Consider the following 221,943-nt stretch of genomic DNA (forward strand, 5'->3'; position numbering starts at 1 on the left):
CTCGACATACTGGAACTGCGGGCCAAGGCCCCGGACGCTGACATAGAGGCCGGCGCCGCGCTGGCGGTCGATGGTCACGCCGGTAACCAGCTGCAGGGCTTCGGCGGCGTTGCGGGTCGGGAATTTGCCGATGTCTTCGGCGTTGATGGCGTCGAGGCCATAGGCCGCCGAGCGTTTGAGGGCAGCTGCCGCCTGCAGGCTCTTGCCATAGGAGGTGACGACGATCGCGTCGACCGCGGCCACGTCGGCGGCGGGCTCTGCGACCTCGGCCGCGTGGGCCTGAGACAGCCATGCGCCCTGGGCGGCGAAGGCGAGAACGGCGACGGCGCCCGCGCAGCGCGCCGGCTTGAACTTGGAACGGATCATCTATCCCCCGATGGAGTCTGGGCCCGCAGGGAGGCGGGTCGGGGAGGAAGAACGGAAGTCGAGGCAGGCTTCCTCAGTCCATCGCTGGTGAAATATTTGCGACAACCTGTTGAAAGTCTTTGGTATTTGTCCGTATCAGGATGGCTTTGCGGCGCGCGAGATGATCAGGCCGCCCTCCGGGCTCAAGCGGGTCTTGACCGGCAACGTGGCCTCCAGCGCCGCCTGGACATCCTGGATCCGAGTGATCCGCACCGAGCCGGACAGCCGCAACGCGCCGAGAGACGGATCCGTGAGCATCACGTGTCGTCCGCTCGTCCGCGAAAGACGTTCGGCGGCTTCAGCCAGGCTGGTGTCGGCGAACACCAGGCGGCCTTGCGTCCAGGCGGCGTCGGAAGCGACGTCGCCGGCTTCAGCCCGGCCGCTCGCGGCGGCCGCACCGACGTAGCGTTGGCCGGGGCGAAGAAGGATGTCGGGAGCATTGGGTTGCGACACCTTGAGCGATCCCTGCACGAGAGAAACCGTCAACTTCTGTCCGCTGGCGACATTGAAGCGCGTGCCCAGGACCGTCAGGGTCCGGCCCGAGGTTGTCACGGTGAACGGGCGATGGCTGTCATGGCTGACGTCGAAGAAGGCGTCCCCCTCGGCCAGCGAAAGTTCGCGAGCCTGGCGCGACAGTCGTGCGGTCAGGCGTCCGCCTGGGCTCAGGGTGACATGGCTGCCGTCCGCCAATGTCACTCGCGAGGCGGCATGAGGCGGGGCGACGAAGGTCTGGCTCACGGGGTGGTCGATCGCCACCACGCCGGCGACAATAGCCGCTGCGGCCAGACCAAGGCCGCCAACCCAAGAGCGTCGGTTGATCCGGGTATCGCGTTGAACGGAACCGCGATCCAGTCCTGCGGCCTGACGCGCCGACCGGCGGAGGCGCTGAACCGTGGGATCGTTCGCCGCCAGACCGGTCGTCAGCCAGATCTCGCGGGTGAGGGCGATCTCCTCGCGGGCGGCGGGCGAACCGGCAGCCCAGGCGTCGAGGCTGGCCTGTTCGACGGGCGTGAGCGCTCTAGACAGGCTCGCGGCGAGCAACTGGCGCGGATCGACCGCCGGGTCATCGAAGGGCTTGGTCCTAAAGGTCATTCTGTTATCCGATCGCCTGGCGCAGACGCGCCATGGCCGTCACAATGTGTTTCTCGACCGTGCTGATCGACAGGCCCAGACGGACAGCGGCCTCGGCCTGGCTCAGGTTTTCGAACCTGCACAGGACGAACACCGCCTTGACGTTGGGGTGCAGGGTGTCGAGCGCCTCCACCAGACTACGCAGCCGTTGACGCCCGCTCAGCGTGGCCTCGGCCGAGGGCTCGTCCACGGGAAGAGCGGGGTCGACTTCGACATGACTATCGCGTCGCCGCGATCGTTCGTGGCGTTCATGGTCAATTAGGGCGTTGCTGGCGATCGTGAACACGAGGCCGTCCGGATTCCCCCAATGCAGGCGGGAGAATCGGCGCGACAGGCGCATGAAAACCTCCTGGGTAAGATCCTCGGCGTCTTCGACGCTGGCCGCCCGCCGCTGGAAGAAGCTGAGCAAGGGACGTCGATAGCGCGAGACAAGGGCGTCGAAGCGCGGCGCGTCTGGTGTCGCCGAGTCCTGCCCGGCCGACGGACTGTCGTCAGGCGCGGGCGACGGGAAGGTCAGAACGCCCATCTCAGCCTCGCGGATAGATATCGGCCCCAGTGATGGATTTCCATGGGCTGGTCCTGGGTCTCGCCATAGACGTACTTGCGGGCGTCGGTGAGGTTGACGCCCTCCAGCGTAAGGGTCCGTCGTCGATCGATCCGCCAGGAAGCCGCGCCGTCCAGCGAACCGAACGGGGCCGTGTGAGAGGGCGCGGTGATCGAATTGCCGATCGTGGTGAGATAGGCCCCCCGCCAGGAATAGCCCAGTCGCAGCGATGTCCGACCCCTCTCGTAGAAGCCGAGGAGGCTGTAATTGGTCCGCGACAGACCCGTCAGCGCATTGCGAATGACCCGGTCGCCCGCGAAGTAGTTGGCCTGGCTGCGCACCAGGGTCAGGGAGGCTTGCACGCCCAGGCCATCAAGCGGCGCCGGTAGGGCCTTTAACACCTGGCTGTAGGCCAGCTCGACGCCCTGGATACGGGCGTCGCCGCCATTGACGTTGGTCGACAGCAGGACCTCGCCCCGTCCGGGCACCTGGATGAAGGTGTTCTGGGCGGTGATGTAGTTATCCAGGCGGCGATCGAACACCGCGCCGGTCAGGGCGCCGCCCGAAGTGGGATACCATTCCAGCGAGGCGTCCAGCTGGGTGGCCAGAAAGGGATCCAGATCCGGATTGCCGCCATTGGCCGTCGGCGTATCGCGCGCCAGGGTGATGCGGGGCGCGTTGTCGACGACATTGGGCCGATTGACCACGCGCGAGGCGGCCAGACGCAACAGCAGGTCGGACGTGAGTTCGATACGGAGGTTGGCGCTGGGCAACCAGTCATCATAGGTCTTGCGCCATCGGGCCGGGATGGGCTCCGCGCCGGCCGACAGCACACCATCCGAGACCTGATGGGTTGAGGCATGACGCACGCCGACATCACCCGTGACAGGCAGGCCAAACCACTGGCTGGCGAAATCGGCGCGGGCATAGCCCGAGGTGATCTTCTCCTCGACCACAAAGGAGTTGCGCAGATCGGAGACCGAAGGCGCCTGGCGCGCCAGGTCAGCGGTGAAGAGTCGGTCGTAAAAGACGCGGGCGTTCGGCGCGATCCAGCGTCGAGGAAGATCGCCCGGGCTGCCGGCTAGGACGTCGTCGAACGGGGTTGGCCCATAGTAGCCGGGGCCAAGGCTGGCGAGCGGAACGCCGACGAGCGTGTCCACAATCCAGTCACGACGGCGATAGTCGCGGGTCCGGTTATGCTGTTCGACCCCGAAACTGATCTTGCCCAGGCCCACCGCGCGCGAGGCGTCCAGTCGCAGGACCTCGTCGGTGTCTCGGGAGTCTTTCCAGGTGTAGTCGAAGGCTTGGCCGACGAAGGGGGCTGGATCGGTGTAGTCGATCGGGGTCGTCAGGGTTGGGGCGGCGTGCAGGCCCCCGCTGAAGTCATAGGTCAGCGGAGCGAAGAAGGCGGCTCGCGCGCGCACCGTGCCCCGGCCGTCGGGATGATAGCTGCGGGCCTTTGAGTAGGCATGGTCCGCATCCAGGGTCCAACGGGTCAGTTCCCAGCGCTGGTGGATCCCGAAGGCGATCAGGTCGTGCCGGTTCAGGCTGGTCTCACGCGAGGCCATCCATCGGACATTGTCGATGGTCCCGGCCTGCGCCGTGTGGCCCGCGATCGTCTGGCTGCCCGGTACGAAGCGCGGGGGCGAGAACGTCCGATCATCGGGATAGATGTCGAGCCCATACTCATCGTACCGGGCGTCCAGCCGGGTCATCAGCAGGTCCACATCAGTCCGCAACGCCGGGGTCGGCCGCCATTGCAGGGCGAAGTCGCCCGAGGTCAGGCGGCGGTCCTCCAGCTCGATCGTCGGGCGGGTGCGCGAGGGCGTATAATAGCCCTGCCCCAGCACGTCGGCGAACCGGTCCAGTCCCCAGCCGGTCTGATACAGCCGGTCGTTGCGGATGCGTCGCTGCTCCGTCAGGCCGGCGGCCAGCAGCCCCAACCGGCCGCTGGCGTCTGTCCAGCTCAGAATGCCGGACACTGACGGATCGATCTTTCCCGATTGCCCGTTTGAGGCGCGGACCGAGAGGACATCCCGTCGTCCCAGTTCCAGCGGCTTGAAGGTGCGAACGTCGATATTGCCGCCGAGGGCGCCTTCGTCCATGTCGGCGGTCGTGGTCTTGGCGATCTCGATACGGTCGATGACGTCGGCCGGTAGAACCTCGAAGCGGAACTGGCGCCCTCGGAAGCCGCCGTTCTCGACCAGATCGTTCATCGCCACCGACCGGCCGTTCAGCAGCACGTTCTGAAACTGCGGACCCAGGCCCCTGACGCTCACATAGAGGCCCACGCCACGATGGCGCTCCAGGCTGACACCGGGCGCCAGTTGCAGGGCCTCGGCGGCGTTGGCGGCCGGCAGCCGCGCGATGTCCTCGGCGCTAACGGCGTCCAGGCCGTAAGAGGCCTGACGCTTGAGCGTCAGGGCGCGAGCCAGGCTGGCCGCATAGCCGGCTGTGACAACGATAGGTTCCACTTCAGTTCGGGCTTCGACTGGGAGAAGGGGCGCCGGCGAGCGACGAAATTCCCCCTCCGCCTCAAGCGCATACACCCCCGGCCGCAGCTTGACGATTTTCAGTCCCTGACTTCCGACGATCGCGGTCAAGGCCTCGTCGTGGCTCGCGCCCCTGCGGATCGCGCCGGCGCGGAGACCTTCGACGAGGCGTGGCTGAAACAGGATCTGGATATCGCGTTCCACCGCCAGTTGTGTGAGAGCGGGGCCCAGCTCCCGGCGACCCTGGGCATGCGCCGGGGCGCAGATCGACGCTGTCGTCATGATCGCCAGCAGCGCGGCGTGACAATCGAACTTGCGTTGCATGCTGGGCTGGCAGGTCTCTGGTCCCGACGACGCGACCGAACTTCACCGTCACTAGTCAGCTTGAATGACGAATTGACGACAAGGTCAGCCTGGCTCCTCGGGCGTCGGCTCCGTCCGTCAGCAAACTGACACGCGATGACGCTAGTGCAGCGGCTCATCGATCCGACCCATGTCGGGCGACGGGACGCCATACATGGCCTGGCTGCGTGACATCGATCGTTGGTTCGCGACCCGCGTGTTGCCCTATGCCGGCAACTATCGCGCCTATGCCCGCAAGCTGATCGGCGACGACGCCGAGGCGGAGGACCTCGTTCAGGAAGCCTACGCCAAGGTGTTGAGCGTGCCAGACTGGCGTCGGCTGGATGCGCCCGAGCGGTTCGTGCTGACCATCATCCGCAATCTGGCCTTTGAACGATTCCGCCGCGCCAAGGTGGTCGGCATCCGTCAGATCGGAGTGCTGGAGATGGATTTGCTGGCCGATCCCGCGCCGGACGCATACGCGGTGACCAGCGCCCGGCAGGAGTTGGACATCGTGCTCGCGGCGTTGGATCGCCTGCCCGAACAGTGCCGCAAGGTGCTCACCTTGCGAAAAATGTACGGGCTTTCGCCGGGGCAGATAGCGGTTAGGTTGAACTTGTCCATCTCTACCGTCGAGAAACACTTGGCCAAGGGGCTTCTGCTCTTGACCAAGGCCCTGGCCTCGGGTGATGGCCGCAGTATCGAGAAACGACCGAGTTCATGGCCAAGACGGGCGATCAAGACAGAGACGCACTGATCGCCCAGGCCTCGCAATGGCTGGCGCGTCTGGACGCCGGCCGCACCACCGAACGGGAACTGGACGCCTGGCGCGACGCCGATCCGCGCCGCGCGGCCGCCTTCGCGGAGGTGGCCAGCGCGTGGAGCCGGCTGGACGCGCTGCGGACCGAAGAGGCGCGACCGGCGCCGGGGATCAATCGCCGCACCTGGCTGGCGGGCGGCGGCGCGGCCCTGGCCGCGAGCCTCGCGGCCGGCGCCTATCTGGGCCGGGATGTCCTGCTGCGGGATCGCGTGGCCACAGGCGTTGGCGAACGCCGCACCCTGGCCTTGCCAGACGGCAGTTCGGTCGAACTCAACACCGACACCGAGGTTTTCTGGCGCTTCGACCGGCAGAAACGCCGGCTCTGGCTGGCGCGGGGCGAGGCGGCCCTGACCATCGCCCGCGACACGCTGCGCCCCTTCGAGCTGGTCACGGCGCAGGGCCTGGCGCGTCTGGCGGCTGGACAGTTCAATGCCCGCCTGCGTCCGGCGGGGTTGGACCTTGTCGTTCTGGCTGGACGGGCGGTGATCAAAACGGCGTCGGGCACGGCCGAGGCGGGTGTCGCCGGCCCCGACGACGTCCGTCAGGTGCTGGAGGTCAACGCCCGCGCGATCGAAGTCATCGACGCTCCGGAGGCGCAGGTCCAGAGCGTGCAGGCGTGGCGACGGGGCGAGATCGTGTTCGAGGGCCAAGCGCTGTCGGCGGCGGTCGAGGAGTACAACCGCTATCTGACCCGCAAGCTGGTCATCGGCGATGAGCGCGCGGCCAATCTGAGGTTGGGCGGCCGGTTCCTGACCGGCGATCCCGACAGTTTTCTCCAGGCTCTGCGCACGACGTTCGGTCTACGGATCGTCGAGGACGGACCGTCGCGAATTCTTCTTAAATCTCGATAGGGGTTTTTCTCGCGCCCCCCGTCTTGCCGTTCGAGACGCCGATCACGGCGATCAACGAAGCAGGGGCAAATCCGATGACAAAGACCTGGGCGCCGCGCATGGGCGCGTGCTTGTTGCTGGCCACCACGGCCATGGTTTCGGCTGCGCCGGTTGTCGCCCAGGCCCAGGCGGCCGCGCGCGTCGAGTTCGACATTCCCGCCGGCGACACGGCGGCGGCGCTGAACGCCTTCTCGCGCCAGGCCGGCGTACAACTGATGTTTCCCTATGACGTCGCGGCCCGACACCGCACCGAGGGCCTGAAGGGCGCGTTCGGTCGCGAGGAAGGCCTTCGCAAGCTGATCGAGGGCGCCGATCTGGAGATCGCGTCGGCCAATGCGCAGGTCATCACCCTGCGCGCCCGGGCGGCAGGCCCTTTGGCCAGCGCGGCCGCCGCTGACGTGGTGGAGGAGGTGATTGTCACCTCGCGCGCCGGTTCCGACGCCCGCACGCGTCTGGCCACCAGCTATGCCGTCACCACCATGAGCGAAGAGACGCTGCGCATGCGCGCGCCAATGGGCGTGGCCGATGCGCTGAAGTCGGTGCCCGGCTTCTGGGTCGAGGCCTCGGGCGGCGAGGCCAGCGCCAATATCCGCGCGCGCGGCATTCCCCAGGAAGGCTTCTCGGCCATCGCCCTGCAGGAAGACGGCGCGCCGGTGCAGCACGACGGCGGCCTGGGCTATCTGAACGCCGACCAGTCGTTCCGCCTGGACGAGACCATCGAGCGTATCGAAGTGGTGCGGGGCGGCCCCTCGTCGATCTTCGCCTCCTACGCCCCCGGCGGCACGGTCAACTTCATCACCCGCAAGGGCGGCGACACGCCGGAAGGCATCGCCAAGCTCCAGCTCAGCGACTACGGCCTCAAGCGCGTCGACCTGTGGTACGGCGGCCCGATCGGCGCGTGGCGCGTCGGCGCCGGCGGGTTCTGGCGCGAGGATGACGGCATCCGCGATCCGGGCTTCACGGCCAACAAGGGCTATCAGTGGCGGGTGTCGGCCGGTCGCGATTTCGAGCGCGGCAGCATCGAATTCAACGTCAAGCACCTGGACGACAATGTCATCCTGTTCGCCGGCGTGCCGCTGAAGTTCAACGCCTCGGGCGAACCTGGCGACACGCCCGGCTTCGACGCCCTGAAGGGCACCCTGGCCGGTCCGGAGACCAGCCAACTGACCCTGCGCGGACCGACAGGGCCGTTCAACTGGGACCTGACGCGCGGCACCGAGGTCAAGCTGACCCAGGCCACCGCGATCCTGAACTATGAGCTGTTCGACGGCTGGAACTTCCAGAATACGCTGCGCTATCGGACCTCGGAATCCAAGCGTATCGGTTTGTTCCCCAACACCCCGGTGACCGGCGCGGCCCGCATCGCCCAGTACCGCGCCGCCCTGCTGGCGGCCACGCCGGGCGCCACCGACGTGCAACTGCGCTACGCCACCTCGCCCACCGAGATCTTCCAGACCACGGGTGCTGGCCAGAACGGCAACGGCCTCGTCCTTGACGGTTCGCTGCGTTACGTCTCGGTGCCGCTGGATGAACTGATCAATGACGCCCGCCTGCTGCACAAGTTCGAGATCGGCGGCCAGACCCACGACGTCGCCCTGGGCGTCTACACCGCCCATGTCGAGGAAGCCTTCAACCGCTATTCGGCCAACGTCCTGCTCGACGTGCGCAGCAACGCCCGACGGCTGGATCTGGTGACCGTCAACGGGGCGGGGCAGGTGCTGTCCAGCCTGACCGAGAACGGCGTCTCGCGCTATGGCGCCGAGTTCGCCAATGGCGATGGCAAGTCCAACACCACGGCGCTTTACCTGACCGATGAATGGAGCCTCACGCCGTCCCTGCGCGTCGACGCCGGCGTGCGCTGGGAGCGGATCGCGTTCGAAGGCCGCAGCGAGCGCAGCAAGACCATCAATCTGGGTCTCTCGCCGACCCCGGCCGACGACAACGTGCTGGCCGGCTCTGGCGCCTATGATCGCCTGGACCGCAAGTTCGACCACGCAGGTTGGACCCTGGGCGCCGACTATCGGATCAACCCGCGGATGGGCGTCTTCGCGCGCTACACCTCGGCCTTCCGCCTGCCGTCGCTGGGCGACTACATCACCAACGCCCTCAACACCGCCCCGACCGTCCAGACCATGGACCTGATGGAGGCCGGCTATAAGTGGTCGACGCCCAAGGCCGACCTCTACGCCACGGTGTTCCAGACCACCTACGACAATCTGGGCTTCGGCAGCTTGGTGTTCAATCCGGCCACCGGCGCCTATGTCCAGCAGACCAGCATCACCGACACCAAGACTCTGGGCCTGGAGCTGGAAGGGACGGTGCGTCCCACCCGCTGGTTCGACCTGGGCTTCAGCGCCACGGTCCAGAACCCGGAATTTGGCGACTACGAGTTCGAGGAGGCCTGCTCGGTCTCGGCGACCGACGCCACCTGCCAGATCAAGCCGCCAGCCGCCACCGCCAGCCGTACGCGTGACTTCACCGGCAACCGCCTGATCCGCGTGCCCAAGACCTCGGTCCGCCTCACTCCCGGCGTCAACCTGCTGGACGGCCGCCTGCGGGTGGAAAGCAGCATCGAGCGCTACGGCGACCGCTACTCCGACGCCGCCAACACCCTGAAGCTGCCGGCTTACACCCTGGTCAATGCGACGGTGCGGTTCAACGTCACCGACCAGCTGGCCATCTATGCCTACGGCAACAACCTCACCGACGAGATCGGCCTGACCGAGGGCAATCCCCGCGCCGGCCAGATCATCAGCTCGGAGGCCGGCGCCGTTTACGGCATCGGTCGGCCGGAATTCGGCCGTTCGTTCCGCGCGGCTGTCATGTACCGCTTCTAGTTTTCTCCCCTATCCCCTCGACTTTGGGCGGCCGGTTTTCCGGCCGCCCTTCTTTTCGTTGGAGACACGCATGATCCGCTGGATTCTGACCCTGGTCATTCTGTGCCTGACCACCCCGGTCGTGGCGCGCGAGAAGGCCCCGGATCTGGTGCTCACCGGCCAGATCGTCGGCGCGGATCACCAGACCTACAAGCCGGTGACCTTCGAGGTTCCGGCGGGCGTCACCCGCGTGACGGTGGCGTTCGACTATTCGGGACGCGACCAGAAGACCGTCGTCGACCTGGGCCTTATGGATCCAGAGCGTTTCCGGGGCTGGAGCGGCGGCAACAAGCGCAGCTTCTCCGTTGCGACCGAGGACGCGACGCCCAGCTATCTGCCGGGACCTTTGCCGGCCGGGCGCTGGACCCTCCTGCTGGGCATCCCCAACACCCGCGCCGCCACGGTCGCGGCGTTTGTGGCCAAGGTTTTCTTCGAGCGCGGCGGCGGCGGCGCTCAAGCCGCTCCGCTGCGCGCGGGCCCAGGCTGGTATCGCGGCGACCTGCATGCGCACACCGGCCACAGCGATGGTTCCTGCCAGACCCAGAGCGGCGCTCGGGCGCCGTGCCCCGTCTATCGCACCGCCGAGGCGGCCGCGGCCCGGGGGCTGGATTTCATCGCCATCACCGATCACAACACCACCAGCCATTTCGAGGCCATGGCGGAGCTTCAGCCGGCTTTCGACAAGCTGCTGCTGATCCCGGGGCGCGAAGTCACCACCTTCCAGGGCCATGCGAATGTCTTTGGCCCGACCGCCTTCATTGACTTTCGCCTGGGCGATCGGGCCGTGCCGGATGTCCTGACGCTGCAGGGCCTGGTCGAGGCCGCCGGCGGGCTCTTCTCGATCAACCACCCCAGCGCGCCGTCGGGCGAGGCCTGCATGGGCTGCGGCTGGACAGCGACCAACACCGATTACGACAAGGTCCAGACCATCGAAGTCGCCAACGGCGGCTCGGAGCGGGCCCAGGGCGGCGCCGAAGGGCCGCTGTCCGGTGTGGCCTTCTGGGAGGCGCAATTGAACGCCGGCCATCGGATCACGGCCATCGGCGGCAGCGACAACCACGACGCGGGCCTCTCCCCGGATGTGGCGTCATCGATCGGTCGGCCGACCACGGTGGTCCACGCGGCAGAGCTGTCCACGGTCGGACTGTTGGCCGCCCTGCGCGCGGGCCGCGTGTTCATCGACCTGGACGGAACCCGTGATCGGATGCTGGACGTGTCAGCCAGCACCGCAAGGCAGACCGCCGTCATGGGCGGCGCGCTCGCGGTCAGGCCTGGCGATAGGGTTACCTTCTCGGTCGCCGTGTCTGGCGCGGGGCCTGCCAGCCTGGAGGTTGTTCAGGATGGCGCAAAGCGGACGCCCGCGTTCACGGGCGATCGCGCATTCGAGATCAAGATGGGTGATCGTCCAAGCTGGGTTCGCGTCAATGTCCGTGACCCTGGCGGGCGTCTGCTGTTGATCGGCAATCCGATCTATCTGACACCGGCGCGCTAGATCGCGAATGTGGTCGTACGGGTGGCGTCCAGGCGGCGCCAGCTATGCGTGGTCACCATGCCTTGGTCCGCCCTTTGGGGTCATGGCCTCTTGGCGTGAGGGCCCGCGAGTGGGTCATCCTATACCGCGTCGATGGGTATCTTCAGATAGCGCACGCCATTGCTCTCCGGCTCTGGAAGGTGACCGCCGCGCATGTTCACCTGAACCGAAGGCAGGATCAGCCGGGGCATATCCAGGGTCCGGTCGCGCGCCTCGCGCAGGGCCACGAACTCGGCCTCGCTGACGCCCTCGCGGACATGGATATTGTCTCGGCGTTGCGCGCTGATCGTGGCTTCCCAGGCAAAGCTGTCGCGGCCCGGGGCCTTGTAGTCGTGGCACAGGAAGACGCGAGCCTCGTCGGGGAGGGTCAGCAGGCGCTGGATTGAGGCGAACAGGGTCGCCGCATCACCGCCTGGAAAATCGCAGCGCGCGGTGCCGTAGTCGGGCATGAACAGGGTGTCGCCGACGAAGACCGCGTCGCCGATCACATAGGCCATGCAGGCGGGCGTGTGGCCGGGCACATGGAGGGCGACGGCTCGCAGTCCACCGATGGAGAAAGCCTCACCGTCGGCAAACAGATGGTCGAACTGTCGGCCATCCCGGGCAAAGCCTGGTCCCGCGTTGAACAGCTTTCCGAACGTGTCCTGAACGCGAACGATCTTCTCACCGATCGCCAGGCGGCCCCCCAGCGCGGCCTGCAGATAGGGCGCGGCGGACAGGTGGTCAGCGTGGGCGTGAGTCTCCAGCTGCCAGACCACTTCCAGTCCCTGGTCCCTGACATAGGCAACCACGGCGTCGGCCGATCGCTCGCTGGTCCGGCCCGAGGCGGCGTCATAGTCCAGGACGCTGTCAATGATGGCGCAGGCCGATGAGCTGGGATCACGCACCACGTAGCTGACCGTGAAGGTCGCCTCGTTGAAGAACGCTTTCACCTGTGGCCGGGAGGCGGGGGCAGCCAGCGCCTGCTCGATGATCGACGTCGCCACCGTCACGGCGGCGTCAGGGGATGAGATCGGCTCGCGCATCACAAACTCTCGGACTGCATATCGACAAACTAGATATATGCGAATATATGAATATACAAGTCCCATCGGGTAGCTCGCATGTCCGTGTTCATGATCGTTTCGGCCTTGATGAGCGGCGCGCTCGTCGGCGCGCTGCTGGGCCTGTTCGGCGGCGGTGGGTCGGTGCTCGCCACGCCCCTCCTGCTCTATGTGGTCGGCGTCCATGACCCGCACGTCGCCATTGGCACCTCTGCAGCGGCGGTCGCGGTCAATGCGGGGCTCAATCTGGTGGGCCATGGCCGGGGAGGGCGAGTGAAATGGCCCTGCGCGACCGTGTTCGCCGGCGCCGGACTGATCGGCTCGTTCCTGGGGTCGACCCTGGCCAAAGCGGTCGATGGACAGGGCCTGCTGCTGTGGTTCGCCTTCGCGATGGCGGCGATCGCGCTGTCGATGATGCGTCGCCCCAGATCGCAGGGCGACCCCCTCGTTCATATCTCACCCGCCCTGATGCTGAAGCTGGCCCCTTTGGGCGTGCTGACGGGTCTGGCCGCCGGGTTCTTCGGGATCGGCGGAGGGTTCCTGATCGTACCGGGACTGATGGCGGCCACGGGCATGACCCTGGTCAACGCTACCGCCTCGTCTCTGCTGTCGGTGTCGCTGTTTGGTGCGGCGACCTCGCTGAACTATGCCGCCTCAGGCCTGATCAACTGGCCTGTCGCGGGGCTTTTCATTCTGGGCGGTCTGGCGGGCGGCGCCCTGGGCGTGCGTGGCGCGGGCCTTCTTGCCGGACGCGCGCTGCTGGCGCGCAGGATGTTCGCTACTCTGGTTCTGCTGGTCGCCGCCTATGTGGCCTTCAGGGCCGCCCTGCACTGAGGCGGTGATCGACGATCAGTGCTTTCCGGCGCCGCGATAGACGTCGCACAAGGTCTCAAGCACGCGGACCGCGGCGGGATCGGCCAAACGGTAGAAGATGGTCTGGGCCTCCCGCCGGGTCGCGACCAGCCCCTCGGCGCGCATCTTGGCCAGATGCTGCGAGGCCGCCGACTGGGCCAGTCCGACATGGACCGCCAGGTCGCCCACCGAGGCTTCGCCAGCGATCAGACGGCAGAGGATCAGCAGGCGCTGCTCGCTGGCCAGGAGCTTGAGAAGGCGCGCCGCCGCATGGGCGCTCGCGGCCAAATCCTGAGCGTCGTCGATAGGGGAAAGCGTTGCGAGATCGGTCATCTGCTTAATGTAGAAGATATGCATGGAGGTTCAAGGCGAGCTTCCCTTAGCCCTTCCGGGGAGCGGCGGCGTCATCGCGCAGCACGATGTAGATGGCGGGAATGACCAGCACGGTCAGCACAGTCGATGAGGCCAAGCCAAACAGCAGCGAAATCGCCAAGCCCTGGAAGATCGGGTCGAACAGGATCACCGCCGCGCCGATCATCGCCGCCAGGGCGGTCAGGACGATCGGCTTGAAGCGGATCGCGCCGGCTTCCAGAAGCACCTCGCGCAGCGGCCTGCCACCGGTCTGACTGTGTCGGATGAAGTCCACCAGCAGGATCGAGTTGCGCACGATGATCCCGGCCAGGGCGATGAAGCCGATCATCGAGGTGGCGGTGAACGGGGCCTTGAACAAGACATGGCCGATGACGATCCCGACCAGGGTCAGGGGGATGGGTGTCAGAATCACCAGCGGCAGGCGGAAGCTTTTGAACTGGGCCACGACCAGCACATAGATGCCCAGGATCGCCACCCCGAAGGCCGCGCCCATGTCGCGGAAGGTCACCCAGGTGATCTCCCATTCGCCGTCCCAAAGCACGGTCGGCCTGCTTTCGTCGGTTGGCTGTCCGTTCATGCGGATGTCGGGCTTGGGCAGATCGCCCCAGTCGGCGGCCTTGATAGCCTTGTCGACCGCCATCATCCCGTAGATCGGCGCTTCATAGGCGCCGGCCAGCTCGGCCATCACCATGTCGACGTCGCGGCCGTCACGGCGGAAGATGTGGGTCGATCCAGGTTCCTGGGTGGCGGTGACCACCTCGCCCAGTTCCACCAGTCTTCCGGCCTGGCTCTGGGCCACGGGCAGAGCCGCCAGGCCTTGACCCCAGCTGCGCGCCGACTGTGGCAGGCGCACCGAAATCTCCAGCGGGTCTCGGCCGTCGCCGCGATGGGCGTAGCCGACGACCTGGCCGCCGAAGGCCGCGCCGATCGAATCCAGCACCTGCCGGTCATCGACCTTCAGGGCTTCCAGCCGGTCGCGATCGGGAACCAGGCGAAGGCCGGGGCGGGCCTGGCCGTAGCTGTCGTCGATGTCGACGATATAAGGCACGGACTTGAACGTGGCCTTGACCCGCTCGGCCACGGCGCGCCGGGTCTGGGCGTCGGGGCCGTAGATCTCGGCCAGCAGGGTAGCCATAACAGGGGGGCCGGGCGGGGCCTCGACCACCTTGATCGACGCGCCGGCGGGCAGGGCGACCTTGGCCAGCCGTTCGCGCAGGTCCAGGGCCACGACGTGACTCGAGCGCTTCCGCTCGCCCTTTTCGGCCAGGGCCACCGAAAGATCGCCCTGGTCCGGGCGATTGCGCAGATAGTAGTGGCGCACCAGGCCGTTGAAATTGAACGGCGAGGCGGTCCCCACGTAGGCGTCGATTGCCGTCACCTCGGGCAGGGTGCGAGTGATGACCGCCGCGTCGGACAGCGCCCGGGCGGTGGCCTCCAGCGAGGTTCCCTCCGGCATGTCCAGCACCACCTGCAGCTCGGACTTGTTGTCGAACGGCAGCAATTTGACCGTCACGGTCTTGGTGGCGAACATGGCGCAGGCCAGCAGGGTGGCCAGGCCGACACCGATCAGGAAGGTCCAGGCGCTTCTGCGGGTGGCGATCACCCGGCTGGCGACGCGGCGATAGAGCGCGCCCAGCTTGCCCTCGCTGTCATGACCATGCCCGCCGGCCGTCAAGGTCTTGCGGGCGAACCGCACCATCAGCCAGGGCGCGATGACCACGGCGACGAAGAATGAAAACACCATGGCCGCCGAGGCGTTGACCGGGATCGGGGCCATGTAGGGCCCCATCAGGCCCGAGACGAACAGCATAGGCAGCAGGGCCGAGACCACGGTCAGGGTGGCGACCACCGTGGGGTTGCCAACCTCGGCGACCGCATCGACCGCCGCGTCGATCCGGTTGCTGCCATCGTTCATGGCCCAATGGCGGGCGATGTTCTCGATCATGACGATGGCGTCGTCGACCAGGATGCCGATCGAGAAGATCAGAGCGAACAGGCTGACCCGATTGATGGTGTAGCCCATCAGGTTGGACGCGAAGAGGGTCAGCAGGATGGTGGTCGGGATCACCACGGCGGTCACCGCCGCCTCGCGCCAGCCGATGGCCAGGCCGATCAGCGCCACGATCGACAGGGTGGCCAGGCCCAGGTGGAACAGAAGTTCGTTGGCCTTCTCGTTGGCCGTCGCGCCGTAGTCGCGGGTCACCGCCACATCCAGGCTGTCAGGCAGCAGAGAGCCTTTCAGGCCTTCGACGCGGGCCAGAACGGCCTGCGAGACCACAACGGCGTTGGCGCCCTTGCGCTTGGCGATGGCCAGGCTGACGGCGGGGGCCTGGCTCCAGGCGCCGTCGACGCGGGCATAGCGCCAGACGCGGGCCTGGTCCTCGCGCGGGCCCTGGATCACGTCGGCGACGTCGCGAACATAGACCGCCTGGCCGCTGGCCGAAGGCAGGGCGAGCAGGCCGATGTCGACGGCGCTCGTCAGGCTGCGGCCAGCCGTGACGTCGATGGCCTGGCCGCCGCCGCGGATCTGGCCGGCGGGGAAGGCGCGGGTGGCCTGACGCACGGTGTCCATCAGCGCGGCGAGCGACACGCCATGCTGGGCCAGGCGCGCCGGATCGGGCGCGATGCGGATTTCCTCAGGCCGTCCGCCGACGATGAAGGTGAGGCCGACATCGTCGACCTTGGCGACCTCGGTCCGCAGCTTGCCGGCCAGCTCGTAAAGCGCCTGATCGGTCCATTGGCCGGCGGCGCCGGGCTTGGGCGACAGGGTCAGCACCAGGCTCGGCACATCGTTTATGCCGCGCGTCTGGATCAGCGGCTCGGCGATGCCGGCCGGGATGCGATCATAGTTGGCGCGGATCTTCTCGTGGATGCGCACCGCCGCCGCGTCGGGATCGACCCCGACCTTGAACCGGGCGGTGACCATGACCTGGTTGTCGTCGGCGAAGGTATAGACGTGCTCGACCTCGGCGACGCTCTTGACGATGGTCTCCAGGGGCTTGCCGACCAGCTCGATGGCGTCGGGCGCGCGCAGGCCCGGCGCAGAGACCATGATGTCGACCATCGGCACGCTGATCTGCGGCTCCTCCTCCCGGGGGATCGAGATCAGCGCCAAGAGGCCTACGGCGATCGCCGCCAGCAGGATCAGCGGCGTAAGCGGCGACCTGATCGACGCCTGGGTCAGGCGCCCCGAAAGGCCCAAGTTCATCGGGCGGCCTCCGCTGGGGTCAGGATGTCGCCGAGGCGCAAGCCCGACAAGACCTCCACCGTGTCGGTCGCCGCGCCGGCGCGGACCTGGATCGGGGACTCAGAGATCACGCCATCGGTGCCGACCAGGCGTGCGTAGTCGACGCCAAATCGCGTGGCGACATAGCGCCTCGGAATGACGATCGCCTGGCGCTCGCCGATCCTGACGGCGGCGCGCACGCGCTGGCCGATCAGGTCACCAGGCAGGTTGGGGGCGGTGACGTCGGCGGTGACTTGGCCGCCGGTGATCGACGGATAGATCTGGGTGACGGTCCCGCGCGCTGCGACGCCACGCAGGTCCTCGGCGGCAAGATCGACCGTGTCGCCCACCTTGAGGGCGCGCGCCTGGCCTTCTGGCAATTCGATGCGCACCACCAAGGGGCCGGCGGTGATCCGGGCGACCGACTGTCCGGGCATCACCACCGAGCCCACCGGCACGTCGGCGACCAGGATCCTGCCGGTGGCCGGGGCCAGGATCGCGCCCTGGGCGCCCAGCTCGGCGCTGGCTCCACGCTGGGCGCGGGCCGCCGTCAGATTGGCATTGGCGGCCTTGGCCTGGGCCTCGACCTGATCCAGGCGAGCCTGGGCGTAGACGCCATGCGAGAACAGATCGCGGGTGCGAGAGAGATCGGCCTGGGCGCGCGCCGCCTCGGCGGCGGCGGCGGCCACCTGGGCGTCGAACGCTCCGGTCTGTAGGGCAAGCCGGTCATCCTTGACCCGACCGATCACCTGGCCTCGGCGGACCATATCGCCTTCCTTGACGCTCAGGGCCACGAGGGTCCCGGAGATCCGCGCCCGCGCCTCGGCCATGTCGCGTGTGGTCAGGGTGGCTGGAACCGGCTTCAGGTCGGCCACGACCTGGGCGCGGATCGTCAGGCGGTCCGAGGTCGGAGCTATCTTGACTACCGGCGCCGTGGCCTTCTTGGACTCGCCGCAGGCGGTGAGCAGCAAGGCCGCCCCCAAGGCGCTGATCAGATATGGCCGCGCCGTCATGGCGTCCCCTCCCAGTGCTTCTTTTTGGCTTGTCGACTAGCGGACGGTTGGCAGGCCGGCGGCCTTCCAAGCCATGATCCCGCCGGTCAGGTGCGTATCGAGTGCGTGGCCCGCCTTCTGGCAGTGGCCCACGGCGGTGGCCGAGCGCTTGCCCGAGCCGCAGCTGAACACAACGGCCTTGTCGCCCGCGCTAGGCAGGGCCTTGGGGTCGAAGCTCGAAAGCGGAACATTGACCGCGCCCGGAATGCGTTCGGCGGCGAACTCGGCCGGCTCGCGCACATCGACCAACAGAATCTCCTGGGCGTCGAGGGCGGCCTTCACCTGGTGAGCGGTGAGGTCCTTGGTCTTGGGCGATCCGAACATCAATGGGTCTCCTTGAAGGGGGCTGGAGAGGCGGCGACCGCGGGGGCCGCGCAGAACAGACGCGAGAGGGTCTCGACCAAGGCGCGGGCCTGACCGCCGCGAAGGCCGTAATAGATAGTCTGGCCGTCACGCCGGGCGGCGACCACGCCGTCGCGGCGCAAAAGGCCCAGATGTTGCGAGGCCAGGGTCTCGCGAACACCCAGAAGCTGGGCGAGCGCTCCCACCGACTGCTCGCCGTCTATCAGCGTGCAGACGATCATCAGCCGATGCGGGTTGGCCAGCGCCTTGAGCAGGGCGCAGGCGTCTTCGGCAGAGGCCTTGAGGGCGTGAGGCTCAAAGTTCATAGTTGCGTATATGCGACTTTTAGAATATTAGGTCAAGCATCAACAGGGTGACGCTATCCCGAGGGGATGGGGCTGGACGTGATCCTGATCAAGGTCAGCCGTACGAAGTGGGCCCAGCCTTGGCTCCGAACAGCGGCGTTGGAGGAAAGAGATCATGGCCAAGTCGCGCATCGTTGTTCTGGGCGCTGGACTGGGCGGCGCGATCGCCGCCTTCGAGATCAAGCAGGCCGTCGGCGATAAAGCCCAGGTCGAGGTTGTTTCCCAGGGCGACACCTTCCACTTCGTTCCATCCAACCCCTGGGTCGCCGTCCATTGGCGCAAGCGCGAGGCCATCGAGGTCACGCTGCCGCCGGTGTTCAAGAAGAAGGGCATCGCCTTTCGGGGCGTTGGCGCGGCCAAGGTCATGCCCGAGCGCAACCAGCTTGAGCTGACTGATGGCGCGCTCCTGGACTACGACTATCTGGTCATCGCCACTGGGCCTGAGTTGGCCTTCGACGAGATCCCCGGCCTTGGGCCGCATGGCGGCTTCACCCAGTCGATCTGTCACGTCGATCACGCAGAGTCCGCGGCCGCCGCCTTCGACCGTTTCGTCGAAAATCCCGGTCCGATTGTCGTCGGCGCCGTGCAGGGCGCCTCGTGTTTTGGCCCGGCCTACGAGTTCGCGATGATCCTCGACACCGAGCTCAAGCGTCGCAAGATCCGCGACAAGGTGCCGATGACCTTCGTCACCTCCGAGCCCTATGTCGGCCATCTGGGCCTGGACGGGGTGGGCGACACCAAGGGCCTGCTGGAAAGCGAGATGCGCCAGCGGCACATCAAATGGATCACCAGCGCCAAGGTCGCCTCGGTCGAAGCCGGAATGATGCACGTCGAAGAGATCGCCGACGACGGCGCTGTCGCGGCCACCCACGACCTGCCGTTCTCCTATTCGATGATGCTGCCGGCCTTTCGGGGCGTGGCCGCCGTGCGCGGTGTCGAGGGACTGACCAATCCGCGCGGCTTCATCCTTGTCGACAAGCATCAGCGCAATCCGACCTATCAGAACGTCATGGCGCTGGGCGTCTGCGTGGCCATCGCCCCAACCGGCAAGACGCCGGTCCCCGTCGGCGTGCCCAAGACCGGCTTCATGATCGAGAGCATGGTCACGGCCATCGCGCACAACCTCAAGGAAATCGTGGACGGCAAACCCGCCACCCACGAGGCGACCTGGAACGCCATCTGTCTGGCCGATTTTGGCGACGGCGGCGTGGCCTTCGTCGCCCAGCCCCAGATCCCGCCGCGCAACGTCAACTGGTCGGCCAGCGGCAAGTGGGTCCATCTCGCCAAGGTCGGGTTCGAGAAATACTTCCTGGCCAAGGTGAGGCGCGGCGAGAGCGAACCCTTCTACGAGAAGCTCGCCCTGGACGTGATGGGCATCCACAAGATCAAGCCCTGAGGGCGAAAGGCCGCGTGATGCGTCAGCTTGTTTGCCCCGCCTGCGGCGCGACCAACCGCGCTCCGGAGGACAAGAACGCTCTTGCGGCCAAGTGCGGCCGCTGCGGCGAACGGCTGTTTTCCGGGATTCCGACCGAGGTGAGCGGCGCGCAACTCGCCGCGCACGCCGGCAAGACCCGGGGCGTGGCTGTTCTCCTCGACGTCTGGGCGCCGTGGTGCGGGCCTTGCCGGTCCATGGCTCCCCAGTTCGCCGCCGCAGCCGCGCGGCTCGAACCGGACGTGCGGCTCCTGAAACTCAATTCCGAAGCCGAACCCCAGGCCGCCGCGTCGCTCGGCGTCTCGGGCATTCCGGCCCTGCTGCTCTATCGGGACGGCGCCGTCATCGCGCGGTCCGCCGGGCTCATGAGCGCGGCCCAGATCGTCGCCTGGACGCACCAGGCCCTGGCCCAGGCGAACGCCCCGGCCGCAAGAGGAGGTTGATCATGACTGTCGATCGAATGGTTTTGGCCTTTGCCGGCTTTGTCGTCCTGCTGGGCGTTGGCCTGGCCCACTTCGTTCATCCCTGGTGGATCGGCCTGTCGATCTTCGCGGGCCTCAACATGATCCAGGCCGCGTTCACCGGCTTCTGTCCCGCCGCGATGATCTTCAAGAAACTCGGCGTCAAGCCGGGAGTCGCGTTCCGGTGAGCACGATGCGCGCCGTCCTCGCCCTGACCCTTCTGGCCGGCGTCGCGGCTCCCCTGGGCGCCTCGGCCATGACCCTGCCCGAGGCGATCGCCCTGGCGCGGCGCGCCAATCCGGGCCTTGCCCAGGTTCGGGCCCAGTCGGACGCGGCTTCGGCGCGTCTGGCCCAGGCTCGGGCCGGCCGCCTGCCCAGCCTCATCCTGTCGGGCGAGAGCGGCGGCGGAACGACCGATCTTGGCGGCTTCTTCGGCTTTGGTCAGAGCGACGTCTCGCCCCGCGCGGCGTCGCTGCAGCTGCGCCAGCCGTTGTTCTCCGGCGGTGGTGTCGGCGCCGCCATCGCCCAGGCCGGGGAGGGCAAGGCGGCGGCCCTCGCGCAGGTGGCCGGCGCGACGGCCATGCTGAGCGCGGAGGTCGCCGCCGCCTATGTCGGCGTTCTGGACGCCCAGGACATGCTGGCCCTGAGCGAGGCCCAGGTCCGGGAGATGGGCGCCATCACGGATCAGGCCGAGTTGCGGTTCAGGGGCGGCGAAATCCCCAGGACGGATCTGGACCAGGCCCGGGTCCGTCAGGCCGAGGCCCGGGCGGGTCTGGCGCGCGCCGAAGGTCAGCTGGCCAGCAGCCGGGCCCATTTCGTTTCGGTCGTTGGCGCGGAGCCCGATGGGCTTGAGCGTGTTGTCGTCCCCCCCGTCAAGCCGGCGTCGCTCGAAGAGGCCATCACCCAGGCGAGCCGGTCCAGCCCGGCGCTGGTCGCCGCCCAGGCGGCCGAACGCGCGGCGCGGGCGGGCGTTCGCTACGCCCAGGCCGACCGCCTGCCGAACCTGGCCCTGACCGCGACCGCCAGCACGACGCGCGACCAGTTCTTTCCTGGCTATCGCGCCGAGGGCGTGACGGTGGGCGTGCAGGGCCGCTGGACCCTGTTTTCGGGCGGCGCGGTCGGCGGGCGTGTCGACGAGGCCGGCGCCGAGCTTCGCGACGCCCAGGCGCGCCTCGACGAAACCCGGGCCCGGATGCGCGAAGCGGTCATCGGCGCCTGGGGCGACGTCGCCACCGCGAGCGCAGTGGTGCTCGCCGCGACCGACCAGACCCAGGCCGCCACCGGCGCCCTGGACAGTGTCCGCAACGAGGTGCGGGTTGGCCAAAAGCCCGTTCTGGATCTCCTGGACGCCGAACGCGAGGCCCTGGCCGCGCAAAGCGCGCTGATCGCGGCGCGCGGCGCGGTGACCGTCTCGACCTACCGTCTGATCGCGCTGCTGCAGGGCCAGTGAGCCGGTCTGTCCCGCCGACGCCTAACCCTCCTACCCCGAGCGGTGCGGGGGAGGCATGGCGCTTGTCGTCGAGCGGACCGCGGCCGCGAGGCGCCCGACGAGGGCCGCGCCCAAACGCTTGAGCTGTCCGAGTGCGTCGTGCCGAGGTTCCACAACGAGCGAGTACTGAACGATCCTGACGGAGCGTCCGCAAAGGGTCGGAGGTCGCCATTGGCTCCGGCGAGCGACTGTCTGGAACCTGGATCAGCACATGAGCCGCTCCGCGGCGCGTCAATGAACCTCGCTGAAACGTTGATGAGGCGAGGGGCGCCTAGTGCGCGCGTCGATGCGCCTTTCCATGCGACACTGTGCAGCAGATGAGCGGCCATATCGCCGCCGCCGGACTGGAAATGAGCGACCACACCTAGGCAAGGTCTGCCAGGTTCAAGCGCGTGCCTCGCAGGCGCCAGAATAGGCCGCTTGGCTTCCGTGTGATCGTCGCCGGCCTTGAGAATTTATACAGCCCACGCGAAGCCGCTCCATTTAGGCAGGCGGGTTTCATATTGCCGCGATCGGTCGACCATTGATAACAAGACATATCCGATTTGGATTAGTGGTTTCCATAAATATACATAAGTCAAAATTTCCACATATCCATTATTCTGCGACCCTATAGAGGGTATCGCTGTGATGATTTCTCTTATGCGTCGATTTGACGCATCAAATTACTCAAAGTGAGCAGGTCGTCTAGTCGTTATAATATCCATGTTAATCATCAATCCCAACAATAACTCTGGTCGGCGCCATATTGGCCAGTCTGGAGCAGTTGATCAGCATGCTGGATTTTCGCAACCTGTCGATCATGGCGCGCCTGCGATTGGTGGTGCTTTTTGCTGGGATCGGTCTGGCCGTGTCCATCGGCGTGGGCCTGGCCAACCTCTCGGCGGCCATGCACCGGGATGTCTCGCTCAAGACCCGCAGCCAGGTGGAGACAGCCGTCTCCGTCGCCCAGCACTATGTCGATGAGGCCAAGGCCGGTCGAATGAGTGAGGCCGACGCCAAGAGCGCCGCGATCGGCGCCCTGAAGGCGATGCGCTACGGCGGGCGAGAGTATTTCTGGATCACCGATCTGGACACTCGGATGGTGATGCATCCCAACAAACCCGCGTTGGACGGCGCCGATGTGTCCAAGGAGCTCGATCCCACGGGCAAGGCCCTGTTTTCCGAGATGACCAAGGTGGCCACGACGCAAGGCGCCGGCTTCGTCCACTACATGTGGCCAAAGCCCCAGCACGACAAACCCCAGCCCAAGATCTCCTATGTCGCGCTGATGCCCGCCTGGGGATGGGTGATCGGCACGGGGGTCTATGTCGATGACATCGACTCCGCCGTTGGCGTCGCCGCCCTGAAGCTCGCCGGCATCGGCCTGGCGCTGCTGCTCGTCGTCGGCCTTGGCGCGGCCTCGCTGGGCGGGACCATCACCCGCCCCATCCTGACCCTGACCCAACGCATGAGCGGACTGGCCGAGGGCGACAAGGACAGTCAGGTTCCCTTCATCGATCTGACTAATGAAACCGGCGAGATGGCTCGGGCCCTGGCGGTGTTTCGGGACGCAGCGGTTGATCGCGAGCGACTGGAGGTCGAAGCCGAAGCCATGCGCGTCGATGCGTCCGCCGACCGTCAGCGTCGCGAAGCCGCCGACCACGCGGCGGCCGAAGTGCAGCAGCAGGTCGTCACCGCCGTCACGGCCGTGGCGAAGCGATTAGCCGGTGGCGACCTGACCGTCCGGCTGAGCGATGACTTCCCGAGCGGCTATGCCGAGCTGCGAGAGAATCTGAACGCCGCGCTCATGCAGTTGTCGGCCGCCATGAAGGCCGTGCGCGACAACACCAACGGCATCCAGCATGGCGCCGACGACATCGCCTCGGCGTCCGACAACCTGTCGCGCCGCACCGAGCAGCAGGCCGCCACGCTCGAAGAGACCACGGCGGCGCTGGGTGAGTTGACCAACACCGTGCAGCGCTCGGCCTCGGACGCCAATCAGGCTCGCGCCGCCGTCGCCGTGGCTCAGGAGCAGGCGCAGTACAGCGGAACCGTCGCCGACCAGGCCGTGGCCGCCATGGGGCAGATCGAAGGGTCGTCGCAACAGATCCAGCAGATCATTGGCGTGATCGACGAGATCGCGTTCCAGACGAACCTGCTGGCCCTGAACGCGGGGGTCGAGGCCGCGCGGGCGGGCGAATCCGGCAAGGGCTTCGCGGTTGTCGCCCAGGAAGTGCGCGCGCTCGCCCAGCGCTCGGCCGAGGCGGCCAAGGAGATCAAGGCGCTGATCGGCGCTTCCTCCCGGCAGATCGGCGATGGCGTCACCCTGGTTCGGGAGATGGGCGGCGCGCTGCAAGACATTGTCGGCAAGGTCAATGAAATCGACGTGCTGATGCGCGGCGTCGCCAGGCTCGCCGCCGATCAGGCCGAGGGGCTGGGTCAGATCAATATCGCCATGCTGCAGATCGATCAGAACACCCAGCAGAACGCGGCCATGGTCGAGGAGGCGACCGCCGCCGTGCACTCGTTGAAGAGCGAGACCAACGAATTGGCCAGCATGGTCGGCCGCTTCGAGCTCGACGAGGCGCGCCGCCCTGGCGACAGCCCCTCCGATCGCCAGCGATTGCGCGCCTAGACCCCGCGCCCGGCGCGGCCTTTCCGCCTCACCCTCTCTCCCCGCGAGCCGCCGGATATCGGACGATCCCTGGCGCCCGCCGAACCTGGACAAGATCCATGCGGTCCATCTTGCTCATCGCCGCCTTTGGCGGACTTTCCACCGCCGCGCAGGCGGCGGAACCGCCCGTCAAGGGGCTCACCTGGGGCCATGTCACGCTCTATGGAACTCTCGACGCGGGCCTGACCCATCAGTCACACGGAACGCCGCTGGATGCGGACTACCCGCAGGGGCTCGAGCATCTGATCTCCAAGAATAGCGATCAGCCGGTCACCACCCTGTCGCCCAACGGCCTTAGCCAATCCAAACTTGGCCTGAAGGCGATCGCGCCGGTCGGTCACGGCCTGTCGGTGCTCTTTCAGATCGAGACCGGGTTTTCGCCGCTGTCAGGTCGGCTGGCGGACGGGCCCAAAGCCCTCGTCAAGAACAACGGCCTGCCGCTGGACCGGCAAACCTCGAACGGCGATTCCAGCCGCGCCGGCCAGATTCTGCAGGGCGTCGCCTTCGTGGGTGTGACGTCAAGGCAAGGCGTCTCGCTCACCCTGGGGCGGCAGAACGCCCTGATGCTGGACAATATCATCGCCTATGATCCGCAAGGGGCGTCCTACGCCTTCTCGCCGATCGGCTATTCGGGCGTGGCCGGCGGCATGGGCGCCACGGAGGACGCCCGCGTCGATCGCGCCCTGAAGGTCCGATATGCGCCGGGGCCCTATCGTATGACCCTCCTTTCCAAGCTGTCGGGATCGGAAGGCGGGGCCCGTCGCATCCTGGCGATGGACCTCGGCGGCGACTATCGTGGGGTGTCGGTGGACGCCATCTACGGCCAGGTCCGTGGGGCGATCTCGGCGGCGCCGCTGAGCGCCGCGCATCTGGCCGCCGGAGCACCCCCCACGTCCCTGGCCGCAACGATCTCCGACACCGTCTCCTATGGCGTCCAAACCCGTTACGCCGCAGGCCCCCTAAAGCTCTATGCGGGGTGGGAGCGTATCGCGTTCAGCAATCCCAGGACGCCGCTGCTGGCGGGTCGCGAAACGATCGGCGGCTATCAGATCGCCGTCGTCAACAACGCGGCCTATCCGCATCGCAAGGTGTTGGATATCGCTTGGTCCGGCGCCCGGCGCGCGATCAATCCCCGTCTGGACGCGGCCGCGGGCCTCTATCTCCTCACCCAGAACAGCTACAGGGGCGACGGCTGCGACGACGCCAGGTCGTCCGCCTGCGGCGGTCGGCTGATCGCCGCGTCGCTGTCGCTGACCTACAAGGCCAGCCCTCGCACCAGCCTCTATGGCGGCGCCATGTATTCCAGGGTCGAGGGCGGTATGGCCGCCGGCTTCCTGCACAGGTCCTCGGTCAATCCGACGGTCGGCGCCCGCTTCAATTTCTGAGCCGCGTCGGCATCCGACGGCGCCTTGCTGGAGGCGCGCCAAAGGCAGCGTATGCGCAACGCCGCATCCGCTGTCGGCAGCCTGTGCAGCCAGGTCGCGTTGACCGCTTTGGGGATTCCGTTGGAGCAAGAGTTCTGATTAAAGGCCGCTCTGGTGCGGTTGTGTAGGCAAGATTGTGCAAGCTGATCGCTCGTCGTCAAAGACGAGGTCGGCGCGCGACGTGGGCGCCTGCTAGAACGATTGGCGTCGATCAGGCGGCGATCAATATGACGAGCTGGACGAAACCTTCAGGGCTTCGCTGCACACCACGGCGCCCGGGCCACTAGCCAGATCGGCGCCGTGCCATCGAGATGGCCCAATCCTGGGCGCGGATCCAAGAGCTTGAAGAGCCCTCCTCAAAGACGCAGCCGCAGGCTCGACCCTCAAAGAAGTCAGAAGATCGCCGACGTCACGTGGCATTTGCTGGCGCGGCACGGCTATGATGGGCTGACGTTCGAGGCCATAGCCCGAGAAGTGGGCTGTAACCGCGCCACGATCTATCGTCGTCACGCCTCCAAGGCCGCCCTCGTTCGCGCGGTGATGCTCGAGACCGTCTGGTCGATCGCGCCGACGTTCGACGAGACCGTTTCGCCCAGGCAGGCCCTCTTTGAACTCGTCATGATCGGGTTTCAGTATATGGGCGGCGAACGCGGCGCGGCCATGCTGAACGTGGCGGCCGTCGCGATGACGTCGCCGGAGCTGGCGGAGGTGCTCGACTCTCACCTTTCCGGCGTGGCTCCCTTTTATGTCGAACAGTTTCGTCGCATCGCGCCCGACGCACCTCAGGAGACGATCGATTTCGCGCTTCACACCCTGATCGGCAGCTTCCTCTATCACCTGACGTTCCGACGCGGCCTGCTGTCCAGGTCCCAGGTCGAGAGTCTTGTCGATCAGGCGATGGCGTTGGTCGCGGCTTGACCGACCAACGCCATCGCCTCGTCACACCTCGATGATCGGCTCGACGCCGCCGCCGGCCCCGCGGCGGATGCGATAGCGCTTTAGCACCAGGGGCTGGTAGTCACGGCTCAGCACTGTGGTGACGCCCATCAGATCCACCCGGGCTTCCTCGGCGCTCAGGGTCACCAGCGTAAAGCCCTTGGTCAGGTGGTTGCAGAAGAGCACCTCGTCGCAGGCGTCGGCGAACGCCGGCCCCAGCTCCACATTGCCCAGCATGTTGCCCAGGCTGCTGCTGGTGATCGCCGTAGTGCCGATCTCGGCCGCGACCAGGCGATGGGCGCCGTCGCGCAACTCATTCACCCAGAACGCATGGCTGTCGCCGGACAGCACGATCGGGCTGGCGCCGGCTTCGGCGAGGATCGAGTCCATGCGCTTGCGGGCGGCGGGATAGCCGTTCCAGCCGTCGAACTCGAACGGGATGTCGGGCGGCAGGGTCGCCAGTTGCGCCACCCAGGGGCGCAGTTGCGGCGCCATCGATCGCAGCGCTTCCGCCCATCGCTCCGGGCCCATGGAGCCCACGATGTCGACGCCCGTGGTGCGCGCCATCACGACCTGGTTGCCGATGATCTGCCAGGGCTTGCCGGCCTTGACCGAGCCTCGGATCTGGTCGCGCAGCCACTGCTCCTGCGCTTCGCCCAGAATCGTCCGGCTGGGATCGGCCAGCGCCCGGCGGATCGAGTCGGGATCGACCCGGACGGCATAGGGCGCGGGAACGGCCTCCCCGCGCGCGACCGCCCCGAGCACCGAGCGGGCCAGGGTCGGGTCGGTGACGATCTTCGGCGCGGCGGGATCGCTGACATCGACCACCTGCCAGGTGACGTCATGCGGATTGCGGAGCTCCACCTGACGGCTGCGGCCGACAAGACGGTTCTCGACCATCACGAGCGTGGCCAGGTCGCCCAGTTCGAACGTGCGATTGATCGCCTCGGGCGGACGGCCGGGCGCCGGCTCGCGGATCGGGATCCACTCGTAATAGGCCTTCACGGACGCGGCCGCGCGAACCTTCCAGTCGCCCTCGTTGGGCTGGTGGTCCTGAGCGCCGCCGGTCCAGTCGTCATTGGCCGCCTCGTGGTCGTCCCAGACGCAGATCCAGGGCGCGCGCGCGTGGGCCGCCTGCAGGTCGGCGTCGAGACGATAGCAGGCGTGGCGCTCGCGATAGTCGGCCAGCGAAATCGCTTCATTGAGAGGCGTGGGAGCGCGTCCGATCTTGGAACCGATCGACATGCCCAACTGGTCGGGCGCGCCGCCATATTCGTAGATGTAGTCGCCCAGATGCAGAACGACGTCGACCCGATCCAGGCGGGCGATCTCGCGGTAGGCGTTGAAGAAGCCGCCGGAATAGAGCGCGCAGGAGGCCACGGCCAGGACCATGTCCTTCACGCCGCGCTCGGGCAGGGTCTGGGTTCGGCCGACCGGCGAGACGCTGCCGTTGCAGCGGAAGCGATAGTGATAGACCGAACCGGGCTTGAGTCCCGTGACGTCCACCTTGGCGGTGAAGTCGCGAGCGGCGTCGGCGGTCAGATCGCCGCGCTTGACCACGTGTCGAAACCCGGGGTCGCTGGCGATTTCCCAGTCCACGCGCATCGGGCCGGAGGCGGGGTCGACGGGCGTCACGCGTGTCCAGAGGATCACCCGATCCTGAAGCGGATCGCCGGACGCGACACCATGCAGGAAGGGTGTGCCGGCCTTCTCGGCGGCCTTGGCCATGTCGGCGGCCGTCAAATAGGCTACAGCCCCGACGAGACCTATCGCCTCGCGTCGATCGAATGTCTTGCTCACGCCTTCCCTCCTTCTCTGCTCGTTCCCGCCAGCCCGAGGCCGCGCGCGTTTCAGCGCCCGGCCTCGGGCGATGGCCTTACATCTTGAAGCTCAGCTCCAGCCGGACCGTGCGGCGCGACCCGGTCACGAAGGTCGGCATGCCAAACACGTCGCCCGTATTGCCCGCATCGACGATGAACTTGGTGTCCAGCAGGTTTTCACCCACCACGGCGAGCGACCAAGCGTCCGACGACGGCGTCAGGCTAAGCTTGGCGCTGAGCAGGCCAAAGCCCTTTTGATACTCGTCGACCTTGACGTCCGAGAAGGCTGCGGGCGTACGGACCTGGAGATCGGCGCGATCGTTGTCGTCGGAGAAGAAGATCTTCGACTGCCGGCTGTAGACCGGCGCGAAGCTCAGCGTGCCCACCGGCAGATCCGCGGTGGCGTTGAAGCCGACGGCGAACTTCTGGTCGGGGCTGTTGCGGAAGCGATTGCCTTCATAGGCGCCCGAACCGAAGCGCGCGTGGTTGTAGCCATAGCTGCCGAAGACGGTCAGGTTCTTGAACGCGCGCCAGGTCGCCTGGGTCTCGAAACCATCCGCGCTGGCGTCGCCCGCGTTGACCGAGACCAGAACGCCGTCGAGCCGTTGCTTGGTTTGGAAGTTCGAATAGTCGTAGTGATAGACCGAGGCGTCGCCGATCAGCGCGCCGCCCAGCAGACGGAACTTCACGCCGCTCTCGGCCGAGCGCAGCTTTTCCTCGGGAATGAGGTCGGCCGCGCCGCTCGCCGCCAGCTCGACCAGGCCCGGCCGCTTGCCGATGCCGTAGACCGCATAGAGGTTGACCGCGGGATTGATCACGTAGCGAACGCCCACCCGGCCCGTGGCCAGGGTCATCTCGCGGTGACCGCTGAGCTGGCCCCCGTTCGGCGTGGAGGCGATCAACAGCCCCTTGCCGGTCAACCGCGAGACGCCCAGCGGGGTGTTCGCCAGCAGGGTGACGTCCTTGGAGTCGCGGGTGACCCGCCCACCGGCGAACACCTCGAAGCCGCCGTCCAGGTGAACCGTGCCGTCGGCGAACAGATCGAAGGTCTCGACCTTGGCCGTCTGGACCTTGTGATCCAGATGGAACGCCTTGTACGCGGCGGCCTTGGAGCCGAGCAGCGTGTTGATCTGGGTGTTGGTCAGGCCGTTCGGAGCGAAGCGCAGCAAGGAGCCCGACAGCAGAAGGGCCATGGCCCGCTCGTCGGATCCAAGGTCGATCGACAGGTCGTTGTCGGCCTTGAAATAGCCGCCGCCGACAAAGCCCTCGAAGCGGCCCATATCGCGGATGTTGAGCCGGACTTCCTGCGAGTACTGCTCGCCGCCATTGCATTGGTCATAGGCGATCAGATTGGTCGGCGTGCCGTCGATATCGCCGGCCTGGCAAGCGCTGTACCAGCGATAGCCGGTGATCGTGTTGAGCTCCAGCTTGTCGCTGATGCGGCGGCTGAGCGCGCCGCTGAGGCCGACGACCTCCCGCTTGCTGTAGGCGTCGGGCAGTTGGCCGAACGTGCTGAGGTGCGTCGGCGTCCAGAACCGCAGGTCGCCGACCACCGCGCCGGTGGTCTGGTCGAGCGGCTTGAAGACGCTGGATTTGAACGCCCCGCCGCTGTCGGTGTCGTCACGATCATAGGTGCCCGAAAAGCGGAACGAGAAATCCGCGCTCGGCTCATACTGGGCTGTCAGGCGCAGGGCCTGGCTGTCGACATTGTTGTAGCTGCCCGAGCCGTCGGAATCCTTGAGAAAGCCGTCCTGCTTGTGGATCAGCGCGCCGACCCGGACGCCAAAGGCGTCCGTCACCGGCAGGTTGGCCACCACCTGGGCCTGACGATAGCCGTAGTCGCCGACGCCGCCCTTGACCTCGAGGCCGCGCGTCCGCGTCGGCATCTTCTGGAAGACGGAAATGCCGCCGTTCAAGGCCGAACGGCCATGCAGCGTCGACTGCGGTCCCTTTTCGACCTCGACGCGGTCGACGTCGAACATTTCGGCGTAGCCTGAACCGATCTGGGTGATCGGCACGCCGTCCTGAAACAGCGCCACGCGCGGCTCGGCCGCGGGCGAGGTGTCGTCGGACGTGATGCCCCGCAGGGAGATGCCCGGCAGCAGCCGGTCCTGCAGTTGAATGGTCAGGCCTGGTGTCACCTGGGCGACACGGGTCAGTTCAGTGGCGGCGATCTGCTTGAGAAACAGCTGGTCATAGGCGCTGATGGACATCGGCACATCGGAGATGCGCTGGGTGCGCTTCTGGGCCGTGACCACGATCTCGTCCAGCGCTGTGTCGTTGGCGGTCGATGCGCTTGGCGCCTGTGCATGGGCCGAAGCGGCAATGCCCCACAACGCCGTCGCGGCGAGCAGACTGATCTTTCTCAACGGTACCTCCACGCATAAACGGTACGGTGACGTATCGTTTATGCGTGACACTTTTGTGCAAGCCGATCTCTTGTCGGCGACCAGCGCCAGGCGCCGCGAGACCAGCGCTTCGCCGGAGCAAGGAGTCTGCTCTGACCTCTAACATCGCTGCCACGGCCTCCCCTTAAGTCACGGCCGGATCACCGCCCGTCGCGTTCCTGGGGCGGTTCGAGAGTCCGGCCATGGCGCGCCATGCCGATCAGGAACTCGAGGCCTCCCAGGGGCCCCATGCCGAAAGGACCCGATCGGCCTCGTCGCGATTGTCGGTGACGACCAGGCGGTAGCTGGCTCCGCCGGGGGCGACGCGAACGATGACATGGCCGCCGCGCGCGGCCAGACGGTCCGTCAGCCACGTGTGGGCCAGCGCGTTGGCGGGGGAGAGACCGGTGGCGAACACGTCGCGGGCGCCCGCGTAGAGGCGCTGGCTCATCATCCTCTCCAACGTATCAGTGCTGGGGTGGGCGACATGCCACCCGGGGATGACCCAGGCGCGGGGCCTCAGGGCCCGCACCACATCCGCGCCGGTGGCGTCGAACATGCCGTGGTGGGCGGCGACGGCGACATCGACACGGCCAGCGGCCTGGGCGGCGGGGGTCTCGACATCGCGCCAGGGTAGGGTCCCGTCGAAGCTGTTGCTGGTAAGGTCGCCCGCGGCGAAATAGCCGAAGGCGCCGTAGCGCAGGCGGATGGCGGCCGAGCAGGCGTTCTCGTCGGGGATATCGGCGACCGGCAGTGAATCGATCGCCGGGAAGAGGCGTCGGGTTTCGGTTCCATGCCCGGTCCACACCTCACCGTTGGCGGCCAGATTGCGAATCTCCGCGCCGGGCAGAACGAGTTGGTCGGCGGCTCCGACCCGGAAACGTTCGACCTTGCCGCCGGCGTGGACCCGATCGCGGACGAAAGCCTGGTAGGCCGTGGCGAAAGGCGCGTCGAACGGCCGGGGATAGGAATAGTCAGGGTAACCCCGGTCGACCAACTTGCCGATCGGCAGGGCGGCGGCGACGTCGGCCAGGCCGTCGACATGGTCTGGATGTAGGTGGGTGACCAGGAAGGCGTCCAGCCTCTGGCCGCCGGTGGCCGCGAGTTGGCGACGGGCGTAGCGGCCGATCCACTCTCCGGCGCGCCGTTCCGCGCTGGGGCGAATGTCCAGGCTGGCCGGCGGCGGCGTGCTCGAGGCGCCGGCGTCGATCATCAGGCTGGAGCCGTCTGGCCCGATGATCAGCGTCGAGTCGCCCCGGCCGGTGGCGATGTGGTGGATATCAAGGCCGCCGCGCCGCCAGGGGCGCAGCGGCTGACCGACGACGTCGTCGTCCGACAGTGGGGCGGCCGCGCCCAAACCCGTGACGCCGAGAGCGGCGGCGCCGAGCAGCAGGCCGCGCCGGGTCACGACCGCCGCCATCAGAACTTCGCCGACAGCATGACGCCCACGGTGCGTGGCTCGCCCAGATATTCGGCCAGCACGCCCTGCGTGGACGGGGTCAACAGGAAGTCGACGTCGCCCAGGTTCTTGGCCCAGGCCGTCAGCATCCAGCGCCCGTCGCGGCTTTCGTAGCCCAGCGACAGGTTGGTCAGGGCGTAGCTGTCGATATGCAGGTTCGGGTCCTTGGTGGCGCCGGTGTAGTAGCCGTCCGTATAGGCCCAGCTGATCGCGCCGGTGAGATAACCCGCGCCGTTCAGCGGAATGCGGACGTCGGCGGCCATCGCGCCCTTGTTGCGCGGCGACGAGCCCAGCGGGTTGCCGGTGTTCACCGCGCCGCCCGGGATGACGAAGCGGTCGTAGACGGTGTCGAGCAGCCCGTAGTTTGCGCTCAGGTTCAGCCAGGGCAGGGGACGCCAGGCGACCTCGACCTCCGCGCCCTCGACGGTCGCCTGGCCGGCGTTGGTGATGGTCAGCACCCGGGTGACGTTATTGAAGAACAGCTCCTGCTTGTCCTTGTAGTCCATGTGGAAGACCGAGGCGTTGACGCGCAGGGTGTCGGCCAGCCACTGGGATTTCACGCCCAGCTCGTAGTTGGTCACGGTCTCGGGATCGAACGGCTGGGCCAGGGCGGTGATCACGGCCGCGTCGGTGTTGAAGCCGCCGGCGGTGTAGCCGCGCGTGACGCTGCCATAGACCTTGAAGTCCTCGCGCGGTGTCCAGCTCAGCACGGCGCGGGGCGTGACCTCGCTCCAGTCCGCCTTCAGGTCGCGGGCCGTGAAGCTGCCGGTCGCCGGACGCACGAAGTCGGTGCGGACCAGCGAGGCGGTCTTTTCGTCATGGGTGTAGCGCGCGCCCAGGGTCAGATCGAAAGTGGTCGATAGGTGGACCGTGCCGTCGATGAAGGCGGCATGGCTCTTGGTCTTGACCGCCTGGTCGGTCAGGACATCGGAGGCCGCCACGCCCGTGACGGCGGCCAGGCCGCGGGTGCGCAACTGGCGCTTGGCGTCCTCGTCGGCGAAATAGACGCCAGCCACCAGATCGCCGCGCGACCACTTCGGGCTGGCCCAGCGAACCTCCTGCGAGAACAGGCCCACGTCGTCGACGTCGCGGTTCACCGACTGGGTGGTGGTCCCGGCAAGAAAGCGAAAGCTGGCCCCGGTGCCCGAATAGTCCTCGCCGGACTGCGACCAACGATAGCCGGTGATGGCGGTGACCTGGCCGACCGGCGCGTTCCAATAGAGCCGCCCCGAGGCGCCCCACTGGTTGCGCGCGAAGCCCTGATTGTAGCCGAGTTCCGAGGTGCGGCGATCGCCGTCCGAGCCGGCGGCCCTGGACGACAGGGTGCGGCCGCCATTGTGGTCTTCGGCATAGTCGGCGCCCAGCAGCACCTCGACGGCGTCCGTGGCCTGGATCCGGGCCTGGGCGCGCAGGCTTCGGCTGTCGAGGTCGTCCTGCTCGCGGCCGGTCAGGCGGTCCTTGCCGTAGCCGTCGTGTTGCTTCAGCGAGCCCGCCAGGCGCAGGGCGATGGTCTCGCCGACCGGCGCGTCCATACGGCCATCGACCTGGCGGAGACCGTAGTCGCCTCCGCCGACGCGCAGCGAGCCTGCCGTACCGCCAAAGGACGGCTTGCCGGTGTCCAGCACGATGGCGCCGCCGGTGACGTTGCGGCCGAACAGCGTGCCTTGCGGGCCTTTCAGCACCTGCACCGAGTTCAGGCCATAGAGCTCGAAGGTCGCGGCGCTGTTGCGGGGGATGAACAGGTCGTCGATGACGACGGCCACCGGCTTGTTGGCGCCGATCTGGGTGAAGGTGTTGGTCGCGCCGCGCACGGCGATCGTCGGACTGCTCTGGCTGAACGACGAGACCAGCAGACCCGGCGTCAGGCGCGAGATGTCGCGCAGGCTCTCCAGGCGATAGGTCTCGACCGCGCGACCGGAAAAGGCGGTCAGCGAGATCGGCACCCCCTGGGCGGCTTCCTCGCGCTTCTGGGCCGTGACGATGATGGTGTCCAGCGCCGTGGGCTCGGCCTCGACAGCGGCGGCGGTCGGTGTCGCCACGCGGCGCAGGACAATGACGCCGTTGCTGTCGGAGGCGATCTCCAGACCCGCGCCCGCGATCAGCTTCCGGAGCGCCGCGCGAGCATCCATCGGACCCTTCAGAGCCTGGGTGCGGACGCCTTCCAGGCCGTCGGCCGGGGCCACGACCTGCAGGCCGGCCTGGCGGGCGAAGGCCGAGATGGCCGAGGCCGCGCCTTGGGCAGGCACGTCGAAGGTGCGCTGCTGGGCCGCCGCCGGGAGGGCGCAGGCCAGGAGGGCCAGGGCGGCCGCGCCGCCGGCCAGGGTTTGCTTTCGCATCATGATGGTGTCGCCCCGAAATCCGCCGGATCCGCGCCGGCCTCATCGGGGTGGAGCCTCGATGTCGAAACTCCCGCCATGCCGTCCTCGAAAAAAGTTCAGCCGCGGGTCAAGCGTACGCCGTCGGCCTGTGGCGTGGCGTTGAGGCCCAGGCTTAAAGCCGCGGCCTTGGCGAAGCCGTCGGGATCGCTCGCGGAGAACAGGCCGGTCATCTTCAGCCTCGCCACCGCCGGGTCGTCGATGACGATGCGGCGGTCAGAATACCGGGCGAACTCGTCGGCGGCCTGGCCCAGGGTCAGGCCGTCAAGGTCGATCTGGCCCTGCCGCCAGGCCATGGCCCGGTCGACGGCGGCCGATCCGACAGTCGTGGGCGTCAGGGCGCCCGCGCTCGCCACCTGAACGGCGTGCTCGGCGGCGAGGCGCACGGGTTTGCCCTCGGCGCCGCGCCAGACCTCGACCACGCCTTCGCGAACGATCACGTCGACCTGACCGTTGGCGTGGGTTCGGACCGTGAAACTGGTGCCCACCGCCCGCACACGGACATGACCGGCCACCACGACGAACGGACGGGCGGGGTCCTTGGCGACATCGAACAGGGCCTCGCCGCGCAGCAGGTCGACCCGCCGCATCTTGCCGTCGAAGGCCGCGCGGATCGTGGTGTCGGTATTGAGGGTTACGGCCGAGCCGTCGGCCAACGGCGCGCGGCGGATGTCGCCCTTGGCGGTGGTCACCCGGCCCTGGAGGCTGAGCGCGCCATAGCCGACGGCCCCGACCACCGAGGCGGCGGCCAACAGGCCCCCGGTCGCCAGCAGGCGGCGGCGGTCAGCGGCTTTCGCGGCGGGATGGGCGGCGGGCGCGAAGTCGGCGCCCAGGCCCTGGGCGCGGTCCAGGTGAGCGTTGACGGCCAGGGCCTTGGCATAGGCCCCCGCTCGGCGCGGATCCTGCGCGGCCCACGCCTCCAGGGCGGCCTGGTCTGCCTCAGACAGCGGCCCCCGGTCAACGCGCGCGGCCCAGGCGGCCGCGGCGGCGTCAATGTCGGCGCTGCTGTCTCGGGTCGTGCTCAACGTCTCTCGGGTCCTGGGGCTTACGGTCCCTAGATGCCTGTAAGCGTTCGTTTCCGCCACGCCCCAATGCATTCATCAGCACACCGATGCCTTTTCCGACGTGCTTCTCGACCGTGTTCTCGGAAACGCCCATGCGTCGGGCGACCTCGCGCTGCGACAGACCATGCACCTTGCGCAGGGTGAAGGCCTCGCGGCACTTGGTCGGCAGACCAGCGATCAGGGCGGCGATGCGGGTCAATTCCTGACGATCGGCGGCCACGGTCTCGGGCGAGGGAGCATCGCTGGGCGGCTCCATGCCCTCTGCCTCGGCCAGGGCTTCGAAAGCGATGATGCGGCTGCGACGCAGCGACCGCAGCACCACCGACTTGGCCACCTCGAACATGTAGGTGCGGCCGTTGAGGATGTGGTCCACCCGCTCCAGGGCCGCGAGGATGGCATAGGTCTCCTGAACGATGTCATCGACCTCGAGTCCGGCCAGCGGGCGGCGGGACAGCCACGCGCGCAGAGCCGGCTCGTGCGGCAGCGCGTTGCGCGCCAGCCAGATCGCCCGCTCGTGAGTGGCCAAGGTCATGGACGAAGACTGCTACCAGCCATTTGTGACAGCTAGCCAAATGCGAAGCGCCAGAGCGTTTAGGTGAGGCATGGCCGTTGCGCGTGCTGATCGACTGGGCCGTCCGTCTTTCGTGAGTGAGCCAAGGTCAGCCAATGGCGCACGGTCGCCTTCAGTTGCCCGGCTTGAAATTCGCCACCCCATCCGCAAGGGCCCGCTCAAAGACCGCCTATGATCGGTTCACTAGGCCTCAGCCCTTCCACCCCGGACACCTCATGAAAAAAGCCCCGCCGGTGCGTCCGGCGGGGCTTCAGTCTGGTCTTCAGGGGAGGAACGCCCCGAGAGGGGGGACGGGGCGCTTACGCTTACTAAGCCTGTATCAACCTCAGAATTCTTCCCAGTCTTCGCTCTGGGCCGCCGGCTTGGCCGAACCGGCGAAGGCGGCGAGCTTGGCCTGGGCGGCGCGGACCGGATTGGCGCCCGGACGGCTGGCCGACGAGGCCGGCTGCAGGGTGGGGCGCGTGGCCGGGGCGGCCGGACGGCGGGCGGGGGCGCGGGCCGTCGAAGCGCTGGAGCCGCCGACCTGGAAGCGCGAGATCATCTGCATCAGATTGCCGGCCTCACCCTTCAGCGAGTGGCTGGCGGCGGTCGACTGCTCGACCATGGCGGCGTTCTGCTGAACGGTCTGGTCCATCTGGTTGACGGCGGCGTTGACCTCGTTGAGGCCGGTCGCCTGTTCGGCGCCGCCGGCGGCGATTTCGCTGACCAGGGCGTCGATCTCGCTGACCTTGGCGACGATGGCCTGCAGGGCGTCGCCCGTCTGGCCCACCATGGCCACGCCCTGACCCACTTGCTGGGTCGAGGTCGAGATCAGGGTCTTGATTTCCTTGGCGGCGTCGGCCGAGCGTTGGGCCAGGGCGCGAACTTCCTGGGCGACGACCGCGAAGCCGCGACCGGCTTCACCGGCCCGCGCCGCTTCTACGCCGGCGTTCAGGGCCAGCAGGTTGGTCTGGAAGGCGATCTCGTCGATGACGCCGATGATCTGGCTGATCGACTGCGAGGACTTCTCGATCTGGTTCATGGCGTCGACGGCGCCGCGCACCACGACGCTGGAGCGTTCAGCGTCGGCGCGGGTGGAGCCGACGACCCGCGAGGCTTCGACGGCGCCGGCCGACGAGCGCTTCACCGTGGCGGTGATCTCGTCAAGGGCGGCGGCGGTTTCTTCCAGGCTGGCGGCCTGCTGCTCGCTGCGGCGCGACAGGTCGTCGGAGGCCGAGGCGATCTCGTCGGCGCCGGCGCCGATGCTGCTGGCGGCGTGCACGATGGTGCGCATCGCCTCTTCCATCTGGGCGATGGAGTCGTTGAAGTCGGACTGCAGGCGCTTGTAGGCGTCGGGGAAGTCCTGATCGACGCGGTAGGTCAGGTCGCCCTCGGCCAGCTTGTTCAGGCCGGTGGCGAGGTTTTCCATAACGAAGGCCTGCTCGCGGGCGGCGGCGTCGGCGGTTTCCTGGTTGCGGCGGCGTTCGGCTTCGGTCTCGGCGGTGGCGCGCAGCTGGGCGGCTTCGGCGGTGCGCAGGGCCAGGGCGTTGTCCTTGAACACCTGGACCGAGCGGGCCATGGCGCCAACCTCGTCCTTGCGCTGGGCGCCGACCACGTCGACGTCGACCGAACCCTGGGCCAGGGTCTCCATGGTCTTGGACAGGTTGTCGAGCGGGGTGGAGATCTTCGAACGACCGATCCACAGGGCGAAGACCATGGCCGCGCCGGCCGAGATCACGCCGAACAGCACGCTGAAGATCGTGCCGGCGGTGGCGTCCTTGGCGGCCTTGGTCACCATGACCTCGGTCTGGCCGGAGTGGACATCGACGAACTTGTTGACGTCCTTGGTGAGGCTGGCGATGTCTGGGTCGATCACGGCCATGACCATGATGGCCGCCTCATTGGCGTCCTGCAGGCCCAGATCCGCGCCCTGACGAGCGCTGGAATAGATCTTGTCCATGCGATCGCTGAAGCCGGCGACGGCCTTGGCCGAGCTGGGGTCGGTCTTCTTCACCTCCGCCAGGTATTTCTTGCCTTCCTTGTAGCTCTGATCCATCTCCGCGCTGGCCGCTTGGGCTTCGGGGGAGGTGCCAGCGTTCGAGACGGTGCGATAGGCCGCATAGCCAATCGCCGTGACCCGTCGATTGAAGCGCGCGGCGGCCAGTTCGGCGGGGGCGCGCTGTTCGACGAGCACTTGGGTCGCGGCTTCTGACTTCTTCGCCTGCCAGGCGCCCATACCGACGATGGCGAGGGCCACCACGGTCAGGATCACGGCCGGCAGGGCCACCTTGGTCGAAATCTTCAGATCGTCGAATTTCATCGCTAGCCCCATGTCCGTAGCGCCCGCCTGATGCGCGGACGAGCGTCGGTCTTGGCTACAGAAGGCGCGCATGCAGTAAAAACGCGGTTAATTCCCAGTTTTTGCTGGGTTTATCGCGACAGCTTGTCACAGTTTGCTACCCACTATGGGGATGGGCCCTGGAGTAGGCGGCCATCAGGCCCGCCGCGTCGACCTGAGTATAGCGCTGTGTGGTCGACAGCGAGGCGTGGCCCAGCAGGTCCTGGATCGCGCGCAGATCGGCGCCGGCCCCCAGAAGATGGGTGGCGAAGGCGTGGCGCAGGGCGTGGGGCGTCACCCGGTCCGACAGTCCAAGTCGCCCGCGCAGCGTCTGGACCAGGGCCTGGACGTGGCGGGGCGACAGGGCGCCGCCGCGCTTGGCGCGAAACAGCGGCTCGTCCGGCGCCAGCACGAAGGGCAGGGCGGCGACATAGGCGTCCACGGCCTGGCGCACGGCGTCCAGAACCGGGACGATGCGGGTCTTGCCGCCCTTGCCGGTGATGCGCAGGGTTTCCTGGAGGGGCGCGTCGCGACGCAACAGCGACAGTCCTTCGGAAATCCGCAGGCCGCAGCCCCACAACAGGGTCAGCACCGCCTCGTCGCGGGCGACCTCCCAGTCCTCGCGATCGGGATCGGCGCCCGCCTCGGCCAGCAGGCCGCGCGCCTGGTCCTCGGTGACCGGGCGCGGCAGACCCACCTGCAGCCGGGGGCCGCGCACCAGGTCGATATTGGCGTTGGGGGTGGCGTGGCGCTGGTCGAGATAGCGATGGAAGGCGCGGATCGACGACAGGCTCTGCGACAGCGAACGCGGGGCCAGGGCGTCATCGCCCTGCCGGCGAAAGGCCAGATAGGCCCGCAGCTCGGCGGCGGTGATCGCGCCCAGATCGCTCAGCCACACCGTCTCGCCGCGGTGGCGTTCCAGGAAGTTCAGATAGGCGATGACGTTGTCGCCATAGGCCCGCACGGTGCGCGGCGAGGCCCGGCGCTCGTGGGTCAGATAGTCGAGCCAGGCCGTCAGGGCTTGCCGGCCGCTGTGGGCCGGCGGGCTCACAGGACCGGCCAGCGCTCGGCGGTGCGCTCGACCACGCGGGCCAGGAAGGCCACCAGGTCGGACCCCATGTCGGGGGTGAAGGCTTCGGGATCGGACGAGCCGAAGGCCAGGATGCCCTGGCGCGAGGGCTCCCACAGGGCCAGGCGCACGATGGCCATGCTGCGGATGTGGTCCAGCTTGTCGCCGAACAGGCCCAGGGCCGGCGCGTAGAAGCCCATCCGGGCCACGGCGTGTTCGCCCATCAGCATGTCGACCTGACCCTCGATCAGGGCGTGCCAGCCGGCGGGAACGCGCGGACCGCCTTCCAGGGCGATGACGCCGGTGGTCAGGGAGAAGCGCAGGGCGGCCATCTCGTCGACGCGGCGCGCCAGGTCGGAATGATTGCGGGCGTCCAGCAGGTCGATGACCGCGGCGTGGGTCTGGGCCTGGGCCGAGAAATTGGCGCGGGCGGTGTCCTCGATCTCGCGACGCACCACGGCTTCGCGGCGATGGGCGGCGGCGGCGCGGGCCAGGGCGGCGGGCCCGAAGTCGATGACATTGCCGCCGTCGATGCGCAGGCCCAGTTCGCCCAGCAGGCTGGTGTCCTCGCGCAGGAACTGGGGTTCGTCGCGCAGGAACGCACGGACGGCCTCGGGGTCGACCGGCATCAGGGCTTGCGTCGCATCGCTCATTGTCGGCCTTCTCCGCCCCCACCGGGCAAATCCACTCAGAGGCGAACATCAAACCCCAGATCGGTTAACGCCGGCTTGCGGCGGGCGACGATGCGCCATCTCGACCTGGGATCGCTTTCACGGCAGAAGCTGATTCCCATGCCGCGCATCGCTTCCGTTCTCCTGCCCATGCCGCTGCCGGAGGCGTTCGACTATGCCGAGCCGGACGGCCTGGGGCTGGAGCTTGGCGACCATGTGACCGTGCCTCTGGGCCCCCGCGTGATTCGCGGCGTGGTCACCGCCCTGCGCGACGGGACCGGCGGCAATCGGCCGCTGAAGCCGGTTTTGGAAAAGCTGGACGACCCCAGCCTGCCGCCGGGAATCCTGACCTTCATCGATTGGGCGGCGCGCTATTCGGTCGATGTCCCGGGCTGGCCGCTGGCCATGGCCCTGCGCGGTCTGCGCCATCCTCCGCCCAAGCCCGACAAGGTGCTGGTCCTGACCGGAACCCAGCCCGGCCGGATGACGCCGGCCCGTCTGAAGGTGCTGGCGGCGGCCCAGGCGGGGCCGATGTCGGGCGCGGCCCTGGCCAATATCGCGGGCGTCTCGGCCGGCGTCGTCAAGGGCCTGGTGGACGAGGGCGCGCTGGCGGTCGAGTTCGTCGAGGCCGACAAGAGTTTCCCCGCCCCTGACCTGGCCCTGCCGCCCCAGACGCTCAATCCCAGCCAGCAGGCCTGCGCCGATGTGCTGGGCGAGATGCTGGGCCAGGGCGGCTTCCAGGCGGCGTTGCTGGACGGCGTTACCGGCTCGGGCAAGACCGAGGTCTATCTGGAGGCCGTCGCCGCCGCCCTGGCCGAGGACCCGGGCAGCCAGGTGCTGATCCTGCTGCCCGAGATCGCCCTGACCCAGGCGGTGATGGCGCGGTTCGAGGCGCGGTTCGGCGCTGTGCCGGCCGAGTGGCATTCCGGCGTCGCCCCGCCCAAGCGCCGCCGCGTCTGGGAAGGCGTGGCCAGCGGCGAGGCGCGGATCGTGGTCGGCGCCCGCTCGGCCCTGTTCCTGCCGTTCCGCAGCCTGCGCCTGATCGTGGTCGACGAAGAGCACGACAGCTCGTTCAAGCAGGAGGAGGGCTTCATCTATCAGGCCCGGGATCTCGCCGTGGCCCGCGCCAAGATCGAGGGGGCGCTGGTGGTGCTGGCCTCGGCGACGCCGTCGCTGGAGAGCCTGTTCAACGCCCAGAGCGGGCGCTATCGCTGGCTGCGGCTGAGCGCCCGGCACGGGGCGGCGCAACTGCCCGACATCAGCCTGATCGACATGCGCGAGACCCCGCCCGAGCCCGGGCGCTGGCTGTCGCCGCCGCTGATCAAGGCCATGGCCGTGACCCTGGAGCGGGGAGAGCAGTCGATGCTGTTCCTCAACCGTCGGGGCTATGCGCCGCTGGTGCTATGCAAGGCGTGCGGCGAGAAGATGAAGTCGCCCGACACCGACAGCTGGCTGGTCGAGCACCGCTATACCGGCCGGCTGGTCTGCCACCTGACGGGCTTCTCGATGAAGAAGCCCGAGGCCTGTCCGCATTGCGGGGCCAAGGACAGCCTGGTCTCGATCGGTCCGGGCGTGGAGCGGGTGGAGGAGGAGGCGCGCTACCTGTTCCCGACCGCCCGGGTGGCGGTGTTCTCTTCGGATACGGTGATGGACGCGGCCGGGGCGCGGGCGCTGGTCGAGACCATGGCTGCGGGCGAGATCGACATCCTGGTGGCCACCCAGGCCGCCGCCAAGGGTCACAACTTTCCCAACCTGACCCTGGTGGGCGTGGTCGACGCCGACCTGTCCCTGCGCGGCGGCGACCTGAGGGCCGGCGAGCGGACGTTCCAGTTGCTGGCCCAGGCGGCCGGCCGGGCCGGACGGCACGAAAAGCCGGGGCGGGCCATGCTGCAGACCTACACGCCCGACCACGCCGTGTTGCAGGCCTTGAAGGCCCAGGACCGCGACGCCTTCGTCGAGGCCGAGATGCGGATGCGCGAGGAGGCGGGCCTGCCGCCGTTCGGACGCCTGGCGGCGGTGATCGCCTCCGGACCCGACGCCGCGGCCCTGGAGGCCTATGTCGAGGCGTTGGCGGCGGTGATCCCCAACGCCGAGGGCGTCGAGGTGTTCGGCCCGGCCGACGCCCCGCTGGGGCTGGTGCGCGGACGACGTCGCAAGCGGTTCCTGGTGCGCGCCGACCGCACGGTGGACCTGCAGGGTTTCATGTCGGCCTGGCGGGCGCGGGCCAAGGTCCCCAACTCGGTCCGGGTGGTGATCGACATTGATCCGTACAGCTTTCTCTGACGCCGCCGCGGGGCCTTTCATGCGTCCTCGTGCCACATAGGCCCAGGCCCGCCGGACCGCCGAAAAAGGCGCATATCGAGCGGTGACGTAACGGCAGGGACGAAGAACCCTCCCTGCGGCGATCACCGCCGGCCGGAGGAAGCGCGATGAAATCGCTTATGGCGTCGGTGGCGTTCATGTTGTGCGTGGGTGTGGCGGGCGGCGTCGTCGCCCAGACGGCGCCCGAAAAGCCCGCTCCCATCGCCGGCGCGGGGGGCTCGATCCAGTCGCCGCTGTTCAAGGCCTGGATGGCCGACTATCAGGCCGAGACCGGCCAGATCATGACCTATCAGGGTCAGAACTCGGCCTACGGCGTCAGCCAGATCGAGGCCAAGGCCGTCGATTTCGGCGTGACCGCCATGCCGCTGTCGGACGCCGACCTGGCCGCCAAGGGTCTCAGCCAGTTCCCATTCCTGATCAGCGGCACCGTGCTGGTGACCAATGTTCCCGGCCTGGAGAGCGGCAAGCTGCGCCTGGACGGGCCGCTGCTGGCGGCTATCTTCATGGGCGAGATCACCAAGTGGAACGACCCGAAGATCAAGGCCGTCAATCCGGGCGTCGACCTGCCGGACTGGCCGATCACGGTCGCCCACCGCACCGATCCCGCCAGCATGACCCTGCTGCTGTCCAGCTATCTGTCATCGGTCAGCGCCAGCTGGAAAGCCGGCCCGGGGGCCGGTGAGACCGTCAACTGGCCCACCGGCCTGGGCGGCAAGGGCAATGGCGGGATCAGCGAGATCATGTCCGGCACCATGGGCACGATCAGCTATGTCGAATACGCCTACGCCCTGGACCACAAGCTGGACCTGGTGTCGCTGAAGAACCACGACGGCGCCTTCATCGCCCCGTCCCCCGCGGCCTTCGCCGCTGTCGCGGCCGGCGCCAACTGGTCGGCGTCAAAGGGCTTTGGCGTGCCCACCCTGGACCGGCCGGGCGCGGCCAGCTGGCCCTTGGTGCTGGTCAGCTACGGACTGCTGCGCGACGACGCGCCGGCCGATCGTCGCAAGCAGGTGATCGACTTCTTCGACTGGGGCTACGCCAAGGGCGACGCCAAGGTCTCGGCGCTCGGCTACGCGCCGGTCACCGAGCCGGTGAAAACCCTGGTCCGCCGGAGCTGGAAGGCGGCGCACTAGTTGGTCGGCTCGTCCTTGGCCAGCACCGGCGCGGCCGTCGGCATGCGCGAGCGCAGCGGCATCACCGGGATGAACAGGATCGCGATCAGGCCCGCCAGCACGACCAGGGCGGCGGCCTGAGTCACGCCTTGCACCGCATGCAGGAGGGCGTCGCGCAGGACGGGATCCACGGCGTGACGCCCGCCCGCGAGGCCGGCCCTGACCGTCATGCCCTGAAGGGCGCCCAGATCCATCGCGCCGCCCAGGCTGGCGAGGCGATGGGTCAGCAGGGCTCCAGCCAGGGCCGCGCCGACGGTCGAGCCGATCTGGCGGAAGAACTGGTTGGAGCTGGTGGCCACGCCGATGTCGCGCGGATCGACGGCGTTCTGGGTGGCGATGTTGAACAGGCTCTGCCCCGGGCCCAGGCCCAGCCCGACCACCAGCAGCATCAGGCAAAGCACGGGCAGGCCGACCTTGCCGAGGAAGACGGCCAGCAGGCTGACCCCGAGCAGCAGCAGGCCCGCGCCCACCAGCATGAAGGGCCGGTACTGGCCGGTCTTGCTGACCAGTTGGCCTGAGATGGTGCTGCCGATGATCAGGCCGCCCATCAGGGGCAGCATGATCAGGCCGCTGGTGGTGGCCGCCACGCCCATCCCCAGTTGCAGATAGAGCGGCAGGAACATCACCACGCCCATGAAGGCCATGGAGATCAGGAAGCCGGCCAGGTTGGCGCTGGAGAAGGTCCGGTTCCTGAACAGGTGCGGCGGCAGGATCGGATTGCTGACCCGGTTCTCGACCAGGATGAACAGGCTCAGGGCCACGGCCGCGAGGCCGAACAGGCCCAGGCTCTGGGGCGAGCTCCAGGCGAAGCTGTGGCCGCCCAGGCTCAGCGCCAGCAGCAGCGGCACGAAGGCGGCGATCAGCAGGGCCGCGCCCAGCACGTCCACCTCGCCCGACCGCTGGTGGGGCAGGGCGGGCATCTTCACGATCACCATGAACAGCGACAGCAGGCTGAGCGGCAGGTTGACATAGAACACCCAGCGCCAGCCGGCGATCGTGTGGCCGCCCAACTGCACCGTGCCGTGGTCGGTGAAATAGCCGCCGATCAGCGGACCCAGCACGGACGCCAGGCCAAAGACCGAACCGAAGATGCCGGCGAACTTGCCCCGCTCGCGCGGGGGATACAGGTCGGCGATGATGGCGAAGGCGGTGGTGAACAAGGCCCCGCCGCCGATGCCCTGCAGGGCGCGGAAGACGATCAGTTGCACCATGCCGCTGACGCCCAGGATCGGGCCGAACTCGCCCGACAGACCCGACAGCCACGAGCCAACCAGGAAGATCGAGATGCCGATCACCAGGATCGGCTTGCGGCCATAGATGTCGCCCAGCTTGCCCCAGATCGGCACCATCACCGTCGAGGTCAGCAGGTAGGCGGTGGTGACCCACGAATACAGCGTCAGGCCATGCAACTCGCTGATGATGCGAGGCATGGCCGTCGAGACGATGGTCTGGTCCAGCGCGCTGAGCAGGAACACGATCATCAGCGCGCCGAGCGTCAGGCGGCGCTCGGCGTCGCTGAAGGGCTTGTCGTCCATCCGTTAAGATCCCCGACGGGGACCTTTAGTGGCCGCCGTCGCCCTTCTTTTTGGCCGCGGCCTTGCGCGACATCATGTTGAGGCCCTCGACCACGCCCGAGAAGGCCATGGCCGTGTAGATGTAGCCCTTGGGCACGTGCATGCCGAAGGCTTCGGCGATCAGTACCGTGCCGATCATCAGCAGGAAACCCAGGGCCAACATGACGACCGTCGGGTTGTCGTTGATGAAGTTGGCCAGCGGGTCGGCGGCCAGCAGCATCACCGTGACGGCGATGAGCACGGCGGCGACCATGATCGGCAGGTGATCGGTCATGCCGACGGCGGTCAGGATCGAGTCGATCGAGAACACCAGGTCCAGCAGGATGATCTGGAAGATCGCCGCGCCGACGTTGGAGATCGCCGCCCCGGTCTTGTCGAGGACGTCGTGGCTTTCCTGGCCGGGATCGACCGTGTGGTGGATCTCCTTGGTGGCCTTCCAGATCAGGAACAGGCCGCCGGCCAGCAGGATCAGGTCGCGCCACGAGAAGGCGGTCTCGAACGAGGGCTCGCCGTGCGAACCCAGGGGGCCGACGATGCCCAGGTCGAACACCGGATGCACCAGGCCGACGATAAAGGCGATGGTCGACAGCAGCACCAGTCGCATGATCAGGGCCAACGAGATGCCGATGCGGCGCACCCGTTGCCGATGCTCGGCCGGCAGCTTGTTGGAGAGGATCGAGATGAAGACCAGGTTGTCGATGCCGAGCACGACTTCCATGACCACCAGGGTCACGAGGGCGAGCCAGGCGGCGGGGTCCACGGCGAGGTTAAGGAGTTCGTTCATCGTCCGGTTCTAAGGTTCTGCTTGGAAAACGCGTCTCGACCCACTCCCCCAAGCGGGCCTCGTCCATGCAAGGAACGCGACGGAAGCCCCCGGGCTTCGCCAAACTGGACCTGAAGTATGCCCGACGCCGCCAATATCAAGCCCCTGACGGCCCTTAGATTCTTCGCCGCCTTCTGGGTGGTGATGTACCACTATTGGCCCAACCTGGCGGTGGGGTTCACGCCGACGGTCGCCGCCAAGGGCTATCTGGGTGTCGAGGCCTTCTTCACCCTGTCGGGCTTCATCCTGTGCCACGTCTATCTGCAGGGGTTCGGCCAGGGGACGTTCCGCTATGGCGACTTCCTGTGGAACCGGCTGGCGCGGGTGTATCCGCTGCATCTGGCCACCCTGCTGGGGATCGGGCTGATGGCCGCCGCCGCGGGCGTCGCGGGGATCACCGTGGGCCACAACATCGTCTCGTGGGAAGCGCTGCCGGCCAATCTGCTGCTGGTCCACGCCTGGGGCTTCGCGCCGGTGTCGGGGTGGAACCATGCCTCCTGGTCGATCTCGGCCGAGTGGTTCGCCTATCTGAGCTTCCCCGCCTTCGCCTTCGTCGCCTGGAAGCTGCGGGACAGGCCTGTGCTGGCCGTGGGTCTGGCCCTGGGGCTGATCGCCATTCTCTATCCGGCCTTCGAGCGTCTGGCGGGCTTTCCGCTGACGGCGGCCACCATCAAGTGGGGCGCGCTGCGCATCGTCCCGTGCTTCGCCTATGGCTGCGCCTTGCACGCCCTGTGGCGCGCGGGGGTGATTCCCGGCCGGCTCGCCGGGCCCGGCGCCGCGATAATGGGCGCCTTGGTGCTGGTGGTGGTCCAGTTCGGCGCCCCCGATCCGGTTATCGTCGCGGCGCTGGGCGGCTTCATCCTGATGCTGGCCAGCCTGGCCGCGTCAGGTTCCAGCTTCGCCAGCCAAAGTCTCTTCGTCTATCTGGGCGAGATCAGCTATTCGACCTACATGATCTGCATCCCGTGGAAGATCATATCGGTCAATGCAGCGACGAAAACTCTGCATATCGAGGGCGAGCAATTGCCCCTGATCATCTGGCTGTGCATCGTCGGCGCATTGATTCCGCTGTCGGCCGCATCTTACCATCTGATCGAAAAGCCGGCCCGGGAACACATGAAATCTTGGGCCAGCGGATGGCGGCAGCGACGACAGGTCGCGGTCGGCGCCTGAGAAACACTCTTTTCACACGTCGCTGGCAGGGTTATCCCTTGGTTAGTGACACGGGGGAGTACCCACAGCATGACGAAACGGACGAGGACCCTGTGGGGTTCCATCGCAGCCGCCGCCATGATCAGCCTGATGCCGGTTTCCGGCGCGATGGCTGACGGGTACTGGCAGTGCGTGCCGTTCGCGCGTCTGATGTCGGGTATCCAGATCTTCGGCGACGCCCGCACCTGGTGGTCCCAGGCTGTCGGCAAGTACGATGTGGGCTTCACGCCCAAGTCCGGCGCTGTCCTCTGCTTCAAGCCTACCGGCCGCATGACCCTGGGCCATGTCGCGTTCGTCAGCCAGGTGCTGACCGATCGCGTCATCCAGGTGACCCACGCCAACTGGTCGATCATCGAAGGCGATCGCGGCCAGATCGAAAAGGACGTCACCGTCGTCGACGTCTCGCCAGCCGGTGACTGGAGCCAGGTCAAGGTCTGGTACGACCCGATCCGCGACCTCGGCACCACGGTCTATCCGACCAACGGCTTCATCTATCAGAACGCCCAGGCGACCAAGATCGCCGCCGCCACCAGCAAGCTGGCGCTGGCCCAGGACGCCGCCGTCTCGCTGGCCAAGTCCGCCGCCAACCAGGTGGCCGCCTCGGTCCGCGCCTCGCCGCTGGACATCATCACCCAGGCCGCCGACTCGACCGACCGGATCGCCGCGCTGATCGCCGCCGCTTCGGGCGGCCAGTCCGAAGACGACAAGCCGGCCGCTCCCCGCTAGGCCCGCCCCCTCTCGGCTAGGGCCCGCTGATCCGCGTCGAGATTGACGGGAGCCATGCGCTGGGTCATTCCCGGCATGTGACGAGGCTCGCCGATCCATGCTGAGAATTCTGCGCCATGGCGCTCCGGGCTTCGAAACCGGCGACGGCGGACGTGACTGGCGGCTGCCCGACGACGCCGTCTGGATCGAGCTGGTCGACCCCTCGCGCGCGGAGGAGGTGGCCGTCGAGCAGTCGATCGGCCTGCTGCTGCCCACCCGCGAGGAGATGGCCGAGATCGAGGCCTCCTCGCGTCTGTACCAGGAGGACGGCGGCACCTTCATGACCGCCACGGTGCTGGTCAACGCCGACGGCGACCTGCCCACCGCCGCGCCGGTCACCTTCGTTCTGGCGGGACAGCGCCTGATCACCATCCGTTATGTCGAGCCGCGCGCCTTTTCGGTGTTCGCCGCCCAGGCCGAGCGCCAGCCCAGCCTGTGCCCCAACGGTCCGCAGACCTTCCTGGGCCTGCTGGACGCCATCATCGACCGCACCGCCGACATCATCGAGCGCACCGCCGGCGAGGTCGAGACCCAGTCGCGGGCCATCTTCAGCCGCCCGCGCGGCGGGGCGTTCGAGCAGATCCTCAACCGTCTGGGCCGGGCCCAAAACATCAACGCCAAGGCCCGCGACAGCCTGGTCAGCCTGGCCCGCCTGCTGAGCTTCGCTTCGTTGGCCGAGCAGTTCGAGGGCGACCGCGACCTGCGCGACCACCTCAAGTCCTTGCAGCGTGACGTGCTGTCGATCACCGACCATTCCAGCTACGTCTCGGGTAACATCACCTTCCTGCTGGACGCGGCGCTGGGCCTGATCAACATCGAGCAGAACGCGATCTTCAAGATCTTCTCGGTGTTTTCGGCCGTGTTCCTACCGCCCACCCTGATCGCCGGCGTTTACGGCATGAACTTCGAGCACATGCCCGAACTGCGCTGGATGGAGGGCTATCCGATGGCGATCGGCCTGATGCTGGTGGCCGCTGTGGGGCCTCTGATGTGGTTCAAGCGCAAGGGCTGGCTGTAGCGCTCAACCCTCTGGGCCCTGCTACATTATCGTGCAGGTTGAACCTTTCCTTAAAGTTGGCGTGAGACGGTCGCTGGCCTGAAGAGACGCCACGCCGCATGTCCGCCGACACTCGAGCCAGCCTGATCCGCACGCTGCACGCCTCCGTCGTCAAGGAGGCGCTGGAGGCGCATGGTCGGTTCCTGAAGGGTCTGCCGGGCGGTCGCCGCGCCAATCTCACCTACGCCAATCTCAACAACTACAATTTCGAGGGCGTCGACCTCACCGAGGCCGACCTTACGGGCGCCTTGCTGGGCGGCGCGATGATGGCGCGGACCAAGCTGGCGAACGCCACGCTGTATGGGGCCGACCTGCGCGATTCCGACCTGCGCGAGGCCAATCTGTCACGCGCCGACATGCGCGGCGCCTGCCTGCGCGGGGCCAACCTGTCCGGCGCGGATCTGTCGGGCTGCGACCTGCGCGAGGGCGTCACCGCCGTGCAGGACGACACCAAGGGCCTGCGGATTCTCAAGCACTCCAAGCGGCCTGGTGAGCTGGACTACGCCCTGCTCAAGGGCGCCAAGCTGGCCGGCGCGCAGATGGCCGGCGCCTTCGCCCAGGCGGCCGATTTCAGCGACGCCGACATGACCGGCGTGACCCTGCAGGGCGCCAAGCTGGTCAATGCGTGCATGGACGGAGCCGACCTGTCCGGCGCCAACCTGCACAACGCCGACATGGCCAAGGTCTCGCTGCGGCGGGCCGTTCTGGTCGGAACCGACCTGTCAGGCGCCAATCTGGAAGAGGTCGATCTCACCGAGGTGCTGCGCGCGCCGCCGCCGCTGATTTATGTCGACGACCTGCCGCTGCACGACGTGCTCGACGCCCACGAACTGTTTTGCAGAAGCGATGGTCGCGATGGCGCGATCGCCAAGCTGGAATCGGTCGATTTCCGGCCGCTGAAGCGCCTCAAGAGCCGCCGGCTCAGCGGCCTGTCGGCCCCGGGCGCGGTGTTCTTCGGCATGGACCTGGAAGGGGTCCAGCTGCAGGGCGCCAATCTCTCAGGCGCGGACCTGCGCGGCGTCAACCTCAGGACCGCCGACCTGCGCGGCGCGCGCCTGGTCGGCGCACAGATGGCGCGGGCCGACCTGTCGGGCGCCAAGCTGGGTCCGCTGAAGATCGCCGAGGATCGCTTCATCCGCACCGACCTGACCCGCGCGGTGCTGCGCGGCGCCATACTGGCCGGGGCCAGCGCGCCGCGCGCCCGCTTCATCGAGGCGGACCTGACGCGGGTCCGCCTCGACGGTTGCGACCTGACGGGCGCGGAGCTGCCGGCGAAGGCTACATTCGCTTCTTGAGCGGCAGCAGGTCGGGGAATTCCGCCGGCCGCTTTTCCATCTTGGCCTTGAACGCCTCGGCCATGTGTGGGCCCGAGAACATCCCGGTTTGCCAGGTGGCGATATAGTCCAGGCCGTCGGCGATGGTGTGGTCGCGGGCGTAGTTGATCATCACCTTGCTGCCGGCCACGGCCAGAGGCGACTTCTCGGCGATCTCGCGGGCGGTGGCCAGGGCGTGGGCGACGACCTCGTCGTGGGTGTCGAAGGTCTCGTTGACCAGACCGATGGCCAGGGCCTTGGCGGCGGGCAGGCGACGGCCCGTATAGGCCAGCTCGCGCACCCAGCCCTCGGGGATCAGTTTGCACAGGCGCGGGAAGGTGCCGACATCGGCGGTCATGCCGATATTGATCTCCTGGATGCAGAAGAAGGCCTCGGTCGTGGCGTAGCGGATGTCGCAGGCGCTGATGAAGTCCACCGCCCCGCCGATGCAGCCGCCCTGGATGGCGACGATCACCGGCATCCGCGCCTTGTCCAGGCAGGTGAAGGTGTTCTGCAGGTGGTGGACGTGATGACGGAAGCTCTCGCCGGCCACATGGCGGTCGCCGGTTCGCTCCTCGGTGACGCCTTCGCCGTCGGTGAACACCGAAAGTTCCATGCCGGCCGAGAAGTGCTTGCCGGTCGAGGAGATGACGATGCAGCGCGCCAGGGCGTTGTCGTCGATATTTTTTACAATCGCGGGAAGCTCGTTCCAGAAAGCCCGTGTCATAGTGTTCATGGCTTCGGGACGCTTCAGCTGGATGTGCGCGACGCCAGCCTCGATCTCGACCTTGAAACAGCTATAGTCCACCTGTTCGTGGATGCTCATGCCGTCCTCCCTTATCGTTGATCAGGGATTATCCCCCGGACGGGACGCGGCGCCAACACTGACTCTAGGGAAGACCCCGACATGAAGACGACCCATAACGCTGTTCACGCTCCCGCCGCCCTCGCCATCGCCGCGATGATCGCCGCCGGCGCCGCGGCCCCCGCGCCCGCCATGGCCCAGTCCAAGGGCCTGGGCAGCCTGTTCTCCTGCGAGGGCTCGGGCAAGAAGCAGGAGGGCGGGGCCCTGATCGGCGCGGCCGCCGGCGCCTTCCTGGGCAGCAAGGTCGCCAAGAACGAAAAGACCCTCGGCGCCCTGGTCGGCGCGGCCGCCGGCGCGGCGGCGGGCTCGTACATCGGCTGCCGCATGCAGTCGACCGACACGGCCCTGGCCCAGCAGGCCACGAAGAAGGCCCTGGAAACCGGCGTCGCCCAGACCTGGAGCAATCCGCGCACCGGCGCGTCTGGCCGAATCGACGTGGTCTCGTCCAGCTACGGCCCGCCCGTCGACAGCCGCAGCCTGCGCTTCGCCTCGGGCGTGCAGGCCCTGCCCAGCTATGACGCCCTCGGCGGCCAGTATGCCGCCGTCGGCGCGGCCAACCTGCGCTCGGCGCCGTCGACCAGCGGCAAGCTGGTGGGCAAGCTGTCCGCCGGCCAGACCTTTGAAGCCCTGGGCTCGGCCCCGAACGGCGGCTGGGTCCTGGTGGGCCAGAACGGCTATGGCGTCGGCTATGTCGCCCCGTCGCTGGTGCGTCCGGTCCAGGCCGTCGCCGCCTCCTGCCGGGTGATCAGCGCCACGATCTCGACCTCGGGCCAGCGCCCGGCGGCCGAACGCTACAGCGCCTGCCGCGACAGCCGCGGAGAATGGCAACTGACCCAGGCCTGATCCTGATGCGCAGCCTTCGCCCCCGGATCCGGTCCTGGAGGCGAAGGCGGTGTTGGACGCGGTCGTCTGGGGAGCCTATCCTGGGAGCAGGGCCGCTGTAGGAGCTTAGCCAATGGACGCGGCCGTTTTTCGCGAACCCCGAAGACGCCTGATCGCCATCAACAGCCGCGCCGGCGCCGGCGAGATGGCGGCGCTGGAGTTTGGGCCACAGGACCGCGCCATCGACGTGGTCTTCGTTCATGCTAATGGTTTCAACGCCCAGACCTACAACACCCTGCTGGCCCCGCTGGCGGCGGGACTGCGGATCCTGGCCATCGACCAGCGCGGTCACGGCGCCAGTCTTCTCGCCGCCAGGGCCGAGGGGCGTCGTTCCTGGCTGGACCTGCGCGATGATCTGATCGCCCTGCTGGAGGTTCTGGACGGGCCGCCCGTGGTTCTGGCCGGGCACTCGATGGGCGGCACGGTCAGCCTGCTCACAGCCGCCGCCGTGCCCGGCAAGGTCCGGGGCCTCGTCCTGCTCGACCCGGTGATCATGCCCCGCCTGGTGGCGTTGTACGCCCATGCGCCGTGGACCTCGGGCGCCCTGTGGAAGAAGATGCCGATCGCCCAGGCCGCCTCGCGCCGGCGCTCGATCTTCGATGACCGCGAGGCCGTGATCGCCGCCTATACCGGACGCGGAGCCTTCAAGACTTGGCCCGAGGCCGTGTTGGCCGACTATGTCGATGGCGGCTTTTTCGACCGCGACGACGGCAAGGTGGAACTGGCCTGCTCGCCGGCCTGGGAGGCCTCCAACTACTCGGCCCAGGGCCACGATCCCTGGCGCGCCATCCGTCGCGTGACCTGTCCCGTGCGCATCCTCAAGGCCGAGCGCGGCTCGACCTGCCGCGTCGCCGAGGGCTTCGCCCGGCGGGGCAAGGACGTCCTGATCGAGACGGTGGCGGGAACCAGCCACTTCCTGCCGATGGAGCGCCCGGACCTGGTGCGCGACGCGATCTTCGCGATGGCGACGCGATAGAAACCCGCTCTTCCCGGCGAAAGCCGGGACCCAGATTCATCCAGAGAGTTGGAGATGACTCGCCTGCGGGCTCAGCTAGGTTTTGGACCTATCAGGGTTCGATCTGGGCCCCGGCTTTCGCCGGGGAGAACGGAACTAAAGGGCGAGCCCCGCCACCGAAAACGCCCCCAGCGCATCCTGCGCCGCCGGGCTGACCGGCACCGCCTTGCGGGCGTCGAGGTCGAAGGTGATGGCCACGGCTTCCGACGTGGCCCAAGGCGCGCCGGTCGCCGGATCGATCATCCAGTGGGCCATGCGCATGGTGCGCGGGTCCGAGCCGATCAGGCCCGAGCGCAGCTCGACCCGGTCGCCGGCCCGGGGCCAGCGCAGATAGGCCAGCCGGTACTCCAGCACCGCCCCGCCAAATCGCGTCGGCCGGTGGTCGGCATGCTCGACGATCACGTCCCGGAACGGACCGATGAAGCTGCCGATGCCGTCCGAGACCCGGCCGATGAACTGCTCGGCGCGCATCCGACCAAACACGTCGCACTCGGTGGGCGACAGGGCGCCCAGGCCGATCCGCTTCAGCCCCAGCGCATCGGCGCGCGCCAGGCTGGCGGTCGGGACGAAGGCGTCCAGCGCGATGCTGCGGCTCCGGGCCTTCTCCGGAACCTCGACCTTCAGGACCTCGGCCCGCTCGCGGGTGATCCGGGGCCAGGGAAACACCTCGCCCTCGCGCGGGGTGGCGTGGACGACCGTGGTCTGGAAGGTCGCGGCCAGTTCGCCAGTCGCCGAGTGCACCAGCAGCTGCAGCAGGCGCGCCTCGGTGTCGGTGATCTCGATCACCCCGCCCAGCATGTGCAGGGTCGCGCCGGCATGGGCCTCGCGCAGGAAGCGGACGTGATGTTCCTTCACCAGCAAGGTGGCGTTGGCGTAGGGCGTGAAGGCGTGGGGCAGGCCCAGTTCCGCCGCCAGACCCGCCAGGCCCTCCATGGCGCGCACGATGTAGTGGCGCACATTCATGTGCCCCATCTCGTCGCAGTCCCAGGTATTGACGCCTCCGCGCCAGATCTCGACGCCGGGAAGGGTCTCAGCGGTCGTCATGGCGGGCGTCTCGGCGGGTTGAACGGTTGTTTGAGTCTTAGCGGGGTTCGTGCGGGCGAGGCAATCACGCGATCATCTTCCCCCTACGGGGGAGGAGCGCGCAGCGCGGTGGGGGCCAGTCGCCATGATGGCCGACCACTTGCCCCCACCGGACCGCTGCGCGGTCGTCCGCCCCCGTAGGGGGCAGATGAGGCTTTAGCCCCGGCAGTCCGCGCACAGCCCGTGCGCTTCGATGGTCACGCCGGTCAGGCGATAGCCGGCCGCTTCGCCGGCGGCGATGATCTCGGCGCTGGCCTTGGGCTCGATCTCGCGGGTCACGCCGCAGCAGTCGCAGATCAGGAAGGCGGCGGCGTGGCCGTCGGCCTCCTTGCGGCAGGCGACATAGGCGTTGAGGCTCTCGATGCGATGGGCGAAGCCCTGCTTCTCGAGGAAGTCCAGCGCCCGATAGACGGTCGGCGGCTTGGCCGGGGGGCCCTCGCCGCCGAAGGTGGCGATCAGGTCATAGGCCTTCACCGGCTGGCCGGCCTGCAGCAGTTGCTCCAGCACCCGGCGGCGCGGCGCGGTCAGGCGCTGGTCGGCGGCGACGCAACGCGCCTCCGCGGCCTCCAGTTCAGCCGCGAGGGCCGTTCCGGCGACGCCGGTGTGGTCGTGATCGTGCTCGCAAGCGGCGTGATGGGCCATGGCCAAGAGGTAAAGGCGCTAGGCCTCTCCCGCAAGCGGCTCAGAGCAGAGGCTGGGTCACGAGGGCGGCTTCGGCGTCACAGCGGGTCTTGTCCGGCGCGGGACCGGCCTTGCGGGCGGCGGCGATCTCCTTGCGGATGCCGGCTAGGTCGGACTGGAACAGCGGGGTGCCGCTGACGGTCGCCATCAGGGCCGAGGCGTTCAGCTGGCCGGCCGAGACCGAGCTGGCGTTGTGAACGCCGCAGACCAGTCGGCTTTCGCCAAAGGCCCGGGCGCGGGCCAGGATCGCCGTGGCGTGCTCGGGATCGGCCTGGGCCAGCGCCAGGCCGATCGCATAGCCCCAGGTCGCGTGGCCCGAGGGGTAGTCCGGACTCTTGGCCAGGCCATCGCTCTTGTCGACGCAGATCGGGCCCTCATCGACCAGATAGGGGCGGGGGCGCTTGTAGAAGTCCTTGGGGCCGTTCACCGCCGCGCCGATATCGAACCGCAGGCGCAGCAGCAGCCCGGCCATGCGCGGCGTGGTGGTGAGGGACGGCGTGAAGCCCAGGGCGCAGTCGAAGTCGGCCAGGATCGCCTTCTCGTCGACGTCCTTCTGGGCCAGGGCCCAGCGCGGCGTGTCCTTCAGGGCGCGGGTCGCCAGGAAGATCCTGCGATCGGCCTCGGCCTGGGGCGAGCCCGGCGGGGGCGCGGGCGGCAGGACCTTGAGCGCGTCATAGGTTCCCGGCGCCAGATAGCCGGCGGGCGCGGTGGAGACCGGCTGGCCGGGGGCGGCGAGGCCAGGACCCGCCAGGGCCAGGGCGCTGACGAGGATCATAAGGCTGGCGCGCATGAAAAAGGTCCCCCGAACGGTTGTTCGAGGGACCCTGCATTTTCATCGTGACGCTATCAAGCCTACTTGCCGAACAGCTTGTTCCAGCGCGGACGCTCGCGGCCCTTCCAGGCTTCGCGGTGATAGGCGTCCGAGGCGATCAGCGGCACCACGGTGGTGGCTTCGGCGAAGACCATCTGCTCGTGGGTAGTGTTGACCTTGCCCCACGAGGCGGCCTCTTTCAGGGTCGACGACGAGCAGGCGCCGTCGCGCACGTCGGCCACGGTGATCTGGATCGCGTACTTGTGCATGTCGGCCTCGACGCCGAGGATCTCGGCGCAGACCACGGTGTCCTGGGCGAAGTTCTTGGGAACGCCGCCGCCCACCATGAACAGGCCCGTCGTGCCGGCCGCGATCTTGATGTCGGTCAGTTCGCGGAAGTCGGCGACCGCGTCGATCATCAGATAGGGCTGCTTGGCGGCGATCTTTTCCTTCTGGTGCTTGACCAGGCCAAAGCCGGCCGAGCTGTCGACGAAGGCCGGGCAGAAGATCGGCACGCCCTGCTCATAGGCCGTCTGGATCAGCGAGCCGGGCTTCTTGGCGTTGCCCTCGGACAGCCACTTGCCCATTTCCCAGATGAACTCGCGGCTGGAATAGGCGCGCGGCTCCAGGCGGTTGCAGATCTCCAGGATCGTGTGGTCGCAGTTCTGGAGCTCTTCCTCGTCGATATAGGTGTCGTAGATGCGGTCGATATAGTTGTCGCGCAGCACGTTGTCGTCGACCGGGCCGGCGGCCTGATAGTGCTTGAAGCCCAGGGCCTCGAAGAAATCCATGTCGACGATCGAGGCGCCAGTGGCGACCACGGCGTCGATCATGCCGTTCTGCACCATGTCGCGATAGACGTGCATGCAGCCGCCGGCCGAAGTGGAGCCGGCCAGGATCAGCCACGGCGAGCAGGACTTGTCTTCCAGGGCCATGTTGAAGATGTCGGCGGCGCGGGCGGTGTCGCGGCTGCTGAACGACATCTTGCGCATGGCGTCGATGATCGGGCGGGCGTCGAAGGACGTGATGTCGATGTGCTCGACCACGTTCTGGAGGAGCTCGGCCTTGGAGTTCGGAACGGGAGCGTTCATCGCTTCGGTTTCCCTGACTTTGGACGCCCGTCGTTGAAGCAAGCTCTTCGCCGGGACGGAGCAACCGGCGGGAGCGGAAATACGGTTCGTGTCCCAACGCTTGAACGTGGGATGCGGCGCGCGGTTTAACTCAGATTTTCGCCATCGCTTAGTGACGATTTTGCGCCGTGCTCGCGCCGTGCGTCCTTCGAGGCCTGCCGCGCAGGCGCCTCAGGATGAGGAAGTCATTGCAAAGAAATCCTCATCCCGAGGTGCTCGCCCTTTGGCGAGCCTCGAAGGACGCACCGCGATTGATTTAACGACGACGGCGCTTCTTGCCCGCCGCGCCCTTGGGGCGCGAGAAGCGGACGACCTTGCGCTCTTCCGATTCCGGCTTGTGGGTCGGGATCGAGCGCTTGGCCAGGCCGTACATCGAGGCCATCGGCGCGTCCTGGACCTCGACGGTCTCGTTCTCGCCAAAGCCGTTGAAGCGGGTCGACATGGCCACGCCATAGGCGCCCAGCATGCCGATCTCGATGTAATCGCCTTCGTCCACGCTTTCCGGCAGGTAGAACGGGCCGGGCATGTGATCGACGCTGTCGCAGGTGGGGCCGTAGAAGCGGAAGGGCTTGAGGCCTTCCTCGACGACCTCGCCGTTCTTGCGCAGCAGCTTGACCGGGAAGGGCCACTTCATGTGCGCAGCGTCGAACAGCGAGCCATACGACCCGTCGTTCAGATACAGCGCGTCGCCCTTCTTCAGCTCGACCTTGACCAGCAGCGACGAGGCTTCGGCCACCAGGGCCCGGCCGGGTTCGCACCACAGCTGGGTCGACTCGTGAACCATCATGTCGTTGAAGCCGCGATCGATGGCGGCCAGATATTCGGACAGTTCCGGGGGCGCCATGCCGGGATAGATCGACGGGAAGCCGCCGCCCACGTCCACGACATCGGCCAGCACGCCGGCCCGCACCAGGGCGCGCGAGGCCTGGGCCATCGCCGCCTGATAGGCGGTGGGGCGCATGCACTGGCTGCCCACGTGGAAGGACACGCCCATCAGGTCCTGGGTGGCGCGACGGGCGGCCAGCAGCAGGGCCGGAGCCGCGTGCGGCTCGACGCCGAACTTGCCCGACAGACTGTAGGCCGCGCCCTCGGCCTGCACGCCCATGCGGACGATCAGGTTGAGGTCCTTGGCGGCGCCAGTCGCGTCCTGGATCTTGGCCAGCTCTTCGTGGGTGTCGAACGAGAACGTCCGCACGCCGTGATCGAAATAGGCGGACGAGATCGCCACGCGGCTTTTGACCGGGTGCATGAAGGCCATGCGCGAGCCGGGCGCGTGCTGCCCGACGAGTTCGATCTCGTTGAGCGACGCGACGTCGAACGACCGGACGCCGGCGTCCACGAGCTCGCGGATCACCCACGGCGAAGGGTTGGCCTTCACCGCGTAAAAGACGTCGCCTTTAAATTCAGCCTGGAACCAGCGCGCCGCTACGGAAACCGCGTCTGGCCGCACGAGTGCGACAGGACGTTCCGGTGACCGCTCACGGACCAGGTCCAGGGGTTCATGGTACGTGTGCAATTCACGTAGACCCCTGCAGAAGTTAAACCCAGCCGGCGTTAGCAGCGCTTATGAGGACTTCGGGTCCGCCGGAGCCGTGCGAAATAGGGGCATCGACCCCTGATGTAAAGTTCCTTTTTGAACGCGGTCCCGAGGCGATTTGATCCACCGGCCGTCACAAATCCATTGCGAAGCGCCGCCAAAGCGGTGAACGCATTCCCCTTGGCCCGAAACCTCGTTAAGGATTCGCCCCGACCATGACGTCGGACCCTGTTCTCTCGATCCGCGCCGCCTCCAAGACCTTCGGGTCTCGCCGTGCGCTGGACGCCGTTTCGCTCGACGTCGGTCGGGGCGAGATGATCGCGCTCATCGGCCCTTCGGGCTCGGGCAAATCCACGCTTCTGCGCTCGATCGACGGTCTCCAGACCATCGACGCGCCCGCTGACGACAAGAGCGGAGAAGGCGTGATCACCGCCTTCAGCGGTCCGGTACAGGCCCGGGGCCGGGTCAGCGACCAGGTTCGCAAGGCCCGCGTGCGCATCGGCTTCATCGCCCAGCAGTTCAATCTGGTGGGCCGCCTGTCGCTGTTCAGCAACGTGGCCCTCGGCTCGCTGGGGCGCATCCCGTTCTGGCGAGGCGTGTTCGGCGCGTGGCCGGCGGAGACGCGGGCCGCGACCATGGCGGCCCTGCACCGCGTGGGGGTCTCCGACTACGCCGCCCAGCGCGCCAACACCCTGTCGGGCGGCCAGCAGCAGCGCGGCGCGATCGCCCGGGCCCTGGTCCAGAAGGCCAAGATCATCCTGGCCGACGAGCCCGTGGCCTCGCTGGACCCGGTCTCGGCGCGCAAGGTCATGGAGATCCTGCGCGATCTCAACAAATCCGACGGCCTGACCGTGGTCGTCACCCTGCACCAGGTGGACTACGCCCTGCGCTATTGCGACCGGGTGGTGGCCCTGAAGGCCGGCAAGAAGGTCTATGACGGACCGGCCAGCGGCCTGAAGCGCGAAAAACTCATCGACATCTACGGCCCGGAATTCGAGGACGTATTCTGGGAAGGAGCTCCGCAATGATCCGCCGCAGCATCATCACCTTGGCCGTCGCCGCCCTGGCCCTGTCCGCGTGCGGGCAGAAGCCGGCCGCGCCCAAGACCAAGGACACGATCGTGTTCTCGATCCTGTCGACCGAGTCGGCCCAGAACATGGAGAGCTACTGGAAGCCCATCCTGGCCGACATGGAAAAGCAGACCGGCTACAAGGTGAAGCCGTTCTTCTCGTCCAACTATTCGTCGCTGATCGTGGCCATGGGCGCCGACCAGACCGATGTTGGCTGGTTCTCGAACCAGTCGGGCCTGGAAGCCGTGCGCCGCTCGGGCGGCGAGGTCTTCGCCCGCACCTTCGATCCGTCGGGCACCGACGGCTACAAGTCGGTGATCATCGTGCCGGCCGACAGCAAGCTGACCCTCGAGGGCCTGCTGAAGTGCGACAAGACGCTGAACTTCGGGATCGGCGACAAGAAGTCGACCTCGGGCACCCTGGCGCCGATGACCTATGTCTTCATCCCGGCCGGCAAGAAGCCTGAAAACTGCTTCAAGACCGTGCTCAGCGCCAGCCATGACGCCAACCTGTTCGCGGTGGCCAACCACAAGCTGGACGCGGCGACCAACAACACCACGGCCCTGCGGCTGAACGACGATCGCGGCGCGGCCCAGTCGGGCAAGGTCAAGGTGATCTGGGAATCGCCGACCCTGCCGGAAGATCCCATCGTCTGGCGCAAGGCGCTGGATCCGGTGATCAAGGAGAAGGTCCGCCAGTTCTTCCTGACCTACGGCCAGGGCGACACGCCGGTCGCGGCCCAGCAACGCGCCAACCTGGCCAAGCTGTCGATGGGCGGCTTCAAGCCGGCCGACAACAGTCATCTGCTGGTGGTCCGCGAGATGGAGGCCCTTGAGCATCTGGGCCTGGCCCAGGAAACGGGCGACGCCGCCAAGATCGCCGCCGCCCAGAAGGATCTCGACGGGATCAAGGCCGAGCGCCTGGCCGCCGAGGGCAAGGCCGGCCTGGCCGCGCCGGTCAACTGAGCCTGTCGATGAGCAGCGACACCATCCCGCAGCCGCCCAAGAGGTCGGCCTCGGCCCTGGCCTTCGACATCCTGCTGTGGGGCGGGGTGATCGCCCTGCTGGTCGTCAGCTTCAAGCCGGCCGAGATCGACAAGTTCCCGCAGCTGTTCACCGAAGCGGGGCGGATGCGCGAGTTCGCCAACGGCTTCTTCGCGCCGTTCGGCGACGCCGCGCTGTTCATGTCGATGGATTGGCCGATCTATATCGGCAAGATGTGGCAGACCATCCAGATGGCGCTGTGGGGTACGGCCCTGGCCATCATCGTCGCCATTCCCCTGGGCCTGCTGGGCGCCAAGAACATCACGCCGGCCTGGATCCAGCAGCCCGTCCGCCGGCTGCTGGACCTGATCCGCTCCCTGCCCGATCTGGTGGTGGCCCTGATCTTCATCACCGCCGTGGGCCTGGGCCCGTTCGCCGGGGTCATGGCCCTGATGTTCAACACCGGCGGCGTGCTGGCCAAGCTGTTCGCCGAGGCCGTCGAGTCGATCGACAAGGGCCCGGTTGAGGGCGTGCGCGCCACTGGCGCCGTGCCGCTGCAGGAAATCGTCTGGGGCGTGATCCCGCAGGTGGCGCCGCTGTGGACCAGCTATGCGCTGTACCGCTTCGAATCCAGCAGCCGGTCGGCAACAGTTCTGGGCCTGATCGGCGCGGGCGGCATCGGTCAGGTGCTGCTGGAATCGGTGAACGGCTTTGAGTACGGCCAGACCGGCTGCATCGTGCTGGTCATCGTCGTGGCCGTCTCGCTGATCGACCTGCTGTCGCAGATCATCCGTACCCGGCTGCTGTAAGGCGCGCCGCGCAGGGCGCTGCAGCACCCTGCCGCCGGGGCTGCGGATCGGTCATGCGACGGAGCCGCCCCAGCGCTCATCTGGATCCGCATTCGCCGCGACCTGCGGCATATGACGTCGGTAGACGGACGATCATGTATCTCCGGCGCCACAGGTTAACCCCTTGAAAACCCATGTCATCGAGCCGTCATAAATCGGTGGCTGAACCGTCATCCCCGCTCGTTAAGCCGCTCTCATCCTGATCCCGGACAAAACGGGCAGGGGGCAGCCTTAAGGGGATTTCGACATGCGGAACAAGACCGCGCTCGTGAGCGGCTCGGCGCTCGGCCTGATGCTCGCGTTCGGGCTTGGCGCTGCGGCGCACGCTCAAGACAACACCGTGTCCTGGAAGGGCGCGCCGCAATGGACCAACGACGACACCTACTTCAAGGTTCGCGGCCGCATCCTGCTGGACGCCGTGTTCCAGGACGTGACGCGCGACGGCCCTGGCGGCGACTTCAAGACCCGCAACACGCGCGGTCGCCAGGCGTTCCTCGGCGTCGAAGGCAAGCTGAACAACTACATCGCCTACAAGGCTGAAGGCGGCGCCGTGAACGGCGGCGCTTGGGCCTGGGACGACGTGGTCATCGAATACAAGCCGACCGAAGACACCAGCCTGCTGTTCGGCAACATCAAGGTCGCCGGCCTCGAAAACCTGACCTCGACCCGCTTCACCACCTTCATGGACCGCGGTCCCTACGGTGACTTCGGCGTCGACAGCTATCAGCTGGGCGTCGTGGCCAAGAAGTTCGGCCCCGACTACAGCTTCACCCTGGGCGTCCAGGGCGGCAGCATCAACAACGCCGACGTCGTCAACGCCTCGGCCGACTCCAAGGAACGCCTGGTCATCACCGGCCGCGCTCACTGGGCGCCGATCGCGACGGACCAGAACAAGCTGCACATCGCCGCTTCGTATCGCTACCGCAACCGCGGCGATGAAGGCGCGTTCGCCTATACCGGCCGCACCAACACCGCCTACAGCAACGCCACGTTCTACACGACCGGCGCCATCGGCAACCGCGACAACACCATCGCCGTCGAAGGCGCCTGGGTGCACGGCCCGCTGTCGATCCAGGGCGAATATTCGAGCATCGACGTGACCCGCCAGAACTCGGCGACCGTCGGCGCCGATCCGACCATCAAGGTCGGCTACGCCTTCGTCAGCTTCTGGCCGACGGGCGAGACCCGCAACTACGATCAGGTCGCCGGCGAGTTCAAGCGTCCGAAGATCCTGAACCCGATCACGGCCGGTGGCTGGGGCGGTCTGGAACTGGCCGTTCGTTATGACTTCGCCGACCTGGGCGACGCCTACGACACCCTGAAGGTGAAGCCCGCCACGTCGCAAGCCGGCGAATACACCGGCTGGACCCTGGGCGCGAACTACTACCCGACCCCGTATGTCCGCTTCCAGGCCAACTACACCGACGGCAAGAGCGACAACATCGGTCTGAACCAAGACTTCGACATCAAGCAATTCCAGCTGCGCGCGCAACTGGACTTCTAAGCCCTTAGGGCCGGCCCACGGGGCCGGCCCGACTCTTTCACGCTGTAGAGACTTCCAGGAGTTCTCCATGAAGAAGCTGCTTTCCTGCGCGGCCGCCGTCGTCGCCCTCTCGGGCATGGCCGCCGCCCCCGCCTACGCCGCCCGTGACTATGTCTGGGCCGCTGGCTCCTCGACCGTGTTCCCCTTCTCGACCCGCGTGGCCGAGAACTACGCCAAGAAGACCGGCAAGAAGTCGCCGAAGGTTGAATCGCTGGGCACCGGCGGCGGCATCAAGCTGTTCTGCTCGGGCGCCGGCGAAGGCTTCCCCGACATCGCCAACGCCTCGCGTCCGATGAAGAAGTCCGAGTTCGACGCCTGCGCCGCCAAGGGCGTCAAGGACATCGTCCAGATCAAGATCGGCTTCGACGGCATCGTCATCGCCACCGACAAGGACGGCGCCGACTACAACTTCAAGACCGAGCAGCTGTTCCTCGGCCTGGCCGCCAACGTCTACAAGGGCGGCCAATGGGTGAAGAACACGACCAACACCTGGGACGACGTCGGCGGCGGCCTGCCGGGCAACCGCATCCAGGTCTATGGCCCGCCGCCCTCGTCGGGCACGCGCGACGCCTTCGTGGAACTGGCCATCGAGGCCGGCGCCCGCAAGTTCCCGTCGATCGACGCCATCCGCTCGGACAACGAAAAGCTGTTCAAGTCCAAGGTCGACCCGCTGCGTAACGACGGCTGGATCGACGCCGGCGAAAACGACAACGCCATCGTGGGCACCCTGACCAAGACCCCCGGCTCGCTGGGCGTCTTCGGCTGGTCCTACCTCGAAGAGAACATGGACAAGATCAAGGGCTCGTCGGTCAACGGCGTGAAGCCCTCGGCCCAGACGATCTCGGACGGCTCCTACCCGCTGTCGCGTTCGCTCTACATCTACGTCAAGAAGGCCAACCTGGGCGTGACCCCGGGCCTGCAGGACTTCGTCAACGAGTTCGTGTCGGACGCCGCCACGGGTCGTGGTGGTTACCTGCAAGGCCGCGGTCTGATCCCGCTGCCCCCCGGCGCCCACGAAGGCCAGAAGGCTGTCGCCAAAGCCGGCACGCCGATGGCCCGCCCGGCCTCGTAAGACTTAATTTCCTCCCCTTGCTGACTTCAGCGCCGCGGTCCTATGGGCCGCGGCGTTTTCTTTTGTATAGTGTGCCCCACGGTTCGCCCTCGCCGCGCAAGGAAGAGGGGCCGCGGTCGTCGTCCGGCGCCGCGTCATTGACCCCCCAACCGTTTGCGACGCAAACGGCCGGGTCCTAAGGGAGAGCGCGCTCTGTTCGCGAAACCGACTACACTTTCGCGGACCGCGCTCCGGCCATGATACTTCTCGCGCTCGCCGTCGTGTTCCTCCTCGTTCTTCTGAACGGGGTCTTCTCCATGTCCGAACTCGCGGTGGTTTCCGCCCGCCGGGCCAGGCTCCAGACCTTCGCCGATCGCGGCGACAAGGGCGCCAAGCTGGCCCTGGCCATGGCCGAGCATCCGACACGGTTCCTGTCGGCCGTGCAGGTCGGCATCACCCTGATCGGCATCCTGGCCGGCGCCTATGGCCAGGCCACCATCGCCGGGGCCCTGGACAAGTGGCTCGAGCCCAAGCCGATCGTCGGGCCGCATTCCGAGGCCATCGCCACGATCGTGGTCGTCATCGGCCTGACCTATGTCTCGGTCATCCTGGGCGAACTGGTGCCCAAGCGCCTGGCCCTGCAGTTCCCCGACGCCATCGCCCGCCGCATGGCGCCGTTCCTGGCCATCGTCGCCATGGTGCTGCGCCCGTTCGTGACCATCCTGACCGTCTCGACCGCCGCCATCCTCAAGCTGATGGGCGTGCGCGACGAGCGGACCAACGACATGACCGCCGAGGAAGTCGAGACCGTCCTAGCCGAGGGGGCCGACGCCGGCCTGATCGAGCCGGAAGAGCGCTCGATGATCCAGGAGGTGCTGCGTCTGGGCGACCGTCCGGTCCGCGTGGCCATGACCCCGCGCCGCGACCTCTTCTGGATCTCTCTGGCCGACACGCCTGAGGAGATCCTGATGGAGATCCGCGGCTGTCCCTATTCGCGCATCGTGGTCGCGACGGACGATGATCTGGATGGCGAGATCGGCGTGGTCCTGAAGAAGGACCTGCTGGACGCCTGCCTGGGCGGCGGACCGATCGACGTGGCCGCTCACGTGCAGCAGCCGATCGCCATCCCCGAGACCATGTCGCTGCTGCGGGCGATGGCGGTGTTCAAGCAGACGCCGCTGCACATGGCCCTGGTGGTCGACGAGTTCGGCTCGGTGCAGGGCGTGATCACCCCGCTGGACCTGCTGGAAATGATCGCCGGCGACTTCCCGGAAGACCATGACGAGACCGACACCCGCATGCTGCGTCGGGAAGACGGCTCGTGGCTGGTCGACGCCCGCCTCGACATCCAGGAACTGAACGACGGTCTGGGCGAGGCCTTCGAGGCCGAGGGCGGCTATCACACCGTCGCCGGCCTGATCCTTGATCGCCTGGGCCGCATCCCGCGCGAAGGCGAGATCATCGAACTGGGCGGCTTCGACGTCGAGATCGTCGACATGGACGCCTCGCGCATCGACAAGGTGATCTTCAAGCCCCGCAAGCGGCGGGGCGAGGCCGAGGAGTAGGGCGCTCCCGTCCTCCCCCTGAAGGGGGAGGAGATCGCGAAGCGATCGGAGGGGGTAGTCTTGCTGACGCGGAGGGGTTTTCCCCCACCGGCCTGACGGCCGCCTCCCCCTTCTGGGGGAGGATCGTCGACTATTCTTCCACCCACGCCTTGATCAGCTGATGCGCGATGGCCAGGGCCGGCGGCGCGAACACCCCTTCCAGTTCGCCCCGGATCAGCGCGCCGGCCTCTTCCTTGGTGAACCAGCGCACCTCTTCCAGTTCGGTCTGGTCGGGGCGGGCCTCGTTGCTGTCGACCTCGGCGATCAGGCCCATCATCAGCGATGACGGCCAGGGCCAGGGCTGGCTGGAGTGGTAGCGGACCGAGGTGGCCGTCAGTCCCGCCTCTTCCATCAGTTCGCGGGCGCAGGCCTCCTCGATGGTCTCGCCCGGTTCGAGGAAGCCGGCCAGGGCCGAGAACATGCCGGCCGGCCAGATCGCCTGGCGACCCAGCAGGCACTTGTCCTCGTACACCGCCAGCATGATCGCCACCGGATCTGTGCGTGGGAAATGCTCGGCCTTGCAGGCGGGGCAGATACGCTTCCAGCCGGCGTCGCCCACCTGGGATGGCTGGCCGCAGGCGCTGCACCAGCGATGCCGCCGGCGCCATTCGAACATCGAGCGGGCGGTGGCCAGGATGCCGGCGTCGGCCGGCGGCATCGAGGCGGCGATCCCGCGCAGTTCCTCGAACCGGCCCAGGCCCTTCAGCGGCCCCTCGGCCGGATCGGCGCTGCCGTCCAGATCGACGGCGAAGACGGCAATGTCTTTCCACAATCCCAGGAACAGCAGCTTCTCGGTTCCGCCGGCCAGCTCCTGGGCCATGTCGGCGCGCAGATAGGCGATCTGGGCGCCGCTGGGCTTGCCGTCCTCGTCCAGCACGTCCTCGACCAGCGGCTTGCCGTTCCAGATCGCCACGGCCAGCGAGGCGGCGTCGGCGAGCTTTTCGGCCAGCCAGGACTCGTCGCCCCGTCGCTCGCTTGAGCGGTCCAGGGGGTTTCCGGCGAAGGTGTTGGTGATGATCGAGAGAGCCATGCGATTTCTGTAGCCCAGCCATGAAGAGTCGTCACGACGTCGCGCGGACTTGCATATGCGGTCGTGAGTCGCGATATAGGCCTCGGAGATCGGTGACGGGCGGAGCCCTCGCCAATCTGGTCAGGGCCGAGAGGCAGCAGCCACAACGAGCCAAGCTTCGGGTCGTCCGCCGGTCTCCACCTTTCCCGACCTTTCCCGCAAATCTGTCAGCATCTGGCCGTCATCGACGAGCGAGCCTTTTGCTGGGCGCTCCGGCGCACTACAGTTGACGCATGGCCGACCACGACGACCTCACATCCGATTCCGATCCGCCGTGGGACGAACCCGCCGAGCGCGATGACAAGACGGCCGACATCTTCGGCGCGCCGCCCGCAGAACCGACGCCCGTGGCGACCGCGCCGGTCGCGACGCCGGCGCCCGCGCCGGTCGCCGAGGCTCCGTCCGATTCCGACGCCGCCTACACCGTGCTGGCGCGCAAGTATCGGCCGCGCACCTTCGAGGACCTGATCGGCCAGGAGGCCATGGTCCGCACCCTGGCCAACGCCTTCGCCAGCGGCCGCATCGCCCACGCCTTCATGCTGACCGGCGTGCGCGGGGTGGGCAAGACCACGACCGCCCGCCTGCTGGCCCGCGCGCTGAACTACGAGACCGACACCGTTCATTCGCCCTCGGTCGACCTCACCGTCGACGGCCGCCACTGCCGCTCGATCATCGAGGGCCGGCACATGGACGTGCTGGAACTGGACGCCGCCAGCCGCACCAAGGTCGACGAGATGCGCGAGCTGCTGGACGGGGTGCGCTACGCCCCGGTCGAGGCACGCTATAAAGTCTACATCATCGACGAAGTGCACATGCTGTCGACGGCGGCGTTCAACGCCCTGCTCAAGACGCTGGAAGAGCCGCCGCCGCACGCCAAGTTCATCTTCGCCACCACCGAGATCCGCAAGGTGCCGGTGACCATCCTGTCGCGCACGCAGCGCTTCGACCTGCGCCGGGTCGAGCCCGACGTGCTGGTCAAGCACTTCGACAAGATCGCCGCCAAGGAAGGCGCGCGGGTCGACGCCGACGGCCTGGCGCTGATCGCCCGCGCCGCCGAGGGCTCGGTGCGCGACGGCCTGTCGCTGCTGGACCAGGCCATCGTCCAGACCGAGCGCGGGGCCACCGTTTCGGCCGCGGTGATCCGCGACATGTTGGGCCTGGCCGATCGCGGCCAGACCATCGCCCTGTTCGAGGCCGTGATGAGCGGCAAGCCCGCCGACGCCCTGGAAGGCTTCCGCGCGCTGTGGGGTTTCGGGGCCGATCCGGCGGTGGTGATGCTGGATCTGCTGGATCATTGCCACGGCTCGGCCGTGGCCAAGGCCCTGGGGCCCGACGCCCTGACCCTGCCCAAGGAACAGGCCGCGCGCCTGGCCGCCATCGGGGCTCATACCTCCGCTGGCACGCTCTCGCGGCTGTGGCAGATGCTGCTCAAGGCCCATGACGAGGTGCGCCGTGCGCCCGACGCCATGGCCGCCGCCGAAATGGCCCTGATCCGCCTGTGTTACGCGGCCGATCTGCCCGGTCCGGAAGAAGCCCTGAAGGCGCTGCGCGACGGAACACCCGTCGGTGGAGCTCCCGGCGGCGGCGGTTCGCTGAGCGGCGGTGGCGGTTCCGGCGGCGGCGTCAGCGCCCAGGCCGTGTCGATTGCCTCGCCCGCAGCCCAGGCCCTGCCGGTGCTGGCCTCGTTCGACGACGTGCTGAAGCTGATCGCCGAGAAGCGCGACATCGGCCTGCGCCTCGACGTCGAGCAGTTCGTGCGCCCGATCAGCTTCCGTCCGGGCGCGATCACCTACGAGGCCGCCCCCGGCGCGCCCGGCAACCTGGCCGGACGCCTGGTGCGGGCGCTGAAGGAGTGGACGGGCCAGCCGTGGTTGGTCGCCGCCGAGGGCGGCGGCGGGGCCGAAACCCTGATGGAGCGCGAGAAGCGCGAGAAGAACGAGGCGATGGTCCAGATCCGGGCCGACCCGTTCGTGGCTTCGCTGCTCACCGCCTTCCCGGGCGCGGAAATCGAAGTCCGCAAGATCCCCGGCCCGATCGCCGCGCCGATCGAGCCGGACGAGGTCGAGGACTAGGCCGTTTAAACCGTCATCCCGGCCAAGCGCGAAGCGCGCCGAGCCGGGACCGCCGGAAACGCCGGCGCCTGCCGTGGTCCCGGCTTTCGCCGGGATGACAAGTTCAGTTGGAGAATGACATGAAAGACCTCGGCGGCCTGATGAAGCAGGCCCAGGCCATGCAGCAGAAACTGGCGGACGCCCAGGCCAGGCTGGCTGAGTTGACGATCGACGGAACTTCCGGCGGCGGCATGGTCACCGTCACCCTGATGGGCTCGGGCGAGCTGGTCCGGGTCCTGATGGATGAAAGCCTGGTCCAGCCGGGCGAGGGCGAGGTGATCGCCGATCTGATCATCGCCGCCCACGCCGACGCCAAGAAGAAGCTGGACGCCCGCCAAGCCCAGTTGATGCAGGAAGCCGCCGGCCCGATGGCGGGCATGATGGGCGGCCTGCCCGGCATGAAGTTCTAGGACCTTCCCCTTCCGTGGGGAGGGGATTTTTAAGGAAGAGAATGGCCGCCTCCGCCGGACCCGAGATCGAGCGCCTGATCGCCCTGCTGTCCAAGCTGCCGGGGCTGGGTCCGCGTTCGGGGCGGCGGGCGGCGCTGGCGCTGCTCAAGAAGCGCGACACCCTGCTGGCACCGCTGACGGCGGCCATGGTCGACGCCCAGGCCAAGGTGCGCACCTGCTCTATCTGCGGGTCGCTGGACACCACGGAGCCCTGCGCCGTCTGCGCCGACGAGACGCGCGACGGCCGGCTGATCTGCGTGGTGGAGGAGGTCGGCTCGCTGTGGGCCATGGAGCGCGGCGGCCAGTTCAAGGGCCGCTATCACGTGCTGGGCGGCCTGCTGTCGGCGCTGGACGGGATCGGTCCCGAAGCGCTGCGAATCGGCGAACTGCTGAGTCGGGTTCAGGGGGGAGAGGTGGCCGAGGTCATCCTGGCCCTGCCGGCGACGGTCGATGGGCAGACCACGGCGCATTATCTGGCCGACCGGCTGGCCAACTCGAACGCGGGCGTGTCGGTAACGATGCTGGCGCGCGGCGTTCCGGTCGGCGGCGACCTGGACTGGCTGGACGACGGCACGATCGCCCAAGCCCTCCGGGCCCGGCGACCGGCCTGAAGTCTAGAGAATCGCCTGGATCACCAGGGCCAGACCCACCCAGAAGGCGAGGCTGAAACTGATCGCGGCGATACGGCCCCACGCCAGGCGCGGGATATTGAGGCGGGGCGTAGCGCCGACGGACGGCGCGTGGTCGAAGCTGACGTAGGCCATGTGTCTCCTCCATGCCTCTCTGACGGAGGCTGTACGCAATTGCGTCGAAGGCCATGCAACGCCCGAGACGCTTAACCAACCTTTACCAATCTTGAGAGGCAGGTGTAACGCGTCAAAGCGTCCCACGCTAGAGTGCCTGTGGAATTTTATTCCACTTATAAACGCCGAATGGGGTGCCGAAGGGTAAGTTGGACCAGATTTGCTTCGTTTTTGTGCATTTTTGCCTCAAATGTGGCGAAGGGTCTCACCCCTGTTCGGCGGGGCCGTCGACGGTGGAAGGCCAGCGCTCCGCCTGGCTCGCGCCCGAACCGCTATCGGTGTGACGAACAACCTCACCGACATCGACTGATTCGGTCTGCGCCGCGGTCAGGGCCCCGACCTGGAACTCGACATGCTGGGGATAGAAGGCCACCCGACCGCCGATCTCGCCCACGGCGGGATAGGGGTCCTCGTAGGACCAGACCGCGTCGTCGATGACCTTGGCGTCGCGATAGATGGTGAAATAGGCGGCGTCACCCTTGTAGGGGCAATGGGTCACCTTGTGGGTGCGGCGCAGGAACATCATCCGCACGTCATCGCGCGGAAAATAGCGCACCGGCGGATAGCCGGCCTCGCGCAGGAGGATGACATCGACGCTGTCGGCGATCTCGTGACCCTCGAACAGAACCCGCACCCGGGCCTGTTCGCGCTCCAGGGTGATCGGGTGGCTTTCGTCCGGCGTCTTCATCGGCTTTCTCCCGCGAGTCGAAATGTGTAGCCACTGAAACGCGCGCCGGACAGACATGGGTCCATCCTGGCAAGCCATTGCTTGTTAAACGCATTGTCGCGTGATCTTCTCCCCGTGAACTGGGGGAGGAGAGGGCGAAACGACCGTCGCGGCCGTCCCGACCCCTCATCACGTCAAGGTTAGTGAATGAATATCGTCATCGCCCTGGGGATTCTGGTCACGCTCGTGACCGGGGTTCCCGTGCTTATCCAGCTTCTCCGAACCCATCCCAAGGGACTGATCATCCTGTTCTTCGCCGAGATGTGGGAGCGTTTCTCCTACTACGGCATGAGAGCCATCCTGATCTTCTATCTGACGCAGCACTTCCTGTTCGATCCCAAGGTCGCGTCCAACCACTACGGCTCCTACACCTCGCTGGTCTATCTGCTGCCGCTGATCGGCGGCTTCCTGGCCGACAAGTATCTGGGCACCCGCAAGGCCGTGGCGTTCGGCGCCGTGCTGCTGGTCGCCGGCCACCTGACCATGGCCATCGAGGGCAAGCCCGCCGTCCAGACCCTGACCTACCAGGGCGCGACCTATGAGTTCGTCTCCGAGGGACGCGGCCAGGACCGTGTGGCCAAGCTGGTGGTCGCCGGCAAGCCCTACGAGGTCGCCGCCACCAAGACCGGCGACTTCGAGGTCAAGGGCCTGCCCGCCGACGCGCCGCTGCCCGCCGTGCTGGCCAAGACCGCCTACAAGCTGGACGTGAAGGGTCGCGACCCGCTGTATCTGAACATCTTCTGGCTGGCCCTTTCGCTGATCATCGTCGGCGTCGGCTTCCTCAAGCCCAACATCTCGACCATCGTCGGGCAGCTGTATCCGCAGGGCGATCCGCGTCGCGACGCCGGTTTCAACCTCTACTATTACGGCATCAATCTGGGCTCGTTCTGGGCCTCGATCCTGTGCGGCCTGCTGGGTGTCACGGTCGGCTGGTGGGCGGGCTTCGGCCTGGCCGGCGTCGGCATGGCGGCGGGCTTCGTGGTCTTCGTGCTGGGCAAGCCCCTGCTGGAAGGCAAAGCCGAGCCGCCCGAGCCCAAGGCCCTGAAGGCCAAGGTTCTGGGCCCGATCAACCGCGAGACGGCGATCTACGGCTTTTCGCTGGCCGGCATCATCGGCGTGTTCTTCCTGGTGCAGAGCAACCCCGTGGTCGGCGCGGCCCTGATCGCCGGCATCCTGGCGTCGCTGGGCTATATCGGCTGGTTCATGTTCACCAAGTGCGACAGGGCCGAGCGTGAGCGCCTGGCCCTGGCGGTGTTCCTGATCTTCGGCGCGGTGGTGTTCTGGACCCTGTTCGAGCAGGCCGGCTCGTCGCTCAGCCTGTTCGCCGCCACCAACGTGCAGTTGGACCTGGTTCGCGAGCCGATCCGCCTGTTCGGCGCGGCCGTCACCCTGGGCACGCCCGAGCAACTGGCCCGGGCCGGGATCGACGCGGGCTCGACCTTCTGGGTCAACACCAGCTTCAACGCCCCGCAGACCCAGGCCCTGAACGCCGGCTGGATCCTGATCTTCGCCCCTATCTTCGCGGCGCTGTGGACCTTCCTGGGCCGTCGCGGCCAGGACCTGAACCCGGTCGTCAAGTTCGGTCTGGGCCTGGCCCAGGTCGGGGCGGGCTTCCTGATCCTGCAATGGGGCGCGCACTTCGCCGACGGCGCCTTCCGCATGCCGCTGATCTTCCTGGTGATGATGTACATGCTGCACACCACCGGCGAGATGTGCCTGTCGCCGGTGGGTCTGTCGCAGATGACCAAGCTGTCGCCGACGGCGGTGGTGTCGTTCATGATGGCCGTCTGGTTCATGGCCGTGGCCATCGCCCAGCTGGTCGGCGGCAAGATCGCCGGCCTGACCGCCACGGAAACCGTCGGCGGCCAGGTTCTTGACCCCGGCGCGGCCCTGGCGGCGTCGTTGAAGGTCTTCAACGTCATCGGCCTGGTCTCGATCGGGATCGGGGTGCTGTTCCTGGTGCTGTCGCCCTGGCTGAAGAAGTGGTCGCACGGCTCGGACGACACCGACGCCGTTCCGGTCGATACGGCCACGACCATCCACTAGGTCATCGCCCAAAAACGAAAGGCCCCGGAGCGATCCGGGGCCTTTTTTGTATCTGCGGGGTCGGACGGAGGATCAGACCGCCGTGCCGCCCACCGTCAGGCCGGTGATCTTCAGGCTGGGCTGGCCCACGCCCACCGGGACGCCTTGGCCGGACTTGCCGCAGACGCCGATGCCGGGGTCGAAGTCGAAGTCGTGGCCGATCATCGTCACCTTGGTCAGGGCGCTGGGGCCGTCGCCGATCAGGGTGGCGCCCTTGACCGGGGCGGTGATCTTGCCGTCTTCGACCAGATAGGCCTCGGTGCACTGGAAGACGAACTTGCCGTTGGTGATGTCCACCTGGCCGCCGCCGAAATTGGCGCAGTAGAGGCCGCGCTTCATCGAGGCGATCATCTCGGCCGGATCGTCCTTGCCGGCCAGCATGCCAGTATTGGTCATGCGCGGCAGGGGCATGTGGGCGTAGGACTGGCGGCGGCCGTTGCCGGTGGCGCGCATGCCCATCAGGCGGGCGCTCATGCGGTCATGCATGTAGCCCACCAGGATGCCGTCCTCGATCAGGATGGTGCGCTCGGTGGGGGTGCCTTCGTCGTCGATGGTCAGCGAGCCCCGGCGGCCCGGCAGCGAGCCGTCGTCAAACACCGTGACGCCCTTGGCCGCCACCCGCTCGCCGATGCGGCCGGAGAAGGCGCTGATGCCCTTGCGGTTGAAGTCGCCTTCCAGGCCGTGGCCGACGGCCTCGTGCAGCAGCACGCCGTTCCAGCCCGAGCCCAGCACCACGTCCATCTCGCCGGCGGGGCAGGGGACGGCGTCGAGGTTGACCAGCGCCTGACGAAGGGCCTCGTCGACCTGGTCCCGCCACTTGTCGGGGCTGATCCAGGCGGCGAAGCCGGCGCGGCCGCCGGCCCCTGACGAGCCGCTTTCGCGCTTGCCGTCCTTCTCGACCGTGACCTGCACATTGACGCGGACCAGCGGACGGACGTCGCGCACCAGCTTGCCGTCGGCGCGCTGGATCTCGATCACCCGACGCTCGCCGGCCATCGAGGCCATCACCTGAACGACGCGCGGATCGCGGTCCCGGGCGAAGGCGTCGATCTCCTGCAGCAGGGACACCTTGTCGGAGAAGGCGGGCGAGGCGAGCGGATCGTCCTCGCCGTACAGCCGCTCATTGGTCGAACGGGGGCCCTCGGCGCTGACGCCGGCATAGCCGCGCTTGGCCAGGCTGGCCGAGGCGGCGGCGCGGCCGATGGCGGCCTCCGAAACCTCGGCGGCGTGGGCGTAACCGGCGGTCTCGCCGGCCACGACGCGAAGGCCGAAACCCTCGCCCGAATCATAAGAGGCGCTCTTGAGGCGGCCGTCGTCGAAGACGAAGGACTCGCTCTCGGAGCGCTCGATGAAGAGCTCGCCGTCATCGGCGCCGGCCAGGGCCTCGCCCAGGATCTTGCGGGCGCGGTCGGGATCGACGCCGGCGGCGTCCAGAAGGGAGGGGGCGGCCAAAAGAGAGGCGGGGATCGGAGCGTTCATGCGCCTACAGGTAAGCGCTCGAAGCCGTTCCGTCACCCCGCCCCTTTGTCTCAGTCGTTGTGGCGCACCGAGCCGGAGCCGCTGATGTTGCTGGTTTCGCTCGTCGGCTGGGACCGCAGACTGACGTCGCCGCTGCCCGAGATGGCGATCTTGACCTTGTTGCTGGCGTCGACCTCGGCGTTGCCGCTGCCGGCCAGCGCGATGTCGGCGTCCATGGCCCGCAGGTCGTCCAGTTCGGCGTCGCCCGAGCCCGAGCCGGTCAGGAACAGGCCGGTGGTCCGGCCCGCGGCGTTGATGTCGCCGCTGCCGTTGATCGCCAGGGTCAGGGTCGGCTGGTCGTAGTTCTGGATCTCGAGGTCGCCCGAACCGTTCAGCTGGAACTGGCTGACCTTGGGCGCGGTGACCACGATCTTCATGCGCTCGGCGTTGCTCTGGATGCGCAGGCCGTAGCGGTCGATGGTCAGGGCCTCGCCGTGCAGGTTGTGATCGTCTTCGACCTCACCGGCCAGGCTCAGGCGACCGTTCTCGACGCGCAACCGGTCGACATAGGCCTTGGGCCCGTTGACCTCGATCCCGGCGATGGGACCCTGCACGTAGGTGACGTCGACCGGCAGGTCGATCGCCAGCGTCTCGCCCGTCCAGGCCAGCTTGCGCGAGACCTGGGGCACGGGCTTGGCGCCGCTGATGTCGACATGGGTGCGGCGGATGGTCACGTCGTCGTCGTCGAAGGGGACGGTCCAGCCCTCCTTCATGATGACGGGACCGGCCAGGGCGACCACGCCGGCGGCGCAGCCGAGCATCAGCACGAAGCTGGCGCCGGCGATGACAAGCAGATTGCGGATCATGATGGCCCCCTCAGGCTTGCTGATCGATGGCCGGCTTGAGCAGCCGGAAGTGAAGCCGGCCGTACCAGACGACCGCGTTGAAGATCCCGATCGTGGCCAGGGTCAGCAGGGCGCCCAGGAAGGTGGCCCCCGCCATCAGGCCCACGCCGGCCAGGAACGCCGTCAGCGCGCCGCCCGGAGGACCGGTCAACGGGCCCATGGCGAAGACGAAGCCGCCGGAGACGAACAGGGCCACCACGGCGACCAGGATTCCGAACAGGGTTCCCAGAACGCCCATCAGCAGGGGCAGCAGGAACATGATGTCGATGGCCCCCAGGCCGATCAGGGCCACGATGGCGGCGCCGGCGTTGGAGGGGCTCTTGGTCTCCTCCCAGCGCTTGAGGCCGGCGTCTGCGCGCAGCTCACGGGCCAGGCGGTCGGGGTCGCCCAGGGCGGCGGCGGCCTCGGCCTCGGTGCGGCCCGCGGCGATGGCGTCGGCGAAGTGGGCCTCGTGATCGGCGACGATGTCGGCGATCGTGGTGGGCGCCAGACCTGAAAGGCCGCGACGCAACCGCGTCATGAACTCATTACGGGTCATGCGGCGGCTCCCAGGATGTCTTCGACGGCGGTGGTGAAGGCGGCCCATTCGGCCTTCTGCTGCGTGAAGCTGGCGCGGCCAGCCGACGTCAGGCGGTAGTACTTGCGCGGCGGTCCGCTCTGGGATTCGACCAGATAGGTCTCCACCAGACCGTCCGACTGCATGCGGCGCATCAGCGGATAGATCGTTCCCTCCCCCATATCGATGTCCTTCGCGAGCTTGCTTGCGATTTCATAGGCATAGCTGTCGGCGCGTGAGAGCAGGGCCAGCACGCACAGCGCCAGCACGCCCTTCTTCAATTGAATTTCAATGGCTTCCGGCACTGGGTCCTCGCCTCGGTTGATGCACTCTTCTACCGACAGGTACTGAGTGGTGCAAGGTACCTGTCCATGAATGATACGTAATGATCCGGAGGCCGGATTCCGGCTTTTTGAAAGCTACTCGCAACTGAGCTGGCGAAAGGCTTCCACGCCGCGCTTTCCGCGTGGTGTCTGGTGCTTGGCAACGGAAGATGATGCGCGTATGCAGCCAGCAGACCAGCCAAAGGGGCGGGCTTGGCGTCGACTCGTATTGGGTCGATGGTTGGGTGTCGCGTCGTTGACTGTATTATGCATGTCGGCGTGATCTGGCGTTTGATAGACGTCAAAAAAGCCGCCGAAACGGGCCGTGAGGGATATGAAGGCGCAAAATCAGGGGATTCGGCGGATGCTGACGGGCGCTAGCGCCCTCGCCGCCACGGTGATGTTCGCAGGGCAGGCTCTCGCTCAGGATCTGCTGGGCCAGCCGACGCCGGGGGCGATCGACCTCCAGCCGGCCGCCTCGGTGCTCAAGACCGACGCGATCTGGTTCCACAACGTGATCCTGATGCCGATCATCACGGTCATCGTCTTGTTCGTGGCCGCCCTGCTGGGCTGGATCATCATTCGCTATAACGCGAAGTCGAACCCGATCCCCGCCAAGTTCAGCCACAACACCACCATCGAGATCATCTGGACGGTCGTTCCGGTGATCATCCTGATGGTGATCGCGATCTTCTCGTTCCGGCTGCTGTTCGCCTACAACGACATGCCCAAGCCGTACATGACGGTGAAGGCCACCGGCTACCAGTGGTACTGGGGCTACGAATATCCCGATCAGAAGATCAGCGAAATCACCTCGCTGCCGCTGAGCAAGGAAGCCGCCGACGCCAAGAAGGTCCCGTACCTGCTGGCCGCCGACAAGGCGATGGTGGTTCCGGTCAATCAGGTCGTCCGCGTGCAGGTCACCGGCGCCGACGTGATCCACGCCTTCGCCCTTCCGGCCTTCGGCCTGAAGACCGACGCCATCCCCGGCCGCCTGAACGAAACCTGGTTCAAGGCCGAGAAGACCGGCACCTACTACGGCCAGTGCTCGGAGCTTTGCGGCGTCGATCACTCCAACATGCCGATCGAGATCAAGGTCGTTTCGCAAGCCGAGTTCGACGCCTGGGTTAAGGCCCAGACCGCGCCGCCGGCCGCAGCGGCCCCGGTCGCGACTCCCGTCTCGGCTCCGGCCGCCGTTCCCGCTTCCGTCCCGGCCGCGGCTCCCGCCGCGCCGGCGGTTTAAGATACGATTGCAGGATTAGTCCGATGGCTCACGCCGCAGACATTGATCATCACGACGACGCCCACGGCGCCGACGACAAGCCGCCCTTCTTCGCCCGCTGGTTCTTCTCGACGAACCACAAGGACATCGGCACCCTCTACATCCTGTTCGCCATCATGGCGGGCCTGGTGGGCGGCGCCCTTTCGGGCCTGATCCGCTGGGAGCTGATGGAGCCGGGCATCCAGGTGTTCAAGGACACCGGTCTGCTGGGGCAACTGGGCCTGTTCAAGGGCAAGCACGGCTACAACGCCGTCGTCACCGCCCACGCCCTGATCATGATCTTCTTCATGGTCATGCCCGCCATGATCGGCGGCTTCGGCAACTGGTTCGTTCCGATCATGATCGGCGCGCCGGACATGGCCTTCCCGCGGATGAACAACATCTCGTTCTGGCTGCTGGTCGCCGCCTGGGTCCTGCTCTGCACCTCGATGTTCGTCGACGGCGGCCCGGGCCAAGGCTTCGGCGGGGGCTGGACGATCTATCCGCCGCTCTCGACCATCGGCCACAAGGGTCCGGCCATGGACCTGGCGATCCTGTCGCTCCACCTGGCTGGCGCTTCGTCGATCCTGGGCGCGATCAACTTCATCACCACGATCTTCAACATGCGCGCGCCGGGCATGACCCTGCACCGCATGCCGCTGTTCGCATGGTCGGTGCTGATCACCGCCTTCCTGCTGCTGCTGTCGCTGCCGGTCCTGGCCGGCGCCATCACCATGCTGCTGACCGACCGTAACTTCGGCACCCACTTCTTCGACCCGGCCGCCGGCGGCGACCCCGTCATGTTCCAGCACCTGTTCTGGTTCTTCGGTCACCCGGAAGTGTACATCCTGATCCTGCCAGGCTTCGGCATCATCAGCCACATCGTCTCGACCTTCTCCAAGAAGCCGATCTTCGGCTACCTGGCGATGGCCTACGCCATGGTCGCCATCGGCTTCGTCGGCTTCGTCGTGTGGGCGCACCACATGTACACCGTCGGCATGAGCATCAACCTGCGCGCCTATTTCGTGGCCGCGACGATGATCATCGCCGTTCCGACCGGCGTGAAGATCTTCTCGTGGATCGCCACGATGTGGGGCGGTTCGATCAGCTTCAAGACGCCCATGCTGTGGGCGATCGGCTTCATCTTCCTGTTCACGGTCGGCGGCGTCACCGGCGTCGTCCTGTCCAACGCCGGCATCGACTACAGCCTGCACGACACCTATTACGTCGTCGCCCACTTCCACTACGTGCTGTCGCTGGGCGCCGTGTTCGCCATCTTCGCCGGCTTCTTCTACTGGTTCGAGAAGATGTGGGGCGTGAAGTACAACGAGTTCCTGGGCTGCGTGCAGTTCTGGATCATGTTTGTCGGCGTCAACCTGGTGTTCTTCCCGCAGCACTTCCTGGGCCTGCAAGGCATGCCGCGTCGCTATGTCGACTATCCGGAAGCCTTCGCGAAGTGGAACTACGTCTCTTCGGTGGGCTACATGATCACCGCCGTCGGCGTGGTCGTGTTCCTGGTCCTGCTGCTGGAAGCGGCCATCCGCCGTCGTCCGGCCGTGGCCAATCCGTGGGGCGAAGGCGCCACCACCCTGGAATGGACCCTGTCCTCGCCGCCGCCGTTCCACCAGTTCAGCGAGCCGCCTGTCATCGCGGAAGACGGTCACCACTGATCGCCGAACCGAACGAGACTTGAGACGCGGGGGCGCGGTCTGGATCACCTCAAGGGGTCCGGGCCGCGCCCTTCGCCCTTCCAGACCGCCTTAACCCCAGTTTCTTCGCACTGAAGTATCGATGTCCAAGATCGCCGCCATGACCCCGGAAACCGCCCAGGCCGAAGCGACCGCTCCCGAACACGGCGGCGTCGCGCGCTGGCAGGATTTCTTCCAGCTGCTCAAGCCCCGGGTGATGTCGCTGGTGGTGTTCACGGGCCTGACCGGCCTGATGGCCGCCCGGGCGCCGATCAACCCGTTCCTGGCCTTCGTGGCGGTGCTGTGCATCGCCATCGGGGCCGGCGCCTCGGGCGCGCTGAACATGTGGTTCGACGCCGACATCGACGGCCTGATGCGCCGCACGCGGGGCCGGCCGGTGCCCTCGGGCAAGGTGCGCGGCGATGACGCCGCCGCCCTGGGCGTGGTGTTGAGCCTGCTGTCGGTGATGATGCTGGGCGTCGCCGTCAACTGGCTGGCCGCCGGCCTGCTGGCCTTCACCATCGTCTTCTACGCCGTGGTCTACACCATGTGGCTCAAGCGCTGGACCAGCCAGAACATCGTCATCGGCGGTCTGGCCGGGGCGCTGCCGCCGGCCATCGGCTGGGCGGCCGCCACGGGCTCGGCCCCGCTGAACGCCTGGCTGATGGTGGCCATCATCTTCCTGTGGACCCCGCCGCACTTCTGGGCCCTGTCGCTGTATATCAGCACCGACTACGCCAAGGCCGGCGTGCCGATGCTGCCGGTGGTCAAGGGCGCCAAGGCCACTCGCCTGCAGATCCTGATCTACAGCCTGGTGCTGATCCCCGTGTGCCTGTCGCCGGTGCTGACCGGTCTGGGCGGCCCGATCTATCTGGCCGTCGCGGGCCTCGGCGGGGCGGTGTTCCTGACCCTGGCCGTCCGTGTCTTCCTCAGCAAGGCCGGCGACGCCGCCGACCCGCGCGTGGCCGATCGCGATCTCTACGAGGTCGACGAAGACCAGAAGGCCGCCGGGGCCAAGGCGGCGCGCAACCTGTTCGCCTTCTCGATCCTCTATCTGTTCGCCCTGTTCGCGGCCCTGCTGGGCGAAGCGGTCAGTGGCGTCAAAGCGTTGGAGCTGCTGTCGTGAACAAACTCATCGAGAACGACGCGGCCGCCCGCGCCCGCAAGGGGCGAAACATCGCCCTGGGTCTGGGCCTGGTGGCCTTCGTCATCCTGATCTTCGTCGTCACGGTTGTGAGGATTGGTGGCAATGTCGCGCATCGCGCCTTCTGATCCCGTCAAAGCGCTGGCGTCCAAGCGCAACGCGCGCGTCGCGCTGATCTGCGCGGCCGCCTTCTTCGGCATGGTCGGCGCGGCCTATGCCTCGGTGCCCCTGTACCGCCTGTTCTGCCAGATGACCGGCTTCGACGGCACGGTGCGCAAGGCCGAGCTGAAGCCGACCAAGGTGCTGGACCGCAAGGTGACGATTCGCTTCGACGCCAATGTCCGCACCCTGCCGTGGGCGTTCTCGGCCGAGCAGACCAGCCAGCAGGTGCGCATCGGCGCGACGGGACTGGCCTTCTTCAAGGTCACCAACAAGGGCGACAAGGCGATGACCGGCCGGGCGCTCTACAATGTGGTGCCCGAACAGGCCGGTCCGTACTTCCAGAAGCTGGAGTGTTTCTGCTTCTCCAACCAGACGATCCAGCCGGGTCAGACGGTGGAATTCCCGGTCGTCTACTTCGTCGATCCTCAATATGTGGACGACGCCGAGACAAAGGGTAAGGACGAGATCACCCTGTCTTACACCTTCTTCCCCGCCGTTGAGGGCGTGGAAGGCGAAAAACAGGCGGTCTCGACCACGCCTCGTATCGTTCAACCCCTTGGCGGCAAGCCGCAGAGGGCGCTATAGCGTTCAACAAGGAGCATGTTGGCGGGGGGACTCAGCCGGCATGCCTAGAGGGAATAAGGGTTAGCACCACCATGGCCCACGGCGCCGTCAAACACGACTATCACATTCTGCCGCCCAGCCCGTGGCCCTTCGTGGGTTCGGCCGCCGCCACCATCATGGCCCTTGGCCTGATTGGCTGGCTCAAGGGCGGCGTGCTCGGCATCGAAAAGGGCAACTGGGCGATCTTCGCCGCCGGTTTCGCGGGCATCCTCTACACGATGTTCGGCTGGTGGTCGGACGTCGCCAAGGAAGCCAAGGCTGGCGACCACACCCCGGTCGTCTCGATCGGCCTGCGCTACGGCATGATCCTGTTCATCGCTTCGGAAGTGATGTTCTTCGTCGCCTGGTTCTGGATCTTCTTCGAGATGGCGCTGTTCCATCATCACCGCACCCTGTCGGCGATCGAGGAAGTCCGCACCGCCTGGGCCACCTGGCCGCCCACCGGCGTCGAGACCGTCTCGCCCTGGCATCTGCCGCTGGTCAACACCCTGACCCTGCTGCTGTCGGGCACCACGGTCACCTGGGCTCACCACGCGCTGCAGGTCGGCGACCGCAAGGGCGCCAAGTGGGGCCTGATCCTGACCATCCTGCTGGGCGCGCTGTTCACCTGCATCCAGGTCTATGAATACAGCCACATCAACCACGAGAACCTGTTCTACTCGGAAGCGGCCGTGAACTCGGGCCTGTATGGCTCGACCTTCTTCCTGGCCACCGGCTTCCACGGGTTCCACGTGTTCGTGGGCACGCTGTTCCTGATCGTCTGCCTGATCCGCCTGATGAACGGCGCCTTCACGCCCAAGCAGCACTTCGGCTTCGAAGCGGCCGCCTGGTACTGGCACTTCGTCGACGTGGTCTGGCTGTTCCTGTTCGCCTTCATCTACGTGATCTTCGGCGCTTCGGCCCACTAGATCAGATCTTCCGAGGGGGCCCGGAACGCCGAAAGCGTTCCGGGCCTTTTTCATTTTGGCCTCCCCTCACGCGGGAGGGTGTAAGGACGGCCCCATGGCTCACGTGAACCCCTACATGGCCGGCGCCAGCGGCCACTGCCCCAAGTGCGGCGAGGGCGTCCTGTTCGAGGGCTTCCTGAAGATCGCCCCCACCTGCGAGGCCTGCGGCTTCGAGTTGGGCCGCCACGAGACCGGCGACGGGGCCTCGACCTTCATCATCCTGATCGCCGGCTTCATCGGGGCCTTCGGCGCGCTGTTCTCGATGTTCGCCTGGGGCTGGCCGATCTGGCTGCTGCTGCTGGTCTGGCTGCCGGTGACCCTGGGCCTGAGTCTTGGCCTGATGCGTCCGGCCAAGGGCCTGATGGTCGCCGCCCAGGTCGCCAACAAGGCCTCTGAGGCCGGTCGCCACGATGTCTGAGATCGCTCCGGCCAGGAAGGCCGGCTTCCCCTTCGGCCTGACCATCGCCGTCGCCATCGCCTTCGCCATCCTGTGCGTCCTGGGCGGCTGGCAGGTGAAGCGCCTGGCCTGGAAGCAGGACCTGCTGGCGCGGATCGAGACGCTGAAGACCGCGCCGCCCGTTCCTCTGGCTGCCGTGGTGACCGCCTCGGCGACCGTCGAGAGCGCGGCCTGGAGGCGGGTCAGCGTCGACTGCCAGCCGGTGGGCCTGCCGCCGCTGTCCCTGGCCTATGGCATTCGTGACGGCGACGTCGTCTGGCGGGCCCAGGCCCTGTGCGGGCTCAAGGACGGCCCCTACAACCTGATCCTGGTCGATCGCGGCGTCGTGCCGGACCTGACGGGCAAGGTCGAGACGACCGCCCGCGCCTTCGCCGAGCCGGGCCGGGTGACGGGCGTCCTGATCCCGCTCAAGCAGCTGGGCGGCGACCGCGCTAGGGCCGTGGCGGGCATCGCGGGCCGCAGCCCGGCTCCTCTGGCGCTGATGGCCGAAAGCGAGACGCCCGCGCCGGATGGCATCACGCCCGCGCCGCTTCCGGCAGAAATTTCCAATCGGCACCTCGAATACGCCCTGACGTGGTTCGGTCTTGCCGTGACCCTGCTCTTTATCTATGCCGCCATGCTCTGGCGGAGACTGAGACCCTGATGCGCTACGTTTCGACCCGCGGCGAGGCCGCCCCGATCGGATTCCTCGACGCCGTCCTGGCCGGCCTGGCCCCCGACGGCGGCCTGTATGTGCCCGCCGAGTGGCCGACCTTCACCAAGGCCGAGATCGCCGCCTTCGCCGGCCAGCCCTACGCCCAGGTGGCGGCCGCCGTGGTCGGCAAGTTCGTCGGCGACGATATCCCGCCCGCCGATCTGCTGCAGATGTGCGAGGAGGCCTACGCCACCTTCGCCCACACCGCCGTCACCCCGCTGAAGCAACTGGGTCCCAACCGCTTCCTGCTGGAGCTGTTCCACGGCCCGACCCTGGCGTTCAAGGACGTCGCCATGCAGCTGCTGGGGCGCCTGTACGACTATGTGCTGGAGCGCCAGTCGCGGAAGATGACCATCATCTGCGCCACCTCCGGCGACACCGGCGGCGCGGCGGTCGAGGCCTTCCGCGGCCGCAAGAACGCCCGCATCGTGGCCCTCTTCCCCGAGGGCCGGATCAGCGAGGTCCAGCGCCGGTTCATGACCACGGCGACCGACGCCAATGTCGCCTGCCTGTCGATCCTGGGCTCGTTCGACGACTGCCAGGCCATCGTCAAGGCGGCCTTCCAGGACGACCAGTTCCGTCACGCCGTCGACCTGTCGGGTGTCAACTCGATCAACTGGGCGCGGATCGCGGCCCAGAGCGTCTATTACTTCACCGCCGCCGTGGCCCTGGGCGCGCCCGAGCGCTCGGTGGCCTTCGTGGTGCCGACGGGTAACTTCGGCGACGCCTATGCCGCTTTCGTGGCGACCAAGATGGGCCTGCCGATCGCCCGCATCGTCTGCGCCACCAATTCCAACGACATCCTGGCCCGCACCTTCGAGGACAGCCGCTACGCCAAGGGCGCGGTGACCGCCACCCAGAGCCCGGCCATGGACATCCAGGTCGCCTCCAATTTCGAGCGCCTGTATTTCGAGGCCGTGCGCCGTGACGGCGTCGAGACCGGCCGGGCGTTCCGGGGCTTCAACGACAGCGGCGTGATCGACATCCCGCCCAGCGCCTTCACCCTGATGCGCGAGCTGTTCCGGGGCATGGCGGTCAATGAGGCCGACACCGCCAAGACCATGCTCTCGACCCTCAACGAGACCGGCGAGGTCGTCGATCCGCACACCGCCGTCGGCCTGGCAGCGGCGGCCCGCGTCCATCTGGACGACCCGACCGTCCCGGTCGTGGTGCTCTCCACCGCCCACCCGGCCAAGTTCCCCGAAGCGGTCGCCGCCGCCTGCGGCCTGACCCCGGCCACGCCGCGCGCCACGCCGGACCTGTCGAAAAAGCCCGAACGCTTCGAGATCCTGCCCGCCAGCGGCGAGACGGTGAAGGCCTTCGTGCGCTCCTTCCTGGACCGTTCGTGAGCGCCAGCCTCCACACCCTGAAGAACGGCGTCCGGGTTGTCTGCGACCCGATGCCGGGCCTGGAAACCCTGGCCCTGAGCGTGGTCGCCGGTCGCGGCGCGGCGCATGAGGATCTTCCCCGCTCGGGCTGGTCGCACCTGCTGGAACACATGGTGTTCAAGGGCGCTGGAACGCGCAGCTCGCGCGACATCGTCGAGGTGATCGAGAGCCAGGGCGGCCAGATCAACGCCGCCACCGGCTATGAGCGCACCAGCTTCCAGATCCGCGCCCTGAAGGGCGGGCTAGATCTGGGCATGGAGGTCATCGCCGACCTGCTGCTGCGCCCCACCCTCGACGAGGCCGACCTGGCCCGCGAAAAGCAGGTGGTGCTGCAGGAGATCGCCGAGGCCGCCGATGCGCCCGACGACTATGTCTTCGACCTGATTCAGAAGGCCGCCTGGGGCCAGCACCCGGTAGCCAGGCCGATCCTGGGCTCGGTCGAGTCGGTCAACGCCGCCACCAACGCCGCCCTGTCGGACTGGCGCGGGGCGCTCTATTCGCCCGACCGGCTGGTGATCAGCGCCACTGGCGCGGTCAGCGAGGCCGAACTGCTGGCCGCCGCCGAGCGGGCCTTCGGGGCTGTTCCGGTCCGGGCCGGCGCGCCCGAGCCCACCGCCGCGCCGTTCGTCGGCGGGCACGAGGGCGAGGTGCGCAAGCTGGAACAGTCGCATCTGGTGTTCATGCTGCCGGCCTGCGGCGCGCGCGAGCAGGATTATTTCGCCCTGCGCATCTTCGCCGAGTGCCTGGGCGGGGGCATGTCGTCGCGCCTGTTCCAGGAAGCCCGGGAGAAGCGCGGACTCGCCTACAATATCGACGCCTATTCCGACACCTATGCCGATTACGGCGCGCTGGGCATCTATGCCGGCTGCGCGGCGGGGAATGCGGTCGAGACGGCCAAGGTCTGCGCCGAACAGCTGGTCGCCCTGGCCCGCCACATCGAACCAGCCGAGCTGGCCCGCGCCAAGGCCCAGCTGAAGGCCCACATGTTCATGGCCCGCGAGGCGGCGCTGTCGCGCGCCGAGCAGGCGGCTGGGCAGGTCCTGCTGTTTGATCGCCTGTATCCGCCGGCTGAACTGGCCGCCGAGGTCGAGGCGGTCACGCCCGCCGATGTCGTGCGCCTGGGCGAGCGCCTGCTGGGCGGCGGGCGTTGCGCGACGGCGATCCTGGGCGCCAAATCGGCCCTCAAGGCAGGGCCCGCGTTCGAGAAGGCCTTGTTCGCGGCCGCCTGACAGTCAAACGTCGCGGCCTTCCACCGCGCTCCGAGGATTCGCTTGCCGACTTTTCTGCAGATGTTTCGCGCTAGGCCGGGCCTGAAGCTCCAGGGAAACGGCGTCTATCTGCGCCCGCCGCGCGGCGGAGACCACCGGGCCTGGGCCGAGGTGCGCCGCGCCTCCCGAAGCTTCCTCGAGCCCTGGGAACCGACCTGGCCCGAGGATGACCTGGGCCCCCGCGCGTTCCGCGCCCGCCTGGGCGCCTACACCCGCGAACTGGAGACCGGCGACGCCTGGCCGTTCTTCGTGTTTCGCGAGGCCGACGACGCCCTGATCGGCGCGGTGCGGCTGTTCCATGTGCGTCGCGGCGTCGCCCAGACCGCGACCATCGGCTACTGGGTCGGCCAGTCGCACGCGCGCCAGGGGCACATGACCGACGCCGTTTCCACAGTCATCCGCTTCGCCTTCGACGGTCTTGGGCTCCATCGCCTGGAGGCAGCCTGTATGCCAGAAAACGGCCCTTCGGCCGCTCTTTTGCTGAAATGCGGCTTTTTGGAGGAAGGTTACGCCCCCGCTTATTTGAAAATTAACGGCGAGTGGCGAGATCATCGTTTGTTCGGACTTGTCTCGCGACCTTAGCGCGGGGGCCGGACGCAAGACGCCAGGGTGGCGTGGGATTGAGTATGTCGTTTCGGGCTACGGACCGTCGGATCTGGGACACGACAGCAACGCTGGAAGCGCTGGCGGCTGCCGACGTGGCTCTGTGGATCTGGGAGCCTGAAGCCGATCGTCTGAGGATCAACGGCTCGGCCCGGACGCTGGGCCTGGGTCCGCTGGCCCCCGAATGCTCGTCCGCCGCCTTCCGCGCCCTGGCCCTGCCGCAGGATCGCGCCCAGGCTGAGGAAGTCCTGAAATTCCGCGAGCCCGGCTCGGAAGTCGTCGCCCGCATGCGCATGCGCGGCGGCGAGACCTGCATCTGGCGTGGCGTGTGGCTGGAGGAGGGCGTGCGCGCCGCCGGCGTGGTCGCCCCCGAGGTCAAGTTCGCCGCGTCGGAACGCTGTGAGCTGACCGGCCTGCTGGATCGCAAGAGCTTCATCACCCGCGCGCGTGAGCGCCTGCGCCGCGAAGGCGTGCATGAACTGGTGGTCGCCGACGTCGATCGCCTGCGCCGCCTGAACGAGGCGCTGGGCCACGAACGCGCCGACCTGGTGCTGGCCGCCCTGGGCTCTCGCCTGGCCGCCGCCTTCCCCGAGGGCTCGATCATGGGCCGCATCGGCGAGGACGAGTTCGCGGTGCTGTGCGAGCCCAAGGGCTTCGAGCCGGCCGAGATCCTGCGCACGGCGCTGGAACAGCCGCTGCGCGTGGCGGGCTTCGATATCCATCCGACCCTGTCGATCGGGGCCGTGAACGCCGAGGGCGGCGAGGACGCCCCCGAGGCCACCGAACTGCTGCGTCGCGCCGAACTGGCCGTCGAGGCCGCGTCCTCGGGCGGTCGCGGCGGCGCCGCCGCCTATGGCCGCTCGATGGAGACGGACGGCCTGTCGCGCCTGGCGCTGGAGGCCGACCTGCGCGGCGCCATCGCCCGTGGCGAGATCACCCCCTATTTCCAGCCCGTGGTGCGCCTGTCGACCGGCGCGCTGTCGGGCTTCGAGGCCCTGGCCCGCTGGCTGCACCCGCGTCGCGGCATGCTGCCGCCCGACGAATTCCTCCCGCTGATCGAGGAAATGGGCCTGATGAGCGAGCTGGGCGAGCACATGATGCGCACCGCCGGCGCGCAGCTGGCCGCCTGGCGCCGCAGCCATCCGGCCGTCGGCGCCCTGACCGTCAGTGTCAACCTGTCGACCGGCGAGATCGATCGTCCGGGTCTTGTCGATGACGTGGCCGAGGTGCTGCGGATCAACAACCTGCCGCGGGGCGCCCTCAAGCTGGAGGTCACCGAAAGCGACATCATGCGCGACCCCGAACGGGCCGCCGTGATCCTGCGCACCCTGCGCGACGCGGGCGCGGGCCTGGCGCTGGACGATTTCGGCACCGGCTTCTCGTCGCTGCAGTATCTGACGCGCCTGCCGTTCGATACGCTGAAGATCGACCGCTATTTCGTCCGCACCATGGGCGGCAACTCCGGTTCGGCCAAGATCGTCAGCTCGGTGGTCAAGCTGGGCCAGGACCTGGACCTGGAAGTCGTCGCCGAAGGCGTCGAGAACGCCGAGATGGCCCACGCCCTGCAGGCCCTGGGCTGCGACTACGGCCAGGGCTTCGGCTACGCGCCGGCCCTGTCGCCGCAGGAGGCCGAGGTTTATCTCAACGAGGCCTATGTGGATGGCGCCGCGCCGGTGAAGGCGCGGGGGTAGGGCCTAAATCCTCCCCCCAGCGGGGGAGGTGGCCCGAAGGGCCGGAGGGGGAAGTCCCTTCTGTTCATGGCATCCCCTCACCGTCGGCTGCGCCGACCCCTCTCCCACAGGGAGAGGATCTTCAAGCCCGCCCCGCCTGCGTCGACAGGTGATCCGCCGAGATCCCCAGCTTGGCCAAAGCCCGCGTCCACTTGTGTTCGTGGTCGTCGTCGAACAGGAGCTCTTCGTCGGCGTCGCAGATGAGCCAGATGTTGTCGCGGACTTCCTGCTCCAGCTGGCCGGGGCCCCAGCCGGCATAGCCCAAGGCCAGGATCGCCCGGCGGGGGTGGCGGATCTGGCTGCCCATGGCGTCCAGCACGTCGCGGGTGGCGGTCAGGGCCAGGCCGTCGCACAGCGGCAGGGTCGAGTCGGGCGAGATGAAGTCGTCGGTGTGCAGCACGAAGCCGCGTTCCAGCTCGACCGGTCCGCCCAGCAGCACCAGATTGTTCTGGGTCTTGATCTCGGATCGCACGCCCAGCTTGTCGAGAAGTTCGAACACCGTCAGGCCCTCGACCGGGCGATTGACGGCTATGCCCATCGCCTGCTCGGCGTCGTGGGCGCACATGTACAGGACGGCGCGTTCGAAGCGTTCGTCCTCGATCCCCGGCATGGCCACCAGAAGGCGGCCGGCCAGGAAGTCCGCCTCGTCATGCGTGTCGCGGTTCATGATCAGAGGATCGGGGTGGAAGACGACGGTTTCAAGTCGAACCTGTCACTTGGCGCGTTGTCTTCCGACCTATATTCGATTTTCGCACCTCAAAGGACAGGACCAAGCCCATGACGATCAAGGTTGGCGACAAGCTTCCCGCGGCGACTTTCATGACCAGCACGGCCGAAGGGCCCGCGCCGGTCACCACCGAAGACCTTTTCAAGGGCAAGACCGTCGCCCTGTTCGCCGTTCCCGGCGCTTTCACCCCGACCTGCTCGGCCAAGCACCTGCCGGGCTTCAAGGACCACGCCGCCGACCTGAAGGCCAAGGGCGTGGATGTGATCGCCTGCGTTTCGGTCAACGACCTGTTCGTGATGAAGGCCTGGGGCAAGGATCAGGGCATCACCGACGAAGTGATGCTGCTGGCCGACGGCAATGGCGACTTCACCCGCGCCGTGGGCCTGGACTTCGACGGCTCCAAGTTCGGCATGGGCTCGCGCTCGCAGCGCTATTCGCTGATCGCCAAGGACGGCGTGGTCACCACGCTGAACGTGGAAGAGGGCGGCGAATTCAAGGTCTCGTCGGCCGACTACATGCTGGGTCAGCTGTAGGGTTGTAGATCCTCTCCCTGATGGGAGAGGTGTCGGCGTAGCCGACGGAGAGGGAAGGGCGCTGAATTTCAGCGTCACTTCCCTCTCCGGCGCTTCGCGCCGCCTCCCCCTTCAGGGGGAGGATTGGTGACTAGGCCCCCAGCGTCTCCGGGGTCATCGCCGCCAGGTCGGCCGCGCCGGCCATGACGCCGGCGACCTGGCCGGGGACCTGGGCCAGCACATTTTCCGCATACAGCCGCGCCAGGCTCACCTTGGCGCCCAGCCAGTCGGCGTCGCCTTCGCCCGCCGCGATGGCCGCCACCGCCGCCAGGGCGCCCTTGGCCAGCATCCAGCCGCCGACCACGTCGCCCAGCAGTTTCAGATAGGCCGTGGCGCCGCCGAGGGCGTCGGGCATGGCGCGGGCGCGGCGTTCGATCAGCCAGGCGGTGGCGCCGCTGGCGGCGTCCAGCGCGGTTTCCAGGCGGCGGGCCAGCGAACCCAGGGTCGGGTCGGCGAGGGCGTCCAGGGCGGTCAGCGTGTCGCGCATGTCGTCCATCAGGTCGCCGATGGCCTGGCCTTCGCCAAGGCCCAGCTTGCGGCCGACCAGGTCGATGGCCTGGATGCCGTTGGTGCCCTCGTAGATCGGCAGGATACGGGCGTCGCGATAGTGCTGGGCCGCGCCGGTCTCCTCGATGAAGCCCATGCCGCCGTGGATCTGCAGGCCTTCCGAAGCCACGGCCACGCCCATGTCGGTGGACCAGCCCTTGGCGATCGGGGTCAGCAGCTCCTCGCGCAGCTTGGCGGTCGCGCGCTCTTCCTCGGTCGCGCCATGGCTGGCCAGATCGGCCGCGACGGCGGTGGACAGGCAGATGCCGCGCGCGGCCTCGATCCGGGCCTTCATCAGCATCAGGGTGCGGCGAACATCGGGATGGTCGAACAGTCGGGCCGAGCTTTCGCCGGTCCAGGCCGAACGGCCCTGGCGACGCTCCAGCGAGAAGGCCAGGGCCTGCTGATAGGCGCGCTCGGCGATGGCGACGCCTTGGGTTCCCACCTGCAGGCGGGCGGCGTTCATCATCGTGAACATGTGGGCCAGGCCCGAGCCCAGCTGGCCGACCAGTTCGGCCTTGGCCCCCTCGAACAGCATCACGCAGGTGGGCGAGCCGTGGATGCCCAGCTTGTGCTCCAGCCCGCCGGCGCGCAGCGCATTGGCCGCGCCAAGGGCCCCGTCTTCGCCGACCATCACTTTGGGGGCCAGGAACAGCGAGATCCCCTTCACGCCGGGCGGGGCGTCGGGCGTGCGGGCCAGCACCAGGTGGACGATGTTGTCGGCGACGTCGTGGTCGCCCCAGGTGATGTAGATCTTCTGGCCCGACAGGGTGTAGCCGCCGTGGCCGTCGGGCGTGGCCAGGGTGGTGATCGCCGCCAGGTCCGAACCGGCCTGGGGCTCGGTCAGGTTCATGGTGCCGGTCCACTCGCCCGAGACCAGCCGGGGCAGGAACAGCGCCTTCTGGCGCGTCGTGCCGTGGTGGGCGATGGCCTCGATGGCGCCCAGGGTCAGCATGGGGCAGAGGCCAAAGGCCATGTTGGCGGCCTGGACCATTTCCAGGGTCGCCACTTCCAGCGTCTTGGGAAGGCCCGCGCCGCCGTGCTCGGCCGAGGCCGCCAGACCCGTCCAGCCGCCTTCGGCGAACTGCCTGTAGGCGTCGGCGAAGCCGGGGGCCGTACGCACCACGCCGTTTTCCAGCTTGGCCCCGACCAGATCGCCCTGACGGTTCAGCGGAGCCAGGACGTCGGCGGCGAACACGCCCGCGGCTTCCAGCACGGCCGAGACGGTGTCGGCGTCAGCGTCGGGGAAGGCCTCCGCCAGGCGGTCGAAACCCGCCGCGTGGCGCAGCGAAAAGGCGATGTCGCGGACGGGGGCGCGGAAGGTCATGGACGGCGGCTCTCCAGGTTATCGGCGTTCTGTTTAGGCGCGCCGCGCGGCGACGCCAAGGTGATCCGGAGGATCACGGGTTCGTGATCGCCTGGCCCTTTTTCCGCGTGGCGGAGTTCCTAAGTGGGTGAAACCGTAACTGATGCTATCACAGTTTTTTCAGGAGACCCTCCCCATGGCCCGCCCCTTCGCCTACGCCGCGCTCGCCGCCGCGCTCCTTTCGGCGTCCGCCGCCTCGGCCGCGCCGGGCGTCACGTCGACCAAGCCCGCCGATCTGCCGGCCGGCCACTATGTGCTGGACAAGACCCACGCGGCGGTGAACGCCAAGATCAAGCACATGGGCTTCTCCAACTACACCCTGCGCTTCACCAAGGTGGACGCCGAGTTCACCTATGATCCCAAGGCGCCGGAAGCGGCCAAGATCAACGTGACCGTCGATCCCGCCTCGATCGACACCGCCACGGGCGCCGACGCCTTCGGTCTGAAGTTCAACAAGGAACTGGCCGGCGACGGCTGGCTGGAAGCCGCCAAGTTCCCGACCATCACCTTCGTCTCGACCAAGGTCGATGTCGGCGACGGCCACACCGGCAAGGTGACGGGCGATCTGACCATCCACGGCGTGACCAAGCCGGCCGTGCTGGACGTCACGTTCAACGGCGTCGGCAGCGGCTTCGTCCCGCTCAGCGTCAAGACCGGCTTCTCGGCCTCGACCACGATCAAGCGCTCGGAGTTCGGCGTCAGCAAGTACGTGCCGCTGGTCGGCGACGACGTGACGCTGAACATCGAGGTCGAGTTCGACAAGAAATAGTCGATTCGGGTTCCGCTTCCGCTTCAGGCTGGAAACAGTTTGAAGTGGAAGCGTGAGCTTGGGAGTCTAGACTGCAGGTCTGACGACATCGGTATCCGGAGATTTCCATGGCCGCGACGCGCACGCGCTACACCACGGTGGCGATCATCATCCACTGGCTGATCGCCGCGGCCATCATCTTCCAGATCATCCTGGGCTGGCGGGCCGGGGATGGCCCCAAGGGCGCCGCGACCTTCGCCCTGTTCCAGCTGCACAAGTCGATCGGCATCACCATCCTGCTGCTCAGCGTGGCGCGCCTGGGCTGGCGGCTGTTCAATCCGCCGCCGCCCGCGCCGGTGGGGCAGCCCAAGTGGGAACAGACCGCCTCGCACATCGTGCACATCGGCTTCTACGTGATCATGATCGGCCTGCCGCTGACGGGCTGGATCCTGGTCTCGGCCAGCCGCACCAACATTCCGACCCTGCTCTACGGCTCGATCCCGTGGCCCCACCTGCCGCTGATCCCCGAGATGGCGCCGGCGGCCAAGCATGTCTGGCACGAGATCGGCGAGATCGGTCACGGCGTGCTGGTCAAGCTGACCTATCTGCTGCTGCTGCTGCACCTGGGCGCGGTGGCCAAGCACCAGGTGCTGGATAAGGACGGCGTGTTCGCCAACATGGCCCCGGGCGCCAAGCCGGGCCTGAAGGAGCCGCGCGCCTGGCTGGCCGCCGCCGGTCTGGCCGCCGTGGTCGCCGCCGGCTATCTCTACACCCCGGCCGTCAAGCCCGCCGCCAAGCCGGCCGTGGCCGAGGAAGCGGCCCCGCCGGAAGCCCCCGCGCCTGTCGTTACCCCCGTCGCCGCGACAACGGACGCCGCGCCGCCCGCCGCGGCCGCGCCGGAACCCGCCCTCAAGGATCCCGTCACCTGGGCCGTCGCCAAGGGCTCCAAGCTGGGCTTCACCGCCACCTGGTCGGGCGAGCCGCTGCAGGGCGAGTTCACCCGCTGGAGCGCCGACATCCTGTTCTCGCCCGACGCCCTGGACCGCTCGAAACTGACCGTGACGATCGACATGGCCTCGGCCAAGACGGGCGACGACCAGCGCGATTCCAGCCTGCCGGGCGATGACTTCTTCGCCACCGCCGCCCATCCCAAGGCGGTGTTCAGCGCCAGCAAGTTCCGCAAGACCGGCGAGGGCAAGTTCATCGCGGACGGAACCCTGGATCTGCGCGGGGTCAGGAAGCCGCTCAGCCTGCCGTTCAGCCTCAAGATCGACGGCGACACGGCCACGGCGCGCGGTGTAACCACCCTGGACCGGACGACGTTCGGGGTTGGACAGGGTGAATGGGCGGACACCGATCAGATCGCGGCCAAGGTGAAGGTCAGCTTCAGCCTGACGGCCAAGCGGAAATAGAGGGGGCCGCGCGCGCGCTCGCCGCCGGCGGGCTGGTGCTGCTGCCGACCGAGACGGTCTATGGCCTGGGCGCCGACGCGGCCAATCCGGCGGCCGTGGCGGCGATCTTCGAGGCCAAGGGCCGTCCGCGCTTCAATCCGCTGATCGCCCACGTCGCCGATCTGGAAACCGCCGCCCGCATCGCCGTGCTCGATGAGCGGGCCATGGCCCTGGCCAGGGCCTTCTGGCCCGGCCCGCTGACCCTGGTCGCGCCGATCCGCGACGCCGGCGCCGTCTGCGACCTGGCCCGGGCCGGTCTCGACACCGTGGCGATCCGCGTGCCCGGCCATCCCCTGTCGCGGGCCGTGCTGGCGGCGTTCGGCGGGCCGGTGGTGGCGCCGTCGGCCAACCGCTCGGGCCGGCCCAGCCCCACTACCTATGCCGACGCCTTCGCCGAGACCGGCGCCGCTTGCGCAGCCACGCTGGACGGCGGCCCTTGCGAGGTCGGCCTGGAATCCACCGTCGTCGCCGTGCTCGACGGCCCGCCGCGCCTGCTACGCCCCGGCGCCGTGACCCGCGCCCAGCTCGAGGCCGTGGTCGGCCCGCTGGCCGAGGCAGAGAACGATGCCAAGCGCTCGCCGGGCCGGATGGCCCTGCACTACGCGCCCGACGCCCCGGTGCGGATCAACGCCGCCGCGCCCGAGGCCGGGGAGGCGTTCCTGGCCTTTGGTCCGTGGCCGGAGGGGGAGGGCGTGTTCAACCTCAGCCCGTCAGGCTCGCTGGCCCAGGCCGCCGCCAATCTCTTTTCGTATCTGCGCGCCGCCGATCGGACGAAGCCGGTCGGCATCGCCGTGGCGGCCATTCCGGGCGAAGGCCTGGGCGAGGCGATCAATGACCGGCTTAGACGCGCGGCCGGGTTCGTGGGATAGAGGCCGATGAAATTCAAGATCATGTACCTCGAGGACAAGTCCAAGGGCCTGAACGGTCCCGCGCGCATCGGGCGGGTGGGGTCGTCCAAGACCGGCGAGACCCTCTACTATGCCGGCCGCTCGTTCGAGGCCCTGCGCAACTCGGGCCTGAAGGCCAATTTCCGCGACCTCGAAACCGGTCAGCCCTTCTGGATCGCCAAGGCCCGCAAGGACGGCGGCGACCGGCTCTACAAGGGCGCGGGCGATCCAGCCGTGATCGACGACGACGTTCGCGAGGAATACTGGGCCAAGATCCGGGGCGTGCCCGATCCGGCGCTAGGCTAGGGCCGAGCGGACGTCGGTCAGCGGAAAGTCGTCGCCCTTGTAGAGCAGCGGGGCGTCCAGGGTCTTGGCGAGGGCGTAGGCGAAGCAGTCGCCAAGGTTCAGACGGGCCGGATGCCGACCTTTGCCATACAGCAGGTAGGCGTCGAGCGCGGCGGTATCGATAGCGTGCTCGCGCGCGATCTCAATCCGATAGACCCCCAACCAGGCGTCCAGCACATCTCGGGAGGGGAAATGGTCGCGCCCGACGAGCACTGTGCCGAGCTCGACATAGTTGATCGGGGAGATCAATAGATCACCGCCCGCTTCCAGCGCGTCGATGAACCTGTCGCACTCGGGTTCCTCTAGAGCGATGGCGACCAGGGCGGAGGTATCGACGATGATCGTTCTCACGAGTCGATATCGGTGACGCCGGGGATTTCCCAAAGCGCGTCGAAGTCCGCCTTGGTGATGGGCGGCAGCAGCCCGGCGCGCGCGGCGGGGGTCAGGTATTTCCGGGTGAGAGCCTTCATCTCCTCGGCGCTGCGCGGCGTGTGCTTGCGTCTCTCCTGGCGCTTGGCCGCCAGCCGTTCCCGCACGGCGATCTCGACCGCCGTGGTCAGGCTTTCGCCGGTCAGCTCGGCCAGCTCGCGCACAGCGCGCTCGGCCTCGGGGTTCTTGATCAGGATGCCCATCGCGATCTCCGTATAGACCGCAGTATATACTGACAGGGGCGTCTCACAAAGCGTATCCTCCGCCCCCATGACCAAGCCCGTTCCCGCCGACACCCTCTCCCGCCTCAAGGCCGTGCTCGGCGAGGGCGGATGGAGCCAGGATCCCGCCAGCCTTGAGCCCAAGCTGGTCGAGTGGCGCGGGCGCTGGCGGGGCGAGACGCCGCTGCTGGTGCTGCCGCGCACGACCCAGGAGGTCGCCGCCGTGGTCGGCATCTGCGCCGCCGATGGCGTGGCGATCACCCCGCAGGGCGGCAATACCGGTCTGGTGGCCGGCCAGATCCCGCAGGGCGAGATCCTGCTGTCGACCGAGAAGCTGCGGGCCGTGCGCGACGTCGACGGCCTGGACGACGCCATGGTGCTGGAGGCCGGCGTCACCCTGTCGGAAGCCCATGCCCAGGCGGCCAGCGTCGGTCGGCGCTTCACGGTGGGCGTTGCCTCGGAAGGCTCCTGCACCATCGGTGGCCTGGTCTCGACCAATGCCGGCGGCACCGCCGTTCTGCGCTACGGCATGATGCGCGAGCAGGTGCTGGGCCTCGAGGCCGTGCTACCCAACGGCGAGATCTGGAAGGGCCTGAAACGCCTGCGCAAGGATAATACCGGCTACGACCTCAAGCAGCTGCTGATCGGGGCCGAGGGCACGCTGGGCGTGGTCACCGCCGCCAGCCTCAAGCTGCACCCGCTGCTGGCCTCGCGGGCGGTGGCCATCGTCGGCCTGGGCTCGCCCGAAGACGCCATCCAGCTGCTGGCCCGCGCCAAGGACGAGACCGGCGGCGGCGTCGAGGCGTTCGAGCTGATGGGGCGGCTGGGCTTTGAGCTGACGGTCCGCAACGTGCCGGGCCTGCGCGATCCGCTGCCCTCCATCCACCCATGGTACGTGCTGATCGAGATCGCCAGCGGCGAGCCCGGCGCGGCCGAGGCGGCGCTGGAACGCCTGCTGTCGGGGGCGCTGGAGCGCGGCCTGATCAGCGACGCCGCCGTCGCCCAGACGCAAACCCAGATGAAGGCCTTCTGGCACATCCGTGAGGGGCACTCGGCCGGTCAGAAGCCCGAGGGCGCCGCCTGGAAGCACGATGTCAGCGTGCCGGTCTCGCAGATCCCGGTCTTCATCGCGCGGGCTAATGCGGCCATCGCCACGGCCTTTCCGGGAACCCGGATCGTCGCCTTCGGCCATGTCGGCGACGGCAATGTCCACTATGATGTGCTCAAGGCGCCGGGCGGTGACGACGACGCCCATGACGCCCTGCGCAATGAAGGGGCCAGGATCGTCCACGACATCACCGCCGACATGAACGGCTCGATCAGCGCCGAGCATGGCCTGGGCGCGATGAAGACGGCCGAGGCCTTGACCTACAAGGATCCGGTCGAGGTCGCGGCCCTGCGGGCGATCCGCTCGGCCCTCGACCCCCGGCGGATCATGAACCCGCGCGTGCTCTTCTGACCTTCAGCACCAGGGCGATCACCAGCAGCGCGCCCACCGGCACGCAGGCCTTGTAGAAGCCCGCTGACGCGCCCGGGCCCAGCAGGTTGACCGCCAGCGGGATGAAGCCCCACCGGCCGGTGGCGCTGTCCATCCAGAAGGCGCCGACGCCGACGAAGCTGAGCGCCGCCCAGATGGGGCGGAACTTCAGCGTCCGGGTGCGCACCACCAGGAACAGGGCGGCGATCATCGGGATGGGCCAGGCGAGGGCGGCCAGCAGGCCCAGGGTTTGCGCGGTCATGTGTCTGCCAGAAAGCGGGCGCGCAACCTCGTCGAGGCGCGCGCCGCTGTCCAGCCCTCGCGGCGCTTCAGATCTCCAGCCCCGCCGCGCCCGCCATCAGCGCCTTCAACGCCGCCAGATGCCCCTTCAGCGCCTTGCGGCCGGCGCCGGTCAGGGCCAGCCAGGTGCGCACCCGGCCTTCGGACGGCGTCTTGCGGATCTTCAGATAGCCGGCCTCTTCCAGTGTCTTGATGTGCTTGCTCAGCACCGACTCGCTGACATCCAGGGCCTCGCGGACGGTGGCGAAGTCCATGGTGTCGACGCCGGCCAGCATGCAGCACATCTGCAGGCGGTTGGGGGCGTGGATCACGGGATCAAGCGTGGCGCTCACAGGCCGGCGTCCTCGCGCAGGTCGCGGCGGAAGGCGGCTTCCCAGACAAAGCCCTGCACCGTGGTGATGACGGCAATAACCACGCCGCCGACCAGGAAGGCGCCGTGGATGCCCACACGCCTTTCCAGCCAGGCGGCGATGCCGAAGGTGGCGACCATGGCAACCGCCAGGGCAGCCGCGACCCAGCGCGTTCGGCCGGCCCGCAGGCCGCTGACCCACATGCCGGTCTTGCGGCGATAGGCGTACACCAGGCCGGCCAGCCCCAGCAGGAAGACCGCGAAATAGACAAGCTGCGCGGGGATCGGCGCGGCCTGGATAGCGACATAGCCACCGGCCAGCAGGCCCAAGGCCGGATGGTACCAGATCGGCGCCACGGCGCGCTTGGCCAACTCGGCGTTGGCTGCCCGCACTTCGGCCAGCATGCGGCTGGTGTCGGGGTCGGTCATTCGAGGCTCTCCACTTTCCATGTTGGAAAGCTATCCGCGACTTTCCGTATTGGCAAGTGAATAGTTTCCAACCTGGAAAGTGAGGCTTCGTCCCTGCGAACGAACGGTGATGGACGCGCCAGGTCCTCCCCCTAGCGGGGGAGGTGTCGGCAAAGCCGACGGAGGGGGAAGTTCTGCTGAGTCCTTGCGGTCTTCCCCCACCGGCCTCCGGCCGCCTCCCCCGCTAGGGGGAGGATCGCGAAGCGACCCGTAGGGGGCAAGTGACTGCCAATCGCCAACCTGCCGCTAGCGATCCCCCTCAGGACCCTCTATCTCCCCGCCCATGCTGATGGTCATCTCCCCCGCCAAGTCGCTGGACTTCACCGCGCCCGACAAGGTGCTGCCGCTGACGACGCCCGAACTGAAGGGCAGGATCGCCGAGCTGGCCAAGGTGACGCACAAGCTGACGGCCGCCGACCTGCGCCGGCTGATGCACATCTCCGAAAAGCTGGCCGACCTGAACCGCGAGCGCTTCCAGGCCTTCGATCCGCAGGTCGAGGAAGGCCTGCAGGCCGTGATCGCCTTCAACGGCGACGTCTATGCGGGCCTGGCGGCGCGCGAACTGGATCGCCCGGCCCTGGAGTGGGCCCAGGACCACCTGCGGATCCTGTCGGGCCTGTACGGCGTGCTGCGGCCGCTGGACGCCCTCCAGCCCTACCGCCTGGAGATGGGCACGCGGCTGAAGACCAAGCGCGGGAACAATCTGTACGACTTCTGGGGCGAGACGATCGCCAACACCCTCAACGCCGCCGCCGAGGGCCATGCCGACAAGACCCTGGTGAACCTGGCCAGCCAGGAATATTTCGGCGCCGTCGACGCCAAGGCCCTGAAGCTGCCGGTGGTCACCTGCCACTTCAAGGAAGAGAAGGCGGGCCTGCTGAAGGTGCTGGGCTTCTTCGCCAAGAAGGCCCGGGGTCGCATGGCGCGCTACATCATCGACAACCGTGTCGAGCAGTCCAACGACCTGAAGGCCTTCAATCTGGACGGCTATCGCTTCCGCGCCGAGCTTTCCACCGACACCGACTGGGTTTTCGCTCGTCGCCAGCCCTGAATTCATCTAGTGATGAATTTATAAAAGCTCGCCCTTCGCAGGAGCGAGCGGTATGCTGCGCTGCAGCAATAAGGGAGCGCTTGGATGGCTGTGGATTTCGGGTTGCAGGGGCAGGTCGCCATCGTCACCGGCTCGACCAGCGGCATCGGCCACGCCTTGGCCGACGCGCTCGCGGCCCAGGGCGTCAACATCGTGCTCAATGGCCTGGGCGAGATGACCGCCATCGAACGCACCCGCTCTGAACTGGCCGAAAAGCATGGCGTCGAGGTGCTGTACAACGGCGCCGACATGACCAAGCCCGACCAGATCGCCGACATGGTCAGGGCCGCCAAGGCCGAATTCGGGGAGCTGGACATCCTGATCAACAACGCCGGCGTCCAGCACGTGGCCCCGATCGAGGACTTCCCCACCGAGAAGTGGGACCAGATCATCGCCATCAACCTGACCTCGGCCTTCCACGCCACCAAGGCCGCCGTGCCGATCATGAAGGCGCAGGGCCGCGGGCGGATCATCAACATCGCCTCGGCCCACGGCCTGGTCGCCTCGCCGTTCAAGGCCGCCTATGTGGCCGCCAAGCACGGCATACTGGGCCTGACCAAGACGGTGGGGCTTGAGGTCGCCACCTTCGGCATCACCTGCAACGCCATCTGCCCGGGCTTCGTGAAGACCCCGCTGGTCGAGGCCCAGATCGCCGATCAGGCCAAGGCGCGCGGCATCAGCGAGGAAGCCGTCATGCGCGACGTCATCCTGGCCAGTCAGCCGACCAAGCAGTTCGTCACCTTTGACCAGTTGGCCGGCATGCTGCTGTATCTGGTCTCCGACGCCGGAGCCTCTGCCAATGGTTCGGCGTTCCAGATCGACGGCGGCTGGACCGCGCAGTAGCGAAGGGATCGGGTCATGCCCATCGGCCCGTTCAAGAAGAAGCCCGCCGGTCCGAAGGGACTGAGCCTGGCCCTGCAGGGCGGCGGCGCGCACGGCGCCTTCGAATGGGGCATCCTCGACCGCCTGCTCGAGGAAGACGATATCGAGATCAAGGCGGTGACCGCCGCCTCGGCCGGGGCGATGAACGCCGTCTGCCTGGCCCATGGTCTGATCGAGGACGGCCGCGACGGAGCCCGCAAGACGCTCGAGGCCTTCTGGCGCGGCACGAACCGGGCCGGCGGCCAGAACGTGTTCGGCGACTCCAGCATCTGGACCAAGGCCTTCGCCGGGCCCGAGTGGCTGAAGAACACCCCCGGCTGGCGCATGGCCGAGACCTTCGCCATGAGCCTGAGCCCCTACGAGTTCAATCCGTTCAACCTCAATCCGCTGCACGACGTGCTGGAGGCGGCGGTGAACTTCGAGGCGATCCGTCAGCGCTCGCCGATCAAGCTCTACATCGCCGCCACGGCGGTGCGGCAGAGCAAGGCCAAGATCTTCCGCGAAACCGAGTTGACCGCCAAGCACATCATGGCCTCGGCCTGCCTGCCGCAGGTGTTCCAGGCGGTGGAGATCGACGGCGAGCCCTACTGGGACGGCGGCTTTCTGGCCAATCCGCCCCTGTGGCCGCTGTTTTATGACGACACCCCCGACGACATCCTGGTGGTCAGCCTCAATCCCTTCGTCCGCGAAGAGACGCCCAAGTCGCCGGGCGAGATCATGGACCGGCTGAACGAGATCACCTTCAATTCGTCCCTGGCCTCGGAACTGCGGGCCATCGGCTTCGTGCAGAAGTTGCTGGACGAGGGGCTGCTGAAGGACACCGCCAAGGGCCGCTATCGCAAGATGCTGGTCCACGCCATCACCGCCGACGGACCCTTGGCCGACTTGTCGCTGTCGACCAAGTTCAACACCGAGTGGAGCTTCCTGCTCGACCTGAAGGAACGCGGACGCACCGCCGCCGAGGCCTGGTTGACCGATTGCGGCAACTGCATCGGCGTGAAATCGAGCATTGACCTCAAGGTCGGCTTTCCCTGATCGGGGGCTTGGGCGTATCTGGGCCATGACCTTGCCTTCCCAACATCCCGTGCCGACCGTCGGCGTCGTCTGCCTGCGCGGCGACGAGGTGCTGCTGATCAAGCGCGGCACGCCGCCCAGGCTGGGCCAGTGGAGCCTGCCGGGCGGCCGCATGGAGTGGGGTGAGACCACCACAACCACGGCCCTGCGCGAGCTGAAGGAAGAGACCGGCGTCGACGCCGAGCTTCTGGGCCTGATCGACGTGATCGATGGCGTCTTTCCGGCCCGGCCTTCGCTCGACGGCAAGGCCGGCGAGATCACCCGGCACTATGTGCTGATCGACTACGCGGCCCGCTGGATCGCCGGTGAGCCCGTGGCCGGCGACGACGCCGCCGACGCGCGGTTCGTGTCGCGGGACGAGGCCATGGCCCTGGTTGAATGGGATGAAACCCGGCGCATGATCGCCGAAACCTATGCAAGGTTCGCGGCATGACCATCCTGGACGCGCCCGCCCCTCGTCAGGGCATCAGCATCAACGCCCTGATCCTGATCGGCGCCGTCGTCGCCCTGGGCTGGGCGCTGACCATCCCGACAGCCCTCACCGGGTTCCTGACCTTCGTCTTCGTGGCCTTGGCCTGGGTGCTGAGCGTCGGGGTCCACGAGTTCGGCCACGCCTTCATCGCCCACAAGGCCGGCGACACGACCATCGTCGAGAAGGGCTACCTGACCCTCGACCCCCTGAAATATTCCGACCTGTCGACCACCCTGATCTTTCCGCTGATCGCCCTGGCCATGGGCGGGATCGGTTTTCCGGGCGGGGCGGTCTATCTGCGCGAGGACCTGATGCGGACGCGGGGCTGGCGGTCGCTGGCCTCGCTGGCGGGACCGCTGGGGACGCTGGTGGTGCTGATCGCCATCGCCCTGGTCCTGCCGCTGTTCGGCGACCGCGCCCCGGCCCTGACCAACGCCCTGTCGCTGCTGGCCTTCCTGCAGGCCAGCGCCCTGGTCCTGAACCTGCTGCCGGTTCCGGGACTGGACGGCTATGGCGTGATCCGCCCCTTCCTGCCTGACGGCGTGCGGGCCAGTCTGGCGAAGATCGAGCGGATCGGCTTCCTGATCCTGTTTGGCCTGATCTTCTTCGTGCCCGGCGTCAGTGGCGTGATCTTCGGCGTCGCCGGGGCCGTGGCGGGGCTGATGGGCGTTTCGTTCGACGCCATGGGCGCGGGCTGGGACGCCTTCCACTTCTGGGGCGCCGCCGGCTGACCTAGCGGGCACTTGACCTGCGGCCGCTTCGCGCTTCTCATTCAAACAAGCGTTCAAGATCAGGGAGAAACGTCATGGCCTATGCGCCGTTCAATCTGGCCGGCAAGGTGGCCCTGGTCACCGGCGGCAATCGCGGCATCGGCCTGGGCATGGCCGAGGCGATGGCCCAGGCCGGCGCCGACGTCGTGATCTGGGGCTCCAACGCCGAGCGCAACCAGGCCGCCGAGGGCGTCCTGCTCAAGCACGGCGTGCGGGTGAAGGCCCAGACCGTCGATGTCTCCGACGAGACCCAGGTCGCCGAAGCCATGGTCGAAGCGGTCGAGGCCATGGGCCGGGTCGACTCGGTGTTCGCCAATGCGGGCGTCGGCTTTGGCTCGCCGTCCTTCGTCGACATGAAGACCGAGACCTACCGCAAGGTGCTGTCGGTCAATCTGGACGGCGTGTTCTTCACCCTGCGCGAAGCCTGCCGCCACATGGTCGATCGCGCCAAGGCGGGCGATCCGGGCGGCTCGCTGGTCGGGATCGCCTCGCTCGCGGCCATCGAGGGCGCGGCGCGCAACGAGGCCTATGCCGCCACCAAGGGCGCGGTGATCTCGATGATCAAGTCGGTGGCCGTCGAGCATGCCCGCTACGGCGTGCGCGCCAACGCCATCCTGCCCGGCTGGATCGCCACCGACATGACCGCCGGCGCCCAGGGCAATGCCGCCTTCGCCGAAAAGGTCATCCCCCGGGTTCCGGCCCGTCGCTGGGGCGAGCCCGCCGACTTCGGCGGCATGGCCGTCTATCTGGCGTCGGATGCGTCCAGCTATCACTCGGGCGACACCCTGATCATCGACGGCGGCTACTCGATCTTCTGACGTCGGACATGGCCGGATTGATTTCTGGACTCTGGAGTCGAAGAAAACCCTTTGAAAATAAGGGTCTTGCGGAACTCCTGATCTGGTGAGAAGCTTTCCTCGAAGGCAGCCTGGACGTCAGATCCGGGCGCTTTTCGAGGAAACGAACACGATGACCCCGCAAGACGTCGTCAGCTTGGCTCCGCCGCGCGGCATGTTGGCCATGATCGCCATGATCCTGACCGCCATGGCCGCCTGCTTCTGGACGTCCGAAGCCGCGCACGAAACGGTTCGTCACGACTGACCTCGCGGCAGGCTTGCTAGCCTGCCGAGCGCACGCCCATCCTCCTGGAAAATAACGGGAGGACGGGTTCCATGGCGCTGCACACGCCCCTTTGCGATCTTCTGCACATCGAGCATCCGATCCTGCTGGCCGGCATGGGCGGGGTGTCCTACGCCCCGCTGGCCGCGGCCGTCTCCAACGCCGGCGGCTACGGCGTGCTGGGCATGGCCGGGACGACCCCCGACTTCATCCGCGACCAGATGCGGCAGGTCAAAAGCCTGACCGACAAGCCGTTCGGCGTCGACCTGCTGGCCGCCACGCCCGACGCCCTGACCGACAGTGTCGAGGTCATCATCGCCGAGGGGGCTTCGTCCTTCATCGCTGGACTGGGCGTGCCGATGCCGATCATCGCCCGTCTGAAAGCGGCCGGACTGAAGGTCATGGTCGTCTGCGGGGCGGTCAAGCACGCCGTGAAAGCCGAGCAGGCGGGCTGCGACGCGGTCATCTGCCAGGGCGGCGAGGGCGGCGGGCACACGGGTCTGGTCGGCACCCTGCCGCTGGTGGCCCAGGCGGTGGAAGCGGTGAAGATCCCCGTGGTCGCCGCCGGCGGTCTGCACGACGGTCGCGGTCTGGCCGCGGCCCTGGCCCTGGGCGCCCAGGGCGTCTGGATGGGCACGCGGTTCATCGCCAGCACCGAAGCCCATGCCGGCGATCTCTACCGCCAGGCGGTGGTCGAGGCCGCCGACGAGGACACCGTCCGCACCCGCTGCTATTCCGGCAAGCCGATGCGGGTGCGCAAGAACCCCTATGTCGACGACTGGGAATCCCGTCCGGGTGATATCCAGGGCTTCCCGCAGCAGGCCATGGTCTCGATCCGGGCCGGCGCCATGGGCGGCATCGGCGGCCAGATCGAAGGGCTGGACAACGACAAGTCCTGCTTCGCCATGGGCCAGAGCGCCGGCGGCATCCACGAGGTGCTGCCCGCCGGCGAGATCGTCGAGCGGCTGATCAGAGAGGCCCAGGCGTCCATCACCCGGATCGCCGCCCTCAATCGCTGAGGTCGACGGCGGGCAACAGGCGCTGGAAGTGACGCTCCACGGCGTCGTGACACTCGCAGGCCCGCTTTTCGAGCGCCGGCCTGTCGAGGATCTCGATCCGCCCCCGCCCCGCCGAGATGACGCCCAGGTCCTGCAGGCCGCGCGCCACGGCCGTCACCGTGGTGCGCTGGACGCCCATCATCTGGGCCAGCGTCTCCTGGGTCAGACGCAGGGGTTCGTCGCCCGAACGATCGTGGGCCGACAGCAGCCAGCGGCAATAGCGCTGCTCGACGCCGTGCAGGGCGTTGCAGGCGGTCGACTGCATCATCTGGGCCAACAGGACGTCGGCGTATCGCGAGAACAGGTCGGCTATGGCCGGCGACTGGGCCTTGGCGTCTTCCAGGCGGGCGGTGGGAATGCCGAAGGCGAAGCCGGGAACACGCACGACGGCCCGGCCATAGGCGGGCTTGAACCCCGCGCTGACGATGCCGCCGATCGCGCCCTCGCGGCCGACATTGGCGACCTCGACCTCATGGCCGTCCTGCGAGACGACCAGCAGCGAGATCATGGTGGCGTGGCAGGGCAGATGCGTCGTGTTGACGTCCTCGCCGCAGTCGAACAGCACCATGTCGCGCGGCAGCTCGACCTTCCGCAGATGGGGCGCCAGGCGCGCCAGATCCTGCGATCGCAGCGCGCCAAGCAGCCGGTTGGCCACGAGATCGGCGCGGTTGGCGCCGGGCTCTCTCAGAGGCGGGCTTTCGCCGGTGTCCGCCATGGTCGGTCCTCCGCGAACGTGAAGCTTGCGCCCGAGATAGCGCGCGAAGCCCGGCTTAGTTTCCCATCGACGCGGCGAAGCTTCCGGGGCAGGCTTCGTTCCAGGGTTGGAGGGCGGACGTGCGCGATCTTGGACTCCTGAAGGCGCGGCTCAGCGAATACGGCGCGCTGTGGCTGGCTTCGTTTCTCTTCGTCCTGGCCTGGACGGCGATCGCCAGCCTGGCGCTCGGCCAGGATCTGATCGACGTGGCCGACAAGGTTCTGCCGATCAGCTTCATCGTCCTGGGCCTGGCCGTGATCGTCGGTCTCGGGGTCAGTGTCGCCGCCCGCGCCAGCCTGGGCGCCAAGAGCCTGGTGACCGTCCTGGCCCTGTTGCTGATCCTGCCGCTGCTGTGGTCGCCGGTGCTGGCGGTGCTGATCGTGGCGGCCATCGCCCGGGTGGCGATCGAATATTCCCAGGCCTACGCCCAGTTCCGGATCATCGTCAGCCAGCTGATCTATCCCGTGGTGGCCCTGCTGGTGGAAGGCCCGCTGGTCGCGGTGGTCTGGAACGCCTTCCAGGTCGTGGCCTCGATCGTCGGCTTCATCGCCTCGGCCCTGCAGGTCTGGCGGGTGGTCAAGCCGATGATGGCGCGCGCGGCCTCCGAGGCCTTGAGCGACGACGACTGAGCGTTCAGCTCAGTCGGGTCGGGCCGGGCAGAACGAAGTCCTCGTCCTGCACATGCAGCAGGACGGGTAAGCCTATGCCCGTGGATTGCTCGGCCAGACGCGAGGCCGCTTCGCTGGCCTGTCGTCGCGAGTGATAATGGCCAAACCGCAGGCTATCGCCCACGATGGACCAGTGGTCTCCGACGCGCACGACGCCGTAATGCACTTCAGTCATGGTCGACCTCCTTGCAGTATCCGCACGGTTGCGCCGATCCGTGGCGATCGCAAGGCCTAAGACGCCATCAGATGGCCATGGACCCGAAAGAGGGATTCGCGCGATGGGCGCGCCGTCGTGACATTCGCGACCGCGCCGGGAATAATACGGCCATGCTTCGCTTGCCTCTCCTCGCGTCCGGCGCCGCCCTGATGGTCGCCCTCGTGGCTGCGCCCGCCCTGGCCCAGGAGCGTGCGCCAGAGGAACGGCAGCGTCTGCTGGATCTGGCCTTCACCCTCGGCGAAAGCCACGCCCTGCGGCAGGTCTGCGAGGGCGCGAACGACCAGTTCTGGCGCTCGCGCATGGTTCGTCTCACCGAGGTGGAACAGGCCGACCAGGCCTTCGACGCCCAGCTGCGCGAGCGGTTCAACACCGGCTTCGCCGCCCGTCAGGGCGAGTTTCCGGTCTGCGACGCCTCCAGCCGCAAGGCCGAGCAACAATCTGCCCGCAAGGGCCAGGCCCTGGCCCTCAGGCTTTCCCAGTCGATGCGGGCGGTTCACCACGTCGCGGCCGATCCGGAGGCCCTGTCGCCGAATTAATGGCGGAGGTCGTCGCGCCGCGCTAACCTGCGCCCGTCGGTTGCAGGGAGTATGGTCTTGGGTACGTCAATCGTTCTGCTGGTCCTCTTGATCCTGGCCTTCGTGCTGGTCGTCAGCGTGATCAAGATCGTGCCCCAGGGGCGCGAATTCACGGTCGAGCGCTTTGGCCGCTACACCCGCACCCTCAAGCCCGGCATCAGCATCCTGACGCCCTTCGTCGAGACGATCGGCCGGCGCGTGAACATGATGGAGCAGGTGCTCGACGTCCCGCAGCAGGAGGTCATCACCAAGGACAACGTCTCGGTGAAGGTCGACGCCATCGTCTTCATCCAGGTGATGGACGCCTCCCAGGCCGCCTATCGGGTGGATAACCTGATGTACGCCATCACCCAGCTGGCGCAGACGAACCTGCGCACGGTGGTCGGCTCGATGGAGCTGGATGAGGTGCTTTCCCAGCGCGACCAGATCAACACCCGGCTGCTGTCGACCATTGATCACGCCACCGGTCCGTGGGGCGTCAAGATCGCCCGCATCGAAATCAAGGACCTGACTCCGCCGGCCGACATCACCAACGCCATGGCCCGCCAGATGAAGGCCGAGCGCGAGCGCCGCGCCGTCATCACCGAGGCCGAGGGCGAGAAGCAGGCCGCCATCGCCCGCGCCGAGGGCCAGAAGCAGTCGGCCATCCTGCAGGCCGAGGGCCGCAAGGAAGCCGCCTTCCGCGACTCCGAGGCCCGCGAACGGGAAGCCGAGGCCGAGGCCAAGGCCACCGCCTTCGTGTCCGAAGCCATCTCAAAGGGCGACGTCAACGCCATCAACTACTTCATCGCCCAGAAGTACGTCGAAGCGTTCGGCGATCTGGCCCGCTCGCCCAACGCCAAGACCGTGATCGTGCCCGCCGACTTCGCCGGCCTGACCGGAACGGTCGCGGGCGTGGCCGAGCTGATCAAGACGCTGGGAAGCTCCAACACGGTCGCGCCGACCCCGCCGGTTCCGCGCACCAACACGCCGACCGGCGGCGCGAAGCGGGTCTGATCCGATGGACGCTCTGGCGGATTTTCACGCGCTGCACCCCTTCTGGATCTGGCTGGCGGTGGCGGCGATCTTTCTGGCCATCGAGGTCGGCACGGGCACCGGCTGGCTGCTGTGGCCGGCGGCCTCGGCCGGCGTGGTCGGCGTTCTGACCCTGGGCCTGCCGCTCAACCTGCCCGTCGAGATCGCGCTGTTCGCGATCCTGACCATCGCCAGCACCTATCTTGCCCGGCGCTTCCTGCGTCCGGCGCTGGAGGGCCAGGCTCCGGACCTGAACGACCCGCTGCTGAGGCTGATCGGCCGGGACGGCGAGGTGCTGTCGACCTTCGAGAACAGCGCCGGCCGCGTCTTTGTCGACGGCAAGGACTGGCAGGCCAAACTGGAGGGCGCGCCCCCCTTGCCGGGCCAGCGCATCCAGGTCGTGGGCGTCGACGGCGCGACCCTGACGGTGCGGGCCCACTAGCGATTTACGGCCCGCGTCCCCATCTGGCGGACACCGCCGCTTGCATCGCGCGGGATCTAGAGGGGACCCCGTGGCGGGCATCATTTCTGTAAAGGGTCTGACCAAGACCTATGCTTCAGGCCATCAGGCCCTGAAGTCGGTGGATCTCGAGATCCGCCAGGGCGAGATCTTCGCTCTGCTGGGCCCGAACGGGGCCGGCAAGACCACGCTGATCAGCATCATCTGCGGCATCGTCAATCCCAGTACGGGTGTGATCCTGGCCGACGGTCATGACGTGGTCCGCGACTATCGCGCCGCCCGCACCAAGATCGGGCTGGTGCCGCAGGAGCTGCACACCGACGCTTTCGAAACCGTCTGGGCCACGGTGCGCTTTTCGCGCGGCCTGTTCGGCAAGGCCCCCAATGATGTTCTGATCGAGAAGATCCTTCGCGACCTGTCTCTCTGGGACAAGAAGGACAGCAAGATCCTGGCCCTGTCGGGCGGCATGAAGCGCCGGGTGATGATCGCCAAGGCGCTGAGCCACGAGCCGACCATCCTGTTCCTGGACGAGCCCACCGCCGGCGTCGATGTCGAGCTGCGTCGCGACATGTGGGAAATGGTCCGGGCCCTGCGCGACAGCGGCGTCACCATCATCCTGACCACCCACTATATCGAGGAGGCCGAGGAGATGGCCGACCGGATCGGGGTGATCAGCAAGGGCGAGATCATCCTGGTCGAGGACAAGGACGTGCTTATGCGCAAGCTGGGCAAGAAGCAGCTGACGCTGCAACTGCGCACGCCCCTGACCGCCGTGCCGACCCCGCTGTCGGCCTATCCGCTGGCGCTGGCCGCCGACGGCCACGAGCTGATCTACACCTTTGACGCCCAGGCCGAGGAGACCGGCATCGCCGAGCTTCTGCGCCGTCTCGGTGAGGCCGGCGTCGACTTCAAGGACCTGCACACCAGCCAGAGCTCGCTGGAAGATATCTTTGTCAGCCTCGTGAGGGACGCGAAATGAACCTTCACGGCATCAAGGCCATCTATCGCTTCGAGCTGGCGCGGTGGTTCCGCACCTTGGCCCAGAGCATCCTGGCCCCGGTCATCTCGACCTCGCTCTATTTCGTTGTGTTCGGCTCGGCGATCGGGTCGCGCATGCAGGCCATCGACGGCGTCAGCTATGGCGCCTTCATCATCCCGGGCCTGGTGATGCTGTCGCTACTTAGCGAGAGCATCTCAAACGCCGCCTTCGGCATCTACATGCCCAAATGGGCCGGCACGATCTATGAGCTGCTGTCGGCGCCCGTGTCGTGGATCGAGACCGTGATCGGCTATGTCGGGGCGGCGGCGACCAAGTCGGTGCTGCTGGGCCTGCTGATCCTGGCCACCGCCCGCATCTTCGTGCCGTTCGAGATCGCCCATCCGTTCGTGATGGCGCTGTTCCTGGTGCTGACGGCGGTGACCTTCAGCCTGTTCGGCTTCGTGATCGGGGTCTGGGCCGACAACTTCCAGAAACTGCAGATCGTGCCGGCGCTGATCATCACGCCCCTGACCTTCCTGGGCGGCAGCTTCTACTCGATCAGCATGCTGCCGCCGATCTGGCAGAAGATCACCCTGTTCAACCCGGTGGTCTATCTGATCAGCGGCTTCCGCTGGAGCTTCTACGGCGTCTCCGACGTCGGGGTCGGCGTCAGCCTGGCCATGACCTGCGTGTTCCTGGCCCTCTGCCTGACGGCGGTGTGGTGGATCTTCAGGACCGGCTACCGCCTGAAGAGCTGATATCAAATCCTCCCCCTAGCGGGGGAGGTGATCGCGAAGCGATCGGAGGGGGAAGTAACTGCTGAGCCATTGCGGTCTTCCCCCTCCGGCCTGACGGCCGCCTCCCCCTTCAGGGGGAGGACCTGTCGCTCTCTATCCTCGGCGTTCAGCGACTCGAACGCAGCAAAATCAACGACTTCCAACTTTCTCGCGCTTGCGTATCCCCCGCTCCCAAAACGGGTGGATACTTCTCCTTGTCCCCGTCGCAGGGGGAGGGCGCTTGGTACCGGCCCAAAGCGGCGACGGGTGATGAAGCTGAGCGGGGCCGCGCGGTCTCGCGTCGGGGACGAGGGTGGTCTGTTCGTTGGATAGATCCGGGACCACCGGAAGCCTGGGCGCGGAACGGCGCGGATCACAGGGCGGGGATCAGAGTCCGCCTATCGCACATCGTCGGCGTCGAGACGGATTAGCCGATCGACAAGATGCGCGCCCGTCCGGGGGCTAGTTGGGAATCAGAGCTGAAACCGACGCTCGTGTGCCCCAATCCTCACGGTCAAGAACAGCTTGGCGAAGCGGACAGGTCGAGCCGAAACGCACAAAACACATCACGGTCATCCGGGTTCGCCCCGGCCGCTTCGCGCCTCCCCACTAAACTCAGCGATCCGTCGCGTGAGGGCGAGAGCCCGTGTCCGCGACCTGCCCCTTCAGGGGGCGGACGACCTTCAGCGCCGCGTTTCCAGCAGACCCCGGTTGGCCAGTTCGTCGGCCCGCTCGTTCAGCGGATGGCCCGCATGACCCTTGACCCAGCGCCAGTCGACCTCGTGCCGGTTGCGGGCGGCGTCGAGGCGTTTCCAGAGGTCGTCGTTCTTGACCGGGCTCTTGTCGGCGGTCCGCCAGCCCCGGGCCTTCCAGCCATGGATCCACTGGGTGACGCCCTTCATCACATACTGGCTGTCGGTGTGCAGCTCGACCTTGCAGGGCTTGGTCAGGGTCTCCAGCGCCATGATGGCGCCCATCAGCTCCATGCGGTTGTTGGTCGTCGGAGTCTCGCCGCCGCAGATCTCTTTCTTCTTTTCGCCGTACATCAGCAGCGCGCCCCAGCCGCCGGGGCCGGGGTTCCCCTTACAGGCGCCGTCCGTATAGACGATGACCTTGGGCGTCATGAGCCGGTCCCGAACAGCGTCAGGCCCTCGCGGTGAACCGCCAGCTTGCGCTCGTACTCCATCGGATCCTTCGGCTTGACCAGGGCGCCTTCGGGCGTCGCGCCCCAGTCGGCCAGGCGGGTCAGGAAGAAGCGCATCGCCGCGCCGCGCGCCAGGATCGGCAGGGCCTGCTTTTCTGCGGGGCTCAGCGGCCGACGGCGCTGATAGCCGGTCAGCAGGGCGGCGGCGGCGGTGGCGTTGAAGCTGCCGTCGGCCTCGAAGCACCAGGCGTTCAGGGTCACGGCGATGTCGTAGGCGTAGCTGTCGTCGCAGGCGAAATAGAAGTCGATGGCGGCGGCGAACTTGCCGTCCGGCTTGAAGAAGACATTGTCGGGGAAATAGTCGGCATGGATCACGCCCGACGGCAGGTCGCGCGGCCAGGCCAGGGCCAGTTGGGCCAGATCGTTGTCGATGGTGGCCGACAGGCCGGGCTTGAGACCCTCGGCGGCCTTGCGGTGCTTGGCGAACAGCGGCGCCCAGTAGGGCTGGCCCAGGTCGTTGACGCGGCGGCCGCCATAGCCTTCGCCGGCCAGATGCAGATGGGCCAGGCCTTCGCCGGCCTCGCGGCAATGGGCGACCGTGGGTTTGCGCACCGACAGGCCCGACAGGAACTCGACCAGGGCGGCGGGCTTGCCGCGAATGGTCTTCAGCGTCCGGCCGGCGCGATCGGCGATCGGCGTGGCGCTGGGAAAGCCCTTGTCGGCCAGCCAGCGCATCAGGTTCAGGAAATAGGGCAGGTCTTCCGGCGCGGCGCGCTTTTCGTAGACCGTCAGGATGAACCGCCCGGCCTGCGTCTCCAGCAGGAAGTTGGAGTTCTCCACCCCCTCGGCGATGCCCTTGAACGCCAGGGCTTGCCCCAGGTCGAAGTCGGCCAGGAAGGCGGCGAGTTCTTCGTCGGTGATATCGGTATAGACGGCCATGATCCGGGGATGCGTGAGCCGGCGCTGGCGGTCAAGAGGGCGTCAGGTGGTCAGCAGTCTCGGCAGCTTGAACGTGACCGTTTCGCGGGCCTCGATCAGGTCCTCGATGGTGACGTCGAAGCGGGCGGCGATGGCGTCGATGACGCCCTGCACCAGATCCTCGGGCGCAGAGGCGCCGGCCGTCAGGCCCACGCGGGACACGCCTTCGAACCACGACCAGTCCAGGCCGCTGGCGTCATCGATCAGCCGGGCGTCCTTGGCCCCGGCCTTCAGGCCCACCTCGGCCAGGCGCACCGAGTTGGAAGAATTGCGCGAGCCGACCACCAGGATCAGCTCCGTGGAGCCGGCCAGATGCTTGACCGCGTCTTGCCGGTTGGTCGTCGCGTAGCAGATGTCTTCCTTGTGCGGCGCCGCGATGCCGGGGAAGCGGGCCTTCAGCAGGTCGACCATGTCGGCGGTGTCGTCGACCGACAGGGTGGTCTGGGTCAGGAAGGCCACATTGGCGGCGTCCTTGGGGACCCAGGCGCGGGCGTCATCGATGTTCTCGATCAGGGTTACGCTGCCGTCCGGCAGCTGGCCCATGGTGCCGACAACCTCGGGGTGGCCGGCGTGGCCGATCAGCACGATCTCGCGGCCCGAATTGAAGTGCTTCTGCGCCTCGACGTGAACCTTGGAGACCAGCGGGCAGGTGGCGTCGAGATAGATCATCTCGCGCGCCTTGGCCTCGGCCGGCACCGACTTGGGCACACCGTGGGCCGAGAACACGATGGGGCGATCGTCGGGGGCCTCGGACAGCTCCTCGATGAACACCGCGCCCAGGGCCTTGAGGCGGTCGACCACGTGGCGGTTGTGGACGATCTCGTGCCGCACATAGACCGGCGCGCCGAATTTCTCGATGGCGCGTTCGACGATCTGGATGGCGCGATCAACGCCCGCGCAGAAGCCGCGAGGGCTGGCGAGCACGACGGTGAGCGGCGGACGGACCGGAGTATGGGCGTTCATGCCGCGAACCTAAGCGTTCGACGGCGCATGTGCTAGCGTGACCACTGCATTGCGACGTCACGCATATGCCTTTATCAGGCTGCATGACGCCGACTGGGGCATGCGCCCCTTCAGGCTCTTCAATTCTGACCGGACGTTTCATGCGCCGTAACACCACGCTCGCGCTCAGCGCTTTTCTGGCCCTTTCGGTCGCCGCGACGGCCACCGTCGGTCACGCGCAGTCGCGTGGCCGGGGCGGTCAGGAACAAGGACAGGGCGGCGACGACGAACAGGCCGGCAAGAAGAAGAAGCGCGACGAAGAGTGGAACCAGCCCAAGGCTCCGCTGCCGCAGCTGCGCAACGCCGGTCCGTGCCCGTATGTGAAGGTGCTGTACGACGCCAGCCGCTTCATCGAGTTCAAGGACGGCAAGGAAAGCCCCTCGGCGACCGGTTTCACCGGCGAGGTTCAGGGCATCTCCTCGGGCTGCGCCTACAAGAGCGACGACCCGATCAATCTTCGCGTCGAGATTCTGTTCCAGCTGGGTCGCGGCCCGCAGGCCGCAGGTTCGGAGCACACCTATCGATACTGGGTGGCGGTGACCGAGCGAAACCAGGCCGTCATCGCCAAGGAATATTTCGACCTGCCGATCACCTTCCCGGCCGGTCAGGATCGCGTCTTCGCCACGGAGACGCTGAACACCATCACCATCCCGCGCGCTGACGCCAAGGTCAGCGGCGGCAATTTCGAAGTCTTGGTCGGCTTCGACGTGACGCCGGAAATGGCCGCCTTCAACCGCGAGGGCAAGCGCTTCCGGGTCAATGCCGGCCAGACGGCCCAAGCAGGGACTGCCACCAAGCAATGAGCGATTTGAAGCGGTCCTTGAGCGAGGCGGCCGCGGCCGCTTTCCAGGCCGCCGGACTTTCTCCCGAGTTCGGGCGTGTCACGGCGTCCGACCGGCCCGACCTTGCCGATTTCCAGTGCAACGGCGCCCTCGCGGCCGCCAAGAGCGCCAAGCGCAATCCGCGCGAGATCGCGGTTCAGGTCGTCGATCACCTGAAGGGTGATCCGCGCCTGGCCTCGGTGGAAATCGCCGGCGTCGGGTTCATCAACATGCGCGTCAGCGCCGAGGCCCTTTCGGCTCGCGCCAAGGAAATCGCCGCCGATCCGCGCGCCGGCGCCGAGCTGCTCGAAGACTCGCGCCGCGTGCTGATCGACTATGCCGGTCCCAACGTCGCCAAGCCGATGCACGTGGGCCACTTGCGCGCGTCGATCATCGGCGAGTCGATCAAGCGCATCTATCGCTTCCGGGGCGACGACGTGGTGGGCGACGCCCACTTCGGCGACTGGGGTTTCCAGATGGGCCTGCTGATCGTGGCGGTGATGGACGAGCATCCGTTCATCCAGGCCCTGATGGAAAAGCTGCCGGAAGCGCCGCGCGGCTTCACCAAGGCCGACGAGGACAAGGTGCTGGCGGAGTTTGTTCCGCTGATCAGCCTGGCCGATCTGGACCGTCTCTACCCCCTGGCCTCGACCCGCCAGAAGGAAGATCTGGAATACAAGGAGCGGGCCCGCAAGGCGACCGCCGAGCTGCAGAACGGCCGCTTCGGCTATCGCCTGCTGTGGCGCCACTTCGTCAATGTCAGCCGTGTGGCGCTTGAGCGCGAGTTTCACGCCCTTGGTGTCGACTTCGACCTGTGGAAGGGCGAAAGCGACGTTCAGGAGCTGATCGCGCCGATGGTGCGCCAGCTGGAAGACAAGGGCCTTCTGGTCGAGGACCAGGGCGCGCGCATCGTTCGCGTGTCCCAGGAAGGCGACAAGCGCGACGTGCCGCCGCTGCTGGTGGTCTCGTCGGAAGGTTCGGCCATGTATGGCACGACCGACCTGGCCACGATCCTGGATCGCCGCAGCTCGTTCGATCCGCACCTGATCCTCTACTGCGTCGACCAGCGTCAGGCCGACCACTTCGAGACGGTGTTCCGGGCCGCCTATCTGGCCGGCTACGCCGAACCGGGCACGCTGGAGCATATCGGCTTTGGCACCATGAACGGCAGCGACGGCAAGCCGTTCAAGACCCGCGCCGGCGGGGTGCTGAAGCTGCACGACCTGATCGAGATGGCCCGCGAAAAGGCCCGTGAGCGGCTGCGCGAAGCCGGTCTCGGCGCCGAGCTGTCGGAAGAGGCCTTCGAGGACACCGCCCACAAGGTGGGGATCGCGGCCCTGAAGTTCGCCGACCTGCAGAACTTCCGCGGCACCTCCTATGTCTTCGACCTCGACCGCTTCACCAGCTTCGAGGGCAAGACCGGCCCGTACCTGCTGTACCAGTCGGTGCGCATCAAGAGCGTGCTGCGCAAGGCGGCCGAGGCCGGCGTTCAGCCTGGCCGCATCGTCATCGGCGAGCCGGCCGAGCGGGATCTGGCCATGCTGCTGGACGCCTTCGAGGGCGCGCTGTCGGAGGCCTATGACAAGAAGGCCCCCAACTTCGTGGCGGAGCATGCCTACAAGCTGGCCCAGACCTTCTCGAAGTTCTACGCGGCCTGCCCGATCATGAGCGCCGAGGATGAGGCCACCCGCGCCTCGCGCCTGAACCTGGCCCAGACCACCCTGCGCCAGCTGGAGCAGGCCCTGGAGCTGTTGGGCATCGAAGCGCCGGAACGGATGTAGCTGGAGGGCGCCTCAGGCGCCTTCCAGGTCCTTCAGCACCGTCAGCAGATCCTCGACGCCGCCGCGCTCAAGATACTGCTGCGCCACCAGAACCAGCCTGAGCTGCTTGGCCAGCAGGGCCAGTTGCCGATGCTGGTTCTCGGTAACACGCTGCGCCGTCTCCGCTTCGACCGCGTCGGCCTCGGCCAGCAGCTTTCGGACCTCGGCCAGGGTCTTCTCGTTCTGGACGCCGGCCTTTTTCAGATATTCCCTGATGCTGCGCAGGCCCTCAGCGGCGATGGCGTGGGCTTCCTCACGCACGGTGGTCTGGGCCACGGGATCGGCGATGGCGTCGAGAACGCGACCGAGGGCGCTGTTCAGCTTGCCCATCAGTCCGACCCGAGCGTCGCTTTCCAGCGGCAGCAGATGGCGGGCATCGATAAGGGACGGCAGGTTGCGACCATCCGACGCCAGGGTCTTGCGCCGGGCCTCCACGAAGACCTTGATGATGAAACGCGACGCGGCGATGGCGTGTTCGGATTGCAGAACCGTCGCGGCCATCACCACGCCGTGTTCGGTGAAGGCGTATGGAAGCTTGCGACGGCCGCCATGTCCCGGTCTTGAAGTCGCATTTCGCGACATCAAGATTTCCAGCTCTTCCTTGGTCAGCCGGAAGGCGAAGTCATCGAACTTGCCGAGGTTGCGGCGGACCTGTTCGTTGAGCCGCCGGACTTCGACGCCGAACAGACGCGCCAGATCGGAGTCCAGGACCACGGAGACGCCGCGCACCTCGAAGACCTCAAGGGGAAGCTCGACTGGGGTCGGATGGTGGTCGTCGGTCATCGGCGCCTTTTGAAGTCGCAATCCGCGACTTCAAGTTTGGACCGTTCTCCCATTGTTCGCAATCGGCAGTTGAGGCGCGTTCTGCCCCGTTGACTCCACCGGCCGCCTCCCGCATTGAGCCGCTGACCCACGCGGGAGACATCGGGATTCGCGTCCCGAGGCCGAAGGCGCAACCGCCCCGGAAACGCTCAGGCAAAAGGACCGCGCGGGTTTAGGAACGCTGGAAAGAGGCAGTCTGAAAGGATTGCCCGCCGAAGGAGCAAGGCCCCCCTCTTTTCACTTGAGGGCTTGGGCCGGAATCTCTCAGGTCAAAGGGACAGCGGGGGCGCGATCGTCTGGCGAAAGCCGGGCTTGCAGCGCTGTCCCCGTTTGGAGCCCTCCGCGTGTCCGACCAAGATCTCAAGAAGACGCCCCTGTTCGACGCGCATGTCGCCGCCGGCGCCCGAATGGTGCCGTTCGCGGGCTATTCCATGCCGGTGCAGTACAGGGACGGCGTGCTCAAGGAGCATCTCTGGACCCGCGAGCACGCCGGCCTGTTCGACGTCTCGCACATGGGGCAGGCTCGCCTGCGCGGCGCCAATCCCGCCAAGAGCTTCGAGAAGCTGGTCTCGGCCGACTATCAGGGCCTAAAGCCGGGCAAGCAGCGCTATGCGGTGCTTCTGAACGCCGAGGGCGGCGTGATCGACGACCTGATGACGGCCCGCCCGGACGACGACGGTCTGTTCATCGTGGTTAACGGCGCCTGCAAGGACAACGACTACGCGATCATCGCCAAGGCCCTCGAGGGCGAGGCGACCGTCGAGCGCCTGGAAGATCGCGCGCTGCTGGCGCTGCAGGGGCCCGAGGCCGCCGCCGTGCTGGCCGCCCACGTTCCGGAAGCCGCGGGCATGGTGTTCATGGACACCGCGGCCCTGACTGCCTTCGGCGTCGACGCCATCATCTCGCGGTCGGGTTACACCGGCGAGGACGGCTACGAGATCTCCGTGCCCGCGGCTGACGCGACCCGCATCTGGAACATCCTGCTGGAAGATGAGCGTGTGAAGGCCATCGGCCTGGGCGCCCGCGACAGCCTGCGCCTGGAAGCCGGCCTGCCGCTGTACGGCCACGACATGGACGAGACCGTCTCGCCGATCGAGGCCGGCATGAACTTTGCCATCGGCAAGAGCCGCCGCGAGGCCGGCGACTATCTGGGCGTTGATCGTATTTCAAAGGAACTGGCCGGCGAGCTGAAGCGCGTGCGGGTCAATCTGCGCGTGCTGGAAGGGGCTCCGGCCCGCGAGGGCGCCGAGATCGCCGACGAGACCGGCGCCGTGGTTGGCGTTGTCACCAGCGGCGGCTTTGGTCCCAGCGTCGGCGGCGCCATCGCCATCGGCTTCGTCCCGCCCGCCCTGGCGGTGGTCGGGGGCAAGCTCAAAGTCATCGTTCGCGGCAAGCCGCAGGCGGCGGAGGTCGTGGCCTCGCCGTTCGTTCCCAACCGTTACGTCCGCAAACTCTAATTCCAAGGGCCCAGAGCAATGCGCTTTACCAAAGACCATGAATGGGTCGCCGTCGAAGGCGACATCGCCACCGTCGGCATCACCGCCTACGCCGCCGAGCAACTGGGCGACGTGGTGTTCGTCGAGGTTCCCGACGTCGGCAAGACCGTGAAACAGGGCGATGGCCTGGCCGTGGTCGAGAGCGTCAAGGCCGCTTCGGACGTCTACGCTCCGGTGTCGGGCGAAGTGGTCGAAGCCAACGCCGCCCTGGGCGACGCGCCAGAAACCGTCAACGCCGTGCCGGAAACCGGCGGCTGGTTCGCCAAGCTGAAGCTGTCGAACCCTTCGGAAGTCGAGGCCCTGATGGATCGCGACGCCTACGAAGCGTTCCTGGGCACGCTTTAAAACCCCGCTCATCCCCGCGAAAGCGGGGACCCATGCGGCCCCCTCAGCTTAGGTCCCCGCTTTCGCGGGGATGAGCGGAAAAAGACATCATGCGCTACCTCCCCCTCACGCCCGACGATCGCGCCGAGATGCTCGGCGTCATCGGCGTGGACTCGATCGACGCCCTGTTCGTCGATGTGCCCGCCTCCGCCCAGCGTTCCGGAACCGTCGACCTGCCCCTGCACGCGGGCGAGCTGGAGGTCGAACGCGAGATGGCGGCGCTGGCCAAGCGCAATCGTTCGGCGGGGGAGGGGCCCTTTTTCTGTGGGGCCGGCGCCTATCGCCACCATGTGCCGGCCACGGTCGACCACATCATCCAGCGGTCGGAGTTCCTGACCAGCTACACGCCTTACCAGCCGGAAATCGCCCAGGGCACCTTGCAGGTGCTGTTCGAGTTCCAGACCCAGGTCGCGGCCCTGACCGGCATGGAAGTGGCCAACGCCTCGCTCTATGACGGCTCGACCGCCGCCGCCGAGGCGGTGATGATGGCCACCCGCGTGACCCGCCGGAATAAGGCGGTGATGTCGGGCGGCGTGCATCCGCACTATGTCGAGACCATCGACACCCTGGCCCACGCGGCCGGCGTCGCCACCCAGCGTCTGGCCGTCGCCATCGACGCCGAGGACGCGGTGATCGCCGCCATCGACGCCGACACCGCCTGCGTCGTCGTCCAGACCCCCAACGTGTTCGGCACGGCCACCGACGTCAGCAAGATCGCCGCCGCCGCCCAGGCCGCCGGCGCGCTGCTGATCGTGGTCACCACCGAGGTCGTGTCGCTGGGCCTGCTGAAGTCGCCCGGCGAGATGGGCGCTGACATCGTCGTGGCCGAGGGCCAGTCGATCGGCAACGGCCTGAACTTCGGCGGTCCCTATGTCGGCCTGTTCGCCTGCAAGGAAAAATACATGCGCCAGGCGCCAGGGCGCCTGTGCGGCGAGACCGTGGACGCCGACGGCCGTCGCGGCTTCGTCCTGACCCTGTCTACCCGCGAGCAGCATATCCGCCGCGACAAGGCGACCTCGAACATCTGCACCAACAGTGGCCTCTGCGCCCTGGCCTTCAGCATCCACATGAGCCTGCTGGGCGAGGTGGGGCTGCGGCAACTGGCGGCGATCAACCACGAGAAGGCCCGCGCACTGCGCGACGCCCTGGCCGCCATCCCCGGCGTCGAGATCCTGACCTCGCGGTTCTTCAACGAGTTCGCCATCCGCGTGCCCGGCAAGGCCGCCGAGGTGGTCGAGACCCTGGCCGGTCACGGGATCATCGCCGGGGTGCCCTTCTCGCGCCTCGACGCCAAGGCCGGTCTTGACGACGTGCTGCTGGTGGCCGCCACCGAGACCACCCTCGATATCGATATCACCTTCTTCTCCAAGGTCCTGGCCAAGGTCATCGCCCAATGAGCATGAACAGCGTTGGACGGCCGACCCGTCCCGAAGCCGCCGCCGCCAACGAAGCGGCCGGCGCTCACGACACCCTGACCGGGGCGCGCGGCCTGTTGCAGGACGAGGCCCTGATCTTCGAACTGGGCGGTTGGCAAAAGACCGGCGTCGATCTGCCGGAGGCCGGCGCGCCCGCCGATGACCTGAGCGGCCTGCTTCGCGCCGCGCCGATTGGCCTGCCGGGTCTCTCCGAGCCCGAGGCCGTGCGCCACTATGTGCGCCTGTCCCAGAAGAACCACGCCATCGACCTGGCGCTGTATCCGCTGGGCTCGTGCACGATGAAGCACAACCCGCGCCTGAACGAGAAGATGGCGCGCCTGCCGGGCTTCTCCGACATCCACCCCCTGCAGCCGCAGTCGACCGTGCAGGGCGCGCTGGCGCTGATGGACCGCCTGGCCCACTGGCTGAAGACCCTGACCGGCATGCCGGCTGTCGCCCTGACGCCCAAGGCGGGCGCCCATGGCGAGATGTGTGGGATGCTGGCCATCCGCGCCGCCCATGAGGCCAACGGCCAGGGCCACCGCAAGACGGTGCTGGCCCCGACCAGCGCCCACGGCACCAACCCGGCCACGGCGGCCTTCGTCGGCTACACCGTGGTCGAGATCGCCCAGACCGCCGATGGTCGTGTCGATCTGGCTGATCTGGAGTCCAAGCTCGGCGACCACGTGGCCGCCATCATGGTCACCAACCCCAATACCTGTGGCCTGTTCGAGCGCGACGTCGTCGAGATCGCTCGCCTAACCCACGCCGCGGGGGCCTATTTCTATTGCGACGGCGCCAACTTCAACGCCATCGTCGGCCGCGTGCGTCCGGGCGACCTGGGCGTCGACGCCATGCACATCAACCTGCACAAGACTTTCTCGACGCCTCACGGCGGCGGTGGGCCGGGCGCGGGTCCGGTGGTGCTCAGCGAGGCCCTCGCGCCCTTCGCGCCCACCCCCTGGCTCGTCCACGGCGATGATGGCTTCGCCCTGATCGAACACGCCGGCGAGGCGGGCGCTGAAACCGCCTTTGGCCGGATGAGCGCCTTTCATGGCCAGATGGGCATGTACACCCGCGCCTATGCCTACATGCTCAGCCACGGGGCCGACGGCCTGCGTCAGGTGGCCGAGGACGCCGTCCTCAACGCCAATTATCTGAAGGCGCGCCTGTCGGACGTGATGAGCCCGGCCTTCCCGGACGGCCCGTGCATGCACGAAGCCCTGTTCGATGACAGCTGGCTGGAAGGCACCGGCGTGACCACGCTCGACTTCGCCAAGGCGATGATCGACGAGGGCTTCCACCCGATGACCATGTATTTCCCGCTGGTCGTCCATGGCGCGATGCTGATCGAGCCGACCGAGACGGAATCGAAACAGGAACTGGACCGCTTCGTGGTCGCGCTGCGGGCTCTGGCCGGCGCCGCCAAGGCCGGCGATGTCGATCGCTTCAAGGGCGCCCCGTTCCATGCCCCCATGCGCCGCCTCGACGAGACCCTCGCTGCCCGCAAGCCCCGGTTGAGGTGGAGACCTGTGGCTGAAGCGCCACTGGCGGCCGAATAGAGCAACAGTATTTCGCGACGCGTCGAAAGGGCGCCTTTACGGCGCCCTTATCCCTACACATATCAGGCTCGCGCGCCGGGCTGACTGGATTTTCCAGGGAGCAAGCGGGGCGTGAAACCCGTTAGCCCCCGTAATGAACGTTTCAGTCGCCCTCGCCATGCCTCGTGCACGCTTTTCACCGGCCGACGACCTCGCTCGCGAGATCGTGGCGCGCATCCTGCGCGTCGTGCTGGTGACGCTTGGCCTTGTGCTGATCGCGGGCGGAGCGCTGATCGCGCCTTTGCCGGGCCCCCTGGGTCTGCCGCTGACGGTCGTCGGTCTGATGCTGGTGCTGCGCAACTCGTTCAAGGCGCGCAAGCAGTTCGTGCGCTTTCAGCACGCCCACCCCAAGATCGTGTTTCCCATTCGCCGGTTGCTGCGCCGCGAGCCCGAAGTGGTTCTGGTCGCCTGGCAGCAGGCCCTGCGCATCGAGCGCCTGATCGTGCCGCGTCGCTGGCGCGTGGCGGTCCGCTGGCGCAAGTCGCTCAAGCGCCGCCAGCGGTGACGGCCGGCTCCACCGCGATCGATATCAAGCACAAGGTTCGTCGCCGCGCGCGACTGGCCATGCTGCTGCGCGAGTCCGCGGCTCGCGCGTTCCGCTGGATCGCAATCGGCTTCGGATCCCTTGTGATCATCGCCGGAGCCGTCCTGACGCCCCTGCCGGGTCACCTGGGCCTGCCCTTGCTGGTCATCGGCCTGATGATCGTGCTGCGCTACTCGATCCAGGCCCGCAAGACCTTCATCCGCTGGCAAAAGCGGCATCCCAAGCTGGTGTTCCCGATCCGCCGCCTGATGCGCCGGGAGCCCGAGGTGCTGCTGGTGGTCTGGCAGCAACTGCTACGGACCGAGAAGATGATCCTGCGCAAGGCCCGGTGGCGGGTGCTCAAGCAGAGCCGCAAGCATGCCAAGCGCTACTGGCGCCGGAAATGGCCGAAGGCGGCGGCCGCTTAGGCTGGCCCGTTCGACATGGCTTGTCATCCCGCAGCCTCGCGGCGGTGTCCATGACCCTGGTGCGGCCGGGGTGGCAGGATCGGGGCCAAGAAAAAGGGCGCGAACCGGATCGGTTCGCGCCCTTATCTTTTTAGCCCGATAACCCGAAGCTACTGGAGCTTCGCGCCCATCTGGCCGATGGCCTGGTCGACCAGCGGATCGCTCTTCAGACCCACGAGACGCGCGCTGAGCACGGCTTCGGCGGCCTGGGCGGCGAGGTCGACGGCCGCGGCCTTGACGTCCGCAGTAGCCTGGGCCTCGGCCTGGGCGATCTTGCGCTCAGCCATTTCGGCGCGGCGCTTGATCTGCTCCTCGAGCTTTTCCTTGGCTTCCTCGGCCAGACGCTTGGCGTCGGCCTTGGCGGCTTCGATCATGCCCGCGGCCTGACGTTCGGCGTCCTCGCGCTGGGCCTTGACGTCCGCGAGCAGGGCCTGGGCCTCTTCACGCAGTTGCTGGGCTTCGTCGAGTTCGGCCTTGATCTTGGCGGCGTGCGCGTCGAGCGCGGCGAACAGGGCGCCGGGGATGACCTTGAGCACGACCAGCAGGCCGATGAACAGGACCAGAGCCACCAGGACCCAGAGCTCGGGGTTGGAGAGGCTGAAAAGGGACTCATGTTCCATCGTCATCTCTCCTTAGGCCAGAGCCGCTTTGAGTTCGGCGGCCGTGGCCGCCTTGCCCGTCAGCTTCTCGACGATGGCGCCGGCCGTATCCGAGGCCACGGCGGCGACATGGCTCATGGCCTTGTCGCGCGCGGCCTGGATGTCGGCCTCGGCGGCCGCCAGCTTTTCAGCCAGCACCGCTTCTTCCTTCGCCTGACGTTCGGCGGCCGAGGCCGAAGCCTTGGCCTTCGCGTCCGCCGCGGTCCGTTGGGCCGAAGCGCGAGCTTCGGCGACCTCGGTCGCGGCCGCGCGGGCCTGGACCTCGGCTTCGTCCTTCAGACGACGGGCGTCGGCGATGTCGCCGGCGATCTTGGCGCCGCGAGTCTCGATGGCGCCGCTGACCCGGGGCAGCAGCCCCTTGGACAGCACCGCGTAGAGGACGGCGAAGATGAGCAGCAGCCAGACGATCTGGCCGCCCCAGTGCTCGAACTGCAGCTGCGGAAGTCCGCCGCCGCCGTGAGCCTCGGGCGCGCCAGTCGTTTCGACTGTGCCGTGGGGTTCCGTCGCCATGGGCGAAGTCGCCTCCTAGCTAAGGTTTAGGAGAAGAGGATCAGGAACGCGATGACCAGGGCGAAGATGCCCAGGGCTTCGGTCAGAGCCATGCCGAGGAACAGCATCGGGCGTTCTTGAGCGGCGGCGGTCGGGTTACGCAGAGCGCCTTGGAAGTAGTTGCCGAACATCACGCCCAGGCCAACGCCCGCGCCGATCATGCCGAGCATGGCCAGGCCAGCGCCGATGTACTTTGCTGCAGCAGCGTCCATGATTGAAACTCCTTGAAAGAGGTATGTGTTGGAAGATGAAGGGGTGATCAGTGGCTGTCGAGGTGCACGACGTCATTCAGATAGACGCAGGTGAGCACCGCGAACACGAAGGCCTGCAGGAAGGCCACCATGAACTCTAGGGCCGTCAGGGCGACGACGGAGGAGAGGGCCAGCGCCGCGCCGGCCCAGCCGAGCACGCCCATGCCGCCCAGGGCGACGACGAAGCCGGCGAAGATCTTCAGAACCACGTGACCGCCCAGCATGTTGCCGAACAGACGAAGGGCCAGGGTAATCGGGCGGATCAGGAACGACAGGATCTCGATCGGCACCAGAAGGAAATACAGCGGCCACGGCACGCCCGACGGGGCGAACAGCTTGAAGAACTTCAAGCCGTTCTTGGCGAAGCCGACGGCGACGACGGTCAGGATGACCATCAGGCCCAGGGTCAGGGTGACGGCGATCTGCGAGGTGGCGGTGAAGCCGGCGAAGGTGCCCGAGAAGCCGAACAGCATGCCCTGCAGGTTCATGAACAGTACGAACGCGAACAGGGTGAACACGAAGGGCAGGTACTTCTTGCCATCGTGGCCGATGATCGAGTCGGTCAGGCCGTTGACCAGGCCATACAGCATCTCGCCGACGGTCTGCAGACGGCCAGGCACCACGGCGGCCTTGGCCGAGGCGAAAGCGTAGAACACGATGACCAGCGTGGCGGCCAGCAACATGGCGCCCACGGAATTGGTGATCGACAGGTCGATCGCTTGGCCGAACACAGTCACGGTCGGCAGTTCCACGATCTTCTGGATCTGGAACTGGTGCATCGGATCGGCCATTGGCCCTAGTCTCTCTTTTGCTTGGGGGCGGTAGACCCGCCTCCCGTGTCTTCGCCGGCCTGCTCCTTGGGAGCTTCGGCCGACGCCTGCGCGCTCAGTTTCGCCGCCTTGCGGACGACGGAGAATATCGCCAGCCCCATGCCGATCAGCAGACCGCCGACCATGCCCCAGGGCTGAGTTCCGACGAACCGATCGAGCAACCAGCCAAAGCCGAGCCCCACCAGAACGCCGCCGATCAAATCCGCCAGAAGCCGATAGCCGTCCTGAGACGATCTTTCATGCTCCGCGCGCACCGGCTGTTCCGCCGCCTTCTTGGCCTCGAACGCGTCGAGCCGAGCGTCGAGGCTTTGTAGAGCCTTGTCGTTCGGTTCGTCGGCCTTGGGCATGGGAGCGGTCAGGTCCGAAAACGCCCGCTGCCGCTCCCCGAAAGAGGCGGATTTCCGGCCGGCTTGATCGCGGCGGAACCTATAGGGCTCGCTGCGGTGCGTCAAGGTTGCCGAAAGGCCTTACAAGCGTCTGTATAATAAGACGTTTTGCACTGCGGCGCCTTCCGGCGGGCAAAACCTTGCGGTCTCGCCTCGCGCTGCACCGTTCAAGCGCGGAAACCAGGCCCTGGCCTTACCTGGAGGCAACCAAAACCCCTTCGCCGAGGGGCGGCGAGACAAATAGAGCACTTCTCCGCGTATCTGTTACGCGCGCGTGGGATGCCGCATTGCCTTTTTTGGAATTTTGGGGTCTTAGAGCCGCGTCTTTCCCTTAGCCAGAAGATTCATGTCGCATCTGAAGAACACCGGTTTCTCCGATCGTATCTCCGCCGCCGCCGAGGCCAAGAAGGCCATGCTGGCGAAAATGAAGCCCAAGCCCACCGTTACGGATCCCAATTTCGACAAGCGCGAAGAGCTTCGCGCCGCCGAACTGGAAGCCGTGCGCGCGGCGCGCGCCGCCGCCCGGGAAGCCGTCCGCCTTGAGCAACTGGCCAAACAGGAAGCCATCCTGGCGGCCAAGCGCGCCGAGCGTAAGGAACGCAAGACTGACGCCGCCGCCGAGCAGCGGATGCGCAAGGAAGAGAAGGCCGCCCAGCGCGAGCAGCTTCGCTCCCTTGGCCGCACCAGCAAGAGCGCCCGCGCTCACGAATGGGGCAACCTGATCGGCTGATCAGGCGGGAAGGAGCCTGCGGCTCTTTCCACCTCCTCTCGAGCCCTGACTCGACCGCATGGTCCTGGCTCATCGAGCCTGCCATGCGGGAGGGCCGGCCTTGCACTTTCCCCCTACCGAACTGTTGGCGACCCTGTTCGCCGTCGCGGCGATCGCCGGGGCCTTCGACGCCATTGCCGGCGGCGGCGGGCTCTTGACTGTGCCGGCCCTGCTGCTGGCGGGTCTGAACCCCGTCGCCGCCCTGGGCACCAACAAGCTGCAGGGCGCCATCAGCGCCATTTCCTCCACCAGCGCTTTCGCCCGACGCGGCCTGATCGACTGGAAGACCGCGCTGCCGGTCGCCGGCTCGGCCGCGATCGCCGGCCTCTGTGGCGCGCTCTGCGCCAGCCTGCTGTCGCCCAAGGTGCTGGCGGCCCTGGTGCCGGTGCTGCTGATCCTGATCGCGCTCTATTTCGGCCTGTCGCGCGCTCTGAAGACCGAGGACGCTCTGCCGCGCGCGCCGATGTGGGCGGTCGTGGCCTTCGTGATTCCGATCGTCGGCTTCTATGACGGCATCTTCGGTCCAGGCGCGGGCGCCTTCTACATGGTCGCCATCGTCACCCTGCTGGGCTACGGCGCGCTGAAGGCCACCGCCCACACCAAGCTCGCCAACGCCGCCAGCAACCTGGGCAGCCTGAGCCTGTTCATGCTGAAGGGGGCGGTTGTCTGGCCGATCGGCCTATCCATGGCGGCCGGCGCCTTCATCGGCGCCCAGGTCGGCTCGCGGCTGGCGATGCGATTCGGCCCCAAGCTGATCCGGCCCCTGCTGGTGACGATCTCATGCGCCATGGCCGTGAAGCTGCTGGCCGATCCGGCCAATTCGCTACGCCATGCCGTCGTGGGGCTGTTCGGCGGCTGACGCCTACTGCGCCGCGACAAGCTGCTCGGCGGTCGAAAGATCCACGCTGACCAGCTGGCTCACGCCTCGCTCGCCCATGGTCACCCCAAACAGGCGGTCCATCCGGCTCATGGTCACCGGATTATGGGTGATGGCGATGAAGCGGGTCTGGGTGCGGCGGCGCATCTCGTCGAGCATGTTGCAGTAGCGGTCGACATTGGCGTCATCCAGCGGCGCGTCGACTTCGTCGAGCACGCAGATCGGGGCGGGATTGGCCAGGAACACGCCGAAGATCAGGGCGCTGGCCGTCAGGGCCTGCTCGCCGCCGCTCATCAGGCTCATGCTGGCCATGCGCTTGCCGGGCGGGCAGGCATAGATCTCCAGCCCGGCTTCCAGCGGATCGTCGCTCTCGATCAGGCGCAGCTCGGCCTGGCCGCCCCCGAACAGGGCCTGGAACAGGGTCTGGAAGTGGCCATTGATCACCTCGAAGGCGGCCAGCAGGCGCTCGCGGCCTTCGGCGTTCAGCTCCTCGATACCGGCCCGCAGCTTGCCGACCGCGCCCGACAGGTCGGCCCGCTCTGTCCGCATGGTCTCCAGGCGCGCGGCGTATTCCTGAGCCTCTTCCTCGGCCCGCAGGTTCACCGGTCCTATGGCGTCGCGTTCGCGTTCCAGGGCGAACAGGTGAGCCTCGACCCCGGCGGCGTCCTTTGGAATGGCCACGGCCTCGCCCGCGACATGGCGGCCCAGTTCCTCGGGCTCCATCCGGACCGATTCGCGGATGTTGCCGGCGATCTCGGCGAAACGGCCGCGTGCTCCATCCAGGTGGGCCACCAGGGCGGCGCGCCGTTCCCGGGCCTCGCCGGCGGCCTGGTCGGCGGTGCGAGCGGCGCGGTCGGCGGTCAGGCGCGCGGTCTCGGCCTCTTCCAGGGCGTCGCTGGCCTTGGCGCGGCGGGCCTCGGCGGCGCCGAACTCCTCCAGCAGGACCAGCAGCTTCTCCTTCAGGACGGCCGGCGCCTCGCGGGCGGCCTTCAGGGCGGCGGCGGCCTTGATCCGGTCGGCGTCCAGAACGGCGGTGCGCTTGCCGGCAGCCTCGGCCCGACGCGCCCAGTCACCGTGATCGCGCTCCAGGCCTTCCAGTCGGCGCTGGCGACCCGCCCGCTCGCGGGTTTCGATGTCGAGCGCGGCGCGCGCGGCGTCGGCGGCCTCGCGCGCGGCGGCCGAAGCCTGGCGCGCCTCTGCCAGTTGCGGCGCCAGGTCGGCCGCGCCGGCGGCGCCGTCATGTTCGGCCCGCACGGCGGTGAGGGCCGTCTCGGCTTCGGCGTGCTCGGCCTGGAAGCGGGCGATGGTTTCGTCCAGCGACTGGGCGCGGGCGGCGCGCAGGGCGGCCTGGCGCTCGAACTGGGCGACGGCGTCGCGGGCTCCGGCCATCAGGCGCTCGGCGTCGGGCGGGCCTCGACGCTTGTCGCGCAGGGTCTCTTCGGCGACGCGCAGGGCGTCCGACGCGGTCTTCAGGGCGGCGGCGGTGGCCTCGGCGCGCGGCGCCTGGACGTCGATCTCGGCCTCGACCTCGGCCAGGCGGGTCCGCTGCTCCAGCCGCACGGCGGCGGGCTTCGGGGCGTCGGCGCGGGCGACAAAGCCGTCCCAGCGCCACAGGTCGCCTTCCCTGGAGACCAGGCGCATGCCGGGCGTCAGGGTCTTTTGCAGCCGATCGCCGTCGGCGCGCTCGACCACGGCGGTGAAGGCCAGACGGGCGGCCAGTTCCGCCGGCGCCTTGACCAAGGGCGCCAGGGCCTGGGCGCCTTCGGGCCAGACCTGCGCCGTGGCTTCCGCTCCGCCCCAATAGGACGGCGCGCGAGCATCCAGGGCCGCGTCGAGATCATCGCCCAGGGCGGCGGCGAGGGCGGCGCCATAGCCCTTATCCGGTGAAACGGCGTCGAGGGCCGGGGCATGGCCGCTCTTGCTGCGCGGCGCGGTCAGCTGGGCCAGGCCCCGGGCTTCGGTGCGCAGGCGGCCCAGTTGGTCCTCCAGGCTGCGCGCCAGTTGCCGAGCCATGGCTTCCTGTTCGGCGGCCTTGGCGCGGTCAGCCTCGGCGGCTTCCAGGGCGGCGCGGGCGGCGGTCAGGGCGGCTTCGGCATTGGTGAAGCGCTGGCGAGCGTCGGCGGCGGCGGGATCGATCTCGGGGCCGACAGCGGCGCGTTCGGCCTTGGCCTGATCCAGCGCGCGGACGGTGCGGGCCAGACGACCCTCGGCGTCGGCCAGACGCGCGGCGGCGGCGCGGGCCCGGGCGTCCTCGGCGGCGGCGCGGGCGGCCAACTGTTCGACCACGGCCTCGGCGTCGGCGCGCGCCTCTTCGGCGGCCTTGGCGGCGGCGGCCAGTTCGGGTCCCCGCTCGGGCGCCGCCGCCACCTGGGCGCGGACCTCGCTCAGTTCGGCGTCGAGGCGGGCCAGGGCCTGGGCGGCGTCCTGCTGGACCTGGGCCTCGCGGGTCCGGTCATCGTCGATGCGGGCGAGGTCGGCCGACAGGCGCTCGAACTCTGCGGCGGCCGCCTCGGCCTCGCGCTCGGCGCGGTCCTTCTGGATGGCCAGTTGGCCCAGCACCGCCTGGGCGATGGTCGCCTCCTCGCGCAGGGGCGGCATGGCGGCCTCGGCGCGGGTGATCTCGACCTGGGCGGCGGCGGCCGCGCGGGCGGTGTCCTCGACGTCACGAGCGGCCCGGGTCGCCTCGGCCTGGGTGCGCTCCAGCGTGTCGCGGGCCTCGCTCCAGCGGGCGAACAGCACCGCGCCCTGCACGGCCCGGATCTCGGACGACAGGCGCTTGTATTTCTCGGCCTGGCGGGCTTCGCGACGCAGGCGGTTCAGCGCGGTCTCCAGTTCCCGCGCCACGTCCTCCAGCCGCGAGAGATTGGCCTCGGCCGCCCGCAGCCTCAGCTCGGCCTCGTGGCGACGGGTATGCAGCCCCGAGACGCCGGCGGCCTCCTCCAGGATGCGGCGGCGGTTCTGCGGCTTGGCGCCGATCAGCTCGCTGATCTGGCCCTGACGCACCAGGGCTGGCGAATTGGCCCCGGTCGAGGCGTCGGCGAACAGCAGCTGCACGTCGCGGGCCCGCACCTCGCGGCCGTTGATGCGATAGGTCGAGCCCTCGCCGCGGTCGATGCGGCGCACCACCTCCAGTACGGGATCGTCATTGAACTGGGCCGGCGCGGTGCGGTCGGCGTTGTCGATGGTCAGGGTGACGTCGGCGTGGTTGCGGGCGGGGCGGGCGCCGCTGCCGGCGAAGATCACGTCGTCCATGCCGCCGGCCCGCATGGCCTTGGCCGAATTGGCGCCCATCACCCAGCGCAGGGCTTCCAGCAGGTTGGACTTACCGCAGCCATTGGGGCCGACAATGCCCGTCAGGCCGGGCTCGATCCGAAACTCGGTCGGCTCGACGAAGGACTTGAAGCCCGAAAGGCGCAGGCGCTGGAACTGCACTTTGGCGGTCCCTCCCGCCTCAGCCCTTGAACGCCGAGGCGAGGGCGCTCGAGAGCATTTCCGGGCTGGTCTGCTCCGGCATCTTCCTGCCGGCGACAAAGAAGGTCGGCGTCACGTCGATCTGGTCGCGGACGGCCGCCTTGCTCACCCGGGCGTTCAGGGCGTCCAGCGCCTTCTGGTCGGACAGGGCGGCGGCCACCTGGGCCTCGGTGCGGCCAAACGACTTGCCGATGGCCATCAGGCCTTCATACAGCTGGCCGCTGTCATAGATGGCGGTCTGCTGAGCGAAGACCGCGTCCAGCACGGCGAAATAGCGGCCCGGCACGCTGCGGGCCAGCAGGAAGCCGGCCGCCGCGAACTCCGGCGGCTGGGTCAGGAACTCGCGGAACACCAGCCGCGCCTTGCCGGGATCGATGAAGCTCTTCTTCAGGCCCGGCAGAACCGTGGTCCACCAGTGCGCGCAATGCGGACAGCTGGCCGACGCATAGACCACCAGCTGCACCGGGGCCTTGGGCGAGCCCAGGACCATGTCGCCCTCGGCCGGCGGCAGGGCGCCGGCGCGCGCCAGGGCCGGGCTCGCCGAGAGGGCGATGCCGGTGGCGATCAGCGCGCGACGGTCGAGGGACAACGGCGGCGAGCCCTACTTGGAGGCTTCGGCGATGGCTGCGTCCAGCTGGGCCAGGCTGACCTCGCCGCCCTCGGGGCCGCCCACCTTCTTGCCGTTGACGACGAAGGTCGGGGTGCCCTGGATCGACTGTTCCTTGCTGTATTTCTCGACCCGGCTGTTGATCGCCTTCAAGGCCTTCTCGTCGCTGACGCAGGCGTTGAACTTGGCTTCGTCCATGCCGGCCGACTGGGCGATGCGGACCAGCACTTCGCGGAACTGGCCGGTGGTGAACATCTCTTCCTGCGAGCGGTAGACCGAGTCGACCACCTGGAAATATTTGTCCTTGCCGGCGCAGCGGGCCATCAGGAACGAGGCGGCGGCCACTTCGGCGGGCGCGGTGAGGATCTCGCGATAGACGTAGTTGACCTTGCCGGTGTCGACATACTTGGCCTTGAAGGCCGGATAGACGTCGGCGTTCCAGCGCGCGCAGTGCGAGCAGGTGGCCGACGCGTATTCGATCACCGTGACCTTGGCGTTGGCATTGCCCAGGGTCATGTCGTCGGCGGTGACCGAGTCCTTCTTGGAGCAGCCGGCGAGCGCGACGCCCAGCGAGGCGGTGAGGGCGACGGCGGTCAGGAGCCGGCGGGTCAGCGGACGCATGGTCGATCTTCCTTGAGACAAGAACGGCAAAGTTAAGCGCGATTCTTAAGCCGCGCGAAAAGGGCGGGGATAAGGCCTTGGCATGAGCGCAATCGCCGCGCGGTTGTCAATCCGCCCCCATCACGGCGGCATCTCATGAGGACTCGTTGCGCAGCACGCCGCGCCCCAGTTTCATCAGCGCGTCCTTGAGCCCGCCGTCGGGCTGATCGGCCAGGCTGTCGGCCAGTTGCCGTTCCAGCGCAGCGTCCAGCGGCGGCTTGCGGCGCGTGCGCTGGACGGGCGGCGGGGCGGTGTTGCTCAGCGGGCCCTGGACGATGCGCAGGCGGGTCACGGTCCCCTTGCCCAGCAGCATGTCGAGGCGGGCGGTGATCTGCGGGGCCTGATGCTGGATCAGCGAGGCCACGGGCCCGTCGACGCGCAGTTCCAGAGCGCCCCCGGCCCCGTTGCGGCCCTTGATGATGCGCACGGGCTCGGTGCGGCGCGCCAGGGTCTCGCCGACGATTTCCTTCCAGCGCGTCTGCAGGGCGGCCGGGCCCTGACCGTATTTTTCCTCCAGCGCCCGCAGCAGCGGCGCCAGGTTCTTGCCCGCCGGGGGCGGGGGGCGGATCTGCGGCCGCGTGCGCCGCTGGCGCAGGATCGCGAGGGCCTCTTCGGCGGTGGGCAGGGGGCGGCGGGCCATGGCCGGAAGTTAGCACGAGGGCTTCGCGGAGGGCGAGGTTTTGAGGTAGGCGAGACACATGATCCACCGCGACCCTCTCCGCTCGGCCCTGCTCGCCTGGTATGATCGCCAGGCCCGCGATCTGGCCTGGCGCGTCGGCCCGGCCGACCGTCGCGACGGCGTGCGCGGCGATCCCTATCGGGTCTGGCTGTCGGAGGTGATGCTGCAGCAGACCACGGTGCCGCACGCCACGCCCTATTTTCTGAGCTTCACGGAGCGGTGGCCTACGGTCTTGGACTTGGCCGCCGTGGACGACGGTGAGCTGATGGGAGCCTGGGCCGGACTTGGCTACTACGCCCGGGCCCGCAACCTGCTGGCCTGCGCCCGGGCCGTGGCAGCCGATCATGGCGGGGTCTTTCCCGATACGGAGGAGGGCCTGCGCGCCCTGCCGGGCGTCGGCGCCTATACCGCCGCCGCCGTCGCGGCCATCGCCTTTGACCGGCAGGCCAATGTGGTCGACGGCAATGTCGAGCGGGTGATGGCCCGGCTGTTCGCCGTGGAGACGCCCGTGCCGGACGCCAAGCCGGAGCTGAAGGCCCTTGCGGCGTCGCTGGTCACGGCCGAGCGACCCGGCGACTGGGCGCAGGCGCTGATGGATCTGGGGGCCACGGTCTGCCGGCCCAAGTCGCCGCTGTGCGACCTGTGCCCGATCTCGGCGTGGTGCGAAGGCCTCAAGACCGGCGCACCGGAGACCTATCCGCGCAAGACGAAAAAGGCCGACCGGCCACGGCGTTACGGCGTCGCTTACCTGCTGACCCGAGGCGATGTCGTGGCCCTGGTCCGTCGCCCGCCCAAGGGCCTGCTGGGCGGGATGTTGGGCCTGCCGACCAGCGACTGGCGGTCGACGCCCTGGTCGGATGACGAGGCGGTCGCCGCCGCCCCGACCGCCGCCGCCTGGCGCGATCGCGGCGCGGTCGAGCACGTCTTCACGCACTTTTCCCTGACCCTGCGGGTGTTCGCGGCCGAGGGCGCCAATGACGGCGACTTCGTCTGGACGGCCCGCGAAGGGCTGGGCGCCCTGCCCAGCGTCTTCCTGAAGGCGGCGCTGGCGGGCGAGCGGCTGCTCTAGTTCATCCCCGCCCGGACCTGGGCCCGCAGCACGTCGATCGGGGCCAGACCCGCGTCGGTCTTGAAGTGCCAGTAGGTCCAGCCGTTGCAGGCCGGGGCCGACTGCACCAGGGCGCCGATCTTGTGGATCGAGCCCGAGAGATCCCCGACCGTGATCGAGCCGTCGGCCCGGACCTTGGCCGCATGGGCGCCCTTGGAGCAGAACAGGGTGTCGCCGGGGCTGAGCAGACCGCTCTCGACGATCGTGCCGAACGGCACGCGCGGCTCCGAACGCTTGGAGCCCATCACGTCCAGGTCTTCCGGGGCGATCGGCACGACCTTGGCGATGCGGGTCTTGGCGTGCTCGATATATTCGGCCTCACGTTCGATGCCCACGAACCGGCGGCCCAGCCGCTTGGCGGCCGCGCCGGTGGTGCCCACGCCGAAGAACGGATCCAGGATCACGTCGCCCGGCTTGGTGGTCGACAGGATCACCCGGTAGAGCAGGGCTTCAGGCTTCTGGGTCGGGTGGGCCTTGTTGCCGTCGGCGCCCTTGATGCGCTCCTCGCCGGTGCACAGCGGGATGGTCCAGTCCGAGCGCATCTGCACCTCGTCATTGGCCATCTTCAGGGCGTCGTAATTGAAGGTGTAGCGCTTGGCCGCCTGGCTCTTGGAGGCCCAGATCAGGGTCTCGTGCGCGTTGGCGAAGCGGGTGCCCTTGAAGTTGGGCATGGGGTTGGACTTGCGCCAGATCACGTCGTTGAGGATCCAGAAGCCCAAGTCCTGCACGGCCACGCCGACGCGGAAGATGTTGTGATAGCTGCCGATCACCCAGATCGCGCCGTCGTCCTTCAGCACCCGGCGGGCGGCCTTCAGCCATTCGCGGGTGAACTTGTCATAGGCCGCGAAGCTTTCGAACTGGTCCCAGTGATCGTCGACCGCGTCGACCTTGGAATTGTCGGGACGCAGCAGGTCGCCGCCCAGCTGCAGATTGTAGGGCGGATCGGCGAAGATCAGGTCGACCGACTTCTCGGGCAAGGCGTTCATCGCCTCAATGCAGTCGCCCTGAATGATGGTTTCTGGCCCGAAGGTCATGTCCGCGTCCTGTAAAACAGCAAACGGAATCATGAGTCTTGATGGTGAAGGCCGGGTTGAGAAGCATGGTTAGCGAAAGGTGAACGGCCCCTTGAGAGTGGTTTACTTCCCTAGCGGCGCCGCGCCGATCGTGCTGCCTTCCACGCCAGATCCGCGCCAGACGGATGGCGTGATCCGGGAGAACGCCATGCAAAGTCCCCTCGAAGCGCTGGATCTCAGCCGCACGAGCCCCTTCTACCAGGACCATCACGCCGCCTGGCGCGACACCCTGCGCCGCTGGGTGGCCCGGGAGATCATGCCCTTCGTCGACGACTGGGACGAGGCGGGCGAATTTCCGCGCGACCTCTATCGCAAGGCCTCGGAGATCGGTCTGCTGGGCCTGGGCTGGCCCGAGGAGTTCGGCGGCTCGCCGTCCGATTCGTTCATGTCGATCATCACCAGCCAGGAAATGGCCCGCCACGGGGCCGGCGGGGTCAATGCCAGCCTGATGAGCCACGGCATCGGCCTGCCGCCGATCCGGGCCCTGGGCAGCGACGACCTGAAGGCCCGGATCATTCCCCCGGTCCTGGCCGGCGAGAAGATCTCGGCCCTGGCCATCACCGAGCCCTCGGCCGGATCCGACGTCGCCAGCCTGACCACCACGGCCCGGCGAGAGGGCGACGTCTATGTGGTCAACGGTGGCAAGACCTACATCACCAGCGGCATGCGGGCCGACTTCTACACGGTGGCGGTGCGCACCGGCGGCGAGGGGGCGGGCGGCATCTCGCTGCTGCTGATCGAGCGCGACCGCGAGGGCTTTACCCGTACGCCCCTGAAGAAGCAGGGCTGGTGGGCCTCCGACACCGCCAGCCTCTATTTCGACGACGTGCGGGTGCCGGTCGAAAACCTGATCGGGGCCGAGAACCAGGGTTTCGCCGGCATCATGCGCAACTTCAACGGCGAGCGGATCGGCATGACCGCCGGGGCCCTGGGCTTCTCGCGCGTCTGCCTGGAGGACGCCATCGTCTGGGCCCGCGAGCGCAAGACCTTCGGCAAGCGTCTGGCCGACCATCAGGTGATCCGCCACAAGCTGGCCGACATGTACAAGCGCATCAGCACCACCCAGGCCTGGCTGGAGACGCTGGCCTGGCGGATCAGCCAGGGCGAGCAGCCGATCGCCGAGATCGCCCTGCTCAAGGTCCAGGCCACCGAGACGCTGGAATACTGCGCCCGCGAGGCCATGCAGGTGATGGGCGGGGCCGGCTATATGCGCGGCAGCCGCATCGAGCGCATCTATCGCGAGGTGCGCGTCAACGCCATCGGCGGCGGCTCGGAGGAGATCATGCGCGACCTGGCCGCGCGGCAGATGGGGATCTAGTCGCCGCCCATCGGGTCGAGGCCCTGGGCGGCCAGCTTGACGGGCGCCCAACCCAGCCGGTGGATCGGCGACGGGCCCAGGCGGCGCAGGCCCTCGACATGGATCTGGGCGTGATAGCCCTTGTGCCCGGCGAAGCCGTAGCCGGGATAGAGGTCGTCCATCTCGACCATGATCCGGTCGCGGGCTTCCTTGGCCAGGATCGAGGCCGCCGCGATCGAGCACGACAGGCTGTCGCCCTTGATCACCGTCCTGATCGGGCAGGGCAGCTTGAAGGCGTAGTTTCCATCCACCAGAGCGAAGGCCGGGGTCACCGCCAGCGCCTCGATGGCCCGGCGCATGGCCAGGCCCGCCGCGTGCAGGATGTTGAGTTCTTCGATCTCTTCGATGCTGGCCAGGCCCACGCCCCAGGCGATGGCCGTTTCCTTGATCTCGATCTCCAGGGCCGCGCGGGCCTTGGCCGACAGCTTCTTGGAGTCGTTGAGGCCCTTGGGCACGCGGGCGGGATCCAGGATCACCGCCCCGGCGCTGACCGGCCCGGCCCAAGGGCCACGGCCGGCCTCGTCCACCCCGCAGACCGGTCCGGGTCCGCAGGCCAGTTCCAGCATCATGTCGGGACCGGGAGGCATGGGGCGATGCATAGGCAGATTTGCCGGGGTTGTGAATGCCGTGGGGGCGCCTAGTCTCGGTGTCGTCCCGTTGATGAGGTCGGCCATGGCTCCGCGCAAACATCTGGCCCTTGCGGCCCTCGGGGCGTTCCTTCTGGCCTCGCCGAGCGTCGCGGCCGAGAAGCCGTGGCGGCTGGTGTGGTCCGACGAGTTCGACGGGACCCGCCTGGACCTGACGAAGTGGTCTCGGGCCGTCGATTGTGGGGGCGGGGGCAACAACGAGCGCCAGTGCTACACCGACGCGCCCGACATCGTGTCGGTCCGGGACGGCATGCTGCGCCTGACCGCCGTCAAGCGCCCGACGACCGCCATCGCCAATCCGTGGGGACCGCCCGACGGGCGTATGAAGACCGGCGACTATGCCTCGGGCAAGATCCTGACCGAGGGCAAGGCCGCGTGGCGCCATGGCCGCGTCGAGGCGCGGGCCCGGGTTCCCGGCGGTCAGGGCGTATGGCCGGCGATCTGGATGATGCCGGAGACCAGCGCCTATGGCGGCTGGCCGCGCTCCGGCGAGATCGACATCCTGGAGACCGTCAATCTGGGCGCGCCGTGCGAGGCCTGCGACGGCGGGCGTGAGAACCGGGTCTTCGGCACGATCCATTTCGGCAAGGGCGGCGGTCCCGATCACCGCCGCTTGGGCGGCCAGACGGCTCCGGCCCCCTCGGCTGACGGTTTCCACGTCTATGCGGTGGAGTGGTCGCCGGGCGAGATCGTCTGGCTCGTCGACGGCGTCCGCTATTTCGCGGCCACGGCGGAGGACTGGAAGCCCGTCGACGGCGCGGCCGGCCCCGCCCCGTTCGACCAGCCCTTCCACCTGATCCTCAACCTCGCCTTCGGCGGCTCCTGGCCCGAGGGCGCGAACGCCAAGGGCGTGGACGACGCGGCCTTGCCCGCGACGATGGAGGTGGACTGGGTGCGGGTCAGTCAGCGCTAGGGGGATTGGCGGTTTCCGGGTCGTCACTTGCCCCCTACGGCTGCTGCGCAGCCGTCTTCCCCCGGAGGGGGAAGATGAGGTCGGCGCGTTTCATCTTCCCCCTACGGGGGAGGACGACCTGCGCAGCAGGTCAGGAGGGGGCAAGTCTGGCGGACACGGCTTCTCGCCCTCACGCGACTGCTCGCTGAGTTTAGTCGGGGAGGCGCGAAGCGGCCGGGACGAACCCGGATGACCGTGATGTGTTTTGTGCGTTTCGGCTCGACCTGTCCGCTTCGCCAAGCTGTTCTTGACCGTGAGGATTGGGGCACACGAGCGTCGATTTCAGCTCTGATTCCCAACTAGCCCCCGGACGGGCGCGCATCTTGTCGATCGGCTAATCCGTCTCGACGCCGACGATGTGCGATAGGCGGACTCTGATCCCCGCCCTGTGATCCGCGCCGTTCCGCGCCCAGGCTTCCGGTGGTCCCGGATCAATCCAACGAACAGACCACCATCGTCCCAGACGCAGGGCGTCGCGGCCCCGCTCAGCTTCATCACCCGTCGCCGCTTTGGGCCGGTACCAAGCGCCCTCCCCCTGCGACGGGGACAGCCATGATTATGCAGCGGGTTTCAGCGCGGAGGATTGGCGCGATCAACTATTTTACAAGCCGCTGATCGGGCTGGGGTTTGGTCTGGAAAGAGCGGGGATTGGGCTCCCTCTATCCCCATACTCCACCGTCATTCCCGCCCTTGTGGCGGGAACCCCTGTTTCGGCTGACACGTGAGACGCCAGCGAAGTGCGCGCGCACTTCGCCCCTCCCGCCCCTGCGGCGGACAGAGGGGTTCCCGCCACAAGGGCGGGAATGACGGTGGATTTAGGTTGGTGCCGCCGCACCCCGAAACCCCGGCGGCGAGTCTGGCTCCGCCATGGGGTTTGGGGAGGGCTGGGTTTGGGCGCTAGCGACTCAAATTGGACTGTCCGAGCTAACCTTGAAGTCGCGCGACGATCTCGTGGTGGCGCGCTGTGTCAATGCCTAGATGCTGCTCTCGGGCCAGCAGGCTTTCATCGTTTGGCTGAGTGCTCAGGACTGGACGCTTCGTCGGATCGCCAAATTGGATGAGCACTGGAACGCCGATTGTGTAGCCGTAAACGGACAGCGTGTTCGCAAGTTTCCCGCCATGGGGAGGTTCGTCTGAACCGTCCACTTCGTACAACTCGACATATCGATAGAAAGTGGATTGCTCCACCTCGGCCCACGCACCCCAGCAGAAAGATCTCTGCTGCTCGACGATAGGAACCGGCAAGATGCAACGGATGAAGTGGCGGTCGTCCAGCCTGCATAAGTCCGAGTCGTATTTCGTACGAGCTGCTTTTTCCGGTTCGGATAGAGCCCATACCTCGTCAGGAAGATTATAGGCCCAGTCTGTCGTGAGGCCCGCATGGGTCTCGCCGCAAATGCTACAGACGAAATGCTCGCTCATAGGCTCGGGCCCTTGATCCGCTCGGCGCTCTTTTGTCCCCGACTCTCGGCGAAATGCCTAGGTCTCACTTCCATCCTCAGCCGACACCTCAGGTCTAGGTTCTAGCGGGTGCGACGAGCGGCTAGATACCCGCGCCGTGAGCGCATCGAAGTAGCGGGCATCGGCCTTCGCGCCTGGAGGAGAGGCGGCGCCGTCCAGCAACAGATCGCGCAAGCGCTGGAGAGCGGCGCTCTTGGCAAAAATTGGCAAGGCTACCGCCCCATCGCCCGGCATTCCTCGTGCCGGTAGCACGTCGTCAGGTGGTCGTTGACCAGCCCCGTCGCCTGCATGAACGCATAGACGATCACCGGCCCGCAGAACTTGAAGCCCCGGGCCTTCAGAGCCTTGGCCATGTCGACGGCCAGGGGTGTCTGGGCCGGGACGCCGGTCTGGGCGGTCCAGCTGTTCTGGATCGGGGCGCCGCCGACCATGCTCCACAGCAGGTCGCCCAGGTCCTCGCCGCGCTCGCGCATGTCCAGATAGATCCGCGCGCCGCTGATCGCCGCGTCGATCTTGGCGTTGGAGCGGATGATGCCGGCGTCGGCCATCAGGCGCGCCCTGTCGGCTTCGCCAAAACGCGCGACGATCTCGGGATCGAAATCGGCGAAGGCGGCGCGGAAGGCGTCGCGCTTGCGCAGGATGGTGATCCACGACAGGCCGGCCTGGAAGCCGTCCAGCACCAGCTTTTCCCACAGGGCGCGGGAGTCGTACTCCGGCACGCCCCATTCGGTGTCGTGATAGGCCTCATAGACGGGATCGCCCGCCATGCCCTTCCAGGTGGTGCAGCGTATGAGCTCGGTCATGCGGTGGAGCTTGGCTGATCTCGCCAGCGATTTCCAGAACTTTTCGTGAACGGATCGCCGCTCAGTCCGGCAACTGGAAAAGCCCCTCGACCGTGGTCGAGAGGGCCCGGGCCAGTTTCAGGGCCAGCACCGTGGAGGGGATGAAGACCCCGTTCTCCACGGTGTTGATGGTCTTGCGGGTGACGCCCACCCGCTCAGCCAGATCGGCCTGGGTCAGGCCGGCCTGGGTGCGGAGGGTCTTGAGCTGACTGAGCAGGGCGGCGTCAGTCACGGTCGGCGCGCCGCTCCAGCATCACGAAGCGCAGGGCTGGAACGGCCACCGCGACCGACAGCAGCACGTGGGCGATCTGGCCGGTCTCCAGCATCACGAACGGCGCGGCCGCGTAGAGGCCCAGGGCGCACAGGGCCAGGGCCCAGAAGCCGGCGGCATAGGCCTGGGCGCGGTGCGCGCGCGTGGCCTCGTCGTCGAGCAGGGCCCGAACCACCTTGCCCTTCCGCCAGCCGCCGCCGGTGGCCAGCAGGAACAGCAGGACCAGCGCCAGGAACAGGTGCGAGCCCAGAGAGACCAGTTCCACCGTGCGCAGGGGCGTGTGCGGTCGCGCATAACTGGCGAAGAACGCACCCTGCCAGATGAAGAACAGCATGGGCGCCAGCCACAGCATCCGGTTGCGGCGCCGCTGGGCGCGTTCGGCGATCTCGCCGGGCGAGGGGGCGGTCATGGCGTTTCTCTCGGTCGTGTAACCTATGGGTTACTGGTAACCTTGAGGTGACATCGAAGTCAAGGGGGGTCAAACTTTCCCGACTTCGGGGCTTCGGCCAAAACTCAAAAACCTTGTCATCCCGGGCGGCGTAGCCGACCCGGGACCCAGGGGCCGGCGCATCGCGGTTGCCCCTGGATCCCGGCTCTCCGCTTCGCTGCGGCCGGGATGACAAGGTTTTTGGTTTAGATCGACGCGGGCCTACCCCGCCAGGAACGCCTCGACCTCGGCCTGGAACTTCACGGGCTGGTCGACCATGATGAAGTGGGCCGTGTCGTCGATGCGGACCAGCTTGACGCCCTTCAGCGGGGCGTAGGCGGCGGCGTACCAGCCGTCGAAGGCGGACGCCGGGACCGGCAGGTTCTTGTTCACGGCGTAGAGCACCGTGGTCGGGGCGCTGATCTTTCCGAGTTCGGGCGTCAGATCGGTGATGAGGAGCTCCTCCATCGACCGGCCGGCCACGTCGCGGTCGCTAGCCAACGACTGATCGACCAGCGTCTTGCGGGCGGATTCCGTCATCACCATCGTGAAGATGACTTGGTTCTGCTGGGCGACGAACTGATCGGTGGGGGCGTTGGTGATCCGATCGCGAATGGCCGCCGCCTGCTTGGCCACGGTCTCGGCCGTCGCGGTCGGGCCGAAATAGGCCACGGCCAGCTTGGGGAACATGTCGACCACCATCAGCCGGCCGACCTGCTCCGGATGGCGCGCGGCCAGTTCCAGGCCGATGGAGCCGCCCATCGAGTGGCCGATCACCGCCGGCGACGTCAGGCCCTGGGCCTTGATATAGCCGGCCAGGCCCTCGGCGACGCCGGCGACCACCTGACCCGTGGCGTTGCCGGCCGTCGGGGCGCCGGCGAAGCCCGCCACCTGCACCACGTGGACGCGATAGCGGCCTTCCAGCGCCTTGGCGGTGGGCTCCCAGATCACGGCCGAGGACGACAGGCCGGGGATCAGGATCACGTCCGGACCCTTGCCGCGCACCTGCACGGTGAAGCGGTCGCCGTCACCCGTCGGGGTGGGGGCGGCGAAGACCGGGCCAGCGGCCAGGACAACGGCGGCCAGCACGCCCGCGCTCAGGATTTCACGACGGTTCATTGGAGATTCCCACATCAACTTTGTTTTTCAAAGTGACTGATGCGGAGCCGCTTGGCAACCTCTAGCTGCGATCCATCCACGCAGGATAGTCAACCGCCACCGGCCGGTCGTCCACCGTCAGGTCGCCGGTCTCGATCCGGTCCAGTCGCAGGGCGGCCATGGCCCGGCCGTCGCGGCCCGACAGCACCTCGCCGGCCCGCAGGGTCCCGGCCAGCACCTCCGACCCGAAGGCCGGTGCGGGGCCATCGAAGGTGATCGGCAGCATGCGGGTCTTGATCATCCCGCGCCGCTTCATGCGGCTGGTGGTCTCCTGGCCGACGAAACAGCCCTTCTTGAAGTCGATGCCGTTCAGCAGGTCGAAATCGGCCTCGATCGGATAGGTCTTGTCGCTGAGCCAGTCGGCGGGGCCGGGGACGCCGAGCGACAAGCGGTGGGCGTCGTAGTCGTCTTCGCTGGCGGTCGGGGCGTCGGCCAGGCCATAGGCCCGGGCGCCCAGGGCGGGCAGGCGCGGATCGCGGTAGAAGCCCTCGCCCGCCTGGATCGCCGCGTCGGCGGGCCAAAGCGCGCTGACGGTCAGGTCGCTGGCCGCCAGATCCACCTTCGCCCGCAGGCGATACATCGTCAGCCGAAGGATGATCGCCTGGCGATGCTCGGCCGCGACGTCCAGCAGGGCGCCGCCCTCGGTCCCGGCGATGAACAGGTCGTACAGCAGCCGGCCCTGCGGGGTGAGGATCGCCCCCAGGCGCAGCTCGCCCGCCGCCAGGGTTTCGACATCCTGGGTGATCAGGCCCTGCAAGAAGGATCGCCAGTCGGGACCGCCGACGGCGATCACGGCGCGGGAGGTCAGGCGGGCGATGGCGGGCGTGGTCATCCCTCACATGTGGCGTGCGACAGCGTGTCGCGCCAGAGGGCAAATATACGGAAACTTCAGCAGTCATCGTGGGATGCGCCGACTCGCCGATGGCTCTATAGATGGACCGATGACACAGCGGGCCTTCCCGATTCTTTTCATCACCGCCACGCGGATCGGCGACGCCGTGCTGTCGTCCGGCCTGATCAAGTTTCTCGCCGACCAGATCCCTGGCGCCCGCTTCACCATCGTCGCCGGGCCCCTGGCCGCGCCGCTGTTCGCCCATGTCCCCGGCCTCGACCGGGTGATCGTCATGGAGAAGGGCAAGGGCAAGGGGCACTGGTTCAAGCTGTGGAACCAGGTGCGCCACAAGAAGTGGAGCCTGATCGTCGATCTGCGCGGCTCGGGCACGGCCCTGTTCCTGCGCCGAGACAAGCGGGCGATCTGGAAGAAGTCGCTGGGCGAGCCGGTCCACAAGGTGATCGACGCCGCCCGCGTGCTGAAGCTGGAAGGCGATCCGCCGTCGCCGCACCTCTACATCACCCCCGAGGTCCAGGCCCTGGCCGACCAGATGCTGGCGACCAAGCCGGGCGAGGTGGCCGGGCCGCTGCTGGCCATGGGACCCGCCTCGAACTGGGTGGGCAAGATCTGGCCGATCGAGCGCTTCGCCCAGACTTCCCAGCAGCTGCTGGGGCCCGACGGTCCGCTGGCCGGCGGCCGCCTGCTGATCCTGGGCGGACCGGAGGACGGCCGCATGGTCGAGGAACTGCGCATGGCTTCGGCGCGCGGCCGCTGCATCGACCTGACGGGCAAGGTCGATCTGCTGACCGCCTATGCCTGCCTGAAACGCGCGGACCTGTTCATCGGCAATGACAGCGGCCTGATGCACATCGCCGCCGCCGCCGGCACGCCGACCATCGGCCTGTTCGGTCCCTCCGACGAGCGCCGCTACGCGCCGTGGGGCCCGTTCACCCGCGCCGTGCGCGGTCCGCGCACGCTGGACCAGTTCCTGGCCGTCGATCCGGACCTGTCGCAGGCCATCCGCCACATGAGCGACCTGCCGGTCGCCACGGTGGTCAAGGCCGCCAAGGCGCTGCTGCTGGACGTCAAGGCGGCGCGCGAGGCGCCGGCCGTGGTCGAGGCCGAACCCGATGCGGCGGTCGAGCCAGAGGTCGCGCCGGAGCCCGAGGTGTTCGAGCCGGAAATCATCCTGCCGGCCCCGCGTCCGGCGGCGGAGGCCGAGGTGGAGCCCGAGCGCGAGCCCCAGCCGGAGCCTTCTGGCGCTGTTCTCGAAGACACCGCCCCCTCAACCGCTCATCCCCGCGAAAGCGGGGACCCAAGCTGAGCTCGAACCGTCGCGCCAAGTGGCCAAGGCCGCATGGGTCCCCGCTTTCGCGGGGATGAGCGGATTACAGAGTTGCGCATGAAGGCGCTCGGACCTAGACCGCCCAAAACCTCAGGAGCCGCCCCATGACCCAGACCTTCGACCTGATCGTGCGCGGCGGCGAAGTGGTCAATCATGCGGGGCGGGGCTTCACCGATATCGGCGTCCGCGACGGCAAGATCGTCGCCATCGGTGACCTGTCGCAAGCCAGCGCCGGCGAAATCTTCGACGCCACAGGCCTGACCGTCCTGCCGGGCGTCATCGACAGCCAGGTCCACTTCCGCGAACCGGGGCTGGAGTGGAAGGAAGACCTGGAAAGCGGCTCGCGCGGCGCGGCCCTGGGCGGCGTGGTCGCCGTGTTCGAGATGCCCAACACCGAGCCGACCACCACCGATCCCGACGCCCTGGCCGACAAGCTGTCGCGCGCCAGGAACCGCATGCACACCGACCACGCCTTCTATGTGGGCGGCACCCACGAGAACGCGACTTTCCTGGGCGAGCTGGAACGTCTGCCGGGCTGCTGCGGCATCAAGGTGTTCATGGGCGCTTCGACCGGCAGCCTGCTGGTGCAGGACGACGAAGGCGTCGAGAACGTGCTGCGGCATGTGAACCGCCGCGCGGCGTTCCACTCCGAGGACGAGTATCGCCTGGCCGACCGCCGCCATCTGGCCCGTCCCGGCGACTGGACCAGCCACCCGGAGGTGCGCGACGCCCAGGCCGCCCTGCAGTCGACCCACCGCCTGGTCCGTATCGCCAAGTCGCTGGGCAAGCGCATCCACGTGCTACACGTGACCACCAAGGAAGAGATCGACTTCCTGGCCCAGAACAAGGACGTCGCCTCGGTCGAGGTCACGCCCCAGCACCTGACCCTGGTGGCGCCGGAAGCCTATGAGCGGCTGAAGGGCTTTGCCCAGATGAACCCGCCGATCCGCTCGGCCGAGCACGTGGCCGGCGTCTGGCGCGGCATCGAGACCGGCATCGCCGACGTGCTGGGCTCCGACCACGCCCCCCACACCCGCGAGGAAAAGGCCCGGCCCTATCCGGCCTCGCCCTCGGGTATGCCCGGCGTCCAGACCCTGGTGCCGATCATGCTGACCCATGTGGTCGATGGCCGGCTGAGCCTGGAGCGTTTCGTCGACCTGACCAGCCACGGCGTCAACCGCGTGTTCGGCCTGGCCGACAAGGGCCGCATCGCCGAGGGCTTCGACGCCGACTTCACCATCGTCGACATGAAGGCTCGCCGGGTCATCACCCACGACTGGATGGCCACCCGCTCGGGCTGGACGCCCTTCGATGGTTTCGAGGCCAAGGCCTGGCCGATGGCGACCATCGTGCGCGGCGTTGTGGTGATGCGCGACGACGAGATTGTGGCCGAGGGACGCGGCGAGCCTGTGCGGTTCCTGGAGACCCTGGCGGGGTGACGACAAGTCCTCCCCCTAGCGAGGGAGGTGTCGCCGTAGGCGACGGAGGGGGAAGTCGGCCAGCGCATTGCGATCTTCCCCCACCGGCCTCCGGCCGCCTCCCCCTTCAGGGGGAGGACTTTTTGCAGCCCCCTCGACATTTCTCCCGACCCCCTGTCGAATCCGCCAGGCCTCGCGCGTCTCTCCCCCGAAGCGCCGCGATGATCGCCGCGCTCGACGGGAATCTTCGCCATGCAATACGCCCTGCTGATCCATGAAGACGAGACGATCTATCGCCAGGACGGTCGCGCCTGGACGGCGATCATCGCGGCCCATCAGGCGTTTGCCGGCGAGCTGGTCGCCGCCGGCGCGATGCGCGGCGGCGCGGGCCTGAAGACCGCCGACACCGCCACCACCCTTCGCCGGTCCGCCGACGGCGCGACCCACCTGCATGACGGTCCCTTCGCCGAGAGCAAGGAACAGCTGGGCGGCTTCTATCTGATCGAGGCGCCGGATCTGGACGCCGCCCTAGCCTGGGCGCGCAAGCTGCCGATGGCCGGCGCGGGCTCGATCGAGGTCCGCCCCGTGATCGACGAGGACTAGACTTGGCGCGGCCCCGGGGCCTTGCCGAGGTGGCGCGTCAGGACGGCGGCCGGATCATCGCCGCCCTGGCCGCCGCCTTTCGCGACCTGGACCTGGCCGAAGAGGCCTTCGCCGAGTCCTGCGCCCGCGCGGTCGTCGCCTGGTCGCAGGCCCTGCCGCGCGACCCGGCCGCCTGGCTTTACGCGACGGCCAGACGCAGCGCGCTCGACACCCTTCGCCGCCGCGACGTGCGCCGACGACTGACGCCCGCGGCGCCCGAGCCCGAGCCGACCGCGGAGGAGGTCATGGCCTCCGACGAAGCCCTGATCCCGGATGAGCGGCTGCGGCTGATCTTTGTCTGCTGCCATCCGGCCGTGGCGCCCGAGGCGCGCGCGGCCCTGACCCTGCGCCTGGTCTGCGGTCTGGGCGTCCAGGAGATCGCCCGCGCCTTCCTGGTCTCCGAACCGGCCATGGCTCAGCGCCTGACACGCGCCAAGAAAAAGATCGCCCAGGCCGGCGTCGCCTTCGAGATTCCGGGTCCCGACGCCTGGCCCGCGCGGCTTTCCGCCGTGCTTTCCACGCTCGAGGTCGCCTACGCCAAGGCCCACGAGGACGCGGCCGGGGCGGGGGCCCACGCCGGCTATGCCCGCGAGATGCTGGATCTCACGGCGGTGCTGGTCGAGCTGGCGCCTGACGAGCCCGAGTGCCTGGGTCTGGCGGCGCTGGTGCGCTACGCCGAGGCGCGACGACCGGCGCGACTGGACGAGACCGGCGCCATGGTTCCGCTGTCGGCGCAGGACCCGGCCCTGTGGCGCGGGCCGCTGATCGCCCAGGCCGAAGCCCTGCTGAACCGGGCCGCGGGCCTTGGGCGGCCGGGACCCCGACAGCTTCAGGCGGCGATCCACGCGGTGTGGTGCGGTCGCCGGAGTCTGGCCGAGCCGCCGCCGTGGCCGGCCGTGCTCAGCCTGTATGACGCCCTGCTGGTCTATCGCGACGACGCGGTGGTGCGCCTCAACCGGGCCGTCGCCTTGGCCGAGGTCGCCGGGCCGGCGGAGGCCCTGGCGCAGATCGATGGGCTGGATCTGGTCGGCCTGAGGGACTTTGGCCCCTGTCACGCCGTGCGCGCCGACCTGCTGGCGCGGCTCGGGCGGGTGGCGGAGGCGCGGGAGGCCTATGACCGCGCCCTGGTCCTGGACCCCGGTCCCGCCGAACGGTTGTGGCTGGAGCGCCGACGCGCCGCGCTCGCAACGGATTGAACAACCGTATGAGGCGCGGGATAAGAGGGGATGGACGGATCATCCCCCGCAACGGCGCCGTTCCGCGACGCCCGATATGCCCCGCGCGCCCTTGACGTCGAACAGCGCGGCGACGCGCTGATCCTGCGCAATCCGATGGCCTATTCCGATGCGGTGCAGACCGTGACCGCGCCCCTGGCCCGCTGGGCCGTCGAGGCGCCGGACAGGGTCTGGCTGGCGGAGCGAGACGGCGAGGGGTGGCGAACGGTCACCTTCGCGGACGCCCGGACGAAGATCGAGGCCCTGGCCGGCGGACTGAAGGCGCTGGGCCTGGGCCCGGGCAAGCCGCTGCTGATCCTGGCCCGCAACACCATCGACCATGCCCTGATCGGCTATGCCGCGATGAGCCTGGGCGCGCCGATCTCGCCGGTGTCGCCGCAATATGGTCTGGCGGGCGCAGAGCTGTCGCGGCTCGCCTTCGCGGTCGAGCGGTTGAAGCCGGCGGCGGTCTATGCCGATGACGCGGCCGCCTTCGCGGGCGCGCTGGAGGCGCCGTTCCTGGCGGGCCTGCCGGTGATCGCCAGCCTCAATCCGGCCGGCCACCACATTCCGTTCGCCGATCTGCTGGACGCCCCGCCCGTCGCGCCGCTCTGCCGGCCGTCCGACCCGGCCAAGCTGCTGCTGACCTCCGGCTCGACCGGCAAGCCCAAGGCGGTGATCTGCACCCAGGCCAACATCGCGCTGAACGCCGCCCAGATCGAGGCCTGCTACGCCGATCCAGAGCCGCCGGTGCTGGTCAATTCCGCGCCGTGGAGCCACAGCCTGGGCGCCAACGCCATCCTGCACATGGTGCTGCACCGGGGCGGGACGCTGTACATCGACGCCGGCCAGCCCACGCCCGCGCGCTTCGCCGAGACCCTGCGCAACCTGCGCGAGGTGGCGACCACCTATCACAACATGGTCCCGGCCGGCTGGGGCCTGCTGGTGGGAGAGCTGGAGCGCGACGCGGCCCTGGCGGCGAAGTTCTTCGAGAAGGTCCGCGTGCTGCAGTACGGCGGGGCCTCGATGGCCCAGTCGATCCTCGACCGCATCCAGGCCGTGGCCGTGCGGACCATCGGCGAGCGGGTCAGCTTCGCGGCCGGCTATGGCGCCACCGAGACCGGGCCCACGGCCTGTAACATCCACTGGCTGAACGCCCGCTCGGGCATGGTCGGCCTGCCGACGCCGGGCACCTCGGTGAAGCTGGTTCCGGCCGGCGACAAGTTCGAGATCCGCGTGAAGGGGCCGCAGGTCTCGCCCGGCTATCTGGACCAGCCCGAAGCCACCGCCGACGCCTTCGACGAGGACGGTTTCTACCGCCTGGGCGACGCGGCGCGGCTGGCCGATCCGGAAGACCCGGCGGCGGGCCTCGTCTTTGACGGGCGGCTGGTCGAGAACTTCAAGCTGGCCAGCGGCACCTTCGTGGCGGCCGGCGCCCTGCGAGTGGCGGCGGTGTCGGCCATAGGCGGGGTGGTGTCCGACGCCCTGGTCTGCGGCGAGGGGCGCGATGGGGTGGGACTGATGCTGTTCGTCGATCCCACGGCCGCCGCACGGCTGGGTGACGCCTCGGCGGTGCGGGCGGCGATCGTCGAGGGGCTGGAGCGGCTGAACGCCACGGCCAAGGGCGGCGGCAGGGTGGCCCGCGCCCTGATCCTGGCCGGCGCGCCCGACGCCGCCTCCGGCGAGCTGACCGACAAGGGCTATATCAACCAGGCCCTGGCGCGGGACCGGCGTCCGGTCGAGATGGAGCGGCTGTTCGCTGAGCAGCCGGATGACGGGGTGATGGTGTTCTGACCTAAAAGCCGCTCATCCCCGCGAAGGCGGGGACCCAAACGGTGTTTCAGGAGACCCTTGGCTCGCTCAGCTTGGGTCCCCGCCTTCGCGGGGATGAGCGGTGAGGGGGATGGGGCCCTGAACCACCCCCACGCAGATCAGCAGCTGCCCGAAATAATACAGCCCCCACACCGCCAGCCCGGCCGCGAAGCTGTCGGGCAGCGGTCCCGACCGCGCAAAGATCAGCAGGTCGGAGACCACGAACATCACCGCCCCGATCCCGACCCGGAACCGGTGAAAGCGGCTGGTCCAGGCGGTGGCCGCCATCAGCGACAGGCCCAGACTGTAGAACGCCACGCCCGGCGCGCCGGCCCGGTCGGACGGCAGCAGGAAGGCGATGGTGACGGTGGCGGGAACCAGCACGATCGCCAGGGCCAGCTGGCTGCGTGACAGCGTTTCGCGCCGGTTGCGCAGATATAGGCCTATGGCGACCAGGTGTCCGGCCAGGAAGGCGAGGGCTCCGATCGTCAGCCCCGCCGCGCCCAGCAGCACATCGCCCAGCGCGCCGAACGCCATCACCGCGACCAGCAGCCAGCCGTCGAGATCGCGCGCCTTCAGGACCGCATAGACCGCCAGCAGCCCGACCCCCAGGCCCTTCCAGGTCAGCTCCGCGGGCTTGGGCAGGTCCAGGCCCCACGCGGCGACATAGCTGACCCCGGCGATGATCGAGGCGATCAGCACCCATCGGGCCAGGGTGTTGGTTTGCGTCATGACTTTCTCCCCCGCCGGCTCGTTCTGTGGCGAGGCTTCGGCGCGGCCAGACTGCTTCAGCTTGCACAGACAACGCAACCACCGTTGGCGCGAGGCGCGAAATGTCGGACACAGGGGGGCACGGTACGGAGAAGACCATGAACGGCGCGGACGCCCTGATCACCACCCTGGCCGACAACGGCGTCACCGCCTGTTTCGCCAATCCCGGCACCAGCGAGATGCAGTTTGTCGCCGCCCTGGACCGCGAGCCGCGCATGCGCTCGATCCTGTGCCTGTTCGAGGGCGTCGCGACCGGCGCGGCCGACGGCTATGGCCGCATGGCGGGCAAGCCCGCCTGCACCTTGCTGCACCTGGGTCCCGGCTACGCCAACGGCGCGGCCAATCTGCACAATGCGCGCCGGGCCTATACGCCGGTGGTCAATGTGATCGGCGACCACGCCACCGATCACCGCCAGTATGACGCGCCGCTCAATTCCGATATCGCCGCCCTGGCCGCGCCCAATTCGATCTGGGTCAAGTCCGCCGAGTCCGCCGATCAGGTCGGCGCCCTGGCCGCCGAGGCCGTGGCCGCCAGCTTCGGCGCGCCGGGCGGCAACGCCTGCCTGATCCTGCCGGCCGACAGCGCCTGGAACGAGACCAACGCCGCCGGACCGGTGATCGAGACGCCGCGTCCCGCCGCGCCCGACGCTTCGGCCGTCGCCGCCGTCGCCGCCGCGATCCGGGCGGCCGAAAAGCCGACGATCCTGCTGGGCTCCAGCGCCTGTGGCGAGGCGGGCGTCGCCGCCGCCGGCCGCCTGGCCGCCGTGGGCGTGCGGGTGCTGACCGACACCTTCACCGCCCGCCAGTCGCGAGGCGAGGGGCGCTTCCGCCCCGACAAGATGATGTATTTCGGCGAGCAGGCCCTGAAGGACCTGGCCGGAACCGACCTGATCGTCCTGGCCGGGACCAGCCAACCGGTGGCCTTCTTCGCCTATCCCGACCGGCCCAGCGTGCTGGTTCCGGAGGGCTGCGCGCTGGAGACGCTTTGCGGGCGCGAGGTCGACGCGCCGGCCGCCCTCAACGCTCTGGCCGACACCCTGGGCGCGCCCGCCGAGGGGATGGTCGACGCCTATGTCGAACCCGCCGCTCCCGGACCCAAGTTCGACGCCTGGGCCATGGGAGCGTCGATCGCCCGGCACATGCCGACGGGCGGGATCATCTCGGACGACGCGGTCACCGCCGGCCTGCCGATCTTCACCCAGACCCGCAACGCCCGCGCCCACGACTGGCTGAGCCTGACCGGCGGGGCCATCGGCCAGGGCATCCCGGTGGCGATCGGCGCGGCCGTGGCCTGTCCCGACCGCAAGGTGCTCAGCCTGAATGGCGACGGCGCGGGCATGTACACCGTGCAGGGCCTGTGGACGATCGCCCGCGAAAAGCTGGACGTCACGGTGGTGATCTTCGCCAACGGCGCCTATCGCATCCTGGGCATCGAGATGGGCCGCACCGGCGGCGGCGAGCCGGGCCCCAAGGCCTCGCGGCTGCTGGACCTGGGCGATCCCCGGATCGACTGGGTGGCGCTGGCCGGCGGCCTGGGCATGCCCGCCGAGCGGGTCGAGACGGCCGAGGCGTTCGACGCGGCCATGGCGCGCGCGATGACGACGCCCGGGCCGCATTTCATCGAAGCGGCGATGAAGTGATCCAAGTCCTCCCCCTAGCGGGGGAGGTGTCGCCGCAGGCGACGGAGGGGGAAGTGACGACTCAGTCATTGCCGACTTCCCCCTCCGGCCTTCGGCCGCGCTCCCCCGCTGGGGGGAGGGTCTTTAAACAAAAAGCCCGCCGGGATCGCTCCCGGCGGGCTTCTGCATTCAGGCTGTCGCCAGCCTTATTTCTTCAGCGTGTTGGTCGGCAGCTTGCAGCCGCCGCCGATGCCCTTGGCCTGGTTACAGGCCAGGATTTCCTTGGACTTCGGGTTGGCCGTGTTGACCGGGTAGCTCATGACCCAGCCGGGCAGGCCGTCGGAGCAGGCGACCTCGACGAAGCCGTCGGTGTCGTTGCGGCCGACCAGACGCACGGCTGAGACTTCGCACGAACCCTTGCCATAGGCCTTCAGATCGGCCGACAGGCGCGGGAACACGGGGTCCGGCTTGGAGAAGCTGCAGCGATAGCCGTTCAGCTCGGAGGTCACGCAGTCATAGATCTTGGCGCCGGTGGCCGAGAACAGGCCGATCGCGCCGTCGGGACGGTTGGCGCACTTCAGCTCGACGATTTCCGTCTTGGGGTCGTTGCTGGGCAGCATGCCGTACTTTTCGACCTTGCAGTCGAAGCCGGCCTTGGTCGCCAGCTTGGTGTAGAGGCCGGCCTGTTCGGTCTGGGCGGCCACCGAGTCGGTCAGGGTGCAGCCGCCGCCGACGAAGCTGGCCTGGGCGCAGTCGATCGTGCGGGCCAGGGCGCCGCCCGCAGCGGTCTGCTGCAGCATGTAGCCCTTGCCGTCGTTACAGGCGACTTCGAAGTAGTTGTCGGTCTTGGTGCTGAGAACGTAGCGCTTGTCCTTGACGGCGCAGTTCTTGCCCGAGGCCGCGGCCAGGGTGTCGACGATGGCCAGCTGGGTGGCCTTGTCGGTCAGCTTGCAGCTGACATTGGCGCCGTCTTCGTAGAGCAGGCAGCTGTTGGCCACGACCTCGCCGGCGACATTGGCCGGGGCGGTGGTCTGGACCACGTAGCCCGCGCCGCCCTTACAGGCGACTTCGAAGTACGAGTTCTTGGCGCCCGAGCCGATGGCGCGGGCGTTCTGGAGGTCGCAGGCGACGCCGGCCTTGGTCAGGAACGGCTTCAGGCCGGCCTTGGGATCGGCGTTGCCGGGCAGGATGCAGGCCAGGGCGCTGGGCTTGCCGTCCGGCGCGGGCTGGTTCGATTCCAGGCAGGTGAAGAGCTGCGGCGCGGCGTCCTTCTTGGCGATGACCGCGAAGCCGATGCTGTCCTGACAGGCCACTTCGTAATAGCTGGTGTTGGACTTCTTGTCGGCGCCGATCAGGCGCGCGTCGGTGACGGTGCAGCCTGAATTCGCGGCCTGCACGATGGCGGGCGCTTCTTTCATGCCGGCTTCGCGCGCTTTGGCGTCGACAGCGGGCTTGTCCTTGCTCTCTTTCGGCGCCGAAATGACGGCGGCCGGCACGAGCGCACCGAGCGCGAGGGCGGCGGCCAAGCCGATCGCGAATGGCCTCATGGGAAACATCTCCTGGGTGGATTCCTCGCGCGGACATAAGCGCGCGCTTGCATCGGGGGTCAAGATGTCCTCCCACGTGAACGAAAACATGGCGACAGCCTGAGCGTAAGGGGAGCGGGCATGAACGACGGCATCGAAGAGGACGCGACCGAGCCGCGTCGGCCAAGACTGGTCTATCCGTTCGAGACCCCGCCCGAGCAGGGAACGGGTGCCGCCGTCGAGGTGGCGCCGGGGGTTCTGTGGCTTCGTCAGCCGCTTGGCGGGTCGCTGCAGTTCATCAATGTCTGGGCCCTGGCCGACGGCGAGGGCTGGGCCATCGTCGATACCGGCCTGCAGACCAAGGAGACCAGCCAGGCCTGGCGGGCGGCGTTCGCCGGCGCCCTGGGCGGCAGGCCGATCACCCGGGTGATCTGCACCCACCTGCATCCCGACCATGTGGGCCTGGCCGGCTGGATCGTGCGCAAGTTCGACTGCCGGCTGTGGATGACCCGCCTGGAATATTTCCAGTGCCGGATGCTGGTGGCCGACACCGGCCGCGAGGCGCCCGAGGACGGCGTGCGGTTCTTCAAGGCCGCCGGCTGGGACGAGGACGCCATCGAGAACTACAAGGCGCGGTTCGGCGGCTTCGGAAAGGCGATCTACGCCCTGCCCGACAGCTATCGCCGCCTGAGCGACGGCGAGGATTTCGACATCGGCGGCCGTACGTGGCGCGTCGTGACGGGACAGGGCCACTCTCCCGACCACGCCTGCCTGTGGTGCCCGGAACTGGACCTGCTGATCAGCGGCGACCAGGTGCTGCCGCGCATCTCGTCCAATGTGTCGGTGTTTCCGACCGAGCCCGAGGCCGATCCGCTCAGCGACTGGCTGACGTCCCTGGCCAAGGTGAAGGCCGTCGTGCCCGACAGCGTGCTGGTGCTACCGGCTCACAACGACCCGTTCCACGGCCTGCACGCCCGCATCGATCACCTGATCAACGGCCATGAGCGCGGCCTGTCGCGGCTTGAGAAGAAGATCGCCGAGCCAAAGCGGGTGGTCGATGTGTTCGGCGCGCTGTTCGCCCGGCCGATCGGGTCGGACCTGCTGGGCATGGCCACAGGCGAGGCGCTGGCGCATCTCAACTGTCTGGTCGGCCGCGGACTGGCGACGCGGCGGACCGACGCCGACGGCGTGGCTTGGTACGGGTCGGAAGGCGCGGCCGAAACAACCGTTTGATATTTCGTGCGCGAAGTATAAGCTTCGCTCATGCCCGTCTCGCCTGATCGCCGTCTCGTCTTCCTGCTCAACGCTGGCCATCGGCGCGTGCAGCGCTGGATCGAAGCCAAGATGGCCGCCAAGGGCGGGCTGACGGCCGCGCAGTCGGGGGTGCTGTTCTTTGTCGGCGGCCAGGAAGGCGCGTTGATCGGCGAGGCGGCCGAGGCGCTGGACTTGGCCCCGTCGGCCATGACCGGCCTGATCGACCGCATGACCCGCGCCGAGCTGGTCGAGCGCCGCCACGACCCCAGCGACGGCCGCGCCATGCGCCTCTACCTGACCGACAAGGGCCACACCGCCCGCGACGCCGCCAAGGCGGGCCTGGACGGCGTCAATGCTCACCTGACCGACGGCTTCACCGACGACGAGATCGCCGTGGTCGCCCGTTGGCTCGCCAGCCTGCAAACCAAGTTCCCCAAAGGAGACGCCGCATGACCGATCATGTGAAGGTTGTGATCGACGCCGGTGTGATGACCATCACCCTGTCGCGTCCGGAAAAGAAGAACGCCCTCAGCAACGCCATGTACGGCGTGCTGGCCGACAGCCTGGAGCAGGCCGAGACCGATCCCGCCGTGCGGGTGGTGGTGTTCCAGGCCGATGGCGACGCTTTCACCGCCGGCAACGACCTGGGCGACTTCACCGCCCAGGCCACGGGCGCCTTCAGCGGCGAGCGGCATGTGGGGCGGTTCCTGAAGGCCCTGGCCAACGCCACCCGGCCGCTGGTCGCCGCCGTGCACGGACAGGCCGTGGGCGTGGGTACGACCATGCTGCTGCATTGCGACCTAGTGTTCACCAGCCCCGACGCCCGCCTGACCACGCCCTTCGTCAACCTGGCCCTGGTGCCGGAAGCCGCCTCCAGCTGGCTGCTGCCGGCCCGCATCGGCCATGCCCGCGCCTATGCCATGTTCGCCCTGGGCGAAGCGGTCGATGGAACCACCGCCGCCGCCTGGGGCCTGTCCAACGCGGTGGTGCCGCTGGATGAACTGCGCGCCCGCGCCCGGTCCGCCGCCGACCAGCTGGCGAAACGACCCCTGGGCGCCCTGACCGTCACCAAGCGCCTGATGCGCGACGCCGAGAAGATCAGCGCCCTGATGGACACCGAGGGCGCGCTGTTCGCCGAGCGCCTGCAGACCGCCGAGGCCCGCGAAGCCTTCATGGCCTTCGCCGAACGGCGGCCGGCGGACTTCAGCAAGGTGGCTTAGACCTTCTTTGCTTGTCATCCCGGAAGCCTCGCAGAGGCTATCCGGGACCCAGGGGCAACCGCAGTGTGTTGGCCCCTGGGTCCCGGCTCTACGCTTCGCTGCGGCCGGGATGGCAAGGTCTTGTTCGCGTTGCGTAAGATGTTGAAAACATAACAAAATCACGGGAGCAAACGACATGGCCGACCGCATCACCTCGGGCTTCAAACCCCACACTCCGGCCCGCGACGTGGTCGCCGGCCATGACCTGACCGGCAAGGTCGCCATCGTCACCGGCGCCGCCACCGGCATCGGCATCGAGACCGCCCGCGCCCTGGCCGAGGCTGGCGCGGAGGTGATCATCGCCGTCCGCAAGCCCGATCTGGCCGAGGCCGCCGTCGCCGAGATCAACAAGACCGCGAAAGGTCCCAAGGCCTCGTGGTCGATGCTGGACCTGTCCAGCTTCAAGTCGATCCGCGCCTTCGCCGAGCGGTGGGGCGACCGTCCGCTGAACATCCTGATCAACAACGCCGCCGTCATGGCCTGCCCGCTGGCCTATACCGAGGACGGGCTGGAGATGCAGATCGGCACCAATCACTTCGGCCACTTCCTGCTGTCGGTGCTGCTGGCCCCCAGCCTGGTCGCCGGCGCGAAACAGTCGGGCAAGACCTCGCGGCTGGTGTCGCTGTCGTCGATCGGCCACCGCCGGGCCGGCGTGAACTTCGAGGATCCGCACTACAAGACCCGCGCCTATGACAAGTGGGACAGCTACGGCCAGGCCAAGACCGCCAACGCGCTGTTCGCCGTCGGCTTCAACACGCGCTTCAAGGACCAGGGCGTCACCGCCAACGCCGTCATGCCGGGCGGCATCATGACCCCGCTGCAGCGCCACCTGCCGATCGAGGAGCAGATCGCCCTGGGCTGGATCGACGAGCACGGCAAGGTGCGCGACGGCTTCAAGACGACGGAAGAGGGCGCCTCGACCAGCGTCTGGGCGGCTGTCGGCGACGAGCTGGACGGCGTGGGCGGGCTCTATCTGGAAGACCTGGCCCAGGCCGAGCCCTGGACCAAGGAAAAGCCGTGGGCCGGCGTCATGCCGCACGCCCTGGACCCGGAAGCCGCCGAGCGCCTCTGGGCGCTGTCGGTGGAAACCACCGGCGCCGGCGCCTGATGCGACGGGAGACGCTTTGGGTCCTGGCCGGAATCGCGGCCGTCGTCGGCGGACTGACCGATCTGGTCGGTCCGCTGCTGTATCCGCATCTGGCCGAGCCCGCGCGGCAGGCGGTCTATGTGCTGATCGACGTGCTGCTGCTGTTTGGCCTGCTGGGCCTGCAGTCGGCGGCGGGGCGGGCGACGGGCGTGCTGGGGCTGGTCGGCTTCGTGGTGGCGGTCAGCGCCGTCCTGCTGGTGCGCTCGTCGGCGACCAACGTGTTGGGCCCGGCGAGCTACGCCCTGGCCTCCAGCCTCTGGGTGATCGGCATGGTCGTGATCTCCGTGGCGATCCTGCGGGCGGGACTGCCCTTCAAGGTCCCCGCCGGCCTCTGGATCGCGGCGCTGGTGATCGGCCTTGCCGGTCTGGCGCTGAAGGATCAGGGTCTGGCCCATCGCCTGGCCGCCGCCTGTTTCGCCCTCGCCTCCGTGGCGCTGGGCGTCCAACTGGTCCGCCAGGGCCGCGCTGTTTCCGGAGATCCCGCATGAGCCTCAAGAACAAGACCCTGTTCATCACCGGCGCCTCGCGCGGCATCGGCCTGGCCATCGCCCTGCGGGCCGCGCGGGACGGCGCCAATATCGTCGTCGCCGCCAAGACGGCGGAGGCCCATCCCAAGCTGCCGGGCACCATCTATTCGGCCGCCGCGCAGATCGAGGCGGCGGGCGGCAAGGCCCTGCCGCTGGTGGTCGATGTGCGCGAGGAGAGCTCTGTTCAGGAGGCCGTCGCCAAGGCCGTGGGGACCTTCGGCGGTATCGACATCTGCGTGAACAACGCCTCGGCCATCTCGCTGACCGGCACGCTGTCGACCGAGATGAAGCGCTATGACCTGATGCATCAGGTCAATACGCGCGGCACGTTCCTGACGTCCAAGGCCTGCATCCCGCACCTGAAGCAGGCGGAAAATCCGCACGTGCTGATGCTGTCGCCGCCGCTGGACATGGCGCCCCGCTGGTTCGGCGGCCACGTGGCCTACACCATGGCCAAGTTCGGCATGTCGATGTGCGTGCTGGGCATGGCCGAGGAGTTCAGGAGCGACGGCATCGCCTTCAACGCCCTTTGGCCCCGCACCGGCATCGCCACCGCCGCCATCCAGTTCGCCCTGGCCGGCGAGGAAGGCCTCAAGCACTGCCGGACGCCCGAGATCATGGCCGACGCGGCCCACGCGATCTTCGGCAAGTCGTCGCGGGAATTTTCAGGGAATTTCGTGATCGACGACACGTTCCTGTACGGCGAGGGCGTGCGCGATTTCACCCCTTACGCCGTCGATCCCACCGCGACCCTGATGCCGGACTTCTTCGTGCCGGAAGACAGCGTTCCGCCGCCGGGCGTGAAGATCGGCTGAGGCGCGTTGCGTCCTTCGAGGCCCGCTGCGCGGGCGCCTCAGGATGAGGAGATCAATAAACGGTCCTCTTCCTGAGGTGCGAGCCAGCGGCGAGCCTCGAAGGACGCACGGCTTCAGCGCGTCTTGCGCGCCGCCGCCACCTCGACCGAGCGGCGCGCCCATCCCACCAGCAGGTCGCCGTCGTCCATCGCCTCGACCGGCGCATTCCAATAGGCCATGGGCTTGTCCATGCCGAAGGGCTGGAATGGCCGTGAGCCGGCCGCCTCGAAATCGGCCTTCAGCGACTCGTCGCCCTTGAGATAGAGAACGTCGTCATCGATCAGGGCGAAGAACAGGCCGTTCGCGTAGAGCCCGACGCCGCCGAACATCTTGCGCGAGGTCAGCACCCCCAGCGGGGCCAGCTGTTCGAGCACGAAGTCCAGATAGTCCGAAGAGACCGCCATGCCCGTTTCCATCCGCCCGGCCGCCGCGACCGACAGCGCCCTCATACTCCAGTTCATCCGCGATCTGGCCGAGTATGAAAAGCTCCTGGATTCGGTGGAGACCTCCGAGGCCGATGTCGCGGCGGCTCTGTTCGGCGAAAACCCCCGGGCCTTCTGCGATATCGCGGAAATCGACGGCCGGCCGGTGGGCTTCGCCCTGTGGTTCTACAACTACTCCACCTTTGTCGGCCGGCACGGAATCTATCTGGAAGACCTGTTCGTGCGCCCTGATTCGCGGGGCGGCGGCGCGGGCAAGGCCTTGCTGGCGCATCTGGCCCGGCGGTGCGTGGACGAGAAGCTGGGCCGGCTGGAATGGTCGGTGCTGGACTGGAACGCCCCGTCGATCGCCTTCTATGACAGCCTGGGCGCCGCGGCGATGGACGAGTGGATCATCCGCCGGATGACGGGCGAGGCGCTGCGCAAGCTGGCGGGGGTTTAGTCCGTGCGTCCTTCGAGGCTCGGCTTCGCCTCGCGCCTCAGGATGAGGCAAGCAGAGCAACAAAGTCCCTCATCCTGAGGCGCCCGCGCAGCGGGCCTCGAAGGACGCAGGACCTGTCAGTCCAGCCGGTCGGCCTTGCGCAGGTCCGGGAACAGCCAGGCCCAAAGGCCCGTCACGCCCAGGGCCCCGATCCCGCCGAACACCGCCGCGCCGACCGGGCCCATGAACCAGGCCGCCACGCCGCTCTCGGCCTCGCCCAGCTCGTTGGAGGCGCTGATGAACACGCCCGAGACGGCGGCGACGCGGCCGCGCATGGCGTCGGGGGTGACGATCTGCACCAGGGTCTGGCGGACATAGACGCTGAGCATGTCGGCCCCGCCAAGCAGGACCAGGGCTCCGACCGACAGCCAGAGCAGCTTGGAGAGGCCAAAGACCACGGTGGCCGCGCCGAACAGGGCCACGCCCAGGAACATGATGCGGCCCGCGTTGCGGCGGATCGGGTTGCTGGCCAGATAGATCGCCACCACGGTCGCGCCGACGGCCGGCGCGGCGCGCAGGACGCCAAAGCCCCCGGGGCCGATGTGCAGCACGTCCTTGGCGAACACCGGCAGCAGGGCCGTGGCCCCGCCCAGGATCACCGCGAACAGGTCCAGCGAGATCGAGCCGAAGACGATCTTGTTGTTCCACACATAGGCCAGGCCCTCCTTGATCAGCTCCAGGCGCGAGCCGGGCTGGGTTTCAGGCTGGGTGTTGGTGCGGATCATCAGGGCCATGGCGGCGGCGACCAGATAGAAGGCGAACGACACCCCGAACGCCATCGACGGCGAGTGGATCAGCAGCAGGCCGCCCAGGGCCGGGCCGGCGATCGAAGCGCTCTGCCAGGACAGCGAGCTCCAGGCGATGGCGCGCGGCAGCAGGGGGCGCGGCACCAGCATCGGTCCCATGGCGCTGCTGGCGGGCGACAGGAAGGCCCGGCTGGCCCCGAACATCACCGACACCGCGAAGATCGGCCACAGGGCGTGGGAGCCGCTCACGGCGAGGGCCAGAAGCACCGAGGCGCTGACCGCGTCGATGGCTAGGGTCGCGGCCACGATCAGCTTGCGGGTGTGGCGATCGGCGGTCTCGCCGGCCGCCAGGGTCAGGGCCAGCAGCGGCAGGAACTGGGCCAGGCCGATCATGCTGACCATGAAGGCCGACTCGCCGACCGACATCGTCTGGCGGGCGATGGCGTAGACCTGCCAGCCCAGGGCCACCGACTGGATCTGCACCCCCAGCGTCGAGACGAAGCGCGCGGTCCAGTACAGAACGAAGTCACGTTCCCGCAACAGGGCGCGGGTAGAGGTGTCGGGAGCGGGTTCGGCGGTCGGGGAGGGGAGGTCGGACATCGCGCCGCACCATACTGACGCTCGCCGGCGCCGCAACGTTATTGACCTGACGGAGGCTTGGCCCTACAGCGCCCGCGAGTTCATGAGAGGTCCGGCCATGCGCCAGCCCAAGTCGCTACGACGAATGACGCGCGAACGCGCCACGATCTGAAGCCCTCCCGCGCCTGGCGTCGGGAGCCCCCGACGACCTTTCGCATCCCGAAGGCTGATGACCTCCATTTCCCCTGTTTCCAATATTTCGGTTTCCACCCCGCCGCTCGTCCTCGAGACGCCCGCGATGGAAGCCGCCGTCACCGCCCTGATCGACCGGGTGTTCGGCCCCGGCCGGTTCGCCAAGGTTTCCGAGCGCCTGCGCGAGGGCAATCGCCTGCTGGCCGACTGCTCGTTCGTGGCGATGCGCGGCGGCCAGCCCGTGGGCTGCGTGCGGATGTGGCCCGTCAGCATTGGCGGCGCGCCCGTGGCCTTCCTGGGTCCGCTGGCCGTCGATCCCGACGAGCGCAGCGCGGGCCTGGGCCAGACCCTGGTCGAGACCGCCTGCGAGGCCGCCCGCGCCGCCGGCTGGAAGGCCGTGCTGCTGGTCGGCGACGCGCCCTATTTCACCCGCGCGGGCTTTTCGGCGGCGCACACGGCGGGTGTCGCCATGCCGGGACCCGTCGATCAGCGCCGGGTCCTGCTCAAGGCCCTGGTCGAGGGCGGCGACGAAGGCCTTTCGGGTAGGGTCGCGGTCGCCTGAGACCCCGGGGCGCTTGAGTGGCGCGGCGGCATGGCCTACCTGAAAGGTCATGACCGCCGATCCTCAGAAAGCCGGGCTGGAAGGCGTCGCCCAAGCCGCCAAGGTGGCCGGCGAGCGCGGCCTGCCGCCGGTGCATCTGTGGCATCCCGCCCATTGCGGCGAGATCGACATCCGCATTCGCAAGGACGGCGTGTGGTTCCACGAGGGCACGCCGATCGGCCGCGAGGCCCTGGTGCGGCTGTTCTCGACCGTGCTGCGGCTGGATCCGGACGGCTATCACCTGGTCACGCCCGTCGAGAAGATGAAGATCACGGTCGAGGACGCGCCGTTCATCGCCGTCCGCGTGGACCGCGAAGGCGGGGCGCTGAAGTTCCTGACCAATGTCGGCGACGTGGTCGAGGCGGGGCCCGACAACATCATCCGTGTCGAGACCGATCCCGTCACCGGCGAGCCGCGCCCCTATCTGCACGTGCGGCGCGGGCTGGAGGCCCTGATCGCCCGGCCGGTGTTCTATGAGTTGGCCGAGATGGCCGAGGTGCGCGACACGGACGAGGGCGGCCAATTCGGAGTCGCCTCGAACGGGGCCTGGTTCCCGATCGCGCCCGCAGGCGCGGTGGCCGCCGGCGCGGTGGTGGAATGACCCCGCAGGAGCGCCGCGACTGGATCACCGGCCGTCTGGACCCCATCGCGCACTATAATCCCAGCCTGGCCGACCCGGTGCGCTCGGACTTCGACCTCAATCCCGGCCTGACCTTCGACAATCCCCACGCCCTGCGCCCCGCCGCCGTGCTGGTGGGGCTGATCGAGCGCGAGGAGGGGCTGACGGTGCTGCTGACCCGTCGCTCTGACACGATGCGCAGCCACACCGGCCAGATCGCCTTCCCCGGCGGGCGCTGCGATCCGGGCGAGACGCCCTGGCAGACCGCCCTGCGCGAGGCGCAGGAGGAGGTGGGTCTGGATCCCAGCTTCGTGACGCTGTCGGGCCTGCTGCACGGCTATCAGACGGTGACCGGCTTTCACGTCACGCCGGTGGTCGGGTTCATCGATCCGGCCGCGCGGTTCGTCGCCAGCCCCGAGGAGGTCGCCGACGTCTTCGAGACGCCGTTCGACTTCCTGATGAACCCCGACAACCACGAGCGCCAGCACCGGGTGACGCCCAGCGGCGAGCGGCGCAACTTCTACGCCATGCCGTGGAACGATCGCTTCATCTGGGGCGCGACGGCGGGCATGCTTCGCGCGCTGTACGAGCGTCTGCACGACGATCCTGTTGATAAAACGCCTGTTTAGGATGTTTCGCCGCTGGCGAACGACCGGCTTCCTGTCCTAACAATGCACCCCTCGCTCGGGGGGGCGCCGCAAGGGTGGGAGTTTGCCGGTTTGAACAGTGAATCGATAGGCATAGCGCCGTGGATGGCGCTGCCGGAGACCCGGGCGGTGATCGCGGCCCTGGAAGAGCGTGGCTTCACCGGCTGCGCCCGATTCGTTGGCGGCTGCGTGCGCAACACCCTGATGGGCAAGCCCATCGACGACATCGACATCGCCACCACCCTGACGCCCGACCAGGTGATCGACGCCCTGGCCCATGCCGGCCTGAGGGCGATCCCGACGGGCGTCGACCACGGCACCGTCACGGCGATCTCGGGCGGCCGGCCCTATGAGATCACCACCCTGCGCCGCGACGTCTCCACCGACGGCCGCCGCGCCACGGTGGCCTTCAGCCAGGACTGGGGCCAGGACGCCGAACGCCGCGATTTCCGCTTCAACGCCCTGTATGTCGATCCCGAGGGCCGTCTGTACGATCCCACCGGCGAGGGCGTGAACGACGCGCGCGAGGGGCGGGTGGTGTTCGTGGGCGATCCCATGACCCGCATCCGCGAGGACTATCTGCGCATCCTGCGCTTCTTCCGGTTCTTCGCCTGGTACGGCAGGGGCGAGCCCGACCAGAAGGCCCTGGCCGCCTGCAAGGCGCTGAAGGGCATGGTCTCGGGCCGCGCCGCCGAGCGCACCCAGAAGGAGCTGATGAAGCTTCTGGCCTCGGAAGATCCCCGACCGGCCCTGCGGCTGATGGCGGCGACGGGCGTGCTGGGCTCGATCCTGCCGTTCGTCAAATCCCTGGCCCGCTTCGACAGCCTGATCGGGATCGAGACCGAGCAGCTGTTCGAGAACGATCCCGAGCTGCGCCTGGCGTCGCTGATCCCCGACGATCCCGCGATCGCCGGGCAGATGGCCGAGCGCCTGCGCCTGGCCAACAACACCCGCGACCGCATCGTCGACGCGGTGGGCAAGAGCCCGCGCATCGTCAGCTGGATGAGCCCGCGCGAGGCCCGCCGCAGCGTCTACGCCCTGGGGATCCGCACCTTTACCGACCGCATCAAGCTGGCCTGGGCTGGCTCGGGCCGTCCGGTGACGGCGCCGCAGTGGCGGGGCCTGTTGGCCCTGGCCGAGACCTGGACGCCGCCGCCCTTCCCCCTGTCGGGCGAAGAGGTGATGAAGGCCGGCGTGCCCAAAGGGCCGCTTGTGGGCGAGGTGATGCGCGAGATCGAGCTCTGGTGGATCGACCAGGACTTCATCGAGGACAAGTTCAGCGCCATCGAGCGGCTCAAGGCGGTGGCCCAGGGCATGGTCTACTGATGCGGATCGGACTGCTGGAGACCGGCGAGCCGCCGGAAGCCCTGCAGCCGGCCTTCGGGCGCTATGGCGGCATGTTCCAGACCCTGCTGGGGCCTGGCCACGCCTATGCCGCCTATGACGTCCAGGCGGGCCGGTTGCCGCCCTCGCCGGGCGAGCAGGACGCCTGGCTGATCACCGGTTCGGCGGCTGGGGTGTATGATCCCCTGCCGTGGATCGAGCCGCTGTCGGCCTTCCTGCGCGCCGCCCGGGGCCAGGTTCCGCTGGTGGGCGTGTGTTTCGGCCATCAGGTCATGGCCCAGGCCTTCGGCGGCCAGGTGGTCAAGTCGGACAAGGGCTGGGGTGTCGGCCTGCACCGCTACGCCGTGGAGCGCCCGCAGGACTGGACCGACGCGCCCGACGTCGCCGTTCCGGCCTCGCATCAGGACCAGGTCGTTGTCCCGCCGTCCGGCGCGACGGTGGTGGGCGGCAGCGCCTTCACGCCCTTTGGCCTGCTCAGCTACGACGGCGGGCGCGCCATCTCGATGCAGTTCCATCCCGAGTTCGACCCGGCCTATGCGGCGGCGCTGATCGAGGCCCGGCGCGGAACCCGCTATACGGACGCGCAGGCCGACGCCGCCATCGCCACGCTGCGCCAGCCCAATGATCGCGCCCGGGTCGGGGGCTGGATCGGCCGGTTCCTGGATCAGGCAACCGCGCGCTAGCCAGGGCGTTCCGGTCTCCAAGGGAGACCCGCCATGCGCGCCGCCACCATCGTTGCTGTCCTGGGCCTGACCCTCGGGGGGGCCGCTGTCATCACCCGTGTCCACGCCGCGCCCGAAGCCACGGGCTCGGCGCCGGCCGTGACGCTGAAGTCGGCGGCGTCCTTCACCTCGATCACCGATCCCGCCGCCCGTTCGGTCGCCCTGTTCACCGAGGCCGGCAAGGTGATCCAGAGCCCGCGCTGCCTCAACTGCCACCCCGTCCAGCGCGACCCGACCCAGGGCGACGCCATGGGCGCGCACAATCCCCCGGTGAGGGGCGGGCAGAGCGGTCACGGCGTGGCCGGCCTTCCGTGCCTGTCGTGCCATGGGGTCGCCAATGTCCCCACCTGGAGCGACAGCATCAAGAGCATTCCCGGCGATCCGAAATGGGCCCTGGCTCCGGTCGAGATGGCCTGGCAGGGCAAGTCGCTGGGCGCGATCTGCGCCCAGATCAAGTCTCCCGCCCGCAACGGCGGCCGCTCGCTCGACGAGATCCACGCCCACATGGCGAGCGATCATCTGGTTGGCTGGGCCTGGAATCCGGGCGAGGGGCGCATGCCGGCGCCGGGGACGCAGGCGGGGTTCGGGGAACTGATCCGGGCCTGGGTGGATACCGGGGCCAAGTGTCCGAAGGCTTGAGGGCCCTGGCTCAGGCTTGGGCGCGGGGCGTCGGCCACAGCAGGACCAGGGCGGCCATCGCCAGATGCGCGCCGGAGGACAGCCACGGCGTCGCGCCGGGTCGGATCGCGTCAAGGGTGACGAAGGTGTCGAGCAGGGCGTTGGTCAGGTTCCAGCCCCAGTGCAGGCCGACGGCCGCCCAAAGGTTACGCCAGCGCCACGCCGCGCAGGCATAGGCCAAGCCAAAGCAGAACAGCCGCATCCACTCAAGCGGGCCCTCGCCCAACCGGAAAAGGTGATTGAGGACGTAGATCGCGCTGGTCGCCAGGATGAAGGCTGGCCCGTTCCATCGCACGCCCGACGCCTTCAGCCAGAAGCCGCGGGTCAGGATGTCCTCGGCGATCGAGGGGACAAAGGTCGAGACCGCCGCGCCCGCGATCGCGCCGATCAGGGCCAGTCCAATTGACGAGCTAGGTGGGGCGCCCAGGGTGTAGACGCCTTCGCCCAGGCCCCAGAACGCGGCCGCCAGTCGCGCCAGGCCCGCCAGCAGCAGGCCCGCGACCACCAGCCGGCCAGAAGCCGCCTTGAGGTCCAGCCCATAGGCGTCGTAGCCGCGATAGCCCAGCCAGCGGCCCACCGGCCAAGCGGCCAAGACCATGGCGATCATCAGCAGCGCCTGGACGGCGGCGCTGTGAAGCAGGAGGGCGCCGACACCCTCGGCCGATTGGTAGAGGCCAAACAGAATCAGGAAGCCGACGATCAGTCGGCCGCGTGACGCCCTTCTCACGGCCACTTCACCGTCGGCGGCATCGAGCTGAGGATCGACTCGACATTGCCGCCGGTCTTCAGGCCAAACATCGTGCCGCGATCGTAGAGCAGGTTGAACTCCACATAGCGCCCGCGCTGAACCAGCTGCTGTTCGCGCTCGTCGGCCGTCCACGCCTCGCCCATGCGGCGACGCACAAGTTCCGGATAAATCTCGAGGAAGGCCTTGCCCACGTCCTGGGTGAAGGCGAAGTCGCGCGACCAATCGCCGCTGTCGTGGTGGTCATAGAAGATCCCGCCGATGCCGCGCGGCTCGTTGCGGTGGGGCAGGAAGAAATACTCGTCGCACCAGGCCTTGTACTTGGCGTGCCAGGTCGGATCGTGGGCGTCGCAGGCGCGCTGATAGGCGGCGTGGAAGTCGACGGCGTCGGGAAAGTCCTGCTGGCGCTGATAGCCCAGCAGCGGGGTCAGGTCGCCGCCGCCGCCGAACCAGCTTTTCGTGGTGGCGATGAAGCGGGTGTTCATGTGCACGGCCGGCACGCGTGGATTGGTCATGTGGGCGATCAGGCTGATGCCGGTGGCGAAGAACCGGGGGTCCTCGTCCGCGCCGGGCATTCCCTTGGCCATTTCCGGCGTGAAGGTCCCGAACACCGTGGAGCAGTGCACCCCGACCTTCTCGAACAGGCGGCCGTGCATCATCGACATCACGCCGCCGCCGCCGGCCGCGCGATCCCACGGCTTGCGCTCGAATCGTCCGGCCTCGCCGGGATAGAGATCGGCCGGGGCTTCATCCTCCAGCCGCTCGAATTCCGCGCAGATCTGGTCGCGCAGGGTTTCGAACCAGGTCCGGGCCCTGGCTTTCTTGTCGTCGAGGTCGAGTGCGTCGGTCATGACAGCGGATTAAGCGCTCGGCGCGCGCGGTGCAAATCCGGGGGGATGCGTAGCCGTCCTGTCGCTACCCCTCGAAGAACCCGCCGGTCTGCCGAAGCGCCTCACCCAGGGCCATGGACACCGTCGTCGCCAGGTTCATCGACCGGGCCTCCGGACGCAGCGGGATCACCAGCCGACCCTGGGCGGCGGCGTGGACCTCGTCGCTCGCCCCGCGGCTTTCGTTGCCGAACAGCAGGGTGTCGCCCGACTGAAACCCGAAATGGTGAAACGGCGTGGCGGCCTTGGTGGTGAACAATAGCAGCCGCCCTTCGGCCCTTTCGGGGGCTTCAAGGAAGGCCTCCCACGACAGATGCCGCTTCATGTGGGCCAGGGGCCCATAATCCAGGGCCGCGCGCTTCAAGCTCTTGTCATCCAAAGGGAAGCTGCAAGGTTCGATGACGTCCAGCCCGACGCCAAAACACGCGGCCAATCGGATCGCGGCGCCGACGTTTTGCGGAATGCCTGGTTGAAAAAGTGCGACACGCATTCTAAGCGAACAAACCACAGGGCTAGCAGGGACATTACTGCGAATCGAAAGGGCTTGCGGACTCGGTCCGCGCGTCCGATAGGACGATCCGACCGTCGCCTTGTGGCGGAGATCCGTTCGCGGGTCGAGAAAGATACGGCGCCGCAAGGCGCTTCTCCTGGCCGGCCGGATTCTCGGCGCGGCGGAATCGAAGGGTGACTTAAGGTGGCCGACACCGCCGTGGGCGCAACGACCGAGCCGGAACATGGGGCAGATCCCAGCCGGCGCGACTTCATTTACATCGCGGCGATCGCCGCCGCCGCCGGCGCAGGCGCGTCGCTGGTGTGGCCGTTCGTCGACCAGATGAACCCGTCAGCCGATACGCTGGCCCTGGCCTCCATCGAGTTCGACCTGACCAAGGTCGTCGAGGGCCAGCAGGTCACGCTGAAGTGGCGCGGCAAGCCCCTGTTCGTGCGTAACCGCACCAAGGCGGAAATCGCCGCGGCGGTGAAGGACGACGGGGCCTCGATGAAGGATCCCCAGAAGGACGCCGACCGGGTCAAGCCCGGAAAGGCCAACTGGCTGGTCCTCATCGGCAGCTGTACGCACCTGGGCTGCGTGCCCACGTTCGGCGGCGGCGATTACGGCGGCTGGTTCTGCCCGTGCCACGGCTCGGTGTATGACACCTCCGGCCGTATCCGTAAGGGCCCCGCGCCTCTGAACCTGGCGGTTCCGGAGTACGCCTTCCTGTCCGACACCAAGGTCAAGATCGGTTAAGCGAGATGAGCGGACATTCGACCTATCAACCGAAAACCGGCTTCGAGCGCTGGCTCGACGCCCGTCTTCCCATCGTGCGCCTCGGCTATGACAGCTTCGTCGACTACCCGACGCCGCGGAACCTGAACTACTGGTGGACCTTCGGCGGCATCCTGTCGCTGTGCCTGGCCTCCCAGTTGATCACCGGCATCATCCTGGTGATGCACTATACCCCGAGCGCCGACCACGCCTTCGCCTCCGTCGAGCACATCATGCGCGACGTGAACTACGGCTGGCTGATCCGCTACATGCACGCCAACGGGGCGTCGATGTTCTTCATCGCCGTCTACATCCACATGTTCCGCGGCCTCTATTACGGGTCGTACAAGGCTCCCCGCGAAGTGCTGTGGATCCTGGGCTGCGTGATCTACCTCTTGATGATGGCCACCGCCTTCATGGGCTATGTCCTGCCCTGGGGTCAGATGTCCTTCCACGGCGCCGTCGTGATCACCAACCTGTTCGGCGCCCTGCCGATCGTGGGTCCGGCGATCACCACCTGGCTGTGGGGCGGCTTCGCCGTCGACAACGCCACGCTGAACCGCTTCTTCTCGCTGCACTACCTGCTGCCCTTCATGATCGCGGGCGTCGTGATCCTGCACGTCTGGGCGCTGCACGTGGTTGGCCAGAACAACCCGACCGGCGTGGACCCGAAGTCGAAAGCCGACACCCTTCCCTTCACGCCGTACGCGACGGTGAAGGACGGCTTCGCGATGAGCGTCTTCCTGATCCTCTTCGCGATCTTCGTCTTCTATCTGCCCAACGCCCTGGGTCACTCGGACAACTACATCCCGGCAAACCCGCTGGTGACGCCCGCCCACATTGTTCCGGAATGGTACTTCCTGCCGTTCTACGCGATCCTGCGCGCCGTTCCCGACAAGCTGATGGGCGTGCTGGCCATGTTCGGCGCCATCGCCTGCCTGTTCGCCCTGCCGTGGCTGGACACCTCCAAGGTGCGCTCGATGCGCTACCGCCCGACCGCGAAGGTCTACTTCCTGTTCTTCGTGGTGGCGTGCTGCGTGCTGGGCGTCTGCGGCGGCAAGCTGCCGAGCGATCCGGTCATTCCGCACCTGACGACGTTCAACGCCGTCGACGCCGACCTCAACAGCTATGTCTGGCTGTCGCGTGTCGCGGCGCTGTACTACTTCGGCTTCTTCCTGGTGATCCTTCCGATCCTGGGTCTGAAGGAAACGCCTCTGCCCGTGCCGGACTCGATCGCGTCCCCGGCGCTGTCGCCTGAAAAGAAGGGCTGATCCCGATGCTGCGCAAACTCACAACCCTGGCAGCGGTCGCGGGTCTGATGGCCGCCGCTGTCTGCGGCCCGGCCCTGGCCAGCGGCAAGAAGGAAGAACCCAAGGACGTCCACTGGTCGTTCGAAGGCCCCTTCGGCAAGTTCGACCAGGCCCAGCTGCAACGCGGCTACAAGGTCTATCGGGAGGTCTGCTCGGCCTGCCACTCGATGAACCTGGTCAGCTTCCGTAACCTCGGCGACAAGGGCGGTCCGTTCTACGACCCGAAGTACAAGAACTCGAACGACAACCCGTGGGTCAAGGCGATCGCCAAGGACTACGAGGTTGACGACATCGATTCCGAAACCGGCGACGCCATCAAGCGTCCGGCGACCAGCGCGGATCACTTCCACGCGCCGTTCCCGAACGAGCCGGCGGCCCGCGGCGCCAACGGCGGCGCTCTGCCGCCGGACATGTCGCTGCTGGCCAAGGCTCGCGAAGGCGGCCCGGCCTATATCTACTCGCTGGTCACCGGCTACGAAGAGCCCCCCAAGGGCCTGAAGGTTGGCGCCAACCAGCACTACAACCCCTACATGGCCGGTGACCTCACCTCGGCCTGGTCGGGCAGCCACGAGCACGTTCCGCCGGGCGGTTTCATCGCCATGGCCCCGCCGCTCAAGGCCGGTCTGGTCAGCTTCGACGACGGCACCAAGTCGACCCTCGACCAGCAGGCCAAGGACGTCGCGGCCTTCCTGATGTGGGCCGCCGAGCCCAAGCTGGAAGAACGCAAGAAGATGGGCTTCGCCGTCATCCTCTACCTCCTGATGTTCTCGGGTCTGCTCTACGCAGCCTACCGTCAGGTGTGGAAGAACGAGTCGCACTGAGCCTTTCCAGGCGACCAGAAAGACTGCGCCTTTCCAGGCGACTGAAAAGATCGAGGCCCGGCGGAAACGCCGGGCCTTTTTCTTTGCCTATCTGGAGGATGTCTTCGGCGAGGGCGTCAGCCATAGCAGGCCGGCCTGAGGATCCAGGCGCAGGCGGTAGTCCGACAGAACCTGAACACCCAGCGCGCCAATCACGCCCTCGGGCAGGTCGCCGGCCTTCACCGCCGGCAGGTCCTGGCGCAGCGCGCCGTTCCAGGACAGGCCCCGCAGGGTTCCCGCCGGCTTCTGGCGCGGCGCGTCGGCCGCGCCCCGGGCCCGGACGCCGCCGTTCGAGGCGGTGTCGAGGGCGAAGGCCCCAAGCAGTCCCCTGTCGCCGCTGGACGCCGCCGCCAGCACCGTCGGCACGCCGGTGACCATGGTCACGGCCAGGGGGCGCCCCCTGGCGGCGAAGGGCGCGCCCAGCGGGTCCAGCTGGAGGCGACAGGGCGAGAAGTCGATGCTGACGACATAACGGTCCAGGATGTCGGCCCCGATCACGCCGGTGATGGGGGTGGAAAACCCAACGGCGCGATAGTCGAGATCGCGCACAACCACCGGCGCGGCCGCGACCCGCTGTCCGGCGAGGCGGATCGGCAAGGTCAGGGCCGTCTCGGCATAGCCGCCCGTCTGGGCCGCCGTCTCATGCAGCAGGGTGCGCGGCGCCGACAGGTCGATCACGAAGTCGCCGGCCATGTCGGCGATGGCGGCGGGCGCGACGATCGCCCCGTTCTCGAACCAGCAGGCGGTCTCGCCCGCGCGCGCCGAAGCGGCGGCGGTCAGCGACATCAGCAGGATCAGGGCGCGACGCATGGCGTGATCCTAGCCAAGCCTTTCGCCCACGGCGACAGGCGTCGTCCGATTTGAAGGCAAGCCGTCAGATCAGATGTCGGTTCGAGCGCTGGTCATGCCCGCCTGAGGCGCCGAGCGCGGTCTCCGGTCTGACCGCGTCAGCGGGCGGTGGGATCGACAGGCGCTGCCGCGGGCGGCGGCGCGGATGGGGGCTCCGGGGGCGGGGCCAGAGGATCCGCAATCGGCGCCTCCGGATCCACGACCACCAGACCCGGATCCTCGCCCTCGACCGGAACCTCCTCAAGCGCGGGCGGCGGCGAGGCGGCGCGACCCAGGGCGGCGGTCATGAACTGACGCCAGATGATCGCCGGCTCGCCGCCGCCCACCACCCCGTGCATGGCGCTGTTGTCGTCATTGCCCACCCAGACGCCGACCACGAGGTCGCCGACATAGCCCACGAAAAGGGCGTCGCGGTAGTTCTGGGTCGTGCCGGTCTTGCCGAAGGCGCCGGGGATGGCCGCCTCCAGTCCGGTGCCGCGATGCACGGCCGAGCGCAGCATGTCGCGCATGTTGACCAGCTCGGCCTTGCCCAGCGGCCGGGGCTGGACCTTCGGCTTCCAGTCTTCCAGCCCGTGGGCCACGATCGGCGCCTTGCCGGCCGCGATGGCGGCATAGGCGGCCGTCAGCCGCGTCAGGCTCATCGGGCCGGTGCCCAGGGCCAGGGTCAGGTCGTCCGGGATCTTTTCGGTCACGCCCAGGTCGCGGGCGGTGCGCACGATCTCGGCCCGGCCCAGCTGGTGGGCCAGGCGGACGGCCGCCACGTTGGACGAAGCGGCGAAGGCGGTGATCAGCGGCACTTCGCGGCCAGCATACTTGCCTTCGTGGTTCCTGGGCTTCCAGCCGGACAGCTCGACCGGCGCGTCGGAGATCGGGCTGGTGATGGTCATGCCCTTCCGCACCGCCGTCAGATAGACGAACAGCTTGAAGGCCGAGCCCGGCTGGCGGGCGGCGTCGGCGCGATTGAACTGGCTGTCGCCATAGTCGCGGCCGCCGACCATGGCCACGACGCGGCCGTCGGACCGCATGGCGACGATCGCGCCCTGAGTGATGTTCAGGCCCTTGCCGTCCTGGTCCAGGGCCCGCCGCAGGGTGGTTTCGGCCAGGGCCTGCAGCTTGGGATCCAGGGTCGTGCGAACGACCGTCTCGCCATAGCGCGCGCCGACGGCGGCGCGGGCCTGGGGGATGGCCCAGTCGGCGAAGTAGGAGCCCGTCGGCATCTTGCGGCGGCCGTCGCTGACGTGGATGTCGCGGGGCGCCGCCTTGGCCTGGGCCGGCGTGATGACGCCGGTGTCGACCATGGCCGCCAGCACGGCGCGCATGCGGTCGGTCGCGCCCTCGAGGTTGCTGCTGGGGGCCAGACGCGACGGCGCCTTGACCATGCCGGCCAGGATCGCCGCTTCGCCCAGGGTCAGCTGCTCGGCCGGCTTGTCGAAATACTGCCGGGCGGCGGCGCGCACGCCAAAGGCGCCGTTGCCGAAATAGACCGACGACAGATAGCGCGACAGGATCTCGTCCTTGGACAGCCGGGTCTCCAGATAGACGGCGATCAGGGCTTCCTGGGCCTTGCGGCGCAGGTTGCGGTCGCTGGACAGGAAGGCGTTCTTGGCCAGCTGCTGGGTGATGGTCGAGCCGCCCTCCGAGACGCCGCCGGCCTTGGCGTTGGCGCCCACGGCGCGGGCGACAGCCCGCAGATCCACGCCCATGTGCGTATAGAAGCGCCGGTCCTCGATGGCGATGAAGGCGGCGGGCACATAGGCCGGCAGGGTCTTCAGGTCGACCGGGGCTTCCTTGTAGGAGCCGCGCCGGGCGATCGGCGAGCCGTCGGCCGCGACCAGCACCAGCGCCGAGTTATCCAAGGGCTCCAGCGCGCGGCTCAGCGGCAGCGACCACAGCAGCGACAGGACCAGCACCAGGATCAGGGAGACCGCCACGCCGGCGCCGATCTGCCACGGCCGCCGCCGCCAGATCGGCGTCGGGCCGACGGGAGAAGCCGCCTCGGCGACAGGCGCCGTCGCTGGCTCGGCGTCGCCTTCGGGCGAGGCGATGTCGTCGGCGGTGTTCGCCTCAGCCTCCAGCTCGGCGTCGGTCTCGGCGGCGGTCGCCTCGACCTCCGGCTCTACGGGTTCAGAAGACTTGGGGGATTCGGAATCCGACATCGACTGGCGCTCGCTCCGGGCGGGGGCCACGGCTTGGGCGGGTGCATAGCACATCGCCCTTGGCCGCCAACCCCCGGCGCCCCATGCCGGGGCGGCGGCAGGCCAAACTCAGGCCTCGCCGCGGTTACCGCCGCCGCGCTGGAACAGCTGCAGGGTTCGCAGCATGGCCAGGCGCGCGCTGTCGGCGTGATAGCCGTTGGGCGCCACGAAGGCGTGGCCGGCGTCATACAGCCAGACGGGCAGATCGGGGTGAGCGGCCTGAAGGGCCTCGACATCGCTCATCGGGATCAGGCTGTCGGTCTTGCCGAAATGCAGGGCGGTCGGCGCCTTGGGCGTCTCGTCCGCATAGCGGATGATGTCGCCGCCATAGAAGCAGGACACGCCAGACAGGCCCTCGCAGCGGGCGGCCGCCAGCCACGCGGTCGTGCCGCCATAGCAGAAGCCCATCGCGAAAACCGGACCGTCCAGCGCGTCGATACAGGCCTGCACACGGGGCAGGGCCGTGACGCCCCAGCCCGTGGCCTCGCCCAGGGCCATCCGCTGATCCAGGATCGCGGGCTCGGTGTTGGCGTCGGGAAAGGCCGCGTCGGCGGCGTCGAACAGGGCCGGCGCCAGCACCTCATAGCCCTGGGCGGCCAGGGTGTCGGACAGCTCGCGGATGTGCGGCGTCACGCCCCAGATGGCGTGCAAAATGACCAGGCCGCCGCGCCGCGCGTCCTGGTGGGGCGCATGCCAGGCGCTGAACGGTGCGGCGTCGCGCGTGGCCAGCGCGATGCGCCGGCCGGCGGGCGGAAGATCCTGGTTCACGGGGCGACTCCAATATCGGAGCGTCGGCGCCCCGTGACGTCCGGAAAGATCAGCCCTTGCCGCCCTTGGTCAGGGTGCAGGGCAGGCGGCTGTCGGGGCTTGCCGAGCAGGCCGCGGCCAGCAGACGGGCCGTGGACTTCGGCTGCGGCGTGTCGATCACATAGCCGCCGCCTTCCTTGCAGGCCACTTCGTAGCGCGAGATCGGGGGCGCGCCGCCGCCGCCCAGGAAGGTGCCGTCCGAGACGGTGCACTTGGCGCCGACCTTCTTGACCAGGGTTTGCAGGCCGTCCAGCGAGCCGACATTGGCCCGCAGGCGGCAGGTGGCCATGGTGCCCTTGCCGACGCCCTTGGGCGCGGCCTTGGCCGAGGTCAGCACGGCGATGCAGTCATGCGCCGTGATGTCGGAGCCGACCTTGGTGACGATCCAGCCGAAGTCATCCTTGCAGGCGACCTCGTAGCTGAGGGCCTTCTTCGAGTCGGTGATCAGGCCCGCGTCCTTGACGTCGCAGGGCACACCGGCCTCGTGCAGCATTTCGCCGGCCGCCTTGACGCGCAGAGGGTTGGCCGACTCGCGGAAGCCGGCCCCGCCCGACTCGGCGTTCAGGAGGCGCTGGCCAAAGTTTGGATCGACCATGCCCGGCGTCTCGCTCAGGGCGGCGCCGGGAGCCTTCTGGGCGAAAGCGGCGCCTGAGCCAATCACGGCGCAGGTCAGGGCCAGCGCGAACATCACGGATTTCATGGAAACCTCCCCAATCGACCGCCGCACACTACAACCCCGAGCCGACCTGTCGAGCGTTTGGCGCGGTATTCGACCTCAGGTATTGGCCAGGAACAGCGCCAGGGTGCGTTCGCGCGCCAGTTCCGCGTCGGCCAGATCGGAATCGGGGCGGCCGTCGTTGTTGAAGCCGTGGCCGCTGTTTTCGTAGATGTAGACGGGAATCTCGGGATGGGCGGCTTCGACGGCGGTCTTCACCTCGTCGGCCGGGATGTGGCCGTCCTTGCGGCCCAGATGGAGGATCACCGGGCACGACAGGTTGAACTTGGCCATGCCGCCCACCTGGCTGCCGTAATAGCTGGAACCCGCCGACAGGCCCGTGCAGCGCGAGGCCGCCAGCCAGGTCATGGTGCCGCCGTAGCAGTAGCCGACCATGAACACCGGGCCGCGCTGACCCAGAAAGTCGATGCAGGCCTGCAGGTCGCCCATGGCGTTGTCCGGCCCGTTGGCCATCGCGTATTTGACGCCCGACTCGAAGCCGGCCGGATCGTGCTCGGCCGTGAAGCCCTTCTCCTGGCGATCGAACATCGACGGCGCGATCACCTCGAAGCCCAGCGCCGCCCAGCGCGCCACGTCTTCGTGCACATAGCGGTCGAGACCGAAGATCTCCTGGATCACGATCACCCCGCCCTTGCGCGGGCCTTCCGGCTGGGCGTGCAGGGCGGTGAACTGGAAGCCGTCATGGCCGGCGGTCAGGGTGATGGTGTCGGACATGGCTGGGGCTCCTCAAGGCGGATCGGCGGTGCGTCCTTCGAGGCCCGCCATGCGGGCGCCTCAGGATGAGGAAATCAGAAAACCTTCCTCATCCTGAGGTGCGAGGCGCAGCCGAGCCTCGAAGGACGCAGTGCGCTAAACGTTGAACCGGAAGTGCATCACGTCGCCGTCCTTGACGACATAGTCCTTGCCTTCGGCCCGCATCTTGCCGGCTTCCTTGGCGCCGTTTTCGCCGCCCAGCTTGATGAAGTCGTCAAAGGCGATGGTCTCGGCGCGGATATAGCCCTTCTCGAAGTCGGTGTGGATCACGCCGGCCGCCTGCGGGCCGGTGTCGCCGACATGGATGGTCCAGGCGCGGGCTTCCTTGGGGCCGACCGTGAAATAGGTCTGCAGGTTCAGAAGCTTGTAGGCCTCGCGGATCAGGCGGTTCAGGCCCGGCTCTTCCAGACCCAGGGTTTCCAGGAACTCGGCGCGTTCCTCGGCGTCCAGCAGGGCGATCTCGCTCTCGATCTGGGCCGAGATCACCACCGACTTGGCGTTGTCCTTGGCGGCGCGTTCGGCGACCAGGTCAGAGAACTTGTTGCCCTTGTCGGCGCTGCCTTCATCGACATTGCAGACATAGAGGGCCGGCAGCGATGTCAGCAGCTGCAGCATGTGCCAGGCTTTTTCGTCGTCGGCGTCGATCTTGGCGGCGCGGGCCGGGCGGCCTTCGCGCAGCAGGGCCAGGGCGATATTGGCCAGGCGCAGGGTGTTGGCGCTTTCCTTGTCGGCGCCGACCTTGGCGCGCTTTTCCAGAGCGGGGACGCGCTTTTCCAGGCTTTCCAGGTCGGCCAGCATCAGCTCCATCTCGATGATCTCGAGATCGCTGATCGGGTCGATGCGGCCTTCCACGTGGACGATGTCGCCGTCCTCGAAGCAGCGGGCCACGAAGGCCACGGCGTCGCAGTCGCGGATATTGGCCAGGAACTGGTTGCCCAGGCCTTCGCCCTTCGACGCGCCGCGCACCAGGCCGGCGATGTCGACGAAGGTGATGCGGGCCGGGATGATTTCCTTGGAGCCGCTGATCTTGGCCAGGGCGTCCAGGCGCGGCTCGGGCACCGCGACTTCGCCGGTGTTGGGCTCGATCGTGCAGAACGGATAGTTGGCGGCCTGGGCCGACGCCGTCTGGGTCAGGGCGTTGAACAGGGTGGACTTGCCGACATTGGGCAGGCCGACGATGGCGACTTTAAGGGCCATGGATCTCTCGTGAATTTCGTTGGGGGCGACCTAGCACGGATGATCGGGAAGGCGAAGCGGCGGGGTCTTGCATGAACTGTAACCGCACCCGATATCGAAGGCGCAAAAGGAGCCGTCAGATGAGCCTTCGACCCGTGGTGAAGATCGTGAAGGGCGTCCCCGCCTCGGACGGCGACGGCGTGCGCCTGACCCGCATGCTGGGCACCCAGGAAGCCCAGATGTTCGACCCGTTCCTGATGCTGGACTGTTTCGACAACGATCAGGCCTCCGACTACATGGGCGGCTTCCCGGACCATCCGCATCGCGGCTTCGAGACCGTGACCTACATGCTGGAAGGCCGGATGCGGCACCGCGACAATACCGGCCGCGAGGGGATAATCGGTCCGGGCGGCATCCAGTGGATGCGGGCCGGCAAGGGCATCGTCCATTCCGAGATGCCCGAGCAGGCCGAAGGTCGGATGCGCGGCTTCCAGCTGTGGGTGAACCTGCCGGCGAAGCTGAAAATGAGCGCCCCCGGCTATTCGGAATTCGAGAGCGACGCCATTCCGGTCGAGGCGCGCGATGGTGGCGTGTCGGTCAAGGTGATCGCCGGCGTCACCGATGCGGGGACGGCCGGCCCGATCGGCGGCGGGGCGGTCGATGCGCTCTATTTCGACGTCGTGCTCCCCGCCGGGACGCGGTTCGAGGAGCCCGTCGGCGGCGACCGCAACGCCATGCTGGCGGTCTATGAGGGTCAGGTCCGCGTGGCGGGCGGCAAGATCGACGCCCTGTCGGGCGTGTTCCTGGGCCAGGGCGACATGGTGCTGGTCGAGGCGATCACCGACGCCCGCGTGCTGCTGCTGGCCGGCCGTCCTATCAACGAGCCGGTGTTCTGGCATGGACCGTTCGTGATGAACTCGCGCGACGAGATCGTGCAGGCGTTCGAGGATTTCCAGTCCGGGAAGTTCTGAGGGCCTCTCGAAAATCACATAAAGATATCTTTATGTCCCTGTTGACGCACGAGGGCGTCCCGTGCTTTCTGCCGCCTGTCGTGGTCCGCGCGCGCCTTGGCGCGCGTGGCTAAGAGGGAAGTCGGTGAGGGCGTGAAACCCCGATCCCGGCGCTGCCCCCGCAACTGTGAGCGGTGAGCCGCTGTCCGTTACGTGTCACTGATCCGCCGAACTTCATCGGTGGCGGATCGGGAAGGCCAGGGCAGGGGCGTTGACCCGTGAGCCAGGAGACCTGCCCCGACAGATAACGTCCTCCGGCGGGGTGCCCGGTCTGGTCGCTAGCAAGGCGCGACCGGGCCATCATGTTCCGTGCGCGACCGCCTGCGCGCGTCCCGATCAGTCTCTCGCCATCATCTGGCAGAGGCTTTGAGACATGACCGTCACCGTCGCCACCCTGGGCTTTCCCCGCATCGGCCCCCGCCGCGAACTCAAGCGCGTGCTGGAAGAGCATTGGGCCGGACGGCTCGACGCCGCCGGCTTGCTGACCGCCGCCGCCGCCCTGCGCGGCCAGACCTGGGCCTGTCAGGCCGCCCTTGGCGTCGATCACGTGCCCAGCAATGACTTCTCGTTGTATGACCATGTGCTGGACACCAGCGTCATGGTCGGGGCCATCCCGCCGATCTACGGCTGGACGGGCGGGCCGGTGGATACCGCCACCTATTTCGCCCTGGCGCGCGGAACGCAGGGCCAGGCCGCCGAGGTCTGCGCCCACGGCCACCTCCATGAACCGGCCGAGGGCCACGCCAGCGGCCTGCCGGCGATGGAAATGACCAAGTGGTTCGACACCAACTATCACTATCTGGCGCCCGAGGTGTCGCGCGGCCAGGCCTTCGCCCTGACCTCGACCAAGCCGATCGACGAGTTCCTGGAGGCCAAGGCGCAGGGGATCCACACCCGGCCGGTGCTGTTGGGTCCGGTGACCTTCCTGAAACTGGCCAAAACCCGCGATCCGGATTTCCAACCCCTGTCGCTGCTGTCGGCCCTGATCCCGGTTTATGCCGAGGTGCTGCAGCGCCTGACCCAGGCCGGAGCCGACTGGGTGCAGATCGACGAGCCCTGCCTGGCCCTGGACCTGACCGAGTTCGAGCACGGCGAACTGCGCCGGGCCTATGGCGCCCTGACCCATGCCGCCCCGCGCCTGCGGGTGATGCTGACCAGCTATTTCGGGACCTTCGGCGACAATCTGTCCACGGCGGTCAACCTGCCGGTCGAGGGCCTGCACCTGGATCTGGCCCGCGCGCCTCAGGATCTGGAGGCGGTGCTGGCCGCCGCCCGCGAGAGTCTTGTCCTGTCGCTGGGCGTGATCGACGGTCGCAATGTGTGGCGGGCCGATCTGGAGGGCTTGCTCGACCGCCTGGAGCCGGTGGTCGCCGCGCGCGGCGGCGACCGCGTGATCCTGGCGCCGTCCTGCTCGCTGCTGCACACGCCGGTGGACCTGTCCGTCGAGACCCGGCTGGATCCGGAAGTCTCGCAATGGCTGGCCTTCGCCGTGCAGAAGATCGAGGAGCTGGCCGTGCTGGCCAAGGCCCTGAACGCCGGCCGCGCCTCGATTCGGCCCCAGCTCGAGGCCGCTTCGGCCGCCGCCGCCGCGCGCCGCACCTCCGCCCGGATCCACGATCCTGCGGTGCAGGCCCGACTGGCCGCCGTGACGCCGCGTGACGCCCGCCGGAGCTCGCCGTTCTGCCGGCGGATCGCCATCCAGCACGCGCGTCTGAACCTGCCGCCCCTGCCGACCACCACCATCGGCTCGTTTCCCCAGACGGCCGCCGTGCGCAGGGCGCGGTCGGACCATGCCAAGGGCGCGGTGAGCGAGAGCGACTATCAGGCGTTCCTGCGCCAGGAGACCGCCGCCGCCGTGGCCTGGCAGGAAGAGATCGGCCTGGACGTGCTGGTGCACGGCGAGTTCGAGCGCAACGACATGGTGCAGTATTTCGGCGAGCAGCTGTCGGGCTTTGTCTTCACCCAGCACGCCTGGGTGCAGTCCTACGGCTCGCGCTGCGTGCGCCCGCCGATCCTGTATGGCGACGTCGCGCGTCCCCACGCCATGACCGTGGACTGGTGGCGCTATGCCCAGGGCCTGACCGAGCGGCCGATGAAGGGCATGCTGACGGGGCCCGTCACCATCCTGCAGTGGTCGTTCGTCCGCGACGACATTGCCCGCAGCCAGACCTGCCGACAGATCGCCCTGGCGATCCGCGACGAGGTCGTTGATCTCGAGGCCGCCGGGGCGCGGATCATCCAGATCGACGAGGCCGCTCTGCGCGAGGGCCTGCCCCTGCGTCGCGCCGACTGGGAGGCCTATCTGGACTGGGCGGTCGAGGCGTTCCGGCTGGCCGCGTCGGGCGTGGCCGACCAGACCCAGATCCACACCCACATGTGCTATTCGGAGTTTAACGACATCATCGCGGCCATCGCGGCCATGGACGCCGACGTGATCTCGATCGAGACGGCGCGCTCGAAGATGGAGCTGCTGGACGCCTTCGCCACCTACGCCTATCCGGCCCAGATCGGACCCGGCGTCTATGACATCCACGCCCCGCGCGTGCCGGGCGAAGCCGAGATGACCCAGCTGCTGGCCGTCGCCGGTCAGCGGCTGTCCTCGGCCCAGCTGTGGGTCAATCCCGACTGCGGCCTGAAGACCCGAGGCTGGAACGAGGTGCGGCCGGCCCTGATCAACATGGTCGCCGCCGCCAAGGCCGCGAGGTCGGCGATGATCGTCGGCCGCTGAGCCGGGGCCGTTATTGCCCCTGGTGGCGGGCCATCCAAGCGCTCGCCACCGCCTCGGCCACCTTGATGCCGTCCACGGCCGCCGACAGGATGCCGCCGGCATAGCCCGCGCCTTCACCGGCCGGGAACAGGCCGGCGGTATTCAGGCTCTGGAAGTCCTTGCCCCGGGTGATCCGGATCGGCGAGGAGGTGCGGGTTTCCACGCCGGTCAGCAGCACGTCCGGATGGTCATAACCGGCGATCTGGCGGCCGAAGACCGGCAGGGCCTCGCGCATCGCCTCGATGGCGAAGGCCGGCAGGCAGGCCGACAGATCGGTCATGGTCACGCCGGGCTTGTAGGAGGGGGCCACCTCGCCCAGATCGGTCGAGGGGCGGCCGGCCAGGAAATCGCCGACCTTCTGGGCCGGAGCGGCATAGGTCGAGCCGCCGGCGACATAGGCCAGGCTTTCCCATTTGCGCTGGAATTCGATCCCGGCCAGCGGATGGCCTGGATAGTCGCGCTCGGGGTCGATGCCGACCACGAAGCCGGAATTGGCGTTCCGTTCGTTGCGCGAATACTGGCTCATCCCGTTGGTCACGACGCGGCCGGGCTCCGACGTCGCCGCCACCACGGTGCCGCCGGGGCACATGCAGAAGCTGTAGACCGTGCGCCCGTTGCTGCAGTGGTGGGAAAGGCTGTAGTCGGCCGCGCCCAGGTCGGGATGGCCGGCGCAGGTCCCGAAACGGGCCTTGTCCATCCACGACTGCGGATGCTCAATCCGCACCCCGATGGAGAACGGCTTGGCCTCGATGTGGACGCCCTGGTCGTAGAGCATGTGGAAGGTGTCGCGGGCGCTGTGGCCGATGGCCAGCACCACGTGCTCGGCCTCCAGAACCTCGCCGGTCGACAGCTTCAGGCCGCGCAGCCTGCGCGAGCCGTCGGAACCGACCTCGACGTCGATCCCGTCGACCCTGTGCTGCCAGCGATATTCGCCACCCAGGGCTTCGATGGTCTCGCGCATAGACTCCACCATCGTCACCAGGCGGAAGGTGCCGATGTGGGGGTGGGCCTCGGTCAGGATCTCTTCAGGGGCGCCGGCCTTGACGAACTCCTCCAGCACCTTGCGGCCCAGGTGGCGGGGATCCTTGATCTGGCTCCAGAGCTTGCCGTCCGAAAAGGTGCCCGCGCCGCCCTCGCCGAACTGGACGTTGGACTCGGGGTTCAGCTCGCTCTTGCGCCACAGGGCCCAGGTGTCCTTGGTGCGCTCGCGCACCACCTTGCCACGGTCCAGGATGATCGGGCGAAAGCCCATCTGGGCCAGGATCAGGCCGGCGAACAGGCCGCAGGGGCCCGCGCCGACGACAATGGGGCGAGGGCCGGAAAAGTCCTTCGGGACCTGGGTGAGCAGGCGGTAGTCGGTGTCGGGCCGGGGGCGCACATGGTGGTCGCCGGCGAATTTCGCGAGGATCCCGGCTTCGTCTCGTACCGTCACGTCGACCGAATAGACCATCAGGATCGCCGCCTTGCGACGCGCGTCGTGGGCCCGGCGGGCGACAGCGAAGTCGAGCAGGTCGCTAGCCGCAATGCCTAGGCGTTCGCACAGAGCCGGGGCCATGGCTTCGGGCGGATGGCCCAAGGGCAGCTTCAGTTCGGAGATGCGCAGCATGATCGGGACTTAGCGTTTTTCTGTCCGGAGGACACTTTCTTCTTCAGCAACAAAAGCTTGTCATCCCGGCCGTAGCGAAGCGGAGCGCCGGGATGACAAGCTTTATATGAGCGGCAAATTTCAGTCGCCCTTGGCCGGCTTGCGCGGATCGGCCTTGGGCGCCGGCGCCAGGCGCATGACCTCGCCCTGATAGCGCTCGTCTTCGCCGACCGCAGCGAAGGGCAGGGCGTCGCAGATGGCGTCCAGCATCGGGTCCAGCCACTGGTGCTCGACCTTGTGGAAGTCGCCCAGCACGTAGTGCATGACCATGTCCTTGTCGCCGGGATGGCCCACGCCGATCCGGCCCCGCCGGAAGGCGTCGCCGATCTGGCTGGTGATCGAGCGGATGCCGTTATTGCCCGCCGCCCCGCCGCCGGCCTTCATCCGGAAGCGGCCGGGAGCCATGTCGATCTCGTCGTGGAACACGATCACGTCGGCCGGCGTCAGCTTGAAGAACTTCATCGCCTCGCCCACGGCGCGGCCGCTCTCGTTGTAGTAGGTCTTGGGCTTGAGCAGCAGCAGCTTGACCGCGCCGCCCGGCGTCGGAACCGAGCCCTCGCAGGCCAGGCCCTGGAAGCGCGCGCGCCACGGCCCGGTGCCCCATTTGCGGGCCAGGGCGTCGACGGCCATGAAGCCGACGTTGTGGCGGTTCTTTTCGTACTTGGGCTCGGGATTGCCGAGACCGGCGAGGATCAGCATCGCTGAGGCTCCGTGCGTCCTTCGAGGCCTTGCCGCGCAAGGCGTCTCAGGATGAGGAATGCTTTAGTCGCGCCTCAACCCTGTTCCTCATCCTGAGGCGCCCGCTCTGGCGGGCCTCGAAGGACGCAGGGCCTTGGCCGAAACGAAAAACGGGCGGGCCCTAAAGCCCGCCCGTCTCGATATCAGATCGGCGAACCGACCAAGGGGCTTAGCCCTCGGTGGTGGTGTCGCCTTCGCCCGATTGCGACGCGGCCGAGGCCTTGACGTTGGCGATGACGAAGTCGCGGTCCATGGCGGTCTTCACGCCTTCCGGAAGCTTCACTTCCGAGATGCGGATGACGTCGCCGATGTCGTGGCCGGCCAGGTCGATGACCAGTTCTTCGGGGATCTTGTCGGCCGGGCAGGCCAGTTCGACGGTGTGACGGATGATTTCCAGCGTGCCGCCCTTCTTCAGGCCGACCGAGGTTTCGTGGTTCTTGAAGTGAACCGGAACTTCGATCTTGATCAGCTGGTGCTCGTCGACGCGGTACAGGTCGAAGTGGACCGGCTCGTCGGTGACGGCGTGGAATTGAACGGCCTTGGCGATGACCGACTGCTTCTCTTCGCCGTACTGCAGCGTGACCAGGTGGCCGAGCAGCTTGCCGGTGTAGAGCGCCTTGCGGAATTCGTTGCTCTTGACCGAGATGTTCACGGGAGCCTTGCCGCCGCCGTACAGGACGCCGGGGACCTTGCCGCTGCGGCGGGTTTCGCGAGCGCCGCCGGTGCCGGCGCGGTCGCGGAGTTCAACGTTCAGAATGATCTCAGACATGGTGTTCTCTCTGGAGAGCCCTTGCTCTCGAAATGCATAGCCGCCGCACAGGACTGGATTGCCCCGCTCGGTCGACGGTTTTTAGGGTCGCGCTACATACACAGAAGGGCCGGACGATGCAACGTCCGGCCCTTCCCTGGCTTTTTGGTCGTTAAAGCCCGACGTCTACTTCTTGACGGCCGGCTTCTTCACGGCGGTCTTGGCGGCGCGCGAGTTGCGGCCGGCGCCGCCGCCCTGGGCGATCGAGGTCTTGGTCGGCAGCACGCGCTCCGGCGGGGCGGGTTCGACCGGCATCGGCGCGCCCGAGGCCTTGATCACGCACTGGCCGGTATCCATCAGGATATGCTGGCCCAGGCAGAAGACGTCCTCGTAGTGCGGCTTGGACACCGCCAGGCATTGGTAAAGGTTCAGCTTGCCCATGTTCAGGCACATGGCCGAGGTCGGGTCGGCCATCACCGCCTCGATGGTCGGCAGGTTGTTGTCGCCCGCCGCGCCAAGGGCGGCCAGGGCGGCCACGGCCATGCCGCGCAGCACCACGGGCTGATAGGGACCGGAGGCCGAGCGCGGGGTCAGGGTCAGGGGTTGGGCGCCGATCGAGGCCTGCTGCAGCGTGTTGACGTCGCCGCTCTCGGCCAGGGCCGGGATGGCCGACATGGTCTTGGCATAGGCCAGGCGGCCGTCGCGATCGGGCACCGAGGCCTTTGACCACGACGAATGCTGCACGTCATAGGCGGCCTGCTTGACGGCCTTGCCGGCGGTGAAGACCTTCAGGCCCTCGGCGCCCAGGGTGTCGATGACCAGGCCGGCGGCGGTGTCGCTGCCCTTGAAGCTGGCGGCGTAGGCCGGATCGGCGACGAGCTGGGCGATGACCTGCTGACGCTGGGCCGGATCGGCGGCGAAGGCGCGGACCGAGCCCACGAAGGTCGGGTCCTGCAGGGCGATGACGGCGGCGTAGGCGATGACGCCCGACAGCAGCTGCTTGGGCTCATAGGCCACGCCGACCTTCAGCGAGGACTGGATCTGGTCGCCGTTCTCGAACTTGGGATTGATGGCGCCGGCCCGGGCCATGTAGCCGCGGAAGGCGCTGGCGCGCTCGACCAGGGTGTTCGACAGCGTGATCGGCGGCGCGACGGCCGGGGCGGCGACCACGGGCGGCGGCGGAGGCGGGGGCGGGGTTTCGCAGCCGGCCACGACGGTGGCCAGCGCGACGGCGGCCGTCAATAGAACGGCGCGCGCACGCGAAAAGGTGTGCATTCGGGCGAACTTCCCCATGAGACTGATTTTCGCGAATAACATCCGCGACGGGCGATATTGTGACACTCAGCCCGTTAACCATTCTTTGACAAGCTTGGCCGCGCGAGAGGCGAACCCGCCCGCCAAAACTCCCCGAAAGGGAAGGTTTCCGCGCTAGTCGAACAGCTTGGAGACGGATTCTTCGTTGGCGATCCGCCGGATGGCTTCGCCGATCAGCGGGGCGCACGAGACGTAGCGGATCTTGGGGCAGGCCTTGACGGTGTCGGACGCCTCGATGGAGTCGGTGACCACCAGCTCGGTCAGCACCGAATTGGCGACCCGCTCGGCGGCCGCGCCCGACAGCACGCCGTGGGTGACATAGGCGCTAACCGAGGTCGCGCCCTGGGCCACCAGGGCGGCGGCGGCGTTGCACAGGGTGCCGGCCGAGTCGGCGATGTCGTCGAACAGGATGCAGCGGCGGCCCGAAACGTCGCCGATGATGTTCATCACTTCCGACTGGCCGGGGCCCGAGCGGCGCTTGTCGACGATGGCCAGGTCGGCGTCGTTCAGGCGCTTGGCCAGGGCCCGGGCCCGGACCACGCCGCCGACGTCGGGCGAGACGACCATCAGGTCGTCGCCGATCGAATAGTTGCGGATGATGTCATCGGCCAGCAGGCGCGAGGGCAGCAGGTTGTCGGTCGGGATGTCGAAGAAGCCCTGGATCTGGCCGGCGTGCAGATCCATCGTCAGCACGCGGTCGGCGCCCGAGCGGGTGATCAGGTTGGCCACCAGCTTGGCCGAGATCGGCGTGCGGCCGCCGGTCTTGCGGTCCTGGCGGGCGTAGCCGAAGTAGGGGAGCACGGCGGTGATCCGCTTGCCCGACGCGCGCTTCAGGGCGTCGATGCAGATCAGCAGCTCCATCAGGTTGTCGTTGGCCGGATAGCTGGTCGACTGGATGACGAAGACGTCCTCGCCCCGCACGTTCTCGTCGATGGTGACGAAGACCTCGAGGTCGGCGAACCGGCGCACCTGGGCGCGGGTCAGCGGCATGTCGAGATACTCCGCGATCGACTGGGACAGCGGGCGGTTCGAGTTGCCGGACAGCAGCTTCATGGGGGCGCTCGGGGGCAGGGGGTGTCGCGTTGCGGGGCTTCTAGCAGTCATCGGCCCCGGAGCAAGACCTTAACGGCCCGTATGACGGATCAGCGACGCTTTGTGGCTTTCGGGCCGATCGATGAGACGCGGGCCGCGACCCCGTTGCCATCAGTCGCTCTCGAATATATGAAACATATACGGATCGTATGTTTTTGGAGCGCGCGGTGGGTATCGTCAATATCGAGGATGAGCTGCACGAGCGGCTGCGACGCGCGAGCAAGGCGTCCTATCGGTCGATCAACGCCCAGGCGGCGTTCTGGATCAAGATCGGCATGCTGTGCGAGCTGAACCCTGGCCTCACCTTCCAGGAGCTCGTGGCGCGTGAGCTTCAGGATGCGGGCGTCGACACCCCTGATCTTGTCGGCGCTCCGACGTGACCATCGAGACCGAAGACGAGCTCGAGAAGCTGCGCATCGTTGGCGCCCTGGTGGCCCGCACCTTGGCCGCGATGGGCCAGGCGCTGGAGCCCGGCATGACCACCAAGGCGCTGGACGACTACGGCCGCGCCCTGCTGGAGAAGGAGGGGGCGCGTTCAGCGCCCGAGCTCAGCTACAATTTCCCCGGCGCCACCTGTATTTCGGTGGGGCCCGACTGCGCGCACGGCATACCGGACGACACGGTGATCAAGGCGGGCGACCTGATCAACATCGACGTCTCGGCCGAGCTGGATGGCTTTTTCGGCGACACGGGCGCCAGCTTCGCGGTGCCGCCGACCAGCAAGCGCGTCGAGCGCCTGTGCCGCGACGGCCGCCGGGCGATGTGGGCCGGCATCCGGGCCGTCAAGCCCGGCGCCCGGCTGAACGAGGTCGGCCGGTCCATCGAGGCTTTCGCCCAGAAGAACGGTTATAGTCTGGTCCGCAACCTGGCCAGCCATGGCGTCGGCCGTTCGCTGCACGACGAGCCGGCGGAAATCCCCACCTGGTATGAGCCGCGCGACCGCCGGACGATCCCGGAGGGCCTGGTCTTCACCATCGAGCCGTTCCTGTCGCTCGGCGCGGACTGGGTCGAGGAACTGGATGATGGCTGGACGCTATGTCCGCCAGGGCGCCAGGCCACGGTGCAGTACGAGCACACCCTGGTCGCGACCAGCCGGGGGCCGCTGATCCTGACGCTGGCCTGAGCGCGGATAGGTCAAGGCCGACCCGTCACGCTTCCAGGCAGATCGCCGACAGCAGGCGGCCATAGTCGCCCTCGCCGTTCAGGACGGCGCGGCGGTTGGAGAAGAACAGGGCCTCCTCGACACGGGTGTCGCGGCCGACCCATTCGCGCTGCTCGATCCCGGCGGTGCGCAGGCGGTCCAGAACGAAGGCCGGCAGGTCGAAGAAGCGCTTGTCGTCGCTGACGCCGGGCCGGAAGAACTGGCCCGAGCCGGGACAGTCGGCCTCGAAGCGGTGCAGGAATTCCAGTCCCACTTCATAGGAGTCGGGACCGATGCAGGGGCCGACGGCGGCGACCATGCGCCCGGGATCGCCGCCCAGCTCGACCATGGCGTCGACGGCGGCCTGCACCACGCCGTCCAGGGCTCCGCGCCAGCCGGCGTGGGCCGCCGCGACGATCCGGGCCTCGGGATCGACGATCAGCACCGGCGCGCAGTCGGCCGCCAGCGCGCCGCAGACGACGCCGGGGGTCTTGGTCACCACCGCGTCGCCCTCGGGCCGCACGTCGCCCCACGAGCCGTCGGCCGTGATGGCGATGGTCGAATGGATCTGGAAGCAGGTGTTGAGGTCTTCGGGAGCGACCCCGAACCAGCGCGCGGCGCGGGCCCGGTTCTCGATCACGTCGGCCGGATCGTCCTTGCTCCCGCGCCCGACATTGAGGCTGTCATAGATCCCGGTCGAGACCCCGCCCTGACGGGTGAAGAAGGCGTGGCGCACGCCGGGAACGGCGGCCAGCAGCGGCGACTGGATGGTGGGCAGGGCGCTATGGGGCATGTCATTATTCATCCTGTCCGGCGACCTCGAAGGCAGGCGGCGTGAAACCGGGCGCATGAAGGCACACGGCCTTGAACAACGCGCCCATCTGCGCCTGACCGGTCAGGCGATCAAGCTGTCTTGCGATCTGCTCGGCGCGATCGAGGCGGGCGGCGGCCAGGGCCTGCGCGCGCGCCTCGATGCCCAGCATCGCCAGGAACGCCGCCTGGCTCAGGATCGGCCCCGCTTGGGCGCCGGCCTCGACGCCGGCGGCCAGCACGGCGGGAAAGTCGGCCCAGACGGTCAGGTCGGCCTGGCCGGGGTTTTCCAGCGGATCGACCTTCCGGTGGCCCTGGATCGCCTGCAGCGTATCGCCCGGCCCTGGCGCGTCGCGGCCGTAGTCGATCAGCAGCGCCGCGCCGCCGTCGCTGGCCAGGCGGTGGCCGATCTCGGCGCCGAGCGCTTCCTGGGCGGGGGAGGATTCGAGGATTCTCCCTTCCCCCTCGATGGGGGAAGGGTTGGGGATGGGGGTGACTGCTGAGGTTGCCGTCTGGCGATCGCGCCCGTCATCCGCCGCCGCGGTCACCCCCAACCCTGCCCTTCCCCCATCCGCCAACGGGAAGGGTTCTCTTGAGATGGCCTTCAGCCCGAACGCCAGGTTCCCCTGCTCATCCAGCCCGACCACCCGCTCGGCCCAGCCCTTGTCGGTCCGGACGAACTGTCGCGCGGGCAGGCAATCGAGCACCTCGTTGGCGATCAGGATCATCGGCGCGCCGGTCGGCACGGCGTCCAGCCGGTCGGCCCATCGCGGCGTCAGCGGCGCGGCGGCCAGGCGCTCGGTCTGCAACGCCCGCAAGGGCTGCGACACCTCGACCAGCCAAAGATCAGCGGCGGCCATGAAGTCCGGCGACAGCCGCGCCGCGCGCAGCAGGTCGCTGATCAGCGTGCCGTCGCCCGGCCCCATCTCGACCAGCCGGAACGGCTTGGGCGATCCCATCCGGGTCCAGGTCTCGACGGCCCACAGCCCGATCAGCTCGCCGAACATCTGGCTCACCAGCGGCGCGGTGATGAAGTCGCCGCCGGCGCCCAGGTCGGGCCGCGTGGCGTAGTAGCCGTCGCGCGGGTCGTGCAGGCAGCGGGTGAAATATTCGGCGACGCCGATCGGCCCGTCCTGGGCGATCTGCGCCTTCAGGCGATCAAGCAGGCTCATGAGACTCGGTAGCGACGGGTTCGCGCAGGGCCTTCCACAGCAGCCAGACCCCGGCCAGGAACATCGGGATCGACAGCATCATCCCCATGGTCAGGCCAAACGGGAAGGCCGGCATGCCGATGTCGGGATTGCGCACGTTCTCCAGCGACGCCCGGAACAGGCCGTAGCCGATCAGGAAGGTCCCCACCAGCGCGCCGCGCCGCTCCAGCCATTTCAGTTTGTGGGCGGCGACCCAGAGGATCAGGAACAGCACGGCGCCTTCCAGCGCCGCTTCATACAGCTGGCTGGGATGGCGCGGATAGGGACCGGCGGGGCAGCGCCCGCCGTTGGCCAGCTGGATCGTCTTGTTGCAGAAGATGATGCCGAACGGATGGTCGGTGACCCGGCCCCACAGCTCGCCATTGATGAAGTTGGCGATCCGGCCAAAGAACAGGCCGATCGGGGCGACGGGGGCGACCAGGTCGCCCAGCCGCAGGATGTCGATCCGGTTGCGGCGGGCGAACAGCAGCACCGCGGCGCACACGCCCAGGAAGCCGCCGTGGAAGGACATGCCGCCTTCCCAGATCTTGAACGCCTCCAGCGGGTGCGCCATCAGGCCGGCCCGCTGGTCGGGATTGATCATCATGTAGAACAGGATGTAGCCGATCCGGCCGCCCAGGATGATGCCCAGCGTGATCCACAGCACCAGGTCGTCGATCTGCAAGGCCGTGGCCGGGGGCTTGCGCTGGCCCCAGATCGGCTCGTCGCGGATCAGCCGCAGCATGTAGCGCCAGCCCAGCAGGATGCCGGCCACATAGGCCAGGGCGTACCAGCGGATGGCCAGCGGGCCCAGCTGCAGGGCCAGGGGGCCGAGGTGCACGACGGGGTCGATATCGGGGAAGATCACGCCGCAAGGCTCCCTTCGGGACAGATCGTCGCAGGCATACAGCGTTCGTCCTTCGCTTTCATCCCCCGCTTCCCATATAAGGAGCGCGGACAAGAACGCCCGCACTCGGAATCGCGATGCACAGCCAGAACCCCTTCCTCGACGAATTCGCCAAGCTGACCCAGGCGGCCATGGGCATCGCCCAGACGGCCGGCGAAGAGGCCAAGACCGCCATGCGGGCCCAGGCCGATCGTCTGGCGGCCGAGTTCGACCTGATCCGCCGCGATGATTTCGAAGCGCTGAAGGCCGAGGTCGCGGCGCTGCGCGAAGAGGTCGCGAGCCTGAAGGCCAAGAAGCCCGCCGCGCCCAAGAAGGCGGCTGGAACAGGCGAATAGACGAATCGTCGCTCGCCCTCGACGTGAAGGGGCTGTTACGCCGCTCACGAAGCAGATTAGACTCATCGCGACATAGGCGATTCATGGCAGGTCTCACGCCCGCCATCGCCTATGGGACGCGCAGGATTCCCATGGACACCCAACCGGAAGACGACGACGTCCTGATGGCTCTCGACCCGCTGGAAGTGGTCGAGCATGTCCTCTCGGCCGAAAACCTGACCTTCGACCGCACCGAGGACGGCGACCTGGCCTTCGCCCTGACCGGCGACTGGAAGGACTATGAGCTGTGGTTCGCCTGGCGACCCGAGGCCGACTGCCTGCAGCTGTGCCTGTCGCTGGACCTGCGCGCGCCCAAGGCCAAGCGGGCCAACGCCTATGAACTGCTGGCGATGATCAACCAGCGTGTCTGGCTGGGCCATTTCGAGGTCTGGACCGAGGACGGCGAGGTCGTGTTCCGCCACGCTCTGGCCCTGCCCTCGGGCGAGCGCCCGACCATGGCCCAGGCCGCCTCGATGATCGACGCGGCCGTCGAAGCCGCCGACCGCTTCTATCCGGCCTTCGACTTCCTGATCCAGGGCGCCAAGACCCCGGACGAAGCCATGGCCGCCTGCATGTTCGAGACGGTCGGGCAGGCATAGCCCTTTAAATCCTTCTCCCCTTGCGGGAGAAGGTGTCGCGAAGCGACGGATGAGGGGTCGCGCCCGCAATTCCGAGAGACCCCTCATCCGACCTGCTTCGCAGGCACCTTCTCCCGCATGGGGAGAAGGGCAGAGATCAGGAACGCCAGATGACCCCCATCCTCCTCCTCGGCGCCGGCCGCATGGGCGGCGCGCTGATCCAGGGCTGGCGCGAAGCGGGGGCTTTCAGCGCCGCCGACCTGATCGTGCGCGATCCCAATGTCGACGCCGCCGCCTTCGCCGGCGCGCTGGTCAATCCGCCCCTCGAAGCCCTGTCGGCCGCCAGGACCGTGCTGCTGGCCGTCAAGCCGCAGATCTGGCGCGAGGCGGTCGCGGATGTCGTCCCGCACCTGGCCCCCGACGCCGTCATCGTCTCGATCGCCGCCGGCGTGCGCGCCGCCGACATCAGCGAGGCCTTCGGCGGCCGCGTCGTCGCCCGGGTGATGCCGACCACGGCCGTCGCCATCGGCCGGGGCACGGCCAGCGTCCACGCCGTCGACCCCGTCGCCCGCGCCGCCGCCCACGCCCTGTTCGACCCCGTGGCCACCGTGGTGGACCTGGACAGCGAAGAGCTGCTGCACGCCGCCACCGCCGTCTCGGGCTCGGCCCCGGCCTATCTCTACGCCTTCGTCGAGGCGCTGGAGGCGGCCGGCGCCGGCGTGGGTCTGGATCCCGCCGCCTCGGCGAAGTTGGCCCGCGCCACCATCATCGGCGCGGCGGCCCTGATGGAGGCCGGCGGCGAAGAGCCCGCCGAGCTTCGCAAGCAGGTCACCTCGCCCGGCGGCACCACGGCGGCGGCGCTGGCCGTGCTGATGGGGCAGGGCGGCTTCGGCGACCTGCTGCCCAGGGCTCTGGACGCGGCGATCGCGCGGTCCAAGGAACTGGGCGGCTAAATCTCGCGCCTTTCAAGTTAAACGAAAAGTCACTCGTCAGTTTTCGGCGTTCCGATAAAATACTCCCGTAATCCGCGCCTTGCGCGGCTGGAGGGAGAATGACTGACAGGCAGTATTTCAGCGCCGCCAAGGCGGTCGCTTACGTTATTCTGTTCGTCTCGGCTGTTATAACATTACTTAGGATCGTGATCGGGCCCCTTTGGGGCTCCGCATCCGACCTTGGGATGATTGCGGCTGTTCTGGCCGGCGCCGGCGGCGTGCTCGCCTTGGCGTGGCTGGCGCGGGTGATGATGCGTGACGTGGCCAAGGGGCTGGGCCCCGACAATGGAGAAAACCAAACCTCATGAGCACCCCTGAAAAACCCTTCGGTCGGGGCGCGTCGCAGATCGCGGTGCGCAACGGCCTGATCGTCACGGTGGGCGTTCTGGTGTTGATGATGGGCGGTTGCCAGGTCATCTCGCACAGCACGACGGTCGAGCCCGGCAATGTCGGGGTCAAGATCAAGACCCTCGGCTCCGGCGCCGGCGTCTCGCCCGACGCCCTGCCGGCGCGATGGTACTTCCGCGGCATCGGCGAGCGCATCGTGCAGTATCCGGTCATCCGGCGCACCTACAGCTACACGCGCGAGAAAGACGAGCGCGGCAACGAGAACGAGGAGATCACCTTCTCCGACAACACCGGCCTGCCGATGACCGCCGACGTGTCGGTGACCATGCAGGTCAATCCGGCCTCGGCGCCCAACCTGTACCAGACCTATCGCCTGACCTTCGACCAGCTGCTGGACGGGCCGATCCGCAACGACGTCCGCTCGGCCGTCGCGGCCGAGGCCGAAAAGGTCGGGGTCGAGACGCTGTACAGCGGCGGCCGCCAGATGGTGATCCAGAAGGCCTTCGCGCGGGTGGCCGGCAAGTGGTCCAAGCATGGCGTGACGGTGTCGCAGATGGATTGGATCGGCTCGATCCGCTATCCGGCCGCCGTCATCGACCAGATGCAGCGCAAGACCCAGCTGGAGCAGGAAGCCCTGGCCGCCAAGGCGCTGGAGGCCAAGGAAACCGCCCTGGCCAACGCCGCCGTCGCCAAGGCCAAGGGCGAGGCCGAGGCCACGCGGATCAAGGGTGAGGCCCTGCGTTCCAATCCTCAGGTCCTGCAGCAGCAGGCCATCGAGAAGTGGGACGGGGTTCTGCCCAAGGTGACCGGCGCCTCGACGCCGTTCATCAAGATCGACTGACGTCAAGTCGCCGGGGACGCGCATCACCTTGCCATCGTCCCCGGCGCCCGCCATCTGAGTAGGCATGACCGCCGCTGAAGATATCCTCGACCGCGCCGCCGCCGCCGCCCTGGCCCTGGCGTCCGACCGCCCCTGGCCGCAGATCACCCTGCGCGACATCGCCCTCAAGGCCGAGGTCTCGTTCGCCGAGCTCTACGCCCTGGCCGACGGCAAGGGCGCGGTGCTGGCCCACCTGTCCACCCGCTTCGACCGCGCCGCCCTGGCCACGACCTCGGCCGAGGACGCCGCGCCCCACGATCGCCTGTTCGACGCCGCCATGGCGCGACTGGAAGCGATGGAGCCGCACCGCGCGGCCCTGATCGCCATCAGTCGTTCAGAGGGCGTTGTGGCCTCGGCCCTGCGCTTCCCCAGGACGGCGCGCGCCATTCTCGAGGCCGGCGGCGTTGATGCGACGCCGCTGCGGCTGGCGGCGATGACGGCGGTGTGGGCCCGCTGCGTTCAGGTCTGGCGCGACGACGAGGGCGCGCTGAACCGGACCATGGCCGAGCTGGACAAGCGGTTGAAGCAGATGGCCGAGCGGCTGGAGAAGATTGGGGCGGGGTTTTAGGTCCTCCCCCTAGCGGGGGAGGTGATCGCGAAGCGATCGGAGGGGGAAGTGCCGCTGAGTCATTGCGCTTTTCCCCCACCGGCCTCCGGCCGCCTCCCCCTTCAGGGGGAGGATCTTACCCAGGCAACCGCATCACCGCCCGCAGCCCGCCCATCGGCGAGCGCTCCAGCACCAGGTCGCCGCCCAGCCCGCGCGCCATGTCGCGGGCGATGGCCAGGCCCAGGCCGACGCCCTTTTCGTTCTGGTTCCGCGACTCATCCAGCCGGTTGAACGGCTTGAAGGCGTCCTCGTAGCGGTCTTCGGGAATACCGGGGCCGTTGTCGTCGATCAGGATCTCGACCCCGCCGGTCAGGCGCGGCGCGGCCGTCACCCAGACCTGGTCGCCATGGGCGGCGGCGTTGTCGATCAGGTTGGCCAGGGCGCGCTTGAAGGCGTTGGGGCGCAGGTCCACCGCCAGGTCGGGCGTGACCCGGGACTCGATGGTCGCGCCGGTGCGCGCCGCCGCCGCCACGACGCCGCCGATCAGGTCCGACAGGTCGACGCGGGTCGCCGCTTCCCCGCCCTCGCCGCGCGCGAAGGCCAGGTACTCGTCGATCATGTGCTCCATTTCGGAGAGATCGCCCTTCATGGCCTCGAGCTGTTCGCTGGGCTCGGAGAGGGCCATTTCCAGCTTCAGCCGGGTCAGGGGCGTGCGCAGGTCGTGGCTGACGCTGGCCAGCAGGGCGGTGCGCTGCTCGATATGGCGCTGGATGCGGGCCTTCATCGCCAGGAAGGCCATGGCCGCCTGGCGCACCTCGCGCGCGCCGTGCGGCTTGAAGTCGACCTCGCCGCCGCGCCCGAAGGCGTCGGCCGCGTCGGCCAGCCGCTCGATGGCGCGCACCTGGTTGCGGATGAACAGGATGGCCACGGCGGTCAGCAGCATGGTCGCCACCACCATCCACAGGATGAAGATGTGGCCCTGGGTGGCGAACGCCCGGTCGCGTAGGGCGTAGATCTGCAGCACCCCGCCGTCCACCTGCACGCGGATGTCGATATAGGCGGTGTAGCGGGTGGTATCGAACCAGAACGGAACGTTCAGCCGGTCGGCCAGGGCATCCTGCAGCGAGCGATCCAGGGCGAACAGCGCGTCGCGCCGACGGGTCGGCAGCTTCTTGCCCTTCTGGAAGGCGATCGACAGCGACAGCGACTGCTCGGCCCGCTCGGCCAGCTTGGCGACGGCGGCGGGGCTGGGATCGTCCTGATAGCTGGCCACCGCCCAGGCGATGTCGCCGGCCAGGCCTTCGGACAGCTTGCTGTTCACCGTCTGCCAGTGGGCGTCGAAAAAGGCCCAGGTCACGGCGATCTGCATCACCGCCACCGGCAGCACGATGATCAGCAGGCTGCGCCCGAACAGCGAGGTCGGCAGCCAGCGCTTGATCTGGCGCGGGATATAGAGCTTGGCGCGCAGGCGCATGGCTAGGTCCTCCCCCCGACGGGGGAGGTGTCCGCGAAGCGGACGGAGGGGGAAGTCGGCGGGCGGAGGGGATGATCACTACCCCCTCCGGTCCTGCGGACCTCCTCCCCCCTCTGGGGGAGGACCTTCATCAATCCGGCGCCAGCCGATACCCGATCCCGCGCACCGTCTGCAGATAGCGGGGGTTCTTCGGGTCCGGCTCGATCTTGCGGCGCAGGCGGGTGACCTGGACGTCGACCGCCCGGCCGGTGGCGTCGGCGGTGTCGCGGGCCAGTTCCAGGCGGTCGACGGGTTCGTGGGCGGCGCGGGCCAGGCGGCGCATCAGGGCGACCTCGGCCTCGGTCAGGCGGATCGGCTGGCCGTCGCGGGTCAGCTCGCCGCGCTCGGGCTCGAAGGCGCAGCGACCCAGGATCAGTTCGCGCGGTCCGCTGGGCTTGGCGGCGGTGCGCCGCAGGATGGCCTCTATGCGCAGCAGCAGCTCCTGCGGCTCGAACGGCTTGCCCAGATAGTCGTCGACGCCGTGGGTCAGGCCCTCGATGCGGTCGGCGGCCTGATCGCGGGCGGTCAGCATCAGGATCGGCGTCTTGCCCACCTCGCCGCCCATGGCCCGCAGGCGCTTGGTGAAGGAAAAGCCGTCTTCGCCCGGCATCATCACGTCCAGCACCATCAGGTCGAAGTCCAGCGAGCCGCACAATCGGTCCGCCCCGGCGGCGTCGGCGGCGGTGCTGACCCGGAAACCGGCCCGGACCAGGAATTCCTTCAGCAGCTTGCGGATGCGGTCGTCGTCATCGACCACCAGCAGGTGTCGGTCGCGGCGTTCCTCGGGTGTCATGCCACCACTCTACGCGTGGGACCCACCCCTTGTCTTGGCCCGGCAAGGGCCGCCAGGATGCGGCGCGTGCCGGCCACGCCATCCAGTCCGCCCGTGCGGTAGGCCCTGGCGAGAATCGCCCGCAGGCGTTCGGCGATCCGCGCCTCGAAGGCAACACCCTCGGCGGTCAGGACAGCGGGCTTCCGTCGCCCGTCCAGGTCGCCGCCCCCGCGCTCGACCAGCCCGGCCTTGGTCAGGTCGGCCAGGGTGCGGCTGGCGGCCTGTTTCGAGAGGCTGGTCAGCTTGGACAGGTCCTGCACCCCGATGCCGGGCCGGCGGCGCAGCAGGAAGGCGGCGCGCCAGTGCGAGCGGCCCAGGCCCAGGGGCTCGGCCTCCAGCGCGGCGTCGACGGCGGCCCACAGCGCCGCCTCGGCCAGCAGGATCAGCTCCAGCCCGCTGTCCAGTTCCTCTTCGCGCAGGATCAGCCGGGGGTCGGCAGCGCCTTGCTGCAGGGGCGCTATCATCGCCTTAAGTCCATTTTATTTGACGTTCGAGGCCTCGGGGGGTCTAAGAACCCCGTCTCAAATAAGGAGGTCTTGGACCGATGTCTCTCGTTCCCTTCGACGATCGCGATGGATGGATCTGGCTGGATGGCCAGTTCGTAGCCTGGCGTGACGCGAAGGTGCACGTACTGACCCACGGCCTGCACTACGCCTCGTCGGTGTTCGAGGGCGAACGGATGTACGGGGGCGAGATCTTCAAGCTCACCGAACATACCGAGCGCCTCTTCAAGTCGGCCGAAATCCTCGATTTCACGATCCCCTACACGGTGGAGCAGATCGATGAGGCCTGCAAGGCGACGGCCGCCAAGAACAACCTGGATGACTGTTATGTGCGCCCGATCGCTTGGCGCGGCAGCGAAATGATCGGTGTTTCGGCGCAACAGACCAAAATCCACGTGGCCATCGCCGTGTGGGACTGGCCCAGCTACTTCGATCCGGCGACCAAGGCCAAGGGCATCCGCCTGACCTGGGCCAAGTACCAGCGTCCCGATCCGAAGACCGCCCCCGTCGCCGCCAAGGCCGCCGGCCTCTACATGATCTGCACCATCTCCAAGCATGCCGCCGAGAAGGAAGGCTATGCCGACGCGATGATGCTGGATTATCGCGGCTATGTGGCCGAGGCGACCGGCGCCAACGTGTTCTTCGTCAAGGACGGCGTGCTGCACACGCCCGAGCCCGACTGCTTCCTGGACGGCATCACCCGTCGCACGGTGATCCAGATCGCCAAGGACAAGGGCCTGACCGTGATCGAGCGCCACATCCAGAAGGAAGAGCTGGCCGACTTCACCGAGTGCTTCATCGTCGGCACCGCCGCCGAGGTCACGCCGGTGGCCGAGATCGGCGAGTTCAAGTTCACGCCCGCCGCGCTGTCGCTGGGCCTGATGGACGACTATGCCCGCCTGGTGCGGCGCGAGGCGCCGGTGGCCGTTCCGGCCTGAGCCGACACGACACCCTGAAACGATCCAGCCGCCCGGAGCGATCCGGGCGGCTTTTTCGTGGGGCCGTCGGTGATCCTTGGGCGGAAGAGATGTCTTGAAGCTGTCGCCGCACCGACAACAAACCTCATTGCAAACGTAACATTCCGGTCGCCGTCCCCGCCTAAGCGCCAGCACGACATATTGCGCAGCCAGAGGGGCCTCGACATGACCATCCGCCACCTGATCGCAGGACTTCTGGCCACCAGCGCCCTGTCGGCCCCGGTCTTCGCCCTGGCCCAGGACGCGCCGGACGCCGTCGACGCGGTGGTGGTCACCGGTCAACGCCAGGCCCAGCGCGCCGCCATCGCCGTCAAGCGCGAGACCTTCGTCGTCGCCGACGTGGTCTCGTCGGACGACATCGGCAAGCTGCCCGACCACAACACCGCCGCCGCCCTGCGCCGCATTCCCGGCATCTCGGTGATGGAAGACCAGGGCGAGCCGCGCTTTCCGGTCATTCGCGGCCTGCGCTCGACCTATAACCGCACCACCGTCGACGGCGCCCTGGTGGCCTCGGTCGACGAGAGCGGCCGCACCGTGCCGATGGACATCGTGCCCTCGGTGATGGCCGGCCGCCTGGAAGTCATCAAGACGGTGACGCCGGAGAACGACGGCAACGCCATCGGCGGCGTCATCAACGTGACCACCCGCAGCGCCTTCGACGCCAGGAAGCCGTTCTTCAACGGCATGGTCTCGTACGGCGACTACGAACGCAGCGGCGGCGTGCGCAACGACAAGCCGTCGTATCGCCTGGCCTTCGCCACCGGCGCGACGTTCGGCGCCAATGACGAGTGGGGCGTCGTCGTCGGCGCCTCGCACGAGCAACTGGACTACGACATTCCGCAGGTGGAATCAGCCGACCCGTCGGTGCGTGAATACACCGCGCTCGGCGCGCCGGTGCTGTCGGGTTCCCCCACGGGTAACGGCATCCAGGTGCCGACCCAGGTCCGCCTGTTCTGGTACAACAACACCAAGCAGCGCAGCGGCGTGAACGGCAAGATCGAGTATCGCCCCAACGACGACTTCCGCTGGGAGGCCTCGGGCCTGTTCGCCCGCATGGAGGACGACGAGGAGCGGATCGAGTACCGCATCGAGCCGATCGGCAACGTCGCCAACCAGACCGCGACCAGCGGCGCCTTCGCCCGCGGCCGCGGCATCATCCAGCTGAACCAGCCGATCACCAAGCGCGAGATCGGCCTGGCCCGCACCAGCTTCGCCTGGACCTTCGCCCCCAAGTGGAAGGCCGACGGCGATCTGGTCTATTCCCAGGCCGGGCTGGACGTGCCCAACGAGTCTGTGGAGTTCCGCACCGTCGACGCCCAGGGCGCCAACTACGCCTTCACCTATGACACCACCAACCCGCTGTTCCCGGTGTTCACGCCGGTCAGCGACGCGGCCCTGCGCAACCCGGTCAACTATGTGCTGCAGCAGCACCGCATCGCCCTGACCAAGACCGACGAGAAGACCGGCCAGGCGCGCTTCAACCTGGGCTTCGACGACGAGGGCGGCGATCGCAACCTGAAGGCCAGGATCGGCGGCGTGCTGCGCTCCAGCGAGCGGAAGTTCACCAGCAGCCAGGTCAATTACCGCGCCGGAACCGGCTTCACCTACACCCTGGACGAGGTCGATTCCGCTGGCCCCAGCGACCTGATCGCCGGGCGCTATCGCTTGAGCCCGCGCATCAACGCCAAGGCGGCGATGGACTTCTTCCGCGCTAACCGCGCCAAATTCACCGAAACGGTGACGGCCCCGACGGGCAATTACGAGGTCACCGAGGACGTCTATGCCGGCTACGCCCAGGCCAGCTACCGCATGGGCGACCTGACCCTGCTGGGCGGCCTGCGCTATGAGAAGACCAAGGTCGACTCCGATGCGATCCGCTCCACGGCAGGCGTCCTGACCCCGACCAGCAATTCGGGCTCCTACGGCAATTGGCTGCCCAGCGCTCACCTGCAGTGGAAGCCGGCCGAGAACTGGATCATCCGCGCCGCCTGGACCAACACCATCGGCCGCCCCGACTATGGCTCGCTGGCCGCCACCGAAAGCCTTCGCTTCGACGGCAGCCAGGCGACCCTGTCGCGCGGCAATCCGGGCCTGAAGGCGCGCGAGAGCGAGGGCTTCGACCTGTCGGTCGAGTTCTACCCGAAGGACGGCATGGTCTCGCTGGCGGTGTTCAGCAAGGACATCAAGAACGAGATCTTCACCCTCAGCTCGACCGAGAACCTCGACGTGGGCCGGGGTGTGGAAGCGGTGCTGGTTTCGACCCCGCGCAACGCCGAGACCGCCAAGATCGCCGGGCTGGAGTTCGCCGTGCAGCAGGCCTTCACCTTCCTGCCCGCGCCGCTCGACGGTTTCGGGTTCAACGGCAACATCACTGTGCTGGACACCGAGTTCACTTTCCTGACCTCGACCGGTCCGCGCAAGACGGGCCTGTTCCAGCAGCCGGACATCACCACCAACGCGTCGATCTACTATCAGCGCGGTCCGTTCGAGGGTCGGGTGTCGCACAACTACATCGGCGGCCAGCTGGAAACGATCAATGACGCCAACGCCAATTCCGACCAGTACTGGAAGGGCCGTCACGTGTTCGACGCCAGCCTTTCGTGGCGCTTCGCCAACCACTTCACGGTCTTCGTCGAAGGCCAGAACCTGACCAATACCGGCCGTCAGGAAGTGACTGGCCCCGGCCGCCGTTACCTGCAGGAATGGGCCAATTACGGCCGCACCTACTGGGTCGGCGCGGCGGTGAATTTCTAGAGCAGGTGCTTCTATCTTGAACCGCTCTCTCTTTACCGCTCATCCCCGCGAAAGCGGGGACCCAAACTGAGCTAACCGAGGGCAAGCTGGACACTCGGCTTGGGTCCCCGCTTTCGCGGGGATGAGCGGGGTGAAGACGTTTAGGCCGCACGGAGAACGACCGATGATCCTGCCCTTCTTCGCGGCCCTGGCGCTGCAAGCCGCCGACCCGCCCGCGCCGACCTTCGCCCGCAAGGCCGAAACGGTCCGCCGTTATGACGGCAAGGCCACTCAGGGCGCGGCGGTGGGGCCCAACGACGTCTATGCGGTGAGCAATTTCCGGCTGGTCCGCTACGACAAGAAGACCGGCGAGCAGCGGGCGGAGTGGACGGGCGACAAGGCCCGTTTCCCGCACATCAACAGCTGCGCCCTGATCGGCAAGGACCTGGTCTGCGCCAGTTCCAACTTTCCGGGCACGCCTCAGGTCAGCACCGTCGAGATGTTTGATCCCATGACCCTGGCCCACAGGCGCAGCGTGTCGCTGGGCCTGGGCACGGGTTCGATCACCTGGGTCGACCGCCATGACGGCGCCTGGTGGGCGATGTTCGCCAACTATGACGGCAAGGGCGGCGAGCCTCCGCGCGACCATCGCCACACCACCCTGGTCAAGTTCGACGACCAGTGGCGCAGACTGGAAGCCTGGGCCCTGCCGGCCACGGTGCTGGAGCGCATCGCGCCGATGAGCGTCTCGGGCGGCGGCTGGGGCCCCGACGGCAAGCTCTATCTGAGCGGCCACGACCTGCCCGAACTGTATGTCATGGGGCTACCCATGGGCGGCGGCGTGCTGGACCACCTCGACACCATCGGCATGGACGCCGAGGGGCAGGCCATCGACTGGGACGAAAGCCAGCCGGGAATGCTGTACGGCATCACCCGTCGGTCCAAGGAAATCCTGGCGATGAAGGTCCCGCTGGCGGCGGCGAAATAGAGCCTGCACGCCCGCGCGAAGGCCGGCGCGGTCTAGGACGGATCGACATTCAGCGGGTCGGCATACTTCTCACCGGTTATCCCCGCGAAAGCGGGGACCCAAGCGGGGCATGCAGATTTTAGAGCGGCGCGGGGTTGTCCCGAGACTCGGCTTGGGTCCCCGCTTTCGCGGGGATGAGCGGTGTTTTGGGCCGCTCTGATCCGAAAATCTGACGTCTTAAATGAATGTCGATCCGCCCTAGGTCGCGACCTTGGCCTCGAGCTCGGCCAGCCGCTGCCGGGTGAGCGCCAGGTCGGGCCCGAAGCGGGCCGGGTCGGCGGCGGCCAGGCGGGCGGCGACGTCGTAGCTTTCGCGATAGAGGTCCAGCGCCCGCATGCGGTGGCCGCGATCCTCGCGCAGGTCGGCCAGGCGCTCCAGCGACACCGACAGGGCCCGCTGGGCCGACGGATCCTGGGCCTCGCGGCCGCCGCTGGACCGCCGCAGGGCCAGGGATTCCTCGAAAGCCGACAGGGCGTCGTCCAGCCGGCCTTCGGCCTCGGCCACGTCGCCAACCCCGGCCAGGGTTCCAGCCAGCAGCTCGAGGACGGCGGGATCGTTCGGCGCGGCCCGGCGGGCGTCGCGGGCGAAGGACACGGCCGTCTCATAGGCCTCGGCGGCGTCGTCCAGTTGACCCTGGCCGCGCGCGAAGTCGCCCAGGTCGCGATAGGCGATGGCCTGTTCGCGGTCGCCCCTGGCCGCAGCCTTCATGGCCATCAGCGTGCGGGCGGCGTCGGCCCAGGATTCGGCGCGGCTGAAGGCGATCATGCGCTCGCGCATCTGGGCGAAGGTCTCTGGCACCGGCGCCGGCGCGGGCGTGGGCTTGGCGGCCGGCGTCATGTCCAGCACGGGTGCGGCGGCCGGTTGAACCTGCGGGGCGGGCGCCAGCGGCGTGACGATCGGCGCCTCGGCCTCGGCCAGCACCGGCGCCAGTTCCAGGCCGCCGATGTCCATGGGCCCCGTCACCGCCGTCTTGCGGCGCTTGGGCTTGGGACGCGGCGTCAGGGCGGCGACGAGCAGTACTCCCCCGAGTATCGCCGCCGCCCCGCCGGCGAATGGTCTATGCGGCTCGAAAGGTCCAAGATCGAGATTCGCGGCCCAGCCCCCCAGAGAGCCCCAGCCGGCGACCACGTATCCCGACGTCGAGAGGATCAGCCCCAGTATGATCCCTACGATGCGAGCCAGCATTGCGCCCCCTCCAAGACGTCCATTCGCCAGGAGCGACAGGTCATCCGAGCTTGACCATGCCGTCGAGGCGTCTCAACCGGTGGGGGAAGTGCGCGCGGCGAGGCGACCCCGATGCGGGCGCCCGCCGCATCCGGCGCCTTTAAATCAGCCATGTCCGGGGGCGGGGATAGGCTTCCCCTCGGGCAAGATAATAGATGCCGACCGCGCAGCGGACCGCGAACCACACCCCGACGGCGCCCATGATGAATACGCCCGCGGCGACCACCGGGATGCCGACCAGCAGCAGCGACAGCGGCAGGCCCAGGATGAACATCGTCAGGCCGATCAGGAACCAGCCGATGCTGAGCCAGAACGAGCGGATGGCGAAAGTGTAGTGGCTCTGGTTGATCGGTCCGGCCGTGCCGCGATTGGCGTAGGCGACCAGCAGGCCGACCACCGTGGTGGCCGCGCAACTGGCGAAGCCCAGCAGGTACAGACCGTAGACGACGGCCGGCAGGACCTTGTCCTCTTCGGGCCGGACCACGGGGGTGATGTCGGGAGCGGAGACGTCGGTCATGGTCAGAGCATCCAGTTCAGGGGTGTGGGATAGGCCTGGCCCTTGAGCAACCAGGACAGGCCGACGATGCAGCGCACGGCGATCCACACGCCGACCGCCGCCAGGATGACGAAGCCGATCCCGACCGCGGTCAGCACGCCGCCGATGATCGCGAATAGCAGCGACAGCCAGAAGGTGCGGATGGCGAATTCGTAGTGGCTTTGCAGCCAGTCCGGCGCGCCCTTGCGGCTGACATAGGCCAGGACGACGGCGATCACCGAGGTCAGCCCGCCCGTGATCAGTCCCGCCAGATGCAGGGCATAGACCACCGCGGGCAGGGTCTTGTCGTCCTGCAGGGCGGGAGGAACGATGGGGTCGGTGTCGGTCACGTCGAAGGCAAACCTTGGAAAACGATGTTGTTCCAAGGGTCGCGCTTATCGGGCAACGATGCAAATGAAGGTCCCGTAACCCGGGGGAAGCGCCCTTAGGGCAGCAGGTCCCGGGGCGGATCGCGGGGATCGAAGGCGTCGCCCCGCGACAGCCAGGGCAGGGCCGCCAGCAGCAGGATCAGCACGAAGCTCATCCGGGCGGCCATGTCGACGCCGACGCCCGCCATGCCGGCGCTCAGCGACGACAACAGCAGGGCCGCGACGCCGATGGCCAGGAAGCCCGCCACCCAGGTCAGGGCCGGGCGGGCCTCGATCCGGGCCAGGGAAAAGCGCGCGGCGGGGGCGGCGTCGGCGGCTTGGCGCGACAGGGCGCGGGCGAAGGCCGAGAAGCCCGCCAGTCGATCCTCGGCCTTGCCGGGCGCGACATAGCTCTGGGCGATGATCACCACCCTGGCCCGACCAAAGCTCAGCTGCAGCACGCGGCGATGACCGCCATGCGGCGCGGCGGCCAGGCGGTATTGCGTCAGGGCGCTCAGCGGGAAGCCGCGCACGCGCACGCCGCGCGTCTCGACCAGCGTTCCGTCCTTCAGCGCCCAGACCGTTTCGGGCTGGAAGGGCGCGAGGCGGGCGCTGTGGCTTTCGCTCATCTCAGGCGCGGACGGCGGTGATTTCCACGCCGGCGGCGGCGGCGTGCGGGGCCAGGGCCAGGGGCTTTTCCACCCGCACCCGGGCGCGGGTGACGCGGGCGTCGGCGAAACAGGCCTGGGCCAGGCGCTCTGCGAAGGTCTCGACCAGGTCGATATGGCCCTCGTCGGCGATGGCGCGGGCCGACTCGCCGATAGTCTCGTAATTGACCGTGTCGCCGATGCGCTCGCAGTGGCTGGCGGCGACGTCGAGCTCGACATCGATCACCAGCGGCTGACGGCGGCCGTGCTCGTGGTCATAGACGCCGATCCAGGCGTCCACCTTGAGGGCGCGCACGAAGACCTTGGTCACGATCACGCGGGCGACGGGAGCCGGGGCGGCGGTGTTTTCGGCGAGGGAGGCGGCGGCCAAGCGGTGCGCCTTTCTTAAGGTGCGACGATGTCGGGCGTGCGCCAGCCCAGATGCTGACCGGCGTCCACGGCGATCATCTGGCCCGTGACCGCCCTTGCGTCAATGAGATAGCGCAGGGCGGCGGTCACGTCGTCGGGGGTGGCGCGGCGCTGCAACAGGGTGCCGGCCGCCTCGGCCTCGAACTCGCCGGGGGCCTGGTGCACGTTGGGCAGGGTGGGGCCCGGACCGATGGCGTTGACGCGGATGCGCGGCGCCAGGGCCTGGGCCAGGGTCTGGGTCGCCCACCACAGGGCCGCCTTGCTGAGGCTGTAGCTGAAGAACTGCGGATTGGGCCGCCAGACCCGCTGGTCGACGATGTTGACGATCAGGCCTTCTGCGTCGTCGGGGAGGGCGGCCGCGAAGGCTTCCGCCAGCACGATCGGCGCGCGCAGGTTGGTCTCGATGTGGGCGTCCCACAGGGCGCGGTCCAGCGATCCCACGCGGTCGTCGCTGAAGCTTGAGGCGCTGTTGATCAGCAGCGTCAGCGGACCCAGCGGCGCGGTCTGGGCGACCAGGCCGGCGACCTGCGCCTCGTCCGAAAGCTCGGCCGACACCGCGATGGCGCGGCGGCCCAGGGCTTGGACGGCGACCACGGTCTCACGCGCCTCGTCGGGCGAGGCGCGGTGGTGGACGGCGACGTCGTAGCCGGCGCGCGCGGCCTCGAGGGCCAGGGCCTGGCCGATCCGACGCCCCGCGCCGGTGACCAGGGCCGCGCCGCGTGCGCTCATGTCAGTCGGCGCGGCCGAATTCGATCAGGTTCAGGCCGATGATGACGGCCAGGAAGACGCCGATGACGAGGATCGCGATCATGACGCGGCTCCGTAAGAGGAAAGGTGTTGCGGCTTTAGCGAGGCGCGGGGCCCGGGGCAAGTAACCAGCGTCACGCCAGTGGGAATTGCGCGGGGGCGTCGGTCCAGGGATTGAACACCGCCGCGCCGCTGTGTTGCACGTCGCGCGTGTTGCGAGTGACCAGGAACAGGTCGTTTTCCAGCGCCGTGGCGGCCAGCAGGGTGTCGATCACCGCCGGCGCCTGGCCGGTCTGCCGCTTCACCGACCCCGAGATCTCGCCCCAGCGGCGCACGACCGGATCGCTGACCGACAGGATGCGGCCGGCGAACCGCCCCGCCAGCGCGTCGCGCGCCGCGACATAGCGCGACCGGTCGGGATGATCGGCCGGCAGGTTGTGGATGCCCTTGTCATATTCGCCCAGCGACAGGACGCTGATGAACAACCGCGTCTCTGGCTGGCCTATCGCCCACGCCTTCACGCTGGGCGCGCCGTTGGGATTGATCAGGGCGGCGATGACATTGGTGTCGATCAGCCAGCCCTTCACAGATCAGGATCTCGGCCGTGGTCGGGCTCACGCGTCAGGTCCAGGTCGTCCAGATGCAGACCCTCCAGGAAGGACACCAGCGACGGGAGGGCCGGGTCGGGCGGGGACAGGCGTTCCAGATCCTCGACGCTCATCACCACCACGGCGTCCTTGCCGCGCACGGTCACGCGCTGGGGGCCCTGGCTGCGCGCCAGGCGAACCACTTCGCTGAAGCGCGCCTTGGCGTCTTCCAGTTTCCAGCTGAGATCGCCCATCGCAGGCTCCATCTGACTAGCTAGTCAGATGGTAGTTCAAATAGGCTACATCGACAAGGACGGCTAACCTGCCGCCATGCTCTGGCGCCGTCGTATCGAACCGTTCACCCGCCCCTTCGTCTATGCCTGGTTTCGCTGGAACCGGGGGCTGACCCTGGGCGTGCGCGGCCTGGTCACCGATGGCGAGGGCCGGGTCCTGCTGATCCAGCACACCTATGTGCCCGGCTGGTACATGCCCGGCGGCGGGGTGGAGCGCGGCGAGACGGCCGAGACGGCGGTGATCCGCGAACTGCAGGAAGAGGCCGGGATCGGCGTGCTGGGCCGGCCGCGCCTGCTGTCGATCCACGACAACAATGTCCGCCACCCGCGCGACCACGTGCTGGTCTATCGCATCGACGCCTGGGAGCCCTGCGCCGCCAGCGCCCAGGGCGAGATCCACGCGGTGGCCTGGTTCGCGCCCGACGCCCTGCCGGAAGATGTCACGCCCGCCACCCGACGGCGGATCGCCGAGGCGCTGGACGGGGCGGAGAGCGATCCGGCCTGGTAAGGGCAGGGGGTTTTGCGGGTTTTGATTTCACGGGCTCTAGCCACATGATCAGCGATCATTAAAATGGTTGTTTGAAGAAGGCCCGCCGCGTTCCAAATTAGAGCGGGCCTCAATTCCCACAGGGCAGGAGCACGGCATGCGCGACTACACCAAGTTCTATATCGACGGCGCCTGGGTCGATCCGGTCGCGCCCAAGACTCTGGACGTGATCAATCCCGCCACCGAAGAGGTCTGCGGCGTGATCTCGATGGGCGGCGTCGCCGACGTCGACAAGGCCGTCATGGCCGCCCGCAAGGCCTTTGAAAGCTACAGCCAGACCAGCCGCGAAGAGCGCATCGACCTGCTGGAGCGCATCGTCTCCGAATACCAGAAGCGCTTCGAGGACATGGCCAAGGCCATCACCGAGGAGATGGGCGCCCCCGCCTGGCTGGCCCAGCGCGCCCAGGCCGCCATGGGCATCGGCCACGTCCAGACCGCCGCCGCCGTGCTGAAGAACTACAAGTTCGAGGAAGATCGCGGCACCACCCGCATCGTCAAGGAGCCGATCGGCGTCTGCGCGTTCATCACGCCGTGGAACTGGCCGGTCAACCAGATCGCCTGCAAGGTCGCGCCCGCGCTCGCCACCGGCTGCACCATGGTGCTGAAGCCCTCGGAGATCGCGCCGTTCAGCGCCTATATCTGGACCGAGATCCTGGCCGCCGCCGGCGTGCCGCACGGCGTCTTCAACCTGGTCAATGGCGACGGCCCCACGGTGGGCGCGGCCCTGTCCAGCCATCCGGAAGTCGACATGGTGTCGTTCACCGGCTCGACCCGCGCCGGCATCGAGGTGGCCCGCAACGCCGCCCCGACCGTCAAGCGCGTGCACCAGGAGCTGGGCGGCAAGAGCCCCAACATCATCCTTGAAGACGCCGACTTCCAGCGCGCCGTCTCGGGCGGCGTCGCCTCGGTGATGATGAACTCGGGCCAGTCGTGCAACGCCCCCACCCGCATGCTGGTGCCGGCCAAGAAGATGGACGAGGTCATCGCCATCGCCCGCGCCACGGCCGAGGCCCACACCGTCGGCGACCCCAACGGCAATTCCAAGATGGGCCCCGTCGTCTCCGACGTGCAGTGGAACAAGATCCAGGGCCTGATCCAGAAGGGCATCGACGAGGGCGCCACCCTGGTCAGCGGCGGCGTCGGCCGTCCGGAGGGCCTCGACAAGGGCTACTACGTCAAGCCCACCGTCTTCGCCAATGTCACCAACGAGATGACCATCGCCAAGGAAGAGATCTTCGGCCCGGTCGTCGCCATCCTGGGTTACGAGACGGTCGATGAAGCGGTGAAGGTCGGCAACGACACCGAGTACGGCCTGGCGGCCTATATCTCGGGCGGCGACCAGGACAACGTCCGCAAGGTGGCCTCGCGCCTGCGCGCCGGCCAGGTGAACCTGAACGGCGCCAGCCCCGACATGATGGCCCCGTTCGGCGGCTACAAGATGAGCGGCAACGGCCGCGAATGGGGCGACCACGCGTTCGGCGAGTTCCTCGAGACCAAGGCGATCCTCGGCTACGCGCCGAAGGTGGCGGCGGAGTAGGAGTTACCTGCTGAGGTTTGAGTTTGGAGGGGCGGGGCTGAAAGGCTCCGCCCTTTTTTAGTTTCTTTGGGAAGTAGGCGCCGCCGCTTTCCAGTCTCACTGAGTCGGGCGTACCGTGTTGGCATGCCTCAAGACAGCCAAGAAGCCGCTAAGGTTTTTTCTGCTGCTCCTCAGCCCCCGGCTGCTGACGAGAGCGATAGGATTCAACAGAAGGCGCTCGCCTTCCTCAAGGAGGCGCATCAACTCGGACAGGGTTACAATCAAGCTCTGGTAGCCCTTGGATTTGCTGCCTTTCTGACGGTTTGGGCGAAGTTGGCGCCATCCCTTCCCCGAGCCACGGTACTTTTGTCTGGGGCGTTACTCGGCTTAGCTCTTGTGGTGTTCGTCGCCTTTCACCTGCTGCAAATGTTGGCTCGCAGCTTGCCAGGTCTAAAGCTTGGCAGGGATTTGCAGGCGGGTGCGGGGGATCCAGCAACCCAACTCGCGGCATTTGCGGCATATGAACAACGCCAATTGTGGAGTTTGGGTCTGATCTTACGTGCATGGCCCTTTGTATTTTTTGTTTCGGCAGGAGCAGGACTTGGCTCGGCTTTACTCATCGTGGGCTATGCGTTCTGGGGTGTTGTTTATTCGGCGCAGCCTTGAGGCGCTAACCCAGACACTAGACATCTGCATTGGACGATGCGCGTCCCACCAAGCCCTGCATCTCTCGTGGCCAGACCGGCGTCGTCTCGCCGTGAGATGAAGGGTTGGCTGCCTTCTCGGCGGGGCGAGAAGGCCGTTTCAAGACCAAACTCAAAACCCACCGTCATTCCCGCCCTTGTGGCGGGAACCCCTCTGTCCGCCGCAGGTGCGGGAGGGGCGAAGTGCTCGCGCACTTCGCTTGCGCTTCACTTGCCAACTGAAACAGGGGTTCCCGCCACAAGGGCGGGAATGACGGGAGGTTGGGGTATGTGGTCGGGAGGGGCGTCCAGACCGGCGATCGTCTCGCCGTGAGATGAAGTGTTGGCTGCCTTCTCGGCGGGGCGAGAAGGGCGTTTCAAGACCAAACTCAAAAACTCACCGTCATTCCCGCCCTTGTGGCGGGAACCCCTCTATCCGCCGCAGGTGCGGGAGGGGCAAAGTGCGCGCGCACTTCGCTGGCGCTTCACGTGTCAGCTGAAACAGGGGTTCCCGCCACAAGGGCGGGAATGACGGGAGGTTGGAGGTGGGGTTCAGATCTGTCTTGGTCCAGGCGTCCATTCGAACACCGGCGAATAGAGATCGTCCCATCGCGGGTTGTCGCGTTCGATCAGGTTGATCTTCCACTGGCGCGGCCAGCGCTTGATCGAGGTCTCGCGCTGAATGGCCTCGGTCATCAGGTCGTGGAGCTCGTACCAGACCAGGCGCTTCAGGCCGTACCGCGCGGTGAATGCCGATCCACGTCCCTCGCGATGCTGCGCGATCCGCGTTTGGAATTGGGCGGTCACGCCCGTGTAGAGCGTTCCGCGATAGTGGTCGGCCATCATGTAGACGGCGATCCAGGCTTCCCGAGGGACCATGACGCGATGAGGGCGTTGTTGCGGTTTGTTCGTCTTTAGATTGAATTCTGGTCAAGCTCAATCTTTTGTCCTTGCCGTTCTCGTGACGTAGCAGGTGCCGGAGGGGCGGATCGCTGGCGATCCGCTTTCGCTTCACGTTTCAGCTCAACGAGGGGTTCCCGCCACAAGGGCGGGAATGACGGGAGGTATGGGGGAGCGGTGTTTGCCTCACCCCAGCCCCGGCGCCGAATACCGCGCGCCCGGCTTCAGCGCCCCCGTCGCCAGCAGGAACACCACCCCCGCCAGCAGCACGGCGCTGGTCGCCACGCTGGCTTCGGGGCCGAAGGCGCCGCCGGTCAGCCACCAGGGGGCGCCCTGGGCGGGGGCCAGGTCGATGACCAGGCTCTTGACGGCCACCCGCTCGCCGCTGACGTCCAGGCCAAAGCCGACGCCCAGCAGGGTGTTCCAGGCGCTGTGCCAGGCGCAGACGCCCCACAGCGAACCTTCCTTGATCGCGTAGAGGCTGATCATCACCGCGAACAGCACCAGATTGACCATCGCGAAGGCCAGTTCCGGCGACGGCTTGATATTGCCCGCGTGCAGCAGGGCGAAGATGATCGCGTTGATGGCGATGGCGGCGATCAGGCCGTGGCGCGAGGCGATCAGCTGCATCAGCCAGCCTCGGAACATGATCTCCTCGGTCGCGCCCTGGATCATGAAGCCGCCGAACAGGCACAGGATGGGGACGAACAGCATGGGGCTGGGCGCGCTCCAGACGCCGATACCCTCGATGCGATAGCCGCCCAGCGCCCAGGCCAGACCGATGGAGGCCACCAGGAAGCCGGCGCCGACCAGCAGGCCGCGCCCGTAGCGGATCAAGGCGTCGCCGTTCAGGCCCAGAGCGGCCGGGCCGCGTCGCTCGAACAGCCAGGCCCAGGCGAAGACGAGCAGGGCCGTGACGCCAAAGCCCAGCAGATTGATCGTCAGGGGCGCCCATTGCGTGCCCAGGTCGGCCGAGTGGAAGCCCATCGGTTTGAGCACGCCAAGGACCGTCGCCACCTGGCCGATGACCAGGAAGGCGACCATCAGCGGGATGGCCGCCGCCGTCCAGGTGCGACGATGCCGCGTCGTGCGCGGCGCATAGAGTTCGATTTTCGTCATGGGATAATACAGGCGGACAGTTCGCCTTACCGATCTGTAATGATGGGTGACTGTTATCTGTATTAGCGGCCTGTTCTGGCGAATTTGTATTTAAATCTTTGTCACGTTTTCGCCGTTTTCCTTGGCGAGCCGCGCCGCCGTGGGCGCGCGCTCAGATCCTCCCCCTAGCGGGGGAGGCGATCGCGAAGCGATCGGAGGGGGAAGTGCTGCTGAGTCATTGCGGTCTTCCCCCACCGGCCTCCGGCCGCCTCCCCCTTCAGGGGGAGGATCTGTCGGGCATGGGGATGGACGGCTCTCAATCCCCGTTCTTTCCAGACTAAAACCCAACCCGATCAACGGCTTGTGAAATAGTTGATCGCGCCAATCCTCCGCGTTCAAACCGCCCGCATAATGATCTCACCTGACAGCACGGGAAGGGCGCACGTACGGCGACCGTTGCGGCTGTCAGGGGTGATCGAGCGGGAAGCTCAATCGATGGCGGGAGGAGCGTCTTGCGCTCCGGGCCGTCAACCTCGTTGTTCTCTGGCGGCGGTCGGCCGTGGAAAACAAAAACGACGTGACCTCGAGGGTCGAACGAGCAGCAGGCTGGTCCGGGAGGATCGGCAGTCCGGGCGGGAACGCTATCCCGTCCGCCCGTCGGAGGCTTCAAGGCGGCGAGGCCCGAACAGGGCTCGAGCGCCGCGCGCTTTCGCCAGAACGGTCACGCGGAGCGGACGGCTTCGTCGAAACGGTATTCATCTAACTCTTCCGGGCGAGCCCGGACGCTCCGCGACCCTTCCCATCACCATCGCAGCGAAAGCGCGAGGTCGCTGACACTTGCCCCCTACGGACCGCTGACGCGGTCGTCTTCCCCCGGAGGGGGAAGATGAAGGGCGGCGATCTCATCTTCCCCCTCCGGGGGAAGACGGTCGCGGAGCGACCCGTAGGGGGCCAGTGGCGCCAATCCTCCCCCAGCGTCATCCTTGCCGTCCGCACCGGTTCCGTTAACGTCACGACCCAACAGAACAACGATAACCTATCCAGGGAGAGAGACCATGACGCCGTCCGATGGCGCGTCGCCGGTGCGCGACGTCAGCGAGGTTCCCTTCAAGCCCCTGCCGATGAAGGGCCCGGACGTCAGTGTCGACTACCGCCCTGACGGCAGCCTGGTGATCACCTCCAACCACGCGCCCGGCGAAGGGCCGCGCTCGATCGCCCACCTGCTGGCCCAGAAGGCCGGCGAGCATCCCGAGCGGCCCTACCTCAAGCAGCGCGAGCCCGGCCACGGGCCCTGGCGGATGACGACCTATGGGCAGGCCCTGCGCGCGGTCGAGGGCATCGCCCAGTGGTTGCTGGACCAGGGCCTGACCGCTGACGACAGCGTGATGATCCTGTCGGGCAACTCGATCGAGCACGCCCTGATGACCCTGGGCGCCTATACCGCCGGCGTGCCCGCCGCCCCGATCAGCCCGGCCTACAGCCTGATTTCGACCGACCACGCCAAGCTGAAGCACAGCTTCGAGAAGGTGGCCCCGCGCGTGATCTTCGCCCAGAGCGGGGCGCTGTTCGCCAAGGCGCTGGAGACGCTGAAGGCGCTCGATCCGACCGTGCTGGTGGTCACCGCCGACGGCACGGGCGAGGGCGCGGTGAGCTTCGACGACATCGCCGCCACGGTTCCCACCCTCGCCGTCGAGGCCTCGCGCGAGACCCTGGGCCCGGCGACGGTGGCCAAGTACCTGTTCACCTCCGGCTCGACCGGCATGCCCAAGGCCGTGCCCCAGACCCACGGCATGATGGCCGGCGTGATCGCCGGGCAGGACGGCCTGCGGCTGGAAGAGCCCGAGACCGGCGACATCCCGCAGAGCCTGGAATGGATGCCCTGGAGCCACATCTCGGCGGGCAATATCGGCTTCAACGCCGTGATCTGGGCCGGCGGGACCTTGCACATCGACGAGGGCAAGCCCCTGCCGGGCATGTTCGAGACCACGATCAAGAACCTCTACGAGGTCTCGCCCATCGTGTTCGGCTCGGCCCCGATCGCCTTTTCGATGCTGGCCGAGGCGATGGAGAACGACCCGGCGCTGCGCGCCTCGTTCTTCAGGAACCTGCGCTATATGGGCTATGGCGGGGCCACGCTGTCGAACGACGTCTATACCCGCATCCAGGCCCTGGCCGTGGCCGAGACCGGCCATCGCATTCCGCTGACCACCATGTACGGCGCGACCGAGACCCAAGGCATCACCGTGACCCACTGGATCACCGAGCGGGTCGGCCTGGTGGGCCTGCCCCTGCCGGGCATCCAGCTGAAACTGGCGCCGAACGGCTCCAAGTTCGAGGTTCGGGTCAAGGGGCCGACCGTTGCGGCGGGCTATCACAAGGATCCCGAGAAGACGTCGGCGGCCTTCGACGAGGAGGGCTTCTATCGTCTGGGCGACGCCGCGCGGTTCGTGGATCCGGAAGACCCGTCCAAGGGCCTGGTGTTCGACGGCCGGGTGACCGAGGACTTCAAGCTGGACAGCGGCACCTGGGTCAGTGTCGGGGTGCTGCGCCCAGACCTGGTGGCCGCCTGCAGCCCCTATATCGCCGACGCGGTGATCTGCGGTCAGGACAAGGGCTTCATCGGCGCGCTGCTGTGGCCCTCGCCCTCCGGCCTGATGGCCCTGGTCGCCGATCCGGGACCGGGCACGCCGATGGAGAAGCTGGTGGCCTTCCTCAAAGAGCGCCTGGCCGCGTTCAACGCGGGCGCCGGCGGCTCGTCGCGTCGGGTGGGGCGGTTCACCGTGATGACCGAACCGCCCTCGATCGACGCCGGCGAGATCACCGACAAGGGCTATGTGAACCAGCGCGCGACGCTGGAGCGCCGCGCCGCGCTGGTGGACGCGCTGTACGCGAAAGAGCCGGGGGAGGGCGTTTTCACGGTTTAAGGGGTATTTGCGGGCGCCGCCTCCGGCTTCCAGTTCAGGCTGGCCCGGGCGACCACGGCGGTCTTGTCCGACATGCCGGTGGCCATCAGCTCGGCCGGCTTGCGGGCCGGGGGCAGGGCGCCGGCGGGCCAGCCGTCGCGGAACTCCATCACGGCCGCCTCGATCTTGCCGGTCGCGGTGGTGGTGAAGCTCAGCGTCACGCCGTTCGGGTCGGGGGCGTGATAGGTCAGGGTCGACCAGGCGCCGGGCTGGGTGGCCAGGGTGATCGTCTTGCCGTTCAGGCGCGGGTCGCTGAGGGGCGAGGTCGCCCGGATCTTCAGGCTCAGCACCTCGGCCCCGGGGCCGGGGATGACCCGAACCAGCAGGCGGTCGCCCGAGCGCTCGACGCTGAGATTGGGGGCGTCGACCTCGACCACGCGGGTCTCCGACATCCAGACCGGCGTGGCGTTGAACGGCTGATAGGCCTGCATCTTCGGATCCAGGCCGCCGTCGGCGATCAGCACCGCGCGGGACCAGGGGTCCAGTCGCGGCAGGGAGGAGGCCCGCCAGGCCTTGCCGGCGCCCGGATCGGCCAGGTGATGGGCCTCGGTCAGGTTGGGGCGATCGGCCGTGGCGTTGGGGATCGCGGCGGTGATCACCAGGCCCAGGCCGGTGGCGAGCAGGAGGAAGACCCCTCGCCAGTTCCAGCGCGACTCGGCGAAGTCGAAGGCCAGCGGGACCAGGGCCGGGGCGGCCAGCAGCACGAACAGGGCCAGGACGGCGGGCTCCATCGTGCCGATCCCGGCGAAGGTCCAGGCGCCCCACGCGGTCAGCTGGGCGGTCGAGAGGATGGCCAGCAGGCCGATGGCGAAGGTCACGGCCAGGGCGACGCGGCGGTCGCGCGTTCCGCCCATGCCGATGGCCAGGGTGGCGCCCAGGCAGGCCACCAGCAGCGGCCAGGTCAGCATCACCGTGGCCCCAGGGGCCAGGATCTGCGCGGCCAGGGCCAGCAGAAACAGCAGCTGGAGCCCGCCGATCCAGACGCCCAGCACGCCGACCTTCTTGCCCAGGGCCAGCCAGACCAGCACGGCCGCCGCGACGCCCAGGCCCAGGCCGATGGGGTCAAAGCCGCCGACCAGGCTGCTGGCGCCGCCCAGGGCCAGCGCCGCCAGGCTGGGCCACAGCCGGGGCATGCCCCGGGCCTGGGCCGTGACGACCGCCAGCGCCGCGCCGACGCCCAGGGCGCCCGCGCCCAGCAGAAGCAGGTTGAAGCGTCCCAGCAGGTCATACAGCGTCTGCTGGTCCTCGATGCGCAGCGCCCGGCCCAGCAGATGCAGCAGCAGGGCGGCGCTCACGGCCAGCAGCAGGCCTCCGGCCAAGCCCCTGGCGATCTCCAGCACGCGGGTCCCGCCGCCGGCCAGGGCGCGGAAGGCGACGAAGCCGATCATCACGGCGGCCAGGCCCAGCAGCACCCAGCCGATCGTCGTCGAATAGCTGATCAGGACCAGGCCCAGCACGTCGGAATAGATCGCGTTGGGCGTATTGGCCGGCAGGCTGGGGCTGTCGGCCAGCGCGCGGACCAGCGGCAGCACCTGGTCGCCCATGTGCTGCAGGCTGCCCTGGTCCAGCCGCTCGGGCGTCGACAGCGGCGTGTGATAGGCCAGCTGGTCGTCGATCAGGGCGAAGTTCAGCCCCGGCAGCCGCCTCGTCACCGCATGGGTGAAATCAGTGTCGTTGGGCATCTTCTCATAGACCGTCGAGGCCAGGGAATTGGCCGACGGGCGGTGGGAGGTGCGGGCCATCAGGGCCAGCAGGTCGCCGTTTTCCGGTCCGGTCTGGAACATGGCCGCGCGGCCGGCGTCGCCCCGGGCCTCCATGTTCAGCACCACGCCCACATGGGCCTGCAGCGGGTCGCGGGCGAAGAAGGCGTCGGCGCCCAGCAGGCCGGCCTCCTCCCCGTCGGTGAACAGGAAGATCACGTCGCGAGCCGGCTGCGGGCCGGCCTTCAGGGCGCGGGCGATCTCCAGCGCCGCCGCCGCGCCCAGCGTGTCGTCGGCCGCGCCGGGCGAGTTATGGACGGAATCGTAGTGGCTCATCACCAGTACGGCCGGCAGGTTCGGATCACGGCCCTTCAGGACCCCGACCACGTTCTGCACCGCCGCCACGCCCAGCGAGCGGCCGTCCCCGGAATAGGGCCTGAAGCCTTCGCCCGGGCGGACCAGGACCTCCAGTCCCAGCGCGCCGATCCGGGTCAGCAGGTGATCGCGAACCCGCACGATGTCGGCCGAGCCGGTGGGATGGGGGCGCTGGGCGATGGCCCGCACGTCGCTCATGGCGCGACCGGCCGAGAAGGCCTGGGCCGGGGCGGATGCGTCCAGGGGGCGCGGCGTCAGCTGGGTCGCGGCGCCCAGGCCAAGGCCGGCCGCCAGGCAGATCCAGAAGGCCAGTATCCTGATCGTCTTCACGGCGGACCCTTTCGCGCGAATCCCTGGAGCCTTTTAGCCTCACATGGAACCCTGTGAGGGCGTCTAAAAAGGCTCCAAATCAAACATTCAGAGCGTGGCAGGCGCCGAAACCGCACACACTTTCGGCTGCCACGCTCTGGCGAAGGGTGCGTCGGGTCGCCCGTGATCGGAAGCCAAAAAGGAAAAAGGGCGACCCGGTTTCCCGGATCGCCCTTTCCCTCATCCGAAAGCCGCCAGACGGTCGAGCCGCCGGGCGGATCCCCTCCCGGTTAGAACTTCGCCCGCAGGGTCAGGCCGTAGGTGCGCGGCGCGCCAAGGAACGCATCATAGGTGATGGTGTCATTGGCCGGCACGTAGGTCGTGTTGGTGGCGCTCAGGCCCGAAGAGCCTTGCAGGAAGCCGTTGAAGCCGACCTGCGTGTACTTTTCGTTCAGCAGGTTCTGGCTCCACAGTTCGGCGGTCCAGCGGTCATCCTGAGTGCCCAGGCCGATCCGCGCGTTGACCACGGTGTAGGCCTTTTGCGTCTTCGGCGGGAACAGGTCCGAACCGGTGATGTAGTCGGACGAGTACTTGGCGCCGATGTTGAAGCGGGCCTTCAGGCTTTCACCGACGGGGTGCTCATAGGTGAGCGAGCCCGAGGCCGAATATTTCGGCGCCAGCGACAGGCGGCTGCCCGGCAGCAGGGCCAGGGCGTTGGTCGGGTCGTTCGGGATCGCCTGCTTGCCGTACTTGGTGTCGGCATAGGTGAAGCCGCTCTGCACCATCAGGCCGTGGATCGGGGTGAACCACAGGAAGTCGGCGTCGACGCCCTGCGAGGTCACTTCCGGGATCGAACGCACAGCGAACGAGGTGCCCAGGAAGGTGTTCAGCTGGAAGTCGGTGAACTTCTGATAGAAGGCCGTGAAGTTCAGCAGAACGGTGCGGTTGAAGAGGGTGTTCTTCAGGCCGACTTCATAGCTGTCGACGAACTCGCCCGGGAACGAGGTGTCGAGCACCGGCAGAACGCCCGTCCCGCCGGTGGGCAGGCCGTTCGAGGATTGAGCGCGGTCGAGGTTATAGCCGCCACCCTTGTAGCCGCGGGCGTACGAGGCGTAGCTGAACACTTCGGGCGTGAAGCGATAGGCGGCCTTGATCGTGCCCGACCATTCCTTGTCCTTGCGCTCCTGGTGGGTGCCGCGGCCGTTGAACAGCGGATTGGCCCAGGGCAGGCACAGGTTGCCGACGATGGTCGGGGTGGCCGCGGCGCCGACGATGCTGGCGATGCGGGCCTGACCGGCGGGCGTCAGCGCGATGCCGCAACCCACGCCGCCGTCGGTGTTGGTCTGATAGCTGTCGACCGTCTTGCTGTCCGAGCTGTAGCGCAGACCGGCGGTCAGGCTGAAGGCGTCGGTGAACTGATAGGTGTTGCTGGTGAACAGGGCGACCGTCTTGGCGCGCTGGGTATAGGTGTCCAGGAGGCCCTGGCCCGGCGTGAAGGTCGTGTTCGGCGCGCGCCCCGTCAGGATCGAGACAAAGTTGGCGATGCCGGCCGGATTGGCCGCCGAACGCGACAGCAGGCGGCCCAGATACTGCTCGTAGTCATTGCCAAAGCGGAAGTTGGCGCCGTTATCCAGCTTTTCGTCCGCCAGGAACGTCCCCACCAGCCAGTCGAGATTCCCGGTCTTGCCGGCCAGGCGCAGTTCCTGGCTGAAGGTGGTGAACTCGCTGAAGTTGGTGCCGTCCTTGTTGCGATAGGCGAGGTCGGCGGTGGTGAAGTCGCTGTCCTGGCCGTTGTCGGTGCGCCAGTTGCGGATGGCCGTAACAGAGGTCAGCTGACCGACCGGAAGATCGATCTTGCCTTCCAGCGACACGCCCTTGTCCTCGATCGACGACGGCGCGCCGCGGTTGGAATAGGCGGTGCGGGCGTAGGGATCGGCCGTGGTGGCCAGGGCGGTCTGGCCGCTGACCAGGTTGAGGATGCCAGCGGTCGGGCCGGTGCGGATCTGCACGGCGCCGCAGCAGTTTTCGTCGCGCTTGGTGTAGTCGCCGATCAGCTTGAAGGTGGCTTCATCGTTGGGCACGAACAGCAGTTGGCCTCGCACGGTGTAGAAGCCCTGGTCCTGGTCCTGCGTGCGGTTGGTCGGTCCCTTGCCGTTGACGACGTCGTTGTAGCCGTCGCGCTCGCGGGCGGCGACATACAGGCGGCCGGCCAGGGTCTCGGTGCCGAACAGCGGACCGGTGACCGAGGCGGACAGGCCGTGGGCGTTGAAGTTGCCGACGGTGGCTTCGGCGTTGGCGGCGAAGCCGAATTCCGGCTCCTTGGTCACGACGTTGATGACGCCGGCCGAGGTGTTCTTGCCAAACAGGGTGCCCTGCGGGCCCTTCAGGACTTCGATGCGTTCCATTTCGCCGAGGTCGCCGAACGAGACGCCGTTGCGGGGACGATAGACGCCGTCGATCACGACGCCGACCGAGCTTTCCAGGCCGGGGTTGTCGCCGACGGTGCCGACGCCGCGAACGCGGGCGGTGGTCGAGGCTTCCGACGTGGTCGAGGTGACGGTCAGGCCGGGGGTCAGGATCGTCAGATCCTTGATGTCCTTCACGCCCGTGTCTTGCAGCAGCTTGGCGCCGACGGCGGTCACCACGACCGGCACGTCCTGCAGGTTCTGCTCGCGCTTCTGGGCGGTGACGACGATGCTGTCGACGGTGAGGGTTTCTGTTTCCTGGGCCTGCGCGACACTCGCGACGGACAGACCAGCGAGCACAACGGCGGACGCCGTGCCGCAAAGCACCTGGGTAAAGCGCATTTCCTACCTCGGTTCGTTATGACGCGAGCGCTTGCAACGCCCACGGTTGTTTTTGTTTGGTCTCACTCGAACGATTGTTCGAACGGACATGCAACGGTTATGGTCGGTCCGTGGCGAGGGCAAGTGAAAACCCTTACAGATAAACGGATCCAAAAGGTCTGTTGCCAAGATGCGACAGCTTTTTGACGGCATCCCCGACCGCGCAAACAGCGTCTCCGCGCCTTGCCAGATGGCGCCGGGAGGCTCATCTGCCACCCATGACCCCGTCGCCCGCCTACCGCCCCGATCCGAAGTTCATGAGCTTGGGGCGCGACTTCGCCGACCCGGTGGATCCGGCCGAGTTCCCGATGACCCGCCTGCGCTTCCGCAATGACCGGGCCGCGGCGACGGTCGGTCTGGACGGCCTTACCGATGAGGCCTGGCTGGCCGCGTTCGGCCGGTTTCAGCCCTTGCCGGACAATCAGCCCCGGCCGCTGGCCATGCGCTATCACGGCCACCAGTTTCGCAGCTACAACCCCGACCTGGGCGACGGGCGCGGCTTCCTGTTCGCGCAGCTGCGCGAGGCGGGAACGCATCGTCTGCTGGACCTGGCCACCAAGGGCTCGGGTCAGACGCCGTGGTCTCGGCAGGGCGACGGCCGCCTGACGCTGAAGGGCGGCATGCGCGAAATTCTGGCCGCCAGCCAGCTGGAAGCCCTGGGCGTGCCGACCTCGCGCGCCTTTTCGCTGGTCGAGACCGGCGAGGCCCTGCAGCGCGGCGACGAGCCCAGTCCGACCCGCTCGGCGGTGCTGACCCGGCTGTCGCACAGCCACATCCGGTTCGGGACGTTCCAGCGCCAGGCCTATTTCGAGCGACCCGACCTGATCACCGTGCTCGTCGACCACGCGGTCGAGACCTATTATCCGCATCTGGCCGATGAGCCCGACCGGCCTGTCGCCCTGATGAACGCGGTGGTGGCCGCCAGCGCCAGACTGCTGGCCGGGTGGATGTCGGCGGGTTTCGTGCATGGCGTGCTCAACACCGACAACATGGTCGTCACCGGCGAGAGCTTTGACTATGGCCCCTGGCGGTTCCTGCCACGCAACGATCCCAATTTCACCGCCGCCTATTTCGACCATAACGGCCTCTACAGTTTTGGCCGTCAGCCCGAGGCGGTGTTCTGGAACCTGCAGCAACTGGCCGCCTGCCTGACCCTGGTCACCGACCAGGCCGGACTGCTGGCCGCCCTGAACGGCTTTTCCGACGCCTATCGCGACGCCCTGCGCGGCGCGATGCTGCGGCGCCTGGCGCTGAAGTCGCGCGGGCCGGCGGCGGATGTCGAGCTGGTCGGCGCCGCCTTCAAGGCCCTGGCTGGCGGCGGTGACCAACTGCGCTGGGAGCCGTTCTTCTTCGACTGGTTCGGCGGCGAGGCCTCGGCGGAACGGGCCCTGGCCGGCCCACGCGCGGGGCTCTACGACAATGAGGCGTTCACGGACTTCCGTCGCCTGCTGGCCGGGTTCGAGGCCGACCGACCCGAGCGTCTGGGTCACCCGGTCTTCGCCCGGTCCGAGCCGGAAGAGCTGCTGATCGACGAGGTCGAGACCCTGTGGGCGCCGATCGCCGCGGACGACGACTGGGCCCCGCTTTACGCCAAGCTGGACCGGATAGAGGAGACGCGGCAGGCCTACGGCCTGGACACCCCCGGCGATAAAAACGTCGCCGTCTGAACTTTTCCGTTCGAGTCCGGAACAATTGTCACGGTTCGGGCTTACTGGTCCTGCCTAGTGCCGAACGGTGAGGCTTTGCGGAGAGACCCCATGCGCTTCTTCCAATCGATCTTTCAGCCCGTGATGCTGGTCGGCGCCGTCGCCATGTCGTTCATCGGCGCGCTGGGCCTGCCGGGTTGCGCGCGGGCCATCGGCGAATGCCTCAACGAGAGCCGCGAGGTCGCCTGATCGCGACCCGGATCTAGTTGATCCAACCTCCGTCAATGATGTGGATCTGACCGGTCGTGAAGGCCGAGTCGTCGCTCGCCAGATATAGAGCCAGTTGCGCCAACTCCTCGGGCTTGCCAAGCCGGCCCATGGGCTGGCGGGCGGTGAAGGCCTTTCGGGCCGCGTCATAGTCGCCCGTGTCGGCCAGGCGCTGGTTCAGCGATGGCGTATCGACGGTTCCCGGACAGATGGCGTTGCAACGCACCCCCTGGGCCACGAAGTCGGCGGCCACCGCCTTGGTCAGGCCGATGACCGCAGCCTTGGTGGTCCCATAGGCGAAACGGCCCGGCACGCCCTTGATCGAGCTGGCGACCGACGACATGTTGACGATCGATCCACCGCCGGCCTCCAGCATGGCCGGCAGGAAGGCGCGAATCATCCGGTACTGGGCGGTGACGTTCAGGTCGGTGGCGAAGGCCCAGTCCCGCTCATCGCAGTCCAGGATCGTGCCGGCGTGAACGACGCCCGCGCAGTTGAACAACACGTCGATGGCGCCCAGTTCGCTGGCGAGCGCCCTGATCGCTTCGGGGTCCAGCACGTCGAGGCGGCGCGTCTCGCAGCCCTTCACCTGGGCCAGCAGGTCCTCGTTGATGTCGGTCGCGATCACCCGCGCGCCTTCGCGGGCGAACAGTTCGGCGCTGGCCTTGCCGATGCCCTGAGCCGCCGCTGTCACCAAGGCGGTCTTGCCGCTGAGTCTGCCCATGAACTTACTCTCTAGCTGGTCCGCCGCAGGGGCAGGCAGGCCGGACCTACGGGATCGAAGGCCTTGTAGGTGAGGATGAATTCCTGGTGGCCGAGCGCCTCGGACACCGTCCGCTGGCCGCCGGCGACGGCCAGAACCAGATCGTGAATCTCGGCGCCCACCTCGTCCAGCGTGGCCCGGCCCTCCATGATCCGGCCGGCGTCGACATCCATGTCGGACGAGAGCTTGCGGAAGGTCTCGGGATTGGCGCAGATCTTGATCACCGGCGAGATGGCCGACCCCACCACCGAGCCGCGCCCTGTCGTGAACAGCGTCAGGTGGGCCCCGCACGCGATCAGCTCGACGATCTCGGCGTTGTCGGAGATATTGGGAAAGCCGAAACGCGGCTCGCCGTCGGGCACCACGTCCAGCAGGTAGAGACCGCCGGTCTGCGGCTGGTCGCCGGGTTTCAGGATACCGACGATCGGGGCCGAACCCGACTTGGAATAGGCCCCCATCGACTTCTCCTCCTGGG

At 67.9% G+C, this 221,943-nt stretch carries 217 protein-coding genes, 1 other RNA gene, 5 pseudogenes and 2 riboswitches (2 of these 225 only partly in view); of the genes and pseudogenes, 118 read left to right on the forward strand and 105 right to left on the reverse strand.

What is annotated here, in order from left to right; genetic code table 11:
* The 4 genes from ACQY9P_RS09570 to ACQY9P_RS09585 form a co-directional block, all read right to left on the reverse strand.
* Positions 1-366 carry the beginning of a TonB-dependent receptor gene (locus ACQY9P_RS09570; RefSeq protein ID WP_421739489.1) on the reverse strand. It extends 2,289 nt beyond the left edge of the window, so the window shows 366 of its 2,655 coding nt (coding positions 1-366); the start codon lies at positions 364-366; the stop codon falls past the left edge of the window.
* A 135-nt stretch (positions 367-501) separates the two neighbouring features.
* Positions 502-1,446 carry a FecR family protein gene (locus tag ACQY9P_RS09575; protein WP_421739488.1) on the reverse strand — a complete coding sequence of 315 codons (945 nt, stop codon included), beginning with the start codon at positions 1,444-1,446 and terminating at the stop codon, positions 502-504.
* 55 nt (positions 1,447-1,501) lie between these two features.
* Positions 1,502-2,062, reverse strand: a complete 561-nt coding sequence (locus ACQY9P_RS09580; protein ID WP_421739487.1) for an RNA polymerase sigma factor — start codon at positions 2,060-2,062, stop codon at positions 1,502-1,504.
* A complete protein-coding gene (locus ACQY9P_RS09585; RefSeq protein WP_428151545.1) occupies positions 2,050-4,896 on the reverse strand; it encodes a TonB-dependent receptor in 2,847 nt (948 codons plus the stop codon). Before ACQY9P_RS09585 ends, ACQY9P_RS09580 begins: the two co-directional genes overlap by 13 nt.
* A gap of 193 nt (positions 4,897-5,089) precedes the next feature.
* Between ACQY9P_RS09585 and ACQY9P_RS09590 the strand changes: the two genes are divergently transcribed.
* The 4 genes from ACQY9P_RS09590 to ACQY9P_RS09605 all read left to right on the forward strand — a co-directional run bounded on the left by ACQY9P_RS09590 (position 5,090) and on the right by ACQY9P_RS09605 (position 10,992).
* Positions 5,090-5,671 (forward strand): RNA polymerase sigma factor, encoded by a 582-nt coding sequence (locus ACQY9P_RS09590; RefSeq protein WP_421739486.1) that lies wholly within the window; start codon positions 5,090-5,092, stop codon positions 5,669-5,671.
* Positions 5,635-6,585: a FecR family protein gene (locus ACQY9P_RS09595; protein WP_421739485.1), complete on the forward strand. Its 951-nt coding sequence runs from the start codon at positions 5,635-5,637 to the stop codon at positions 6,583-6,585. The genes ACQY9P_RS09590 and ACQY9P_RS09595 overlap by 37 nt, the downstream gene beginning before the upstream one ends.
* A 74-nt stretch (positions 6,586-6,659) precedes the next feature.
* A complete protein-coding gene (locus ACQY9P_RS09600) occupies positions 6,660-9,461 on the forward strand; it encodes a TonB-dependent receptor (RefSeq protein ID WP_421739484.1) in 2,802 nt (933 codons plus the stop codon).
* Positions 9,462-9,531: 70 nt separating this feature from the next.
* Positions 9,532-10,992 carry a CehA/McbA family metallohydrolase gene (locus ACQY9P_RS09605; RefSeq protein ID WP_421739483.1) on the forward strand — a complete coding sequence of 487 codons (1,461 nt, stop codon included), beginning with the start codon at positions 9,532-9,534 and terminating at the stop codon, positions 10,990-10,992.
* Between the two features lie 119 nt (positions 10,993-11,111).
* Here ACQY9P_RS09605 and ACQY9P_RS09610 read toward each other — a convergent pair whose 3' ends face one another.
* The gene (locus tag ACQY9P_RS09610; RefSeq protein WP_421739482.1) at positions 11,112-12,056 is read right to left on the reverse strand and encodes an MBL fold metallo-hydrolase; all 945 of its coding nucleotides are present in this window, start codon (positions 12,054-12,056) and stop codon (positions 11,112-11,114) included.
* A gap of 78 nt (positions 12,057-12,134) precedes the next feature.
* Here ACQY9P_RS09610 and ACQY9P_RS09615 point away from each other — a divergent pair, with 78 nt between their 5' ends.
* The gene (locus tag ACQY9P_RS09615; RefSeq protein WP_421739481.1) at positions 12,135-12,908 is read left to right on the forward strand and encodes a sulfite exporter TauE/SafE family protein; all 774 of its coding nucleotides are present in this window, start codon (positions 12,135-12,137) and stop codon (positions 12,906-12,908) included.
* Between the two features lie 15 nt (positions 12,909-12,923).
* Here the strand turns inward: ACQY9P_RS09615 and ACQY9P_RS09620 are convergent, their stop codons facing one another.
* The 5 genes from ACQY9P_RS09620 to ACQY9P_RS09640 are packed head-to-tail and all read right to left on the reverse strand — an operon-like array spanning position 12,924 to position 18,244.
* Entirely contained in the window at positions 12,924-13,259 is a 336-nt protein-coding gene (locus ACQY9P_RS09620) for an ArsR/SmtB family transcription factor (RefSeq protein ID WP_421739480.1), read from the reverse strand.
* A gap of 46 nt (positions 13,260-13,305) precedes the next feature.
* Positions 13,306-16,506 (reverse strand): efflux RND transporter permease subunit, encoded by a 3,201-nt coding sequence (locus tag ACQY9P_RS09625; protein WP_421739479.1) that lies wholly within the window; start codon positions 16,504-16,506, stop codon positions 13,306-13,308.
* Complete coding sequence (locus tag ACQY9P_RS09630) at positions 16,503-17,537, reverse strand: efflux RND transporter periplasmic adaptor subunit (RefSeq protein ID WP_421739478.1); 1,035 nt, start codon at positions 17,535-17,537, stop codon at positions 16,503-16,505. The genes ACQY9P_RS09625 and ACQY9P_RS09630 overlap by 4 nt, the downstream gene beginning before the upstream one ends.
* Before the next feature lie 36 nt (positions 17,538-17,573).
* Complete coding sequence (locus ACQY9P_RS09635; protein ID WP_421739477.1) at positions 17,574-17,900, reverse strand: rhodanese-like domain-containing protein; 327 nt, start codon at positions 17,898-17,900, stop codon at positions 17,574-17,576.
* Positions 17,900-18,244, reverse strand: coding sequence for a metalloregulator ArsR/SmtB family transcription factor (locus ACQY9P_RS09640; RefSeq protein ID WP_421739476.1), 345 nt, complete (start codon positions 18,242-18,244; stop codon positions 17,900-17,902). The genes ACQY9P_RS09635 and ACQY9P_RS09640 overlap by 1 nt, the downstream gene beginning before the upstream one ends.
* 154 nt (positions 18,245-18,398) lie before the next feature.
* Here ACQY9P_RS09640 and ACQY9P_RS09645 point away from each other — a divergent pair, with 154 nt between their 5' ends.
* The 7 genes from ACQY9P_RS09645 (at position 18,399) to ACQY9P_RS09675 (ending at position 26,663) form a co-directional block, all read left to right on the forward strand.
* Positions 18,399-19,679: an NAD(P)/FAD-dependent oxidoreductase gene (locus ACQY9P_RS09645; protein ID WP_421739475.1), complete on the forward strand. Its 1,281-nt coding sequence runs from the start codon at positions 18,399-18,401 to the stop codon at positions 19,677-19,679.
* A gap of 17 nt (positions 19,680-19,696) precedes the next feature.
* A complete protein-coding gene (locus ACQY9P_RS09650) occupies positions 19,697-20,158 on the forward strand; it encodes a thioredoxin domain-containing protein (RefSeq protein ID WP_421739474.1) in 462 nt (153 codons plus the stop codon).
* Positions 20,159-20,160: 2 nt separating this feature from the next.
* Positions 20,161-20,364, forward strand: a complete 204-nt coding sequence (locus ACQY9P_RS09655) for a YgaP family membrane protein (protein ID WP_421739473.1) — start codon at positions 20,161-20,163, stop codon at positions 20,362-20,364.
* 5 nt (positions 20,365-20,369) lie between these two features.
* Positions 20,370-21,626, forward strand: a complete 1,257-nt coding sequence (locus tag ACQY9P_RS09660) for a TolC family outer membrane protein (RefSeq protein ID WP_421740121.1) — start codon at positions 20,370-20,372, stop codon at positions 21,624-21,626.
* Between the two features lie 814 nt (positions 21,627-22,440).
* Positions 22,441-24,282, forward strand: coding sequence for a methyl-accepting chemotaxis protein (locus tag ACQY9P_RS09665; RefSeq protein WP_421739472.1), 1,842 nt, complete (start codon positions 22,441-22,443; stop codon positions 24,280-24,282).
* Positions 24,283-24,380: 98 nt separating this feature from the next.
* A complete protein-coding gene (locus tag ACQY9P_RS09670) occupies positions 24,381-25,706 on the forward strand; it encodes a porin (protein WP_421739471.1) in 1,326 nt (441 codons plus the stop codon).
* Positions 25,707-26,087: 381 nt separating this feature from the next.
* Positions 26,088-26,663 (forward strand): TetR/AcrR family transcriptional regulator, encoded by a 576-nt coding sequence (locus tag ACQY9P_RS09675; RefSeq protein WP_428151552.1) that lies wholly within the window; start codon positions 26,088-26,090, stop codon positions 26,661-26,663.
* A 21-nt stretch (positions 26,664-26,684) separates the two neighbouring features.
* Here the strand turns inward: ACQY9P_RS09675 and ACQY9P_RS09680 are convergent, their stop codons facing one another.
* From ACQY9P_RS09680 to ACQY9P_RS09720, 9 genes are all read right to left on the reverse strand, one after another.
* On the reverse strand, positions 26,685-28,481 hold the full coding sequence (locus ACQY9P_RS09680; RefSeq protein WP_421739470.1) for an alkaline phosphatase D family protein: 1,797 nt from the start codon (positions 28,479-28,481) through the stop codon (positions 26,685-26,687).
* A gap of 76 nt (positions 28,482-28,557) precedes the next feature.
* Positions 28,558-30,870 carry a TonB-dependent receptor gene (locus ACQY9P_RS09685; protein ID WP_421739469.1) on the reverse strand — a complete coding sequence of 771 codons (2,313 nt, stop codon included), beginning with the start codon at positions 30,868-30,870 and terminating at the stop codon, positions 28,558-28,560.
* A 238-nt stretch (positions 30,871-31,108) separates the two neighbouring features.
* Positions 31,109-32,308 (reverse strand): ComEC/Rec2 family competence protein, encoded by a 1,200-nt coding sequence (locus tag ACQY9P_RS09690; RefSeq protein WP_421739468.1) that lies wholly within the window; start codon positions 32,306-32,308, stop codon positions 31,109-31,111.
* Positions 32,308-34,686: a TonB-dependent receptor domain-containing protein gene (locus ACQY9P_RS09695; protein ID WP_421739467.1), complete on the reverse strand. Its 2,379-nt coding sequence runs from the start codon at positions 34,684-34,686 to the stop codon at positions 32,308-32,310. Before ACQY9P_RS09695 ends, ACQY9P_RS09690 begins: the two co-directional genes overlap by 1 nt.
* A 95-nt stretch (positions 34,687-34,781) precedes the next feature.
* Positions 34,782-35,747: a FecR family protein gene (locus ACQY9P_RS09700; RefSeq protein WP_421739466.1), complete on the reverse strand. Its 966-nt coding sequence runs from the start codon at positions 35,745-35,747 to the stop codon at positions 34,782-34,784.
* The gene (locus ACQY9P_RS09705; RefSeq protein WP_421739465.1) at positions 35,713-36,318 is read right to left on the reverse strand and encodes an RNA polymerase sigma factor; all 606 of its coding nucleotides are present in this window, start codon (positions 36,316-36,318) and stop codon (positions 35,713-35,715) included. Before ACQY9P_RS09705 ends, ACQY9P_RS09700 begins: the two co-directional genes overlap by 35 nt.
* Positions 36,319-36,682: 364 nt before the next feature.
* On the reverse strand, positions 36,683-38,656 hold the full coding sequence (locus tag ACQY9P_RS09710; RefSeq protein ID WP_421739464.1) for a methyl-accepting chemotaxis protein: 1,974 nt from the start codon (positions 38,654-38,656) through the stop codon (positions 36,683-36,685).
* Positions 38,657-38,792: 136 nt separating this feature from the next.
* Positions 38,793-39,725 (reverse strand): tyrosine recombinase XerC, encoded by a 933-nt coding sequence (locus ACQY9P_RS09715; protein WP_421739463.1) that lies wholly within the window; start codon positions 39,723-39,725, stop codon positions 38,793-38,795.
* Positions 39,722-40,396, reverse strand: a complete 675-nt coding sequence (locus ACQY9P_RS09720; RefSeq protein WP_421739462.1) for a DUF484 family protein — start codon at positions 40,394-40,396, stop codon at positions 39,722-39,724. Before ACQY9P_RS09720 ends, ACQY9P_RS09715 begins: the two co-directional genes overlap by 4 nt.
* Before the next feature lie 138 nt (positions 40,397-40,534).
* Here ACQY9P_RS09720 and ACQY9P_RS09725 point away from each other — a divergent pair, with 138 nt between their 5' ends.
* Positions 40,535-42,697 carry a primosomal protein N' gene (locus tag ACQY9P_RS09725; RefSeq protein WP_421739461.1) on the forward strand — a complete coding sequence of 721 codons (2,163 nt, stop codon included), beginning with the start codon at positions 40,535-40,537 and terminating at the stop codon, positions 42,695-42,697.
* A gap of 146 nt (positions 42,698-42,843) precedes the next feature.
* Positions 42,844-43,869, forward strand: a complete 1,026-nt coding sequence (gene pstS, locus ACQY9P_RS09730; protein WP_421739460.1) for a phosphate ABC transporter substrate-binding protein PstS — start codon at positions 42,844-42,846, stop codon at positions 43,867-43,869.
* Here pstS and ACQY9P_RS09735 read toward each other — a convergent pair.
* The gene (locus ACQY9P_RS09735) at positions 43,866-45,443 is read right to left on the reverse strand and encodes an MDR family MFS transporter (RefSeq protein WP_421739459.1); all 1,578 of its coding nucleotides are present in this window, start codon (positions 45,441-45,443) and stop codon (positions 43,866-43,868) included. The two genes, pstS and ACQY9P_RS09735, sit on opposite strands and share 4 nt — an antisense overlap.
* Positions 45,444-45,468: 25 nt before the next feature.
* Positions 45,469-46,266 carry a TerC family protein gene (locus ACQY9P_RS09740; RefSeq protein ID WP_421739458.1) on the reverse strand — a complete coding sequence of 266 codons (798 nt, stop codon included), beginning with the start codon at positions 46,264-46,266 and terminating at the stop codon, positions 45,469-45,471.
* Positions 46,267-46,383: 117 nt separating this feature from the next.
* On the opposite strand from ACQY9P_RS09740, the gene ACQY9P_RS09745 reads away from it, so the two are divergent.
* From ACQY9P_RS09745 to ACQY9P_RS09760, 4 genes are all read left to right on the forward strand, one after another.
* Entirely contained in the window at positions 46,384-47,478 is a 1,095-nt protein-coding gene (locus ACQY9P_RS09745) for an acyltransferase family protein (protein ID WP_421739457.1), read from the forward strand.
* 69 nt (positions 47,479-47,547) lie between these two features.
* Entirely contained in the window at positions 47,548-48,243 is a 696-nt protein-coding gene (locus ACQY9P_RS09750; RefSeq protein ID WP_421739456.1) for a CHAP domain-containing protein, read from the forward strand.
* A 97-nt stretch (positions 48,244-48,340) separates the two neighbouring features.
* Positions 48,341-49,300 (forward strand): magnesium transporter CorA family protein, encoded by a 960-nt coding sequence (locus tag ACQY9P_RS09755; RefSeq protein WP_421739455.1) that lies wholly within the window; start codon positions 48,341-48,343, stop codon positions 49,298-49,300.
* A gap of 98 nt (positions 49,301-49,398) precedes the next feature.
* Complete coding sequence (locus tag ACQY9P_RS09760; protein ID WP_421739454.1) at positions 49,399-50,634, forward strand: pentapeptide repeat-containing protein; 1,236 nt, start codon at positions 49,399-49,401, stop codon at positions 50,632-50,634.
* Here the strand turns inward: ACQY9P_RS09760 and ACQY9P_RS09765 are convergent.
* A complete protein-coding gene (locus ACQY9P_RS09765) occupies positions 50,618-51,478 on the reverse strand; it encodes a crotonase/enoyl-CoA hydratase family protein (RefSeq protein ID WP_421739453.1) in 861 nt (286 codons plus the stop codon). The genes ACQY9P_RS09760 and ACQY9P_RS09765 overlap by 17 nt on opposite strands.
* An 81-nt stretch (positions 51,479-51,559) precedes the next feature.
* Here ACQY9P_RS09765 and ACQY9P_RS09770 point away from each other — a divergent pair, with 81 nt between their 5' ends.
* Together ACQY9P_RS09770 and ACQY9P_RS09775 are read left to right on the forward strand one after the other, a co-directional pair.
* Positions 51,560-52,360, forward strand: coding sequence for an SH3 domain-containing protein (locus ACQY9P_RS09770; RefSeq protein WP_421739452.1), 801 nt, complete (start codon positions 51,560-51,562; stop codon positions 52,358-52,360).
* 112 nt (positions 52,361-52,472) lie between these two features.
* Positions 52,473-53,375 (forward strand): alpha/beta fold hydrolase, encoded by a 903-nt coding sequence (locus ACQY9P_RS09775; RefSeq protein WP_421739451.1) that lies wholly within the window; start codon positions 52,473-52,475, stop codon positions 53,373-53,375.
* A 135-nt stretch (positions 53,376-53,510) separates the two neighbouring features.
* Here the strand turns inward: ACQY9P_RS09775 and ACQY9P_RS09780 are convergent, their stop codons facing one another.
* From ACQY9P_RS09780 to ACQY9P_RS09800, 5 genes are all read right to left on the reverse strand, one after another.
* A complete protein-coding gene (locus ACQY9P_RS09780; protein WP_421739450.1) occupies positions 53,511-54,458 on the reverse strand; it encodes a thioesterase family protein in 948 nt (315 codons plus the stop codon).
* A gap of 195 nt (positions 54,459-54,653) precedes the next feature.
* Positions 54,654-55,139, reverse strand: coding sequence for a Fur family transcriptional regulator (locus tag ACQY9P_RS09785; RefSeq protein WP_421739449.1), 486 nt, complete (start codon positions 55,137-55,139; stop codon positions 54,654-54,656).
* A 40-nt stretch (positions 55,140-55,179) separates the two neighbouring features.
* Positions 55,180-55,968 (reverse strand): acid phosphatase, encoded by a 789-nt coding sequence (locus ACQY9P_RS09790; protein WP_421739448.1) that lies wholly within the window; start codon positions 55,966-55,968, stop codon positions 55,180-55,182.
* Positions 55,969-56,030: 62 nt separating this feature from the next.
* Positions 56,031-57,080, reverse strand: a complete 1,050-nt coding sequence (locus ACQY9P_RS09795) for a 1,9-bis(guanidino)-5-aza-nonane synthase (protein WP_421739447.1) — start codon at positions 57,078-57,080, stop codon at positions 56,031-56,033.
* Positions 57,081-57,375: 295 nt separating this feature from the next.
* Complete coding sequence (locus ACQY9P_RS09800) at positions 57,376-58,635, reverse strand: type III PLP-dependent enzyme (protein ID WP_421739446.1); 1,260 nt, start codon at positions 58,633-58,635, stop codon at positions 57,376-57,378.
* A 236-nt stretch (positions 58,636-58,871) separates the two neighbouring features.
* Here ACQY9P_RS09800 and phnC point away from each other — a divergent pair, with 236 nt between their 5' ends.
* From phnC to ACQY9P_RS09830, 6 genes are all read left to right on the forward strand, one after another.
* Positions 58,872-59,684, forward strand: coding sequence for a phosphonate ABC transporter ATP-binding protein (gene phnC, locus ACQY9P_RS09805; RefSeq protein ID WP_421739445.1), 813 nt, complete (start codon positions 58,872-58,874; stop codon positions 59,682-59,684).
* Complete coding sequence (gene phnD / locus ACQY9P_RS09810) at positions 59,681-60,691, forward strand: phosphate/phosphite/phosphonate ABC transporter substrate-binding protein (RefSeq protein ID WP_421739444.1); 1,011 nt, start codon at positions 59,681-59,683, stop codon at positions 60,689-60,691. The genes phnC and phnD overlap by 4 nt, the downstream gene beginning before the upstream one ends.
* An 8-nt stretch (positions 60,692-60,699) precedes the next feature.
* On the forward strand, positions 60,700-61,518 hold the full coding sequence (gene phnE / locus ACQY9P_RS09815; protein WP_421739443.1) for a phosphonate ABC transporter, permease protein PhnE: 819 nt from the start codon (positions 60,700-60,702) through the stop codon (positions 61,516-61,518).
* A gap of 286 nt (positions 61,519-61,804) precedes the next feature.
* On the forward strand, positions 61,805-63,061 hold the full coding sequence (locus ACQY9P_RS09820) for an OprO/OprP family phosphate-selective porin (RefSeq protein WP_421739442.1): 1,257 nt from the start codon (positions 61,805-61,807) through the stop codon (positions 63,059-63,061).
* Between the two features lie 67 nt (positions 63,062-63,128).
* A complete protein-coding gene (locus tag ACQY9P_RS09825; protein ID WP_421739441.1) occupies positions 63,129-64,172 on the forward strand; it encodes a substrate-binding domain-containing protein in 1,044 nt (347 codons plus the stop codon).
* A gap of 236 nt (positions 64,173-64,408) precedes the next feature.
* On the forward strand, positions 64,409-65,716 hold the full coding sequence (locus ACQY9P_RS09830) for a hemolysin family protein (protein WP_421739440.1): 1,308 nt from the start codon (positions 64,409-64,411) through the stop codon (positions 65,714-65,716).
* A gap of 130 nt (positions 65,717-65,846) precedes the next feature.
* Here the strand turns inward: ACQY9P_RS09830 and nudC are convergent, their stop codons facing one another.
* Positions 65,847-66,785: an NAD(+) diphosphatase gene (gene nudC / locus ACQY9P_RS09835; protein WP_421739439.1), complete on the reverse strand. Its 939-nt coding sequence runs from the start codon at positions 66,783-66,785 to the stop codon at positions 65,847-65,849.
* A gap of 87 nt (positions 66,786-66,872) precedes the next feature.
* On the opposite strand from nudC, the gene ffs reads away from it, so the two are divergent.
* The 4 genes from ffs to recR all read left to right on the forward strand — a co-directional run bounded on the left by ffs (position 66,873) and on the right by recR (position 69,995).
* Positions 66,873-66,963: signal recognition particle sRNA small type (ffs, locus tag ACQY9P_RS09840), an RNA gene on the forward strand.
* 94 nt (positions 66,964-67,057) lie between these two features.
* A complete protein-coding gene (locus ACQY9P_RS09845; protein WP_421739438.1) occupies positions 67,058-68,896 on the forward strand; it encodes a DNA polymerase III subunit gamma/tau in 1,839 nt (612 codons plus the stop codon).
* A 119-nt stretch (positions 68,897-69,015) separates the two neighbouring features.
* Positions 69,016-69,345, forward strand: coding sequence for a YbaB/EbfC family nucleoid-associated protein (locus ACQY9P_RS09850; protein ID WP_421739437.1), 330 nt, complete (start codon positions 69,016-69,018; stop codon positions 69,343-69,345).
* 41 nt (positions 69,346-69,386) lie between these two features.
* Positions 69,387-69,995: a recombination mediator RecR gene (gene recR, locus ACQY9P_RS09855; RefSeq protein WP_421739436.1), complete on the forward strand. Its 609-nt coding sequence runs from the start codon at positions 69,387-69,389 to the stop codon at positions 69,993-69,995.
* A gap of 3 nt (positions 69,996-69,998) precedes the next feature.
* On the opposite strand, the gene ACQY9P_RS09860 is transcribed toward recR, so the two are convergent.
* Both ACQY9P_RS09860 and ACQY9P_RS09865 read right to left on the reverse strand, forming a co-directional pair.
* Entirely contained in the window at positions 69,999-70,148 is a 150-nt protein-coding gene (locus ACQY9P_RS09860) for a hypothetical protein (RefSeq protein ID WP_421739435.1), read from the reverse strand.
* A 244-nt stretch (positions 70,149-70,392) separates the two neighbouring features.
* Positions 70,393-70,875, reverse strand: a complete 483-nt coding sequence (locus ACQY9P_RS09865; protein ID WP_421739434.1) for a DUF427 domain-containing protein — start codon at positions 70,873-70,875, stop codon at positions 70,393-70,395.
* A gap of 186 nt (positions 70,876-71,061) precedes the next feature.
* On the opposite strand from ACQY9P_RS09865, the gene ACQY9P_RS09870 reads away from it, so the two are divergent.
* Entirely contained in the window at positions 71,062-72,960 is a 1,899-nt protein-coding gene (locus ACQY9P_RS09870) for a peptide MFS transporter (protein WP_421739433.1), read from the forward strand.
* A gap of 72 nt (positions 72,961-73,032) precedes the next feature.
* Here ACQY9P_RS09870 and tldD read toward each other — a convergent pair whose 3' ends face one another.
* Genes tldD through ACQY9P_RS09890 form a run of 4 tightly spaced genes read right to left on the reverse strand, consistent with a single transcriptional unit; the run spans position 73,033 to position 76,223 of the window.
* The gene (gene tldD, locus ACQY9P_RS09875) at positions 73,033-74,478 is read right to left on the reverse strand and encodes a metalloprotease TldD (protein ID WP_421739432.1); all 1,446 of its coding nucleotides are present in this window, start codon (positions 74,476-74,478) and stop codon (positions 73,033-73,035) included.
* A gap of 50 nt (positions 74,479-74,528) precedes the next feature.
* Positions 74,529-75,323, reverse strand: coding sequence for a GIN domain-containing protein (locus ACQY9P_RS09880; protein WP_421739431.1), 795 nt, complete (start codon positions 75,321-75,323; stop codon positions 74,529-74,531).
* Between the two features lie 10 nt (positions 75,324-75,333).
* On the reverse strand, positions 75,334-75,900 hold the full coding sequence (locus tag ACQY9P_RS09885) for a DUF1700 domain-containing protein (protein WP_421739430.1): 567 nt from the start codon (positions 75,898-75,900) through the stop codon (positions 75,334-75,336).
* Complete coding sequence (locus ACQY9P_RS09890; RefSeq protein WP_062143126.1) at positions 75,897-76,223, reverse strand: PadR family transcriptional regulator; 327 nt, start codon at positions 76,221-76,223, stop codon at positions 75,897-75,899. Before ACQY9P_RS09890 ends, ACQY9P_RS09885 begins: the two co-directional genes overlap by 4 nt.
* A gap of 352 nt (positions 76,224-76,575) precedes the next feature.
* Here ACQY9P_RS09890 and coxB point away from each other — a divergent pair, with 352 nt between their 5' ends.
* From coxB to ACQY9P_RS09950, 12 genes are all read left to right on the forward strand, one after another.
* Positions 76,576-77,484: a cytochrome c oxidase subunit II gene (gene coxB, locus ACQY9P_RS09895; RefSeq protein ID WP_421739429.1), complete on the forward strand. Its 909-nt coding sequence runs from the start codon at positions 76,576-76,578 to the stop codon at positions 77,482-77,484.
* A 23-nt stretch (positions 77,485-77,507) separates the two neighbouring features.
* Positions 77,508-79,172, forward strand: coding sequence for a cytochrome c oxidase subunit I (ctaD, locus tag ACQY9P_RS09900; protein ID WP_421739428.1), 1,665 nt, complete (start codon positions 77,508-77,510; stop codon positions 79,170-79,172).
* A gap of 121 nt (positions 79,173-79,293) precedes the next feature.
* The gene (cyoE, locus tag ACQY9P_RS09905) at positions 79,294-80,316 is read left to right on the forward strand and encodes a heme o synthase (RefSeq protein WP_421739427.1); all 1,023 of its coding nucleotides are present in this window, start codon (positions 79,294-79,296) and stop codon (positions 80,314-80,316) included.
* Positions 80,313-80,462, forward strand: a complete 150-nt coding sequence (locus ACQY9P_RS09910; RefSeq protein WP_421739426.1) for a hypothetical protein — start codon at positions 80,313-80,315, stop codon at positions 80,460-80,462. Before cyoE ends, ACQY9P_RS09910 begins: the two co-directional genes overlap by 4 nt.
* On the forward strand, positions 80,440-81,081 hold the full coding sequence (locus ACQY9P_RS09915; protein WP_421739425.1) for a cytochrome c oxidase assembly protein: 642 nt from the start codon (positions 80,440-80,442) through the stop codon (positions 81,079-81,081). Before ACQY9P_RS09910 ends, ACQY9P_RS09915 begins: the two co-directional genes overlap by 23 nt.
* 71 nt (positions 81,082-81,152) lie before the next feature.
* Positions 81,153-82,028, forward strand: coding sequence for a cytochrome c oxidase subunit 3 (locus ACQY9P_RS09920; protein ID WP_421739424.1), 876 nt, complete (start codon positions 81,153-81,155; stop codon positions 82,026-82,028).
* A 94-nt stretch (positions 82,029-82,122) separates the two neighbouring features.
* A complete protein-coding gene (locus tag ACQY9P_RS09925; RefSeq protein WP_421739423.1) occupies positions 82,123-82,485 on the forward strand; it encodes a DUF983 domain-containing protein in 363 nt (120 codons plus the stop codon).
* On the forward strand, positions 82,478-83,167 hold the full coding sequence (locus ACQY9P_RS09930) for an SURF1 family protein (RefSeq protein ID WP_421739422.1): 690 nt from the start codon (positions 82,478-82,480) through the stop codon (positions 83,165-83,167). Before ACQY9P_RS09925 ends, ACQY9P_RS09930 begins: the two co-directional genes overlap by 8 nt.
* Entirely contained in the window at positions 83,167-84,567 is a 1,401-nt protein-coding gene (thrC, locus tag ACQY9P_RS09935) for a threonine synthase (RefSeq protein WP_421739421.1), read from the forward strand. The genes ACQY9P_RS09930 and thrC overlap by 1 nt, the downstream gene beginning before the upstream one ends.
* Positions 84,564-85,835 carry a M16 family metallopeptidase gene (locus ACQY9P_RS09940; protein WP_421739420.1) on the forward strand — a complete coding sequence of 424 codons (1,272 nt, stop codon included), beginning with the start codon at positions 84,564-84,566 and terminating at the stop codon, positions 85,833-85,835. Before thrC ends, ACQY9P_RS09940 begins: the two co-directional genes overlap by 4 nt.
* 60 nt (positions 85,836-85,895) lie before the next feature.
* Complete coding sequence (locus ACQY9P_RS09945) at positions 85,896-86,456, forward strand: GNAT family N-acetyltransferase (RefSeq protein ID WP_421740119.1); 561 nt, start codon at positions 85,896-85,898, stop codon at positions 86,454-86,456.
* A gap of 44 nt (positions 86,457-86,500) precedes the next feature.
* Positions 86,501-88,168 (forward strand): putative bifunctional diguanylate cyclase/phosphodiesterase, encoded by a 1,668-nt coding sequence (locus ACQY9P_RS09950; RefSeq protein ID WP_421739419.1) that lies wholly within the window; start codon positions 86,501-86,503, stop codon positions 88,166-88,168.
* Positions 88,169-88,289: 121 nt separating this feature from the next.
* Here the strand turns inward: ACQY9P_RS09950 and ACQY9P_RS09955 are convergent, their stop codons facing one another.
* Positions 88,290-88,874, reverse strand: coding sequence for a YqgE/AlgH family protein (locus tag ACQY9P_RS09955; RefSeq protein ID WP_421739418.1), 585 nt, complete (start codon positions 88,872-88,874; stop codon positions 88,290-88,292).
* Between the two features lie 110 nt (positions 88,875-88,984).
* Between ACQY9P_RS09955 and ACQY9P_RS09960 the strand changes: the two genes are divergently transcribed.
* Complete coding sequence (locus ACQY9P_RS09960; RefSeq protein WP_421739417.1) at positions 88,985-89,467, forward strand: peroxiredoxin; 483 nt, start codon at positions 88,985-88,987, stop codon at positions 89,465-89,467.
* Positions 89,468-89,597: 130 nt separating this feature from the next.
* Here ACQY9P_RS09960 and ACQY9P_RS09965 read toward each other — a convergent pair whose 3' ends face one another.
* Positions 89,598-91,379, reverse strand: a complete 1,782-nt coding sequence (locus ACQY9P_RS09965; protein WP_421739416.1) for an acyl-CoA dehydrogenase — start codon at positions 91,377-91,379, stop codon at positions 89,598-89,600.
* A gap of 175 nt (positions 91,380-91,554) precedes the next feature.
* Between ACQY9P_RS09965 and ACQY9P_RS09970 the strand changes: the two genes are divergently transcribed.
* The 4 genes from ACQY9P_RS09970 (at position 91,555) to ACQY9P_RS09985 (ending at position 94,810) form a co-directional block, all read left to right on the forward strand.
* Complete coding sequence (locus ACQY9P_RS09970) at positions 91,555-92,187, forward strand: YceI family protein (protein WP_421739415.1); 633 nt, start codon at positions 91,555-91,557, stop codon at positions 92,185-92,187.
* Positions 92,188-92,294: 107 nt separating this feature from the next.
* Positions 92,295-93,578: a YceI family protein gene (locus ACQY9P_RS09975; RefSeq protein ID WP_421739414.1), complete on the forward strand. Its 1,284-nt coding sequence runs from the start codon at positions 92,295-92,297 to the stop codon at positions 93,576-93,578.
* Positions 93,509-94,486 carry an L-threonylcarbamoyladenylate synthase gene (locus tag ACQY9P_RS09980; protein ID WP_421739413.1) on the forward strand — a complete coding sequence of 326 codons (978 nt, stop codon included), beginning with the start codon at positions 93,509-93,511 and terminating at the stop codon, positions 94,484-94,486. The genes ACQY9P_RS09975 and ACQY9P_RS09980 overlap by 70 nt, the downstream gene beginning before the upstream one ends.
* A 6-nt stretch (positions 94,487-94,492) precedes the next feature.
* Complete coding sequence (locus ACQY9P_RS09985; RefSeq protein ID WP_421739412.1) at positions 94,493-94,810, forward strand: 1-deoxy-D-xylulose-5-phosphate synthase; 318 nt, start codon at positions 94,493-94,495, stop codon at positions 94,808-94,810.
* Here ACQY9P_RS09985 and ACQY9P_RS09990 read toward each other — a convergent pair.
* Together ACQY9P_RS09990 and ACQY9P_RS09995 are read right to left on the reverse strand one after the other, a co-directional pair.
* Complete coding sequence (locus ACQY9P_RS09990) at positions 94,802-95,200, reverse strand: type II toxin-antitoxin system VapC family toxin (RefSeq protein ID WP_421739411.1); 399 nt, start codon at positions 95,198-95,200, stop codon at positions 94,802-94,804. The genes ACQY9P_RS09985 and ACQY9P_RS09990 overlap by 9 nt on opposite strands.
* Entirely contained in the window at positions 95,197-95,481 is a 285-nt protein-coding gene (locus tag ACQY9P_RS09995; protein WP_421739410.1) for a type II toxin-antitoxin system VapB family antitoxin, read from the reverse strand. Before ACQY9P_RS09995 ends, ACQY9P_RS09990 begins: the two co-directional genes overlap by 4 nt.
* Positions 95,482-95,548: 67 nt before the next feature.
* On the opposite strand from ACQY9P_RS09995, the gene ACQY9P_RS10000 reads away from it, so the two are divergent.
* A complete protein-coding gene (locus ACQY9P_RS10000) occupies positions 95,549-96,958 on the forward strand; it encodes an FAD-binding oxidoreductase (protein WP_421739409.1) in 1,410 nt (469 codons plus the stop codon).
* On the opposite strand, the gene ACQY9P_RS10005 is transcribed toward ACQY9P_RS10000, so the two are convergent.
* From ACQY9P_RS10005 to ACQY9P_RS10015, 3 genes are all read right to left on the reverse strand, one after another.
* Positions 96,933-97,238: a hypothetical protein gene (locus tag ACQY9P_RS10005; RefSeq protein ID WP_421739408.1), complete on the reverse strand. Its 306-nt coding sequence runs from the start codon at positions 97,236-97,238 to the stop codon at positions 96,933-96,935. The two genes, ACQY9P_RS10000 and ACQY9P_RS10005, sit on opposite strands and share 26 nt — an antisense overlap.
* Positions 97,239-97,305: 67 nt before the next feature.
* Positions 97,306-97,608, reverse strand: a complete 303-nt coding sequence (locus tag ACQY9P_RS10010) for a transcriptional regulator (RefSeq protein WP_421739407.1) — start codon at positions 97,606-97,608, stop codon at positions 97,306-97,308.
* Positions 97,605-98,054: a hypothetical protein gene (locus ACQY9P_RS10015; RefSeq protein ID WP_421739406.1), complete on the reverse strand. Its 450-nt coding sequence runs from the start codon at positions 98,052-98,054 to the stop codon at positions 97,605-97,607. Before ACQY9P_RS10015 ends, ACQY9P_RS10010 begins: the two co-directional genes overlap by 4 nt.
* 322 nt (positions 98,055-98,376) lie before the next feature.
* Between ACQY9P_RS10015 and yaaA the strand changes: the two genes are divergently transcribed.
* The 8 genes from yaaA (at position 98,377) to ACQY9P_RS10055 (ending at position 104,519) form a co-directional block, all read left to right on the forward strand.
* Positions 98,377-99,144 carry a peroxide stress protein YaaA gene (gene yaaA, locus ACQY9P_RS10020; protein ID WP_421739405.1) on the forward strand — a complete coding sequence of 256 codons (768 nt, stop codon included), beginning with the start codon at positions 98,377-98,379 and terminating at the stop codon, positions 99,142-99,144.
* Positions 99,145-99,228: 84 nt separating this feature from the next.
* On the forward strand, positions 99,229-100,026 hold the full coding sequence (locus ACQY9P_RS10025; protein WP_421739404.1) for a 3-hydroxybutyrate dehydrogenase: 798 nt from the start codon (positions 99,229-99,231) through the stop codon (positions 100,024-100,026).
* Positions 100,027-100,041: 15 nt separating this feature from the next.
* Positions 100,042-101,100, forward strand: coding sequence for a patatin-like phospholipase family protein (locus tag ACQY9P_RS10030; RefSeq protein ID WP_421739403.1), 1,059 nt, complete (start codon positions 100,042-100,044; stop codon positions 101,098-101,100).
* Positions 101,101-101,125: 25 nt separating this feature from the next.
* A complete protein-coding gene (locus tag ACQY9P_RS10035) occupies positions 101,126-101,572 on the forward strand; it encodes an NUDIX hydrolase (RefSeq protein WP_421739402.1) in 447 nt (148 codons plus the stop codon).
* Entirely contained in the window at positions 101,569-102,342 is a 774-nt protein-coding gene (locus ACQY9P_RS10040; protein WP_421739401.1) for a site-2 protease family protein, read from the forward strand. Before ACQY9P_RS10035 ends, ACQY9P_RS10040 begins: the two co-directional genes overlap by 4 nt.
* 74 nt (positions 102,343-102,416) lie before the next feature.
* Positions 102,417-103,199 (forward strand): SDR family NAD(P)-dependent oxidoreductase, encoded by a 783-nt coding sequence (locus ACQY9P_RS10045; RefSeq protein WP_421739400.1) that lies wholly within the window; start codon positions 102,417-102,419, stop codon positions 103,197-103,199.
* Positions 103,200-103,350: 151 nt separating this feature from the next.
* Positions 103,351-103,482, forward strand: a complete 132-nt coding sequence (locus tag ACQY9P_RS10050) for a hypothetical protein (protein WP_421739399.1) — start codon at positions 103,351-103,353, stop codon at positions 103,480-103,482.
* 71 nt (positions 103,483-103,553) lie between these two features.
* Positions 103,554-104,519, forward strand: a complete 966-nt coding sequence (locus ACQY9P_RS10055) for an NAD(P)H-dependent flavin oxidoreductase (protein WP_421739398.1) — start codon at positions 103,554-103,556, stop codon at positions 104,517-104,519.
* Here ACQY9P_RS10055 and ACQY9P_RS10060 read toward each other — a convergent pair.
* The gene (locus tag ACQY9P_RS10060) at positions 104,509-105,273 is read right to left on the reverse strand and encodes a Crp/Fnr family transcriptional regulator (protein WP_421739397.1); all 765 of its coding nucleotides are present in this window, start codon (positions 105,271-105,273) and stop codon (positions 104,509-104,511) included. The two genes, ACQY9P_RS10055 and ACQY9P_RS10060, sit on opposite strands and share 11 nt — an antisense overlap.
* A gap of 119 nt (positions 105,274-105,392) precedes the next feature.
* On the opposite strand from ACQY9P_RS10060, the gene ACQY9P_RS10065 reads away from it, so the two are divergent.
* Positions 105,393-105,941 carry a hypothetical protein gene (locus tag ACQY9P_RS10065; RefSeq protein WP_421739396.1) on the forward strand — a complete coding sequence of 183 codons (549 nt, stop codon included), beginning with the start codon at positions 105,393-105,395 and terminating at the stop codon, positions 105,939-105,941.
* A 4-nt stretch (positions 105,942-105,945) separates the two neighbouring features.
* Here ACQY9P_RS10065 and ACQY9P_RS10070 read toward each other — a convergent pair whose 3' ends face one another.
* Positions 105,946-106,155, reverse strand: coding sequence for a hypothetical protein (locus ACQY9P_RS10070; RefSeq protein ID WP_421739395.1), 210 nt, complete (start codon positions 106,153-106,155; stop codon positions 105,946-105,948).
* 152 nt (positions 106,156-106,307) lie between these two features.
* On the opposite strand from ACQY9P_RS10070, the gene ACQY9P_RS10075 reads away from it, so the two are divergent.
* Genes ACQY9P_RS10075 through ACQY9P_RS10095 form a run of 5 tightly spaced genes read left to right on the forward strand, consistent with a single transcriptional unit; the run spans position 106,308 to position 109,983 of the window.
* Positions 106,308-106,733, forward strand: a complete 426-nt coding sequence (locus ACQY9P_RS10075) for a TIGR02301 family protein (protein WP_421739394.1) — start codon at positions 106,308-106,310, stop codon at positions 106,731-106,733.
* Positions 106,734-106,790: 57 nt separating this feature from the next.
* The gene (locus ACQY9P_RS10080) at positions 106,791-107,768 is read left to right on the forward strand and encodes an SPFH domain-containing protein (RefSeq protein WP_421739393.1); all 978 of its coding nucleotides are present in this window, start codon (positions 106,791-106,793) and stop codon (positions 107,766-107,768) included.
* 4 nt (positions 107,769-107,772) lie between these two features.
* Positions 107,773-108,228, forward strand: coding sequence for an NfeD family protein (locus ACQY9P_RS10085; RefSeq protein ID WP_421739392.1), 456 nt, complete (start codon positions 107,773-107,775; stop codon positions 108,226-108,228).
* A gap of 40 nt (positions 108,229-108,268) precedes the next feature.
* Positions 108,269-109,225, forward strand: a complete 957-nt coding sequence (locus ACQY9P_RS10090; protein ID WP_421739391.1) for an ABC transporter ATP-binding protein — start codon at positions 108,269-108,271, stop codon at positions 109,223-109,225.
* On the forward strand, positions 109,222-109,983 hold the full coding sequence (locus tag ACQY9P_RS10095) for an ABC transporter permease (RefSeq protein WP_421739390.1): 762 nt from the start codon (positions 109,222-109,224) through the stop codon (positions 109,981-109,983). The genes ACQY9P_RS10090 and ACQY9P_RS10095 overlap by 4 nt, the downstream gene beginning before the upstream one ends.
* A gap of 701 nt (positions 109,984-110,684) precedes the next feature.
* On the opposite strand, the gene rnhA is transcribed toward ACQY9P_RS10095, so the two are convergent.
* The 3 genes from rnhA to ispH are packed head-to-tail and all read right to left on the reverse strand — an operon-like array spanning position 110,685 to position 113,086.
* Positions 110,685-111,125, reverse strand: coding sequence for a ribonuclease HI (gene rnhA, locus ACQY9P_RS10100; RefSeq protein ID WP_421739389.1), 441 nt, complete (start codon positions 111,123-111,125; stop codon positions 110,685-110,687).
* Positions 111,122-112,084: a homoserine kinase gene (gene thrB, locus ACQY9P_RS10105; protein ID WP_421739388.1), complete on the reverse strand. Its 963-nt coding sequence runs from the start codon at positions 112,082-112,084 to the stop codon at positions 111,122-111,124. The genes rnhA and thrB overlap by 4 nt, the downstream gene beginning before the upstream one ends.
* A gap of 42 nt (positions 112,085-112,126) precedes the next feature.
* Positions 112,127-113,086, reverse strand: coding sequence for a 4-hydroxy-3-methylbut-2-enyl diphosphate reductase (ispH, locus tag ACQY9P_RS10110; protein ID WP_421739387.1), 960 nt, complete (start codon positions 113,084-113,086; stop codon positions 112,127-112,129).
* Positions 113,087-113,226: 140 nt separating this feature from the next.
* Here ispH and ACQY9P_RS10115 point away from each other — a divergent pair, with 140 nt between their 5' ends.
* Together ACQY9P_RS10115 and argS are read left to right on the forward strand one after the other, a co-directional pair.
* Entirely contained in the window at positions 113,227-113,928 is a 702-nt protein-coding gene (locus ACQY9P_RS10115) for a Tat pathway signal sequence domain protein (protein WP_421739386.1), read from the forward strand.
* Positions 113,925-115,727 carry an arginine--tRNA ligase gene (argS, locus tag ACQY9P_RS10120; protein ID WP_421739385.1) on the forward strand — a complete coding sequence of 601 codons (1,803 nt, stop codon included), beginning with the start codon at positions 113,925-113,927 and terminating at the stop codon, positions 115,725-115,727. Before ACQY9P_RS10115 ends, argS begins: the two co-directional genes overlap by 4 nt.
* 12 nt (positions 115,728-115,739) lie before the next feature.
* Here argS and ACQY9P_RS10125 read toward each other — a convergent pair whose 3' ends face one another.
* Positions 115,740-116,549 (reverse strand): ORF6N domain-containing protein, encoded by an 810-nt coding sequence (locus ACQY9P_RS10125; protein WP_421739384.1) that lies wholly within the window; start codon positions 116,547-116,549, stop codon positions 115,740-115,742.
* 122 nt (positions 116,550-116,671) lie between these two features.
* Positions 116,672-116,763, forward strand: a riboswitch (glycine riboswitch).
* 169 nt (positions 116,764-116,932) lie between these two features.
* Between ACQY9P_RS10125 and gcvT the strand changes: the two genes are divergently transcribed.
* The 6 genes and pseudogenes from gcvT (at position 116,933) to ACQY9P_RS10155 (ending at position 122,435) form a co-directional block, all read left to right on the forward strand.
* Positions 116,933-118,045 carry a glycine cleavage system aminomethyltransferase GcvT gene (gene gcvT / locus ACQY9P_RS10130; protein ID WP_421739383.1) on the forward strand — a complete coding sequence of 371 codons (1,113 nt, stop codon included), beginning with the start codon at positions 116,933-116,935 and terminating at the stop codon, positions 118,043-118,045.
* Between the two features lie 15 nt (positions 118,046-118,060).
* Positions 118,061-118,429, forward strand: a pseudogene (gene gcvH, locus ACQY9P_RS10135) (glycine cleavage system protein GcvH); the annotation flags it as partial.
* A gap of 89 nt (positions 118,430-118,518) precedes the next feature.
* Positions 118,519-119,865, forward strand: a complete 1,347-nt coding sequence (gene gcvPA, locus ACQY9P_RS10140) for an aminomethyl-transferring glycine dehydrogenase subunit GcvPA (RefSeq protein WP_421739382.1) — start codon at positions 118,519-118,521, stop codon at positions 119,863-119,865.
* Positions 119,862-121,445, forward strand: a complete 1,584-nt coding sequence (gcvPB, locus tag ACQY9P_RS10145; protein ID WP_421739381.1) for an aminomethyl-transferring glycine dehydrogenase subunit GcvPB — start codon at positions 119,862-119,864, stop codon at positions 121,443-121,445. The genes gcvPA and gcvPB overlap by 4 nt, the downstream gene beginning before the upstream one ends.
* Before the next feature lie 133 nt (positions 121,446-121,578).
* Positions 121,579-121,989 carry a hypothetical protein gene (locus tag ACQY9P_RS10150; protein ID WP_421739380.1) on the forward strand — a complete coding sequence of 137 codons (411 nt, stop codon included), beginning with the start codon at positions 121,579-121,581 and terminating at the stop codon, positions 121,987-121,989.
* Positions 121,986-122,435, forward strand: a complete 450-nt coding sequence (locus ACQY9P_RS10155; RefSeq protein WP_421739379.1) for a hypothetical protein — start codon at positions 121,986-121,988, stop codon at positions 122,433-122,435. Before ACQY9P_RS10150 ends, ACQY9P_RS10155 begins: the two co-directional genes overlap by 4 nt.
* A gap of 149 nt (positions 122,436-122,584) precedes the next feature.
* On the opposite strand, the gene ACQY9P_RS10160 is transcribed toward ACQY9P_RS10155, so the two are convergent.
* Genes ACQY9P_RS10160 through ACQY9P_RS10180 form a run of 5 tightly spaced genes read right to left on the reverse strand, consistent with a single transcriptional unit; the run spans position 122,585 to position 125,110 of the window.
* Entirely contained in the window at positions 122,585-123,094 is a 510-nt protein-coding gene (locus ACQY9P_RS10160) for a F0F1 ATP synthase subunit B (RefSeq protein WP_421739378.1), read from the reverse strand.
* A 12-nt stretch (positions 123,095-123,106) separates the two neighbouring features.
* Positions 123,107-123,643 carry a hypothetical protein gene (locus ACQY9P_RS10165; RefSeq protein WP_421739377.1) on the reverse strand — a complete coding sequence of 179 codons (537 nt, stop codon included), beginning with the start codon at positions 123,641-123,643 and terminating at the stop codon, positions 123,107-123,109.
* A 26-nt stretch (positions 123,644-123,669) separates the two neighbouring features.
* The gene (locus ACQY9P_RS10170; protein WP_004615714.1) at positions 123,670-123,894 is read right to left on the reverse strand and encodes a F0F1 ATP synthase subunit C; all 225 of its coding nucleotides are present in this window, start codon (positions 123,892-123,894) and stop codon (positions 123,670-123,672) included.
* Positions 123,895-123,941: 47 nt separating this feature from the next.
* On the reverse strand, positions 123,942-124,724 hold the full coding sequence (locus ACQY9P_RS10175) for a F0F1 ATP synthase subunit A (RefSeq protein ID WP_421739376.1): 783 nt from the start codon (positions 124,722-124,724) through the stop codon (positions 123,942-123,944).
* 5 nt (positions 124,725-124,729) lie between these two features.
* Positions 124,730-125,110: an AtpZ/AtpI family protein gene (locus ACQY9P_RS10180; RefSeq protein ID WP_421739375.1), complete on the reverse strand. Its 381-nt coding sequence runs from the start codon at positions 125,108-125,110 to the stop codon at positions 124,730-124,732.
* A gap of 385 nt (positions 125,111-125,495) precedes the next feature.
* On the opposite strand from ACQY9P_RS10180, the gene ACQY9P_RS10185 reads away from it, so the two are divergent.
* Entirely contained in the window at positions 125,496-125,879 is a 384-nt protein-coding gene (locus tag ACQY9P_RS10185; RefSeq protein ID WP_421739374.1) for a DUF6481 family protein, read from the forward strand.
* A gap of 100 nt (positions 125,880-125,979) precedes the next feature.
* On the forward strand, positions 125,980-126,777 hold the full coding sequence (locus tag ACQY9P_RS10190; RefSeq protein WP_421739373.1) for a TSUP family transporter: 798 nt from the start codon (positions 125,980-125,982) through the stop codon (positions 126,775-126,777).
* Positions 126,778-126,780: 3 nt separating this feature from the next.
* Here the strand turns inward: ACQY9P_RS10190 and smc are convergent, their stop codons facing one another.
* From smc to ACQY9P_RS10210, 4 genes are all read right to left on the reverse strand, one after another.
* Positions 126,781-130,227 (reverse strand): chromosome segregation protein SMC, encoded by a 3,447-nt coding sequence (gene smc / locus ACQY9P_RS10195; protein ID WP_421739372.1) that lies wholly within the window; start codon positions 130,225-130,227, stop codon positions 126,781-126,783.
* A gap of 19 nt (positions 130,228-130,246) precedes the next feature.
* Entirely contained in the window at positions 130,247-130,855 is a 609-nt protein-coding gene (locus ACQY9P_RS10200; RefSeq protein ID WP_421739371.1) for a thioredoxin domain-containing protein, read from the reverse strand.
* Positions 130,856-130,867: 12 nt separating this feature from the next.
* The gene (locus ACQY9P_RS10205; protein WP_421739370.1) at positions 130,868-131,494 is read right to left on the reverse strand and encodes a DsbA family protein; all 627 of its coding nucleotides are present in this window, start codon (positions 131,492-131,494) and stop codon (positions 130,868-130,870) included.
* A 133-nt stretch (positions 131,495-131,627) separates the two neighbouring features.
* The gene (locus ACQY9P_RS10210; protein ID WP_421739369.1) at positions 131,628-132,173 is read right to left on the reverse strand and encodes a DUF721 domain-containing protein; all 546 of its coding nucleotides are present in this window, start codon (positions 132,171-132,173) and stop codon (positions 131,628-131,630) included.
* Positions 132,174-132,231: 58 nt separating this feature from the next.
* On the opposite strand from ACQY9P_RS10210, the gene mutY reads away from it, so the two are divergent.
* Positions 132,232-133,281 carry an A/G-specific adenine glycosylase gene (gene mutY / locus ACQY9P_RS10215; RefSeq protein ID WP_421739368.1) on the forward strand — a complete coding sequence of 350 codons (1,050 nt, stop codon included), beginning with the start codon at positions 132,232-132,234 and terminating at the stop codon, positions 133,279-133,281.
* Here the strand turns inward: mutY and ccrM are convergent.
* Positions 133,278-134,354: an adenine-specific DNA-methyltransferase CcrM gene (ccrM, locus tag ACQY9P_RS10220; protein ID WP_421739367.1), complete on the reverse strand. Its 1,077-nt coding sequence runs from the start codon at positions 134,352-134,354 to the stop codon at positions 133,278-133,280. The two genes, mutY and ccrM, sit on opposite strands and share 4 nt — an antisense overlap.
* A 187-nt stretch (positions 134,355-134,541) precedes the next feature.
* On the opposite strand from ccrM, the gene ACQY9P_RS10225 reads away from it, so the two are divergent.
* Positions 134,542-135,711 carry an acyl-CoA dehydrogenase family protein gene (locus tag ACQY9P_RS10225; protein WP_421739366.1) on the forward strand — a complete coding sequence of 390 codons (1,170 nt, stop codon included), beginning with the start codon at positions 134,542-134,544 and terminating at the stop codon, positions 135,709-135,711.
* Here the strand turns inward: ACQY9P_RS10225 and ACQY9P_RS10230 are convergent.
* Complete coding sequence (locus ACQY9P_RS10230; protein ID WP_421739365.1) at positions 135,708-136,337, reverse strand: ribonuclease HII; 630 nt, start codon at positions 136,335-136,337, stop codon at positions 135,708-135,710. The two genes, ACQY9P_RS10225 and ACQY9P_RS10230, sit on opposite strands and share 4 nt — an antisense overlap.
* Before the next feature lie 85 nt (positions 136,338-136,422).
* Between ACQY9P_RS10230 and ACQY9P_RS10235 the strand changes: the two genes are divergently transcribed.
* A complete protein-coding gene (locus ACQY9P_RS10235; protein ID WP_421739364.1) occupies positions 136,423-137,310 on the forward strand; it encodes a glycoside hydrolase family 16 protein in 888 nt (295 codons plus the stop codon).
* Positions 137,311-137,843: 533 nt separating this feature from the next.
* Here the strand turns inward: ACQY9P_RS10235 and ACQY9P_RS10240 are convergent.
* The 8 genes and pseudogenes from ACQY9P_RS10240 to ACQY9P_RS10275 all read right to left on the reverse strand — a co-directional run bounded on the left by ACQY9P_RS10240 (position 137,844) and on the right by ACQY9P_RS10275 (position 142,340).
* Complete coding sequence (locus ACQY9P_RS10240) at positions 137,844-137,945, reverse strand: DUF3117 domain-containing protein (RefSeq protein WP_421739363.1); 102 nt, start codon at positions 137,943-137,945, stop codon at positions 137,844-137,846.
* A 328-nt stretch (positions 137,946-138,273) separates the two neighbouring features.
* Positions 138,274-138,771 (reverse strand): DUF2199 domain-containing protein, encoded by a 498-nt coding sequence (locus ACQY9P_RS10245; RefSeq protein ID WP_421739362.1) that lies wholly within the window; start codon positions 138,769-138,771, stop codon positions 138,274-138,276.
* 251 nt (positions 138,772-139,022) lie between these two features.
* The gene (locus ACQY9P_RS10250) at positions 139,023-139,613 is read right to left on the reverse strand and encodes a DNA-3-methyladenine glycosylase I (protein WP_421739361.1); all 591 of its coding nucleotides are present in this window, start codon (positions 139,611-139,613) and stop codon (positions 139,023-139,025) included.
* A 61-nt stretch (positions 139,614-139,674) separates the two neighbouring features.
* Positions 139,675-139,884, reverse strand: a complete 210-nt coding sequence (locus ACQY9P_RS10255) for a helix-turn-helix transcriptional regulator (RefSeq protein ID WP_421739360.1) — start codon at positions 139,882-139,884, stop codon at positions 139,675-139,677.
* Positions 139,877-140,332, reverse strand: a complete 456-nt coding sequence (locus ACQY9P_RS10260) for a hypothetical protein (RefSeq protein ID WP_421739359.1) — start codon at positions 140,330-140,332, stop codon at positions 139,877-139,879. Before ACQY9P_RS10260 ends, ACQY9P_RS10255 begins: the two co-directional genes overlap by 8 nt.
* A 69-nt stretch (positions 140,333-140,401) precedes the next feature.
* Positions 140,402-140,545: pseudogene (locus tag ACQY9P_RS10265) on the reverse strand (hypothetical protein); the annotation flags it as partial.
* A gap of 27 nt (positions 140,546-140,572) precedes the next feature.
* Positions 140,573-141,469: an alpha/beta fold hydrolase gene (locus ACQY9P_RS10270; RefSeq protein WP_421739358.1), complete on the reverse strand. Its 897-nt coding sequence runs from the start codon at positions 141,467-141,469 to the stop codon at positions 140,573-140,575.
* Positions 141,470-141,530: 61 nt separating this feature from the next.
* Complete coding sequence (locus tag ACQY9P_RS10275; protein ID WP_421739357.1) at positions 141,531-142,340, reverse strand: YgfZ/GcvT domain-containing protein; 810 nt, start codon at positions 142,338-142,340, stop codon at positions 141,531-141,533.
* A gap of 109 nt (positions 142,341-142,449) precedes the next feature.
* On the opposite strand from ACQY9P_RS10275, the gene ACQY9P_RS10280 reads away from it, so the two are divergent.
* The 5 genes from ACQY9P_RS10280 to ACQY9P_RS10300 all read left to right on the forward strand — a co-directional run bounded on the left by ACQY9P_RS10280 (position 142,450) and on the right by ACQY9P_RS10300 (position 148,753).
* Positions 142,450-143,664 carry a glycosyltransferase family 9 protein gene (locus tag ACQY9P_RS10280; protein ID WP_421739356.1) on the forward strand — a complete coding sequence of 405 codons (1,215 nt, stop codon included), beginning with the start codon at positions 142,450-142,452 and terminating at the stop codon, positions 143,662-143,664.
* Between the two features lie 125 nt (positions 143,665-143,789).
* Positions 143,790-145,124: a dihydroorotase gene (locus ACQY9P_RS10285; RefSeq protein WP_421739355.1), complete on the forward strand. Its 1,335-nt coding sequence runs from the start codon at positions 143,790-143,792 to the stop codon at positions 145,122-145,124.
* Between the two features lie 231 nt (positions 145,125-145,355).
* Complete coding sequence (locus ACQY9P_RS10290; RefSeq protein WP_421739354.1) at positions 145,356-145,706, forward strand: YciI family protein; 351 nt, start codon at positions 145,356-145,358, stop codon at positions 145,704-145,706.
* Between the two features lie 2 nt (positions 145,707-145,708).
* On the forward strand, positions 145,709-146,941 hold the full coding sequence (locus tag ACQY9P_RS10295) for an RNA polymerase sigma factor (protein ID WP_421739353.1): 1,233 nt from the start codon (positions 145,709-145,711) through the stop codon (positions 146,939-146,941).
* A gap of 30 nt (positions 146,942-146,971) precedes the next feature.
* Positions 146,972-148,753: a feruloyl-CoA synthase gene (locus ACQY9P_RS10300; RefSeq protein WP_421739352.1), complete on the forward strand. Its 1,782-nt coding sequence runs from the start codon at positions 146,972-146,974 to the stop codon at positions 148,751-148,753.
* A 66-nt stretch (positions 148,754-148,819) separates the two neighbouring features.
* On the opposite strand, the gene ACQY9P_RS10305 is transcribed toward ACQY9P_RS10300, so the two are convergent.
* Entirely contained in the window at positions 148,820-149,503 is a 684-nt protein-coding gene (locus ACQY9P_RS10305; RefSeq protein WP_421739351.1) for a lysoplasmalogenase, read from the reverse strand.
* 137 nt (positions 149,504-149,640) lie between these two features.
* Between ACQY9P_RS10305 and ACQY9P_RS10310 the strand changes: the two genes are divergently transcribed.
* Entirely contained in the window at positions 149,641-151,182 is a 1,542-nt protein-coding gene (locus ACQY9P_RS10310) for an acetolactate synthase large subunit (protein ID WP_421739350.1), read from the forward strand.
* A gap of 185 nt (positions 151,183-151,367) precedes the next feature.
* Here ACQY9P_RS10310 and ACQY9P_RS10315 read toward each other — a convergent pair whose 3' ends face one another.
* Positions 151,368-152,708 (reverse strand): hypothetical protein, encoded by a 1,341-nt coding sequence (locus ACQY9P_RS10315; RefSeq protein ID WP_421739349.1) that lies wholly within the window; start codon positions 152,706-152,708, stop codon positions 151,368-151,370.
* Between the two features lie 120 nt (positions 152,709-152,828).
* On the opposite strand from ACQY9P_RS10315, the gene ACQY9P_RS10320 reads away from it, so the two are divergent.
* The 6 genes from ACQY9P_RS10320 (at position 152,829) to ACQY9P_RS10345 (ending at position 157,689) form a co-directional block, all read left to right on the forward strand.
* Entirely contained in the window at positions 152,829-153,920 is a 1,092-nt protein-coding gene (locus tag ACQY9P_RS10320) for an MBL fold metallo-hydrolase (protein ID WP_421739348.1), read from the forward strand.
* Positions 153,921-153,950: 30 nt separating this feature from the next.
* Positions 153,951-154,394, forward strand: coding sequence for a MarR family winged helix-turn-helix transcriptional regulator (locus tag ACQY9P_RS10325; RefSeq protein WP_421739347.1), 444 nt, complete (start codon positions 153,951-153,953; stop codon positions 154,392-154,394).
* Positions 154,391-155,161, forward strand: coding sequence for an enoyl-CoA hydratase (locus tag ACQY9P_RS10330; RefSeq protein ID WP_421739346.1), 771 nt, complete (start codon positions 154,391-154,393; stop codon positions 155,159-155,161). Before ACQY9P_RS10325 ends, ACQY9P_RS10330 begins: the two co-directional genes overlap by 4 nt.
* A 175-nt stretch (positions 155,162-155,336) precedes the next feature.
* Entirely contained in the window at positions 155,337-156,308 is a 972-nt protein-coding gene (locus tag ACQY9P_RS10335; protein ID WP_421739345.1) for an SDR family NAD(P)-dependent oxidoreductase, read from the forward strand.
* Positions 156,308-156,835, forward strand: a complete 528-nt coding sequence (locus ACQY9P_RS10340; RefSeq protein ID WP_421739344.1) for a hypothetical protein — start codon at positions 156,308-156,310, stop codon at positions 156,833-156,835. The genes ACQY9P_RS10335 and ACQY9P_RS10340 overlap by 1 nt, the downstream gene beginning before the upstream one ends.
* Positions 156,832-157,689, forward strand: a complete 858-nt coding sequence (locus ACQY9P_RS10345; RefSeq protein ID WP_421739343.1) for an SDR family oxidoreductase — start codon at positions 156,832-156,834, stop codon at positions 157,687-157,689. Before ACQY9P_RS10340 ends, ACQY9P_RS10345 begins: the two co-directional genes overlap by 4 nt.
* 113 nt (positions 157,690-157,802) lie before the next feature.
* Here ACQY9P_RS10345 and ACQY9P_RS10350 read toward each other — a convergent pair whose 3' ends face one another.
* Positions 157,803-158,132, reverse strand: coding sequence for a TfoX/Sxy family protein (locus ACQY9P_RS10350; protein WP_421739342.1), 330 nt, complete (start codon positions 158,130-158,132; stop codon positions 157,803-157,805).
* Between ACQY9P_RS10350 and ACQY9P_RS10355 the strand changes: the two genes are divergently transcribed.
* Both ACQY9P_RS10355 and ACQY9P_RS10360 read left to right on the forward strand, forming a co-directional pair.
* Complete coding sequence (locus tag ACQY9P_RS10355) at positions 158,131-158,610, forward strand: GNAT family N-acetyltransferase (RefSeq protein ID WP_421739341.1); 480 nt, start codon at positions 158,131-158,133, stop codon at positions 158,608-158,610. The genes ACQY9P_RS10350 and ACQY9P_RS10355 overlap by 2 nt on opposite strands.
* Positions 158,611-158,615: 5 nt before the next feature.
* Positions 158,616-158,722: pseudogene (locus tag ACQY9P_RS10360) on the forward strand (hypothetical protein); the annotation flags it as partial.
* A 4-nt stretch (positions 158,723-158,726) separates the two neighbouring features.
* On the opposite strand, the gene ACQY9P_RS10365 reads toward ACQY9P_RS10360, so the two are convergent.
* A complete protein-coding gene (locus tag ACQY9P_RS10365) occupies positions 158,727-159,995 on the reverse strand; it encodes an MFS transporter (RefSeq protein WP_421739340.1) in 1,269 nt (422 codons plus the stop codon).
* A 208-nt stretch (positions 159,996-160,203) separates the two neighbouring features.
* Between ACQY9P_RS10365 and ACQY9P_RS10370 the strand changes: the two genes are divergently transcribed.
* The 6 genes from ACQY9P_RS10370 to ACQY9P_RS10395 all read left to right on the forward strand — a co-directional run bounded on the left by ACQY9P_RS10370 (position 160,204) and on the right by ACQY9P_RS10395 (position 164,738).
* A complete protein-coding gene (locus ACQY9P_RS10370) occupies positions 160,204-160,728 on the forward strand; it encodes a GNAT family N-acetyltransferase (RefSeq protein ID WP_421739339.1) in 525 nt (174 codons plus the stop codon).
* A 49-nt stretch (positions 160,729-160,777) separates the two neighbouring features.
* Complete coding sequence (locus ACQY9P_RS10375) at positions 160,778-161,368, forward strand: DUF1285 domain-containing protein (protein WP_421739338.1); 591 nt, start codon at positions 160,778-160,780, stop codon at positions 161,366-161,368.
* Positions 161,365-162,015: a CoA pyrophosphatase gene (locus ACQY9P_RS10380; protein ID WP_421739337.1), complete on the forward strand. Its 651-nt coding sequence runs from the start codon at positions 161,365-161,367 to the stop codon at positions 162,013-162,015. The genes ACQY9P_RS10375 and ACQY9P_RS10380 overlap by 4 nt, the downstream gene beginning before the upstream one ends.
* 90 nt (positions 162,016-162,105) lie before the next feature.
* Positions 162,106-163,359: a CCA tRNA nucleotidyltransferase gene (locus ACQY9P_RS10385; protein WP_428151610.1), complete on the forward strand. Its 1,254-nt coding sequence runs from the start codon at positions 162,106-162,108 to the stop codon at positions 163,357-163,359.
* Positions 163,359-164,060 carry a type 1 glutamine amidotransferase gene (locus ACQY9P_RS10390; RefSeq protein ID WP_421739336.1) on the forward strand — a complete coding sequence of 234 codons (702 nt, stop codon included), beginning with the start codon at positions 163,359-163,361 and terminating at the stop codon, positions 164,058-164,060. Before ACQY9P_RS10385 ends, ACQY9P_RS10390 begins: the two co-directional genes overlap by 1 nt.
* Positions 164,061-164,093: 33 nt before the next feature.
* Positions 164,094-164,738 (forward strand): Isoquinoline 1-oxidoreductase subunit, encoded by a 645-nt coding sequence (locus tag ACQY9P_RS10395; protein WP_421739335.1) that lies wholly within the window; start codon positions 164,094-164,096, stop codon positions 164,736-164,738.
* A gap of 10 nt (positions 164,739-164,748) precedes the next feature.
* Here the strand turns inward: ACQY9P_RS10395 and ACQY9P_RS10400 are convergent, their stop codons facing one another.
* From ACQY9P_RS10400 to ACQY9P_RS10410, 3 genes are all read right to left on the reverse strand, one after another.
* Entirely contained in the window at positions 164,749-165,504 is a 756-nt protein-coding gene (locus ACQY9P_RS10400) for a CPBP family intramembrane glutamic endopeptidase (protein ID WP_421739334.1), read from the reverse strand.
* On the reverse strand, positions 165,501-166,373 hold the full coding sequence (hemF, locus tag ACQY9P_RS10405; protein ID WP_421739333.1) for an oxygen-dependent coproporphyrinogen oxidase: 873 nt from the start codon (positions 166,371-166,373) through the stop codon (positions 165,501-165,503). Before hemF ends, ACQY9P_RS10400 begins: the two co-directional genes overlap by 4 nt.
* A 64-nt stretch (positions 166,374-166,437) precedes the next feature.
* Positions 166,438-166,899: a tRNA (cytidine(34)-2'-O)-methyltransferase gene (locus tag ACQY9P_RS10410; RefSeq protein ID WP_421740118.1), complete on the reverse strand. Its 462-nt coding sequence runs from the start codon at positions 166,897-166,899 to the stop codon at positions 166,438-166,440.
* Between the two features lie 204 nt (positions 166,900-167,103).
* On the opposite strand from ACQY9P_RS10410, the gene petA reads away from it, so the two are divergent.
* From petA to ACQY9P_RS10425, 3 genes are read left to right on the forward strand one after another with little or no spacing between them, the layout of a single operon-like run.
* Positions 167,104-167,655: a ubiquinol-cytochrome c reductase iron-sulfur subunit gene (petA, locus tag ACQY9P_RS10415; RefSeq protein ID WP_421739332.1), complete on the forward strand. Its 552-nt coding sequence runs from the start codon at positions 167,104-167,106 to the stop codon at positions 167,653-167,655.
* A 5-nt stretch (positions 167,656-167,660) separates the two neighbouring features.
* Entirely contained in the window at positions 167,661-168,944 is a 1,284-nt protein-coding gene (locus ACQY9P_RS10420) for a cytochrome b (RefSeq protein ID WP_421739331.1), read from the forward strand.
* 5 nt (positions 168,945-168,949) lie between these two features.
* Complete coding sequence (locus ACQY9P_RS10425) at positions 168,950-169,804, forward strand: cytochrome c1 (RefSeq protein ID WP_421739330.1); 855 nt, start codon at positions 168,950-168,952, stop codon at positions 169,802-169,804.
* Positions 169,805-169,891: 87 nt separating this feature from the next.
* Here the strand turns inward: ACQY9P_RS10425 and ACQY9P_RS10430 are convergent, their stop codons facing one another.
* The 7 genes and pseudogenes from ACQY9P_RS10430 to ychF form a co-directional block, all read right to left on the reverse strand.
* Entirely contained in the window at positions 169,892-170,653 is a 762-nt protein-coding gene (locus ACQY9P_RS10430; RefSeq protein ID WP_421739329.1) for a hypothetical protein, read from the reverse strand.
* A 137-nt stretch (positions 170,654-170,790) separates the two neighbouring features.
* Positions 170,791-172,848 carry a transglycosylase domain-containing protein gene (locus ACQY9P_RS10435; RefSeq protein WP_421739328.1) on the reverse strand — a complete coding sequence of 686 codons (2,058 nt, stop codon included), beginning with the start codon at positions 172,846-172,848 and terminating at the stop codon, positions 170,791-170,793.
* A gap of 108 nt (positions 172,849-172,956) precedes the next feature.
* Positions 172,957-173,655, reverse strand: coding sequence for a dienelactone hydrolase family protein (locus ACQY9P_RS10440; RefSeq protein WP_421739327.1), 699 nt, complete (start codon positions 173,653-173,655; stop codon positions 172,957-172,959).
* A gap of 49 nt (positions 173,656-173,704) precedes the next feature.
* Positions 173,705-174,394 (reverse strand): hypothetical protein, encoded by a 690-nt coding sequence (locus tag ACQY9P_RS10445; protein ID WP_421739326.1) that lies wholly within the window; start codon positions 174,392-174,394, stop codon positions 173,705-173,707.
* 75 nt (positions 174,395-174,469) lie between these two features.
* A complete protein-coding gene (locus ACQY9P_RS10450) occupies positions 174,470-175,144 on the reverse strand; it encodes a dienelactone hydrolase family protein (RefSeq protein ID WP_421739325.1) in 675 nt (224 codons plus the stop codon).
* Positions 175,123-175,255 (reverse strand): annotated as a pseudogene (locus ACQY9P_RS10455) (hypothetical protein). Before ACQY9P_RS10455 ends, ACQY9P_RS10450 begins: the two are co-directional and overlap by 22 nt.
* A 24-nt stretch (positions 175,256-175,279) precedes the next feature.
* On the reverse strand, positions 175,280-176,380 hold the full coding sequence (gene ychF, locus ACQY9P_RS10460) for a redox-regulated ATPase YchF (RefSeq protein WP_421739324.1): 1,101 nt from the start codon (positions 176,378-176,380) through the stop codon (positions 175,280-175,282).
* Positions 176,381-176,499: 119 nt separating this feature from the next.
* Between ychF and ACQY9P_RS10465 the strand changes: the two genes are divergently transcribed.
* Both ACQY9P_RS10465 and metE read left to right on the forward strand, forming a co-directional pair.
* Entirely contained in the window at positions 176,500-177,330 is an 831-nt protein-coding gene (locus ACQY9P_RS10465) for a pirin family protein (RefSeq protein WP_421739323.1), read from the forward strand.
* Positions 177,331-177,394: 64 nt separating this feature from the next.
* Positions 177,395-177,623: riboswitch (cobalamin riboswitch) on the forward strand.
* A 119-nt stretch (positions 177,624-177,742) separates the two neighbouring features.
* Positions 177,743-180,097: a 5-methyltetrahydropteroyltriglutamate--homocysteine S-methyltransferase gene (gene metE / locus ACQY9P_RS10470; RefSeq protein WP_421739322.1), complete on the forward strand. Its 2,355-nt coding sequence runs from the start codon at positions 177,743-177,745 to the stop codon at positions 180,095-180,097.
* A 10-nt stretch (positions 180,098-180,107) separates the two neighbouring features.
* Here the strand turns inward: metE and ACQY9P_RS10475 are convergent, their stop codons facing one another.
* The 5 genes from ACQY9P_RS10475 to ACQY9P_RS10495 all read right to left on the reverse strand — a co-directional run bounded on the left by ACQY9P_RS10475 (position 180,108) and on the right by ACQY9P_RS10495 (position 185,634).
* A complete protein-coding gene (locus tag ACQY9P_RS10475) occupies positions 180,108-181,742 on the reverse strand; it encodes an NAD(P)/FAD-dependent oxidoreductase (RefSeq protein ID WP_421739321.1) in 1,635 nt (544 codons plus the stop codon).
* A gap of 120 nt (positions 181,743-181,862) precedes the next feature.
* Positions 181,863-182,480, reverse strand: coding sequence for an aminoacyl-tRNA hydrolase (pth, locus tag ACQY9P_RS10480; RefSeq protein ID WP_421739320.1), 618 nt, complete (start codon positions 182,478-182,480; stop codon positions 181,863-181,865).
* Between the two features lie 208 nt (positions 182,481-182,688).
* Positions 182,689-183,288 (reverse strand): 50S ribosomal protein L25/general stress protein Ctc, encoded by a 600-nt coding sequence (locus ACQY9P_RS10485; protein WP_421739319.1) that lies wholly within the window; start codon positions 183,286-183,288, stop codon positions 182,689-182,691.
* Positions 183,289-183,453: 165 nt separating this feature from the next.
* On the reverse strand, positions 183,454-184,542 hold the full coding sequence (locus ACQY9P_RS10490) for a hypothetical protein (RefSeq protein WP_421739318.1): 1,089 nt from the start codon (positions 184,540-184,542) through the stop codon (positions 183,454-183,456).
* Positions 184,543-184,695: 153 nt separating this feature from the next.
* Entirely contained in the window at positions 184,696-185,634 is a 939-nt protein-coding gene (locus ACQY9P_RS10495) for a ribose-phosphate pyrophosphokinase (protein WP_421739317.1), read from the reverse strand.
* A gap of 206 nt (positions 185,635-185,840) precedes the next feature.
* On the opposite strand from ACQY9P_RS10495, the gene ACQY9P_RS10500 reads away from it, so the two are divergent.
* Positions 185,841-186,053, forward strand: coding sequence for a ParD-like family protein (locus ACQY9P_RS10500; RefSeq protein ID WP_419254054.1), 213 nt, complete (start codon positions 185,841-185,843; stop codon positions 186,051-186,053).
* Positions 186,050-186,796 (forward strand): type I methionyl aminopeptidase, encoded by a 747-nt coding sequence (map, locus tag ACQY9P_RS10505; RefSeq protein ID WP_421739316.1) that lies wholly within the window; start codon positions 186,050-186,052, stop codon positions 186,794-186,796. The genes ACQY9P_RS10500 and map overlap by 4 nt, the downstream gene beginning before the upstream one ends.
* 25 nt (positions 186,797-186,821) lie before the next feature.
* Here the strand turns inward: map and pgeF are convergent, their stop codons facing one another.
* Genes pgeF through lgt form a run of 3 tightly spaced genes read right to left on the reverse strand, consistent with a single transcriptional unit; the run spans position 186,822 to position 189,682 of the window.
* Entirely contained in the window at positions 186,822-187,607 is a 786-nt protein-coding gene (gene pgeF, locus ACQY9P_RS10510) for a peptidoglycan editing factor PgeF (RefSeq protein ID WP_421739315.1), read from the reverse strand.
* 4 nt (positions 187,608-187,611) lie between these two features.
* Entirely contained in the window at positions 187,612-188,796 is a 1,185-nt protein-coding gene (locus ACQY9P_RS10515; protein WP_421739314.1) for a class I SAM-dependent methyltransferase, read from the reverse strand.
* Entirely contained in the window at positions 188,783-189,682 is a 900-nt protein-coding gene (gene lgt, locus ACQY9P_RS10520) for a prolipoprotein diacylglyceryl transferase (RefSeq protein ID WP_421739313.1), read from the reverse strand. The genes ACQY9P_RS10515 and lgt overlap by 14 nt, the downstream gene beginning before the upstream one ends.
* Positions 189,683-189,798: 116 nt before the next feature.
* Here lgt and ACQY9P_RS10525 point away from each other — a divergent pair, with 116 nt between their 5' ends.
* The 6 genes from ACQY9P_RS10525 to ACQY9P_RS10550 all read left to right on the forward strand — a co-directional run bounded on the left by ACQY9P_RS10525 (position 189,799) and on the right by ACQY9P_RS10550 (position 193,461).
* Positions 189,799-190,056 (forward strand): accessory factor UbiK family protein, encoded by a 258-nt coding sequence (locus ACQY9P_RS10525; protein ID WP_421739312.1) that lies wholly within the window; start codon positions 189,799-189,801, stop codon positions 190,054-190,056.
* 131 nt (positions 190,057-190,187) lie between these two features.
* Positions 190,188-190,694: a YbjN domain-containing protein gene (locus tag ACQY9P_RS10530; RefSeq protein ID WP_421739311.1), complete on the forward strand. Its 507-nt coding sequence runs from the start codon at positions 190,188-190,190 to the stop codon at positions 190,692-190,694.
* Positions 190,695-190,843: 149 nt separating this feature from the next.
* Positions 190,844-191,626, forward strand: a complete 783-nt coding sequence (gene proC, locus ACQY9P_RS10535; RefSeq protein WP_421739310.1) for a pyrroline-5-carboxylate reductase — start codon at positions 190,844-190,846, stop codon at positions 191,624-191,626.
* A 98-nt stretch (positions 191,627-191,724) separates the two neighbouring features.
* The gene (locus ACQY9P_RS10540; RefSeq protein ID WP_421739309.1) at positions 191,725-191,973 is read left to right on the forward strand and encodes a hypothetical protein; all 249 of its coding nucleotides are present in this window, start codon (positions 191,725-191,727) and stop codon (positions 191,971-191,973) included.
* Entirely contained in the window at positions 191,970-192,854 is an 885-nt protein-coding gene (locus ACQY9P_RS10545) for an SPFH domain-containing protein (RefSeq protein ID WP_421739308.1), read from the forward strand. The genes ACQY9P_RS10540 and ACQY9P_RS10545 overlap by 4 nt, the downstream gene beginning before the upstream one ends.
* A 64-nt stretch (positions 192,855-192,918) precedes the next feature.
* Positions 192,919-193,461, forward strand: a complete 543-nt coding sequence (locus ACQY9P_RS10550) for a TetR family transcriptional regulator (RefSeq protein ID WP_421739307.1) — start codon at positions 192,919-192,921, stop codon at positions 193,459-193,461.
* Between the two features lie 115 nt (positions 193,462-193,576).
* Here the strand turns inward: ACQY9P_RS10550 and ACQY9P_RS10555 are convergent, their stop codons facing one another.
* From ACQY9P_RS10555 to ACQY9P_RS10565, 3 genes are all read right to left on the reverse strand, one after another.
* Positions 193,577-194,914 (reverse strand): ATP-binding protein, encoded by a 1,338-nt coding sequence (locus ACQY9P_RS10555; protein ID WP_421739306.1) that lies wholly within the window; start codon positions 194,912-194,914, stop codon positions 193,577-193,579.
* 130 nt (positions 194,915-195,044) lie between these two features.
* Positions 195,045-195,746: a response regulator gene (locus tag ACQY9P_RS10560; RefSeq protein ID WP_421739305.1), complete on the reverse strand. Its 702-nt coding sequence runs from the start codon at positions 195,744-195,746 to the stop codon at positions 195,045-195,047.
* On the reverse strand, positions 195,743-196,249 hold the full coding sequence (locus ACQY9P_RS10565; RefSeq protein WP_421739304.1) for a MarR family winged helix-turn-helix transcriptional regulator: 507 nt from the start codon (positions 196,247-196,249) through the stop codon (positions 195,743-195,745). Before ACQY9P_RS10565 ends, ACQY9P_RS10560 begins: the two co-directional genes overlap by 4 nt.
* A gap of 80 nt (positions 196,250-196,329) precedes the next feature.
* Between ACQY9P_RS10565 and ACQY9P_RS10570 the strand changes: the two genes are divergently transcribed.
* The 3 genes and pseudogenes from ACQY9P_RS10570 (at position 196,330) to ACQY9P_RS10580 (ending at position 200,986) form a co-directional block, all read left to right on the forward strand.
* The gene (locus ACQY9P_RS10570) at positions 196,330-197,226 is read left to right on the forward strand and encodes a branched-chain amino acid aminotransferase (protein ID WP_421739303.1); all 897 of its coding nucleotides are present in this window, start codon (positions 196,330-196,332) and stop codon (positions 197,224-197,226) included.
* Positions 197,227-197,439: 213 nt separating this feature from the next.
* Positions 197,440-200,019 (forward strand): annotated as a pseudogene (locus tag ACQY9P_RS10575) (TonB-dependent receptor); the annotation flags it as partial.
* A 163-nt stretch (positions 200,020-200,182) separates the two neighbouring features.
* On the forward strand, positions 200,183-200,986 hold the full coding sequence (locus ACQY9P_RS10580) for a hypothetical protein (protein ID WP_421739302.1): 804 nt from the start codon (positions 200,183-200,185) through the stop codon (positions 200,984-200,986).
* Positions 200,987-201,223: 237 nt separating this feature from the next.
* Here ACQY9P_RS10580 and ACQY9P_RS10585 read toward each other — a convergent pair whose 3' ends face one another.
* From ACQY9P_RS10585 to ACQY9P_RS10620, 8 genes are all read right to left on the reverse strand, one after another.
* Complete coding sequence (locus tag ACQY9P_RS10585) at positions 201,224-202,210, reverse strand: tetratricopeptide repeat protein (protein WP_421739301.1); 987 nt, start codon at positions 202,208-202,210, stop codon at positions 201,224-201,226.
* Positions 202,211-202,349: 139 nt separating this feature from the next.
* The gene (locus ACQY9P_RS10590; RefSeq protein ID WP_421739300.1) at positions 202,350-202,766 is read right to left on the reverse strand and encodes a DUF4870 family protein; all 417 of its coding nucleotides are present in this window, start codon (positions 202,764-202,766) and stop codon (positions 202,350-202,352) included.
* Between the two features lie 2 nt (positions 202,767-202,768).
* Positions 202,769-203,134, reverse strand: a complete 366-nt coding sequence (locus ACQY9P_RS10595) for a DUF4870 family protein (RefSeq protein ID WP_421739299.1) — start codon at positions 203,132-203,134, stop codon at positions 202,769-202,771.
* Positions 203,135-203,229: 95 nt separating this feature from the next.
* The gene (locus ACQY9P_RS10600) at positions 203,230-203,781 is read right to left on the reverse strand and encodes a hypothetical protein (protein WP_421739298.1); all 552 of its coding nucleotides are present in this window, start codon (positions 203,779-203,781) and stop codon (positions 203,230-203,232) included.
* Position 203,782: 1 nt separating this feature from the next.
* A complete protein-coding gene (gene folB / locus ACQY9P_RS10605) occupies positions 203,783-204,190 on the reverse strand; it encodes a dihydroneopterin aldolase (RefSeq protein ID WP_421739297.1) in 408 nt (135 codons plus the stop codon).
* A gap of 14 nt (positions 204,191-204,204) precedes the next feature.
* Positions 204,205-204,957, reverse strand: a complete 753-nt coding sequence (locus ACQY9P_RS10610; RefSeq protein WP_421739296.1) for an SDR family oxidoreductase — start codon at positions 204,955-204,957, stop codon at positions 204,205-204,207.
* 152 nt (positions 204,958-205,109) lie between these two features.
* Positions 205,110-205,562: a type II toxin-antitoxin system VapC family toxin gene (locus ACQY9P_RS10615; RefSeq protein WP_421739295.1), complete on the reverse strand. Its 453-nt coding sequence runs from the start codon at positions 205,560-205,562 to the stop codon at positions 205,110-205,112.
* The gene (locus tag ACQY9P_RS10620) at positions 205,559-205,816 is read right to left on the reverse strand and encodes a type II toxin-antitoxin system Phd/YefM family antitoxin (RefSeq protein ID WP_421739294.1); all 258 of its coding nucleotides are present in this window, start codon (positions 205,814-205,816) and stop codon (positions 205,559-205,561) included. Before ACQY9P_RS10620 ends, ACQY9P_RS10615 begins: the two co-directional genes overlap by 4 nt.
* Before the next feature lie 76 nt (positions 205,817-205,892).
* On the opposite strand from ACQY9P_RS10620, the gene ACQY9P_RS10625 reads away from it, so the two are divergent.
* The 3 genes from ACQY9P_RS10625 (at position 205,893) to ACQY9P_RS10635 (ending at position 208,584) form a co-directional block, all read left to right on the forward strand.
* Positions 205,893-206,363 carry an NUDIX domain-containing protein gene (locus tag ACQY9P_RS10625; RefSeq protein WP_421739293.1) on the forward strand — a complete coding sequence of 157 codons (471 nt, stop codon included), beginning with the start codon at positions 205,893-205,895 and terminating at the stop codon, positions 206,361-206,363.
* Between the two features lie 136 nt (positions 206,364-206,499).
* Positions 206,500-207,939 (forward strand): aldehyde dehydrogenase family protein, encoded by a 1,440-nt coding sequence (locus tag ACQY9P_RS10630; protein ID WP_421739292.1) that lies wholly within the window; start codon positions 206,500-206,502, stop codon positions 207,937-207,939.
* A 123-nt stretch (positions 207,940-208,062) separates the two neighbouring features.
* Positions 208,063-208,584, forward strand: a complete 522-nt coding sequence (locus ACQY9P_RS10635; protein WP_421739291.1) for a hypothetical protein — start codon at positions 208,063-208,065, stop codon at positions 208,582-208,584.
* Positions 208,585-209,153: 569 nt separating this feature from the next.
* Here ACQY9P_RS10635 and ACQY9P_RS10640 read toward each other — a convergent pair.
* Together ACQY9P_RS10640 and ACQY9P_RS10645 are read right to left on the reverse strand one after the other, a co-directional pair.
* Complete coding sequence (locus tag ACQY9P_RS10640; protein ID WP_421739290.1) at positions 209,154-209,480, reverse strand: GIY-YIG nuclease family protein; 327 nt, start codon at positions 209,478-209,480, stop codon at positions 209,154-209,156.
* Positions 209,481-209,687: 207 nt separating this feature from the next.
* Positions 209,688-210,620 carry a CPBP family glutamic-type intramembrane protease gene (locus ACQY9P_RS10645; protein ID WP_421739289.1) on the reverse strand — a complete coding sequence of 311 codons (933 nt, stop codon included), beginning with the start codon at positions 210,618-210,620 and terminating at the stop codon, positions 209,688-209,690.
* A 1,034-nt stretch (positions 210,621-211,654) separates the two neighbouring features.
* Between ACQY9P_RS10645 and ACQY9P_RS10650 the strand changes: the two genes are divergently transcribed.
* Positions 211,655-213,523: an AMP-binding protein gene (locus ACQY9P_RS10650; protein ID WP_421739288.1), complete on the forward strand. Its 1,869-nt coding sequence runs from the start codon at positions 211,655-211,657 to the stop codon at positions 213,521-213,523.
* Here the strand turns inward: ACQY9P_RS10650 and ACQY9P_RS10655 are convergent.
* Positions 213,520-215,967 (reverse strand): M20/M25/M40 family metallo-hydrolase, encoded by a 2,448-nt coding sequence (locus ACQY9P_RS10655; protein WP_421739287.1) that lies wholly within the window; start codon positions 215,965-215,967, stop codon positions 213,520-213,522. The genes ACQY9P_RS10650 and ACQY9P_RS10655 overlap by 4 nt on opposite strands.
* Positions 215,968-216,236: 269 nt before the next feature.
* Complete coding sequence (locus ACQY9P_RS10660; protein ID WP_421739286.1) at positions 216,237-218,753, reverse strand: TonB-dependent receptor; 2,517 nt, start codon at positions 218,751-218,753, stop codon at positions 216,237-216,239.
* Positions 218,754-219,010: 257 nt separating this feature from the next.
* On the opposite strand from ACQY9P_RS10660, the gene ACQY9P_RS10665 reads away from it, so the two are divergent.
* Positions 219,011-220,459, forward strand: coding sequence for a protein adenylyltransferase SelO (locus ACQY9P_RS10665; RefSeq protein WP_421739285.1), 1,449 nt, complete (start codon positions 219,011-219,013; stop codon positions 220,457-220,459).
* A 90-nt stretch (positions 220,460-220,549) separates the two neighbouring features.
* Positions 220,550-220,687: a hypothetical protein gene (locus tag ACQY9P_RS10670; protein ID WP_421739284.1), complete on the forward strand. Its 138-nt coding sequence runs from the start codon at positions 220,550-220,552 to the stop codon at positions 220,685-220,687.
* A 13-nt stretch (positions 220,688-220,700) separates the two neighbouring features.
* Here the strand turns inward: ACQY9P_RS10670 and ACQY9P_RS10675 are convergent, their stop codons facing one another.
* Together ACQY9P_RS10675 and ACQY9P_RS10680 are read right to left on the reverse strand one after the other, a co-directional pair.
* Positions 220,701-221,429, reverse strand: coding sequence for an SDR family oxidoreductase (locus ACQY9P_RS10675; protein ID WP_421739283.1), 729 nt, complete (start codon positions 221,427-221,429; stop codon positions 220,701-220,703).
* Positions 221,430-221,440: 11 nt separating this feature from the next.
* Positions 221,441-221,943 carry the end of a UxaA family hydrolase gene (locus tag ACQY9P_RS10680; RefSeq protein WP_421739282.1) on the reverse strand. The gene runs 697 nt beyond the window's last position, so only the last 503 of its 1,200 coding nucleotides appear in the window; the start codon falls outside the window, past its right edge; it ends in the stop codon at positions 221,441-221,443.

Origin of the sequence: Caulobacter sp. (genome assembly GCF_965279145.1) — a bacterium.
Taxonomy (GTDB): Bacteria; Pseudomonadota; Alphaproteobacteria; order Caulobacterales; family Caulobacteraceae; genus Caulobacter.

Coding starts and splice junctions, on each gene's coding strand:
- ACQY9P_RS09580 (WP_421739487.1), bottom strand. CDS start 2,062: ATGGGCGTTCTGACCTTCCCGTCGCCCGCGCCTGACGACAGTCCGTCG.
- ACQY9P_RS09585 (WP_428151545.1), bottom strand. CDS start 4,896: ATGCAACGCAAGTTCGATTGTCACGCCGCGCTGCTGGCGATCATGACG.
- ACQY9P_RS09590 (WP_421739486.1), top strand. CDS start 5,090: ATGGCCTGGCTGCGTGACATCGATCGTTGGTTCGCGACCCGCGTGTTG.
- ACQY9P_RS09595 (WP_421739485.1), top strand. CDS start 5,635: ATGGCCAAGACGGGCGATCAAGACAGAGACGCACTGATCGCCCAGGCC.
- ACQY9P_RS09600 (WP_421739484.1), top strand. CDS start 6,660: ATGACAAAGACCTGGGCGCCGCGCATGGGCGCGTGCTTGTTGCTGGCC.
- ACQY9P_RS09605 (WP_421739483.1), top strand. CDS start 9,532: ATGATCCGCTGGATTCTGACCCTGGTCATTCTGTGCCTGACCACCCCG.
- ACQY9P_RS09610 (WP_421739482.1), bottom strand. CDS start 12,056: ATGCGCGAGCCGATCTCATCCCCTGACGCCGCCGTGACGGTGGCGACG.
- ACQY9P_RS09615 (WP_421739481.1), top strand. CDS start 12,135: ATGTCCGTGTTCATGATCGTTTCGGCCTTGATGAGCGGCGCGCTCGTC.
- ACQY9P_RS09620 (WP_421739480.1), bottom strand. CDS start 13,259: ATGACCGATCTCGCAACGCTTTCCCCTATCGACGACGCTCAGGATTTG.
- ACQY9P_RS09625 (WP_421739479.1), bottom strand. CDS start 16,506: ATGAACTTGGGCCTTTCGGGGCGCCTGACCCAGGCGTCGATCAGGTCG.
- ACQY9P_RS09630 (WP_421739478.1), bottom strand. CDS start 17,537: ATGACGGCGCGGCCATATCTGATCAGCGCCTTGGGGGCGGCCTTGCTG.
- ACQY9P_RS09635 (WP_421739477.1), bottom strand. CDS start 17,900: ATGTTCGGATCGCCCAAGACCAAGGACCTCACCGCTCACCAGGTGAAG.
- ACQY9P_RS09640 (WP_421739476.1), bottom strand. CDS start 18,244: ATGAACTTTGAGCCTCACGCCCTCAAGGCCTCTGCCGAAGACGCCTGC.
- ACQY9P_RS09645 (WP_421739475.1), top strand. CDS start 18,399: ATGGCCAAGTCGCGCATCGTTGTTCTGGGCGCTGGACTGGGCGGCGCG.
- ACQY9P_RS09650 (WP_421739474.1), top strand. CDS start 19,697: ATGCGTCAGCTTGTTTGCCCCGCCTGCGGCGCGACCAACCGCGCTCCG.
- ACQY9P_RS09655 (WP_421739473.1), top strand. CDS start 20,161: ATGACTGTCGATCGAATGGTTTTGGCCTTTGCCGGCTTTGTCGTCCTG.
- ACQY9P_RS09660 (WP_421740121.1), top strand. CDS start 20,370: ATGCGCGCCGTCCTCGCCCTGACCCTTCTGGCCGGCGTCGCGGCTCCC.
- ACQY9P_RS09665 (WP_421739472.1), top strand. CDS start 22,441: ATGCTGGATTTTCGCAACCTGTCGATCATGGCGCGCCTGCGATTGGTG.
- ACQY9P_RS09670 (WP_421739471.1), top strand. CDS start 24,381: ATGCGGTCCATCTTGCTCATCGCCGCCTTTGGCGGACTTTCCACCGCC.
- ACQY9P_RS09690 (WP_421739468.1), bottom strand. CDS start 32,308: ATGGCGGCGGTCGTGACCCGGCGCGGCCTGCTGCTCGGCGCCGCCGCT.
- ACQY9P_RS09695 (WP_421739467.1), bottom strand. CDS start 34,686: ATGATGCGAAAGCAAACCCTGGCCGGCGGCGCGGCCGCCCTGGCCCTC.
- ACQY9P_RS09705 (WP_421739465.1), bottom strand. CDS start 36,318: ATGACCTTGGCCACTCACGAGCGGGCGATCTGGCTGGCGCGCAACGCG.
- ACQY9P_RS09710 (WP_421739464.1), bottom strand. CDS start 38,656: ATGAAATTCGACGATCTGAAGATTTCGACCAAGGTGGCCCTGCCGGCC.
- ACQY9P_RS09720 (WP_421739462.1), bottom strand. CDS start 40,396: ATGAGCGATGCGACGCAAGCCCTGATGCCGGTCGACCCCGAGGCCGTC.
- ACQY9P_RS09725 (WP_421739461.1), top strand. CDS start 40,535: ATGCCGCGCATCGCTTCCGTTCTCCTGCCCATGCCGCTGCCGGAGGCG.
- pstS (WP_421739460.1), top strand. CDS start 42,844: ATGAAATCGCTTATGGCGTCGGTGGCGTTCATGTTGTGCGTGGGTGTG.
- ACQY9P_RS09735 (WP_421739459.1), bottom strand. CDS start 45,443: ATGGACGACAAGCCCTTCAGCGACGCCGAGCGCCGCCTGACGCTCGGC.
- ACQY9P_RS09740 (WP_421739458.1), bottom strand. CDS start 46,266: ATGAACGAACTCCTTAACCTCGCCGTGGACCCCGCCGCCTGGCTCGCC.
- ACQY9P_RS09745 (WP_421739457.1), top strand. CDS start 46,384: ATGCCCGACGCCGCCAATATCAAGCCCCTGACGGCCCTTAGATTCTTC.
- ACQY9P_RS09750 (WP_421739456.1), top strand. CDS start 47,548: ATGACGAAACGGACGAGGACCCTGTGGGGTTCCATCGCAGCCGCCGCC.
- ACQY9P_RS09755 (WP_421739455.1), top strand. CDS start 48,341: ATGCTGAGAATTCTGCGCCATGGCGCTCCGGGCTTCGAAACCGGCGAC.
- ACQY9P_RS09760 (WP_421739454.1), top strand. CDS start 49,399: ATGTCCGCCGACACTCGAGCCAGCCTGATCCGCACGCTGCACGCCTCC.
- ACQY9P_RS09765 (WP_421739453.1), bottom strand. CDS start 51,478: ATGAGCATCCACGAACAGGTGGACTATAGCTGTTTCAAGGTCGAGATC.
- ACQY9P_RS09770 (WP_421739452.1), top strand. CDS start 51,560: ATGAAGACGACCCATAACGCTGTTCACGCTCCCGCCGCCCTCGCCATC.
- ACQY9P_RS09775 (WP_421739451.1), top strand. CDS start 52,473: ATGGACGCGGCCGTTTTTCGCGAACCCCGAAGACGCCTGATCGCCATC.
- ACQY9P_RS09780 (WP_421739450.1), bottom strand. CDS start 54,458: ATGACGACCGCTGAGACCCTTCCCGGCGTCGAGATCTGGCGCGGAGGC.
- ACQY9P_RS09785 (WP_421739449.1), bottom strand. CDS start 55,139: ATGGCCCATCACGCCGCTTGCGAGCACGATCACGACCACACCGGCGTC.
- ACQY9P_RS09790 (WP_421739448.1), bottom strand. CDS start 55,968: ATGCGCGCCAGCCTTATGATCCTCGTCAGCGCCCTGGCCCTGGCGGGT.
- ACQY9P_RS09795 (WP_421739447.1), bottom strand. CDS start 57,080: ATGAACGCTCCCGTTCCGAACTCCAAGGCCGAGCTCCTCCAGAACGTG.
- phnC (WP_421739445.1), top strand. CDS start 58,872: ATGACGTCGGACCCTGTTCTCTCGATCCGCGCCGCCTCCAAGACCTTC.
- phnD (WP_421739444.1), top strand. CDS start 59,681: ATGATCCGCCGCAGCATCATCACCTTGGCCGTCGCCGCCCTGGCCCTG.
- phnE (WP_421739443.1), top strand. CDS start 60,700: ATGAGCAGCGACACCATCCCGCAGCCGCCCAAGAGGTCGGCCTCGGCC.
- ACQY9P_RS09820 (WP_421739442.1), top strand. CDS start 61,805: ATGCGGAACAAGACCGCGCTCGTGAGCGGCTCGGCGCTCGGCCTGATG.
- ACQY9P_RS09825 (WP_421739441.1), top strand. CDS start 63,129: ATGAAGAAGCTGCTTTCCTGCGCGGCCGCCGTCGTCGCCCTCTCGGGC.
- ACQY9P_RS09830 (WP_421739440.1), top strand. CDS start 64,409: ATGATACTTCTCGCGCTCGCCGTCGTGTTCCTCCTCGTTCTTCTGAAC.
- nudC (WP_421739439.1), bottom strand. CDS start 66,785: ATGGCTCTCTCGATCATCACCAACACCTTCGCCGGAAACCCCCTGGAC.
- ACQY9P_RS09845 (WP_421739438.1), top strand. CDS start 67,058: ATGGCCGACCACGACGACCTCACATCCGATTCCGATCCGCCGTGGGAC.
- ACQY9P_RS09850 (WP_421739437.1), top strand. CDS start 69,016: ATGAAAGACCTCGGCGGCCTGATGAAGCAGGCCCAGGCCATGCAGCAG.
- recR (WP_421739436.1), top strand. CDS start 69,387: ATGGCCGCCTCCGCCGGACCCGAGATCGAGCGCCTGATCGCCCTGCTG.
- ACQY9P_RS09860 (WP_421739435.1), bottom strand. CDS start 70,148: ATGGCCTACGTCAGCTTCGACCACGCGCCGTCCGTCGGCGCTACGCCC.
- ACQY9P_RS09865 (WP_421739434.1), bottom strand. CDS start 70,875: ATGAAGACGCCGGACGAAAGCCACCCGATCACCCTGGAGCGCGAACAG.
- ACQY9P_RS09870 (WP_421739433.1), top strand. CDS start 71,062: ATGAATATCGTCATCGCCCTGGGGATTCTGGTCACGCTCGTGACCGGG.
- tldD (WP_421739432.1), bottom strand. CDS start 74,478: ATGAACGCTCCGATCCCCGCCTCTCTTTTGGCCGCCCCCTCCCTTCTG.
- ACQY9P_RS09880 (WP_421739431.1), bottom strand. CDS start 75,323: ATGATCCGCAATCTGCTTGTCATCGCCGGCGCCAGCTTCGTGCTGATG.
- ACQY9P_RS09885 (WP_421739430.1), bottom strand. CDS start 75,900: ATGACCCGTAATGAGTTCATGACGCGGTTGCGTCGCGGCCTTTCAGGT.
- coxB (WP_421739429.1), top strand. CDS start 76,576: ATGAAGGCGCAAAATCAGGGGATTCGGCGGATGCTGACGGGCGCTAGC.
- ctaD (WP_421739428.1), top strand. CDS start 77,508: ATGGCTCACGCCGCAGACATTGATCATCACGACGACGCCCACGGCGCC.
- cyoE (WP_421739427.1), top strand. CDS start 79,294: ATGTCCAAGATCGCCGCCATGACCCCGGAAACCGCCCAGGCCGAAGCG.
- ACQY9P_RS09915 (WP_421739425.1), top strand. CDS start 80,440: ATGTCGCGCATCGCGCCTTCTGATCCCGTCAAAGCGCTGGCGTCCAAG.
- ACQY9P_RS09920 (WP_421739424.1), top strand. CDS start 81,153: ATGGCCCACGGCGCCGTCAAACACGACTATCACATTCTGCCGCCCAGC.
- ACQY9P_RS09925 (WP_421739423.1), top strand. CDS start 82,123: ATGGCTCACGTGAACCCCTACATGGCCGGCGCCAGCGGCCACTGCCCC.
- ACQY9P_RS09930 (WP_421739422.1), top strand. CDS start 82,478: ATGTCTGAGATCGCTCCGGCCAGGAAGGCCGGCTTCCCCTTCGGCCTG.
- thrC (WP_421739421.1), top strand. CDS start 83,167: ATGCGCTACGTTTCGACCCGCGGCGAGGCCGCCCCGATCGGATTCCTC.
- ACQY9P_RS09945 (WP_421740119.1), top strand. CDS start 85,896: ATGTTTCGCGCTAGGCCGGGCCTGAAGCTCCAGGGAAACGGCGTCTAT.
- ACQY9P_RS09950 (WP_421739419.1), top strand. CDS start 86,501: ATGTCGTTTCGGGCTACGGACCGTCGGATCTGGGACACGACAGCAACG.
- ACQY9P_RS09955 (WP_421739418.1), bottom strand. CDS start 88,874: ATGAACCGCGACACGCATGACGAGGCGGACTTCCTGGCCGGCCGCCTT.
- ACQY9P_RS09960 (WP_421739417.1), top strand. CDS start 88,985: ATGACGATCAAGGTTGGCGACAAGCTTCCCGCGGCGACTTTCATGACC.
- ACQY9P_RS09965 (WP_421739416.1), bottom strand. CDS start 91,379: ATGACCTTCCGCGCCCCCGTCCGCGACATCGCCTTTTCGCTGCGCCAC.
- ACQY9P_RS09970 (WP_421739415.1), top strand. CDS start 91,555: ATGGCCCGCCCCTTCGCCTACGCCGCGCTCGCCGCCGCGCTCCTTTCG.
- ACQY9P_RS09975 (WP_421739414.1), top strand. CDS start 92,295: ATGGCCGCGACGCGCACGCGCTACACCACGGTGGCGATCATCATCCAC.
- ACQY9P_RS09980 (WP_421739413.1), top strand. CDS start 93,509: ATGGGCGGACACCGATCAGATCGCGGCCAAGGTGAAGGTCAGCTTCAG.
- ACQY9P_RS09985 (WP_421739412.1), top strand. CDS start 94,493: ATGAAATTCAAGATCATGTACCTCGAGGACAAGTCCAAGGGCCTGAAC.
- ACQY9P_RS09995 (WP_421739410.1), bottom strand. CDS start 95,481: ATGGGCATCCTGATCAAGAACCCCGAGGCCGAGCGCGCTGTGCGCGAG.
- ACQY9P_RS10000 (WP_421739409.1), top strand. CDS start 95,549: ATGACCAAGCCCGTTCCCGCCGACACCCTCTCCCGCCTCAAGGCCGTG.
- ACQY9P_RS10005 (WP_421739408.1), bottom strand. CDS start 97,238: ATGACCGCGCAAACCCTGGGCCTGCTGGCCGCCCTCGCCTGGCCCATC.
- ACQY9P_RS10015 (WP_421739406.1), bottom strand. CDS start 98,054: ATGACCGACCCCGACACCAGCCGCATGCTGGCCGAAGTGCGGGCAGCC.
- yaaA (WP_421739405.1), top strand. CDS start 98,377: ATGCTGATGGTCATCTCCCCCGCCAAGTCGCTGGACTTCACCGCGCCC.
- ACQY9P_RS10025 (WP_421739404.1), top strand. CDS start 99,229: ATGGCTGTGGATTTCGGGTTGCAGGGGCAGGTCGCCATCGTCACCGGC.
- ACQY9P_RS10030 (WP_421739403.1), top strand. CDS start 100,042: ATGCCCATCGGCCCGTTCAAGAAGAAGCCCGCCGGTCCGAAGGGACTG.
- ACQY9P_RS10035 (WP_421739402.1), top strand. CDS start 101,126: ATGACCTTGCCTTCCCAACATCCCGTGCCGACCGTCGGCGTCGTCTGC.
- ACQY9P_RS10040 (WP_421739401.1), top strand. CDS start 101,569: ATGACCATCCTGGACGCGCCCGCCCCTCGTCAGGGCATCAGCATCAAC.
- ACQY9P_RS10045 (WP_421739400.1), top strand. CDS start 102,417: ATGGCCTATGCGCCGTTCAATCTGGCCGGCAAGGTGGCCCTGGTCACC.
- ACQY9P_RS10050 (WP_421739399.1), top strand. CDS start 103,351: ATGACCCCGCAAGACGTCGTCAGCTTGGCTCCGCCGCGCGGCATGTTG.
- ACQY9P_RS10055 (WP_421739398.1), top strand. CDS start 103,554: ATGGCGCTGCACACGCCCCTTTGCGATCTTCTGCACATCGAGCATCCG.
- ACQY9P_RS10060 (WP_421739397.1), bottom strand. CDS start 105,273: ATGGCGGACACCGGCGAAAGCCCGCCTCTGAGAGAGCCCGGCGCCAAC.
- ACQY9P_RS10070 (WP_421739395.1), bottom strand. CDS start 106,155: ATGACTGAAGTGCATTACGGCGTCGTGCGCGTCGGAGACCACTGGTCC.
- ACQY9P_RS10075 (WP_421739394.1), top strand. CDS start 106,308: ATGCTTCGCTTGCCTCTCCTCGCGTCCGGCGCCGCCCTGATGGTCGCC.
- ACQY9P_RS10085 (WP_421739392.1), top strand. CDS start 107,773: ATGGACGCTCTGGCGGATTTTCACGCGCTGCACCCCTTCTGGATCTGG.
- ACQY9P_RS10095 (WP_421739390.1), top strand. CDS start 109,222: ATGAACCTTCACGGCATCAAGGCCATCTATCGCTTCGAGCTGGCGCGG.
- rnhA (WP_421739389.1), bottom strand. CDS start 111,125: ATGACGCCCAAGGTCATCGTCTATACGGACGGCGCCTGTAAGGGGAAC.
- thrB (WP_421739388.1), bottom strand. CDS start 112,084: ATGGCCGTCTATACCGATATCACCGACGAAGAACTCGCCGCCTTCCTG.
- ispH (WP_421739387.1), bottom strand. CDS start 113,086: ATGAACGCCCATACTCCGGTCCGTCCGCCGCTCACCGTCGTGCTCGCC.
- ACQY9P_RS10115 (WP_421739386.1), top strand. CDS start 113,227: ATGCGCCGTAACACCACGCTCGCGCTCAGCGCTTTTCTGGCCCTTTCG.
- argS (WP_421739385.1), top strand. CDS start 113,925: ATGAGCGATTTGAAGCGGTCCTTGAGCGAGGCGGCCGCGGCCGCTTTC.
- ACQY9P_RS10125 (WP_421739384.1), bottom strand. CDS start 116,549: ATGACCGACGACCACCATCCGACCCCAGTCGAGCTTCCCCTTGAGGTC.
- gcvPA (WP_421739382.1), top strand. CDS start 118,519: ATGCGCTACCTCCCCCTCACGCCCGACGATCGCGCCGAGATGCTCGGC.
- gcvPB (WP_421739381.1), top strand. CDS start 119,862: ATGAGCATGAACAGCGTTGGACGGCCGACCCGTCCCGAAGCCGCCGCC.
- ACQY9P_RS10150 (WP_421739380.1), top strand. CDS start 121,579: ATGAACGTTTCAGTCGCCCTCGCCATGCCTCGTGCACGCTTTTCACCG.
- ACQY9P_RS10160 (WP_421739378.1), bottom strand. CDS start 123,094: ATGGAACATGAGTCCCTTTTCAGCCTCTCCAACCCCGAGCTCTGGGTC.
- ACQY9P_RS10165 (WP_421739377.1), bottom strand. CDS start 123,643: ATGGCGACGGAACCCCACGGCACAGTCGAAACGACTGGCGCGCCCGAG.
- ACQY9P_RS10170 (WP_004615714.1), bottom strand. CDS start 123,894: ATGGACGCTGCTGCAGCAAAGTACATCGGCGCTGGCCTGGCCATGCTC.
- ACQY9P_RS10175 (WP_421739376.1), bottom strand. CDS start 124,724: ATGGCCGATCCGATGCACCAGTTCCAGATCCAGAAGATCGTGGAACTG.
- ACQY9P_RS10180 (WP_421739375.1), bottom strand. CDS start 125,110: ATGCCCAAGGCCGACGAACCGAACGACAAGGCTCTACAAAGCCTCGAC.
- ACQY9P_RS10185 (WP_421739374.1), top strand. CDS start 125,496: ATGTCGCATCTGAAGAACACCGGTTTCTCCGATCGTATCTCCGCCGCC.
- ACQY9P_RS10205 (WP_421739370.1), bottom strand. CDS start 131,494: ATGCGTCCGCTGACCCGCCGGCTCCTGACCGCCGTCGCCCTCACCGCC.
- ACQY9P_RS10210 (WP_421739369.1), bottom strand. CDS start 132,173: ATGGCCCGCCGCCCCCTGCCCACCGCCGAAGAGGCCCTCGCGATCCTG.
- mutY (WP_421739368.1), top strand. CDS start 132,232: ATGATCCACCGCGACCCTCTCCGCTCGGCCCTGCTCGCCTGGTATGAT.
- ccrM (WP_421739367.1), bottom strand. CDS start 134,354: ATGACCTTCGGGCCAGAAACCATCATTCAGGGCGACTGCATTGAGGCG.
- ACQY9P_RS10225 (WP_421739366.1), top strand. CDS start 134,542: ATGCAAAGTCCCCTCGAAGCGCTGGATCTCAGCCGCACGAGCCCCTTC.
- ACQY9P_RS10230 (WP_421739365.1), bottom strand. CDS start 136,337: ATGCCTCCCGGTCCCGACATGATGCTGGAACTGGCCTGCGGACCCGGA.
- ACQY9P_RS10235 (WP_421739364.1), top strand. CDS start 136,423: ATGGCTCCGCGCAAACATCTGGCCCTTGCGGCCCTCGGGGCGTTCCTT.
- ACQY9P_RS10245 (WP_421739362.1), bottom strand. CDS start 138,771: ATGAGCGAGCATTTCGTCTGTAGCATTTGCGGCGAGACCCATGCGGGC.
- ACQY9P_RS10250 (WP_421739361.1), bottom strand. CDS start 139,613: ATGACCGAGCTCATACGCTGCACCACCTGGAAGGGCATGGCGGGCGAT.
- ACQY9P_RS10260 (WP_421739359.1), bottom strand. CDS start 140,332: ATGACCGCCCCCTCGCCCGGCGAGATCGCCGAACGCGCCCAGCGGCGC.
- ACQY9P_RS10270 (WP_421739358.1), bottom strand. CDS start 141,469: ATGAACCGTCGTGAAATCCTGAGCGCGGGCGTGCTGGCCGCCGTTGTC.
- ACQY9P_RS10275 (WP_421739357.1), bottom strand. CDS start 142,340: ATGACCACGCCCGCCATCGCCCGCCTGACCTCCCGCGCCGTGATCGCC.
- ACQY9P_RS10280 (WP_421739356.1), top strand. CDS start 142,450: ATGACACAGCGGGCCTTCCCGATTCTTTTCATCACCGCCACGCGGATC.
- ACQY9P_RS10285 (WP_421739355.1), top strand. CDS start 143,790: ATGACCCAGACCTTCGACCTGATCGTGCGCGGCGGCGAAGTGGTCAAT.
- ACQY9P_RS10290 (WP_421739354.1), top strand. CDS start 145,356: ATGCAATACGCCCTGCTGATCCATGAAGACGAGACGATCTATCGCCAG.
- ACQY9P_RS10300 (WP_421739352.1), top strand. CDS start 146,972: ATGGACGGATCATCCCCCGCAACGGCGCCGTTCCGCGACGCCCGATAT.
- ACQY9P_RS10305 (WP_421739351.1), bottom strand. CDS start 149,503: ATGACGCAAACCAACACCCTGGCCCGATGGGTGCTGATCGCCTCGATC.
- ACQY9P_RS10310 (WP_421739350.1), top strand. CDS start 149,641: ATGAACGGCGCGGACGCCCTGATCACCACCCTGGCCGACAACGGCGTC.
- ACQY9P_RS10315 (WP_421739349.1), bottom strand. CDS start 152,708: ATGAGGCCATTCGCGATCGGCTTGGCCGCCGCCCTCGCGCTCGGTGCG.
- ACQY9P_RS10320 (WP_421739348.1), top strand. CDS start 152,829: ATGAACGACGGCATCGAAGAGGACGCGACCGAGCCGCGTCGGCCAAGA.
- ACQY9P_RS10325 (WP_421739347.1), top strand. CDS start 153,951: ATGCCCGTCTCGCCTGATCGCCGTCTCGTCTTCCTGCTCAACGCTGGC.
- ACQY9P_RS10330 (WP_421739346.1), top strand. CDS start 154,391: ATGACCGATCATGTGAAGGTTGTGATCGACGCCGGTGTGATGACCATC.
- ACQY9P_RS10335 (WP_421739345.1), top strand. CDS start 155,337: ATGGCCGACCGCATCACCTCGGGCTTCAAACCCCACACTCCGGCCCGC.
- ACQY9P_RS10340 (WP_421739344.1), top strand. CDS start 156,308: ATGCGACGGGAGACGCTTTGGGTCCTGGCCGGAATCGCGGCCGTCGTC.
- ACQY9P_RS10345 (WP_421739343.1), top strand. CDS start 156,832: ATGAGCCTCAAGAACAAGACCCTGTTCATCACCGGCGCCTCGCGCGGC.
- ACQY9P_RS10355 (WP_421739341.1), top strand. CDS start 158,131: ATGCCCGTTTCCATCCGCCCGGCCGCCGCGACCGACAGCGCCCTCATA.
- ACQY9P_RS10350 (WP_421739342.1), bottom strand. CDS start 158,132: ATGGCGGTCTCTTCGGACTATCTGGACTTCGTGCTCGAACAGCTGGCC.
- ACQY9P_RS10365 (WP_421739340.1), bottom strand. CDS start 159,995: ATGTCCGACCTCCCCTCCCCGACCGCCGAACCCGCTCCCGACACCTCT.
- ACQY9P_RS10370 (WP_421739339.1), top strand. CDS start 160,204: ATGACCTCCATTTCCCCTGTTTCCAATATTTCGGTTTCCACCCCGCCG.
- ACQY9P_RS10375 (WP_421739338.1), top strand. CDS start 160,778: ATGACCGCCGATCCTCAGAAAGCCGGGCTGGAAGGCGTCGCCCAAGCC.
- ACQY9P_RS10380 (WP_421739337.1), top strand. CDS start 161,365: ATGACCCCGCAGGAGCGCCGCGACTGGATCACCGGCCGTCTGGACCCC.
- ACQY9P_RS10390 (WP_421739336.1), top strand. CDS start 163,359: ATGCGGATCGGACTGCTGGAGACCGGCGAGCCGCCGGAAGCCCTGCAG.
- ACQY9P_RS10395 (WP_421739335.1), top strand. CDS start 164,094: ATGCGCGCCGCCACCATCGTTGCTGTCCTGGGCCTGACCCTCGGGGGG.
- hemF (WP_421739333.1), bottom strand. CDS start 166,373: ATGACCGACGCACTCGACCTCGACGACAAGAAAGCCAGGGCCCGGACC.
- ACQY9P_RS10410 (WP_421740118.1), bottom strand. CDS start 166,899: ATGCGTGTCGCACTTTTTCAACCAGGCATTCCGCAAAACGTCGGCGCC.
- ACQY9P_RS10420 (WP_421739331.1), top strand. CDS start 167,661: ATGAGCGGACATTCGACCTATCAACCGAAAACCGGCTTCGAGCGCTGG.
- ACQY9P_RS10425 (WP_421739330.1), top strand. CDS start 168,950: ATGCTGCGCAAACTCACAACCCTGGCAGCGGTCGCGGGTCTGATGGCC.
- ACQY9P_RS10430 (WP_421739329.1), bottom strand. CDS start 170,653: ATGCGTCGCGCCCTGATCCTGCTGATGTCGCTGACCGCCGCCGCTTCG.
- ACQY9P_RS10435 (WP_421739328.1), bottom strand. CDS start 172,848: ATGTCGGATTCCGAATCCCCCAAGTCTTCTGAACCCGTAGAGCCGGAG.
- ACQY9P_RS10445 (WP_421739326.1), bottom strand. CDS start 174,394: ATGAAATCCGTGATGTTCGCGCTGGCCCTGACCTGCGCCGTGATTGGC.
- ACQY9P_RS10450 (WP_421739325.1), bottom strand. CDS start 175,144: ATGTCCGACACCATCACCCTGACCGCCGGCCATGACGGCTTCCAGTTC.
- ychF (WP_421739324.1), bottom strand. CDS start 176,380: ATGGCCCTTAAAGTCGCCATCGTCGGCCTGCCCAATGTCGGCAAGTCC.
- ACQY9P_RS10465 (WP_421739323.1), top strand. CDS start 176,500: ATGAGCCTTCGACCCGTGGTGAAGATCGTGAAGGGCGTCCCCGCCTCG.
- metE (WP_421739322.1), top strand. CDS start 177,743: ATGACCGTCACCGTCGCCACCCTGGGCTTTCCCCGCATCGGCCCCCGC.
- ACQY9P_RS10475 (WP_421739321.1), bottom strand. CDS start 181,742: ATGCTGCGCATCTCCGAACTGAAGCTGCCCTTGGGCCATCCGCCCGAA.
- pth (WP_421739320.1), bottom strand. CDS start 182,480: ATGCTGATCCTCGCCGGTCTCGGCAATCCCGAGCCCAAGTACGAAAAG.
- ACQY9P_RS10485 (WP_421739319.1), bottom strand. CDS start 183,288: ATGTCTGAGATCATTCTGAACGTTGAACTCCGCGACCGCGCCGGCACC.
- ACQY9P_RS10490 (WP_421739318.1), bottom strand. CDS start 184,542: ATGCACACCTTTTCGCGTGCGCGCGCCGTTCTATTGACGGCCGCCGTC.
- ACQY9P_RS10495 (WP_421739317.1), bottom strand. CDS start 185,634: ATGAAGCTGCTGTCCGGCAACTCGAACCGCCCGCTGTCCCAGTCGATC.
- pgeF (WP_421739315.1), bottom strand. CDS start 187,607: ATGCCCCATAGCGCCCTGCCCACCATCCAGTCGCCGCTGCTGGCCGCC.
- ACQY9P_RS10515 (WP_421739314.1), bottom strand. CDS start 188,796: ATGAGCCTGCTTGATCGCCTGAAGGCGCAGATCGCCCAGGACGGGCCG.
- ACQY9P_RS10525 (WP_421739312.1), top strand. CDS start 189,799: ATGCACAGCCAGAACCCCTTCCTCGACGAATTCGCCAAGCTGACCCAG.
- ACQY9P_RS10530 (WP_421739311.1), top strand. CDS start 190,188: ATGGACACCCAACCGGAAGACGACGACGTCCTGATGGCTCTCGACCCG.
- proC (WP_421739310.1), top strand. CDS start 190,844: ATGACCCCCATCCTCCTCCTCGGCGCCGGCCGCATGGGCGGCGCGCTG.
- ACQY9P_RS10540 (WP_421739309.1), top strand. CDS start 191,725: ATGACTGACAGGCAGTATTTCAGCGCCGCCAAGGCGGTCGCTTACGTT.
- ACQY9P_RS10545 (WP_421739308.1), top strand. CDS start 191,970: ATGAGCACCCCTGAAAAACCCTTCGGTCGGGGCGCGTCGCAGATCGCG.
- ACQY9P_RS10550 (WP_421739307.1), top strand. CDS start 192,919: ATGACCGCCGCTGAAGATATCCTCGACCGCGCCGCCGCCGCCGCCCTG.
- ACQY9P_RS10555 (WP_421739306.1), bottom strand. CDS start 194,914: ATGCGCCTGCGCGCCAAGCTCTATATCCCGCGCCAGATCAAGCGCTGG.
- ACQY9P_RS10560 (WP_421739305.1), bottom strand. CDS start 195,746: ATGACACCCGAGGAACGCCGCGACCGACACCTGCTGGTGGTCGATGAC.
- ACQY9P_RS10565 (WP_421739304.1), bottom strand. CDS start 196,249: ATGATAGCGCCCCTGCAGCAAGGCGCTGCCGACCCCCGGCTGATCCTG.
- ACQY9P_RS10570 (WP_421739303.1), top strand. CDS start 196,330: ATGTCTCTCGTTCCCTTCGACGATCGCGATGGATGGATCTGGCTGGAT.
- ACQY9P_RS10580 (WP_421739302.1), top strand. CDS start 200,183: ATGATCCTGCCCTTCTTCGCGGCCCTGGCGCTGCAAGCCGCCGACCCG.
- ACQY9P_RS10585 (WP_421739301.1), bottom strand. CDS start 202,210: ATGCTGGCTCGCATCGTAGGGATCATACTGGGGCTGATCCTCTCGACG.
- ACQY9P_RS10590 (WP_421739300.1), bottom strand. CDS start 202,766: ATGACCGACGTCTCCGCTCCCGACATCACCCCCGTGGTCCGGCCCGAA.
- ACQY9P_RS10600 (WP_421739298.1), bottom strand. CDS start 203,781: ATGAGCGAAAGCCACAGCGCCCGCCTCGCGCCCTTCCAGCCCGAAACG.
- ACQY9P_RS10610 (WP_421739296.1), bottom strand. CDS start 204,957: ATGAGCGCACGCGGCGCGGCCCTGGTCACCGGCGCGGGGCGTCGGATC.
- ACQY9P_RS10620 (WP_421739294.1), bottom strand. CDS start 205,816: ATGGGCGATCTCAGCTGGAAACTGGAAGACGCCAAGGCGCGCTTCAGC.
- ACQY9P_RS10625 (WP_421739293.1), top strand. CDS start 205,893: ATGCTCTGGCGCCGTCGTATCGAACCGTTCACCCGCCCCTTCGTCTAT.
- ACQY9P_RS10630 (WP_421739292.1), top strand. CDS start 206,500: ATGCGCGACTACACCAAGTTCTATATCGACGGCGCCTGGGTCGATCCG.
- ACQY9P_RS10635 (WP_421739291.1), top strand. CDS start 208,063: ATGCCTCAAGACAGCCAAGAAGCCGCTAAGGTTTTTTCTGCTGCTCCT.
- ACQY9P_RS10640 (WP_421739290.1), bottom strand. CDS start 209,480: ATGGTCCCTCGGGAAGCCTGGATCGCCGTCTACATGATGGCCGACCAC.
- ACQY9P_RS10645 (WP_421739289.1), bottom strand. CDS start 210,620: ATGACGAAAATCGAACTCTATGCGCCGCGCACGACGCGGCATCGTCGC.
- ACQY9P_RS10650 (WP_421739288.1), top strand. CDS start 211,655: ATGACGCCGTCCGATGGCGCGTCGCCGGTGCGCGACGTCAGCGAGGTT.
- ACQY9P_RS10660 (WP_421739286.1), bottom strand. CDS start 218,753: ATGCGCTTTACCCAGGTGCTTTGCGGCACGGCGTCCGCCGTTGTGCTC.
- ACQY9P_RS10665 (WP_421739285.1), top strand. CDS start 219,011: ATGACCCCGTCGCCCGCCTACCGCCCCGATCCGAAGTTCATGAGCTTG.
- ACQY9P_RS10670 (WP_421739284.1), top strand. CDS start 220,550: ATGCGCTTCTTCCAATCGATCTTTCAGCCCGTGATGCTGGTCGGCGCC.
- ACQY9P_RS10675 (WP_421739283.1), bottom strand. CDS start 221,429: ATGGGCAGACTCAGCGGCAAGACCGCCTTGGTGACAGCGGCGGCTCAG.